The following is a 223,784-nucleotide window of genomic DNA, read 5'->3' as shown; positions in this document are numbered from 1 at the left end:
ATAGGTCACGGGTGGAAGCATGGCGACATGTGGAGCTGAGTGATACTAATCGGTCGAGGCCTTGTTCTAGCAGATGCTTGTTGATGACTTCAGTTTTGAGGGCGCGAGCCTGATCGTCTGGTGACGATAGCCAAGTGGTCACACCCGTTCCCATGCCGAACACGGAAGTTAAGCACTTGAACGCCGAAAGTAGTTGGGGGCTTCCCCCTGTGAGGATAGGACGTTGCCAGGCAAACGGTGGTTCTGGAGCATACGCTCAAGGGCCGCCGCTTTTTTGTGTCTTTTTGTAGAAAGACATGTATCCATTTTAATGAAGGGACTGAACAGGGATATGGCGAAAAAAACGAAACTACGCGTAGCCGTCGAAGAGAACGAGACGATTGGTGCCTGTTTGGATCGTATCGATGCCATGGGATACCGCCCGACGGTCCGACGAGAAGAACCGATCTTTGGATTAGACGCTAATGGCGAACCGTATCCAATTCGTCAGCAAATCGTCTTCGATTGCAAAGTGAAAGAGAACGAATAACTGCCTAGAGCATCCTCCGAATCATGTGGAGGGTGCTTTTTTTAGTGCTTGATTCCATGTGATGCCTTTCAAGAAAATAAACTCCGAATGGACACTAGATGAAATCAGAAAAACTACTTTTAAAACCGAACGATAAATTTTCAGACAATTAAATTGTTCGCCTTTGGTTGACGCCTTGGGATGGACTTGTTAAGATGAAGTCGTGACAGGATGATTGAATATAAACACCTCGTATAATAGCAGGGATATGGCTTGCAAGTTTCTACCCAACGACCCTAAATCGTTGGACTATGGGGTATATGGATGTTCGTCGATATTTCTTTGGCGTACCTTTTTATACCCTAAGCCACCCTTTTAGCCGTGGTTTGGGCTTTTTTTATGCACAAAGGAGGAAACAGCGATGGGAAATGTAGAAGTCGGCGTCATCATGGGAAGTCAATCGGATTGGGAAACGATGAAACATACATGTGATGTGTTGGAGCAACTTGAGATTCCATACGAAAAGAAAGTCGTTTCCGCACACCGGACACCGGATCTAATGTTTCGTTATGCTGAATCAGCACGTGAACGAGGACTGAAGGTCATCATTGCCGGTGCAGGCGGTGCTGCTCATCTACCGGGCATGGTCGCTGCTAAAACGACATTACCCGTCATCGGTGTTCCTGTGAAGAGTAGAGCGCTCCAAGGAATTGATTCCTTGCTCTCGATCGTTCAAATGCCAGGTGGCGTACCGGTCGCAACGGTTGCCATCGGAGAAGCAGGCGCAAAAAACGGCGGATTGCTAGCTGCTCAAATTCTCTCGATTCAAGATGAACGACTTGCCCGCAAGCTCGATCATATGCGAGTCGAACTAGAAGGAGACGTCATTGCATCTGGAGGGAACCTGCTATGAAACGAATCGGGATATTAGGCGGCGGTCAACTTGGTCGAATGATGGCTCTGTCGGCCCGTGAGATGGGCTTTGAGATTTTGACACTCGACCCAACAGACAACGCACCATGTGCGCAAGTGGCGGATCAACATATCCAAGCTCCCTTCACGGATGTCGAGGCAGCCAAACAGCTCGCAGCTGAATCAGATGTCGTCACCTATGAATTTGAGAACATCTCAACGGAAGTCGCTGAAGCAATCGGGACGAAACTGATTCATGGAACGGATCTCCTTTTTCAAACGCAACATCGGGTACGGGAAAAAGAGATGATTGAACGCATTGGACACTCTGTCGCTCCGTACTATCCGGTGACGCATCCTTCTGACTTAGAGGGAGCAAAACAGCGACTCGGGTTACCGTTCGTCTTGAAGACAGCACGATTCGGCTATGACGGAAAAGGACAGACCGTCATCCGGACGGAAGAACAGTTCCAAGCGGCAATCGAACGATTCGAACCGACAGAGTATGTTGCGGAGCAGTGGTTACCGTTTGATCAGGAAATTTCCGTCATCGTCACTCGAAGCGCAACAGAAACACGTGTCTTCCCAGTCAGTGAGAACATTCACCAAGAGAACATTTTGCATCTATCGATTGTACCGGCACGCATTTCTGAATCGCTCGAACAAGAAGCAATTGCGCTCGCTGAATCGATCGCGGATGCCGTCGGGCTGATCGGTACACTGGCCATCGAGTTGTTTGTCGTTGGTTCTCGACTAATCGTCAATGAACTAGCACCCCGACCACACAATTCGGGTCACTATTCGATTGATGCTTGCGAAACATCCCAATTCGAGCAACATATCCGTGCCATCAGTGGTCTCCCACTCGGTGATACCCGTCTGACGACACCGGTCGTCATGGCGAACATCCTGGGTCAGCATGTCACAGCATTATACGAGGAACTACCGAGACTAAACGCTCGGACGAAAGTTCACTTATATGGAAAAGCAGAAGCCAAGACAGGACGCAAGATGGGCCATTTGAACATTCTTGCGGATACCGTCGACGATGCTTTGGCAGAAGTCGAACGCCTGTCGATATGGAAGGAGACAGTTCAATGATCGAACGGTATACACGTCCTGAGATGAAAGCGATCTGGACCGAACAAAACAAATTCGAGGCTTGGTTAAAAGTCGAGATCCTTGCGTGTGAAGCATGGAGTGAACTAGGGGTCATCCCGAAAGAGGACGTCCAGTTGCTTTGGGACAATGCCTCATTTGATGTCAACCGCATCCTTGAAATCGAGCAAGAGACACGTCATGATGTCATCGCTTTTACGCGCGCTGTCTCTGAAACACTTGGAGAAGAACGCAAGTGGGTCCATTACGGACTCACGTCAACGGACGTCGTCGATACAGCACTCTCGTATCTGTTGAAGCAAGCAAACGACATTCTTGCTGCAGATCTCGATCGGTTCATCGACATCTTAAAAGTCAAAGCGAACGAACATAAATATACGGTCATGATGGGACGCACACATGGCGTACATGCAGAACCGACGACGTTCGGTCTGAAACTAGCGCTTTGGTATGAAGAGATGAAACGAAACAAAGTCCGTTTCGAAGCAGCACGTGAGACGGTCGAATATGGCAAGATGTCAGGTGCCGTCGGAACATTCGCGAACATCGATCCGTTCATTGAAAAGTATGTCTGCGAAAAGTTAGGGACAAAGCCTGCTCCGGTCTCCACGCAAACGTTACAACGTGATCGTCATGCACACTACATGTCGACACTGGCTTTGATCGCGACATCGATCGAAAAGATGGCAACGGAAATCCGAGGTCTGCAAAAAACGGAAACACGTGAAGTCGAAGAATTCTTCGCTAAAGGTCAAAAAGGATCATCGGCGATGCCGCACAAGCGAAATCCGATCGGTTCAGAGAACATGACAGGTCTTGCTCGAGTCATCCGTGGACACATGGTGACGGCATACGAGAACGTCTCACTCTGGCACGAACGTGACATCTCGCATTCTTCGGCCGAACGCATCATTCTTCCGGATGCGACAGGACTACTCAACTATATGTTGAACCGTTTCGGAAACATCGTGAAGAACTTGACGGTATTCCCGGACAACATGAAGCGGAACATGGACCGGACGTTTGGTGTCATCTTCTCTGGACATGTCTTACTCGCTTTAATCGAAAAAGGCTGGTCGCGTGAAGCAGCGTATGATTTCGTTCAACCGCGTGCGATGCAGGCGTGGGAAGAACAAATCATGTTCCGTGACTTATTGTGGCAAGAACAGGACATTCAACAGCTTTTCACAGAAGAAGAGCTCGATGCGTGTTTCGATCCGACGTATCATACGAGTCGTGTCGATGAAATCTTTGAACGGTGTGGCTTGAACTAATCAACCTGAGACGGGGCACTTGCCCCGTCTACATCTTAGGATCATGGGGGACGAAAGCGATGCAACCACTTTATGAAGGAAAAGCAAAACGATTGTACACGACGCAGGAGCAGGATGTGCTCCGGATCGTCTATAAAGACGAGGCCACGGCATTCAACGGCGAGAAAAAAGAAGTCTTTGCTGGAAAAGGCGAATTGAACAACCGGTTGACGAGTCATTTCTTTGAAATCCTCGAACAAGCGGGCATTCCGACACATTTCATTGAACGTGTCTCGGAGCGCGAACAGCTCGTACGTCGTGTCACCATCATTCCACTCGAAGTCGTCGTCCGAAACGTCGTCGCGGGAAGCTTGAGTAAACGGCTCGGTATCGAAGAAGGTACGGTACTCGAAACACCAATCGTTGAGTTCTACTATAAAGATGATACGTTAGGCGATCCACTCGTCACCTCATCACACATCAATTTACTGAAGATTGCGACTTCTGAAGAGTTGAAACAGTTGTCGGACAAGGCACTTCGCGTGAATGAAGTCTTGCAACCTTACTTCCGTCAAAACGGAATCACGTTGATTGATTTTAAACTGGAATACGGAAAGATGGCAGACGGAACGATTCTACTAGCTGATGAGATTTCACCAGATACATGCCGTTTGTGGGATCAAGCAACTGGAGAACATCTCGATAAAGATGTCTTCCGCCGCAACATCGGTTCACTGACAGAGACCTACCAAACACTATTCAATCGCCTAGGAGGAAACACACAATGAAAAAAGTCATCGTATCGATCGCATTACGGGAAAGCATTTTAGATCCACAAGGAGTTGCTGTAAAAGGCGGATTGCAACAGCTTGGTTTTACGGGTGTCGAGAGTGTCCGAATCGGAAAACAGATTGAACTGCTCGTTGAAACGGAAACGACAGAAGCGATGATTCATGAGATGTGTCAAAAACTACTCGTCAACACGGTGATGGAAGATTACCAGATTACGATCGAAGAGGTGACGCCAGCATGAAGTTCGCGGTCATCGTCTTTCCGGGATCGAACTGTGATTTAGATATGTACCATGCGGTCAAGGATGCTCTCGGAGAAGAAGCTGAATACGTCTTCCATACCGAAACATCACTTGAAGGCTACGACGGCGTCCTGTTACCGGGCGGATTCTCCTACGGAGATTACCTTCGTTGCGGCGCGATCGCGCGCTTCTCACCGATCATGGAAGAAGTCAAACGTTTTGCGACAGAAGGGAAAACGGTCCTCGGGGTATGTAACGGATTCCAGATCCTTGTCGAAGCGGGACTCTTACCAGGTGTCTTGCACCGAAACAACGGCTTGAAGTTCATGTGCCGGACGGTTGAACTAAAGGTTGAGAATACAAAGACACGTTTTACATCGGATTACCTGCCAGGCGAGACGATCTCGATTCCGATCGCGCATGGTGAAGGAAACTACCACTGCGACGATGCGACTTACGCGATGCTGCAAACGAACGGACAAATCGCCTTCACATATGTCGACAATCCGAACGGCTCGCGCGGCGATATCGCCGGAATCACGAACAAAGCCGGCAACGTTCTTGGGATGATGCCACACCCGGAACGAGCGGTCGAACTCTTGACCGGCGGAACAGATGGACTAAAACTCTTTACTTCACTCGTCAAACAGGGGGCACACCATGCTAAAACAACAGTCTGAACCAACACCAGAATTGATTCAAGAGCAACGCGTCTATGCCACGATGGGCTTGAGTGATACAGAATACCAGATGGTCGTCGATTTACTCGGACGCCAACCGAACTATACGGAAACAGGATTGTTCTCAGTCATGTGGTCCGAGCATTGTTCATACAAGACATCTAAACCTGTCCTCCGTCAATTCCCGACGACTGGACCACGTGTCTTACAAGGACCAGGGGAAGGTGCAGGTGTCGTTGATATCGGCGATGAGCAGGCAGTCGTCTTTAAGATCGAAAGCCACAACCATCCATCCGCTGTTGAACCGTATCAAGGGGCTGCGACAGGCGTCGGCGGAATCATTCGTGACATCTTCTCGATGGGCGCACGACCGGTCGCACTCATGAACTCGCTCCGTTTCGGTCATCTCGGTACACCACGTGTCAATCAACTGTTCGAACAAGTCGTCGCCGGAATCGCCGGTTACGGCAACTGTGTCGGTATTCCAACGATCGGTGGCGAAATCGGATTTGATCGCTCGTATGAAGGCAATCCACTCGTCAACGCGATGTGTATCGGTTTAATCAACCATGCCGATATTCAAAAAGGTCAGGCAAAAGGTGTCGGCAACTCGGTCATGTACGTCGGTGCAGCTACTGGACGCGACGGGATCCATGGTGCGACGTTTGCCTCGGAGGATCTCGGAGAGGATACGGAAGCAAAACGTCCGGCTGTTCAAGTCGGCGATCCATTCATGGAGAAGCTATTGATTGAAGCGTGTCTTGAAATCGTCGGGCATCCGGCACTCGTCGGGATGCAGGACATGGGTGCTGCCGGACTGACATCGTCTTCAGCAGAGATGGCTTCAAAAGCCGGTATGGGCATCGAGATGCACCTCGATGACGTCCCGCAACGAGAGACAGGGATGACTGCCTACGAAATGATGCTCTCGGAATCACAAGAGCGGATGTTACTCGTCGTCAAGCGTGGTCGCGAAGCAGAGATCGAAGCAATCGTCAGCAAATGGGGACTCCATGCCGTTCACGTCGGAGAAGTCATTGAAGAGAAAGTCTTACGGTTGATTCATCATGGAGATATCGTCGCAGAAGTTCCGGTTGATGCGTTAGCAGAAGAAGCACCAGTCTACGAAAAACCATCCCGCGTTCCTGCGTATTATGAAGCATTCCAAGCGATGGAAGAGACGCTTCCAGTCGTCGAAGATGTCGTTGAGACATGGCGGGCGTTACTCCGTCAGCCGACGATCGCTTCAAAACGCTGGGTCTACGATCAGTACGATCATATGGTCCAGACATCGACCGTCGTCGCACCAGGATCAGACGCAGCCGTCATTCGTGTCCGCGGCACGAACAAAGCGCTCGCGATGACGACCGACTGTAACAGCCGTTTCGTCTACTTGGATCCATACGTCGGTGGACAGATTGCGGTAGCAGAAGCAGCACGTAATATCGTCGCGAGTGGGGCGACACCACTCGCCATCACGGATTGTCTGAACTTCGGAAATCCGGATAAACCAGAAGGCTTCTGGCAGTTGCAACAAGCAACAGCCGGTATGGCAGAAGCATGTCGTGTCCTTGAGACACCTGTCATCGGTGGAAACGTCTCACTCTACAACGAGTCAGCCGGTCAAGCGGTTCACCCGACACCGGTCGTCGGAATGGTTGGATTACACGAGCAAACCGAATGGATCACGACACAACACGTCAAACAAGCTGGTGACCAGATTTATCTATTAGGAGAAACAACAGCCGAGTTTGGCGGCAGTGAACTTCAATATATGCAATTCGGTAAATCATTCGGTCGCGCACCACAGATCGATTTAGCCGTCGAACACGCACGCTTACAATTGTTACAGCAGGCAGTACAAGCAGGTGAAGTCAATGCGATGCATGATGTATCAGAAGGTGGTCTTGCCATCGCTCTCGCTGAGATGACGTTTGGGACGAACCTCGGGTTGACGGTTCAGTTCGACGGACCGACCTTACACCTGTTCAGCGAATCGCAATCACGCTTCATCGTTACGGTGCCACAAGCGCACGTCACAGCATTCGAACAACGGACTGGTGCTCAAGCGATCGGTGTCGTTACGAACGATGAGCTTCTCGTCATCGAAACGGCAGAGACACGGATCGAAGCAGACCGTTCGACCTTACAGGGAGACTGGGAAGGAGCAATCGCGTGTTATATGACATCAAAGGACTAAATGAGGAGTGTGGCGTCTTCGGGATCTTCGGACAACCGAATGCGGCGCAACTTGCTTATTACGGCTTGCATAGCTTGCAACACCGGGGACAAGAAGGGGCAGGCATCGTCACGAGTGACGGTGACGACCTCTTCCCACATCGCGGGCAAGGACTCGTAACGGAAGTCTTTTCGGAAGAGACACTGACGAATCTGAAAGGACATCATGCAATCGGACATGTCCGGTATTCGACAGCAGGAGGAAACACGCTTGAGAACACTCAACCGCTGCATTTCAAATCGCGGACGGGAGATCTCGCCCTCGCACATAACGGAAACCTCGTCAACGCGGATTCACTGAAGCACCTGTTAGAAGCAGAGGGTGCCATCTTTCAGACGACGAGTGATACGGAAGTCGTCGCCCATCTCGTCAAACGCAGTAAGCTCGACACACTCGAAGACCGGATTGCCGACAGTCTCGCGCGTCTCGTTGGGGCGTTCGCCTTCCTTTTCTTAACGGAAGACACGTTATTCGTAGCAGTTGATCCACACGGACTGCGTCCACTGTCACTTGGGAAGACACCAGACGGCGGCATCGTATTCGCGTCAGAGACATGTGCCTTTGATATCGTCGGCGCGGAGTTCATTCGTGATATCGAGCCAGGGGAGCTCGTAACGATCACAGAACACGGCATGTCGTCTCGTCAATACATGGAACCACGTGAACGAGCAATGTGTTCGATGGAATACATCTACTTCTCGCGCCCAGATTCAATCATTGATGGCGTCAACGTCCATACGGCTCGCAAAGCACTCGGGAAAAAGATGTATGAAGAAGCACCGGTCGAAGCAGATGTCGTTACCGGGGTGCCGGATTCAAGTATCTCGGCAGCGATCGGCTACGCGGAAGCGAGCGGTATTCCATATGAAATGGGATTGATCAAGAACCGGTATGTCGGACGGACGTTCATCCAGCCGTCACAGGAGTTACGGGAACGTGGGGTCAAAATGAAGTTGTCCGCGCTACGCGGCGTCGTGCAAGGAAAGCGTGTCATCATGGTCGATGATTCGATCGTCCGGGGAACGACGAGTCGACGCATCGTCGGTTTGTTACGGGAAGCGGGTGCGACGGAAGTCCACGTCCGCATCACGGCACCACCGATTACGAATCCATGTTATTACGGGATTGATACATCGTCAAAAGACGAGTTAATCTCTGCTCGGTTGATGCCGGAAGAAATCCGTCAGGAAATCGGTGCGGATTCACTTGAATTCTTAACTGTACCGGGCATGGTCGATGCGATCGATCGCCCGTTCGATGGACCGTTAAAAGGACAATGTACTGCTTGCTTCACAGGAGAGTATCCGACACCGCTCGGTTCGCTCGAGTTAGAAGCTAAACTTTGATAGATGGGGGAAGAACATGAGCAAACATTACGAAGCAGCAGGTGTGAGTCTGACAGCAGGATATGAGTCAGTCACCCGAATGAAAAAACACGTCGCCCGTTCGATGCGCAAAGAAGTATTGACGGGACTCGGTAGCTTTGGTGCGATGTTCGACCTCAGCCAATTGCAGTTGAAAGAACCGGTCCTTGTCAGTGGGACAGACGGTGTCGGTACGAAGCTCAAGCTCGCTTTCGCACTGGAACAACACGATACGATTGGGATCGACTGTGTCGCGATGTGTGTGAACGATATCATCGTCCAAGGCGCGGAACCACTTTATTTCCTTGACTACATCGCGCTCGGTCAGGCAATTCCGGCGAAGATCGAACGGATCGTCGCAGGTGTCGCAGAAGGTTGCGTCCAGGCGGGATGTACGTTAATCGGCGGCGAGACAGCGGAAATGCCAGGGATGTATGCGGACGGCGAATATGATATCGCCGGGTTCGCCGTCGGTGCCGTCGAGAAACAAAAATTGATCACAGGTGATAAGGTCGCAACAGGAGATGTCATTCTCGGTCTCGCTTCGTCTGGCGTCCATTCAAATGGGTTCTCACTCGTCCGTAAAATCGTCGCCGACAGTGGTCTCCGATACGAAGATGAAGTCATGATGCTCGGTCATACGCTCGGAAATGCGCTCCTCATGCCAACACGTATCTATGTCGAAGCGGTCAAAGCAGCCCTTGAGACGGAAAAGATCCAAGCGATGGTTCATATTACGGGTGGGGGATTCTACGAGAACGTACCACGCGTCTTGCCAGAAGGTCTCGGTGCATCGTTCGACCCGAAAAAGTGGCCGACGTTACCAGTCTTCGACTGGCTCGAGCAAGCGGGTGACCTTCCACGACATGACATGTATAATGTCTTCAACATGGGGATTGGTTTCATGTTGATCGTCAAACCAGAAGATGTCGCGGAAGTAACAGCACGCCTCGCTCGTGAAAATGAGACGGCGTACGTGATTGGTCACGTGACCGATCAAGAAGGTGTTCGAATTCAAGGAGTCGACGCATGAAGATCGCCTGTTTTGCATCAGGAAGCGGTAGTAATGTCGAAGCACTTTTTGAAGCAATCGAGGCAGGAACGTTACATGCCTCGATTGAACTGATCGTCTGCGATCAACCGGACGCAGCAGTCATTGAACGGGCGAAACGACGCGGATGTGACGTCTTCGTCTTTCGGGCGAAGGACTATCCGGATAAACCGAGTTTTGAGCGGGAAATCATTGCCCGTCTTGAAGCAAAAGGCGTTGAACGGATCATTCTCGCCGGCTATATGCGATTGATTGGGGAAGAGTTGCTCGGACGATACGCAGGGCGGATCGTCAACATCCACCCGTCGCTACTGCCGGCCTTCCCGGGAAAAGATGCGATCGGACAAGCATTTCGTGGCGGAGTTAAAATCACAGGTGTTACAATTCATATAGTCGATGAAGGCATGGACACAGGACCGATCATGGCTCAAGAAGCCGTCCGGATTACAGAAGAGATGACGCGTGAAACATTGCAACAAGCGATTCAGCGTGTCGAACATAGACTGTATCCGCAAGTCATCGAAGAGTGGATGAAAGAGGAGGCAAACGTATGAGAGCGTTAATTAGTGTGTCGGATAAAACAGGAATCGTCGAATTAGGACGAGCGTTCCATGAAGCAGGGATCGAGCTCGTCTCGACAGGCGGAACACATCAAGCATTAGAGGAAGCTGGGCTTCCGGTCATTGGTATCAGTGAAGTCACACAATTCCCAGAAATGCTCGATGGGCGTGTCAAAACGCTCCATCCAATGGTTCATGGTGGATTACTCGGTCGTCGTGATCTTGAATCCCATCGTGAGCAGATGGCTGCGCAACAGATTCAACCGATTGATTTCGTCGTCGTCAATCTGTATCCGTTCAAGCAGACGGTCCTACAAGAAGACGTCGCCTATGCCGATGCGATCGAGAACATCGATATCGGTGGGCCAAGCATGTTGCGTTCAGCAGCGAAAAACCACGCGGCTGTCACGGTCGTCGTCGACCCAGCTGATTACGAAACGGTCGTTGCTGAGATTCGTGAAGGCGGTACGACGTTTGAGACACGTCAACGTCTTGCGGCGAAAGCCTTCCGGCATACAGCGGCGTACGATGCGTTGATTGCGGATTATTTCTTGACGCAAACAGGCGAGAAGTTCCCCGATCAGTTGACGATCACGCTTGAGAAAGTCCAAGACCTTCGATACGGAGAAAATCCACATCAAGAAGCAGCCTTTTATAAAACACCGATTTACCGTGGGGCTTCCCTCGCTTCAGCGAAACAGTTGCACGGTAAAGAGTTGTCGTATAACAACATCCAAGATGCCAACGCCGCACTCGAAATCCTTGATGAGTTCCGCGAAGCAGCAGCCGTCGTCGTCAAACACATGAACCCGTGTGGAGTTGCCGTCGGTCCAACGATTGGAGAGGCATTCCGCCGCGCACATGCAGCAGATCCAGTATCAATCTTCGGTGGCATCGTCGCCTTGAACCGTGAAGTTGACCTAGAGACAGCAGAACAATTAAGCGGCATCTTCCTTGAGATCATCATCGCACCATCCTTCACGGAAGAAGCATTCGCCTTGTTGTCAGCGAAAAAGAACATCCGTCTGCTTGAACTCGACGTCAAACGTGTCCAAGCGATCCGTTATACGGCAGTCGCTGGCGGCATGCTCGTCCAAGACAGTGACGATGAGACGCTCGATGATGCAGCCGCACGCGTCGTCACGGACCGCAAACCGACAGCAGCGGAATGGGAGGACTTGAAACTCGCATGGCGCGCCGTCAAACACGTCAAGTCGAATGCGATCGTTCTCGCGAAAGACGAAGTAACGGTCGGCGTTGGTGCAGGACAGATGAACCGTGTTGGTTCAGCGAACATCGCGATTACGCAAGCCGGAGAAAAAGCAATTGGCGCGTCCCTTGCTTCCGATGCCTTCTTCCCAATGGGCGATACGGTCGAAGCGGCAGCAGCAGCTGGCATTACGGCAATTATCCAACCAGGCGGCTCGATTCGCGACCAAGAGTCAATCGATGCGTGTAACAAACATGGCATTACGATGGTCTTTACGAACGTTCGACATTTCAAACACTAAGCGGAGGCGATTTGAATGAAGGTATTGGTGATTGGTAAAGGAGGGCGTGAACACGCGCTCGTCTGGAAGCTGGCACAGGATGAACGGATCGAGACAGTGTATGCTGCGCCTGGGAATGCCGGGATGACACAAGCCACATGTGTTCCGATCGCCGAAGATGCCATCGATGAACTCGTGACGTTCGCACAAGACGAACAGATCGATTGGACGATCGTCGGACCAGAAGGACCACTCGTTCTCGGAGTCGTTAACGCCTTTCAGGCAGCGGGACTGCAAATCTTCGGACCGACACGGGAAGCGGCGGCGATCGAAGGAAGTAAGCAGTTCGCGAAAGAATTGATGGCGCGTGCCGGTATTCCGACCGCTGCTCACGCTGTCTTTACTTCAGCAGCAGAAGCAGAAGCGTATGTTCGCGAAGCGGGTGCACCGATCGTCATCAAAGCCGACGGACTCGCTGCCGGAAAAGGAGTCACAGTCGCAGAAACTGTGGACCAAGCGCTTGCAGCAATCCACGATACGTTTGCCGGGGAATACGGTCAACAAAGCCGCGTCGTCATCGAAGAATGCCTGATCGGAGAAGAGTGTTCGTTGATGGCATTCGTTCACGAAGAGACGGTCATTCCAATGGTATTGTCGCAAGATCATAAACGGGCGTTTGACGGGGACTTAGGTCCGAACACAGGAGGAATGGGCGCGTATTCTCCGCTACCTCAGTGGGACGAAGCGGCGTTGACGACAGAAGCTGTTGATCGCATCATTCAGCCGCTCGTCGATCAGATGGCAAGCGAAGGGATTCCGTTCACCGGCTTCCTCTATGCCGGTCTGATGCTGACGAAACAAGGACCGTTCGTCATCGAGTTCAATGCTCGGTTCGGTGATCCGGAGACAGAAGTCATTCTCCCGCGCTTAGAGACGCCGTTGCTTGATGTCATCATGCCGCTGATGGACGGACAGACACCAGAAGTCGTTTGGACGGATCAAGCAGCTGTCGGTGTCGTCGTCGCAGCAGAAGGATATCCGGAAGCGCCAAAAACGGGACAAGTGATTCCACTTGACCAGATCGGGGATGATCTTCTCGTTTTTCATGCCGGAACGGCAGGACGAAACGATCAACTTGTCTCAGCTGGTGGACGTGTCCTCGTGTGTGTCAGCCGTGCCGAGACAATCGAGCAGGCTGTCGAACAGGTCTATGCAAACTTACCAGACGTGACGGATCAGCCATTCTTTTACCGAACTGATATCGCTCAAAAAGCCTTTCGTGCCTCGCATGAATCATGATATCTGAACCAGACGTGCTCGAAGGAGCCTCGTCTGGTTTTTTGTTTCTTGGCGAAGTGCACGAAAAGATTTGTCTTCCATGGCGAATTTGTGTTATTTTGACCAAATGAATCCGGAACGGGGCAAAACTTCTTGAAACTTACTTAGCAACATTTTAGTATAAGAACTATAAGAAAGCGTTTTCAATAAAACAAAGGAGGTCGAGCTTTCGTGAAAAAAAATTGTGGAAGATCCCCTTGGACGAAATCTGAAGTACGAACACACCAAGCGGTCATCAGCGGAAAGCTTGCACCGACACTTGTCATACAGAATGCCACTTACCTGAATCATGGCGTCAAAGCATGGCGGACGGCGAACATCTGGATTAGTGGCGACCGGATCGTCTATGTCGGTCCAGAGATGCCGGAACAAGCCGATGCGTACCATGATGCGACAGGTCAATATATCGTACCCGGTTACATTGAACCCCATGCCCATCCGTTCCAACTTTACAATCCAGCGAGTCTTGCAAAATTCGCAGCAGAGCGGGGAACATCGACGCTCGTCAACGACAATATGTTGTTATTATTAGAGCCGACGGAGCAAGCGTTTGCTCAAGTTGAGGCGCTAGCAGACTTACCAACCTCGATGTACTGGTGGGCACGACTCGACGCACAAACCGAGCTTGATGCCGACAGTATCTCGATCGATAATCGCCGGATTCAAGCGTGGCTCAAGCATCCACAAGTCATCCAAGCAGGTGAGTTGACGGGATGGCCACGTCTCTCGCAAGGGGACGATGAATTGCTCCATTGGATGCAGGATGCGATCAAACTCGGAAAACCGATCGAAGGTCATTTCCCTGGTGCTTCAGCGAAGACGCTGACGAAGATGGCGCTGTATGGCGTGACGAGCGATCACGAAGCGATGACGGTCGAAGAAGCGATGACACGTCTTGAACTTGGCTATACGACGACAATTCGTTATTCATCGATTCGTCCAGATCTACCGGATATCTTTAAAGGTCTCGTCGAAGCAGGGTTGACGCAGTTCGATAAGGTGCTAGTGACGACAGATGGTTCAACGCCGTCCTTTTATAAGGCAGGCATGATGGATGAGACGATCCGATTGATGCTCGAAGCAGGCATCCCGGTCGAAGAAGCGTACCGGATCGCGTCGTACAATGCAGCGCGTCATTTTAATCTCGATCATCTACTCGGGAGTATCGCACCAGGACGAATCGCGCATCTCAATTTCCTTGAGGCAAAAGATGCACCGACACCTGTCGCCGTACTTGCGCGCGGCACATGGGTCCGTCAAGCCGACATCCCCTGTTACCCGGCAGAAGCGCTTGATGCTGTCTATGCGCTCATGCCACGCTCGGAAGTCCAGGTTTCCTTAACGGAACAGGATTTTTCGTTTAGCATGCCGGTTGGTCTTGAGATGGTCAATTCCGTCATCATGAAGCTCTATCAAGTCGAACACGATACAAGTGTGCCTGTGCTACCGACAGGATGTGATGAATCCTTCCTGATGTTACTCGACCGGGAAGGGAAGTGGCGACTGAATACCGTTCTGAAAAACTTTGCGACACAAGTCGGTGGTCTCGTCAGTTCGTACTCGATTAGCGGTGATATCTTGATGATCGGTAAATCGAAACGAGACATGCAAGTCGCGTTTGATCGAATGAAAGCGTTCGGCGGCGGAATCGTTCTCGTCGAGGACGGAGAAGTCATCGCTGAAGTTCCGTTGACCTTGATGGGGCAGACGTCCGACTTGCCACTCGAAGATTTGATTGTTCAGGAAACCGCTCTACGGGAAGCCTTGTTCGAACGCGGTTATGCGTTTGAAGATCCTGTCTATACGTTGCTATTCCTAGCATCAACTCACTTGCCATATGTGCGGATCACGCCACAGGGAATATACGAAGTCCTTCGGAAAAAAGTCCTTTTCCCAGCGATTTTGCGATGATGCTTGAATTTTAAAACGTCGCGCTTTAAACTATTAAAGAGCAATTGAATGGGAAAGGGAGTCACAAGATGCAACTCGATAAATTGCGTGGAAAAGAATTGGATCAGTTATTTACAGCCATCATGAAGATGGATTCATTAGAAGATTGTTATACGTTGTTCGAAGACTTAGCGACCGTCAACGAAATCCAGGCGCTCGCCCAACGTCTTGAAGTCGCACGTCAATTACGTGAAGGCAATACGTATCACAAAATCGAAAAGGCGACCGGTGCTTCAACAGCAACGATCTCGCGTGTCAAACGTTGCTTGAACTACGGTTCGGGCGGTTATGATCTGGCGCTTGCCCGCCTAGGTCTTATCGAGCAAGAAGTAGCGGATAACTAATGTTATCCGCTACTTCTATGAAGGGGGGCGTGTCATATTGGATTTTGCGTTACAACATAAAATTCAACATTTCATTCGAAGGCTGACGCCCATCCAGTCGCTCGTCATCATCTACTTCGTTGCGGTCATCATCGGGATCATCCTACTCGGTCTGCCGTGGTCGACCAAGGGAGACTACAACTGGGATTTCACGGACCTCGTCTTCATGGCGGTTAGTTGTGTCAGTGTCACGGGTTTGACGACGGTCTCGGTCTCAGAAACCTTCACGACGTTCGGCTACTTCATGATCATGATTTTAGTGCAAGTCAGCGGAATTGGTTTGATGTCGCTTCATATCGCGATGTGGGTCATTCTCGGAAAACGAATCGGCTTTCGGGAACGCCAACTCGTCGTCCGAGATCAGAACCAGACGACGATGCAAGGGGTCGTCAAATACATTCGCGAAGTCATCTTGATCATTGTCTCGATTGAATTGATTGGGGCATTGATTCTCGGGCTGTACTATACGAAATATTTTCCGACACTCGGTGAAGCGATGCTCCAAGGACTGTTTGGATCGGTCAGTGCGACGACGAATGCCGGTTTTGATATCACGGGTGAATCGTTACTACCGTTTCGCGGTGATTTGTTCGTCGTCTTCATGCAAATTTTGTTGCTGACGCTCGGCGCAATCGGGTTTCCGGTACTCGTTGAAGTCCGGCGCTACATCTCGTACCGGGCGACACGCCAAGCGACACGTCAACCGTATCACTTTTCACTATTTACGAAATTGACGGCGTCAACGTTCTTCATTCTCGTCCTATTCGGAACGGTAGCATTGCTGCTATTTGAATGGAACCAATCCTTTAAAGGTTTACCGATCGATGAGAAGCTCGTCGACGCCTTGTTCCAATCCGTCACGACCCGAAACGGGGGATTGACGACGGTCGACATCACGTCCTTCTCGCAGGCATCGATTTTCGTCTTGTCGCTCTTAATGTTCATCGGAGCGTCACCGTCTTCCGTTGGTGGGGGGATTCGAACGACGACGTTCGCCGTCGCCGTCTTGAGTGTCATCGCCTTCATCCGAGGCGAATACGGGATCAAAATCTTCGGTCGTGAGATTGGTCAGTCAGACATCTGGAAAGCCTTCGTCGTCATCGTCGTCTCGACTGGTGTGACGATGGTCGGATTGATCGTTTTATTGCTTGTCGAAGATGCCCCGTTCCTCGTGCTGTTTTTTGAAGCCTGTTCAGCGTTCGGAACGACCGGTCTATCGCTCGGCATCACGGATCAATTATCGGATATCGGAAAATGGACGTTGTCCGTGTTGATGTTCATCGGTCGAATCGGTGTCATCTCGTTCGTTCTTCTCCTGAAAGCGAACCAACCGAAACGTAACTACAACTATCCGAAGGAATCCGTCATCATCGGATAAGGAGGCTCTTTTATGAAACGTGCCTTTTGGATCAACTTCGCCTATATCTTTGCTGTTCCTGTCTTACCGTTTTTGGCGCTCGTCAACGGCCGAGCACTCTGTTCACCGGATTCGCCGTTACTGGACGTTCCGGTACTCGGCTTCTTTTTGGCAGAACCGTGGGCGTTCGTGCCGGTATATGCCGTCTTTGCGTTGTTACTCGCATCGTTATTGACGAAACGACGGACACACGTCTAACCATCTCGCCCTGCGCGAGATGGTTTTTTGTTTTATACTGAATGTGGAATGAGAAAGAGAGGATGGGACGAACCGTGTTATTACCTTTTAATGAATGGCGACATGTCTTTAAACTAGATCCAGCAAAACCAATTGATGATGCTAGCCTGCAGGCGATTGCGACGTCCGGAACGGATGCGATTCTTGTCGGTGGAACAGATGACATCACACTCGATGCGACGCTTGATCTCTTGATGCGTTTGCGCCGGTATCCAGTCGCAGTGGCACTCGAGATTTCTGAACTCGAAGCCGCAACAATGGGATTTGATACGTATCTGACACCGACGGTCCTGAATGCGGGTACATTAGAGTACGTCGTCGAAAAACAAGTCGAGGCGTTAGAACAAGTCGGTCATATGCTGGCGCATGCTGATCTTGTCGGGGAAGGGTATATCGTCCTGAATCCTGACGCGAAGGTCGCGCATGTGACACAAGCAAAACCGCTAACATTAGATGAGACCGTCGCTTATGCGCAGTTAGCGGATAGCGTATTCCGTCTACCGGTCGTGTATCTCGAATACAGCGGCGTTTACGGGGAACCGGAACGAGTCGCAGCCGTTCGCGATGTCTTGAAGCAGGCACGCCTGTTTTACGGTGGAGGAATCGACTCCGAAGAGCGAGCGCGTGAGATGCTACAGTATGCGGATACGATCGTCGTCGGGAACGTCATTTATGAGGATTTAAAAGCAGCGCTTGCGACCGTCGCAGCGACACGATAAAATATAGGAACAAAAGTTCGGAATATAAGAAATGAGGCTATTGATATGTTTAATTTGAGTGAACAGCTCGTCAGTGGACTAAACCCTGAGCAAGCAAGAGCAGTCAAGCATACGGAAGGTCCACTGCTGATCATGGCAGGAGCCGGTTCCGGGAAGACACGCGTCCTGACACATCGGGTCGCTTATTTGATGGCGGCTAAACAAGTCGCACCGTGGAACATCCTCGCGATTACGTTCACGAACAAGGCGGCGCGAGAAATGCGAGACCGGATCGGTCGTTTGGTCGGTGGTGTCGCGAACGATATTTGGGTCTCGACCTTCCACTCGATGTGCGTCCGGATGTTACGTCGCGACATCGATCAGCTTGGATACGATCGTAACTTCACGATTCTTGATTCAAGTGATCAGCAGTCGGCGATCAAGCTCGTCTTAAAGGAACAAAACTTGGACCCGAAAAAATGGGATCCACGTTCGATGCTGACGATCATCTCGTCACAGAAAAATGAATTACGCAGTGCTGAATTCTACGCCTCGATCGTGACGAGCCCGTATGAAAAGACAGTTGCTGAAATCTATAAAGGATATGAAGCGGTCTTACGCCGGAACAACGCGCTCGACTTTGATGATTTGATCGGAAAAACGACGGAATTGTTCAAGAAGAGTCCGGATGTCCTTGCTTACTATCAGAAGAAATTCCGCTACATTCATGTCGATGAGTATCAAGATACGAACAAAGCCCAGTATGATCTCGTCAACCTGTTAGCATCGGGACATCAGAATCTCTGTGTCGTTGGAGACTCGGATCAGTCGATCTATCGCTGGCGTGGTGCTGACATCGCGAACATCCTCTCGTTCGAAGAGGACTATCCGAATGCAGCTGTCATCTTACTCGAGCAAAACTACCGTTCTTCCAAACGAATCTTGGAAGCAGCCAACCATGTCATCCAAAACAACTCGACACGCAAAGATAAGAAACTTTGGACGGATAATGATGAAGGCGAGAAGCTCGTCGTTCATACGGCAGAGAATGAGCGGGAAGAAGCCTTTTATATCGTCCAGGAGATTCGGAACTCGCTTCGTTACGGGATGAAACTGAGCGATATTGCGATTCTGTACCGGACGAATGCGCAATCGCGTGCGATCGAGGAAACGCTTCTTAAGTCGAACGTTCCGTACAAAATGATCGGCGGCACGAAGTTCTACGATCGTAAAGAGATCAAGGACGTGCTTGCTTATCTCCGATTGATTTCGAATCCAGATGAAGACCTGTCATTCGCGCGGATCGTCAACGAACCAAAACGCGGGATTGGTGCGACGACGATTGATAAGCTGCGTGATTTCGCCGACTTACAAGGTGTGTCATTGATGGAAGCGATTCGCGATATCGAATTGTCGAGTATCGCACCAAAGACGGCAGCGAAGCTGACGGATTTCCGGACGATGATTCTCGGACTCAGCCAAATGCAAGAATTCATCAGCCTTTCGGAACTAGTCGAAGAAGTGCTCGAGAAATCAGGCTACCGCCAAGTACTGAAGGAAGATAAGACACTTGAAGCGCAGAGTCGTCTCGAGAACATCAACGAGTTCATCACCGTTGCACAAAACTTTGAGAAGGAGACGGCGAAAGCCGATCCAGAAGACCGGACGATCATCGCCTTCTTGACTGATTTGACACTCGTCGCCGATGTTGATTCACTCGACGAGACGGATCCGGAAGAACAAGTCACGTTGATGACGCTTCACTCGGCAAAAGGACTCGAGTTCCCTGTCGTCTTCTTGATTGGGATGGAGGAAGGATTGTTCCCACATAGCCGCTCGCTTCAAGATGAAGACGAGATGGAAGAAGAACGTCGCCTCGCGTATGTCGGGATCACACGTGCTGAGAAACGCCTTTACTTGTCACATGCGCGGATGCGCTCCCTTTATGGACGGACGAACGCGAACCAAGAATCACGGTTCCTAGCAGAGCTGCCGGAAGTCGTCATCGAGCGGACTGGTAAAAAAGCGAAGCCACTCCCATGGGAAGACCGTCCTGTCCCGCAAGGCAAGGCCGTCATCGGTCGCTCGATCAGTAAACCGACAGCAATGAAGACGTCAGGTGCGGAAACGCTAGGTTGGTCGGTCGGAGATAAGGCAGAGCACGGGAAATGGGGACTCGGTACAGTCGTCCAGACTCGTGGTGAAGGGGATAATCTTGAAATCGATATCGCATTCCCAGCAGTCGGAATCAAACGATTGCTCGCGAAATTCGCACCGATTAAAAAGGTATGACGGGAGGTCCACAGATGGACGCAAGCCAGCGTATAGATGAGATTCGTCAAACATTGAACCGATACAGCTACGAATACTACGTACTGGATCAACCAACGGTACCGGATGCGACGTACGATCAATTACTTCGTGAACTGACGGAGTTAGAAACAGAGCATCCAGAACTGATTACACCGGATTCGCCGACGCAACGCGTCGGCGCGGCACCGCTCGAAGCGTTCGAGAAGGTGACGCATGATTTACCGATGCTGTCGCTCGGAAACGTCTTTGATGAGACGGAAATTCGCGAATGGGTTGCTCGGATTGAGCGGTCGCTCGGACGTTCGACGACGTATGTCGCCGAACTGAAATTCGATGGACTTGCGATTTCGCTGAAATACGAAGACGGTCGATTCGTTCGTGGGGCGACGCGTGGCGATGGAACAGTCGGTGAGAACATCACGCAGAACCTACGGACGATCAAAGCGTTACCGCTGCGTTTGCAGGCAGAAGAGACGGTCGAGGTCCGCGGTGAGGCTTACATGCCGAAACAATCGTTCGAACGCTTGAATGAAGACCGGGCAAGCCGGGAAGAGACATTGTTCGCGAATCCGCGTAATGCGGCCGCAGGTAGTCTGCGTCAGCTGGATTCGTCGATTACAGCGTCGCGCAATCTGTCGTTGTTCGTGTATGGCGTCGGCGTCAATACGTTGACGGCCCGTTCACATAGCGAAGCGATGGCCCAACTCGCTTCACTCGGGTTACCGACCAATCAACATATGCAGACGTGTGAGACGGTGGAAGAGATTCTTGCCTATATCGCGCACTGGACGGAAGCACGCGCGAGCCTGCCATATGAGATTGACGGAATCGTCTTGAAAGTCGATCGATACGATGATCAGGAGGAGCTCGGCTTCACAGCAAAAAGTCCCCGCTTCGCAACAGCCTATAAGTTTGCAGCGGAAGAAGTCATGACGACGGTAGAAGACGTTGATTTCAGTGTCGGTCGGACCGGGAAAGTCACACCTCGCGCCCGTTTTGCACCAGTCGTCGTCGCAGGATCGACGGTGACGTATGCGACACTACACAACGCTGACTTCATCGCTGAAAAAGATATCCGCCTTCAGGACTCGGTCATCATTAAAAAAGCAGGCGATGTCATCCCGGCAGTCGTACAAGTCGTCAAGGCAGAACGGACAGGAGAAGAGACACCGATCGTCTTCCCAACGCATTGTCCGGCCTGTCAATCGGAACTTGTCCGTCTCGAAGGTGAAGTCGACATCCGCTGTGTCAGTCCGGAATGTCCAGCGCAATTGATGGAAGGTATCATTCACTTCGTTTCGCGTCAGGCGATGAACATCGATGGTCTCGGTGAAAAAGTCGTCCGTCAATTGTATGATCATGAAGCAATCCGGACGATTGCCGATTTATATCGACTCGATCGTGAGGAATTATTGACGTTTGATCGAATGGGTGAGACGTCCGTTGATAAATTACTTGCGGCGATCGAAGCTTCGAAACAGAACTCGGTCGAGCGTCTCTTGTTTGGTCTCGGAATCCGTCTCGTCGGTCAAAAAGCAGCATATCTTTTAGCGGAACGTTTTGATTCGTTAGCAGGGATTGCGGCTGCAAGCTACGATGAGATTGTCGCAATCGATGGCATCGGTGGGAAAATCGCAGATTCAATCGTGAAGTACTTCGAACATCCGGAAGCACAGGCATTGATTCGTGATTTGGAACAACTCGGCGTTAATCAACGTTTCCTTGGGGAACGGGTCGATCAGACGAATGCACCGCTCGGCGGCAAAACGATCGTCTTGACGGGGACGCTCGAGAGCTTAAAACGGTCAGAGGCCGGTAAACGACTCGAAGCACTCGGAGCCGATGTGACAGGAAGTGTCAGTAAAAAGACGGACGTACTCGTCGCAGGGGAAAAGGCAGGCTCTAAACTGACGAAAGCGGAATCGCTTGGTATCGAAATTTGGGATGAAGCACGTCTGTTAGAAGAATTAGCTAAACACGAAGCGTGAGAAGAATGAATGAGAACAATCAAATAAAAAGGAAGGCGGAATTCCGCCTTCCTTTTTTCGTGTTCATCCTTGTCACGAAGCAATCGTCTCGCTCCGAATCAAAGTACCTTGTTTGATGAGACGATTCGTTGCCGTTTCTGGTGGATCACAGGTGATTAATGTGATGGTTGGGGAAGCGACAGATTGATCGAGGACGGACAATGTCGTCGGTGTGACAAGACGACTGGATGTGATGCGGTACGTATACCGATGTGTTTTTGTCGTGACGACGACGGTATCGCCTTTTTTGACGTCAGGCAGGCGATTGAAATGAAGCCCTTCCGTGAAACTTCGGTGTCCGGCGAGCGCATAATTGCCTTTTCCGGGTGATCCGGTTTCTGGAATATGACCGATACTACGGTCTAAGACCGCTGTCGTCGAGCCTTCTAAGATGACTTGCTCGAAATCTATGCTTGGAATCGATAGCAGTCCAACACCTGATTTTGCGAGCGGTTGTTTCGTCTCTTTTGCATCGACGGTCTTTAGACTTTTTGTCCATTGTTCTTTTAAATTGGCTGCCTCTTGTTCACGCTGATAGTCACTGATGAAGGGCCAAGCGATCAGAGCGATGCCTGCGAGTAAAAAAAGCAGACCGATGAATTTACGACGTGTCATGAGAAAAAGTCCTTTCGGATACGCTAAGGCGCATCATCTTTTTTAAAAATCAGGGAAAAACTTGTCCTTCCCCGATGGAAAACGATTCTGTTATGATAAAGAGAACGATTTAAAAACATGGGGTGCAAATAGAGATGAACTATAAAACAGCAGTAGCGTTGACGTTATCGAGCACGTTATTTTTAGGTGCTTGTTCGTTCGACCTTTCGCCAACGAGCGATACGAAAGAAGTCATTACTGAAAGTGAACAAGGTAAGGAAGTCCAAGCCGTTGTCAGTCCAGCCATTGATACAACGGATTCGTACTACCGGACGGTCTTGCCGTTTCGTCCAAGTGTTGCACGTGGAATGACACAAAAACGTGTCAGTTCACGTCTTGAGCTTGATGAAATCGAAACGGGTTTAATGCGTCACTCGACACAGTTTTTTGATCCGGAAAAATACTATTACCAAGAAGGTCAGTTACTCGAAGCCGACCAAATCGCGAAATGGTTGTTGCGAAAAGGAAAAGCAGGCGATGGCGTCAGCGATCCTGAAGGTCTGAACCCAGCTTATACGTCTGGTAAGTCGTATAAAGAAAAAAATCAAAAGTCACCTATGATTCTATCGCATATCTTAGAGCAAGACTACATGCTTGAAGAAGATAAGAAACTCGAACTCGGTGGCACGTCGATTGCGCTTGTCTTAAATAGTGAGTATGTGTTCCAAGATGAAAACTATGGACCAACCTATACCGTTAAACTTGATGAAAAGAAAGTCGTTGCTGAAGGAAAGCGGATGGCGAATGATTTAGTCAAGAAGATGCGTAAGACACAAGGGATGAAGACGACACCGATTCACGTCGCTCTCTACCTCCAGGAAAAAGAAGGGTCACCGGTTTCCGGTCACTATCTCTCGTCTGCCTTCATCGGTCGCGGGAATCAAATCAGTGCGAACGACTGGAAAAACTACAATGAGCGCTATTATTACTACCCGTCGGCACGTGCGACGAATGATGTGCGGGATGATGCGGCGAAATTCGATTTATTCAAAGACCGTCTAGAAGACTACTTCCCGAACTACACTGGTATGATGGGGGAAGGCTTCTATCAAGAAGATGAACTGAAAAAGCTTGAGATGAAGATTCCCGTTCAATTTTACGGAAAAGCAGAACTCGTCGCATTCGTTCAGTACGTGACGTATCTGCTTGAGAATCGTTGGGAGTATAATCGAAACATTCCAACGACGATTACTGTGACGAACTTGAACGGGGATACGGAAGCGATGCTATTCCTCGATCCGGATACAAAGAAACCGATCGTCAAGATTCGCTGATTTCTCGATTTACTTTATGAAGCGACATTCCTCCAATGGACGGAATGTCGCTTTTTTTATATAACGGACGCTGAAAGAGAGAAGTATATGAATAAGAAAGGAAGGGTATGGAAGAAGAATGGTATTTTGTTTCACTTTCCCATTTTTTAGATTTACGAAAGCTAGTAGGAGAGAGCATAATGAAAGAAGAACAGTTCTACAAACAGGAACGACGCGGTAAGTGATGAATCGTTAGTTCTTTTAAAAAGAAGAGGATAAAGGGGAGATTTAGATGAAAGGCGGTATCTATTCACAAATCGGTGCAGTTCGAGAGGAACTACCATCATCCTCACGAAAAGTCGCAGACTATGTCTTGACGCATATGAACCAAATTGCGCGCATGACGATCCACCAACTTGCAGAGGAATCAGATACAAGTGCCGCTGCAGTCGTCCGCTTCTGCCGCGCGCTCGGATTAAAGGGATACCCGGAGTTGCGGATGCGCATTTCTGCCGATACAGCACGGACGGATTTAAAAGGGTATCACGATATCGAAAAGGATGAACGTCCTGTCGACTTGATTGAAAAAACGCTTAGTAACAGCATTCAAGCGTTACAGGATACTGCGAAGCAGTTGAATGATGAACGGATTGCGGATGCGATTGATGTGATTGATCAGGCACGCGCGATTTATTTTTACGGGATTGGGGCATCGCATGTCGTAGCTGAAGACGCTGCTCAAAAATGGACGCGTGTCGGGAAACTAGCGATTCAAGAAACGGACCAGCATCTACTTGCGACGATCTTAGCGAATGCACGTAAAGAAGATGTCTTCTTTGCGATTTCCTACAGCGGAGAAACGGAAGAGGTCGTCGAGTTGATCCGTTTGGCGAAAATCCAAGGGCTGAAGGTCATCAGTCTGACACGTTTCGGGGACAATCGGATCAGCCAACTCGCGGATATCGCGCTTTGGACATCACGCGCACCGGAAGCGCCGCTTCGTAGTGCAGCGCTCAGTTCACGTCTCGCCCAACTATTTGCGATCGATGTCTTGTTCTTATCGTATGCTGCGGGACATTATGAAGACACACTCGAACGTCTTCAATACACGCGAGAAAGCGTTAAGACACTGCATCAAAAGAAATAAGGGGGATACATATATGTCAGAACGAACTGCCGGACTAGACGCGTTGTATCCAGAAATGGTCGAGCGCCGTCGTTATTTACATCAGCACCCAGAGTTGTCGTTTCACGAAGTCGAGACCCCGCGTTATATCGCGCAACATTTAAAAGCGCTCGGAATCGAAGTCAGGACGGAGGTCGGCGGACGTGGTGTCGTCGGGTATATTCGTGGAGGAAAACCGGGGAAGACCGTCGCGTTACGTGCTGACTTTGATGCCTTACCGATTGCTGACGCTAAAGAGGTCGCGTATCGGTCAACGGTTCCGGGTGTGATGCATGCATGCGGTCACGATGGTCATACGGCGACGTTGCTGGCCGTCGCAGAGACGCTCATGCAACAGCGGGAATCATTACCGGGGAACGTCGTCTTGATTCATCAACATGCGGAAGAAGTCGTTCCGGGCGGTGCACGCGATATGATTGCGGACGGTTGTCTCGAAGAGGTCGATGTCATCTTCGGAACGCATCTTTGGTCAACAATCGATTTAGGACATGTCGGTGTTCGGACCGGTCCGATCATGGCAGCGGCTGATAAGTTCGAGCTGACCTTATATGGAAAAGGCGGACACGGTGCGAAACCACATGAGACGATTGATGCTGTCTTACTCGGGGCAACGATCGTTAAGGAATTACAATCAATCGTCAGTCGTCAACTCAATCCACTGGAACCGGCAGTCGTGACCGTCGGAACATTACATGCGGGGAATACGTTTAATGTCATCGCGGATCAAGCGACGTTGACAGGAACGGTCCGGACGTTTGATGAAGCGACAGCGGACGAGATCATCGAGCGGATGGAGCGGACGATCAAAGGAATCTGTGAGGCAGTCGGAGCAACGTATCACTTTACATACGAAAAAGGCTATCCAGCTGTCATCAACCATGCTGCACCCACCGCATTGATTGAATCTGTCGCACGAGAAGTTCTAGGAGACGAGCGTGTATTTGAGATCGAACCAACGATGGGTGGCGAGGATTTTGCTTATTATCTGCAACACGTACCGGGCGCGTTCTTCTTTACAGGAGCGGGAGATGCTTCGTATCCACCGCATCATCATCCGCAGTTTGATTTTAAGGAGCCGGCGATGCTCGATGCAGCGCGTATTCTCGTCGAAGCGACGTGGCGGTATTTAGAACAAGCGACTGAAGCATGAAAAAAATCGCTCGTCTTGACTCCGAAAAGGAATCAGGGCGAGCGATTGCTGTCTTTTTATCCTAAAATTTCTTGAACACGACCGACTTGACCGTCTTCTAAGCGCACTTTAATCCCATGCGGATGCTGCGGTGATTTCGTGAGAAGGTCTTTGACGATTCCTTCTGTTCGTTTACCTGTTCGTTGATCTTGCTTCAACACGATGCTGACTTTAAGACCAGGCGTGATATTTTTACGTGTTTTACCGTCCATCTGTAAATCCTCCCATCGTTCATTTCCTGTTTGGCTATCAGTATAACATGGTTCAGTCGGTGAAACTTGTTTGTCGCAAGGACGTAAAGTGAAAAGAGAACAGAATGTCAGAAAAAAGTTTGACTATATTTGACCAATTAAGATATGACTTTTATAATTAAGGTAATGAAGTATAGGAAAAGGAAGTGAATTCGAATGGCAAAAGACTACTACCAAACACTCGGTGTCGCAAAGGATGCATCGAATCAAGATATTAAGCGCGCGTACCGCAAATTGGCGAAGCAGTATCACCCGGACGTCAATAAAGAGGCGAGTGCGGACCAGCGTTTCAAGGATATCCAAGAAGCCTTCGATGTGCTTGGAGATGAGGAAAAACGAGCGCAGTATGATCGATACGGCAGTAACTTCGACCAGATGGCAGGCGCTGGAGCTGGTGGCGCTGGAGATTACGAAGATCTGTTCCGACAGTTCGGAGGTGGTGGACGGACACGACCTGGACAATCGTTCGGATTTGAAGACATGTTTGGTTCGTTCTTTAGTCAGGAAGAAGTGTCGACCGATGAAGAGCTTGAATTGACGGTCCCACTCAGTCATCTTAGTACGAACGAAAAAGTCACGGTGCGTCTTGCGACGGGTTCGATCCAGCTGACGCTTCCGAAAGATGTCTATGACGGTAAAAAAGTCCGCTTACGTGGAAAAAGTTCAATGCGTAACCGACAAGGTGTCGCGGGAGATGTTTACGTGACGATTCACTTGAAGGATGACGATCAATTCCGACGGGTCGACCAAGACGTCATTTCAACCGTCCGTGTTCATCCGACGACGCTTGTGCTTGGAGGCGAAGTCGTCGCAGATACGCTTGAAGGGAAACGAATCAAACTGAAAGTCAAACCGGGGACGAAACCAGGAGCGCGACTCCGGATTCCAAATCGTGGTCTCAGTCAAGCGAATGGTCATCGTGGGGCGTTACTTGTCCAACTCGAAGTCAAGTTACCTGAGATGGACCGTGCCTTTTATGAAGAGTGGGAACGTCAACTTGCAGTGAAGGAGTGATCAAGGATGGATTTTGAACGTTTAACGGATCGGGCACACGAGGGAATCGTCTCTGCCCAAGCGATCGCGAAACAACGTCGTCATAGTGAAATCACAGAATGGCATTTGTTACTTGCCTTACTTGCTCAAGAAGAAGGGATTGCACGAGTCGTCTTTGAAAAGCTGAATCAACGGATTGAGACATTGAATGGAGCGATTGACGAGGCGATTGGTAAACTTCCTGCTTTGTCCCAGGCGACGACGCCTCGGATCGGTAGCTCGTTGCTGAACGTGTTGACGGAAGCAGAGACGGAAGCGCGTCTCATGCAGGATGACTATGTCTCCGTCGAACACTTATTGCTAGCATTGATCAAACAATCAAGTCCAGCAGCTCAGTACCTACGTCGTCAAGGCATCACAGAAGAGACACTCCGGGAAGCGATCGTCAGTATGCGAGGCAATCGGAAGGTCACGACGAAAAATCCTGAAGAGACGTTTGATGTGTTGAAAAAATATGGACGTGATCTCGTAGCGGATTTCCGGTCTGGGAAAACAGACCCGGTCATCGGTCGTGATGATGAGATTCGACGTGTCATCCGGATTTTGAGTCGGAAGACAAAAAACAATCCCGTCTTGATTGGAGAACCCGGCGTCGGGAAAACGGCAATCGTTGAAGGACTCGCGCAACGGATCGTCCGAGGAGATGTACCGGAGAGTCTGAAGAACAAGCAGTTGTTCAGTTTAGACATGAGTGCGCTCGTCGCTGGTGCGAAATACCGTGGTGAGTTCGAAGAGCGACTGCAAGCAGTCTTGAATGAAGTCAAGGAAGCCGAAGGACAGATTCTCTTGTTCATCGATGAGCTGCATACGATTGTCGGTGCTGGGAAGACGGACGGCGCAATGGATGCCGGAAACATGCTCAAGCCGATGCTTGCGCGAGGAGAATTGCACTGTATCGGTGCGACGACGCTGGATGAGTACCGGAAGTATATCGAAAAGGACCCGGCGCTCGAACGTCGCTTCCAACAAGTCCTCGTCGCGGAACCAGATGTCGAGGATACGATCTCCATTCTGCGTGGACTAAAAGAACGGTTCGAGATTCACCACGGTGTACGGATTCATGACAATGCGCTCGTCGCGGCGGCGATGTTATCCGATCGGTATATTACGGATCGGTTCATGCCGGATAAGGCGATTGATCTCGTTGATGAAGCATGTGCGATGATTCGGACCGATATGGAGTCGATGCCAGCTGAACTCGATTCGCTCGTCCGTCGAGTCATGCAGCTCGAAATCGAGGAAGCAGCGTTAAAGAAAGAGACGGATGAAGCATCCCGGAAACGACTCGCCGTCTTACAGCAAGAACTCAGTTCTGTCCGAGAAGACGAGAGTGCGCTACGGACACGATGGGAACGGGAGAAAGAGAGTTCGCAAAGTGTTCAGCAGTTACGTGCGGATCTTGAGAAAGCGAAACTGGCGTTACAAGAAGCGGAAGGGCGCTATGACTTGAACCGAGCATCGGAAATCAAGTACGGGCAAATTCCGGATCTTGAGGCACGTCTGAAAGTCGCGGAAGAGTCATCTGAACACGTCTCACACGAACTCGTTCGAGAAGCGGTGACGGAAGAAGAGATATCCGACATCGTTTCGAAATGGACCGGTATTCCGGTGACGCGGCTTGCTCAGGGCGAACGCGAAAAATTACTTTATCTTGAAGATACGCTTCATGATCGCGTCTTCGGTCAAGACGAAGCAGTCCGTCTCGTCGCGGACGCTGTCATTCGAGCGCGAGCAGGCATTAAGGATCCGAACCGTCCGATTGGCTCGTTCTTGTTCCTCGGTCCGACAGGGGTCGGGAAGACAGAACTCGCAAAAGCCTTGGCAGCCGCGATGTTCGATAGTGAAGATCACATCGTCCGCATCGATATGTCGGAGTATATGGAAAAACACAATGTCTCCCGTCTCGTCGGTGCGCCTCCGGGATACGTCGGTTATGAAGAAGGCGGTCAATTGACGGAAGCCGTTCGACGGAGTCCATATTCGGTTCTGTTGTTCGATGAGATCGAAAAAGCGCACGGCGACGTCTTTAATATTTTGCTTCAGTTGCTCGACGATGGTCGATTGACGGATTCGCAAGGACGGGTCGTCGACTTCAAAAACACGATCGTCATCATGACGTCAAACATCGGAGCACCCATCCTGCTTGAAGCCGCCAAAGATGGTGTCATCGATGCAGCGGAAGAGGAAGCCGTTCGCCAAGAACTGAAGCGCCACTTCCGACCGGAGTTCTTGAACCGGATCGATGATACGATTTTATTCCATCCACTCCACCGGACGGAAATTGAACGAATCATCGACAAAGCGGTCGAGAAAATGAGTTCACGTTTATCTGGACGTGGCATTACGATTGATGTCACGGATGCTGCGAAGACGTTGATTTTCGAGGAAGCATTTGAACCACAATACGGCGCACGTCCAATCAATCGTTATATGCAACGGACGATTGAGACGAAACTTGCCCGTGCCTTGATCAGTGGGGCGATTCAAGATGGTGCCCGGATTGCGATTGACGTAGAAGACGGCGAACTCGTCGTCCACGGATGAAGCGGATGCTAGAAAAAGGAGTCGACTCGGCTGAAACGAGTCGACTCCTTTTAGCGTTTACGGAAGAACCATATCCGTATTCGTCAGATGCGTGATAAGCTAGAAAAAAAAGAGAAAGAGGGAACGCCATGAATGTTACACAAGCCCAACTCGAGGAGTTGATTGAAGAATGCCGTCCGTATACAGTGCTTGGACAAGTCGCCAGTTATATTCCAGAGCTTGCGAAGGTTGATCCAACACAACTCGGAATCGCCGTCTGTAATGCCGACGGGACGTTCGTTTCGGCAGGTGATGCGGATACGATGTTTACACTACAGAGTGTATCGAAGATCATCACGCTCGCATTCGTCCTCGAGACATTCGGAGAAGATTATGTCTTTTCAAAAGTCGGGATGGAACCGACGGGCGATGCGTTCAATTCGATCGCAAAACTCGAAGAGACGATTCCAACAAAACCGCTTAATCCAATGATCAATGCAGGAGCACTAGCCGTGACGAGCATGTTACCGGGAACGGATGCTGCCGATAAATTACTTCAATTGCGTCAATTCATCGCAAAGCTATTGGATATTGAAGTAGAAATGGTAAAATATGACGCAGATGTTGCTGAATCGGAATTCGAAACGACGGATTTAAATCGCGCATTATTGTACTTCATGCGCTATCACGGTGTCATCGAAGGCAATGTCGAAGAAATCATCGACGTCTATACGAAACAATGTGCGATTTTGACGAACTGTAAAGGACTTGCTATGATGGGGAAAATTTTGAGTACATCTGGAAAAACACCATCAGGACGCCAAGTCATTTCACGTCGGAACGCACGAATCATTCGAGCGATCATGACGACGTGTGGCATGTACGATGCATCTGGAGAATTTTCCGTCCAAGTCGGGCTTCCAGGAAAAAGTGGTGTTTCCGGTGCAGTCGTTGCTTGCGGTCGAAGTGATTTCGATATGGCTGATCTCGGAATCGGTGTCTTTGGACCATCGCTTGACGCAAAAGGAAACTCCATTGCCGGAACAAAAATGCTGGAATTACTCGTTCAACGTCATCCATGAGCGATTTCAATCTGATCAAGCGCAGAACGTAGCTCGTCCTCTAACCGCTTGATCTGACGCAAACGCTCTTCTTGATAAGCAGATGGAACCTCGAAAGAGCGCCATCTTTCTAATCGCTGATACGTATCATTGATGTGTCCGAGTCGTGTCTGGGTTGTCTTTAGACGATCAACAGCAGACTTCGGTTGATGCGTGTAGGGACGAAGGTACTCGACCGTATAACGGTATGCTTTTGTAGCAAGCCGTAATTCATGCATCCGTTCGACACGCTTCGTTCCATCCTTTCGTTGCACTTTTTCAAATTGTTCACGTTTTTTCTCATAGCGTTTCTCAGCGGCCTGAATCAGCTCTTTTTCTGACATCCGCTTGAGGCGCTTTGTCATCGGACCAGCTAAAAAGCGACGAACGGATCGATCCAGTTCATTGGAGATCAAGAGATGCATCGTCTCGATTAAAGTCGAACGTTTTCCTTGAAGTTGCAGAGCGACATGGTTCGCGAACAACTGATCGATTTCTGTTTTGTTTGAGGTCGCTTCGAGTTGTACGTCGAGGTCACGGACTTCGCCGAAAGCATGCATCAGCCGCTTCCAAATCAAATACACAGGTTCCTCCGTCAAATCGACCAATCGGGCGAATGTGATCAGTTTCCGTAACCGAATCCGCGCTTGATGGACATCTTCCGGATTCTCAAACGTTTGAGCCTCTTTGGCATAATGATTGAAGGTCGACCATGTCTCAAGCAGTTCGAAAGTCAGCTTTTCAGTATCTCGATGGTTCATGAGATGAATCCCTCCTCGGATTATTTTCGTAAGAGTTCAAGAGTGCTAGGTTTTAAAATTAAGGAGGACTCCTCCTGAAATGTGGTGGAAACATGTTAGAAACAGTTACGTTCTCAGGAAAGATGAAGCAATTCATGAAAATTTTCTTTCCCATCCTCGTAACGCAAGTCGCGTTTTACTTAATTAGTTTTTTCGATACGGTCATGGCCGGTCGATATGGTTCTGCTGATTTAGCAGGCGTCGGTGTCGGAGCAAGTCTCTGGGCACCCGTCTACACAGGACTGACCGGTATTCTACTTGCCGTCGCACCGCTCGTTTCCCAAGCGATGGGAGCGAAACGCGAGCGGGAAGTCAAACGAATCGTCATGCAGGCGTTGTACGTTGCTGTCGTGATCATTGGTTTGACCGTCGTCATCGGACTTATTGCTGTCAATCCGATTCTCGAACGGATGGAGTTATCAGCAGAGGCGCGTGAAGTCGCGCGAAATTATCTCGTGATGTTAGCACTCGGGATCGTACCGATGTTCGTTTTCTTCGTTTTACGAACACTCGTCGATTCATTAGGCAAATCAAATATCACGATGGTCTTACTACTAATCTCTTTACCCATTAACGTCCTTTTCAATTATCTATTCATCTTCGGAAGCTTCGGTTTTCCGGAACTTGGTGGAGTGGGCGCGGGAGTTGCGACTGCCATCACGTACTGGATTCTTTGTCTAGCGATCATCGCTGTCGTCTTTAAAGGAGAGTTATTTCAACGCCTTGGGATTCTGCGGCACTTTTACCGTCCAGACATGAAGCGAATCAAGGAATTGATTCTACTCGGTGCCCCGATTGGTCTAGCGATTTTTTCTGAAGTCAGTATTTTCTCGGCGGTCACGTTGCTGCTCGGAGCGTACGGCGATGTCATCATCGGTGCCTACCAAGCGGCTATCAACTTCGCTTCGTTTGTCTATATGATCCCATTATCTGCTGCCTCCGCTTTGACGATCACAGTCGGTTTTGAGGTCGGTGCCAAACGAATCAAGGACGCTGTCCAGTACGTCGTCATTGGATTGACGATGTGTGTTGCCGTCTCCTTGTTCTCTGGGATCTTATTGTACTTAAAGAATGAAGAACTTGCCGCTTTGTATAGTCGTGATCCTCAAGTCATCGAAGCAGCTGCACACTTCATGATTTTAGCGATTTTCTTTCAACTGTCGGATGCCGTTGCTGCACCGACGCAAGGTGCATTACGTGGATTCAAGGATGTCAATGTCACCTTCTTGTTGACGATTGCTGCCTACTGGGTCATTGGACTACCATTAGGTTTTTATCTCGAACGCTATACGACGCTCGGACCAGATGGTTACTGGTGGGGATTGATCATCGGTCTTGCGGTCGGAGCAACGCTACTACTTGTTCGTCTTATGCACTTAATCCGTAAATCAAGGAGGCTGGCAGCTTGAAATTCTCAAAACAACGCATCATGACGATTGCGAAGATCATCTTGCCGATCGTCTTGATTGGATTCATTTTTTATCAAGGACAAAACGAATTGCGTAGTTTATCGCTACAGGAGTCGATTCAAGCGATTCGTCAAGTCCCATCTTGGCAATTCATCCTGTTGATTTTCGCAGGTCTTGCGGCCGTCTCGACGATGTTCTTTTATGACTTCTTCTTATTACGTTCATTGGAGGCGAAAGCACCGATCGGACTGATTTTCCGAGCATCCTGGATTGCGAACTCCTTTAACGGCATCATCGGATTCGGCGGTCTCGCTGGGATGGCGATCCGCTCCGCTCTTTATCGACCATTCGTTGAAGGCGGTCGTTTGTTGAAGGCAATCGGCTGGATGGCACCGACGTTGATCAGTGGATTGTCCATCTTATCTGCCTTATCGCTTCTGCACGTTTTTCCAGCGTTCGAAGTACTCGATTTAAAAAAATGGTTGTGGCCCGTCATCATTGGTGTCGCATTCTTCTTTCCACTCTATCTGCTGTTCTCGTTTCGACGAGGCAATAGCAGCATCCATCCGAAATCGATTGCGTTATATTCACTCGTCTCACTCGCAGAATGGTTCAGTGCTGGCGTTGTCGTCTATCTGATTTTGGCAGCGCTCGGAACGGATGTCAGTTTCTCAAAAGTCATCGGTGTTTTCATCATCGCTGCGACAGCCGGTTTGATCTCGATGGTACCGGGTGGGTTTGGTTCGTTTGACTTAGTGTTTTTGATCGGCATGCAGCGTGCGGGTGTCGAGGAAGGCATCGTCTTGACAGGATTATTGATCTACCGTCTTGTCTACTACTTGATTCCGTTCCTGATCGGTGTCATTTTCTCAGCTCGGGAGTTCAGCGGTCCGGTCGTCAAGATGATCGAAGACAAACCGATCGTGGGTCCATCGATGGAGGTCGGGGGCGTCATTTGGCGCTTACAACTGCGATTCCTCAGTAAAATTCGTCATTTCACACTCGCATTGATCACACTCGTTGCCGGGATCACGATCTGGGGATTGGCGATTTTACCACCTGTCTCGACGCAATATGAATATTTGGAATCGAAATTACCGCATGAAGCGCTGTTACTCGCGAATAGTTTCTTCTTGATGGGCGGCTTATTGTTCGTCCTCTTATCGACAGCACTGTATCGTCGAACAAAACGGTCGTTATATATGATGTACGGGGCATCTTTTTTCGCATTGATTGGAATGGCACTTCGTGGTTTTAACTTGATTTCTTTCCTTGCCGTCATCCTCGTTCTCGTCTTGCTACTGATGTCGCGAAAAGCATTTCACCGAGAACGAACGCTCATTACGACGACACGCTTCATCCGGGTTGCCTTCGCTGGTCTATTGTACATTGGAGGATTCGTCTTTTTTGGATACGCCTTCTATACACTCGGATCAGCAGATGGAACAAAAGTGTATCCGGCACACGAAATTTTCATGTTTGCAGCGAGTGCCTCTATCTTTGCGCTCGTGTATGTTCTCGTCTTCATCCGCTTATTCAACACATTCAATCAACCGGTTCTCGGTGAGCGATTCGATGCTGAAAAGATCGAATCGGTGTTGCGTGAGCAGGGTGGGAATTATTTAAGCCATCTCGCGTTTCTAGGTGATAAACGTTTCTTCTTCTCCGAAACAGGACGTTCATTCATCCAGTTCAGTCAGACCGGCAATCGGATCATGGTCCTTGGCGACCCCAGTGGAGATCCGAAGGAACATTCACAAGTCATCGCATCTTTCTTGCGTCGCGTCGAAGATCTTGGATATATTCCGAACATCTATCAAATTCAAGCGCAAAATATGTCTCTCTATCATGATTTTGGCTTCAACTTCTTCAAACTCGGGGAAGAAGCGATCGTTGATATTCCATCTTTCACTGTATCAGGAAAAAAACGAGCTGGACTTCGGTCGATTAAAAATCGCTTTGAACGAGAGGGCATGACGTTCGAAGTAGTCGAGCCACCTATTTCAGGAACTCTATTAGCAGAACTACAAGAGGTCTCCGACGAATGGTTAGGAGGGAAGTCCGAGAAAGGCTTTTCGCTCGGTTACTTCCACGAACCTTATTTAAATCGAGCGCCGATTGGCATCATGCGTGAAGCGGAAGGACGATTGATCGGGTTCATGACATTCATGCCTGCTTACCAAGAAGGGGTCCTATCGATTGACTTGATGCGTTTTCGACCAGATGGACCGAATGGAATCATGGATGCGATGTTCATCCGACTATTCGAGTATGCGAAAGATGAAGGCTACCACACGTTCAACATGGGAATGGCTCCGCTTTCGTCTGTCGGAGAGGACGAGACGTCCTTCTGGCAAGAACGTGTGGCAGCGGATGTCTTCAATAATATTCGCTACATGTATAGTTTCACCGGTCTACGACGATACAAAGAAAAGTACGATCCAAAATGGGAAGGACGATATCTTGCTTACCGAAAGCGTCAATCGTTACCGATGGCAATCTTAAAAGCAACGCGTCTGATTTCTCGAAAGAAAGACCGGATTTTATTACCATGATCGACTGACGCATGAAGTCGGCAATCGACGGGTATACAAAGGGCGACCCTATATCTACGGATATGCGGGATCGTCCTTTTATAATTTCGTTTAAATGTACAAAGGTCTATACAACTAGAATTAATCGCGTTATACTAGATACGGAAGCAAGTCATGGAACGGATAGAGAAAGGAAGATGCCAGATGACAGTGATCATCAATGCTCGGATTTACACGGGAGAGCAGACGATTGAAGACGGCTTCATTCGTTTTGACCGAACAATCGAGGCGATTGGACCCATGTCGAAATTCGAGGAAATCGCAGGAGAAGAGATGATCGATGCGCAGCATCAATCACTCATTCCGGGAATGATCGATGTGCATATTCATGGGGGATATGATGTCGATGTCATGGATGGAGATGTCGAGAGGTTGCGTCATTTCAGCCGACAGATGTTACAAGAAGGTGTGACATCATTTTTAGCGACGACGATTACTCAGGACTGGGGAAATATCACACGCGCGCTTGAGACGGTCCGAGAAGTCGTAGCGCAAGACGATACAACGATCGTCGGCGTTCATCTTGAAGGACCATTCATCAATCCGGATTATGCGGGTGCACAGCCTCACGAACATATCGTCGAACCGGATGTCGAGCAGTTCTTGAAATGGCAAAAAGCAGCAGGGAACACGATCAAGCTCGTCACATACGCTCCGGAACGCCCGGGAGCACGGGCGTTCGAAGAAGCGGTGCGCTTGACGGGTGCGATTCCGTCAGTCGGACATACAGACGCGACGTATGCCCAAAACCAAGCCGGTCACGTCACGCATGGTACCCACCTCTACAATCAAATGCGGGCACTTCATCACCGGGAACCGGGCACGGTCGGATATTGCCTCCTGACACCAGACGTCTATGCGGAGATCATTCCGGATGGGATTCACAGTGCGCCAGAAATGGTCGACTTCGCCTACCGAATGAAAGGCGCAGATCGACTGATCGTCATCACGGATGCGATGCGTGCAAAAGGATTAGCTGATGGTGAATATGAGTTAGGTGGTCAGGCTGTATTCGTTCGAGACGGTGCGGCACGTCTTGAAAACGGTAGCTTAGCTGGAAGTGTCTTAACGATGGACACCGCCTTACGGAATATCATCGCCTATACAGGCTGTTCGCTCGAAGAAGCGGTCCGCATGACATCGGTCAATGCGGCAAAAGAACTTCAATTGACTCAAAAGGGAAGCCTCTCGGTCGGCAAGGATGCGGACATCGTCCTGCTCGACGAAGCGCTACACATTCAAGAAACGATTCATCGTGGTACGCGACACCGGATCACGAACGGAAAGGAGTCTACCTCATGAAATGGATGATCGTAGAAAAAGGAGAAGAATTAGCACAGGTGGCCTATCAATTTTTGAAACAGGAAATTGAGCGTCACCCGGAAGGTTTGACGGTAGGACTGGCAACGGGAAGTTCACCGGTCGGCGTCTATGAAGAATGGCGGAAGGATTCGCTCGATTGTCGACATGTGACGACGGTTAATCTAGACGAATATGTCGGTCTCAGCCCAGAGCATCCACAAAGTTATCATACGTTCATGCAAGAGCATCTATTCAAAGATGTCGCGTTTAAGGAATCATTCGTTCCAATCGGGGACACAGAAGATCCCGTGCGCGAAAGTGAACGATATGAAGCGCTCGTCCGCAATCGAGGAATCGACATTCAATTACTTGGAATCGGAGCGAATGGACACATCGCCTTCAATGAACCAGGTACACCGTTCGATGCTAAGACACACGTAACGGAATTGACAGAGTCGACACGAGAAGCGAACCAACGATTCTTTGATCGATTAGAAGAAGTACCGACGAAGGCAATCACGATGGGAATCGGTACGATCATGGAAGCGAAGAAAATCCTTCTCGTTGCTTCTAGTGAACGAAAGGCAGAAGCGGTTCGCGACATGATGGAAGGTGTCGCAACAACGGATTGTCCAGCGACTGTACTCAAGCGTCATGCTGATGTCATGGTGATTTTGGACGAAGAAGCTGCATCTTTATTGTCAGATGACGCTAAACGTACAGGACGAGCGGCTTATCTGAATTTCATGAAAGTATGACGATGGAAGAGCGATGAATCAAAAGGGATAGAGACAATCATTGGATTGACTCTATTCCTTTTTTTGATTCTGTTGAGCCTAGTCTCAAGCGATTTTTTATTTTGATAGAAAGGCATCAACAGGACATATACCAAGATCATTCAATCTCATGATACAGCGCACTAAGGGTCCATTATTTTTTCAGTGCAACGATTCCATACGATTTCTTTAATCGAAACGTAAATTGACATTTCATTAAATGTACGGATAATGGAGATTAGCGAACTTTACGGAAAATTTACATGAAAATGAGGGTTTACATGATGGAAACGCGATCCGCACGAAAGAGACAACCAAGTGCTGGCAAGATGTTCTTAAAGGTCATCGCTGCACTCGTCCTGCTTGTCACAATCATCGGTTCTGGATATGCTGGAGCTGTTTTTATTAAAACGCAAGAAACATTGGCAAAGACGCAGATTAACATTCCCGGCTCGAAGGTGAGCTCTAAATATGATGATGTTCCGTCTGAATCGTTCTTGATTCTTGGGACGGATGAAACGAAAAAAAGTAAAGAACGAAATGAACCGGCGCGATCAGATGTCATGATCGTCGGAATCTTAAATAAAAAAACGGAACAATTAGTGTTGACGAGTATTCCGCGTGATTCACTCGTGAACATCGATTATTCGAAATACGATGTACCTTATGGTAAGACAGGTGTTGAGCAAGATAAAATCACCCATGCTCATTACTTCGGTTCGATGGATAAATCGAATTCCTATAATGGGATTAAATTAGCGCGTGAAACGACAGAAAACCTGCTCGGTATTCAAATCGATCACGTCGTTAAAGTTAATTTCCAAGGATTCGTTCAATTGATCGATGCATTGGATGGCGTAGACATCGATGTACGATATGCGTTCAAAGAGCAAGATTCAAAACGTAAAGCCGGTACTGTCACTGTTGATAAAGGGATGCAACATTTAACAGGAGAGCAAGCACTTGCTTACGTCCGGAACCGTCATGATGATCCGCTCGGTGATATCGGACGCGGTCAAAAACAGATGCAAGTCATTCAAGCGGTCGCCAAAGAAGCGGCAAGTTTCCGTTCCCTCAGTGCATACCGTGATATTTTGGATGCTGTCGGTGATAACGTCGAAACGAACTTAGGTCCGAACGATTATACACGCTTAGCAGATTTCACAGCAGCGTTACGTAACACGACGGAGTACCAACTCGCTGGAGAAGGTTATATTGGTATCAGCGGGAAATGGGAGTATCACCTCGATCCGAATCAATTGGAGCAAGTGAAAAGTAACTTAGCAAAAGCGATGCAAGGTCAAGAAGTCGAACCGATCAAGGAAGAGACAGACCCGGCACAAAGTACGACAGAAGAGTCAATTCCCAATACAGAAACTCAACAATAAGCGTTGGAAAATCCCCTTGTATCGTCACTATACGACGATACAAGGGGATTTTTAGCGTTGTCGTTCCATTTCGACGGTGAAGGTATAGCGGTCTCCTCGGTAAGCGGAGATGACATATTCAAACGGTTGCTCCGTTGTAAGATACGTCAGTTGCTCGACAGATAAGACAGGCGAAGCGGTCGATAGACCAAGATGGCCCGCCTCTTCCTTCGTTGCCAGGCGTGATTCGAACGTTTGACTCGCACGCCCAAGATTTAATCCGCTCGCTTCTGCAAATGCATAGAGCGATGCGGTCGCGACGTCTTGATCGAGTCCAGGTAAGAGCTGTTCCGGGATATAGACGGTCTCAAGGGCAAGCGCTTGCTCATCTGCGATTCGTAAACGTTTCAATTCATACACGGATGCCCCTTCGCGAATCCGGAGCTTGTTTGCGATCGTCATCGACGCGTCGATGATTTGATAGGAGAGAAGCGCACTCGTCGGTTCTAGTCCAAGATGTTCCATCTCTTCCGAGAAACTCGTCAAGCCAGACAGTTGCATGACGATTTTTTTATTCGCGACGAATGTTCCTCGTCCTTTTTGACGAATCAAGTAACCGGCGTTGACCAAGTTTGAAATGGCTTGCCGGACCGTCATTCGGCTAATTTGATGCGCTTCCGCAAATTCGCGCTCGGACGGAATTAGATCGCCAGGTTGAAGAACACCGCTTTCGATTTGTTGTTTTAAGGCAGCTTCGATTTGATAGTAGATGGGGAGTGGTGAATTTTTATTGATATGCTGAATCACGGCATTTCGTCCCTTCGCGATCGGTAGTCTTTCGTCTAGTGTACTAGGAAAAAGGCAAGCCGACAAACGATTCTGGATGAAATATGGCATAATACAGAGTGAAACTGACAGAGAAAGGTGGTCGAGGCATGCGCCCCGAACAAATAGAATCCGATGTCCGAACCTTTCAGACATCCATTCGCGCAACAAAACAAGTAGACGGCTATTGGGTTGCTTTAGAGAAAAGTTACTTCTATCCGGAGAGCGGTGGACAGCCGGCGGACCGTGGAACATTGAACGACCAACCGGTCCTTGACGTCCAAATCGAAGACGGTGTCGTCTGGCACCAACTGGCGACGCCGCTCACAGGTGACGTCACCGGGATCGTAGATGACGCAGTCCGGATCGATCATGCGGCGCAGCATACGGCACAACATGTCATCTCTGCAATCCTACAAGATGAATCAAATATCAAGACACTTAGTTTTCGGACGGGAAGTGAGGTCTCGACGCTTGATATCGAGACACCTGAATGGACAACTCTGCAACAAGAACAGCTGGATCGACGATTACGCCAGGTGATTGAACAAGGATTACCGATCACAGCGACCGAGTATGACGAGGCGGAAGCGCTACGTTTACCATTACGAAAAACACCACAAGTCGAAGGACGAATTCGCGTCGTTCAAATCGGTACACTCGATTATAGTGCCTGTGGTGGAACGCATCTCGATTCGACGGCACAGCTCGAGTCGATTCTCTTTACTGGAGTCGAACGAATTCGTGGAAATATTCGTCTTTCTTATGTCGCAAAGGAACGGGCATATCAACTCCTACAGGCAGAACGACGAGCTTTACGGGAAGCAGCGCAAGCTTTATCAGTCAAACCGGTTCAAATGCTAGAAGCCGTCCAAGCGTTACAAGAAGAGCAGAAACGCTTAACGAAACAGGTCGAACACGCCCAGGAACAACTTGCGACGTTCACACTCGCTCATGCTTTAGAACAACAAGAAGGCATTCTTGTGTTCGAACATCTGGATGAAGAAATCAAAATATCCGAGCAACTTGCTAAAGCGATTCAAGAAGCGGGACGCGTCGGCGTCGTCTGGAATGCGACGACGAACAAGTTACTGATGAGTAGTCCAGGTGAACCCCATCTCGGGAAGTTCGCTAAAGCACATGTCAAAACATTTAATGGGCGAGGCGGAGGAAATGCGGTTCAGGCACAGGCACAATTTACGAATCGGGATGATGCGATGGCATATGTCGATCGATTACGGGAGGAATATCAGTCATGACAGTCATTCAAGTACGTACAGCAGAACAACATCAAGCCGTCCGGATGATCCGGGAGCGTGTCTTCGTCGAGGAACAAGGCGTACCACGCCATCTTGAATATGATACACATGATGAAACAGCAATTCATCTGCTTGTCCTCGATGAGCAGAGTCGACCGGTCGCAACGGGGCGTACCCGTCCATATGACGACCAACGGATGAAGGTAGAGCGTGTCGCGACGCTAGCGACAGCGCGAGGAAAAGGATACGGTGGCGAGTTGATGCAGGCGATGGAACGAGTCGCACGTCGCGAAGGGAAGCAATTGCTAACACTCGGCGCACAAGTCCAAGCGATCCCGTTTTATCAAGGACTCGGTTATACGATCGTCTCCGATGAATTCGATGATGCGGGCATCCCACACCGGACGATGGAGAAAAAAATGTAAGTTATTTTGAAAGAAATCCTGCAAAAAGGGTTTCTTTTTTTTGTTTTCTATGTATATATATAATTCATAATGAATTTTTATACAGACAGATGAATTTAAAACCAGGAGGGAATTATACATGTCGAAACAAAAATTGATCTTAGCGTACTCTGGGGGACTTGATACATCGGTAGCCATCAAGTGGTTGAGCAAGGACTATGACGTCATTGCCTTATGCATGGATGTCGGAGAAGGAAAAGATTTATCCATCATTAAAGAAAAAGCACTCCTCGTCGGTGCGATCGAATCGATCGTCCTCGATGTTAAAGAAGAATTCGCACAAGACTTCGTTTTACCGGCACTTCAATATGGCGCGCATTACGAAAATGCCTATCCGTTGATTTCAGCGCTTTCGCGTCCGTTGATCGCAGAAAAGCTTGTCGAAGTCGCGCATCAGCACGGTGCGACGGCAGTCGCTCACGGATGTACCGGAAAAGGGAACGACCAAGTCCGGTTCGAAGTTTCAGTCGCAGCACTTGATCCATCACTCGAAGTCATCGCACCGGTCCGGGAATGGAAATGGTCACGGGAAGAAGAAATCGCCTATGCGAAAGAAAACAATGTGCCGATTCCGATCAACCTCGACAGCCCATACTCAATCGACATGAACCTTTGGGGACGGAGTAACGAATGTGGTGTCCTAGAAAACCCTTGGACAGAGCCACCGCAAGACGCTTATGCGTTGACAGTAGCGCCAGAAGACGCTCCGGATCAGGCAGAAGAAGTCATCATTGGCTTTGAAGCAGGTGTTCCGGTCTCGATCAACGGAACGACGTATCCACTGGCGAAACTGATCACGGAACTGAACATCATCGCTGGTGCACATGGGGTCGGACGGATTGACCACGTCGAGAACCGTCTCGTCGGTATCAAATCGCGGGAAGTCTATGAGTGCCCAGGCGCAACGGTGTTACTCAAAGCGCACGTTGCACTCGAGACGATTACATTGACGAAGGACGTCGCGCATTTCAAACCACTACTCAGCAAACAATACGCAGAAACGATCTATAACGGTCTCTTCCATGCACCATTGACGAAAGGCTTGAAAGCATTCTTGACAGCGACACAACAGGACGTCACAGGAGAAGTTCGCGTTAAACTGTTCAAAGGAAATGCAACTGTGACAGGTCGTCAGTCCGCTGTCTCGCTCTACGATGAGAAACTTGCGACGTACACGAAAGAAGACGCATTCGATCATGAAGCAGCAAAAGGCTTCATCAAATTACACGGACTTGCCGTTTCGACGCATGCGAGCGTACATCGTCAGGCGGGTGTCACGAAATGACCAAACTCTGGGGTGGACGTTTTACGGAAAGTGCTTCCGCTCAAGCGGAAGCCTTCGGAGCATCGATCACGTTCGATCAAAAATTAGCGAGCGTCGATTTAAAAGGCAGTCTCGCACACGCGCAGATGCTATTTGAACAAGGGATTCTTGCTCAAGACGAGTGGACACAAATCGAGCAAGGACTGAAGCAACTGGAAACGACGTTAGCAGACCATTCCTATACGTTAGCGGATGAGGACATTCATATGAACCTCGAGCGTTTATTGACAGAACAGATTGGTCCGGTTGCAGGAAAACTGCATACGGCACGGAGTCGAAATGACCAGGTCGCAACGGATTTACATCTATGGATGGAACAACATGTTGAGGCGTTGACGACAGCATTACGCGAGCTCCAGTCGGTCATCACGGAACAAGCGGAGCAACATATCGAGACGGTCATGCCAGGGTATACGCATTTGCAACGGGCACAACCGATCTCGCTTGCGCATCACTTGCTCGCTTATTTCTGGATGTTCGAACGTGATGTCGAACGGTTGACGGATAATCAAAAACGAATTCGGAAATCACCGCTCGGGGCAGGTGCGCTCGCGGGGACGACATTCCCGATCAATCGTTTCCGGTCTGCTGAGTTGCTCGGTTTTGAGTCGGTCTATCCAAACAGTCTTGATGCTGTCTCGGACCGTGATTTCGTCATCGAATACCTCGGGATCGCTTCGACCGTCATGATGCATCTCTCGCGCTTTTGTGAAGAAATCATCATCTGGGCGTCGCAAGAATTTAGCTTTATCGAGTTATCCGATGCCTTCTCAACAGGATCGAGCATGATGCCACAAAAGAAAAATCCTGATTTCGCTGAGTTGATTCGTGGAAAAACGGGGCGCGTCTACGGTAACCTGATGGGCTTCTTGACGACGATGAAGGCATTACCACTCGCTTACAATAAAGACATGCAAGAGGATAAGGAAGGGGTCTTCGATACAGCAGATACCGTTCTCCAATCCGTTCAAATCTTCACCGGAATGATTGAATCTGCGACGTTTAAGACCGAAGCGCTCAAGAAGGCGACAATGCAAGACTTCTCGAATGCAACGGAACTCGCTGACTACCTTGTAACGAAAGGCATACCGTTCCGGGAAGCGCATGAAATCGTCGGCAAAGCCGTCCTTTACTGTGTGCAAAACGGTTGTTTCCTGAAGGATTTGAACCTCGAGACGTATCAAACGTTCCATCCGGATATCACGGAAGACGTCTATCCGCTCCTCGATCCGGTTCAAGCAGTAGCACGCCGGACTAGCTACGGCGGGACAGGGTTTGCTGCCGTGTCGGAGCAACTCGAAATCGCGAAACAGCATCTTGCGAATTGACGAATTTTGAAAAAAAACAGTCAAATGACTGGATTTAACAAAAGATGTCTGCTATAACTGTAACTAACAACCGACAGATAGAGGCGCGGATGACATGAGTAGCATCATTCTTGAAGGCAAGCATGCCGAATGATGTGAAAGGGGAAGTCCGCCGAAGTGAACGAGAAGATGCTTCTTCTTGTTTGCTGGTACAACGGTTAAGATCCGTTGTACTGCCGAAACCGATGTTTCGGAGCGCTATCTTACGTAAAAGAACGAATGACTTTGTCTTCGTTTGTCCGATCGTGATAACGACGGGCCGTAGGAACGCTCCTACCGGCCCGTCGTTTTTTTCTGTATCGGGACAAAGGAGATAGGATTGTGACAACTGTACTTAAATTTGGTGGAAGCTCGGTTGCGTCTGTCGAACAGATTCAGTCTATTGCGAATTATTTGAAGAGTCGCGCAGCCGAAGGTGAAAAACTTGTCGTCGTCGTTTCAGCGATGGGCAAGATGACAGATTCTTTGATTGCTCAGGCGCAAGCCATCACAGATCGCCCCGAGCGCCGAGAACTCGATCGTCTGCTTGCCATCGGAGAAGAACAGACGATTTCATTACTCAGCATCGCCCTCAACTCACTCGGCGTCAAAGCGTTATCGCAAACAGGCGCTCAAGCGGGAATCAGTACGATGGGATTGCATACGAAAAGTAAGATCAAACAGATTGATGGAAATCTATTACGACAAAAACTCGAAACATACGATGTCGTCATCGTCGCTGGATTCCAAGGTGTCAACGAACTCGGTGATGTCACGACGCTCGGACGTGGTGGATCGGATACAACGGCTGTTGCCCTTGCGGCAGTCCTTGATAAACGGTGTGAAATCTACACGGATGTCGACGGTGTCTATACGGCTGATCCACGAATCCATGCTGCTGCTCAACCGATTCCGCACATCTCATATGATGAGATGATGGAGATGAGCGCCCTCGGGTCGAAGGTCATGGAAATGCGGAGTGTCGAACTAGGAAAAAAATACGGCGTACACATCTTCGTCGGGAAAACACTTGAATCGAAAAGGGGAACATGGATCATGGAAGCGACGGAAACAATGGAACAAAAAGCGGTGACGAGTGTCAGTGTGACGAAGAACGTCTTGACGGTATCAATCAAACACGTACCGCAAACGAATGCAGCAGTAGCCGATATCTTCGAACTGTTATCCAATCGCCACGTCAACATCGACATGATCAGTCAAACGACGTTCGACAGTGACATTTTCTTATCGTTCTCATGTCCACTCGATGAGGAAGAGTTCCTCGATGAAGCATTGAAAGACATCATGGATCGCTTCACGACAGTCAAGGTCGATCGCCATAATCAACACGCAAAATTATCTGTCGTCGGAATCGGGATGCGGGATGCAACAGGTGTCGCTTCGAAGTTGTTCGCAATCTTCCGAGCAGAGAACATCCCGTTCTATCAAGTCACGACATCAGAAATCAGCATCTCGTACACGATTGCACAAGCAGACATTGAACGGACGGTTGCAGCGATTGCAAACGCGTTCGAGTTATAAGGAGGAAAACAGGATGTATCATGTAGCCGTCATTGGAGCAACCGGCGCCGTCGGTCAAAAAATGTTACAAGTCCTAGCAGAACTGGACTTCCCGGTCAGCCGCCTGTCCGCTTACGCTTCTGCTCGTTCAGCAGGGAACACGGTACAGTTCAAGGGAGAAGATATTACGATCCAAGCGCTGACGCCAAATATCACAGAAGACGGGATCGATGTCGCGTTGTTCGCAGCAGGCGGAACGATCAGTGAGCAATATGCCCCGTTACTAGCTGAAAACGGAACACTCGTCGTTGATAATTCAAGTGCTTTCCGGATGCAGGAGACGATTCCGCTCGTCGTGCCAGAAGTCAATCCGCAAGCGATTCAAGCGACGGACCGCTTGATCGCAAATCCGAACTGTTCGACCATTCAATCCGTCGTCGCTTTAGCACCGCTCCAGTCACTGGGATTCGAACGGATCAACTATACGACGTATCAGGCCGTATCTGGTTCTGGTCAAAAAGGAATCGAGGATCTGGCACGTGGAGCACGCGGAGAAGAGCCCGTCAATTATCCGCATCCGATTCACGATAACATCTTGCCGCATATCGATGTATTCCTTGAGAACGGCTATACGAAAGAAGAGCAGAAGATGATTGATGAAACACGGAAAATCTTCAATCTTCCAGCATTACCTGTCAGTGCGACATGTGTCCGGGTTCCAGTCACGAATTCTCACTCGGTTGCAATCAACGTCACGTTTACACAACCGACGACGGTTGCAGCGATTCGTGAAGCACTTGAAAACGCACCGGGCGTCGTCCTCATCGATGATGTCGCGAATACGCGTTATCCGATGCCACTTGACGCGAGTGGGACGGACGATGTCTATGTCGGACGAATTCGACAAGATGATAGTCTCGCGAATACGTTCCATCTCTGGTGTGTAGCCGACAACATTCGAAAAGGTGCCGCCTCGAATGCCGTACAAGTCGCACGCCAAGCCATCGAACAGTCGATTCATTCATAAAAAAGGAGGAGTTCTTCATGTTCAAAGGAGCAGGTACAGCGCTCGTCACACCATTTAATGAAGCAGGCGAGTTGGATCTACACGTATTCGAACGCTTGATCGAGCAACAACTCGCAGCAGGAATTCAGGCGCTTGTCGTCGGAGGAACGACAGGAGAAGGATCGACACTGACGAACACGGAATTCGAACAACTACTGACGACTGCCGTTCAAATCACGGCAGGACGAGTACCCGTCATTGCCGGAACGGGTTCGAACAACACGGCAGCAACAATCGAGAAGACGTTACTCGCAGAGCGCCTCGGTGCGGACGCAGCGATGCTCGTCACACCGTACTACAATAAAACATCGCAAGCGGGTCTCGTCGCACATTTCACGGCGGTCGCTGATGCAACCGAATTACCAATCATGCTGTACAACGTTCCGTCGCGGACAGGCGTTGCGATCGCAGTCGAAACAGCAGTGACGTTAGCACGTCATCCACGAATCCAAGCGTTTAAGGAAGCGAGTGGAGATGTCAGCTTCATGGGTGAACTGATGGCGGCGATTCCGGAAGACTTCGCGGTCTTCTGTGGAAATGATGATCAAATCCTGCCGTACATGGCATGGGGAGCACAAGGCGTCATCTCAGTTCTTTCGAACCCGTACCCAGCAGAGACACAAGCACTTGCTGAGGCGTTGCTCGCACAAGATCTCGTCACGGCTCGCCGGATTCAGGCAGACTTGTTACCGGTCATCGATGCCTTGTTCAGTGACGTTAATCCGATTCCAGTCAAAGCATCGCTTGAAGAACTTGGCTTTGCTGTCGGTGCGCCGCGCTTGCCGCTCGTCCGTCAATCGGAAGCGGGACATGCCCACTTACTCGAAACGATGCGGGCTTACAAAGGAGTGGTTCGATGAAACTCGCGTTACACGGTTATGGGGCGACAGGACAATACGTCGTCGAACTCGCACCACAAAGTGTCGTGGCGATCGTTGACCGGACGAAGTCATCCGATACGATCGCTTCATATGCCGAGCTAACAGAGATGTCAGAAACGGTCGATGCGATCATCGACTTCTCGCATCCGAGTTTGCTACCGGATCTGCTCGCATACGGGCTAGCGACAAAAACACCACTCGTTATCGCGACGACTGGTTTTTCAGAGGCGGAACTGGCATCGATTAAGGACGCCGCGAAAGAAATTCCAATTTTCCAGTCGTACAATATGTCGTACGGTATCGCGATGGTGCAGCAACTGCTGAAGACACTCGTACCACTAGCAGGAGCGTATGACATCGAATTGCTCGAGAAACATCACAACCAAAAAGTTGATGCGCCAAGCGGAACGGCTGAGTTGTTATTGCAAACGATTCAGACGGCACGTGACGTCACACCGGTATATGACCGGTCACAGACGCGGCAAAAGCGGGAGACGAACGAGATCGGAATGCACGCGATGCGCGGTGGAACGATCTTCGGAGAACACGAAGTCTTATTCGCAGGTGTTGACGAATTGATTGAAATCAAACATACAGCGCTATCGAAAAAAGTATTTGCTTCTGGTGCGATCAAAGCAGCTGAGGCACTCATTCAAAAAACAGCGGGACTCTATACATTAGAGACGCTCTACACACAGGAGGATTCACATGTTACTCACTGATGCTTACGAAATTGCTAAATTCATTAAAGATGCTAAAAAACAAACACCGGTAAAACTTTACGTCAACGGCGATTTGGCGGGCTTGTCGATCGAAGGCGCTACAGCATTCGGATCAGATGAATCAAAGATTTTCTTCGCGGATGCAGGACTTGCGGCTACTTTCTTAGAAAAGTATTCAGATCGCATCACGGATGTTCACGTGGAGTATGACCGTCGCAACAGTGCGGTACCAATGCTTGATACACGTCACTTGAATGCGCGCATCGAACCAGGTTCATGGATTCGTGATCATGTCGTCATCGGTGACAACGCAGTCGTCATGATGGGTGCGATCATCAATATCGGTGCATCAATCGGAGATGGTACAATGATTGATATGAACGCTGTCGTCGGTGCACGTGGGACGATCGGAAAAAACGTTCATGTCGGCGCAGGTGCCGTGGTCGCGGGTGTCCTCGAACCACCTTCAAAAACACCTGTCATCATTGAAGACGGTGTCTTGATTGGTGCAAATGCAGTCATTCTTGAAGGCGTCAAAGTCGGCAAAGATGCCGTCGTCGCTGCTGGTAGTGTCGTCACAGAAGACGTACCTGCTGGAAGCGTCGTTGCCGGAACACCTGCACGTGTCATCAAACAGAAAGATGCGAAAACAGAAGAGAAGACGCAATTGGTGGATGATTTACGTTCACTCTGATTGACGTCGAAGAGGAGGAAAACACATGGCAGTGGATACACAGTATGGAGAAGCAATTTGGTTAGATGGAGTCTTTCATGATCCGAAAGATGCGAACACAAGCGTCATGTCACATGCGATTCACTATGGTAGTGGATTCTTTGAAGGAATTCGTGCTTACGCGACACCGGACGGACCGGCGATTTTCCAATTGAAGGAACATATCGAACGTCTCTTCCGCAGTTGTGCGTATTATCACGTCACGATTCCGTATACGGTTGATGAACTCGTCCAGGCGACGATTGATCTAGTTGCGAAAAACGGATTCGAATCTTGTTATATCCGTCCATTCGTGTTCCTCGGTACGCCATGGCAAGCATTGATGGCGAAAGATACGACGGTTCATGTCGGTATCTCTTGCTGGGAGCTTGGGGAATACTTCGATAAAGGCGCTGGCATCCGTGCCAAAGTCGCATCATACCGCCGCGTCTCATCAACGATGATGCCGATGCAAGCGAAAGCGGCTGCGAACTATATGAACTCACAACTCTTAAAAGGTGAAGCGATCCGTGATGGATTTGATGAAGCCATCGCACTCGATATGAACGGAAACGTCAGTGAAGCGAGTGTTGCGAACCTCTTCCTTCTTAAAAACGGAACGATTCATACACCGTCACTTGATTGTTCAGTACTCGACGGTATCACACGCCAAGTCATCATCCGTTTGGCACAAGATCAAGGCTATCCTGTTGTTGAACGTCACATCGGACGCGATGAGCTGTATGTCGCAGATGAGATCTTCTTAACAGGAACAGCTGCTGAAATCACGAGTGTCGGTGAAATCGATCATATCTCGATCAACGGCGGAACACGGAACGTCGCAGATGAGTTGCTCGATCTTTACCGTCAAGCCGTCACAGGTCAATTGCCGCAATATGCGGATTGGTTGACGTATGTGACACCCGCTGTCGCAGAATGACGACGCGTACACTCGTCACGATCGATCGGAAGGCGGTGCGACAGAACGTCGCATCGGTCTTCGCTCGGTCACGTAAACGTATTTTTGCCGTGGTCAAGAACAATGCGTATAACTTAGGTATGCTCGAGATGGTCGAGACGCTGATGGCATCTGATGTGCATCACTTTGCTGTCGCTGAGTTGTATGAAGCCATTGAAATCAAAACGAATTTTCCAGACAGTTATGTACTGGTGATGAATCCGACGGAGGATTTTGAAACAGCACGACGTTTCGGAATCGCACTCGGGGTCTCATCGCTAGAATGGCTCGCCCTAAAAAGTAAACAGCTGCAGGGAATCGAGTTACATTTGAAGATCAACGTCGGGATGAATCGTTTTGGTGTCAGTTCGCTTCAAGAGGCGGAAGCTGTCCTTGCGCTTGCGCAAGCAGATTCGCTCGCTTTAACAGGTTTATATACACACTTTCCGCTTGCCGATGAACCGGATGCGGATCACGATGGACAAGTCGAACGTTTCGTCGCCATTGCCGATGTGTTACGAAAGCGCCATACGTTTACGTATATCCATTCGGAAAACAGTGCGACGATCGTCAAACACGATCCGCGTCTCGCATTTTGTAACTATGTCCGCCCGGGCATTTTCTTATTCGGCTATTCACCGATTGAAAAGATGGACTGGCTCGTTCCTTCGCTACGGATGACAACGGAGGTCGTTGAAATTCGCGAAATTGGACCAGGTGAACACGTTGGGTACGGGACGAACTTTACGAGTACAGAACCGATGCGGATTGCTATTTTACCCGTCGGCTATGGAGACGGTGTCGTCCGTGGGCGTGCCGCGTTGCCTGTTCACATCAAAGAAAAACCTTATCCGGTCATCAATAAATTATTCATGAGTCATACATTCGTCGCTGTCGATGGAACGGTTGAGGTTGGAGACGAGGTCGTGCTATACGGGGATGGCGTTGAAATTGACGATATCACCCGGACAGGAGCAGCGAACAATTCAGAGCAGATGTGCGCCCGATCGTGGCGTTTGACGCATCAGTATCTATAAGGAGGAACTTATTATGTATGGAAGTCAATACCTGACAGAAGAAAACAACACGTTGCACATCGATGGTGTCGCAGCGACCGATCTTGCAGCACAGTACGGAACACCATTGTACGTGATGGCAGAGCGGGAGCTGACGGATCGATTAGCGACCGTCCGGGAACACTTCCTTGATAAGTATCCGAACACGTATGCTTCCTTCGCTTCTAAAGCACTGACGGTTAGTGCGGTGTACGAACAAGTCGTGCGTCATGGTCTCGGAATCGATGTCGTTACGGGGGGCGAACTTTTCATCGCCCGCCAATCCGGCGTTCCGGCAGAACGGATCTATTTCCATGGTTCGAATAAATCGACGGCTGATCTTCAATATGCCGTCGAGCAAGGTGTCGGACGGATCGTCATCGATCACTTTGCCGAAATTGCACAACTCGAAGCCATCGCAGCGCAAGCAGGTCAAACCGTTCATGTCCTGATCCGGATCGTGCCACAAGTCATCGGGGGAGCGCATGCGAAAATCCAGACTGGTGGTGTCGATACGAAATTCGGTTTCTCAACGCATGCGTCAGATTATTTGGACGCGATCGAAGCGATTTTAGCATCGGAGCATCTGTCGTTACTTGGCATCCATTGTCATGTCGGTTCGCAAATCCAAGATCCGTCACTGTTCGAACAGACAGCTCGGACGATGATGGGCTTTGTCGAAACGATTCGTGCGCATCATGGCTTCACAGTCAGCGAAGTTAATGTTGGCGGTGGCTTCGGTATTGCCTATACACAGGACGATCATCCGCTTGATTTTGAAGCGACGATTGCACGCGTCATGGATGTCATCGAGACGGAAACGGAGCGACTCGGCATCGAACGTCCGCGCATCGGGATCGAGCCAGGCCGCTGGGTCGTTGCGAATGCAGGAACGACACTGTATACGGTCGGGGCAATCAAAGAGATCGAAGGCGTCCGAACATATCTTTCGGTCGATGGCGGAATGACAGATAACATTCGCCCAGCACTTTACGGTGCCGTGTATGAAACCGTCATCGCTAACCGGATGAGTGGCGAAACGACCGAAGTGACGGTCGTTGGAGCAGCTTGTGAATCAGGGGATCTCGTCGCTGAAAAAGCACAGTTGGTCACACCGAACGGTGGCGATACCCTTGCCGTCTTTGGGACAGGAGCGTATAACTTCTCGATGGCAAGCAACTACAACCAGTTCTTACGTCCGGCACTCGTTTTCGTTCGGGACGGGGAATCCCGTGAAGTCGTCCGCCGACAAACGTATGTGGATTTGATTCAGTGTGATCTTGGGATCAACGGGGTCCGATCAGAGTCATAAGAGGTAAGGGGTCAAACGAGAGGATAAAAAAAACCGACGCTATCGCGCCGATTTCATGCATACGATCTAAAGCGATTCTTCTCTTGAATAGAGAGGGATCGTTTTTTTGTTGCGATCAGCAGATTCAGTTTGGAATTTTTAAGACTTGTCCAATGAGCAATAGGTTCGGATTCGTAATGTTGTTTGCCTGCATCAATGCTGTGACGGTGACACCATATCGTGTCGCAATCGAGTAAAGTGTATCACCGGCTTTGACCGTATACATCGTTGTTGGAATTTTCAAGACTTGACCGACATTCAACAGATTCCAATTCGTGATGTTATTCGCACTCGCGAGGGCAGAGACCGAGACATTGTATTTACGGGCGATCGAATAGAGTGTATCGCCAGCTTTGACGGTATACGTCGTACCGGTTGGAGTTGGTGAGCGGAGGAGTTCTGAAATCGTGACGAACGAATAGCCTTTGGCTTTGAGTTTCGAAATCATCGTCGGCAAGGCGGTCGGTGTTCCTTTCGCACCAGCACCGGTATGCATCAGAATAATCGATCCGGGAACGACTTTTGGTAATACACGATCCAAGATGGCTGTTGAAGAGATGCCTTTCCAATCCGTCGTATCAATATTCCATTGAATCGTTTTCGTGTAACCTGCCGCCCCAACGGCACTCAACACGTTGCTATTACTTGCACCAAACGGCGCTCGGAAAATTGGTTTCGTCGTTTTTCCGGTCAAGGACCGGATGAGAGATTCTGTTCGGGATAATTCACTCGTCATCTGGCTCGCTGTTAGTGTCGTAAAATCCGGATGCGAATATGAGTGATTGCCGATTTGATGTGTCGGAGAAGCGGTTGCGATGTTTTTGATCGATTGGGGATGGTTGGTTGCACCACTGCCTGTCAAAAAGAAAGTCGCTTTCACTTGGTTACTTTTTAAGATACTTAAGATTTTGGCAATGTTCGTTCCATCTGAACCGTCATCAAACGTCAATGCGACGACTTTTTGCGTCGTCGTTCCTTTCGTAACGAACGTAGAGCTCGCTGCATCGACCTGTGAGGGGGTTGAAAGTGGAGTCAGGAGAAGCAGTCCGATCATCATGATGGTGGGTTTCTTGATGTTCATCGTCTAGTACCTCCTTCATCAAAAACATGCTTTACAAGTACTCTTTATTAAGGTATTCCCTTTATTTTAAAAAAAGAACTAAGAAATTCCCGTTTTGCAAAGAAATAAAACTAAATTACAGAAAATTTGTTTAAACCGTAATCTTTTTGGGAAACCATAATATATGGAAATAGTAAAAAGGAGTGAGAAGGAATGATCGAATTCAAAAACGTCGGTAAGCAGTTTAAGGACAATGTCGTCTTGAAAGGCTTATCGCTCGAGATTCAAAAGGGTGAACTCGTTGTCTTCATCGGACCAAGTGGTTGTGGGAAGACGACATCACTTAAGATGATCAATCGATTGATTGAACCTTCTTCAGGTACGATTTTAGTCAACGGGAAGGACATCATGAAGACAGATACGATTGAATTAAGACGTCATATGGGATATGTCATCCAGCAAACCGGCTTGTTCCCTCACATGACGGTCCGGGAAAACATTCAATTGATTGCGGGGCTTGAGGGGAAAGATCACGATGAAATGGATCAACGGACAGAACAATTGTTGACGATGGTCGGGCTTGATCCAAAGCAATTCATCGATCGTTATCCGAGCGAACTCAGTGGTGGACAACAACAGCGTGTCGGTTTCGCACGAGCTTTAATGAATGATCCTGATGTCATTTTGATGGATGAGCCGTTCAGTGCACTCGATCCCGTTACCCGTAACGATCTACAGGAAGAACTTTTTAACTTGCAAGAAGAAGTGAAGAAGACGATCGTTTTCGTCACCCATGATATGGATGAAGCGATCAAGTTAGCGGATCGGATATGTATCATGCGTGATGGGGAAATCGTCCAGTTCGATACTCCAGAAGAAATCTTGCGTCATCCAAAAGATGAATATGTCGAATCGTTCATCGGAAAAAATAAAATCTGGAGTAGTCCAGAATTCATCAAGGCAGAAGATATCATGATCGAGGACCCAGTTTCAATCAGTGGCAAACGGACGTTGTTGCAGGGAATTGAAATCATGCGTGGACGCAAAGTCGACAGCCTGTTGATCACCGATCGTGACCGTGTCTTACAAGGGCTGATTAAGTTGAAGAACATCCAGACGATTCCGGATAAGAGCCAACGGATCGAAGAAGTGATGGAGGGCGAAATCATCGCCGTCAATGAACACGATTCATTACTCGATGTTCTTGAAGTCATGAATCAGGAAGAGACTGGTTATCTACCAGTAACGGATGCAACAGGAAAACTCAGAGGGTTGATCACACGTAGTAGCTTACTTTCCGTCTTGAGTGAGCAATTCATTCATGAGGAGGAAGTCCAATGAACGGATTCTTTGATTATGTAAAAAATAATACCGATCAGATCGGTGATTTATTGCTAGAGCACTTACAGCTGACGGTCTTTGCCGTCGTCATCGCGGTCGTTCTCGGGATTCCGATCGGGATTCTGATCACCCGTTACCAAAAGTTCGCGAAGCCTGTCCTTGCGCTGACGAGCGTCGTGCAAGCCGTTCCGAGTCTTGCCTTACTTGGTTTCTTGATTCCGTTCATTGGTATCGGGTCGACACCAGCGATCATCATGGTCGTGCTCTATTCACTCTTGCCAATTGTTAAAAATACGTACACGGGTCTGTCGAGCATTCCAGGGGACACGCTCGAAGCAGCCAAAGGAATTGGTTTAACGGATCGGCAAATCCTCAGTAAGGTTCAGATTCCACTTGCTTTGCCGATCATGATGGCAGGGATTCGAATTTCAGCCGTTACAGCTGTTGGTTTAATGACGATCTCAGCATTCATCGGTGCCGGTGGTCTTGGTTACCTCGTCTTCTCAGGTATTCAAACAGTTGATAATAACCAGATTCTTGCCGGAGCAATTCCAGCCGGTATTTTAGCTCTTGTCATCGACTTCGTTGTCAGTCGGATTGAATACTCCGTGGCGCCAAATGGGATTCCTCTTGCAGATGGTCGAATCAAGAATAAGGCACGGAAGCGTCGCAAGGCGATGCCAGCTGGACGCAAGATCGCGATCGCAAGTATCGTTTTCATATTAATTGGTGGATCGGTCGCTTACTCTTTCCTTAAGGACGATAAGATCGTCATCGGATCGAAGAACTTTACAGAACAATTGATTCTTGGAAATATGTTAGCGGATTTAATCGAAGATAAAACGGATTTAGAAGTCGAACGTCAATTGAACCTCGGCGGAACAAAAGTCGCTTACGGGGCGCTTGAAAAAGGGGAAATCGACGCGTATGTCGAGTACACAGGTACTTTGTTGATCGACGTTCTCAAGCAAGACGTCGAGACGGATCCGGAAACAGTCTATGCAAAAGTCGGGAAGATGATTCCGGAAAAAAGTCAGGTCGACGTCCTTGACCCAATCGGTTTCAACAATACGTATGCCCTCGCCATGACGAAAGAAGATATCGAAAAATATGACTTGAAGACGGTATCAGATATGTCAAAAGTCAGTGATCGTTTGATTCTCGGATCAACAATCGAATTCGCGAACCGGGAAGATGGTTACCTTGGTCTGAAGAAAAAGTACCCGGACATGAAATTCCAAGATGTACAACCAGTCGATGGAGGACTCCGTTATACAGCACTGACGAATGGTCGAACGAACGTCATCGATAGCTTCTCAACAGATGGTTTGTTACAAAAATTCGATTTGACAGTGCTAGAAGACGATAAAAAGTTCTTCCCACCATACTATGCGGTACCGCTTGTTCGTCAAGAAACGCTTGAAGAACATCCGGAGCTGAAAAAAGTCCTCAACACGTTAAAAGATAAAATTACGGATGAGAAGATGCAAGAATTGAATTACAAAGCAGATGTCGAGAAACAGCGCCCTGAAAAAGTCGCGCGTGATTTCTTGATCGAAGAAGGATTAATTTCAAAATAAACAGGTAGAGCCGAGGCGGGAATCCGCTTCGGCTCTTTTTGTATGCGCGCTGACGCGCTATATCGTTTTGGAAAATACGTAATCAAGTGATTAAATTATTTTTTGATGCGACTAGCGAGCCAAGCGCGAACAGTGCGTTGCTGAATCATACACGTTCTTCCTCTCGGTTTAATGTTCCAAGGCGGTGCTCGGCATCTTTAACGATACGTGCTTGAATCTCGACTGTCAACCAATCCGTTTCCGATTCGGGTAACGTCGGCAAACCGTAACTTGGGTTATTCGTAGATGAAAACAAATCAGACATGATGCGTTCTTCGTATACTGGAATCATGTAAAATCCCCTCTCTGTGTCTTGATTCATCTCTTACACCTCTAGTGTACGAAAGAATTGTAAAGACGGAAGAGGGGAGGTATTAAGAACCTGTGAACTTTGTAAACGTTCTCACAAACTTGTCATATCCTCTGTGATAGCTTCACAACTGTCAGCATACTGCTGACCTCGTTTCACGTATTTTCGGACTGTTCGTTCCATGATGAATCGATCATGGTCACTGATATCCCGGACGATTTTTGCAGGAACACCCATGACCATCGCTCCGGCAGGTACCTTCATTTTTGGCGGAACAAGGCTTCCGGCAGCAACGAATGCTCCTTCTCCGATTTCGGCTTCATCGAGGATCGTCGCCGACATTCCGATTAACGCTCCTTTTCGAATGATTCCGCCGTGAATCATCGCCATATGACCAATCGTCACTTCATCTTCAATGATGGTCGGATATCCTTCATACTGATGAATCATCGAACCATCTTGGATGTTGACGCGTTCCCCGATGTGAATCGGACCTTCATCTCCCCGGATGACGGTATTGAACCAGACAGATGAGTCTTTTCCGATCGTGACCTCTCCGATGACTTTAGATCCGTCTGCTAAATAAACGGATGGATCGATGTTTGGAACAAGTGAACCGACACGATATTTCATGCGTTTTTCCCCCTCAGACATTAAATCGATACTCTTTCATCTTGACGTTACAAAAAATAAATTGCAACAGCTTCCAAACTAATTGTAAGATGGTAAAAATACGCTTACAACAGGAGGAGACAGGATGGAACAAACAGTGCGTGAAAGATTGATCGCGATTGCTGCCAAAAAAGAGAAAGCAGCCGTCGTCTATCAGAATATTTCAGTCATTGATGTCATGACACGTGAGACATATACAGCAGATGTAGTGATTGATTCAGGCTATATTGCGGCTGTCGGAGAGGGGTATGAGGGAATCGAGAATCGTCCGGGAGAAGGACTTTTCATCGCACCAAGTTTCGTCGATGCCCACGTCCATATTGAATCATCGATGGTGCCACCGAGTGAGTATGAGCAAGCGATTCTACCATTAGGTGTCACGACGATCATCGCCGATCCGCATGAGATCGCGAATGTCAAAGGAGCGAAAGGATTATCCTTCATGCTAGACGATGCTGAAGGTCTCGCCCTTGATGTCCGCATGATGCTACCGAGCTGCGTACCGGCCACTTCGTTTGAACACGCGGGAGCATCTCTTGATGCGGCGGCACTTGCACCGTTCGTCGATCATCCTGGTGTCCATGGTTTGGGAGAAGTCATGGATTATCCAGCGGTCGAACGAGCCGATCACGATATGCTCAAAAAAATTAAACAGATCGAAGACGCAGGAAAACTGGTCGATGGTCATGCGGCGGGACTCGGACCACGCGAAATTAACATTTATGGTGTCGCCGGAATTCGAACGGATCATGAATCCGTCAGTAAGGAAGATGCGATCGCCCGAGCACGTCGTGGTCTGTATGTCGAAGTACGGGAAGGTTCGGCAGCTCGAAACTTAAAAGAAGTACTCGATGCTGTGACGGAAAGCAATGCGAGCCGTTTCCTCTTCTGTACGGATGATAAACATTTGGACGATACATTACGCGAAGGTACGATCGACTATAATATCCGCTATGCGATTCGTCATGGGATTAAACGCGAGACAGCATATGCGATGGCATCGTTGCATGCGACGAATGCCTATCGTCTGGACGATCGTGGAGCTATCGTGCCGGGACGCCGGGCGGACTTCGTCCTGTTATCCGATGCCGATAACGTCGTGATTGACGAGGTTTATATTAAAGGTGAGTGTGTCGCACGAGCAGGAAAAACGACCCGAACAGTACGGCGCGCGCATGTTCCAGAATCGTTACGAGGTGCATTGAATACAAAACCGATTACGCCGGAAGTATTTGCGCTGCCACTTGAATCATCACGGGCGCATGTGATCGGAGTCATTCCAAAAAGCATCGTCACGGAACATCTGGTTCTCGACGTTCCGCTTCAAGACGGACATTTCGTGCCTGTACCGGAGCAGGATCTCTTAAAGATTGCTGTCATTGAACGGCATCACGGCACATCCTTCTCGGCAGTCGGGATCGTCAAAGGTTTCAAGATGAAACGCGGAGCGATTGCGGCGACTGTTGCCCATGATTCGCACAACCTCGTCATCGTTGGCGCTTCAGACGAAGAGATGCAACTCGCTGCGGAACGTCTCGTCCAAGCGGGTGGGGGAGTCATTGCCGTCAATGGGCAAGAGGTACTTGCTGAGTTACCGCTTGAAATCGCTGGACTGATGACGAATCGTCCCTTCCAAGAAGTTGGAGATACACTCGAAGCATTGAATGATGCCCTCGATGTGTTAGAGGCGGATCGTTCCTTTAATCCCTATTTGACGATGTCATTCCTTTGCTTACCGGTCATTCCGGAATTAAAGCTGACCGACAGTGGATTATTCGATGTGAAACACTTCCAGCATATTTCAGTACAAGCAGACTGATGTCCGTCGCGAGTCTGAGTCTCTTTCCGGGACTCAGACCGTTTTGTGTTAGGAATAGATGATCTAAAATCAAAGAAAGGAACTTTACAAAACGGCTAAAATTCCTTAATGAAACTTAATAGTTTGGATGTTGAATCATTTTGGAAAGCTTGTTATAGTAAGGTCTATATCATTTGTGAGAATTCTCACTTTCTATGAAACTTTTATCTAAAAGGTTCGTAGAAAACAGTAGGACAACAAGGTTAGAAAGGAGATCATCATTATGGATAAGACATATTTTGAAGGGCACGAAGCTTTGATTGCGGATGTCTATCGTTCATTTACGCGTCAGTTCCATGCGTTACCAACACATCGACGAACAAAACGTCAGTTGCGAAATCTTGCATTCTCCGTCATTCGTCAAGCTCGACCAACGTATGAGGAACGCACCGTTCTTTATGCTTACTTCGCTGAATTCTTCCGAGCAGTTGAGGAAGGACAGGATGAAGAGATTGCTTTTTATAAACAAATCGCACAGTAAAGACCCCCGATGGCTCCGTCAGAAGGGGTCTTTGTTGTTTTCTGAGAACCGCGTTGGAAAATAAAAAAACAAGTAGGGAACGAGATCCGCTACTTGTTCATCAATATTCTAAAGGGTTATTTTAATTCCATCCATTTAAAGCTCATATCGGCACCGAATGGGTGACGGTATAATTTATCAATGTTTGTCCGTTGCAAGTAAGCTTCACCTTTTTGGTAGATCGGCGCAATCGCGTAGTCATCTGTTAGCAAGATTTTTTCAGCTTCTTGCATATCAGACCAACGCTTCGCTTCATCGGCTTGTTGTTTCGCTCCTTTGATGAGATCATCGAACTTTTTGTTCGAGTATTCCATCCGGTTGAAGCTTCCGCCTGTCAACCACATGTCGAGGAACGTCATTGGATCCTGATAGTCAGGTCCCCATCCAGCTGCAGAGATGTCATAATCACCCTTCGATTCGAGATCGAGGAAGTTTTTGAATGGTTGTTGTTTGATATTGATCGTCAAACCAGGAAGATGTTTCTCTAGGTCACCTTTTAAGTACTCAGAGACTTTCTTGAAAGCATCTTCATCCCGTGAGAGCATGCTGAGTTCAACTGTTTTGACACCAAGTTCCTTCAAACCAGCATCCCAAGCTTTTTTCGCTGCATCTGCATCGTAGCTTTGAAGATCCGGATACTTCGTACGGAAGTCTTCGCCATCTGGTGTAAATGTGAAATCCTTCGCAACGATAAAGTTCGCTGGTTTTGATCCATCGTTTAGGATGACATCGGTAATCCCTTGCTTCTCAAAACCGAGTGCAAGTGCTTTACGAATGTTTTTGTTTTTCAATGCTTTATTCTTTTGGTTAAAGCGAAGGAAGTTGATCCGAGCATCTGGACGAGTCTTGTAATCCTCTGATTTTTCGTACTGTGAGACGAACTCCGATGTAATCGGTGCAAAATCGACTTCTTTTGATTCAAAGAGGTTGACGCCAGTCGAAATCTCTTTGACGACTTTAACGTTAATTTGATCCATCTTGACGCTTGCTTTATCCCAGTAATCCGGATTTTTCTTATATGTCCACCCAGCGTTCGCTTGCCACTTATCGAGTACGAAAGGTCCGTTGAAGACCATTGTATCAACACTTGTCGCAAACTTATCGCCTTTATCTTCGACGAATGATTGCTTTAATGGTAAGTACGTTGGGAAACTCGTTAAGCCAAGGAAGTAAGGAGCAGGAGCTTCGAGTTGTACTTCAAGTGTTTGGTCATCGACTTTCTTGACACCGAGTTCATCGAGTTCAGCGTCTCCAGCCATGATTTTATTGGCGTTTTTCAAATCTTGTAAAATGTACGCGTATTCTGCTGCTGTCTTTGGATCAAGTGCACGTTTCCAAGCATAAATGAAATCATCTGCTGTGACAGCTGATCCATCTGACCATTTCGCATCTTTACGCAATTTGAACGTGTATGTTTTTTTATCGTCTGATACTTCGACACTTTCTGCGATTCCAGGTGTTGGCTTATTATCGCCGTCAAGACGATAGAGTCCTTCAAAGACGTTGTTCGTAACAATGATGGAAGTCGAGTCCGTCGTTTTCGTCGGATCGAGCTGAGGTACATCTGTCGTCGAAACGAGCGTGACTTCCTTTTTCTTATTTTTCGAATCCGAGCCGCTTGCATTCTCATCATTTCCTTGCCCGCATGCAGCGACAGCAAGTAGTGCAATGCTGGATAGTCCAGCAAAAGCAATTTTCGATGGTTTATTCATGGAACGATGACCCCCCGAGAGTTAGTTTTAAATATTTCAGAAAAATGTGAACATATTGTTAATTTAAGTGAAAGTGATTAAAAATGCAACATAAATTTTCAGATAATTCTTACTGATCAAGGTCTATATCCTTAATTCCAAGTGATTTTAAATAGTCATAAAGTAGGAATAGGGTCAGCGAATGAGGGGAATACATCCGTAATGTTAATCGAATTGGATTTCCTCGCATGCGTATATTCGTAATCCGAACACCTTTTTGTTCAAGGGCGAAGATGATGTCGGATGGATCAAGATCGGCGGGAAGAAGTAAATGTGCGACGAGGACGTTCGCTTCAAATCGACTATTGTTGATGTGACGCATCATCCAAGTCAGACCTTCTAATAGGAAAAAGAGAAAGAGAACGAGAAAAATCGATTCCCAAATGAATCCGGCACCGACAGCAATCCCAATCCCACTTGCACTCCATATAATGGCGGCAGTTGTTAGTCCGCTGACGATATCATGTGGTCGTCGTAAGATGACACCAGCTCCGATGAATCCGATTCCGGTAATGATTTGCGCGACAAGGCGCATCGGATCCATCTGGACATGAGTCGCCATATCGTGATAGAGCAGGACGGATTTTATAGAGACAATGGTTAAAAGACAGCTGATGAGGGTAATTACGAGGCTAGTGCGTATACCGACCGGTTTATTTTTAATTTCACGCTCGAATCCGATGAAAATTCCAAGTGTAGCAGCCAATAGGAGTTTTAGAAGGTCTTCGAGCTGAAATACATGAATCCAGTTCATTCGTCTCAAATCCTTTCTTTACTTTAGAAGGTGATTTGTTATAATGACTTTTGTGTCTTTCGAATGAATATACGTAAGATGTAATAGATATACGGAAAAAGGAAGTGTCTCATCATGAATCAGCAAAAAATCGGCTTCTTTGCGCTCGCGGCAATGGTCATCGGGTCCATGGTCGGTGGAGGAGCTTTTAACCTCCCTGGTGCAATGGCCCAAAGTGCAAGTGCAGGACCTATCCTCATCGGATGGAGTATAACGGGGATCGGAATGATCATGCTCGCGTTAGTATTCCAGCATCTCGCCAATAGTAAACCAGAGCTCGAAGGCGGCATTTATGCCTATGCGCGTGAAGGATTTGGACGTTTTGTCGGCTTTAACAGTGCGTGGGGATACTGGGTATCGGCGTGGATTGGAACGGTTGCGAATATCACGCTCGTGTTTAATGCGATTAGTTATTTCTTCCCGATTTTCGCAGCAGAAAATCGAATATTCCTCCTTTTGATGAGTGTGGTCGTCATTTGGGGATTGTTCTGGCTCGTCTCAAGCGGAATCAAGGAAGCGACACTCGTCAATTTGATTACGACGATTGCAAAGCTCGTTCCGATTTTGATTTTCATCCTTTTAGTAGGAATTGCCTTTAATATCAAAACGTTTAATTTAGATATTTGGGGAAAGGGAACAGAACTCGGTTCGATCTTCGATCAGGTAAAAGGAACGATGCTCGTCACGCTTTGGGCGTTCGTTGGTATTGAAGGGGCAGTCGTCTTGTCGAGTCGTGCTAAAAATCGAAGTGATGTCGGAAAAGCGACGGTAACAGGACTCGTTGGAGTGTTAGTCATCTATATCTTGATTTCTGTTCTATCACTCGGAGTGCTTAGTCAAGAACAACTAGCTGGATTAAAAGAACCGACGATGGCGTATGTATTAGAAGCAGCGATTGGACCAATCGGTGCGACGATCATCATGATCGGTTTGATTATTTCACTATCTGGCGCACTTCTCGGATGGACGATTCTCGCATCAGAAATATCGTATCTTGTGGCGAAAGACGGTGCGTTTCCGAAAGCATTCGCAAAAACGAATCGAAAAGGAGCTCCAGTCGGTGCGCTGTTGATTACACAGATCGCGACACAAGTCGTCGCAGGAATCGCGCTTTTCTCAGCGCAAACCTATCTTGTCTTATCGAGTATCGCCGGGATTTGTGCGTTATTACCGTACCTATTATCAGCGTTGTATAGCATTCGGACATCGCGCGAAGAACGCAATCAGAAAATGTTACTTTTCTCTGTCATCGCATCAGCGTATTCGATTTGGCTCGTCTATGCGTCGGGTATCTGGTACATCGTCATCGCGGCATTAGTCTATGCTCCAGGGATTCTCGCGTACGCGTTAGCAGAGCGAGAACAGCAACGGACGGGCATGTCACGTTATGAGTGGATTGCTAGTATGATCCTCGTTGTCTTAGCAGGAGTAGCCGTTTACGGAATGGTTGTAGGAGAAATTCAGTTGTAAGAAATGATATGCAAAAGAAGTCACGGTGATTGTTATCCACCGTGACTTCTTTTTTGATTAAGGTGCTAAGAATCGTTTTTCGATATCCTGTACAGATAGAGGTTCAGAGAAAATAAACCCTTGCATATGCTGACACGATGTTGTTTTTAGATAATCTAACGCGTGTTCTGTCTCAACACCTTCAGCGACAAGATTCAACTCTAAGTTGTGACCAAGTTGAATGATGGAATCCAGCAAGGCATGGTCATTTTTCGCCAGACCATCAATGAATACTTTATCAATTTTTAATTCGTCGATTGGAAAAGCACTGAGATACTGTAAAGAAGAATAACCGGTACCGAAATCATCGATCGATAAACGGAAGCCGAACGACTTGATGAGGTGCATACGTTCGACCGTTCGTTGCGTCTGTAAAATCGCAATATTCTCTGTCATCTCCAGCGTAACGGAAGATGGTGAAACGAGTCGCTCCGTTACGATATGTTGCAACGTTCGAATAAAAGAGTCACTTTGGAACTGATGCGGTGAAATATTGATTGCCATCGTCAGTTCAGGATTAATCGTCTGTTGCCACTTCGCGAGCTGTTCACATGCTTCAATGATGACCCAGTTGTTGATTGGTGTGATCAGTGAAGCTTCTTCAGCGAGTGGGATGAATTCATCTGGTGGAATACTCCCGAGTGCCGTGTGATTCCAGCGTAATAACGCTTCGAAGCCTTTAACGGCTTGTGTCTGAATTTCAATGACTGGTTGATAAGCAAGATATAGGGATTGATCTTCGAGTGCCGTGAAGAGGGAACGTTCGAGTTGGATTTTCCGTGTGAACTGTGTGTCCATCTCGTGTGTTAAGTACTGAATCGTTCCGGTACCAATTGATTTTCCTGCATATAGAGCAGTTTCAGAGCGGCGGTATAAATCTTCCAGTGTTTTTGCTTCCGACGGATAGACGGTGATCCCGAATGTACAAGAAACGATGAGTGAATGACCGTTAATGTAATAAGGACGCTGCAGTGCTTGTTGTAACTTTCGAGCATACTGAAAAAGTAGATTGCTCGACGGTGCAGGTAACAAGACACCAAACAGATCACTCGTCGGATGAAAAGCAAGTACATCTGTCGTATGTTGCAAAAGACGCGTTGCCATTGCTTGAAGAAGTTGATCGCCGACATGTGTTCCAAACGAATCGTTGATGACTTTGAAACGATCGATATCGAACAAAATGAGTGCAACGGGATCATGTGATCCAGCAGAGCGGAATAAGGATTCTCCTTCGCGTAAAAATCCACGTTTATTCAATAAATGCGTCATCTCATGATGATGCACTAAAAAATCAAGTTCTTCTTCAAGCGCAGTTGTTTCCGTGATGTCGTTGCCGATGAACAGGTGCTGAAAACGAACGCCGTTCGCATCATAAATTGGAATCAATGTCGCTTGGAGATGTTTTCGTTCGCCCGTTTGCGAAGTGAGGCTAAGGCGACCAGACCAGGCTTTTCGTTCACGAAGTTGTGCACGAATCTCCGAAACGACGGGACTGGATGGGTCTAAGATGAGCGACCATGGTTGGTTGAGAAGCATCTCAGAACAATATCCTGTCACATCGATGAGTTGATCATTCGCGTACGTGATCGTTCCTCGTGCATCGAAGACAGCGACAGAAGCAATCTGATCGAATGCATAGCGCAAATCCATCAATCCTTGGAAGAGTGGTTTCATGTTCGTTTGTTGCTCAGCTGAAGGGATACAGCAAGCAAAAGCGGCAATAACGGTTCCTGTATCATCAAGTAAAGGAGACAGAAGGAGAGTTGATGTTACAGAAGTGCCCGTCTTATGCAATAAGGAGGCATTCGGTAATTGGACCGATTGACGGCGTTCCAAGAAGGCACGCCAAATCTGATGACTGAATGCCATGTCTTCCTGTTCAAGAAGTGGAACAGTCTGATCCACGACTTCTTGTTGTGTCCAGCCCCACTGGCTTTCGGCTAGTTCATTCCAAGAACGGATGGTCAAATCAGTATTCAGGATGAAAGCGGGTAAAGGGAATTCTTGAATGACGACTTCATAGGAATCAATGGTCGAACGATCCATTACGTGCGCACGCTCCTTTATGATGAAAAGAGATGACGGTTCACTTGTCTTGTCTTTTCCCAATATATTCAATTCTTACGCATCGTAATCCTCTAGGTTATACATTTTTTAGATGAAGATTATACAAGAAAATCTGCTATAATGATTTTGAAAGCGTTTTCTAAAGAGCTATAAGGGGGAATCTCGATGAATCAAACAGAGAAAATCATTCAACAGACAGAACAGTTCGGAGCACATAACTACCATCCACTCCCGATCGTCATTTCAGAAGCAGAGGGTGTCTTCGTAACGGATCCGGAAGGACGTCGTTATATGGATATGTTGAGCGCTTACTCAGCTGTCAACCAAGGGCATCGTCATCCGAAAATCATCGAGGCTCTAAAACGACAGGCGGATAAGATCACGTTGACGTCACGCGCCTTCCACAATGATCAACTGGGCTTTTTCTATGAAAAAGTAGCACAACTGACGGGTAAAGACATGGTATTACCGATGAATACAGGTGCGGAAGCTGTTGAGACAGCAGTAAAAGCAGCACGACGCTGGGCATATGAAGTCAAACAAATCCCAGGTGATGCTGAAATCATCGTTTGTGAAGGAAACTTCCATGGTCGGACGATGACAGCCGTCTCAATGTCAACGGAAGCAGAATACCAACGGGGATTTGGACCGCTTCTTCCTGGAATCAAGACAATTCCATACGGCGATCTTGAGGCATTAAAACAGGCGATCACTGAGAATACAGCGGCATTCATCTTGGAACCAATTCAAGGCGAAGCAGGCATCTTAATTCCTTACGATGGTTTCTTAAAAGATGCGCAAGAAGTTTGTCGTGCGCAGAATGTTCTGCTCGTATCGGATGAGATTCAATCTGGACTAGGCCGTTCTGGCAAATGGTTCGCCTCTGATTGGGACGAAGTGACGCCAGATATGTATATCCTCGGTAAAGCACTGGGTGGTGGTGTATTCCCGATCTCATGTGTGGCTGCGAATAAAGATGTCCTTTCCGTCTTCAATCCAGGATCACACGGCTCGACGTTCGGTGGAAATCCACTCGCTTGTGCCGTCTCGATTGCTTCACTTGAAGTATTAGAAGACGAAAAGTTACCGGAACGTTCACTCGAACTCGGTACGTACTTCATGGAGAAATTAAAACAAATCAACAACCCGATGATTAAAGAAGTACGTGGACGTGGATTATTCATTGGTGTTGAATTAACAGAAGCAGCGCGACCATATTGCGAAGCGTTGAAGGAAAAAGGCTTGCTCTGTAAAGAAACACATGAGACAGTCATTCGTTTTGCACCACCGCTCGTCATCACAAAAGAAGAGTTGGATTGGGCGTTCGAACGGATTGAACAAGTATTAGGTGTTTCCGTCGCCCAGTAAAAAGAATAGCTTTAGATTAAACAACAGTGGACAGGACGTTCACTGTTGTTTTTGTTTAGGTAAGTGTCGGTTTTGATACAGGAAACGTTTGAAAATCAGTGACAAGGGAACAGACAACTATCGCAAAAAAAACTTTTAAATGGGGGTAATGGTTATGTCAAACAACAGTGGTCTCAATAAAAAAGTAGATGGTCTCGTCGATAAAGTAGCGGGTAAAGCAAAAGAAGCGCTTGGGAAAGCAACAGGCGATAAATCGACAGAGCGCGAAGGTAAAAAAGATCAAGTAAAAGGCGAGGCGAAGAAAACAGTCGGTAACGTCCAACAAAATTTTGAAGATACAAATCGCCGCTAAGACCGTTGAAATTAAATAGAAAAACCGGACTGGAGAATGACTCTAGTCCGGTTTTTAGCGTCTGCTATAATGAATTTTTATATCAATAAAAAAAGATAATGAATAATTTGTATAAAGGTCTAGTCATTTAGATGTTTATGTGGAATAATAAAAAACGTAAAAGCGTTTACATTGTTCTGTCATTATCGTTTATTCAAGAAAGGGTGAAAGGTATGTTGCAGTTTCTACAACGCATTGGTAAAGCCTTGATGTTACCAATCGCAGTATTACCGGCTGCCGGAATCGTACTCCGATTAGGTTCAGCGGATATGTTAGATATTCCGTTGATGGTAGCAGCAGGAGGGGCTATTTTTGATAACCTGCCATTGATCTTTGCCATTGGTGTCGCGATTGGTCTATCGATCGATGCGAGCGGGGCAGCGGGTCTTGCCGGGGCCATCGGGTATCTCGTCTTAAAGAATGGCGTCGACTCGATGAACAAGGATTATTCCAGCGCACAAATTCAGGCAAAGTATGATGCGATCGCGGCGATCGTCAATGATTCCTCGACCAAGGTCGACGGAGCGACACTTGGTTCGATCGCGAATCAGGCGACACTCGGTTCGACCGTTAATATGGCGGTATTTGGTGGAATCATCGCGGGTATCGTCGCAGGACTTCTATACAATCGGTTCTATAACATTAAGTTACCGGATTGGTTAGCATTCTTTGGTGGTCGTCGTTTCGTTCCAATCATTACATCAGCGGTCATGCTCGTACTTGCTTTCATCTTTGGTTATGTCTGGCCGTTCATCGAGCAAGGCATCAACGGTGCTGGTGAATGGATGGTTGGTCTTGGTGCAGGAGGCGCTGCTCTATTTGGGTTCTTTAACCGTCTCTTGATTCCTGTCGGCTTACACCACGTCTTAAATAATATTTTCTGGTTCGTCTTCGGTTCATATGAAAAAGCAGATGGTACGGTCGCGAATGGTGACATCGCGCGCTTCTTCGCTGGAGATCCGACAGCTGGGATTTATCAAGCGGGCTTCTTCCCAATCATGATGTTCGCCTTACCGGCTGCAGCTTTTGCGATCGTCATGGCTGCGCGTAAGGAAAATCGAAAAGCAGTTGCTGGAGCGATGATTGGTCTTGGATTGACGTCCTTCTTGACAGGTATCACGGAACCGATCGAGTTCTCGTTCATGTTCTTATCACCTGTTTTATATGTCATTCATGCAGTTTTAACAGGTCTATCGATGGCCATCGTTAACTTACTTGGTATTTTACATGGCTTCTCCTTCTCGGCTGGTTTCATTGATTATGCCTTGAACTTCGGGATTGCCACAAAACCATTACTTCTCATCCCGGTTGGTCTCGCGTTCGCGGTCGTCTACTACTTCCTGTTCTACTTCATGATCACGAAATTTGATTTGAAAACACCAGGTCGTGAAGATGAATCGCTCGTCACAGACACGGGAGTCGTTTTGACAGATTCAGACGATAAATATGAGCAACAAGCAGCACGCATCTTTGCGGGACTAAAAGGAACAGAAAATGTCACGTCGATTGACAATTGTGCGACACGTTTACGTCTTCAAGTCAAAGATCCAAACATCATTGACGAAGCAGCGATTAAAGCGGCTGGAGCAAAAGGTGTCATGAAGATGGGGGCGACTAGCGTTCAAATCATCATCGGCACGGACGTCGAGTTCGTTGCGGATGCGATGAAACGACAGAAGTAAAGAAAACGACCTTTCCTGAGCTCAGGAAAGGTCGTTTTGCTGTACGTTCGCAACAGATGCTGTTTTGCTTGAGCGATAAATTGGATAAAAGATTCCGATCAAGATGATGACGATCCCGATCCATTGGGAACTCATCAGATGTTCTCCTAAAATTAAGACGGAACAGATGACTGCTGTCGGTAGTTCAGCCGCTCCAAGTAAAGAAACGCTTGCTGGGGAGAGATGAGGTGCGCCAGCAGCAAATAAGAGCGGTGGTAAAATCAACGCGAACAGACCGAGCGGAATCGCGTATAACAGAAGTCCATTTTCGAAGTTCGCAGACGACAAGAATGTTGTCGGTGGATACATCGTCATGACGAAAGCAAGACCACCTGTCATCATGTAAAAACTTTTCTTAATGACGGGTAAATGATTGGCGATGCGTCCGCTGGCGAGTAAGAAAATCGAGAAGCTGACAGCCGCTCCAAGACCGAATAATGTTCCACGCAGGTCGAGTGGGCTCGAGTAAGCAGCACTCGCAAGAATGGCTCCACCAATCAATAGAATCGCAGACAAGAAGTGTGCGCGAGATGGTAAGCGTCTGAATGCGAGCGCATCGATGATGACTCCGATCCAAGTAAATTGGAATAAGAGAATAATTGCAACGGATGCGGATACGGTTTGAAGACTTTGATAGTACAGATAACCAGTTGTACCACTTGAGATACCGATCAGCATGAGAAGACCAGCTGTTTTGAGATCGAGACGAAGATTTTTCGTAAATAAGGCAAGTCCGAAAATCATCAGCCAGCCGAAGAAAAATTGACTACCTGAAACGGCTGCTGAGTTGAATCCAGCAGCATAAGCGAGTTTGACGATCGTTGAGAGGACACCATAACTGATAGCGCCGATGAGAACGAATAAAGTGGCTTTTGAGCGATGCATGAATAATTTCCCTCCATTTTTAGTAAAAACCACACAAAAAAGGTTGCAACGGGGCCTTGTCCAGGTTTTTTGGACAGGGTTTGGTTGCAACCTGTGTGATTTATTGAGTTGATGTGTCGAGCAAACGATACAGCCGGGTTTTCGTTTGATTATACTGAACGGTCAGCGTATTCCACTTCTTTAATGACGCGGTAGCTTTCCGTGTTAAACGATTTAAATCCGCTGTTGACTCATCAATCTTAACGAAATCCGGTTTTTTCGTCAAGCGTGAAAGCACTTTCTTTTCGGCGTCCATCGCTTGTCGATACGTTTTCGAGAACGTTTGAAACGTCTGCTGGCGTTCCTTGATGATTGTCACTAAGGCAGTTCCTTCTGTTTTTGCTTTACCATCAAGTTGGTTGACAGCATCCTGCAATTCTTCAAGATCAAGTTCAGCGTACGTTTCTTTACGTAACGTTTCTTCTTGTTTCAATAAAGCAAGCCGTTCGTCATTTAAGGCTTCTAATTCCTCTCGTTCATTTTGAGAGCGTTTGATTTCTTCAGCACCTGCATCAAGAACGGCTTGATACGTATTAACTGAAATTTCGTCCTTACGAGCACGTTGATCAGCTAGCGTGAATGCTTTCTCTTCACCTTTGACTTGTTGCTCTAGCTGTTCATGAAGAGAGGTTGGTGAATCGTTGGAACAGGCAGCGAGTCCAAAGCTCGACAGGAACAGTACTGCTACGAATGTTTTTTTCATCTGGATAGTAACTCCTTATAAATTCGAGTGTTGCGCGAAGTTGTACGGAATATGGAAATCTTCATCATAAATCGCGAATTGATAGCCTTTTTTCTGAAGTCCGGCAACAATGGCTGGAAGTGCTTTGATGGCTTGTGGTTGTTCATGTAAGAGAATGATTTCAAACGGACGCTCTGCTCGCCGAATGACTGTATTCGCGACTTCTTTTGCACTATCTTTGTAATACCAGTCCATTGAATCGATCGACCAGTCCCACACACGGAAGTCTGCTGAATGAATGGCAGATGCCATTTTTTTTGTGATGCCTGGATCAGAGCCATAAGGTGGTCGTGTCAAATGTGGTGTTAGCTTCGTCAACTCATGGATTTTCTTCTGAACACTTTGCATCTCTGAGACATACTTTCCTTTTTCGTACAATGTATCGTAATCGTGTGTTTCCCCGTGTAATCCGATATAGTGTCCAGCTTTAGCAGCAGCTTTGACTTCTTGTGGAAAAGCATCTACTTGTGTTCCGAGATAAAAGAAAGTGGCACGAGTCTGAAGTTGATCCAATGTTCGAAGTAAGTCCGGTGTTAATGCGGATGGACCATCCTCGAATGTTAAATAAGCGACTTTTTTCGTCACACCATTCCATTTTTCCACGCGTGCTTTTTCCATATTGACGACAGGCACTTCAATAATGGATTTACCTGTCGTAATGGAATGTTGTTCAGGAGTAAAAACATATCGGAAAGCGACATATCCCCCAACTCCGAGAAAGACCAGTGTGAGAAGTAAGAAAAACTGAGGGAAAAACTTTCTTTTTTTTGTACGCGGTCGTGGACCGAGTTCGCTAGCGTGGCTTGAGGTAAATGGATCCATCGTTGTCTGTCGCTCCTTTTGTCAAAAATATCATATACAGATAATGTAACATTCTGACTGTTTCTTTTGTAACAAACAGATGACAAAAAGATGACGGAAAATCGATTTTTCTAAAAAATATTGATTTACTTAGAAAGAGTTTAAAAGAAATAAAAAAACAACCACTAAGTAAGTGATTGTTTCATGTATTATTTAGTGTTCTGTTACAGCACACTCATCGCATTCCGTTTGATAGGATTCACATTGTTCATCCATCTCTTTTCCGCAATGGGCACACGTCTTGACGGGAAGCTCACGATAGAATGCAGCAGATGCTTCTTGGTAAAGGGGTTGTTCCATGTGTTTTTCCTCCTTCAAAGTAAACGCAATGATCTTTTTTCTTGATTTTATTGTATTAGTACAGAAGTTGAATGTCAACTATTGTTTTATAACAGTAGATTCGTTTGAAGTATTGATAGAGGACAATGAAAATAAGACATGCTACGATATCTAAGTAATCTGATAATGATAAGGGGGATTTACACATGACACAGGCAACACTTGATACAATGCGTGTCTTAACAGAAAGACGTTCCGTTCGTCATTACGACGAAACGTTCAAGCTTTCAAAACAGGAAGTAGAAGAACTATTAGAATGGACGACAGCCGCGCCGAGTGCTTGGAATTTGCAACACTGGCATTTCACGGTCTTTCATTCGGAAGAAGCGAAGCAGCAGCTTGCACCGATCGCATACAATCAGCCGGCTATCACTTCGGCTTCAGCAGTCATTGCGATCTTAGGTGATGTTCAAGCTAATCGAAACTACAATCCAGTGTACGGTCCAGCAGTGGAAGCAGGTGGCATGACAGAGGATCTGTTTGATTCGATCAAGGCACAGGTAGAAGGCGCTTATCAAAGTGAGGCGTATGGACGCGACGCGGCTATGTCGAATGCGAGCCTTGCTGCGATGCAATTGATGCTTGCGGCAGAAGCGCGTGGATTATCAACACTCGCAATGGGTGGATTTGATCATCAACGTTTTGCGGAAACGTTCATCACCGAGTCACGGTATGTACCAGTCATGCTGATTGCTGTCGGAAAAGCGGTTGAAGATGCGAAAAAACGTCCGGCACTACGTTTACCGATTGATCGAGTATCAACCTTCCTGTAAGTCATTCAAAATGGGGGAAGCGGGGTGGATTCCCCCATTTTAAATTTTTTTATTTTTTTTCAGAAAAAGACTTGTCAGCCTTTTAGTTTCTTGATATATTAATACATGTCCTAGCAAGTACATAACGTACTGCAAACATGATTCTGTAGCTCAGCTGGGAGAGCGCTACCTTGACAGGGTAGAGGTCGCTGGTTCGAGCCCAGTCAGAATCATACCGAAAGCCCGCTTCTCCTTTAAAGGAAAAGCGGGCTTTTTTTTATTATTTCTTTATCTCATCCTCTGTGACCCATTTATGATTTTTCACCATCTCTCCACCGTCCGTTGGTTCATAGTTCACCATATAAACCGTCGTTTCTTTTACTTCGTCAATCGTCGCTTTAGCTCCATCCATACCCTTCATATGATCCGCTTTGACAGTCGCTTCATCACCAACTTGCAGTGGCTTAGTTGGAACGGGATCGAGTTCTTCCTGAATGACCCATTTATGATTTTTCACTATCTTTCCACCAGTAGTCGGTTTGTAACTAATCGCATAGACGACGGTATCACAAGCTCCCGCAATCGTTGCTTTAGCTCCGTTCATTCCATCCATATGATTCGTCGTCAACGTGACGTTGCTTCCTTTCGGATAAGTCGGATCACTGGCTTCCTTTAGACCAGACGGTATCTTTCCATCACTCGAATGCATCATATCTCCATGAGACATGTCGTGTGAGTCGCTATTGCTTCCTTCGTCATTTGAAGCGGATCCGCATGCACCGAGCCAAAGCGTAGAACTAAGAGCCAGTGCGGTTAACGTCAATGATTTTTTCATAATAAAACCCTCCTGAATTCACTAGTCTTTTTTACTATACCCAGCGTATGTGCAAATCGTGTGCAGATGAGGTGACAGTTTTGTTTGTCTGCGTCGATCGCGTTTTTTTTAGCTATACTAAAAGTGGAGAGGAAAAGGAGGAATCGTCATGCGTCGTATTTCATACTCGGTCGGAGGAATCGTGCTTGCGGCATTTTTAATTTGTGGCAGTGTGTTGTTTGGGACGTTGTATTATCAGTTATCTCAAACACGAACGCAGGAAGTAGTGGACGGTTTACTGAACCGAGGAAATACCCATCGTGATGTCCTTGTCGATTCCTATGACCAAACGACAATGCGCCATGTCAGCATGATGGAAGCAGATTCATCGTTTACTGTGGTGATCACTGATGCAGATGGAAAACAACTCGAAGCGTCACGACCTTTGTCGAATGAGATGAAAAGTGTGCTAGAGCATACGGATTTCGATTACCGTCAACAAGGAAAAATCGTGACGATGCGTGACTTTTTAATGACGGACAGTCCCATTACCATCGACGGGAAACATCGGGGGCATGTCTTCATGTTCGCTTCTAAAGCAATCGTAGATCACGTACTTGATCCGTTGAAACAGCAGTTTTTCCAAGTGGGTCTGCTCGCACTTTTATTAGCAGGTGCGGCAAGCATTTGGACGACCCGACTCATCTCTCGTCCGCTGGTTCAAATGGAAAAAGCGACGGCACGTCTATTAGATGGGGAAGATGGAGCGTTGCCGATTGATCGACAAGACGAACTGGGACAATTGGCGCGTTCGATTCAGCAATTAAAACAAGATCTCGATTTTTTGAATCGGGAACGATCCGAATTTTTAGCAAGCGTATCTCATGAACTACGAACACCATTGACATATATAAAGGGATACGCGGACATTCTCGAACGTCAAACGTTGACGCCGGATGAGCAACAACGCTACGTTACGATCATTCGAGAAGAAAGTCAGCAAATGAATGAATGGATTGAGCAATTATTTTGGTTAGCACGCATTGATGCGAATGCTTTTATGATGGAACGAAAACCTGTCGATGTCGAAGACTTGATTCATCAAGTGATACGATTGATGCGCCTGGACATCGAACAAGAAAATGTTTCGTTCGAGATAGAAGGTGAGCGAATAGAAGTGATGGGTGACGCTCAGCAGCTCCGCCAGATGATCGTGAATATCGTTGAAAATGCACGGCGACATACGACGTCGGGAAAAATTATCGTTCGTTATGGTGTCAACGCAGTAGGGGCTTTCATTCAAATCGAAGATACAGGAGAAGGGATCGCTGCAGAATCTTTACCTCATGTAACGAAACGGCTCTACCGAACGGAAGCATCTCGTTCTCGAAAACATGGAGGAACTGGAATCGGACTCTCCATCGTTGAAGCAATTGCTCAGACACATGGAGCAGAATTGAACATCAAGAGTCAACTTGGACATGGAACACAAGTGACACTGCAGTGGAAGGAGAAATAAAATGCCGCATGTATTGATCGTAGATGATGAACCAAGAATGCTTGAACTGCTCAAACTGTATATTCAGCCGTATGGGTACACGTGTCAGCTTGTGGATTCTGCGCAACAAGCTCTTGATCTCTGCCGTCAGCACGTATTCGACCTGATTTTACTAGATGTCATGATGCCGGATATGGATGGCTGGACATGTTGTCGTCTCATTCGAGAACACTCTAACATCCCAATCTTGATGGTTACGGCTCGGAATCAGCGGGAAGACATCATTCGGACACGAGAAGTAGGAGCGAATGATTACATATCAAAACCGATTCAAGAAGGGGAACTGATCGGGCGAATGGAAGTTTTATTACAGCAACAGTATGATGGTCTATCCTATGACCGGGAAAGCTATCGTTGTAGTTACCTCCAACAAAAGATTTCGTTAACGAAGACGGAGTTTGAGTTGTTAGGTGTATTTTTAGATTCTCCACGACGTGTTTGGACACGCGATCAACTAACGACGATGTTATGGGGAGCGGAAGCGTCTGTAGACGAGCGGACGATCGACTCGCATATCAGACATTTAAGAGAAAAACTACGTGTTTGCGGTTTTCCGATTGAACAGCATCTCGAAACAGTTCGCGGAATCGGATACCGATGGACACACCAATAAAGGGGAAAATCAAAACATGACGACACTCTATTTCGTACGGCACGCACACTCGACATATTCACCAGATGAACGGAAACGGCCACTTTCCGATAAAGGACGAGCAGATGCGATACGTTTACTTGAAACGTTTCAAGAAATTCCAATCGACAGGTTCTACAGCAGCCCGTATCAACGGGCGATCGAGACGATTGCACCGCTTGCGGAGGCACGTCAACAACCAATCATTGAGGTAGAGGAACTACGAGAGCGATTGTTAGCACCGGGAGAGCTTGACGATTTTCAAGCAGCGGTCACATATGTATGGCAACATCCGAATGAAAATCCGTATGGAGGCGAAACGAACAACGAAGCGTCGCAACGCATTCGGCCATTCATCGACGAACTAGTGGAGAAGCATCCTGACGAAATAGTCGTTCTTGGAACACACGGAAACATCATGGTGTTACTCTTAGAAACATTTGATTCGACGTTTGATTACGCATTTTGGAAATCCTTACCAATGCCAGCCGTATGTCGAATGGATGTGAGATTAGGAGAAAAGGCGGACATTCATGTCGTACCACTTTTGACAAATACAAAGTAAAAAAAGAGACGGAACTGATGAGTGAATCAGTTTCCGTCTCTTTTGTAATTGGAGAAATCTTAAGGCGTAGGAACAGCACCTTCATGTTTTCGGATCAAATCAGCTGTTAATTGACCGGACAAGGTGACCATTGGTACACCGCCGCCTGGATGTGTCGACCCACCAACGAAATAAAGTCCTTCGTACAAGTCACTCTTCGATGGAATCTTGAATCCACCATTTTTCTTCCGATCGGCTGCGACACCATAAATCGATCCACCGTTTGGACCGTATAATTCTTTCAAATCCTCTGGGGTAAAGCGATATTCAAACTCGATCGATTCCCGAAGTCCATGAAGTCCCATCCGCTCCAGTTTATCGAGAACGACTTCGCGGTACGCATCCCAGTCGACCTCACCTTTTTGAAGTGTTAGCGGTGGAACGTGTGTCAAGACGAATAAGTTATCCTTCCCTTCAGGAGCTTGGGAAGCGTCGGATTTTGACGAGACACCGACATAAATCGTTGGATCCTCTGGAGGAGTACCTTCTTTGAACATTTGGGCGAATTCACGCTCTGGATTTTCTGAGAAAAAGAAATTATGATGCGCTAGCCCGCGATACTCACGATTTACACCGAGCAATAGGACAAGACCTGAAACGGAAGGGGCAAACGACGCTTGTAATTTTTTTGCCTGTTTCCGGGCTTTTTTCTCCGGAACGATCCGTTCGTAAGTCGGGATGACCTCAAGGTTTGAGACGACGATGTCGGCTGCATGGAATGTTCCGTTTGATAGAACGCCCACCGCTTTTTTATTTTCAAGGACGATTTGTTCAACGGGGGAGTTGAGGTGAACTGTGACACGGAGCTCATCAAGTAACCGTTTCATGGCACGCGCGATTTGGTACATCCCACCTTTGACATAATAGATACCGAGACCCATTTGAACATAAATCATCTGATTGAAGACAGCAGGTGCCTGATATGGGTTGGAACCGACATACATGACCATATAGTTGAATAGCTGTTCGAGATACGGATCATTGAGATGTTTTTTGGTTCCGGTCGCAACGGTATTCATCGGGTCCATCTTTAATAAATCAGACATCGTATGGTATTTTTTTAAGTCCTTTAAATCTTCAAGACTGTATTTATAAAAACTGTCGAGGCACAAGTCGTACATTTGTTTGGAGTACCGGAACAATTCGACAAAATCAGCCCGTGACGAGACGTGCTCGACTTCTTCGAGCATTCCAGGTAAGTCACCTTTGACATCGATTTTTGTTCCATCCTCAAAGAATGTACGCCATTGCGGTTCAATGCGCTCGATTTCTAAGTAATCATCCAAGTTACGATGAACGCTTGAGAAGAGTTGTTCGAGTACCCAAGGCATCGTTAAGATAGAAGGACCTGTATCGAAAGTAAATCCCTTTCCACTACGTTGATTCAGTTTCCCTCCAACGTTCGCATTCTTTTCAAGCATCGTGACTGCATAACCATCTCCAGCCAAACGAATGGCAGCAGACATACCAGCAAGACCAGCTCCAATGACGATTGCACGTTTCTTCAAATGGATCACTTCTCCTTTAGTAGATGAATGGAATCAATCGTTTTCGTTTTGCAGCCCATACCGTATAGGCGGGTCCAAAACCTTTCGTTAACATCGCTTCTTCGATTCGAATCCGGTAGAGCAAGAAAATGAACATCAGAAGTCCGGAGAGAATGAAAAGTCCGAACTGACCGGTGAACAGGGGGAAGCTCATCGTAATCAACAACAACCCACTGTATAACGGGTGACGTAAAAAGCGATAGGGACCGCTACTGACGAGCTGATCACCAGACGCCACGACGACATGACGAGTGAACTGTTGTTTTAAGTGGAGAATTCCCCATAGGCGTAAGGAAACACCACACCATAATAAAATGCATGAAGAGATGCGCATGACAGAAGAAACAGTTTCATTCGCAAAGAGGAAAGCGCAGACGATCGTTCCGCTTAGGACAAGGAAAATCAAATAAAAACTAACTTGTTCTGCTGCGCCTGACTTAGACTCGGAGCGATTCCGGAAACGAATCATCTCGCCAATCCAGCAGATGCTACCGATACTGAAAATCCATTCCCAAAGTGACACGTACGCTACTCCTTTCTACATCAGAATCATGTTTCGAAAACGCATACATCGTTATTTACCCATTGTAATTCGTCCTTAAGCTACATTTAGAAAACTTCAGAAATACTTCATTTTCATGACAAGCATTCCGAAAGAACCATGTTTGAAAAAAAGAATGGTATTCTAATCTAAAATATGGAATGTAAATATTATTAGATGGAGTGAAAATCGAAAATGAAGAGAAAACAGATATTCATCATGACATTGGCAGTGATAGCTACGGTTACGTCCACGACGACTTACATACCAGCAGTCGATGCATCAACATCTTCTTATCGTCAAGCCAAGACATCCCTTCATTTACGTCAAGGGGCATCACTCGAGCAACCGAGTCTTACGGTTATTCCAACAGGGATCTATGTGACGGAACTGTCGAAAGTCGGTACCTGGTCAAAAGTACAATATGGTACGAAGATTGGTTATGCGAGCACAAAATATCTACTAACGGATGAACAAATCGGTGGAAAACGGATCGGTCATACTCTCATAGCGAATAAGAACTTAACGCTCCGCTCGACATACGCTCCTGGTGAGAATCAACAAGCAAGAGCAGCGTTTGAGAAAATGCGTGTAGCGGCTAAAAAAGAGGGAATTACGCTCGTTGCATTTAGTACTTATCGCTCCTATGCCTATCAAAAAACGTTGTTTGATAAATATGTTGCGCGTGATGGATATGAGAAGGCGAGTACGTATAGTGCGGAACCCGGGAAAAGTGAACACCAAACAGGTCTTGCGTTTGATATCGGAGGCGCTGATTCAACAAAATACGCCACGTTCAGCTTTTCAAAAACAAAAGAGGCAAAATGGTTGTTTGCGAATGCTCACCGCTACGGCTTCCATCTCCGTTATCCATCTGGTAAAGAATCTTGGACGGGTTATACGTATGAGAGCTGGCACTATCGGTATGTCGGAGCAACGCTTGCCGCTCGTCTAAAAGTCAGTGGATTAACAATGGAGGAGTATTTCCACCTCGCACCATGGAAACCAGTAAAGGTTTCGACTCCTTAAAAACATGGTAAATAGAGGATGTTGGCTTAGTCGGTTATTCGTCTCGGGTGAAAGAGGTGGAACGAATGGCAAAAAAAGATGCGAAACATCACATCATGACGTTTACGTTCAAAGAAGAAGCGACATCCTATCAAGTATTTAGTGAATTGAAGAAATATCATGCACGAGGTCAAGTCGATTTCGAACAGGTTGCCGTCATCAAGCGAAATGAGAATGGTGCTTTTTCGTTTGAAGATGCTGTAGACCTAAGCGGATCGAATCGCGCCGTCAAAGGCTCATTGATTGGAATGGCCGTTGGTATCTTAGGTGGACCATTTGGCATCTTGCTTGGTTCGATGACGGGTATGCTGATTGGTGGATCGAAAGACATGAAGGAAAATCAAGAAATCCAAGAAACGTTCAAACGAACACTCGGTGTCATTCCACCTGGACAAACAGGAATTATCGCGATCGGTGAAGAGTTTGAACCATCCGTTCTTGACGGATTAGTAGCGCAACATGATGGTACATTAGAACGAACGGATGAACAGTTAGAGTCGTAAGCCTGATAGAACGAAAGGAGCCTATCGCTTGGATCGCGATAGGCTCCTTTTCATGTGCATTTACTTAGTCGTACGTTCTTTTTTTGCTTTTTTGAAGAAGAACAATTCATAGACGACAGGAACGATGATAAGTGTTAACAACGTAGAAGTCGTTAATCCACCGATGACCGTCAAGGCAAGACCTTTTGAGATCAATGTTCCTGAAGAAGTGGTTAATGCGAGAGGCACCAATGCCATGATTGTTGCAAATGCGGTCATTAGGATTGGGCGTAATCGCGTTTTACCAGCTTCAATCAATGATTCGCGGATCGGCATACCACGTCCGACGTTTTGACCAATGCGGTCGACGAGAACGATTGCGTTCGTGGTGACGATTCCGATCAACATCAGGAAGCCGATCATGACACTAACAGACAATGGTTCATTCGCAAGGAAGAGCGTGACGAGTGAACCAATCGGAACAAAAATCAGAGAGGACAAGATGATGAACGGAATCCGAGCTTTTCCGAATGTGATCAACATTGTCAGGTAAACAAGTCCGATTGCAACGACGATCGCAATTCCGAGTGATTGGAAGATTTCGACCGTATCGTCATTTCCGCCACCACTTGTCAGTGAGACACCGTCTGGTAAATCGATTTTTTCGACGTCAGCTTTTACAGCGTTCGAAACGTTTTGAACGTCGTCTCCTTTGACTTGTCCAGATACGCGAGCATATACTTTTCCGTCGAGTTTCTGAATCGATGTGAAGGTCTCGACTTCATTGACATTCGCAACATCTTTTAAAGCGACAGGACCGTTTGCTGAGAAGAGTTGGACATCTTCGAGATCTTCTTTCGAGACGAGTCCTTCTTCATAAGATAATTGTACGTCTTGATCCTTATTGTCGAGATTGAGCGTTCCGACCGTGACTGGCTTCGTTTGATCGTTGACGGTACCGAGAATTTGGAAACCAGATAGTCCGCGATCACTTGCTTTCTCAGGATCGATTTCTACGAGATACTGCTTTTGTTTTTCGCTGAAGTTGTTCGTGATATATTTCAAATCATTATTTTTCGACATGTTATCCTCGACGAGTTTTGCCGCCTCTTGAAGAGCTTCGAGGTCGTTCGAGAACAAGTCGACATCGACGTTGTTATTCGACGGAGGACCACCTGTCGATAGTTCAGCCACACTGATTTTGACATCGACGTTTTCATCTTGAGCGATGTCTTCCATCTGTGTTTCAAGTGACTTGATCGTTTTCTCGACGTTTACACCGTCTTTTAGATTCAAGAAGTAACTTGCTTTATTATCGAGACGTAAGCCTGTCGTGAAGTCACGTGCTCCGACAGAAGTCGTCACGTCAGCAATGGCTTTTTCTTTATCAAACATTTTTTCCATCTCAAACGAGACGTCACTTGTTTTTTCAAGTGATGTGGCAGCTGGAAGTTCGAGCGATGCCGTCAAGGTTTTCGATGCCTCGTTCGGAATGAACGTAAATCCGAGACGCGGTACGATCGCTAGGGAACCACCGAGAAGGACGAACGATACGACCAAGATGATCGCCTTGTGCGAGAGTGATTTTTCAATCAGCTTTCCATACCAACGTTGGAGAGCGCCTTCTTTTTCTTCTGCTGGTACCTTCTTGAAGGCAAATTTCGCGAGAATCGGTACGATCGTGATCGCAACGAGTAGTGAAGCAAGTAATGAGAAAATAATCGTCAAAGCGAACGGTAAGAAGAACTTACCAGTAATCCCACCGACAAATCCAATCGGCAGGAAGACGACGACGGTCGTCAGCGTTGATGACGTGATTGCTTTTAGAATCTCTTTTGTCGATTGTTCGATGATCTCATCCGTCATACCGGATTCGGATTTTCGGACGCGCCGGAAGATGTTCTCGATGACAACGATACTATCATCGACGACACGACCGACTGCAACAGCCATCCCACCAAGTGTCATGATGTTCAGGGAGATATCTTGCCAGTTCAAGAAGATAGCGGCGATGAGTAATGACAATGGAATCGAGACGATGGCGATGATCGTCGCGCGGATGTTCCGCAAGAATAAGAGTACAGCGAGTGATGCGAAGAGGGCACCAAGTAATCCTTCTTTTACGAGTGTCGCAACGGACTCCTCGATATCCTTCGCTGAATCAATCCCAATCGTATAGTCGACTTGGTCGTCATATTTATTGAGGATCTTCGTGACTTCATCTGCGATTTCGACCGTATTGGCATCTTGTTTTTTCGTGATTGCCATCGATAAGGAATCTTTTAAATCGTAACGTGTTTTTTCACTTTGTTGTGAGACGGCTTCGATTTTTGCGATATCCTCTAGGCGAATCGGTTCTGCAGGTTCAGACGCCTGATCTGCAGCTGCACCACCTGTTGTACTTGGTGGTCCTTGCGTTGCACCTTGTGGTGGACCGCCAGCAGATGAACCACCTGTTTGACCGTTACTTGATGAACTAGTTGCACCTGTAGCAGGTGTTAATTGTAGATTTTTTAGTTTATCTAGATTTTCTAGTTTTTCCTCAACGCGAATCGGAATTTTCGAATCGTTTTCTGATAGTTGACCAGATGGGAACGAGACATACTTTCCATTGATTTGTTCCTTGATGCTCGAGAGCGAGAGACCCGCTTCCGTCGCTTTCTCCTTATCGACGGTGATTTGAACGAGATCATCCTTATAGCCACCAACCGAAACGCTGTTGATGCCTGGAATCTTATTAAGTTCAGGTTCGATATCTTCCTTTAGGATTTTTTCGATGTCTTTACCATCCTTGCTAAAGAAGGAGATATTATAGATCGGGAACGATCCAAAGGACAGACGATTTAATTTCGTCGTTGCTTCCTCCGGTAGATTCGCATCTTGGATGGCAGCATCGATTTGTTGTTCGACCTTATCCATATCAGTATCGAACGGGAATTCGATGTTTAAGATACCGATACTTTCATAAGAAGAGCTTGTTAGCTTGGTAGCCCCTTCAATTCCTTTAAGGGAAGTTTCAAGCTTTGAGACGACTTGTTTATCGACATCGTCAGGTGATGCACCAGGGTAAACCGCTTCGATTGAAATCTGAGGAAACTCGATTTCCGGGAACTGATCGACTTTTAATTGTGAGAAGGAATACACGCCTCCTAAAATCAATAGGATTGCAATGATGAAGACAGCAACCGAGTTCTTCAAACTAAATCGGGTTAAAAAGTTCATATGAACGCTCCTTTCTTTTTATATGTGCTTATTTACATAGTAGAGGACACTCATAGAACCCGCAACTTTAAAACTGTTTTTATTTAAAAAGATCTTTTTGGAAAAAGATAATTTTTTTTGTGAAAAAGGCTTTACACTTTTCGATATGCTGCTATAATAAAAATATACCCAGTAACAACACAGCATGATTCTGTAGCTCAGCTGGGAGAGCGCTACCTTGACAGGGTAGAGGTCGCTGGTTCGAGCCCAGTCAGAATCATACCGAAATCGTTCCTTTTCGAAGGAGCGATTTTTTTGCGTTAAAAAAACTATTCCCGAAATCAATCAGGAATAGTTAGAAGATAGGTAAATCATTTTATTGAATTTCAAGATGAAGATCGCCACGTTTCGTCCACCCTGCGACAGTCGTCAATCGATAGAAGACGAGCGTCAAGACACCAGGTAGAACGACACCAGTCAAGAAGAAGACGAGGAACGCCTGAGGACCTTGGTTGACGAAAATATTGAGTGGGGCAATCATCGAATTTAATCCAAGTCCTGCGAGTTCGTACGGTACTTTCAAAGAGAGAAGAAGCGTCGCGACAGGAGCTGAAATCATCGCTGCGAGAAACGGTGCAACGACCAGACGAGGATTTTTAACGATATTCGGGAATTGTACTTTAGGTGTTACAAAGAATGAAGCAATCAAACCACCTGGATCCGTCTGACGGTATGCCATCAACGTGAAGCCGACGAATTGAGCGGAACAGCCAATCAGCGCAGCGGCACTTGCTACAGGATCAAGTTGCAAAGCGATAGCGAGTGCAGCGGACGAAGCAGGAGACATCAATAAGACACTAAAGATGAGTGCGATGACAAGAGAAGTTGCGATTGGAGATGATTCAACGGATGCTGTGATCATGGCACTGAATTTTGTAAGGAGTGGTGTCGTGACGGCAGCAGCACCGATTCCAGTCACGCCGCCAGCAAGGACAGCGCTCATCGGGATGACCATCATGTCAAATTTCGTTTTTCCAGTCATGCGTTTTCCGACGTATACAGCGACGGCAGCTGCGAGTAAGGCACTGATCGGCTGACCGGGTACAAGAACGAGTCCAGAAGCAGTTGATTGAAGCGCGGCACCACCGATCGTTGCTGCGATCATCGCGCTGAACAGGACAAGTGTGTTTCCTCCAAGCTGAAAGGCAATACCGGCACCAAGTGCAGGGGCGAGTAGTACTTTTGCGACACCACCAATCGTCAGTAGCATTTGGATATGTAGAAGATTTCCGAGTGTCTCAATCAGAAGTCCGACACCAAGTGTTACAAGAACGGCATTTGCCATTCCAGCTGATACTTTTACCATTCGATCCATCGCATATTCTTTCAACGTTGTCATCCTCTCTCTATCTATCTCTATTTTTTGCCATGAAAAAAGCCTATCCGTTTTTGGGATAGGCGCCACTCATTCTGTGCGGGCGCCTCATTCGATGCATCGAAAGAAGGGCCCAAAAATCATTTCCGTTTCATCATCGGAAAAGTTTTCAGTCCCTCATGCATAGAATAATCAGTCGTCCGGCTTGGTTAAATGGCTGTTGCGTCGGAATCATTTGATCGTGCCCCTCTCTGTGAATTTTTCTAAGCCTAACATGCTCTTGATTAATAATCAATATTTTCTGACAATTTATTTTTTCCTGAAATCTGACAGGAATTCACGGTATCATCGGGAAATCCTAATGTACCAACAATGGAGGCGTTTACATGAAAGTGATGCTTTTTACAGATATTCATGGTAATGCATCAGCATTACGTGCAGTATTGTCCTATCTTGATCAACAACCAGAGATCGATGCCGTCTATTGTCTCGGTGATCTTGTCGGCATTGGACCAGAGCATAATGAAGTCATTGATCTATTGAAGCAACGACCAGATATTCAAACGATTTCTGGGAATCATGATGAATGTGTCCTTGCTTTAATCCATGGGGAGACCTATCCCGATAGTTACCGCCATGCGAAAGAGCACCATCAATGGATTGCGGATACGTTGACGCAAGAAAATCAAAAGTATTTGGAACGTTTACCGCGTGTCTTAAATATCATGCATCAGGAACAAACGATGCACCTGACGCACTATGCTTATGCCGACCAGACGAAGAAGATTGGTGAAGAGCCGTTAAAGCAAGCGGTGGATGGAACGAAAGAAAACTTATCCGTCCTGTTTGCTGGAAGTGAGGCGCGGATCATTGGTTTCGGTCACCATCATCCAGCGCAACAAGTCGAGACAGAGCAAACGCTCTTTATTAATCCAGGTGCACTTGGATGTCAGGAAACAGCTATTGCTCCAGTAGCAATCATCGATTGGGAGAAGGGCCAAGTCCGTTCAGAAATCCTGAAGCTTTCATATGATGATCGACCATTTTTAGACGTTCTCAAAACGACGGAGATGCCGGAACGTGAGTTGATGCGCCGACTCTTCTTCGGTAGTAGGACATGAAAAAACCTTCATGAGTAGTTCATGAAGGAATTCAATCAAGACGACAATTTTGTCATGATTGAGATAAGACAAACGACAATCAGTAACACGATACCGATGTTTCGTTTCAATGGATGGCGTGACCAGTAAAAGAATAGCGCAAGGACAGGGGCCACAAAAAAGGCAACGATGAGACTGATTAATGTTGCAAGAAATAATACAAACATCCAAAGCTTGCTCGTTATCCGGTATACCTGCCACATGTCGTAAAGCGACATGAGTGTATAGGCGAGTAACACGAAGATGATTCCGGTCGATAAACTCAAAGTGATCATCACTCCATTCTCTATTTAGTATAAGGGAGGGAGCGAGAATGACTACACGACTTGAAGTAAAAAACGTGACGAATCGATGAACGTGCGATTATACGCTGTAACGAAAGAGAAAGGGGAAAGCACCAATGTCAAATATTTATCGTCGTTTTTTTCTGTTTCCGGATATTTTGATGATGCTCGTATTACTGATTGCGGTCAGTAGTTATGTCCTTGCTCAGCCGTTTCATTGGACGACTATATTATTCTTTTGTCTTGGACTGATCGTATTTAGCTTCAGTGAATACTTGACGCATCGTTTTTTGTTTCATTTACCACCGCCTAAAAATGTGCTTGGACGAAAATTGTTGAAACGACTTCATTACGATCATCATGCGCATCCGAATGAACTGCATCTGTTGTTTTTACCGGTCTGGTATTCCTTGCCGAATCTTGGTTTCTTTGCTGCTCTGACCTATTTTCTGACGCAATCTGTCGTTTCGACAGCCGCAGCCGCGAGTGGATTGATCGTCATGCTGCTTGTGTATGAATGGAAACATTACGTGGCACACGTTCCGTTGAAACCGAGAACACGCTTTGGAAAATGGATGAAAAGAACGCATCTATTACATCATTTCAAAAATGAACACTACTGGTTTGGTGTGTCAAATCCGGTGGGAGATTGGTTGTTTGGCACACTGAAGGATGAAAAAACAGTTACTTCTAGTCAAACGGCACGGAATTTAGAAAAGAATCGAGAATATGAAAAACCGCCGATCCACTGACCGGCGGTTTTTTGATTCATAAAATACGTAGCATGGCACGACGAATCGTATCGAGCTCAAGTGGATGCGCAATTGATGGCCATTCGGCAATCAATGCGATATACGTCCGGAAAATCAGAAAGGCTGTGACATCGACTGGTACGTCACGATCATCTTGTCCAAGGCGAGTCTCAAGGAGCGTTTTAAGATATTCGACGACATGTCGTTCAATACGTGTCCGTAATTCTTGCATTTCTTGTAATTTAAGATTACGTGTTTCTTCGATGATTTGAAGAATGAACAAATGTTGTTGCTGATGATAGACGATAGCATCGATCATTGCTTGCTTATTTTCTTCTACCGTCGCATGTTCGACGTAAGCGCGTTCTGCTTCTTCTTTCATCTCTTGCAGCACACGGGTTACGAGCGATTCGAACAAATTGAGTTTACTTTCAAACAGTTGGTAGACGGTCGGTTTCCCGACATGAGCGCGTCGAGCGACACGCTCGATCGTCGTACCTTTATAACCGAGTTCAGAAAAGCAAGCCATCGCTGAGTCTAGTATCAGTATTTCTTTATCAGACTGTGTCATGTTGTTTTCGTCTCACTTTCGTTGAGAGTAAAATCCGCTTGGCTCCGAGCCCTCCAACGAAGCTGATGAGCAACGCGACGACTAGGATGGTCGCGAGGACTTGACTGTTTGAGATGAGGGTGTCCGTCACACCAAGTCCAAGGGCTTCACGGAATCCACCGACTGAATACGTCATTGGTAAGAAGGCGTGAATCGCTTGGAAGAAGCTTGGTGTCATCTCGACTGGGAACGTACCGCCACTACCACCGATTTGAAGCAGAAGTAGTAGGAAGGCAAGGAATTGTCCGACGCGACCGAGTAGCATCGCGAGCGTGAACAGTATCGTGATGAACGTCATACCTGTTAAGGCGGCGAATCCGTAGAGTGCAGGAACGCTCGCGACATCAGAATCGAGAACATAGACGATGGCCGTAGCCGCTGCGACACCTTGTAATGCCCCGATCGGTAAGATGAGTGATAATTTACCGACAAGGAAGCGCCATGTCAGACTCTCACCATGTTCTGGACGAATCTGGTAGACAGACGAGAACATCAAGGCACCTGCGAATAAGGCGATACTAAGGATGTAAGCTGATAAACCAGAACCGTAGTTGTTGACCGTCGAATAGTCATGTTCTTTTAAGACGACAGGTTCTGCCAGCATATTGTCACGCTCTTTCGTTGGCTTGACAGTGGCGTCTTTAGCTCCTTTGCTAAGCTCGTCCTTCAACGTTTTAGCCCCATCTTCAAGTTTCGTATTGGCATCCGCGATTTTTGAAGCCCCATCGGTCGTTTTACCGATACCGTCTGTAATCGTAGTTGAACCAGATGCCAATTGACCTAACCCGTTAGTTAACGCGCTAGCTCCTGTTTGGAGTTGGTGTGTGCCATCTGAAAGTTGATTAGCTCCGTCAGCCAGTTGTGTACCGCCTGTTGCCGCTTTATGCACGCCCGCAGTATACTGACCGAGTTTTTCATTGAATGTCTTTTGTCCGCTTGCTAATTGTTGTGCGCCAGATTCGACTTGTTTCGCACCGTCGACAAGTTTTACTTGACCTGCGTTCAGTTGCGATACGGCGGACTCGACTTGTTTACCGCCTGCAGCAAGTTGACCGATTTTTTTCGTCGCTTCGGTTGCTTGAGCAAGACTTTGATCGATTGCCCCTTCTTGCGCAGCGAGGCTTTTAATATTTTCTTCTAACGTTCCAATTGTTCCAAGTAACGTTTGTTTTTCCTCATCTGATAATTGATCAGAAGCGGAAATAACTTGTTTTAGTTGAGCGGCATTTGCTTCAAGCGCTTCTCGACGCGCACGTAGATCTTGTTTAGATTGTGCAGCATCTTGATTCAATTGATTTAATAATGCATTAGCTGCCTGAGCTTTCTCGTCCAGTTGATTTAATCCGTCCGTCAACTGAGGAATTTTTTCGTTGAGCTGAGCCGTACCCGCAGCCAGTTGCTCTGCCCCTTGACGGACTTGTGTCGAGCCACCGCTGAGTTTTGTTGCTCCGTCTTCTAGTTGCGCGGCACCGGCTTGCAATTTGCCACCATTTTCGTCTAGCGTGTTCAACCCAGAAGACAACTCACCCGTTTTTTGAGCGAAGAGAGCAGTTTTTTCGTCAAGTGTCGTGACACCGTCACTGAGTTTTTTTGAACCCTGATTTGCTTCCCCGAGCTTTTCAGATAGTGTCAGACTGCCATCCGCGAGTTTTCCGAGGTTCGTAGCCAGTGTTTTGGCGCCATCCGCTGTTTTGTGGTTGCCATCTTCTAGTTTAGAAGAACCGTCCGATGCCTTTTCCATACCGTTTGCAATTTTCTTTAACGCACCGAAGATTGCACTACTGTATTGTTTTGTCACGGATTTACGGATCTTTTCGTTTAATTGTTTGGCAGCTGTACTCGAAATTTGTGTACCTGAGTAGTTTTTGGCTGGGTTCAAGTAATATTCCAACTCAATCTTTTTTGGATGATCATCGAGTAGTGTCGTTGCATTTTTAGAGAAGTTCTTCGGAATGACGACTGTCATATAAACTTTTCCGTCACGTAATTCTTTCTCTGCCTTGTCCTGAGACAAGAACTGCCAATCAAAATCATCATTTTTTTTGAGTTTGTCGACGAATTGATCCCCGATGTCGACTTTTTCTCCTTTAAACTTCGTTGCTTTGTCTTCGTTGACGATAGCAACCTTGATATCTTCTGTACGACCGTATGGGTCCCAGAATGCAGATAAGAAGATGGAGTTGTAGAGAAATGGTACGAGGATGAGGGCAAGAATGACGACAATCATCATCGGACTCTTCAATTTCTTCCATTCTGAGCGAAACATAAATACAAATCCCCTTTCTAAAACTCAAAACTAGTTTGAGTTTTAGGTTTTGATGAGGTTTACTTTACTCTCTTCATTAAAAAAAAGCAATCGATAATCTTGATTTCACATAAAAAAGACGACTCGCAGGGAGTCGTCTCGAAAAAAGCGAGTTAAGGGAGCAAAAGTAGTTTTCCTGTGCTGCGTCGGCTTTCCAAAAAGTCATGTGCTGCTTTGCCATCAGATAATCTGAATGTTGTAGGCGAAGACAGGGTGAGATGGTCGGATAGAATCCAATCAAACAGTTCACCCGATCTACGGATGCGTTCTTCAGAAGATGTTAATACGTTCCAAAGATCACCACCCGTCAATGTTTTGGACGTATCCATCAAAAAGCGGGGATCAACAGGTGCAGGATCACCGCCCGCCATACCGTAGAAAACGACGGTTCCATGAACTTTCGTGACATGGAAACTATCCATTAAGGTAGAACCAATGGATTCGTAGACCACATCAACTCCTTTACCAGAAGTTTGCGCGAGTACGTGCTCGACCCAGTTCTCTGAATATAAATAGACAGATTCACAGCCAGCAGTTTTAGCGATCCGTGCTTTCTCAGGAGAAGACGTCAATCCAATCGGAGTTGCCCCAAGCAAGCGAATGAGCTGTGTCAACAACTGCCCAACGCCACCGGCAGCGGCATGCACTAAGACGACATCTCCCGGTTGGACATGATAGCTATCTCGAGTTAAATAATGCGCTGTTAACCCTTGTAATAAGACAGAAGCTGCTGTTTCGTATGAGATACCATCAGGAAGCGGAATCAATTTATCAACGGGTGCTGCGACGTACTCAGCATTCGCAAGCGGGACATCCGCAAAAGCAACTCGTTGACCTACGTGGAACGTTGAAACAGCAGCACCGATTGCGGTGATGACTCCTGCACCTTCATACCCTAAAATATAGGGAGGCTGTCCTTCTAAATGATAGTTTCCTTTTCGGCGATAGATGTCTGCAAAATTCAAACCGATCGCTTTCATTTCAATCAGAACTTCCTGTTCAGTAATTGTTGGCGTTGGCACGTCTTCGAAGCGTAATACATCAGAACCTCCAAATTCGTGGAAAGTTAATGCCTTCATCTCAACACATCCTTCTTTTAAATCTGCTTTTAGTATAAGGCAGAACATCTGAAAATGATGGACAGATGCGTTACACTAGAAAAAAAGAGGAAAGAAGGGACGTTATGAAACGTGTCTTAATGGGAGGAATTCGTTTTTATCAGAAAGTCATCTCTCCCATGAAGCCAGCCACATGTCGATTTTATCCAACATGCTCCCATTACGGGATGGAGGCGATTGAACGTCATGGTGCAGTAAAAGGGAGTTATTTGACGACGCGTCGATTGTTACGGTGCCAACCGTTTCATCCAGGTGGTCTCGATTTCGTTCCAGAACCTGATCAATTTAGTTGGAAAGCACCGCTGCAACGGGAAAATCCGCGGGAGAAGGCGGAAGAAACGAAGGAGTAAGTCATGTGAAGGTTCTCTTTTGTTTAATGAAGTAAGAACAAATAAAGGGACGTATGTTACCGGAAATTACCGATAACATACGTCCCTTTTTGTTCTATTTACAGACGATCATAGTTTACCCGTTAAAAACTGTGCTTCGCCAAGACCGAAGCTCCAGTCGGCTGCATCATTTTCGACGATCGACACCATCAAATCAGTCGGTGCGAGTCCGCAGTTTGCTTGTAAGCGTTCGGCGAGTAAGTGGTAGAGACGTTGTTTTTTCTCTTCCGTCCGCGTTTTACTCGTTACACTAATAAGAACGATATCTTTACTCCGTTCAAATCCAAGTCCTGTATCTTGAATGACCATCTCATGTGCTTTATGCGTATGCACGATTTGATAACGATCGCGCTCCGGCACATCAAATGCTTCGACCATCGCATCGTGTGCGGTGTCGAGTAACGTTTTTAACTCTTCTTCTGAACGTCCTTCAATGACGTCGAATCGTAATAACGGCATGTGAAATCACTCCTTAACAAAATTATGTAGAGTAGGGGGAAAACCCTACTCATATATTACTCGAAGAATGGTTTGTATTGACGACGATCGTGCATGACAGACAACCATTGGACAGTCGAGAATTCTTCAAGTACCCACTCACCGTTGAAGCGACCGAGTCCTGAATCTTTTTCACCACCAAATGGCATATGTGGCTCATCGTTGACCGATTGATCGTTGATGTGAATCATACCTGTCTCGACTTCAAGCGCAAAGGCAGTCGCGCGTTCAATAGAAGAACCATGGACAGCGCCACTCAATCCGTATGGAAGTGAGTTCGCGATTTCGAGTGCCTCTTCATCCGTATCGAACGGGATGATGACAGCAACCGGTCCAAAGATTTCATTTTTAGCGAGTGGCATATCATTCGTAACACCAGTGACGACAGTAGGTGCGATGACGTTATCTTTTGCTTCGCCGCCGACACGAACGGTTGCACCCGCAGCTTTTGTTTTCTCGAGATCTTCAAGAATTCGTTCAACTTGTGATTGGTTGATGAGCGGTCCGACTTGTGTCCGCTCATGTGATGGATCACCGTATTGTAGCTCTTTTACACGAGCAACGTATTTCTCGACGAATTCATCATGAATCGAAGAAGCGACGAGAATTCGGTTCGTCGACATACAAATTTGACCTTGGTGATAGAACTTGCTGTAGACAGCAGATTCGACCGCGCGATCGAGATCAGCATCATCAAGTACGACGAAGACGTTGTTTCCGCCAAGTTCAAGCGCTGTTTTCTTTAGATGTTTACCAGCAAGTTCACCGATATGACGACCTACTTCAGTTGATCCTGTGAATGAAATCAAACGTGGTACAGGATGTTCGACGATAGCATCACCGATTTCTGAACCGCGACCGACGATGACATTCAAGACACCTTTTGGCAATCCAGCTTTTTCAAACAGACTAGCAAAAATCAATCCGCCTGAAACAGGTGTGTCCGTAGCTGGTTTGACAACGACTGCGTTCCCGATGGCAATAGCAGTAGCGATCGACCGTACAGCTAAGTGGAACGGGAAGTTCCATGGACTGATGACACCGATGACGCCAAGTGCTTTACGGTAGATCCGGTTTTCTTTACCTGGTACGACCGATGGACGAATTTCACCGTGCATCCGAAGTGGGAATGTCGCAGCTTCCTTGACGATCAAGACAGAAGCAAGGAATTCGCCTTCCGCTTTAATACGTGTACTTCCTGACTCTTTAATCAACCATTCGATGATCGTTTCTTTCTCCTCGTACAAGACTTTCAAGAAGTTTTCGATCAAGCCTTGGCGTTTTAAGGCAGGAACTTTCGCCCAGTCTTTTTGAGCGACTTGAGCCGCTTCATATGCGTCATCTAAATCTTGTTGATTCGCTGCAGAGATTGTAAAGAGCTCTTCACCCGTGAAAGGATTCGTGTTCGTCATGTTGCTGTCACTTGCGCCTGTGCGCCACTGACCGTCAATATAAATTTTCGTGAAATCTGTATGCAATGTAGCTTCGTTTTGTTGAGCCATATCATTTCATCTCCCATTCGTTTTCATAACAATTAAGTTATTCACGTTATGAAAAGAAGTAAAACACATCCGTGCACTTCGACCAAACATATTGCTCAAAGTCAGTCAGTCAGATGGGTTTTAAAGCGCTTTAAATCAGGAAATCAATCAGTATAGTGCTATAAAAAGGAGGAATTTTATTTTGAAGAAGCTGAAAGTCCTGTCTCGAGAAATCAATTGGTGGTGGCCATTGTTATATGGTCTCATTGGGATTGGTTTGACGGGAATCGTGACGTGGTTAGATGTGTATATATCAGACTGGTTTCCAAAAGAGTGGCAAACGACACTTGGCTTAGCACAGACGATCCATAGTTCGGTTTTTACCGGACTGCTCGCCATGATGACGTTCACGTTCTCGACCATTCTTGTCGTATTGACGACCTATTCATCACAATTCTCACCACGAACATTGCCTAACTTCATCGAGAATCGGCAAGTGCAACACATCTTCGGTATATTCATTGGAGCGGTCAGTTACTCGATGACGATGCTCTTTTTTCTTCGTCCGGCTTTGAAGACGAGTGTCGTCGCTTCAACAGTAGCGGTTCTCGTCGTGTTGATATCGATCGTTGCATTCGTCGCATTCATTCATATCGTCAGCCAGTCGATTCGCGTGACGACATTACTGGATCGATTACACGAAGAAGGGAACGAATTATTGAAACGGCAAGTCGAACATCTAGAATCGGGAGAACAAAAGATTACTGAAAGAAAGATGACGACAAATTATCCACATCTTATTCAGGCAACTCGAACCGGATATATTCAAGCAGTCGATTATGATGCTTTTGATCAGAAAGACCGCGTGTATATTGATCGAACGGTCGGCTCATTCGTAACAGAGGGAGAAGCCATCGGACGGGCGACTTGCCGGGATATCAATGAAAGTATCTTAATTGGACCGACGAAATCTTCAGAACAGGATTTTGCATTTGTTCTTGAAAAATTAAGTGAAGTTGCTTTACGTGCGATTTCTCCAGGAATCAATGATCCGAATACAGCGAGACATGCGGTTCGGATCATTGGTGACTTAATGCGACAGTATGCCGTAATACCAGATGGTGTACTAGTTGTTGGAAAGGACCAGCAACATATCGTCGTCAGGGAAACCTACCAACAATTGTTGTACACGACGTTTTATCAACTCCGACATTACGGAGCAGAGGATATTTCAGTTCTCGCGACGATGCTCGAGTCGCTTGGAACGATGAAGCGACAAGCCTTACCTGCTCACTATGAAACGATTCAACGATTCATTCCATACATCTGTTCGGAAGTACATTTTGAAACAATGAACGACTGGGATCGTGATTTTTTACAAAATCAAATCCATCGGGCGTTGAATGAAACTTTTGTCTCCCCTTCGACGTAAAAAGGGCAAGAGAATCAAAAGAAGGGAGGAATAGAAAGTGACAATCTTGTTATGGAGTCTGATCGTCGTCTGTTTTCTAGTCGCTTTTGCAGGTCTCGTGTATCCGATCATCCCAAGTGCGCCGATTTTAGTAGTTGGTTTTTTGATTTATGGATTCGGATTCGGGTTCTCTGAACTATCGATTAGTTTTTGGGTGATTCAAGCGATTTTCATCATTCTCTTATTTACGCTCGATTATCTCGTCAGCGCCTACACCGTCGATCGACGAGGAGGCTCACAAGCGGCTAAGATTGCAACGACAGTCGGATTGATTGCGGGACCGTTTATTTTGCCAGGTATCGGATTATTAATTTTCCCGTTCGTCTTTGCCATCTTGACGGAAAAAATCATTAGTAAAAAAACATGGCAAACCTCGGTTTCAGTTGGGATCGGAACAGTCCTTGGTATCTTATCAAGTGCCTTATTAAAGGGAATCGCGATGTTACTCATGATCGTAATCTTTATTCTCTATGTCGTCTGACGGTCTGAAATGATGTCTTCAAGTACACATTTTATGAAAGTTCCGTTATAGTATGAATATGAAAAAGTAGGGAAGCTTTGAAAGTCTGAAGCTTCTTTTTGCTGTAAACCACCAGATGCCTCGGCATCTGGCTTTATATTAATGGAGGTGAATCCCCTTTCTTCGGGGAAACGATTGGACAGTACACACTCAATGGAGACATTCGACACGACGACGATCATCATTCGGCTACTCGTCATTGCACTACTCATCGTCTTAACCGCTTTTTTTGTAGCTGCCGAATTTTCGGTCGTCAAAATGCGAATGTCTCGAATCGATCAGTTGATTACAGAAGGAAGCAAGACTGCGAAAGTGGCGAAGAGGCTACTTGAGAATTTGGATTATTATTTATCGGCCTGTCAACTTGGAATTACAGTGACAGCGCTTGGTCTCGGGTGGTTAGGAGAATCAACGGTAGGTGCGATTCTCGGTATGTTGTTCGAAGAGATTGACATTCCGAACTCCGTCTCGACGATCATTTCGTTCGTTCTTGCATTCTCGATTGTAACGTTTCTTCATGTCGTGCTTGGAGAACTTGCTCCAAAATCTTTAGCGATTCAAAAAACGGAAGCGATCACGATGTTACTCGCGCCACCACTATATTGGTTCGGTAAAATCATGAAACCTTTCATCTGGACATTGAACGGTTCAGCACGAATCATTCTTCGGTTGTTTGGCGTCGAGCCAGCGGGACACGAAGAAGTCCATTCTGAAGAAGAGATTAAAATCATCATGACACAGAGTTATAAGAGTGGAGAAATCAACCAGACTGAGCTTTCCTACATGCAGAACATCTTCTCGTTCGATGAGCGGATCGCGAAAGACATCATGTTACCGCGGACGGACTTAATCACGATTTCGAACGATGCATCGATGGAGGACATCATTCGCCTCGTTGAAGAGTATCAGTTCACACGTTACCCAGTAGCGGAAGAAGGAGATAAGGATAAAATCCTTGGCTTCATCAATGCGAAACAATTATTTACGGATCATATGGCGAATAAAGGAAAAGCATTAAGCTATTACATCCACAACTTGCCGATTGTATCCGAATATTCGCCGCTTCAAGATGCCATGCTGAAAATGCAGGTGGAACGGACACCGATGGCACTCGTCATCGATGAATACGGTGGTACGGCTGGTGTCATCACGATGGAAGACATCTTGGAAGAAATCGTCGGAGAAATCCGAGATGAATTCGATAAAGATGAGAAAGCAGATATCGAACAAATTCATGAGCGACTATACCGCATCTCAGGCCGTGTCTTGATTGATGACCTAAATGAACGCTTTAACTTAGGAATTGAAGAAGAAGACATCGATACGATTGGTGGCTGGGTCATGGCACAGGATACGGAAGTGTCGAGTGGTCAAGAATTCCGCTATCAGGAATACACGATCAAAGTCATGGAAGTCGATAATCATCAAGTGAAATCGATTTATCTTCAATTGCCTGATCAAGAAGAAACTGCAACAGAAGAGATTGGATAAGAAATAGAATGTGCAAGACGATGAACTTCGAGTTCATCGTCTTTTTTTGTCTACTTAAAAAATGATTAGCTAAGGTGATAGACACATCTTGTGTTTATCTCCCTCAGTGACGGGTATTACTGTCTATGTGGCAAAAAAAGCATTTTTTAATTCAACAGGAAAAGGGGTTTTCTATCATGTCAAACGTCATTCTTACTTCACGTGCATCTGCAGTCGGTGGTCGCGACGGGAAAGTCGCTTCAGACGATAACGTCATTAATCTCGATTTAGTCATGCCAGGAACAAAAGGCAAAGAAGACATTCCGACATCAAACCCGGAACAGTTATTCGCAGCAGGATATGCCGCTTGTTTTGATGGTGCCTATAACTTAATGGCGCGCCAAGCAAAAAAACGAGTCGAGACGCGGACGAATTCAGAAGTCAGCCTCTTACAGGATGAAGCGGATAACGGTGTAAAAATTGCAGCGAAACTCGTCGTCGAGGTCGTTGGCGTATCACAGGAAGAAGCCGAAGACTTACTAGAGAAGACACACAATTTCTGCCCGTACTCAAAAGCGACACGTGGCAACATTGATGTTGATCTTTCTGTTAAAGTCGTCGATTCACTATAAGCATAATCGACGAATCATAAGGAGGGTTTTCCATGGCACCGAAAGAAACCGATCGTCCAAATGAAGAGTTTGAAGATGAACGGGATCGTCTGTCGGATAAAGAACGGAAACTGACAGAGGAGCAACAAAAGGAAATCCTAAAAGGAAAAGACGAAATGCCAGATGATACGGTTTCTCCACGAGATCGCGGAGAAGATCCGATTTAAATCAAACAACTTGGGGGATGAATCACATGTCTAAAAAAGTAGCAGTCGTACTCGCCGATCATTTTGAAGATGTAGAATTCACAGGACCGGTTGATGCATTAAAAGAAGCAGGGCACGAGATCACTGTCATTGGTGCTAAAAAAGGTGCAGAACTCGTCGGCAAACAGGAAGAGGCAAAAGTAAATGTTGATCTCTCGATTGATGAGACTTCAGCAGCAGACTACGATGCTCTCCTTATTCCAGGCGGTTTTTCACCAGATTTACTTCGAGAAGACGAGCGTTTTGTCTCATTCGTCGAAGAATTCGATATGTCGAAAAAACCAATTTTCTCGATCTGCCATGGACCACAATTGATGATTAATGCAAAAATCGTCAAAGGAAGAAAAATGACAGGTTATAAATCAATTCGAATTGATTTAGAAAATGCTGGTGTGGACTTTGCAGATGAAGAAGTCGTCGTCGACGATAATTTCGTCTCAAGTCGTCAACCAGATGATATTCCTGCATTCAACCGGGAAATCGTCGCAAAACTTGGCTAATGGTATAGAACAAAAATCAGCACTGCGATAACGCAGTGTTGATTTTTTTTTAGGGGTTTTCTGGATAATCACAGAGTTCCGTAATGACGCCGTGTGAATGACGAGGATTCATATAAATTAGTCGTCGTCCGAACGGCGTCGTTCGATACGTATCTTCTAAAAATGTTAAGCCTCGTTGTTTTGCTTCTTCAATCGCCTGATTTAAATTCTCTACACGATAAGCAATATGGTGGACACCTTTCCCGCGTTGTTTTAAAAAACGTGCGATTGGACTATCCGGACTTGTTGGCGTTAACAACTCGATGTGCGCATCATCGAACTCGATGACCGCAATATTGGAAGCGACACCTGGCGCAGGATTCGAGTACTCTTTTGTTAAGGTTCCTCCAAGTACGTTTGTATAAAATGAAATGGCTTCCTGCATGTCGCGAACGGCAATTCCAGTGTGGTCTAATTTCATATGATATCCTCCTTCTGTTCGCTTCAGTTTCCCAAAAACACTCCAAAGTTGCAACGATGAGTTACCTTCCAAATGTTTCTATTACATAGAAGAGGAAAGATTTATTTAAATTGAAATATCACTGAAATATTATGGAAGAGGAATGAATGCTATAATCAAAAACGTTCTTATAAAAAAGAAAAAAGATTACAGAATTTAAATTTAACTTAAATATTCTACGATAAATCATAAAACATACACTACAGAAAAAGAGGGAATACTACATGAAAAAAACGTTCGCGTCGCTCATCGTTTCCGCACTAGTTCTTTCATCAGCACCTCATTTTGCAGCAGCAGACGATTTAAGTGAACAGAAAGCCAAAAACGAACAACAGCAACAAGACAATGCTAAAAAGCAAAAAAACTTAGAGTCTTCTGTTAATCAAGAAGGTAAAAAAATCTCTAAAACACAGCAAGAAGTCAATCGACTAGACGAAGCGTTGAACGAAAAAATCTTTGCTGTCGAAACAAAAGATCGTCAAATCAAAGCAACAGAACGTGAAATCGTTGAGCTTGGAAAAGAAATCGAGAAATATAAAGCGAAACTAAAACGCCAAGAAAAACTACTCGGTGATCGTCTTCGTGTCATGCAAGAGAATGATGGAAACTCAATTAAATGGGAAGAAGTCATCTTTGGCGCTAAAAACGTTGGTGACCTCGTAAGCCGTGTCATGGCAGGGAAATCCATTTCAAAACAAGATGATAAAATGATCACGGATTACCAAAATACGCAAAAACAATTAGCGGATGCGCAACAAAAAGTAAAAGAAAAGAAAGCGCAGTTGGTCGTTGAGAAAAAAGAATTAAAACGTCAACAAGCGGATCTTGAATCACAATTAAAAGAGCGGAACAAACGCTTAAAAGAACTACGTAAGAAAAAAGAAAAGTTCGAAACACAATTGATGGATGCAAAAGAAGTCCAGCAAATTTTGATCGCTCAAGAAAAAGCGATTGCAGCTGAAAAAGCAGCGCGTGAACGAGAAGCTCGAATCGAAAAAGAGCGTCAAGCTCAAGCGGCACGTGAAGCAAAAGCACGAGCAGAAGCTGAAGCAGCTCAAGCAGCAGCTCAGAAAGAAGCGGAACAACAAGCAGCTAAAGAAGCGGCAGCTCAGCAAGCAGCACAAGAGAAGGCAGCGCAATCAGCAAAACCTTCTGGTTCGACGAAACAATCGGCACCAAAACCATCTACACCAGCACCAACTGCGCCAGCACCGTCAGCTCCTGCGACACCTAAACCGTCACCATCATCAGGCGGACTCTTCATTCATCCAACTGCTGGTGCTGTGACACAAGGGTATGGTTCTGCAGGCGGAGAAAACGGTTATACGTTCCATAACGGGATTGACTTCGGTGGTCCAGTCGGTACGCCGATTGTGGCAGCTGCAACAGGTACAGTCATTACAGCATCAGGTGGCGGACCTTACGGAAATCACATCATGATTGCTCACCAATTGAACGGGAAGACATATACGACAGTCTATGCACATATGAGTTCATTGAACGCTAGTGCAGGTCAACGCGTCAGTCAAGGTCAACAAATCGGTACACGTGGTAGCACAGGAAACTCAACAGGTCCACACTTGCACTTCGAAATTCACGTTGGTGGATACAGCTACAGTGCAACAGGTCCAGCTAACTCAGTAAATCCAATGACTATGTTTTAAACAGTTAAGAATCGTTGCATATGCAACGATTCTTTTTTTTTATATTTGATAAGAAATATATATATTACAAAAAAACGTTTTCACTTGAAATGTAAATGAAATTTTTTTGAAACGATTAGGGTGCTATAATCTATTTCAGATATGAGAGAAACTTGAATACTATAATAAAAAATGAAAATACATAAGTGAGGAAAACGATATATGCTAAAAAAACTAATTTCTACCATTGTTTTAGGGGCATTACTTACAACAGGTACACAACCGATCGCGGCAGCAACGATTAAAGAAAAAAAGGCTGAAAATGCCGCTGAACAACGTAAATTAGAAAAAGAGATTAAAAAGCAAGAAGCTAAAATTTCAAAAGAACAACGTCAAATCAATCGAATCGACGCAGCGATTAACGAAAAGATTTTCCAAGTTTCCGAAAAAAATAAACAAATTAAACAATTAAGCAATCGAATCGATGAGTTAAAGGCAGACATCGTTCGTTACGAGGAGATGCTACAGAAGCAGGAAGAACTACTCGGTGATCGTTTACGTGTTTTCCAAGAAAACGATGGAAACTCGATTAAGTGGGAAGAAGTCATTTTTGGATCAAAGGATTTAGGTGATTTATTCAGCCGTGTCATGGCGGGTAAAAAGATTGCTGAACAAGATGATAAAATGATTTCAGATTACATCGCGACACAACAAAAATTAGCAGAAGCAAAACAAGCACTTGTTGAGAAAAAAGCGGAGCAAATGCAAGAAAAGAAAGTATTGCTTGAACAAAAAAAAGCGTTAAAAGTTCAAATGAAAGAGCGTAGTGCTACACTCAAAAAATTACGAAAAGGGAAGACGAAGTTTACGACAGAACTGTTAGACGCAAAAGAACTGCAAGCGACTCTCGAAGCGCAAGAACGTGCGATTGCGGCAGCGAAGGCAGCGGCTAAAGCAGCGGCTGAAAAAGCAGCAGCAGAGAAAGCGGCAGCTGAAAAAGCTGCTAAAGCAAGTGCTCAAGCAGCAAAACAAGCCAATAAGAATACAGAATCAACAAGTTCAGATACAACACCAATCGCTTCAGGTGGTGGGAAATTTGTCCGACCATCTTCTGGTGGGGTATCACAAGGGTTCGGACCAGCTAGTGGAGCAAACGGTTATACATTCCATAATGGCGTCGATTTCAAAGGTCCCGTCGGATCTCCGATCGTCGCAGCAGCAGCCGGAACCGTCATTACAGCATCAGGTGGTGGACCTTACGGAAACCACGTCATGATTTCGCATTTCTTGGATGGAAAAGTCTATACGACGGTTTACGCTCATATGAGCTCATTATCTGTTCATGCAGGACAAACGGTCTCTCAAGGTCAGCAAGTCGGAACACTTGGTAGTACAGGAAATTCAACAGGACCACACTTACATTTCGAACTACATGTCGGAGGTTATCAATATAGTGCTTCTTCTCCTCTGAATGCAGTGAATCCATTGGCATATCTGTAATCAAAAAACGGGCTTCGGCTCGTTTTTTTTTTGCTGCTGTGCTACAGTTAAGGCGAAACGAATACTTGAGCAACTAGGGGAGCTGGAGGAATCCGGCTGAGAGGAAAACCAATCTGTTTTCGACCCTATTACCTGAACTGGATAATACCAGCGTAGGAAAGTTGAGCCGAACGGATACCGGAATGCGTGTATAACGCTTTCGTATAGCGTCGACTGCTTTTTTACAGCGGTCGACGCTTTTTTTGTCGGTCACGACTCCCTTACATTGCTCGATGGGAAGGTGAAAAGAACATGAAACATGTACTGACGATTGCAGGATCCGACTCCGGTGGTGGAGCTGGGATTCAAGCAGATTTAAAAACCTTTTCGGCTTTAGGCGTTTATGGAATGAGCGTCCTGACAGCTGTCACGGCGCAAAATACGTTGGGTGTTCAAGCGGTGGAAGAGTTATCTCCAGAAATCGTAGATGCCCAGTTAACGTCGATTTTTTCAGACATTCGTGTCGATGCGATCAAAATCGGAATGGTCTCGAATGCGCAGACGATTCGTGTCATTGCTACACATCTCCGCAAACAGACAGTTCCGATCATATTAGATCCCGTCATGGTCGCTAAAGGCGGTCATGCTCTATTGCGGACGGAGGCTGAACAAGCATTGATTTCGGAGCTTTTACCGCTTGCGACACTCGTCACACCAAATTTACCGGAAGCGGAGCGTTTAACAGGACGATCGGTCACCAATCTAGATGAAATGCGACTGGCGATGCATCAATTAGCTACACAGACAGGGGCAGTATTACTAAAAGGTGGACATCTCTCAGGAGCTGCGACGGATTTGTTGTTTGATGGGGAAGTAGAACACCGCTTCACATCGGAACGGTTAGACAATCAACATACTCATGGAACTGGTTGTACCTTATCTGCGGCGATTGCGGCGCGGATGGCGCTTGGAGAAGATTTGACAGATAGTGTAAGACAAGCAAAGAGCTATGTCACGGAGGCGATTCGTCATGGATTTGCTCTCGGACAAGGTATTGGACCGACACATCATTTTCATTCACTTTGGAGGGATACACATGTTTACGACCATTCTTGAACACAAACCACTCATTCACCATCTGACGAACACGGTGACGATCAATGACTGCGCAAACGTCACACTCGCTGTTGGAGCATCACCCGTCATGGCGGAAGATATTCGCGAAGTAGAAGAAATGGTTAGACTCGCGCAAGCCCTTGTCTTAAACATTGGTACGATCGATGCAGACATGCAAGCAGCTCAACGACTTGCAGCCGGTGAAGCGGGACGTTTGAATGTCCCGATCGTTCTTGATCCAGTTGGAGCAGGGGCAACGACATTACGTACTGCCTTTTCTAAAGAACTCATTGATCTCGGATGTACGGTCATCAAAGGAAATACTTCTGAAATCAAGACGTTACTTGGGGAAGACGGACGAACTAAGGGAGTCGATGCTGCGGGAGATGCAATGATGGATCGAGAAAGTATTCGTGCATTCGCTCGCAAACACAAATCTGTCCTCGTCGTGACAGGTCCGAACGACTATATCACGGATGGAACGCGCGAAATGGAATTACATGTAGGAACACCTCGTCTAGGAGACATCACGGGTACGGGCTGTATGACGGCTTCCTTGATTGCGAGCTTCCTCGGCGCAGGATATACGGCGTTTGAGGCGGCTGTTCACGGAACATTCGTCATGGGAAAAGCAGGAGAACAAGCAGCCTCTGCGCAAGGTCTTGGTGATTTTAAACGAGAATTGTTCAATGCGATCAGCCTCATGACGGAGCAAGAACTGGTGGAGGTGACAGAACGTGTCAATTGATTACTCCATCTATGCAGTGACGGATCGTCGGTACCATCCTGGCGTCGCGATCGAGACGGTCGTTGAGGAAGCTGTTTTAGGTGGTGCGACGATCGTGCAACTACGAGAAAAAACCGCACAAGGAAAGGAATTCTACGATCAGGCAGTTCGGTTGAAGAGACTGACGGATCGACACGACATTCCTTTGATCATCAATGACCGGATCGATATCGCGTTACTCGTCGGAGCTGGTTTGCATATCGGACAAGAAGACATTCCTTTAACCGCAGCACGTCGCCTTTTACCAGATGCTGTAATTGGTATGTCGGTAGCCACTGTTGCACAAGCGATTGAAGCAGAACGAGACGGAGCCTCTTATTTAGGCGTGGGATCTCTATTTGCGACGTCATCCAAAGCGGACGCTGATTCCATGTCGCATACGATGCTTCAGGCGATTCGGGAAGCCGTACGATTACCTCTAATCGGTATTGGTGGAATCACAGCAACAAATGTCTCCACCCTTCCCATCCCGCTAGAAGGGTACGCCGTCATTTCAGAAATTTTCGCTAAAGAAGATCGGCAACTCGCTGCGCAGCAAATGACAGATGCTGTGCGAGAATGGCATCAATCACTTTAGAACAGGGTATAATCCGTTCAGAGGTGATTGTATTGAAATGGCAGACGATCCGTTTTCGCGGCTATTGGATTCGATATCGGTTAGAACCACAAATCATTCGAGTCGATAATCAGGGGATCTACCATCTAGGAAAAGTCTTATTTCCGCGTCCTAATCGTATATCTTATGAGATGGCCCTTTTATTGAAAGAAAAGTATGAAAGACGCTACAAACGTCCGTTGTATATTAAAACGAGCTCGATTGCGACGGAAATTTGGGGACATACTCATTTAGACATCTATTACCGGGTACTTCTTCGTCTACCGATTCCGACTCGGCTACGACAGCGCTATTCGAACCGATTAGAGAGTACGAAAATCATTGATATCGGCGTACGCGCTGTCGATCAAAATCGAATCGTCTGGGATATCGGAGATTATGTTGGAGGATGGTTCGTATTTTGGCTCATTCGTAGGCGCATGCGCTAAACTTGCAATGTTCTGTTTTCCCATGGTGCAATATAGGTAAAAACGAGGTGATGGACATGGATATTCCCCGTTGTGAAACGATTGCGATTGACGAACAACGTGCGTCTGAAATCGGACAAGTCGTGGATACGATCCCAACACTTGAAATCGGAAAGCTATTTAAGATTCTTTCGGATGCGACACGACTGCGAATCGTTTATGCGTTGACGATTGAAGAAGAACTATGCGTTTGTGATGTCTCAGCCTCTGTCGACTGTTCGATTGCGACGGCGTCTCACCATCTTCGGTCTTTGTTGAAACAAGGACTCGTCAAGTTCCGAAAAGAAGGCAAAGTCGTCTATTATTCCCTGGATGATCATCATGTCTCATCGCTTGTGCATATGGCTATGGAACATGTGCATGAGGGAAAAGCAGTACGTGAATGATTCTTTAGAATAACGAAAAGCGTAGCTATTGCTGCGCTTTTTTTGTTCATCTCGGATCGTTTTCCTAGGACAAGCATCGACCTCGTCCTGTCAATCAAGATGACGCCTCTATAATCTGAAGAGGCTGACTCGAAAAAAGAATAACTCATCTTTTCAGACCCTTTCCTCAGGCGAGACACAAGCTGGCTTTCTTGCTTCATTCCAGCAGAAAAGCGGGTCTCGTTCGTCTCTGATAGCGCAAAATCGCGCTTGTTCCTGTAGAAGTGGCGTGTGTGACGCGTCATTCTTTTTGTTACGAGATAAGGGTGGCAGAATGATGATCTGCCACCCTTACCTTTGTAAAGACTGACTTTTGAGTCAGCTCCTTTTTGTTTATTCTTGTGCTGATTTCTCTGATATGGCAGGAACGAAGCGATGGAAGAAAAAAATCGTTGCACTAATCATCAAAAAGGACAGAATTGACAGGCCGAGGCACATCCATTTATATGTAGCAATTAACGCATCCGATTGTTGTAATTTTGCCTGAAGCGTTCGATATAAATCATCTTTTACACGTGATAAGTCTTCAAGGATCGTCTGAGTCGTTTGAGTCGATTGTCTGGCGAGACGTTTTGCTGCTGCTGGACTTTGGCGTTCATATACGACGAAAACCCGTTCGATTTCTGACTCCCAGACATTGTTGCGACGAAGAAGATCTTTAATTGTTCCTGGAGTAGTCGAAGATTGATTCAGACTATTACGTAAGTCATGAATTTTCGAAGTCGAAAAATAATATTGTTCAATATAACGATTATCTTCGTACAATAAGAGGCCGCGGACTGCGTTTGCTCGATCTCGATTATGTTCAACCAACTGATCGACTTGATTAATTAACGGTATATCATGATCCTTCATCTGCGCTGTCATCGCCGCAATTGTCCGATAACCAGATAAGGCATAAATGATTGGTATAGAGGCAAATAAACTGATCAAAAGAATCAGCAGAACACGCTGACGCCATAGTGAGTGCATGCAATCATTCCTTTAAATAAAAAGACATGTCATTAGCTTAACTACTATTACAAGAAAAGTGAAGCCTGTCTATTTTTTGAATAGGGATAGGAAAGTAAGAAGTCAGTATTCTGAATAAAAAAGCAGGAAAGCTAGTGCAATCCGAGAAGCTGTTTTATGTAGAAGAAAAAGCGCAGCTTGGCTGCGCTTGGTTAAAACGAATAGGAATGTTCCTTATAGTTTCCGAAAACCGTATGAATTTCTGAGAATGTAACGAATGCATTTGGCTCAACGGAAGAGACGATCTCTTGCAAACGGACGATTTCATTATTTTGAACGACGACATAGACCATTTTTTTCGTTCGGTTGGAATATCCTCCACGTGCATCGAGAATCGTGACACCACGACCGAGTTCTTTTGTAATGACTTCATTGATTTCATCTGCTTTCTCACAAATGATGATACATTGCTTAGAAGCAGAATAGAAACTGTAAACCGTCTGAAGGGCTTTGGCGCGAACGAAGCTCATGATGAGCGCGTACATAACGTGTTTTAAGTCAAACACCCACCAAACAAGGATGTAGATGACAAGATCTTGCATCAGAAATATGCGAGGAAGTGGCCAGTTATGAAAACGAGCGAAGAAAAACTTTCCAAGAATATCAAGCCCTCCAGTTGAAGCACCACCGAAGAAGATCAATGCCATCGCAAGTCCAGAGACTAGACCGGCAAAGATGGAGGCGACGAGCGGATCATTTAAAGATTCCGGAACAATTTGAGTCGGAATCCAGTCGATTAAAAAAGAGGAAGCAACGACGATGATGCCGGATAAGAACATGAACCGTTTACGCAGAAAACGAAAACCTAAAAGGAAGAGTGGGATGTTTAAAAGCAATTGCGTTAAACCGATTGGCGTGTGGAAGAGCTCTTGGATGATGAGTGTGATCCCCATGATACCGCCTGATCCGATATCATTTGGAGATAGTAGTAAACTGATGTAAAGGGAATAAAGCAATGTACCGATGATTAAAAAACTAATTTTTTCAACTCTCTTTTTCTGTGGGTGTGTTGTAGTCATGGCAATATGATGAGTGACCTCATGCTCCTCCTTCTGTGAGTATCTGCCTGCAAGAGTACGCCCATATGCATAAAATTTCAACCCTTCTTATGAAAAAAGATGAAAAAGGGTACGTTTTTTTAGGAAGGTGATGAAAATGAAAAAACCGTTCTTGCTTATTGGTTGTATTTGTTTAGTAATACTAATTGGTATTCGCATTTTTCAACCATCGGATGAAGAAAATCGAACGTCTATTTGGCATGATGGAGATCTCGTAGCGAGACAAGTGGGTGCTTCGATGATGAATACGGTAGCGGTTCGTCAATTAGCCGAACAACTTCCGTTCTCATCAGAATTAAAACAGGTAGATGTCGAAGGGGAATCGTTGCGGCTTGTTTATGAGGTTACAGGAAAAGAGCGACAAGCCTGGATTGGTACCGATACTGGGACACTACAAGTGAATCAGGATTTTTTGAAAGCTCGGTTATCTAAAGTGCTGATGCATCATACGCTTGTTTTATTTTCAACGATTCCTGATTTGACCGATCTCGAAATTCACTACACGGATCCGTATTCAGGTGCAGATTTTACGATGGACCGAAAAACATTCGACGCCTACACTCCGACCGATATTGAACGAGCTACTTCCTCTTCTAGACGCTTTAATCGGGTCGTCATTGATGGTTATGTGCTCGATGCATCAAGGCGAAACACGTTCTTTGAACGCTTCGCATCACGACTACGAATTCAAACTAATTAGTTGTATAAAGCAAGAAAAGGCATTTTTCACAATCTCGACACAATGTTATCGTTTACATCTCGTTCTTTTATAAAAACGATAAAACAGGTCTATTCAATACTTGAACATCTTTTAAGATGGAAGTATGATAATAAATGAACAAACATTGTGAAGTATTGAACAAAAGAAAGAGAGGTTTCTACGATGAACGAGGTAGAAGCATTAGAAGGATTACGGAATAAAGCAATCAAGTCGACGCGCATGCTACAAATGCGTCCTCTCGAGTACTTAGTTCGTGCCATGCTAGCAGGGATTTTCATTGGATTTGCAATTATTTTTACCTTAAAAGCAATTAACGGTCTATATATGGCGGAGTCACCTGTTGCGACACTTGTTGGTGGACTGACCTTCGGAGTGGCACTCGTCCTGATCGTTTACGGTGGGGCAGAGCTGTTCACAGGAAATACGATGTATTTCACGACGGCGACGATGCGCGGCTATACGACGAAGATGGATACGATGAAGGTCTGGTTGATCTGTCTGATTGGAAATGGACTTGGAGGATTAGCATTTGCGCTACTCTTTTCTCAAACAGGAATCATCCAAGAGCTTGGTATGAACAACTGGTTATTTTCTGTCTCAGAAACGAAGATCCACCATACGACGTGGGAAATCTTCACACGAGCTATCTTCTGTAACTGGATGGTCTGTTTAGCGATTTTCATTCCAAAGAACATGAAGAATGAGTTGGCGCAGATCATGATGATGATGGTACTGGTCGCAGTCTTCTTCGCATCTGGATTTGATCACGTCATCGCCAATATGGCCTTGTTCTCCATTGCGTTAGTCGTACCACATCCGGATACGATCACATTTGCCGGAGCGATGCATAACCTGTTGCCAGCTTTAGCTGGAAACATCATTGGTGGAGCAGTCTTCATGGGAATGATCTATACGTGGCTGAATAAAGAAAAATTAGAAGTAGATGAATCACGTCAATCCACGACACCTGTTCATATTGCTTCGAAACAAAATGCATAATCAAAAAGCAGCTGTCGCGACAGCTGCTTTTTTCATTCATTCCATATGTTGAAAGCGATCGACGTCTGCAGCCAGTTCTTCGTAAATCGTCTCGACGATTTGTGCATCATCGAAGAGCCCGAGGACGTTATCGTCCGGTAAGGCGTCAACAGGAGACGTAAAGTACAGAACGGCCGTCAATAACAATTGTTCCTGCTCCGCATGCATTTCGAATTTTTTCTGATAGAGAGCACGAAGCATTTCAAGCAGTTGTTTTAATTGAAAATAAAGGACGAGTTCTGCCTCGCGTTCGATGTCCGAGCTTTCTGTAGACGCGATATCTTGCGTCAAGTGCGCAAGTCCGATTTCTGCTCGAACTAACAATTCTTGCTGTGCTTTTTCATCACCAACGAGGTCGAGTGCCTGTCGGTGAAAATACGTATAAGCCGATTTAAAATCGCCGGGTGTGAATTCCATGGTGATGCCTCCTTCTCTTCTCTTTCTAGTTTCGCCTTATTTCTTGCAAAATTGCAACTATTTCGTGAAAATAAAGATACAAGAAAGGGGATTACATAATGCCGACACAAGCAGAATTACAACAATACGCGTCTTTAGCCGTGCGTACGGGAATTAATCTACAACCAGGACAACAACTCGAGGTGCGTGCAGGAATCGAAAATTTGCCGCTCGTTCGTGAAATCACGCGTGTCGCCTACGAAGTAGGAGCTACGCAAGTATATGTACAATGGTCAGATGATGAGATGACGAAAATCCGTTATTTCGATGCACCGGAAGAGTCGTTTGATACGTTCCCGGATTGGTTAAAAGCACGTTACGACCAACTGGCAGAAGAAAAGACAGCGTTCTTATCGGTCGTCAGTGAAGATCCGGATTTATTGAATGGCGTGGACTCGAGCCGAATCGCACGTGCGAATAAAGCAGCCGGTGTCGCTCTTGCTAATTGGCGGAAGTTCGTCATGAGTGACAATGTCAGCTGGTGTGTCGTAGCAGCACCTTCTGAAAGCTGGGCGAAGAAAGTATTCCCTGATTCAGAGAATGCTGTTGAAGAGCTTTGGTCAGCTATTTTAAAGGCTACACGTGCCGATCAAGCGGATCCGGTCGCTGCATGGGCGGATCATGATCATAATCTGCGTTCAAAAGCAAAATTCCTGACAGAGAAGAAATACAAAACATTGCACTACACAGCTCCAGGAACAGAATTATCAATCGAATTACCAGAACGTCATGTTTGGTTAGGTGGCGGTGGTCCGAATGCAGATGGTGTTGATTTCATCGCGAATCTGCCGACAGAAGAAGTGTTCACGTTACCGAAAAAGACAGGAGTCAACGGACACGTCTCGAGCACAAAACCGCTTAGCTATAGTGGGAACTTGATTGATGAGTTCACACTCTGGTTCGAGAACGGAAAAATCGTTAAAGCGGAAGCGAAACAGGGTCAAGAAGCATTAGATGACTTGATTTCACTTGATGAAGGTGCACGTTATCTTGGAGAAGTTGCGCTCGTGCCACACCGTTCGCCGATTTCTGACTCGGGTATCCTATTCTATAATACATTGTTTGATGAAAATGCTTCATGCCACTTAGCGATTGGTCGTGCGTACTCGACGTGTCTCGAAAATGGTCCTAGCCTTTCAGCAGAAGAACTAGAAGCACAAGGCGCGAACGACTCGATGACGCATGTCGACTTCATGATTGGATCAGCGGATCTATCGATTGAAGGAGAACTTGCAGACGGAACGCGTGAATCAGTCATGCGTGACGGAAACTGGTCAATCTAAACGAACAAAAAGGTGAGTCCGAATACGGAGCTCACCTTTTCTTGTAAGATTCTTGTTATGCTTCTTCACCGATAATTTTCACTTCTGTCTCAAGTAAGATACCGAATTTTTCTTGAACCGTTTCTTGGACATGACGAATGAGCGCGATATAGTCGGATGCTGACGCATTCTCGACGTTGACGATGAAACCAGCGTGTTTCTTGGACACTTCAGCGCCACCGATGCGTGTTCCCTGTAAGTTGCTATCTTGAATCAGCTTCCCTGCAAAATAGCCTTCTGGACGTTTAAAGACGCTACCACAAGAAGGGTACTCGAGTGGTTGTTTCGTTTCTCGCTTATGCGTCAAATCATCCATGACTTCCTTGATTAGTGCTGGGTCACCCTCTGTTAAGGCAAATCGACCTTCGAGGATGATGTATTCTTTCTTCGAGAAGCAACTTGTCCGGTATCCCAGTTCGAGTTCATCATGCGAAATGTTCAACAGTTCTCCTTGTCGTGTCAATACAGTAGCGCTATGGAGGCAATCCTTGACTTCACCACCGTATGCTCCCGCATTCATGATCAATGCGCCACCAATCGTTCCTGGAATCCCACAAGCGAATTCAAGACCGCTGAGCTGATGCGCGTAAGCTACACGAGACGCTTCGATGATTGCTGCACCACTTTGAGCAACGAGTTCATGTCCTTCAACCGAGATATCGGTTAACTTCTCAAAGGAGAGGACAATGCCGCGGATGCCGCCGTCACGTACGACAAGATTCGATCCGTTTCCAAGCAACGTCAAGGGAATACCTTGTTCGTAAGCATATCGGACGACAAAAGCCGTTTCTTCATAAGAGGTTGGAATGATGAATAAATCCGCGATTCCTCCCATTTTTGTATACGTATGATATTTTAAAGGTTCATTGATTAGTACGGACTCTTTTGAAATGCCTTCATACAGTCCCGTCATTACTTGTTCAGTCATTATGGTCTCAGTCCTTTTCATGAATTCCTACCAGCGCTCATGCGCTCAAAATATATTTTAACATTAATCGTGCGGTCGTTGTTCAACATACTGTTCCCAAAATACCGACTTATGCCGGGAATTGCAAGCACTAGGGAGTGAATGTCATCGATTAGTAATGAAAAATGTCACAAGGAAAGCAGGGGCAGGAAGAGGAATGAAGCGAAAAGAACTCGGGAAAAGAGAAGTATAGAAGGAGGCGATGACGATGGAAAGTGAACGTTTATGGATGCGACCGTTTGAAGAAGAGGATTTCAGTTTTTATAAGTCACTTGTTCAAAATGAGCAAGTCATGCGTTATATCAATGGAGGCATTGCCTTGAGTGAAGATGAGGCACGAGAGTGGTTCGAACGGCAATTGGAGCGATACTCGGATGAGCGACAAACTGGTTTTTTACTGTTGTTCATAAAAGAAACGAATGAACCGATTGGCTTCGCCGGATTATTGATGCAGGAAGTCGATGGGAAAGAAGAGTTAGAGGTCGGTTATTGGCTCGAACCAAAGCACTGGAAAGTCGGTTATGGTCGTGAAGCAGCAAAACAATTAATGATGGAGGCGTTCAATCGAGGGCATGATCGAATCATCTCGATCATTCATCCCGATAATCATGCTTCGCAAAACGTCGCTCGTGCCAACGGACTGAACTGGGAAAAAGATACGGTGTTTAGAGGCATTCCTGTCACGATTTACGCTGGACAACTATCACGACTTTGTCGTAACTAAAGAGGAGAGTTTTTATGTACGAATTTAACTTCGCGTCTTTTCACTCCATGACACCTGATACCTTATATGCACTTTTGAAATTACGGACGGATATCTTCGTCGTCGAGCAGGAGTGCGCGTATCCGGAGCTAGATGATCAAGATCAACAAGCGACACACCTAATCGTCCGGAGTGAGAGTGGTCAAATCGTCGGATGTCTTCGGATGTACGATCACCCGACAAAAGGAGTCGCGATTGGACGGGTAGCTGTTCACCATGCTCACCGATCGGTTGGGTTAGCGAGACAAATGATGGAGAGAGCGATGGTGCATTTGCAGAAAGAAGCTGCGATCTACTTACAGGCACAAGCACACCTAGAAGGGTTTTACGGATCGTTTGGTTTCGAAACCGTATCCGACCCTTATTTAGAAGATGATATTCCACATGTGGACATGCAGTTTCACGCAAAGGATTCAAAAAAAGACTTCACGTCGACGATCGATGAACCGATGAATAAGTAGAATGAACTTTTTCGGAGGTGGATCAGTCATGAAGAAAGTGCTGGTCATTTTCGCTCTTAGTCTAATTGGTATCCTATCTTTAGGAGTCGGTATTTCGTATGCTCAATTGCAGGGGAACTATCGTGACTCTGAAAAAGAGTTGATGACGATCTTAGAGCGGCAACATGATTTATCAGCTTCCGCCTTTCTTGAAGTGCGCGCATCATTCTCTTTACGACATCGACAAATCATACACGTTCGACTTCGGGGCGAACCTGCCATCACATACGAGTTCATTCAACCAAAGGATGAAATCGAATACCTGGGGTCTGTCGGAACAAGTGTTGAAAAGACAGGAAAACAAGATGCCGTCTTTCGAAACGCTCATTTAAAAGTCGGTAAAAAATAAAAAATGGAGAATCTTCCTGAAACGACGGAAGATTCTCCATTTTTTGCTTTCAAGACGATAGGATATTGCGTACACTACGAAGAGATACTGGAATGAGGAGGTCGAGGGAATCATGTGGAAACCCTTTATAAAAAATCAATCAATTGCACCGGCGTTACAAGCCTTCCGGGAACTTGACATCGAAATGTTTCGGACATATGTTGCCCAACTGAACGATGCGGAACAACAGGCCTTACAATTCATTAAGCGGGCGCTAGAGCAGGATTCACCTGCTCATTTAAAAATAGCGCTTGAAATGAAACAACCACTCGTCGAAGTCGATCGTCTGTTCCAAACACTCGTCACGTGTCAAAATCGTCAGCAGTTACTCGAAATGCTGCTAGCATACGGTCTAGACGTCAATCAAGTCTATACACTTGAAGGGCATCGATCGATCGTCCGCCAACCCCTTCACTTTCCGGTAGGTCTATATGCGGCGCGCCATTCAGAGTTATGGGCACTTGTTGCTGAAAAACTGGACTTTACTTACACGATGCATCTTCAACGCAGTGATCAATTCATGGAGACGCATGAATTGAATCTGCTTGACCTCGTCTTATTGCTCGATATCGAAGAGGAGTTGACGGTTCGAGTGCTTGATCAGCTGTGCGAATGCAAGGCGACCGTTGGACTTGCAGAACGATTACAACGTCCCGCTTCACCATTGTTACTAAAGACGATTGAGGCGGATGCCTATCTAGCGACGTTTGTTTATGCTAAACATTATTTCCCGTTTTATGCGCTGATCGGACGACAAACCGTACTGTTCCAATCTTTGTTGAACCGTGTGATGCAATCATCTATTGCTTCTGAAATGATTGAAGATGCCTTACTTGCTTTTCATAACCATCAACCTGGACTTGCTTTGACATGGGGAGACGCCTACATCGAACAATTATACGAGATGGGGCTAGTGCTTCTTAAAACGGGTCATGTTGATTTTCGAGAAATGGATGCGGAGTATGTGTTGCCTGAATACGATGAAGTGATTGAACGATTACGTGGTTAACGATTTATTTTGAACTTGAAACGTATGCCAATGAGAAAAAAGTTGGATATCGCAAAATGTACTTTTTTGGTATAGTCTCAACACATCTAAGTTTGTGGAATGAAAAATGGTTTCGAACGTCTTGATGTTTGCTTTACACAATTTGGCTTGAAAGGTATCTAAAATTCGCCGACCGTAACCTTGATATTTCAACTCGGGCAAACACGTGATTTCAAGGAGACGAATCGTACGACCATATTTTTGATAGAGCAGTGTACCGATCACTAATTGTTGGTCGTATATTAAATAAGGTGATGTGTTTGAATGGCTGAATTGTTCATAATGTTCTTGATGATATGGAAAAAGATGATCACATCCTTTTATAGAGTGATTTCGAAGAGTGAGGTATAATTCTTGATTACGGGCATGTATAGGTTGAAAGCGTAAAGATGATACACGGTCATTTGAAATTCCGATTAAGCGAAATTGTTCAGCAGAAAGTGTATATCCGAGTGTTTTCCAAACCGATGATAGCGCACCATCTTGAGGCGGAACGACCTGTACTTTAATTTGTTGGGCACCTTGACGAACAAGATACTCATGTAAGTGTTTCGCAAGAAGGTGAAATGCGGAGATATTTGAGTAGGCACCGTTCATCAGACAAGTCATTTCATTTGAAATACGATAACCAAGAGTCGCATAGACTAGATCATGTTTGAGATAAACGAATTGATGACCTTCAAGTAATTGAAAAAAAGGAATGTCGTGTGCCCATTGATTATGTTGTAATAGTTGGTGAACATGTCGTTTTTGATTCCGTGACAGTTGATTATAATGTACGATAGACAAAATCATAGTCCTCCCTTAATTATATGAAGTTTATTCACCTATTATTTTACAGTAAATTAAAGGTATTTATATATTGTTTTTGAAACGGAAAGTAGATGGATTATTTAAGAAAATGAGGTTAATTGATTATGAAATATCTTTGGGGCGTGATTGGATTAACACTCTTTTTACTTCTCGCTGATGCGACAGTAGGAGAAGCAAAGGATTATGACGAGCCTGATATCAGTATGTCTACGACATACGGCGATTATGGAGCACAAAGTCATATTATCGTCGATCGAAAAGAACCGATCTATGAAGGATTCGATTCACCGAACGACATGGCATTCCTATTCGCTTGTATTGCATTACTCGCAACAGTTGGACTTGGCATCGTCAATGCCTCCGATTGAAATGAATCTGACTAATAAAAAGGCAAGTGACGAATCCATCGTCACTTGCCTTTTATTGTCTACTACGTGTGATCAAGAAGAATCTACTCTTAGAAATGAATTCGTTTTTTTCGACCAACGCGTGCCATTCGTTCGTGTTCTTGTTCGAGTCCGGCTCGTTCGAGGAGATCGAGGTAATAGCGAAACGGAGTCGAGCGATGCGAAAAATATGGGATATATTCAGTGAAAAGCATCGTCTCCGCTCGATCTAACGCGCGTAGGGAAATGAGAGCATGTAGCTCTGCGAAACGAATTTCTTGATAGGTGGATAAAGCGTCTGCATCAATCCGAACATGCGACTGTAGTTTTTTAGCATGCGCATTCAAGCAATGGATATATGCTTCTTGATGTTCGGATTTCTCGCAATGGGCAAGTACGGCAAGCAAAAGGTCACTGCGCTCGGTATCGACGTCCATCGGAACCTTCAACGCTGTATAGAGGGCGCGTTCCATCCACTCGACACCATGACTATCATTTTTATAATAGCCGACTAATTCTTGAAAAAAATCGACTTGCGAGACTTTCAATAATCGAAACGGATCATTACTTAAAAATAAAGGTTCTTCCCCGGCAGCCGACGAAAGAAGAAAGAAAAATTCCTCAAAGGCAATCCGGGTTCCGTTTTTACGATGAGCGTAATGGCGTAAATGCTTCAACAGGCGTTTTGCGGTGATATACCAATTCTTTTGTTCGCGAAGCGGTACGATCGTATTTGGCTCAAGGTACTGGAGATCGTATGCTAATTGAATAAACCGTTCCGTCTGAGCAATCGTCTGTTCGACGGTCGGTTGTTCCTGTTCTTTTTGCAAATCCTTATACTTCACGAACTGTGTCAACATGGCGTCGAACTCTTTCTCTTCGATGACTTGTCTCGGGAGTTGACGATAGATTTCGACGATGATATCGCGAAGGGTCGTATCGCCATATTGTTCTAGTAAGAGTCGCAGTTTCCGTATTCTCATGATCGCCCTCCTTCGCAAGAAAAGCACAGTACAACACTATTCAATTCCCGCTTTTTTCATAAACCGAACCTCTTCATTTGCGCTTTTTAGTCAGAGACGACTATCTTAAATAAGAAGACTCATTACAGAAGGGGACGATTACACATGAATGAAACCATTCAACATTTACTCAACCACCGGTCAATCCGGAAATTCAAACAACATCAATTAGACGAAGAGACGATTGAAACACTCATAAAAGCCGCACAAGCTGCCTCGACATCCTCTTATCAGCAAGCCTATGCGATCATCGGTGTCGAAGACGAAGGATTGAAACGACAATTAGTCGACGTTGCAAGTGGTCAACGATATGTGGCAGAAAACAGTTACTTCTTCGTCTTTTGTATGGATTACCACAAACATACGTTAGCGGCAGAACTAGCAGGAGGCGACGTGAGCCGGACGATCGAGACGACGGAAGCGCTTGTCGTAGGGGCTGTCGATGCGGGACTTGCCGCTCAAAATTTAGTCGTAGCTGCCGAGTCGCTCGGCTACGGAACGGTCTACATCGGTTCACTACGAAATGATGCTCGTCGTGTCAGCGAACTCTTACAACTTCCAGATCACGTCGTACCATTATTCGGAGTCGCGGTCGGTCTTCCGGATCAACAACCGGGTAAAAAACCCCGCCTTCCGATGGATGCGGTCTTCCACCGGAATACGTATACTGATGACGATACGATGCGTGAGTTACTGACAGGATACGAAGAGTCAACGTCATCGTATTACGGAGAACGGACCGGTGGTCAACGGACAGAAGGGTGGGTCAAGCAGATGGCTGCCTCGATGCACGAACCGAAACGGACGTATCTCCGCGAGTTCTTGAAAGAGAAACAGATCGCAAAAGATTGATACGGAGGTATCTGAATGGCAGAACATCAACCACACCGCTCTCGCTTGGAGCGACGACGTATGCAGTTAGAAGAGCAGGCTAGGCAAGAAGAAGAGCAGGCTAGGCAAGAAGAAGCTTTTTCGAAAGCGTACGCGCCGGACGAATCATTTTCTCAACAATCCTTTGAGAAGCAGCAAGAACCGGCTACGTATCATCGATATGTCGAAGAGCAACCGCGAGATCGAAAAAGTACATCGCGTCGTTCCGGGAGCGGCATGCTTAAACAGGTCGCACAGATGATCGGGGGTGCCGGATCACGGTTGTTTGCTAATCGGGAACGCTCGAGACGCCCGAGGAAGGCGGGGCGATCAGAGCAATCGGTACAGCAGAATCCTGACGTCTCTTCACGCGAAGCTCATCCTAAAAAAATCAAGAAAAAACGTCGTTTTAAACGAAAGCTTCTTGGACTATTTTTATTGTTGCTCATCGCATTCGTTCTTTTTGCTTCACAACCATTCACGTTCTTATTGATCGGTAGTGATGCACGACCTGGAGAGTCGTTGCGTGGATCACGTTCAGACTCCCTGTCGGTCATGCAATTCATTCCACTTTCTCGAACGATTCAGTTGACGTCGATTCCTCGAGACACGTATACACCGATTTCCTGTGAGAATGGAAAGAAGGATAAAATCACGCATGCCTTTGCCTTCGGTGGAGAAGAGTGTACGCAAGATGCTGTTTCAGGTCTACTCGATGAAGAGATCGATGGAAAGATCGTCATCTCCTTCGATAGTTTCATCGGATTAGTGGATCAAATCGGCGGAATCGACCTTGTCTCGACAGGAACGTTCTCCGAGCAGGATGCAAGCGGGAAAGCAAATCAGTATTCATTCCAAAAGGGGAAGGAATACCATATGGATGGTGCGATGGCACTTGCCTATTCGAGACATCGAAAAACGGATAATGATGGAGCGCGCGCGAATCGGCAGTCGGAAGTCATCCAAGCCGTCGCGACACACTTGATGAAGCCAACTGGATGGTCGAAAATTCCAGCAGCGCACACGTATATGAAAGAAGAGATGAACCTCGATTTAAGCGTCCGCGAGATGGCAACGGCAGGGTTATCGATTGCCTTGATGTCAGAACGAAAACATTATGAAATCGAGGCGGTCAGTCAGCGACTGAACGGGATTTTCTATGATTTACCGAATGAGAAGGCACTGCAAGAACTACGTGATCAGCTCGATACGACGTTTTATGGCACATTGAAGAACTAATGGGGAGGGGTTTCCTTCCGGTCATTGCGGGTATAAATTGATGTACGTTGCTCCTTTGGTGGATTGTTTTAGGTTATCTCTGAAATCGACGATTTTTGGACATGACATCATGACATTCCACGAAGGTGACTAACTTATCGAGGAGGGACCCCCCATATGAAAGTACTAGTCGTAGGTGCATCCGGTACGATTGGAGCGCGCGTCGTCAAATCGCTTGCCAAGGGTCATCAGGTCACGGTCATCGTTCGTCATGAACATCTGGTGGAACGATTCGAAAAACTCGGTGTCAAGGCGCATTACGTCGATATCGAAACAGAACTCGAAAAAGTCATTGAGCACGGAGTCGCAGGGCAGGATGCAGTCATTTGTGCGGCGACCGCAGGAGTAGACGGCGAAGCAACTGAAATAGAACTGCTGGATCGAACAGTCGCTTTGAAAACAATTGATGCAGCTAAAAAAGCGCGAGTACGTCATTTCGTGCTACTGAGCGCTTATGGTGCAGATCGACCTGAGCAATTCAAGAAAGATGTCTATCCGTTCTACGCTGCTAAGAATGCAGCAGAGGAACAGATTGAACATAGTGGTTTGACGTATACGATCATTTGTCCGGTTGCCATCACAACAGGTGAAGGGCGTGGCTTGATTGAAGCCGATGAAGATTTGAAGGACACGAAGGACGCGACGATTTCGGAAACGGATGTCGCATCGATCCTCGTTGCTTCTGTCGATAATCGATCGGTATTCAATCGACGTCTAGAAGTCAAGGAAGGGAAGACTTCCTTGAATGAGGCCTTAGGGGGAGCGGAAGCTGTCGGTAGCGTTAAAGATAACCGTCAAGTCAAAAAACAATTACCACGTTTTAACTAACTGTTTGTCTCGTTAAAACGTGAATTCTCTAAAATGAAGCGAACTCATTTCCGCGTATAAGACGGAAGAGTTCGCTTTTTTGTTGATAAAAGTAGATAGTCGAAAAGAGGAAGTCTGCTACACTGAACAAAGAAGGAGGGGGTTAGATGTGAAAAAACCGTTGATCTATCTGATCCTAGCGATTGCTATTATCGGCATTGCCTATCAAGGTTATCAAACATATGATGCAAAACAAAAAAAAGTGGAGCAACAACAAAAACAAGTATCACAAGGTGGTCTCGAAGTAGGGATGAAAGCCCCGAACCTATCCTTACATCAAGAAGGAAAAACCATCGATCTAGACGAAATCAATCATGATGTCTTTGTCATTAATTTTTGGGCAACGTGGTGTCCACCTTGTAAACAAGAGATTCCAGAACTAAATGCCTTTGCACGACATACAGATGTACCCGTTTACGGGATCAATGTCACGACATCAGAACGACGTGTTTCGGATGTTGCCGATTTTCTGAAGCAGACACCTGTTGAATATCCTGTGTTGTATGATCGAAAGGGAACGTCAGAAGATGCTTATCGTCTCGTAGCAATGCCAGCGACTTATGTATTAGACCGGAAAGGAAAGATTCTTTCGAAGCACATCGGTCCTGTAACGGAACAGATGTTAAAAGAGATGGTGAAACGAACAGGAGGATGACAATGGAACTCCTATGCCACAACTGCTCCTTTCAACAAACATTCCAACTCGGTCAACTAGATGGTTGGCCGACATTTCCTGCTGTCTTGACACAAGGGGTCGAAGCGTTCATGACAGGTCTCCCGCTTTGGTTCGTTCCGTCGATGCATGAACCGATTTTACAGCGAACGTATGTAGACGACTGGAATCGATTTCGATTAATTCAGCACTATCAGCTTTATCAGGAGGAATTAGCGGATGGTTGGGTACCGTATCAATTGGATTTATACCACTGTCCGACTTGTCACCGATTTTCGAATCGGTTTTGGTGTGCCCTATTTTTACAACTAGATGTCGTTCAACCACTTTACGAATGCCCACATGATCAGACGATACTAGAGCGAATCGAAATATCCGATATCGATCACTTTTCCTGCCCATCGTGTCATGGTCACTCCCTATATGTGCGTAGATAAAGCGAAAAAGCCATTCATTTCATGAAAGACTGATGAGAGAAACTCCTTCTCTATAGTCAATTCATGGTACTGAATGGCTTTTTATCGATCATCAACCCATTTGCCGAAACGAAAATGTTTGAAAGGAAGAGGGTGATGAATTACTGACATCTAACGTATAGGTTGTACCGTCAAAAATAATCGTATCGCCTAACCTTGCTTCAGGTGGTAAATAACGTCGTGGAATGAAACTTGAACCATTTTCCCATAGCAGGACAGCATATTTGCCGTCAAGTCGCTCCAGCGTACCACGTTTGATCATATTAACTCCTCCCACAAATTACATCGAAGTCATCCCTTGGTCGATCAGGAACGTACTCTCTCTCTATCATTCTTTGTAATTTTTAATCTTATGTTTGGTATATTCCCAGTTCATTTCATCTTTACACATGATTCTTTAAAAAAACGTGATTCCAAGCCGTTTTCGTCTTAAATCTGACGTATTTAACAGGAAATGAAGGAGATACTGGTAAGAAAAAAAGACCCGATAGGACATATCGGAATCTTTAATATGAAATAGACTCAAGAAGCGAGAGATTGTTTTGTTTCGATTTTCGTTGGACGAAGAAATGCGAGTAAAAACGTAAACAATGGTGAAAGGAGTAAAAAGAATGCGAACGGGATGTATTCAGTTACCGGGACACCAAGAGTAGAAGCAAAGAATGCTCCAGAAACTCCCCACGGAATGAGTGGGTTGACGAGTGTTCCTCCATCTTCGAGTGAACGAGAAAGGAAACGCGGATCAATCTGACGCTCTTCAAAGATTTTCTTGAATGCTTGACCCGGAAGCAAGATGGACAAGTATTGCTCTCCAGCCATGAAGTTAACACCGATCGATGATAAGGCAACCGATGAAATGATGCTGCCATCGCGCTTCAATCGGGAAACCGTTCGTTCAATGACGACATCGATGACACCGATACCACGCAAGACGCCACCGAAAGCGAGCGCGAGCATGACGAGTGAAACGGACCACATCATCGATTGCAATCCACCTTTACTAATGATGGATGTAACCGTCTCACTAGAAGATTCTAGTTTTAATCCGTTCTGAATGACTGCCATCCAGTTCGAGATATTCCAGTTTCCTTGTACAAGACCTGTTAACAACAATCCACTTAAAACACCAGCAACAAGTGTTGGGATGACGGGCATCTTACGTAATGCTAACACCATGACGAGCAACGGTGAAAGCAACGTCCAAGGTGACAAGTCGAACAAACGAGCTAACTCCTGCTGTGTCGTTTGAACAACGGATGAATCAACATTTCCACTACTACGTCCGAAAATGAAGAATAAGATGAATGTGATCGTGATAGCGGGAATCGTCGTTCCCATCATGAAACGAATATGATCGAACACAGACACATTGACGATTCCGGGCGCGAAATTCGTCGTATCTGATAAAGGTGACATCTTATCTCCGAAACAAGCTCCACTGATGATGGCGCCTGCTGCAAGTGCAGGATTGACGCCCAGTGCGATTGCGATACCCATCAAGGCAACACCGACCGTACCGATCGTTGTAAACGAACTACCTGTAAAGGTCGAGACGACCATCGCAATCAGAAGAGCGCTCGGTGCGAACCAAGTCGCTGAAAGGGTCGATAACCCAAAATGAAGAAGGGTCGGCACTGCGCCACTCATCATCCAGACCGCGATCGTCATACCGACGAGCAACATGATCAAGATCGGTTTAATCGCTTCCCGAATACCTTGAATCATATGGTGTTCGACGTCCTCGAACTTAAAACCGCGGTAAACGGCATATCCTGAGACAAAAATAAGACTAGACAAGATGGCAAGATGCGGTTCGGCTTTAGCACCGAATAACGCGGACAATAAGATGATGATACTGATTCCTAGGATAGCTGCGGATTCACGGAATGACATGCGCATGCTTCCACCTCCTTATATGAATATGAGAGTATGATAACGCTCTGTTGCTAACACGCTTTTATGCACAAAAGCATTGAACAAACGTAATACTAACGAATATTATGGAGGACGTCAACCATAAGAGTGTCGATAAAAAATATAAAAAAATAGAAATGTGACGATTTTTTGTCGTAAACGCTTTCTTTTTTTGTTCAAATCTTGCACAATAAGAAGTATCAAATGACATTTTTGTGAACGATGAGGAGGATACATATGTTTACATTGATTTTTGTAGTAGTCGTCGCGATCATGGGTGCAGGCGTATTTGGGATTGATCATCTCGTAGCGCAACGTGCGGAAAAGCGTTAAGTAGATGCGTGTAAAAGAAGCGTTGAAGGGACTGTCTTATAGAAGACAATCGCTTCAACGCTTCTTTTTTTGTATAAAAACTAATAAAAATTCAATTGACAGTATAAATATACATGTGTTTAAATCGGTATAACATTCTTTGAAGGGGAGCGTACTGATATGAAATGTACCATCATCGGAGCAACAGGATACACCGGAATTGAACTGATTCGCCTACTAGAATCACATCCTTCATTTGAGATCATATGCTTGATGAGTGACTCGATGGCGGGGGAGTCCATGCATGACGTATTCCCATTTATGAATAAAAAAACATATTCCTCGTTATCTTCCTTTTCGGTGGATCATTTGATGGAAACCGATACGGACATGGTGTTCTTAGCGACACCGAGTGGAATTTCAAAGCATTACTTAGAACAACTTCAAAACTGGTCCGGTTACGTCATTGATTTAAGTGGCGATTTGAGACTTCCAGCTGAAGCATATGCAACGTGGTATGACAAGGAACCTATTGATGCCCAGTTACAACAAAGAGCAACTTATGGATTACCAGAATGGAATCGTCAAGCTGTTACTGCGAGCAAATGGATTGCGAATCCAGGCTGTTACGCGACAGCAGTTTTGCTTGGACTAACACCATTCTTAAAAGAGAAAAAAATCGATCCATCTCAAATCATCATTCAAGCTTCTTCTGGTCTGACGGGAGCAGGGAAAACGTTGACGGCACAAACGCATCATGTCCATTCAAGCGAAAACGTTCGCTTGTATAAAGTGAATCAGCATCAGCACATCCCGGAAATTGAGCAGGCGCTTTTCGAATGGACCGGATCATCGCATCCGATTACGTTCTCGACCCAACTACTACCGATCAATCGAGGCATCATGGCGATTATGACGGTTCAGCCGTTGATCGATTTATCGGAAACGGAGTGGCGATCTTGGTTGACGGACCAGTATGCAACGGAACCATTCGTCCGAATCCAACAGGCTGATCCGGAAATCAAATCCGTCGTCGGGAGTAATCACTGTGATTTGACCGTTTATAAGGATGATCGGACAGGGCGAGTGACCATCGTTTCAGTCATCGATAACATGCAAAAAGGAGCTGCCGGACAAGCCGTTCAAAATGCCAACATTCTAGCTGGTTTTGATGAGACATCCGGTTTAACGCAACAGCCGATCTACATTTAATCAAGAGAAAAAGAAAGAGGAGGAACGCCTGTGTGGCAAGTACAAGTAAAGACCCCATTGACGATCACGACACCGAAGGGATTTCAAGCATCGGGAATACATGTGGGTCTGAAACGAAAGCGGAAGGATTTAGGTCTGATCTGGTGTGAAGTAGGAGCAAGCGCTGCAGCTGTCTATACGACGAATCAGGTGCAAGCAGCACCAATCACCGTGACGAAACAAGCGATTCAGGCGTCACAAGGTCGTATTCATGCCGTCCTCGTTAACAGCGGGAACGCGAATGCGTGTACAGGGGAACTAGGGTTATCCCATGCGTATATGTCGCAACAAGCGATGGCGAAAAGTTTAAATGTTGCTCCAGAACAAGTCGCGATTGCTTCAACAGGGATCATCGGTCAACCGTTAGCCATTGATACGTTACTGGCAGGTATTCCACAGCTGATGCCTACAAATGATAAGGATGCCGCGGATGATTTTGCTCACGCGATCCTGACGACCGATACTGGTACGAAAACAGCTGGTCAACAATACATGCAAGGGGATGTCCAAATTTCAGTATGTGGCGTAGCGAAAGGATCAGGGATGATTCATCCGAACATGGCGACGATGCTTGGTTTCTTGACGACCGATGCAACGATTGAACCGGATGTCTTACAGACGGTGTTGCGCCGGACGATTCATCGGACGTTCAACTGCATTACCGTAGATGGTGACAGTTCAACGAATGACATGGTCATGATTTTAGCGAGCGGAGCTGCAGGGGGCGCAACGATTCTTGAAGATACGGATGAAGCATTGGCATTCGAGCAAGCGATCGAAACGGTTTGCCAAGATTTAGCTAAACAGATTGCGCGGGACGGGGAAGGCGCGACAAAGTTGATTGAGGTGACGGTAGCGGGGACACAAGCGGATGAAGTGGCACGAATGATCGCCAAACAAGTCGTCGGGTCGTCACTCGTCAAGACAGCCATCTTTGGGGAAGATGCGAACTGGGGACGAATCATCGCTGCTGTCGGAAGTATCAAAGAGCCACTCGATGTATCAAACGTTGACATCAAAATCGGTTCGCAGTGGGTGTTGCGACAGAGCATGCCTGTCTTATTCGATGAAGCGGTTGCGTCGCAGGAACTGGCACAGCAGGACGTCCATATTCATATCGATTTGCATGATGGAGTAGGTCAAGGACATGCTTACGGCTGTGATCTGACGTACGATTACGTCAAAATCAATGCGAGTTACCGGACATGACGAAACGAAAAGTCATCAAACTAGGTGGTAGTGTGTGGGAGCAGTTAGACACACGGTATTTCGAGGAATGGAAAGCGTGGGTCGAAACCGGAAATGAACTATTGATCGTCCATGGAGGTGGTCCACTTCTATCGAGTTACTGCGAACAAGAGGGAATCAAACCTGTATTTCGAGATGGTGTACGTGTAACGACGGATGGTGTCTTACTCGGGGCAAGACGCATTCTCGCCGGTGAAGTGCAATCCGGGATCGTCCAACAATTGAATCAGGCAGGAATTTCAGCAGTCGGGATGAGCGGTTTAGACGGAGCAAGCGTTCATGGTAAAAAAGTCAAAGGACTCGGGGCAGTCGGTCAGATCACGCACATTCATCCGCGACTGTTCACGGTGTTGAGTACGAATGGTTATGTGCCGGTCGTCACATCCCTTGTCACAGGAGAGCAAGGTGTATTGAACAGTAACGGGGATGCGTGTGCCATTGCTGTCGCAAAGGCTTGGTCCGTCGACCGATTTGAATTGTTGACGGATGTCGAGGGTGTAAAAGTAAACGGTGACTATCAATCAGAAATCACATCTGCAGCCATCGAAGCTGCGATAGCGTCGGGAGAAATCTACGGGGGAATGATTCCAAAGGTCGAAGCGATGATGCAGGCCACTCAGCATGGTATTCCAGAGGTCGTCATTCGATCGGGGAAAAATGCGTTAGCTGCAGGGACACGAATCAAGGAGGAATTACATGAGTGCACTATTACCCACTTATCAACGTACTGATGTGGAATTGGTCAAAGGACAAGGGTCGATCGTAGAAGATGCGACAGGAAAAACGTATCTTGATTTCATCATGGGAATCGCTGTATGCAACACAGGGCATCGTCATCCATATATTCAGCAACGGCTAGAAGAACAATTGAATCAAATTTGGCATACGTCGAATCTGTTTCAAATCGCGGCACAAGAGCGGGTCGCAAAGCGTTTGACGGAAGACAGTCATCTCAGTCATGCCTTCTTTTGTAACAGTGGTGCGGAAGCGAACGAGGCGGCATACAAACTTGTTCGAAAATGGACAGGAAAAACGGAAGTCGTCACGTTCAAACAATCGTTCCATGGTCGAACATTTGCGATGATGGGCGCAACAGGACAGGAGAAAATCAAAGCGGGATACGGGGAGATGGTGAATGGCTTCAAACATCTACCGTTTAACGAGATGGAGAGTCTATCAGCGATTACGGAGGAAACGGCTGCCGTATGGCTCGAAATCATTCAAGGAGAGGGCGGAGTCGTCGTCGCCGACGATGCGTGGCTTGAGGCTCTAATGAAGAAGGCGCAACAATACGATGTCAAAATCATCGTCGACGAAGTACAGACCGGCATCGGTCGGACGGGATCTCGTTTTGCGTTTGAACAGACACCCCTCGTACCGGATATCATCACTCTTGCGAAAGGGCTTGGAAGTGGCCTCGCGGTCGGTGCGCTACTCGCGACGGAAGAGGCAGCGGAAGTATTCACACCTGGATCGCATGGTTCGACCTTTGGTGGGAATCCACTCGCGATGACAGCTGCGGAAGCAACACTTGACCTCTTGTTAAATGACACTGTCATGGCAGACGTTCAAGGAAAAGGCGAATTTTTGAGACAGCAATTAGAGCAAAAGCTACCTAAATCCATCGTTCGCTCTGTTCGCGGACGTGGCTTGATGATTGGTATCGAGTGTGTAATGCCTGTTGCGCCGCTGATTGACGCCTTACGTGAGAATGGTCTTCTCGTTGTATCGGCTGGTCCTCATGTCATTCGCTTATTGCCATCGTTGTTCGTGACGGAACAAGAACTCATGCACGCCATCGAAAAAATACAACTCGTTTGTCAACAGGAGGTCATCGTATGAAACAATCCGGAAAACTAATGCTTGCGAACGGAACGACGTTTACCGGTTCGTGGCAAGGAACAGCTCCAGTCAAAGGAGAGGTCGTCTTTTTCACTGGAATGACAGGATATCAGGAAGTCTTGACGGATCCATCTTATCAAGGACAAATTCTTGTCTTCACATACCCGCTGATTGGTCAATACGGTATTCAAGCGGAAGCGTCAGAAAGCAACCAGATTCAAGTCGCTGGTGTCATCGTTCAAACATTAGCAGAGGACGGGCAAGGAACATCACTCGCGAGCTGGTTGGGTGAAGCAAATGTGCCGATTTTGTCGGGAGTCGATACGCGTTCTCTTGTGCATCTATTACGGACAGAGGGCGATCAATTCGGAGACATGATGCAAGAGGATATGGCAGTCACTGAGTCAATCGACACAGCATACATCGCTTCCGTATCGACGACTTCAAACATCGAATACGTACCAGAAGTCGAACAGGGACACATTGTTTGTATCGATTACGGCGTAAAACAATCGATGATCGACGCTTTGCTTGAACGCCATATGCGTGTAACGGTCGTGCCATATGATACGACACCGGAACAGATTCAAGCGCTGGTCCCAGATGGTCTACTGTTTTCCAACGGACCTGGTGATCCAACACAACTGGATCCATTTCTTTCAGGAATCCGTGAACTGGCGACGAGCTATCCGACACTTGGTATTTGTATGGGACATCAGGTTCTCGCTCATGCCTTCGGTTGTACCTTATTAAAACAACATCACGGACACCGAGGAGCGAATCATCCTGTACGTCATCTAGCATCCGGACAAGTGTTCATGACGTCTCAGAATCATGGTTATGCCGTTGATGTAAAAAGTATCGAAGCGTCTGAGATGGAACTTGCGTACGAACACATCAATGATGGATCCGTTGAAGGATTGATTCATCCGGTACTACCGATCATGACAGTCCAATTTCACCCAGAAGCGAGTCCAGGACCGACAGAGGCGATGGTCGTCTTCGATCAATTCGTAAATAGCGTATTACATCAGGAGGTAGCATATGTGGGATAAACAGAAAGTACTCGTCATCGGTTCGGGTCCGATCGTCATCGGGCAAGCAGCAGAATTTGATTATTCCGGCACACAAGCCTGTCAGGCGCTTCGAGAAGCGGGATGCGAGGTCATCTTAATGAATTCGAATCCGGCTACTATCATGACGGATCCGAGCACGGCAGATCATGTCTATATTGAGGCGATGACTCTTGAAAAAGCAACGGCCATCATCGAACAAGATCGACCATCCCATCTCCTAGCGACGGTCGGCGGACAAACGGCACTCAATCTTGCGATGTCACTCGAAGAAGCAGGCGTACTTGAACAATATGGTGTCGAACTTCTCGGAACTTCGCTTGAGACGATCCGAGACGGAGAAGATCGTGAACGCTTCAAGCAAAAGATGATTGAACTCGCACAACCGCTTCCGGAAAGTCAAACGATCGAGTCGTTAGCAGAGCTTGAGGAATTCATGGCAGTACACGGGGTGCCGCTCGTCATCCGACCAGCCTTTACGCTCGGGGGAACGGGTGGCGGCATCGCAGTGACGAAGGACGAGGCGCGTCTTTTAGCGCAGAATGGCTTACAAGCGAGTCCGATTTCACAGTGTTTGATTGAAGTGAGTATCGCTGGCTATAAAGAAGTCGAATATGAAGTCATGCGTGACAGCGCAGATACGACGATCATCGTCTGTAACATGGAAAACATCGATCCTGTCGGTGTCCATACCGGGGACTCGGTCGTCTTTGCACCGATTCAGTCGATTTCGGATCAAATGAATCAACAATTGCGGACGGAAGCGCGTAAAATCGTATCGCATCTCGGTGTCATCGGTGGATGCAACATTCAATTCGCGATCCATCCGACGGAAGAACGCTATTTCGTCATTGAAGTCAATCCGCGTGTCAGTCGTTCTTCGGCACTTGCTTCCAAGGCGACGGGATATCCGATCGCAAAATTAGCGACACGTCTTGCGCTTGGTGAGCGACTCGACGATTGCATCAATCCTGTCACGAAGGAAACGATGGCGAGCTTTGAACCGACGATGGATTATATCACGGCAAAAGTGCCGTGTTTCCCATTCGATCTATTTACCGGCAGTAACCGGACGCTTGGAACACAAATGAAGGCGACGGGTGAGAGCATGGCGATGGGGAAAACGCTAGAAGAAGCGTTACAAAAAGCGTGGCGCGGTGCAGGAGTCGAGCAATCACCTCTTTATCCGACATGGATGAAAACAGCGGAAGCGGACGAGCTGTGGAAAGAAGTGATGGCTCCGACGGATCGTCGTTTGCTTGCGATGCTCGCGCTACTCGATCGCAAAGAGACGACCGTCGAAGAACTCGTTGAACAGACGAAAGTACAAGCTTTATTCGTCAAAGTACTTCAACGTCTTGTCGATCAGCAACAAAAAATCGATTTAACGGATGAAAGTTCTCTAAAGCAAACCAAAATGATGGGCTTCACGGACGAACAGATTGCCTTTCTGACGGGTGTCAGTGCTGTAAAGATCGAGCACTTACGTAAAGAAAAAGGCATCCTTCCTGTCTATCACATGATTGATACATGTGCAGGAGAGTTCAAGAGTACGACGCCTTATTTCTACGGAAACTGGAGTGGCCAAACGGAAGTCACAGCATCGACGAAAAAGAAAGTCGCTGTCATCGGTGCGGGACCCATCCGAATCGGTCAAGGAATCGAATTTGATTATTGCTCCGTTCACGCGGTACGTGCATTACAAGCATCCGGTTATGAAACAATCATGATCAACAATAATCCGGAGACCGTCTCGACCGACTTTGAAGTCGCAGATCGCCTGTATGTCGAGCCGTTGACACTTGAAGACGTCATGCATGTGCTAGAAGCAGAGGATTGCCAAGACGTCTTAGTCCAGTTCGGAGGACAAACGGGGATTGGGCTGGCGTCTGGTTTAGAGAAAGCCGGTTATCATCTTCTCGGAACAACGGCAGATGTCATCGATCAAATGGAAGACCGTGAGCGGTTCTATCAATTTTTAGATGACATCGGCGTTGATCGGATTCCGGGACAAGAAGTGGCGACAGACGAACAAATGATAGAAGTCGCAACAACGATCGGTTACCCGGTCATGATTCGTCCTTCGTATGTCATCGGAGGAAAGGGAATGCATATCGTAAAGGATCAACAGCAGTTAGAAGCTATCATTTCAGAATTATCATTCCCTGTCCTGATAGATGCCTACCTCCAAGGAAAGGAAATCGAAGTCGATTGCATTACGGATGGCACGACAACATACGTTCCGATTTTGATGGAACAATTGGAACGCGCAGGAGTTCACTCTGGAGATTCGACGATGATTCTTCCACCTGTATCACTCAGCGCTACCGTTCAGAGCGAAATCGAGCGAATCGCACAGATAATCGGGCAACGAATGGATTATAAAGGAGCGTACAATATCCAATTCGTCTTGCATGACGATCAAGTCTACGTCTTGGAAATCAATCCGCGTGCCTCCCGGACATTACCGATCGTCGCCAAAGTAACGGGTCAACCAATCTTGCAGTGGGCAGTCCAAGCAGCGGTCGGTCAAGCGGTCGTACTACCAACGGAACAGACGAAACTTGATTTCCATGCCGTCAAAACCCCTGTTTTTTCAACGCTAAAATTACAAGGCGTCGATCCGAAAACAGGACCGGTCATGCGTTCGACAGGTGAAACGCTGCAATGGACGACAGACGGACTGGCGCTGGAGCGTTTCATTTTCGACGAGGCGACGAAACGACATTTGACGACAAGAGACATCATCGTTGCTGGAGCAGATACAGAGGCTTTCGGAACAGGTGTAGCGTTAGATGAAACGATTGACTGGGCACAATGTGCGATTTTCTATTCGCACGTGACAGAGGAAAAAGCGAGTCGCGAAGCAGCGCTTGCTGCTGGGGTACAAGTTCTGACAGAACCCGAACTAGCACATTATCATCTAAAAGCGACAGAAAAGTCCCCTTATGCTGTGAAGCCACTTCATACATGGACAGAGCCGATCAAGGAGGAAGTAAAATGAAGACGATGCAACAACTACAACATTTCTTGACGATGGCGGAACTGACGCCGGAAGCATTGACGGAGCTATTGATACTCGCGAAAGACATCAAACAACAACCGCTTAAGTATGAAGAAGTGTTGAAAAATAAAAAAGTGGCCTTATTGTTTGAAAAGGCATCGACGCGAACACGTCTATCGTTTGAGGTTGGTGTTGTCGAGCTCGGTGGACATCCGATCGTACTAAGTGGAGCAGATATGCAAATCGGGAGGGGGGAGCCGCTCTCAGACACGATTCAAGTCATGAGCCGTTACGTTGATGCCCTGATGATTCGGACGTTCGGTCATGAGATCGTCGATACGCTTGCGGCACATGGTACGATTCCAATCATCAATGGATTGACGGATCTACACCATCCGTGCCAAGTCCTTGCTGACTTGCTGACGATCGAAGAAACATTTGGAACACGATCCGGAAAGATTTTGACATATATCGGGGACGGAAATAACATGGCGCATTCGCTGATGATTGGTGGAGCGCTCAGTGGAATGGAAGTCCGCATCTGTGCGCCAGCGGCGTATGCTCCTGATTCACAAGTCGTTCATGAGGCACAAGTCATCGCAAAAGAAACAGGTGGAAACATCATCGTCATGACGGATCCTGAGGAAGCAGCGAGTGGGGCAGACGTCGTGTACACGGATGTCTTTGCGAGTATGGGACAAGAGGAAGAAGCGACGATGCGTCTGCAAGCATTTGAAGGATATCAGGTTAACGCCAATATCATGGATCAAGCAAATGATAAAGCCATTTTCTTACATTGCCTTCCGGCGCACCGCGGGGAGGAAGTCACGGCAGACGTCATCGATGGCAAGCAATCTGTCATCTTCGATCAAGCCGAGAATCGTCTCCATGCACAAAAAGCGTTACTCGTTACATTACTTGGATAATCCTAAAAGACTCGGTCGCCAATTTGACGACCGAGTCTTTTAATTGATGAAAGTTAATCATAATGACGGCGGGCTAATCGTTCCTCGTGTTCTTTTTTGACTTGTCGCTTATTTTTTTCGTGCAGACGTTTCATAAAAGGAGTCGTTTGCCAAGATGGAGCCCAGTCGGATTCTTTTCCGGCACGGAGGGCAAGAATATAATCATAGCTCTGATGAAGTCGTTCAATCATCTCTGTTCGGATATCACAAATGTGACCGTGTCCGGGAATCAAGAGTTTGACTTCATATTCATAAATGAACGACTCGAGTAACTCGAGCGTCGTCAAATACTCAGAGGAATCGTGTTCGATCAAGGGGATTTCAACGTCTGAAGCGTAATCGCCGCAGACTAACAAGTGAAGTGGCATGACGATGAAGGAAAGATGAGTCGCTTCATGACCGGGCGTCAAAAAGAAGATTAACTTCGTTTGTCCGATCGTTAAAATCGTCTCAGACTCATGGATGACATGTGTCACGTCTGGGAAAAGGACGGGAGAATCGATATAGAATTCATCATTAAAATCTTGTACGGCTTGGAGCGCTTCTTGTCGGTCGACATCGATGAACGGTTTAGAAGCGATGACGATGGCATCCGTAAAGGCATAGGCTCCTAAAATATGATCGAAATGGGCATGCGTATAGACGACGTATAATGGTCGTTCGCGACGCACGATTTCGACGTCTCGACGAATCGTTGCAATCTCATCGGGAAGCCAGCCAGGGTCGACGACGATCAGACAATCAGGCGTCTCGATTAATGTCGAAGTCGTTTTCATGAGTGTACTTTGATAGATCGTCACGCCGGGCATTTTCATCTGAATCATACGAATCCTCCTTTACGAATCTCTATCTATATCGTTGTATACCCATAAATTCGTTGGAATCATCAGCAGAATCAATAAAAAAGACGACTCGCACGTCGCGAGTCGCCTGCCCTCTAGAGGGAAATGGTCCTAGACCTATGTTATGTCATAATTGGAGCGGGTGAAGAGAATCGAACTCTCGTCATCAGCTTGGAAGGCTGAGGTTTTACCATTAAACTACACCCGCGTATTGGCTACATGAAATATAGTAGCATAGCAAAGAGGGCATTTCCATAACTTTTATGAAAAAAAGCAATTTCTTTTAAGATTCGGTGTACAATAATACTAGTTAATCGTTTCCAATGGTAATCTTGATTTGCAATATGGGTAAAGTTGGGTAGAGGAGAGAGTGTCTGGTGAATGAAGTGCGAGTTTGGAGCGAACAGCCGATGGGAAAAGGATGGAAGGCGATCTGTCACCATCAATTCGATCGTCATCGCTTATTGATAGGAGAGTGGTTCCATAACGTAGGTGTACTTGCTTTTTCCATCAATCAAGATGCGGATTTGCTACCGGATGTCCTTCCAAACACATTCGATCTGCCGCTCGTCTCGGAACGTGTGCAACGCGTCATTGCAGCATACGCGCCTTTTTCTGTACAATGTCTCAAGGTACATCTTGAGACGAAGGACGGAGTGGTTCCGTACTATCTTCTCAATCTCTTATCTGTCAGTCGGATCGAACATCTACATACGACGGATGTATTCCGTCCGGTCCCGAGACGACGCGTCTATTTTTTGACAGAGCGACGAATCAGCGATTCGATTTGTCCGCATCATCTTATGCGAGATGAGCGCACGCATCGCATGTTCGTCTCTGCTCAACTCGCTCGACAATTCGAGCGTATGGCTGTGACGGGTATCCGCTTTGAAGAGATACAACGAATGGAGGAATTCAAATGAAACAGTACACAGTCGATCATTGGATCACGCTAGAATATCCAAAGGTATTCGAATATCAAGAAGAAGAGACATATGTCAGTTTTTATTCGACGGATGAAAATGCAATGGGTACGCTCCAATTATCCATTTATGAGTCCGATTCAGAAGAATTGACACCGTATGAGGCGGCGGAACAAGAAATCAATCTGTTGGTGGAAGAGTTCGGCATCGAACTAACAGGAGCACTTGAAGTCCGTCGTAATTCAACAAAAGAAGCGTTGCTTGCAGTAGATGGGAAAGAAGAAGATATCTTCTTACGGATCTACGCGTATTCGGACGGGGAACGGTTAGTCTTATTGACGTACTCTGCAGAACGCGAGACGCTTGAAATCGAAGAAATCGAAGCGATGATTTCTTCACTGACTTGGATTCAATGAAGGATACGATAGAAGTGCAAAAGGCAACGGATCACAAGGATCCGCTGCCTTTTTTTATATCGATCGATGTGGCTTAAGAAGAACGGGAAGATGACTGTTTAGCTGCAGGATTGACTTGTTTATTCAACCAGCTCGCGATATCGGCAAAAACGCGGATGCGTTCGAACTCATGGAAGAGCTCATGACGTAACCCTCGATAAATCGTCAGCTGTACAGCATCAACACGGACACGATTATACATATCAAATAAATGATGGATACCTTTTCCGTCGAACGCGACCGCGTCATCCCCACCAGCAAGCAATAAGAGAGGTAAATGACGTGGATGCTGATAGATGGAAGCAAGTGCGTTGACGAGTTTCGTTGCATGTAAGAGTTCGTGGAAGAACCCAAGCGTGACTGTTTGACCGGACAATGGATCTGCATCATAGCGCATGACGGATTGAGGATCCGAAGAGAGCCAAGCATTTTTAGAAAGTGCTGGAAAAAAACGTAAGTTATACCGTCCGAACACGAGTTGTCCAAACCGTTCAGCAGGGTGTATTGCTGACAACTGATGGATTTGACGTTCGACGAGTTTTTGGCTGACATCACCGAGTAAACCTGTACTTGTCGGGGGTCCGCTCGCGATGATTCCAGCTACTGTATGACCGAGTGTTTGACCGATTCGGCGAGCAATCAACGAACCAAAACTATGACCGAAGATGAACACCGGTAGCGTCGGATAACGCTCTTTGATGTCAGAGACGAGTTCTTCTGCATCCTGCATCAATTGTTTAAACCCTTGATTCGGCTCGAGGTGTCCAAGTGTTCCGAGCTGTGCTGCTCGGGTTCCGAAACAGCGTAAGTCTGCGATGATTGCGTGGTAATGATGCGCATAGAGGAATTCGGCGAATTCCTCATATCGCGCGCCATGCTCCATCATCCCGTGAAAGACGATCACGACTCCTTTAGGGTCGTGGGCTTCGAGGCTATGCAATGTCGTAGTATAGCCGTCAGAGGCTATCCAATGTGAATGATCAATCGTCATGTAACTCATCCTCTCATTAAGAAAGTCCAAATACCTGTCCGTCTTCCGATACGCCCATGTGGAAGGCGGCAGGAACTGCCGGTAATCCTGGCATCGTTAATACATTCCCAGTCAATGCAACGATGAACCCTGCACCAACCGATGGACGGATTTCGCGGACCGTGATCGTGAAGTCTTCGACACGACCATAACGAGCAGGATCATCCGTTAAAGAAAAGGGTGTTTTTGCCATACAAATCGGTAACTCATTCAATCCCATCTCCGTACACCGTTCGAGTTCGCGGAGCGCTTTGTCTTCAAAATGAACGTCGGCTGCGCCGTAGACACGCTTTGCGATACGCTCGATCTTTTGACGAAGCGGTAAGACGTCAGGATACAGAGGGCGGAACTGGCTCGGTTCCTCAAGAGCTTGCATGACTTCCGTGACGAGTGCTTCGCCGCCAGCTCCCCCTTTACTGAAGACTTCACTTTCCGCGACACGAATATTACGATCCTGACACCATTCCAAGATCATATTCCGTTCTGCTTCCGTGTCGGTGAAGAAACGGTTCAAGGCAACAACGGCAGGGACACCGAACAGATTCATCGTCTCGACGTGTTTTTCAAGTAACGCAAGACCATCTGTTAAGGCGGCGAGATTTTCTTCGCTGAGTTGCGTTTTGTCGACACCTCCGTGCATCTTCAAGGCACGAACCGTAGCGACGATAACGACGGCATCCGGGTGAAGTCCGCCGATCCGTGATTTGATGTTGAAGAATTTTTCGGCACCTAAATCGGCCCCGAATCCTGCTTCTGTGACAACGTAATCACTTAGCTTCAGTGCAGTTTGCGTTGCAATCAAAGAGTTACAGCCATGTGCGATGTTCGCGAACGGTCCACCATGAATCAGTGCTGGTGTTCCTTCGACGGTTTGAACGAGGTTCGGGCGGAACGCATCTTTCAGGAGTAACGTCGCAGCTCCTGATGCCTGAATATCTTTGACTGTAACCGGCTGTTGATCGTACGTATAGGCGACGACGATGCGACTCAACCGCTGTTCAAGATCCGAAATGGAGTCTGCTAGACAGAGGACCGCCATGATTTCGGAAGCGACCGTGATGTCGAATCCATCTTGACGCGGCACACCATGCGCAGGACCACCAAGACCAATCGTAACTTGGCGCAAGGCACGGTCATTCAAATCAAGAACGCGTTTCCAGACGATACGACGCGGATCGATACCAAGGATGTTACCTTGATGCAGGTGATTGTCGAGCAAGGCACTGATTGTATTATGAGCAGATGTGATCGCATGCATATCGCCTGTGAAATGCAGATTGATCTCTTCCATCGGTAGAACTTGGCTATAGCCACCACCACACGCGCCACCTTTTAAGCCCATCGTCGGACCGAGTGAGGGTTCCCGTAAACAAATCATCGTCTTATGGTTTGCCCGATGCAACGCCTGTCCGAGTCCGACAGTGACGGTTGATTTTCCTTCACCGGCAGCTGTCGGATTGATAGCTGTGACAAGGATCAATTTCCCGTCAGATTTCGTTGCCAATCGGTTCAACAGTCCATCTGTCAACTTCGCTTTATACTTTCCGTACGTATCAAAATCCTCTTCTTGCAAACCAATCCGGTCCGCAATTTCTCGAATCGGGCGTAAGACGGTTTGTTGTGCGATTTCTAAGTCTGAACGAATGGTCTTTTCCATGGTATCGACTCCCTCTTTGATTGGATCTCTCTTTTTTCTAATAGTAGCGTATCTAGTGCGAACGCGCCAAAGGAAAACGTTCAATATTTTCCACCCAATGGGTCAAATGGTGACGTGTTCAAGTGTTAGAGAAAGACGTACTGTAGAGTGGAGGAGGGATGAAACAATGACATCTGGACAAAAGAAGTGGAAACGCGGTCTTGATTTTTGGCTCTTCGTCGGACCGGTCTTTCTTGTATTCGCAGTGATCGTGCTTGTACCGTTTTTCAATGGCGTTATGTATTCGTTCACGGATTGGAACGGTGTAACCGGAGAATTGAATTGGATCGGCTTTGATAACTATGTCCGTCTCTTTACGAGTGACGAGCAGTTCCAGCAGTCATTTTGGTTGACGACGAAATATACGGTCGTTGCCGTCATCTTAACGAATGTCGTCGGTTTCATCTTGGCGTTCTTATTGACACAAAATATTCGCACACGTAATTTCTTACGAACGATTTTCTTCATGCCGAACTTGATCGGTGGGTTGATCCTCGGTTTCGTTTGGCAGTTCATCTATGTCAAAGGCTTCGCATCGATCGGTGAATTGACAGGGTGGAGTATATTTGAACTTCCATGGTTAGGAGATGCCCGGACAGGATTCTGGGGTATCGTCATTGTTTCGATTTGGCAAGGTGGCGGTTACATCATGGTCATCTATATCGCGGCTCTGCAAAACGTGCCACAAGAGCTGATTGAAGCGGCAAAAATCGATGGTGCCAATCGTCTATCGACGTTACGGAACATTACGTTGCCACTGATCATGCCGTCGGTCACAATCTGTCTCTTCTTGACGATTTCATGGTCTTTCAAGTTATTCGATACGAACTTATCCCTAACGAATGGCGGACCATTCAAATCGACCGAGATGCTTGCTCTAAACATTTACAAAGAATCGTTTACGAATAATAATCTTGGACTCGGATCAGCGAAGGCAATCATCTTCTTCGTTGTTGTTGCAGCGATTACAGTCACTCAAGTCTATCTGACGAAAAAACGGGAGGTGGAAGCATGAGTACAGCACAACCATTACCCACTCCGCAAGAGGAGAAAGCGAAGCGCTCTAAAAAGACGAGAGGTCGTTATTCACTCCGTCTTGGAACAGTCGAACTGGCAGCCTTATTGATGGGGCTACTGTACATGATCCCGTTTTATTACGTTGTCTCGAATTCTTTCAAGACGCAGGGGGATATCTTTACGAACACAACGGGTCTACCAAAGGAATGGATGACATCCAACTATTCAGAAGCATGGGAAGCCATGAACTTCGGAAAAGTCTTTTTAAACTCCGTCATCATTACAGTCGGCGCTAACGCGGTCATCATCATCTTTTGTTCGATGGCGGCCTGGAAACTCGTCCGGACGAAAACACGCTTGTCGACGATCATCTTTTTCTTATTCGTTGCGGCGATGATCATTCCATTCCAGTCGATCATGATTCCCTTATCGAAATTGTCCGGTGATCTCGGATTGCAGAACAGTTATTGGGGATTGATTCTGATGTATCTTGGTTTTGGATCTGGATTATCAATCTTCTTATACCATGGATTCATGAAGTCGATTCCTGAAGAAATCGAGGAGGCGGCCATCATTGATGGTTGTTCACAATGGGGTGTGTTCTGGCGCATCGTGTTCCCATTACTCAAGCCCATCACGGTCACGATCATCATCTTGAACACGCTGTGGATTTGGAACGATTTCCTACTGCCATCGCTGATGTTACGAGACGTCGATTTACGGACGATTCCACTCGCGACGTTCTATTTCTTCGGTCAATATACGAAGCAGTGGGACTTAGCACTTGCCGGACTCGTCCTCGGGATCATTCCGTTATTGTTGTTCTTCTTTGCCTTGCAAAAACAGATCATTCAAGGAATTACGAGTGGATCGATCAAATAATTTTTGTAAGCGCGTTCTCGCTTCTGCGAGAACGCTTTTTTCATGATTCACACGTCAGATTAATCTGACAACTTTTATTTTTTTGAAAAAAAGTCTTTTCAAATGCTTGCGACCTGTTGTACGATGTTCTCAATTCAATTGTAACAACGACGTTGAAGGGAAGAGTAACACCTTGTACGACCGTATAGCGAGCTGGGGATGGTGAGAGCCCAGTCGGAAGCAAGATGCGAAGAACCTCCCGGAGTCGCTACCCGAACCCGAATGTCAGTAGGCGTAGCCGGAGTTGCCTGTCCGTTATCATAAGGCCGAAGATGAAGTGATTCGTCTTTTGAGTGAGCAACATCGTTGCTAACATGGGTGGTACCGCGGAACCGAGTCTTTCGTCCCATATTCTTGGGAAAGAAGGGCTCTTTTTTATGGCTTCTTTTTCAAAACACAATTGAGGAGGAACACCACCATGACAACACTCGTATCGATGAAACACACACAGGAAGCGATCACACTCGTAAAGAAACGCTTTGAAGAACGCTTTTCGACAACACTCGGATTGACACGTGTCGAAGCACCATTGTTCGTAGAAAGTACACTCGGTGTCAACGATCATCTCAATGGCGTAGAGCGAATCATTCGTTTCGATGCTTTGGATCACACAGCAGATCTTGAAATCGTACAATCTCTTGCAAAGTGGAAGCGTCAAGCGCTTCATACGTACGGATTTGAAGCGGGAGAAGGATTATACACGTTGATGCATGCGATTCGTCGCGATGAGATGCTGGATGCGACACACTCCATTCACGTCGATCAGTGGGACTGGGAACGGATCATCACGAAAGAACAACGGACGAGTGCTTATTTACAAGAAACGGTACAAGCGATTTATGCAACGATTCGCCAAGTCGAACAAGAAGTAGAAGCGGAGTATGGTATTTCAGCAATCTTACCGGAAACGATTCATTTCATGACAACACAAGAGTTAGAGGATGCGTATCCGACACTTTCGACGAAAGAACGTGAAACAGAAGTCACGAAAGCATATGGTGCTGTTTTCCTCATGCAAATCGGTGGCGCACTGGCTTCAGGTGAGAAGCATGATGGTCGAGCGGCTGACTACGATGACTGGACGCTCAACGGTGACATTTTAGTACACCACCCAGAAATCGGAGCATTCGAATTGTCTTCAATGGGTATTCGCGTTGATCGTGAAGCGTTGTTGAAACAGACAGCGATTGCTCAAGAAGAAGATAAATTGGCATTCCCATTCCATCAAGGTGTACTCGAAGAGCGTCTACCGTTAACGATGGGTGGAGGAATCGGTCAATCTCGTATGGCGATGTTCTTATTGAAGAAGCGTCATATCGGCGAAGTCCAAGCTTCTGTCTGGTCAGAAGAGACGCGTAAAAGTCTTCAAGCGGAAGGCATCCACTTGCTCTGACATATATATAGTAAGAAAGCGTCAAAACAGGATGTTTTATAAAGCAAAGGGCATGCTCCGATTCGGAAGCGTGCCCTTTTTTAGGTTCGTACGACCTCAGGCGGAGGAAAGACGTGTCGATTCCTGATAGAATGGGGATAACAATAAATAAGAAAGAGGTGAAAGCATGTCTTCTCTATTAATTGTTGGGATACTCATCCCTATTTTGTTCATTGCGTTTCTTTGGTTTAACATTAAGGGCTTACGAACGATGTGGCGGGATTATAAACGGACAGGCTCAATCGTTGCACTCGGTTTCTTCATTGTCGGGATCATCGGAATCTTCACAGGCGTCTGGACGACACTAGTCGTCATCATCTATTATCTCCTCCGTCCAGCGAGAGGATGAACGGAGGGTTACTTGTATGTTGGAATGGTTGTTCTCAGCCGGAGAATCCAATCTCTGGCTGTTTTTAGGAATTATGATCGTTGGTCTTGGTACGGAATTGATCCCAGCAGAAGTCGGCTTACCATTACTTGGTCTATATGTATCGAACGGAACAGTCAGTTGGACAGTTGCTGTTCTTGTCGGTTTTTTAGGAAGTCTAATGGGTGCGACGGTCTTTTATCTTTTAGGTCGTTATGCTGGTCGTCCGATACTTATCCGGTACGGCAAATGGTTACTGATTAAAGAAAAAGAAATTGAGCAAGGGGAGCGCATCGTCGCGAAATACGGCACATGGTCTGCTTTGTTCGGACGCTTCTTCCCAGTCGTGCGCTCGGTCGTCTCGATTCCATGTGGTTTGTTCGGCTTATCATTCAAACGTTATCTACTCGCTTCAAGTATTGGACTTTTCCCAGTTTCCTTCTTCTACATTTGGGTTGGTGAACGGTTTGGAGTAGAACGCGCGGAATCGATGCTAAAGGGATTAGAGCAAGAGTTGTGGTGGATCTTAGGTGGAATCGTCGTGATTCTTGGAGGGTATATCCTTTATCGTCGCTCTAAAGCAAAACAGAAGGAACAGACGCAAGACACAAAGACGAAATAATAGAATAAGTGAACATATAAAAAGGGAGTAGATGGCAAGCATCTACTCCCTTTTTATATGAAGCTCAAGCGGGTGGGAACAAAAATCGTTTCAGTGTTTTGATGCGATGTTTTGGTGTCAGCAATAACAGTTGATCATTGCCTTCAAGGGCAGTGTCGCCACGCGGTGTGATGATTTGATCATCACGAATGATGGCAGTGATCAAAAATTCTTGTGGCAAATCAATCTCTGAGATCGTCGTTCCAATGAATGGATGGGACATTGGTAACGTTAACTCAATAATTTCGGCGTTCGGTTTACCAATCGACATGAATTCAATGACCGTATGAATAGCAGAAGTCTGTGTTTCGTTCAGTCGTAATCGCTCGGAAAGAAACGTCAACATACTCCCTTGAATTAGCGTAGATAGTAAGACTGTGAAAAACACGATATTGAAGATCATCGATGCATTCTCGATATCCGCAACGAGAGGGTATGTCGCGAGAATGATTGGTACCGCTCCTTTTAGGCCAGCAAAGGAAATGAAGACCTTCTCTTGCCACGAATAACGAAACGGAAGAAGACTCACCCAGACTGACAAAGGACGAGCGATGAAAATTAAGATCAGCGCCAGCGCAATGGAAGATAGGATGACCTGGACATCGAGCAATTGTTTCGGAAAGACAAGCAGACCGAGCACGATGAACATTCCGATTTGAGCAAGATGCGCCATACTCATCGTAAAACGAACGAGTGTCTGTCGATAGACGAGTTCATGATTACTGATGTAGATCGCTGTGACATAAACGGCTAAAAATCCACTTGCATGGAACGTATCAGCTAAACCGAAAGACAGGAAAGCAAACGACATGAGCATGATCGGATAAAAGCTAGAAGAGGACAAATCGATCCGATTGATCAATGTCGAAGCTGCCCATCCGATGAACAAACCAATTAGAAGTCCCATCGCCATTTCCCAAACGAGTGATCCAAGTCCCGATAAGAGCGATGCTTCTTCAGGGTTCGTCACGAACTCAAGGAACAAGACAGTCAAAAAGACGGCCATCGGGTCATTCGTACCGGACTCGACTTCAAGTGTTGATCCGACTTTTCGTCGAATCGGCTGACCACTCAAGACAGAAAAGATGGCAGCGGCATCCGTCGAACCAACGATTGCCCCGAGTAAAAAAGCATTCGCCCAACTAAACCCTAGAATATAATGGGAAGCAACGGCAACGATGGATGTAGCGATGAAGACCCCGAACGTCGCAAGCGAGAGGGAAGGGGCTAATTCATGACGCACTTCCTTCCAAACCGTTTGCAGACCACCTTCGAATAAAATGATGATGAGGGCGACAGTTCCGAGAAGCTGAGCCAGTTCCGCATCGTCAAAACGAATGAACCCGGTAATGTCGCTTCCGGCAATCATACCAAGAGCGATAAAAATCAGTAGAGCAGGAATATTCAGACGACTTGATAACTTCGTCGTCCACACGGCGGCAAACAGCAATATACCAATCAATAAAATCGTGAGTTGCAAGGACATGGCATCAAACTCCTATTCATAAAAGAATCTCTAGTTTCATGATACAACAATTCCGATGAAAAGACTCGGATAACGATTGTTCAATATTTTCCACCACACCGGACAACTTTCTCTCTCTTCATTGCAAGCGTTTTCATTTATTGTGAAGATGTAGCACGAAATGAAACGAAATCAGGGAGGGAATCCGAATGCGTAAAAGAAGATGGGCAGCATTACCTGTCGTCACGACGGCGATGGTCGTCGCTTTGGCAGCATGTGGTGGCGGTACATTGAATAGCGATGACTCGAAAGATAGTGGTTCAAAAGACGGTAAGACGCTCAACGTATTCCAATTCAAGGCTGAAATCGCAAAAGACATGGAAAAGATGGCAAAAGCGTATGAAAAAGAAACTGGGACGAAAGTCGTCGTGCAAACAGTCGGTGGTGGATCGGACTATGGCGCGGCTCTGAAATCACAGTTCGCTTCAGGTAATGAACCAGATGTCTTTAACAATGGTGGCTTTACGGAAGCAAAAACATGGCAGGATAAGTTAGAAGATTTGTCAGATGAAAAGTGGGTCGGTGATTTAACGGATCTATCAAAAGAGCCAATGACGATTGATGGTAAATTGTATGGTATGCCAATGAACCTTGAGGGATATGGCTTTATCTACAATAAAGATATCTTCAAAAAAGCCGGTATCACGGAACTTCCAAAAACATTAACGGAATTGACGGAAGCTTCTAAGAAGCTGAAGGCAGATGGAGTGACACCGTTCTCGATCGGATACGGGGAGTGGTGGGTTCTTGGAAATCACCTTTTAAACATTCCGGTCGCACAACAGGATGATCCAGATCAGTTCATTGCAGATCTCAACTCTGGAAAAGCGAAGTTCGAGGACAATAAACAGTTCAAGGAATTCATGAATCTATTTGATTTGACGATTGAGTATGGAAATAAAAATCCGTTAACGACAGACTATAATACACAAGTCTCTCAGTTTGCTGAAGGTAAGACAGCGATGATCCAACAAGGGAACTGGGCACAACAATTGATCACGGATGTCAATCCGGACATCAACATGGGCTTCATCCCGATGCCGATCAATGATGATAAAGAAAAAATGGATCGTCTGCCTGTCGGCGTACCAAACAACTGGGTCGTCAATAAGAACTCGAAGAACAAAGCAGAAGCGAAGAAATTCCTCGAGTGGATGGCGACGTCTGACACAGGAAAAGACTACATGGTCAATAAATTTAAATTCATCCCTGCCTTCAAATCAATCGAAGCGAAGGATTTAGGACCGCTTGCAGATGATATTCAAGCGTACTCGAAAGATGGAAAAACCATCTCATGGAACTGGTTCAAGTATCCGGATGGTGCTGTAAACGAGTTCGGAGCGATCATGCAAGCATACGTTGGTAAGCAAAAAACAGCTGATGAGATGCTGCAGGACTTCACAAAAACATGGGATAAAATGAAGAAATAAGAAGTGATTTAAAAAACATGCCTGTTCCGACTAACTGACGGAACAGGCATGTTTTTTATTATAAGAAGAATAATTGGATGAAGAAGAGAAGCGCGAACACATAGATGAGTGGGTGGACACGCTCTTTTTGGATAGCTTTCATGATCGGATAGACGATGAAACCGAATGCGATACCGGTTGCGATGCTACCGGATAATGGCATGATCAAGATGACGAGGAAAGCCGTGAAAGCTTCGCTGAAGTCATCCCATGGAATCTGCTTGATGTTTTGAATCATGAAGGCACCGACTAAGATCAATGCGGGCGCAGTAATCGCAGGGACGCTCGAAATCGATTGAACGAACGGTCCAAAGACGGCAGATAATGCGAATAGAATCCCGACCGTCACGGATGTGAGTCCAGTCCGTCCACCAGCAGCGACACCCGCTGCAGATTCTACGTAAGCCGTTGTAGGACTTGTTCCGAATAATGAACCAGCGACCATCGCAGTCGAATCAGATAATAGGGCACGTTCGCTGTTTTTCAATGATCCATCTTTTTCAATCAATCCAGCCTGTTCTCCGACAGCGACCATCGTACCTGTCGTATCAAACATCGTCACGAGAACGAAGGAGAGGACACCGCTGAACAGACCGTATTGGAACACGTCTTTAATGGCGTTGAACGGATTCGTGATGATCAATCCTTCTGGTAACGTCGGTAACGCAACGAAGGAATCGGAAAACTTCAATTCACCTGTCAGGAATGCAATCAATCCAGAGAGGATCATGGCATATAAAATAGCACCTGGTACACGTTTGATTGTCAAGATCGCTGCAACTAATAATCCGATGAGTGTGATCAATGCTTCTGGTGACGTCAATGCGCCAATCGTGACGAGTGTATCTTCACTAGCGACTAAAATTCCTGACATCTTGAGACCGAGTGAAGCAATGAAGAGACCGATTCCACCTGTGATCGCAAGCTTTAATGTCATCGGAATGATTTCAATCAGCTTCGTACGAATCGGTGAGAGTGATAACAATAAGAAAATGACACCAGCGACGAAGACAACTGAGAGTGCTGTCTGATATGGAATCTTCTCACCAACGACAAGTGTATAAGTAAAATACGCATTGAGTCCCATTCCAGGTGCGACTGCGATTGGTAGATTCGCATAAAGCCCCATCAGAAGCGTACCGATCAATGTCGCGATGATCGTCGCAGAAAAAGCTTGGGCTTGGGGGATACCGGCATCTGCTAAAATCGTTGGGTTGACGAGCAGAATATAGGCCATCGTAATGAACGTCACGAATCCAGCTTGGATTTCACGTTTTACGGTTGTTTGATGTGCGGCAAGTTTAAACATGGGTAAAAGGACCACCTTCATAACAAATTGATTAAAAAACGAACATTGATGATATTATAGTAAAATTCATTCGGAATCAAGTCGAAACAAAAAAGAATTTTTTATAGGAATCATGAAAGAGAATATCAGGAAATGATGTAAGCGGATTCAAGGTTATGATACGATTGATTACAAGAAAAAGGATGGGGGCGCCTTTCATGAAAAGTATCCGGACGCGTTTGATTCGTCTCGTCGTCCTGGCGATCTTGATTCCGACTGCCCTCGCGACATCGATTTCCTATCTGTATGTGCGGCACCAAAACATTGAACAGGCAGAACGTTCTAGCCTGAACGTATTGACGCGGGGAAATACACAGGTGACCCATTATATAGAGGATGTCCGCCGTCTATCGACGAGTCTGTACGCGAATCGTTCGTTGATGAACATCATGCGCGTCGGGGCAGATCAGGAACTAGACGAATCCGATGGAGTCGTTTCGCGGGCGATGTTAGGTCTGTTTTTATCACGTCAGGATATCGAGCAGTTACATTTCGTCATTTTAAATGGTTATTCGGAGTATTCGGTCTATAACATGAAAACAACGAGTCGAGGAAAGTTTGATTGGATGCAAGAAACGGATTATTTTCGATTGATGAAACAAAAAAACGGCTGGTTGATTGACGAAGCGCACACGATTGAACCATATAATGTGCACACGATGATTCTTGATGAAAAACAAGTCGTTAGTTTTCGTTATCGCATCGATCGTGTCGAAACAGATGAGCCACTCGGCTTCCTTTCGGTGGATATTCCCGTCCGTGTATTTGAACAACAGTTAAAACTGTTCGAGAATGATCCGGAAGAGTCGTTATGGTTGATGACAGAACAGCGTGTGTTGGCACAGACTGGGGCAGAGATGGAACTACCGGTCGATCGATTCACTGGGCAGAGTGGGAGTTTACGTGTCGGAAAATCGTTCATCGTCTACTCAAAGACGATGACGAATGGCGTTCCACTCATACTTGTCAAACGGATTCCGTATGCGTCAGTCATCCAAGGGGCGAATGAAACGGCATTGATTCTTGTTTTGATTGGTCTCGTCTCACTGTTCGTTATGATCATTGCCGCAAGTCTCGTTGCCATGCAGATCACGAAGCCAATCAAACAGTTGACAGCAAACGTCTGGCGAGTCGAACAAGGGGATTTATCAGCACCATTCGTTGCGACGACGAATGACGAGATTGGATTACTCAACCGTCAGTTCCAACGCATGATTCAACGGATTGATCGTTTAATCAAACGGGAGTATCGACTGGCACTCGAAAACCGGACGAATGAGCTACGGGCATTACAATCTCAGCTCAATCCGCACTTCTTATTCAATGCCTTACAATCGATCGGAACGACGACGTTACAAGGAGACCGGAAGATCGCGTACCGCTCCATCACCGGATTATCACAAATGATGCGCTACTCGATGAATAATGAGCAGACGATCGTGACGTTAAAACAAGAAGTCGATCATCTTCAAGCGTATATTCGTTTGCAACAGCAACGTTTTCCGGAACGTTTCCGTTATATCGTTGACGTCCCGTGGCATCTCAATGACATTGAAGTGCCGAAGATGATCTTGCAACCGTTCGCTGAAAATTACTTTAAACACGGCTTTCGACAGCAATTAGCAGCGACGGAGAACTATCTTGCTTACAAAGTCCGGACGGATGGCGGACGCCTCATTATTCAAATCGAGAATAGCGGTGCCGTCCTCGAAACAGGACGACTTGAAGAGATTGATCGTAAAATGCGCATGCATCGTAGCCCAGAGGATCTCGAGACGAGCGGCATTGGTCTCCATAATATTTATGAACGGCTCTTGATTTTTTACGGGGAACAAGCAAATATGACGCTCTCTTCTTCAGCTGTAGAGGGCGGATTCAAAATCGTGATTCGGATTCCATATGAGAAGGGGGACTTGGCATGAACGTGTTGATCGTAGACGATGAACGACATGTACGGGAAGCGGTCAAATTGCTCGGAGAATGGGACAGTTGGCAGGTCTCACATATTTACGAGGCGGAACATGGGGAAGAAGCGAAACGATTACTGGATACTGGAACGATCGATTTAATGCTGACAGATGTCGAAATGCCTGGACTCGACGGATTAACATTACTAGAATGGACAAAAAATCATCATCCAAAGGTCGTCACGATCGTGCTGACAGGGTATGATGATTATACGTATATGCGACGTGCCATTTTGCATCAATCCTTTGATTATTTATTGAAGCCGGTTGATCCAGATGTACTCAATGATGCCTTGTCCCGCGCGATGGAATGTATCCATCCGGTAGTGGAATCAGGGGAAGCGATTGATCAAATCGCCAAATACATCGAAACGCATTATGCGGAAGAATTGACACTGCAATTCATGAGCGAACGGTTTTACTTGAGCCGAGAGTATATATCACGACGCTTCAAACAGCGTTTTTCTGTTAACTTATCTGATTACATCCAAACGATTCGCTTGAATCGGGCGAAGGAATTATTGAGTGAGACGGAAGCACGCATTTACGAAATCGCACTTGAAGTCGGATATCAGGACGATAAGTATTTTCGGAAAGTGTTCAAAAAACAATTCGGTATGACACCGAATGAGTTTCGTGAATTGTTGTCGATTTAAACGACTATCGAGGAGGAATCGTACATGAGTGTACACATTAACGCAGCTGAAGGACAAATCGCCGAAACGGTCTTACTTCCAGGAGATCCGTTACGTGCTAAATACATCGCTGAGACGTTTTTAGAGGATGTTGTTCTTTATAACGAGGTTCGAGGCATGTATGGCTTCACAGGTACTTATAAAGGGAAAAAAGTTTCGGTTCAAGGAACAGGTATGGGTGTACCATCGATGTCGATCTATGCGAACGAACTCGTTCAGTCATACGGTGCGAAGAACTTGATCCGTGTCGGTACTGCCGGTGGGATCACGCCAGACGTTAAAGTTCGTGACGTCGTCATCGCGATGAGTGCTTCGCATGACATGGCACAGAACCGTGTCCGTTTTAATGGACTAGACTACGCACCGACAGCTTCTTTTGATCTGCTGCATAAAGCATATACAGCAGCTAAAGAACAAGGTATCGATGCAAAAGTCGGTCAAATCTTCACGACGGATCAGTTCTATCAAGATGATTTCCATCATTTCAAAAAATGGGCGGATTTCGGATGTCTCGCAATCGAGATGGAAGCGGCAGGTCTTTACACACTTGCAGCAAAACATAAAGTAAACGCACTGACGATCCTGACGATTTCAGATCATCTGTTGACAGGTGAAGAAACGACATCGGAAGAGCGCCAGACGACATTCAACGATATGATGAAAGTCGCGCTTGAAACAGCGATTCAATTATAAGAAGTAAGACGGAGAAGCCTCTCCGTCTTTTTTCATAGTCGAAAAGAGATATGGTAAGATAAAGGCAGTGTTATAGATCAGTTAAAGGGGAGATTCTCGGATGGAGACAACGATGACAGAGACAGTGCTTTCAGAGCGCCTTGAGACAAAGCGTCACTTTTTCCAAACAGGTGCAACACGTAGTCTAGCTTTTCGCTTAAGCATGCTGACATTCTTACGCCAAGCGATTGAAACGCATGAAGCGGAGATCTATGAGGCATTAAAACAAGATCTCAATAAAGGACAGCATGATGCTTTTACGACGGAAATCGGTTTCGTTTATGGGGAGATTCAACGGATGGAGCGACAACTCCGTCGACTGGCACGCCCGAAGCGTGTCGCAACACCGCTTCTGCATATCGGCTCAAAAAGTGAAATCCAGTATGAACCCTATGGCAACGTTCTTGTCATCGCGCCATGGAACTATCCTTTCCAGCTGGCACTTGCTCCGGTCATTGGTGCGATTGCAGCGGGGAATACGGTCGTCCTTAAACCATCCGAGCTGACACCGAACGTCTCTCGTGTATTACGAGAAGTTTTTGAAACGGCATTCCATGAACGATTCGGAATCGTCATAGAAGGAGATGCTGAAGTCAGTAGCGCTTTATTAAACGAACGCTTTGATTATATCTTCTTTACGGGTTCCACACGCGTCGGAAAAATCGTGCATCAAGCTGCAGCGAAGCATTTGACACCGGTCACGCTTGAACTGGGTGGTAAATCACCGACGATCGTTCACAAGGATGCGGATCTTCGTCTAGCAGCGAAGCGGATCGCATGGGGAAAATGGCTGAATGCCGGACAGACATGTATCGCCCCGGATTACGTATTGATTCATGAGGACGTTAAAGAACGTTTCTTGCAGTTGATTGAAGAAGAAGCCTTCAAACAGTACGGGAATGGCGTCGGCGTCTCATCCTACGTCAAAATCGTATCGGACGATCATCTGAATCGCCTCAGCAGTTACTTGTCGCAAGGGACGATCGAATTCGGTGGACAAGTCGATCCGGAAACGCGTAAGATGGCGCCGACCGTCATGACGAATGTAGCGGTGGATGCTCCAGTGATGCAAGACGAAATCTTCGGACCGATCCTGCCGGTGTTGACCTACCGTGAAATCGAAGAGGTCATCGCGTTCGTCAATAATCGTGACAAACCGCTTGCACTTTATCTGTTCACAGAGAACAAAGCCGTCGAACATCGTATCCTTGAACGGATTTCATTCGGTGGTGGATGTGTCAATGACACATTGATGCACGTCGCACAACATCACTTACCATTTGGTGGAGTCGGGGCGAGTGGCATGGGTGGATATCATGGCAAGTATAGTTTCGAGACGTTCAGCCATCGTAAAGGAATCGTCAAAAACACGACGACTTTCGATTTACCTTTCCGCTACATGCGAACAAATAGCAATTCCAAATGGATGCGCTTTTTGTTATGATGAGCTGTATTGAATACTTGGTATGAGAGGGATTTTGATTGTGAAGAAGAAATTAATTCGACTCATGAAAAAAACAGGTATGGTGGAGCGAAGTCTTCGGGTCATGATGCGAATCTTCACCTTATTTCCGGTACGGAAAAATCGTGTCATGTTTGAAAGCTTTTTGGGCAAACAGTACAATGATAGTCCTAAAGCCATCTACGATGAGTTGAAAAAGATGAACGTTGACTTAGAATTGATCATCAGCAAACAACGCGGTGTTTCTATGACGGATGAACAGGTGACATCTGTGAATCGGATGACGATCAAATGGATTTTTTTATTAGCTACTTCTCGCGTTTGGGTGTCCAATAGTCGCCTTCCTTCATGGCTAGTAAAACGAAAAGGTACTCTATATTATCAAACATGGCACGGAACGCCACTCAAAAAATTAGCGCTTGATATGGTGGATGTCCGAATGGCGAACACATCAACTGATCAATATAAAAAAGATTTTGTAAAAGAATCAGCAAAATGGGATGTCCTTCTCTCTCCGAACGCATACTCGAGTGAAATTTTTAAAAGAGCGTTTGGATACGAAGGAAAAATGTTAGAAATCGGATATCCTAGAAACGATGTGCTGTACCAAAATGAAAAACATGAAAGTATTATTGAGCGGGTAAAGGCACATTATCAAATAGAAACCGATAAAAAGATTATTTTATATGCTCCAACATGGAGAGATGATGATTACGTTGAGCAAGGAAACTACTCATTTACGTTACCTTTCTCCATTGAACGATTTGAGGAAGAATTTGGAGATGAGTATACAATGCTTGTACGACTCCATTATCTTGTTGGCGATCAATTGGATTTGAGTGCTGTCTCAGCGATTAAGAATGCCTCTAGATATCCGGAAATTTCTGAGCTATACTTAGCGGCAGATATCTTGATAACGGATTATTCCTCAGTGATGTTCGATTATGCGCACTTAAAACGTCCGATGCTATTCTACACCTATGATCTCAAACATTATCGTGATCATCTAAGAGGATTCTATTTTTCTTTTGAGGAAGAAGCACCGGGTCCGTTGATTCAAGAAGAGCAAATTCTTTTTGAAGAAATCAGACAGATCGAGTCGTGGGAGCGACGATTCGATTTGAAAAGTGAAGCATTTCGTCGTCATTATTGCGAATGGGATGACGGTCACGCAGCACAAAGAGCTGCGCTGGATATCTTAGAGAATATTAAATAAACGGGGAGTGTTTTTAGATGAAGAAGGTCATTACGTACGGTACATTTGATTTGTTACATTGGGGACATATCAATATTTTACGTCGCGCTAAAGAAATGGGAGATTACCTCATCGTGGCAATTTCGACAGATGAATTCAATCGTCTTAAGCATAAACAAGCGTACCATAACTATGAGAATCGTAAATTAATCTTAGAAGCAATTCGTTATGTGGATGAAGTCATTCCAGAGAACAACTGGGAACAAAAAGTAGAAGACGTTCAAAAACATAATGTTGATGTATTCGTTATGGGTGACGACTGGAAAGGTGAATTCGACTTCTTAAAAGACCATTGTGAAGTCGTTTACTTGGAGCGCACTGAAGGAATTTCAACTAGCCAAATTAAGAATGAGCTAGGCTCGAATTAATGGATGAAGAGACCTCGCGGGAGTGAGGTCTCTTTTTTAAGGGAGTCACTAAATATGCGTTCAATGATTATTTCGATCTATTTATTTATCTTTCGAATAGTCTATCAACTATTTTGTTTTTTACCCATTCAAGAAAAGACGTTATTTTGGATGAGCTATGGTGAAAATGCTATGCCAATACATCTTCGCTTAAATCAACGAAACAACCAACAAAAGCAAGTTCTTATCTTCGACGAACGCTATATGCGGGCGACAGATTGTTGGAATGTCAGTCGCAAAATTGCTTATCATCCAATGCGATTGATTACGATTTCTTATCATTTAGCTACTTCTCGTCATGTTTTTTTAGATAATTATATTGGAGAATTCAGCGTTTCCTCTACTCGAAAAAATACAAGGCGGATTCAATTGTGGCATGCCGCTGGAACGTTAAAACAGTTTGGGCTGACCTCATCGAAAACTCGTTCGATGTCCACGTCGACACAGAAACGATTTCGACGTGTCTATCAAGAATACGGAGATTTTATTGTTCCAGGAATGCGGTGTGCTGAACAATTCATGATGCCGCACGATTTAGAACGATCCCACTTTAAAGCGTTCGGCATGCCACGAACGGACTATTGGTTTGATGAGGAGCAACGAAAACAGAAAACAGTGGAATTAAGAAAACAATACGCAAAGACTGATCGTCGGATCTTATTGTATGCACCGACATACCGGGAATACAAAGAAACAGAAGATCATACGATTCAACAGTTTGAAAAACTTGCTCAAGCGGGATGGACGATTCTCGTTAAATTGCATCCGACGATTCAAGCGCTTTCGACCTATCGTTCTAGCCATATCCATCTTGTGGACGATACGTATTCAATCAATGATTACTTGCTGATCACAGATGTGCTCGTAACTGATTATTCCTCCATTCCATTTGAAAGCTGTCTCCTCAACATTCCGGCGTTCCTGTACACACCGGATATCGATACATATCGACAACTACCAGGTCTCGTCGATCAGTATCCGAAACCATTGCCTGTGCGACAGACGGAGCGAATGGAACAATTGATGGATTGGATCATGTCTGAGACGATACTAGAAGAGTGCCGTCAGCACATGGAGGAATTTCAAACGAGTTGGTATGATCATCCCCCTGGTCAAGCAGTGGAACGCATCGTTGATCATTATTACGGAGATATATGATACTCAATCTGACGATTGCTTTAGTTTTAGAAAGCGGTCGTCAGATAAATTTTCGAAAACAAATGTGAAACATTGAACAAAATTTGACGATCTTTTGAAAATCCATTCTTTTCGACTGTGATGTTCTATACTAAAAGCAGAAGAAGAGGAGAGGAGAAATGGATATGCTAACTTGTGGAACGACTGAAGCCAATACGTTTGTCTTATCACCCGAAACGCGAACGTTGCTTGAGAGCTTCATGACAGAAACGACGTTCAAAAAGGATTCCATTGTCTGTTGGGAAGGGGAAATGAACGATAAGTTGTTTTATGTGAAACAAGGAGGCGTCAAACTATCGAAGTTGACGAAAAAAGGCAGTCCATTACTCATGTTTTTATATTTCAAAGGAGATTTGTTTGGCGAATTTGATGTAGGAGAAGCTTTTCCGAGTTCCTACAGTATTGAAACGATGGAAGATAGCATCATCGGATTCTTATCGAAAAACCAATTAGAAGAGCTTATGAAAAAAGACGGTGCCTTTGCGCTTGAGATCATGCGATGGCAAGCATTAATGCGGAAGCAAACGGAAACGAAATTACGTGACTTACTACTGTTTGGAAAACCAGGGGCATTAGCTTCGACGTTACTTCGCTTGATTGCGATGGAAGGGGAACGAGTGGGAGAAACGTATCGTCTTGCGAAGCGACCATCCGACGGTGAGTTTGGTCAATTGATTGGTGCACCACGTGAGACCGTTAATCGTATGTTTTCTCAGTGGAAAAAAGAAGGGGTCGTTTCGATGACAGCAAAAGAAATCACCATTCACGATCCGCAATATCTACGGGATCTGTGTCATTGTGAAGGGTGTCCAGCAGGTGTTTGTCGAATTTAATAAGATGTACGAATCATCCCGACGCGAAACAGGACTTTCCTGTCTCGCGTTATTTTTGTGTATAAAAGTTTTTTCTACGCTCGTTTAGATGTGAACTTTCTGTGTGTTTTCGAAATGAAAAGTGCGGAATTTTCATATTTAAAGTGATATTTATCACAGTTTCCAGACTTGCTGAATTCTTACAATAAAGACAAGTTCAGAGTAGGAAAGGAGTAATCACGATGAGTCAAAAGACAGAATCGAACCTAAAAGGAACATTCGTTGCCGTCCTGATCGTAGCAGGTGTCATCATCGGGATGTGGAGTTCAATCTTTCTATTGTTCATATCACGTTAAGGAGGAATCACGATGCACATTCATCGTTTAGAAAAAATCTGGCTGATCTTCGGAGTAGCGATGCTCGCGATCTTCTTGACGATCATCGGTATATCCGCTTTTGCATCCGGAAATCAACCGCCATCCGATGCGACATTGATTGATCCGACGAAAGTCGATCAGACGAAACCGTTTGATAAGCCAGGACTAAAGAAAATTGATGACAACCGATATGAAGCGGTCATCGTTTCACAAGCTTTTCAGTTTACACCCAAAGATATGGTCATACCTAAAGGGGCGACAGTCGATTTTCTCGTGACATCGAAGGACGTCGTTCATGGATTTGAAATCGTTAAGACGAACGTCAATATGATGGTCGTTCCCGGACATATTAATTCGATTGAGTATACGTTCAAGGAAGCAGGCGAATATCTCATCGTCTGTAATGAATATTGTGGTAATGCCCATCATATGATGGCAACGAAAATCAAGGTGGTGGAATAAGATGAATGCTATATCAAATAAACTAAGACAGTTCGAGATGGAGCGTGGTCTACCCGCTACCGTCATCGGAGTCAAGGAAGCGAAACTGGCCTTTGCACATGTTAGTTTTTCACTTGTCGCCTTATTGATCGGTGGTCTATGTGGATTACTACAAACGATGGTACGGACAGGTGCCATTCCAGAAATCGCTGGAATCGGATACTATGAGCTTCTGACTGCTCACGGATTGATGCTTGCAATCGTCTTTACGACGTTATTCATTTTCGGATTATTGTTCTCATTTTTAGGTCAATCGTTCGGACGCTTCGAAGAGTTTCCGCGACGTCTCGGATGGGTCGGGTTCTGGTTCATGATTCTCGGTGTCGTCCTCGTCACGTGGATGGTGCTTGCAGGTGAAGCTTCCGTCCTCTATACGTTCTATGCACCACTCAAGGCACATCCTGTTTTTTATATCGGACTCGTCATCTTCGTCGTCGGAACGTGGATCGCGTCTGGTGCCATGTTCCGAATGTATGCTGATTATAAGCGGGAACACCCTGGTGTTCATCCACCGCTTCAAGCCTACATGAGCATTATGACTGCCTTGTTATGGGTGGTTGCGACACTCGGCGTAGCGGCAACGATTCTCTTTCAACTTCTTCCTTTATCTCTTGGTTGGACGGATAAGGTCGGAATCGAGCTATCTCGGACGCTATTTTGGTACTTTGGTCATCCGCTCGTCTATTTCTGGTTGTTACCTGCCTACATCGTCTGGTATACGGTCATTCCGAAAATCGTTGGTGGGAAGATTTTTTCTGACGCGTTAGCACGCATGTCGTTCTTGTTATTCCTACTCTTTTCATTCCCTGTAGGTTTTCACCATCAATTGTTAGAGCCAGGGATTTCTGCATTTTGGAAGTATGTCCAAGTCGTCTTGACATTCCTCGTCATCATTCCATCATTGATGACTGCCTTCTCGATGTTTGCGACATTTGAGCTAGCAGGTCGCCGTAAGGGAGCAACTGGCATATTTGGTTGGGTGAAGAAAATGCCATATCGGGATGTCCGGTTCCTTGCACCGTTCATCGGGATGTTGTTCTTCATTCCAGCAGGTGCAGGTGGTGTCATTAATGCATCGCATCAGCTGAACATCATCGTTCATAACACATTATGGGTTACGGGACACTTTCATATCACGGTCGGTGCTGCTGTCGCACTAACGTTCTTCGGAACAGCCTACTGGCTTGTCCCGCTCTTACGTGGTCGAACGTTAACAGCGGCAATGAATCGTCTTGGACTTATTCAAACGGCTGCCTGGACGATCGGAATGCTCTTCATGTCGACTGCGATGCACATCTCAGGATTACTCGGTAATCCACGACGGACGGGACCAGCCACCTACTTCAAGGATTCAATCGTCGCTGACTGGATTCCATATCATGTCGCAATGGCGATCGGCGGAACGATTTTATTCATCTCGATTCTGCTATTCCTCTATGCGATGTTCCAACTGGCCTTCCGAGCGCCAAAAGGAACGGAAGAATTTCCGATTGCTGAAACGGAAGAAGAGGCGATGGCAACGCCACTCTTCTTTGAAAATTGGAAGCTATGGATTTTCGTGACGTTCGCTTTGATTGCGTTTGCGTACACGGTACCGATTTGGCATATGATTGAAAATGCCCCTCCAGGAGCTCCCGGATGGAGACTCTGGTAAGACAGTGAAGAGGGGACTGACTCAAAAAAAGAATGACGCGTCATTTCACGCCCTTTCCTCAGGCGAGACAAAGCCCCCCTTTCCTACTTCATTTAAGCAAGAAAGGGGGGCTTGTTTGTCTCTGACAACGCATAAATGCGCTTTTCCTGTAGGAGTTGCGTGTGACGCGTCATTCTTTTTATTACGAGATAAGGGAGGCAGATCATCAATCTGCCTCCCTTATCTTTGTAGAGACTGACTTTTGAGTCAGCCCCTTATTTGCGTGAGCTTAAGGAATAAGTAATGAAGGGCTAAATCTTATTTGACGAGATTATGCTTGAAGGCATAGACGACAGCTTGTGTACGGTCTACGACATCGAGTTTCGATAAGATGTTCGAGACGTGTGTCTTAACGGTTTTTAAGGAAATGAATAATTCGTCTGCGATTTCTTGGTTCGCCATACCACGAGCCATCAATTGAAGAACTTCCTGCTCACGTTCCGTCAAATCGTCATGCAAGTGTGTCGTAGGACGACGAAGACGTTCCATCATTTTACCGGTCACTTGTGCTGCCATGACAGATTGACCGTTTGCCGTCTTGCGAATCGCTTCTGCGATGTCAAAGGCGCTAGCCGTTTTTAAGACATAACTCATCGCACCGGCTTCAATGACAGGATAAACTTTCTCATCATCAAGAAAACTCGTCACGACGAGAATTTTTGCTTCCGGCCAGTCTTTGCGAATCAGTCGCGTTCCTTCGACGCCATCGACTGGCTCCATCACTAAATCCATCAAGATGACATCCGGTCGGTGTTCAAGCGCAAGCAAGGCTCCTGCTTGACCATCCGACGCTTCGGCGACGACCTCGATGTCTGGTTGTGTGGAAAGGAAAGCAGACACACCGGCCCGGACCATCTCGTGATCATCTACTAATAATACGCGTATCATACTTGCACCATCCGATCTTTTCTAAGTTTGACTTCAATTTGGGTTCCTTGTCCTGGAACACTGACGAGACGAATCGTTCCGCCCATCTCAGCCGTTCGTTCCCGCATCGAATTAATGCCATAAGAGGCAAGTTTTTTTTCATCAACGACGAATCCAACACCATCATCATTCATGCTCAGAATGATCGTTTCGTTGAATTGTCGGAGCTCGATATCCATATGAGACGCTTTCGCGTGACGTAATGCATTCGTCAATCCTTCTTGGACGATCCGGAACAACTCGTTTTCGATTTGTCGTGGAAGTGTCATCTCTTCTAACTTCCAACTCAACTGTGTGGACTGCTTTCTAGATAATTCTTCGAGCAGTTGCGAAAGTCCTTGTTGTAACGTCATCCCTTCTAGTTCGACAGGGCGAAGCTGAAGTAAGAGGGAGCGCATTTCAGACTGCGCCGTTTGCGCCATCGTCTCGACCATCTCGATCTGTTTGGCTGCAGCTTCAGGTTGAGACAGAATCGTCTGTTTAGCTGCTGTCGTCATCATGGAGATGGCATAGAGCTGTTGCGAAACGGAGTCGTGTAAATCACGTGCGAGTCGCTTTCGTTCCTCCGTGACGGCTTGAACTCTTACTTGTTCAACGTGTTGCGGACGTGTACTGATTTTTTGGACGGTCTCGACTTGTTCGTCGATACGTTTTCCAATCCGCGACAAGCGCGTCAACGTATGAAAGTAGGGACCCGGAACGATCGTCACATCTTTTCCTTGTTCCAGTTCAATGATGGCAGTCGTGACACGTTTGAAGTCACGTCGCAAGAAAAAGTAATGCATGCTACCGATGGCAAGCGGTAGTAATAACGAGAGTCCGATGACGAGTAGAAGGACAGGGAAATCTTGTTGACGGACGAATAGGACATGCCAATCGACTTGTCGTGTACTTAAGAATAACAACGTCGTCATGACGGCAGTCAAAAAGCCCGTCATGACTTGGAGTGCAATGACACCAAGCGGGAATTGATCACGCTTCATATCGAAGACACCTCCACGTTGCCAATACCGAGCATGACATGAATGCGAACCTTCCGCGTCGCTTCGCCGTATTCCGGTGCCCGGAATTGAATGCGTCGATTAAAGAAGGTCGGAATCCGGCGGATATCTGTCTTGACGCTTCCGAAGCCGATTGACGTGTCGAGTGTATAGTCGTAGCCGGACGGTAAAAGAATTCGGACGTCCCCGACGACACCACTGACGACGATCAAGGTCTCGCCTTCTGGAACATAGGCGTGCGTCAAATCGATTTCTAAATCCTTGACGATGAACTGTTCGCTCAAATCCTGTAAGACGTACGGTGCATCGGCTTGAGTCGAGAAGGAATAAGCGGGTTGAATCTTGATCCCTTCCTCTTCATATTGATGCGGAGCAATCCGTGAAAATAAAAATTCGCGGACAGAATGTCGTGTCACGAGAATGATCCCAAGATAGAGCAAGATACCAGCAATGACAAAACCGATGGCAGCCGAACTAAGGACGACGCCAGCAAGAATGATCGTACCGACGATATAGAAGAGGATTGCTAATTTTTCATGATTGCGTCGCCGGAAATGAATCCCGACATAATACAGCAGGAACGGAAATAAGACACCAAACAATACATTTCCTGCACCGGACAATAGGTCATAGAACAGACCGAGGGCGAACAGGATCGATACGTAACCGACCAGTTGTTTCGTACTTAATCGTCGCACGATCAATCTCCTTTCTAACATGACAAAGGGAGGCATACGCCTCCTTCATCATTGACTGCTTATTGGTGAATGCGGCGTTCGAGTTCAGCGATACGCGCATCGATATCATCTTCATCAACGGCTGGTTGTTTTGCTTCAGGCTCTTCTGCCGTGAACGGATGTGCTTCTTCTTTTATAGTAGCATTTGGTTCGCGATCTAGCACCTGGTTCATCTTGTTTTTTAAGTTCGAGACGTTTTCGCGCATCATCCATTCGTACCGTTTGTTTTGTAGATCTTCGAGCTTTAACTTCAATTCGAGGGCTTCACGTTCCAATTCGTTCAGCTCGCGTTTCGTCTCAGCGACGAGTTCTTCAAAGAACCGGTACTGCTCCCCGTAATGCTTCGATTCGATGGCTGCACGCTCAGCCAGTTGTTGTTCACCGGCTTCGTTCGCGATTTCGACTTGCTTGAAGCGTTTATCGGCTAAATCCTTCGCTTCTTCCTGTTTTTGTGTCAGTTCCAGCAGCAATGTCCGTTGACGCTCGAGTAGTCGATCAATCTCTTTTAAATCAGCTTCTGTAGATCGAATATGACGAACGAGCTTTTTAGCAGGTACTTCACCCTGTTCGGCTGCTTTTTTGACTTCTGTCATCATTTGTGTCGCAAAATCGTTGAGTTGATCAAATACGTTTTTCATGAAAAATTCCTCCTTGGAAATGGCGAATGATATCGGGTCACACATTTTGATTAGAAACGTTTTTCGTCTAGGTCTTTCCAGTCTGCTTCGAAATGTGTCGTTGATGTACGGCGACGGTTAAAGAGATCTTGAACATTGACACGTTGTAGTTTCATACGCATGTAACCGACGTACAATGCGATGGCTGCTGCGATTCCAATGACTGCCCAGATGTTCGAAAGGGCAAGTCCGATTCCGATGGCTGCTAGGAATCCGAAGCCGAGTTTCGCTGGCCATTTGTTCGATTGCATGAACTTACTGATCGAATAGAACGCGAGTAACGCCCCTAAGCCAAGTCCGATCATATGCGGTAATGTTCCGATGACGACGGCAAGTAACGCCAGTCCGGCGAGAATCATCACCAATTGTTTTCCTTTCGATTGCTTCATGAGGAAGCCTCCCTTGTGTTGATACCTTTATGATACGGGAGTCCTTCTATTCCTACGACACTCTTTGGACCGTATTTGCTCTCGGGCTTAAGGCGGAGAGAAGGTCTGACTTTAAGGGAAGCGCTATCAGCACCAATGATTCATGTGATACTCTATAAGGGAATCGAATCGAGAGGAGTGATGTTGATGAGTGCAACAATCAACGTAAACCAAGTAACATGTGTCGGAAACCAGGGAGGGGTTTCCCTCCCTTAAATCAGAGGAGGAAACCATTTGAACGAATGGGGTACACCACCTGTCTACGAAACGACAGGAACAGAACGATTAGGACGGATCATAGCCGTCTATCAAACACATTATCGCGTCATGACGGAAACAGGAGAATCGCTGAGCGAACTGTCTGGTAAATTGCGTTTTCAATCGGGAACGAAAGCTGAATTGCCAGCGGTTGGTGACTGGATCATCCAAACAGAGCGAGAGCCAGGCAAAGGACGGATCGAACGTGTCTTGCCACGATCTTCTCAATTTTCCCGAAAAGCGGCAGGAACGGAAACCGAGGAACAAATCATCTGCGCGAATGTTGACGTCGCCTTGCTCGTCATGGCTTTTGGACATGACTTCAACGTCCGTCGACTGGAACGTTATTTAACGGTTGCTTGGGATGCAGGGGTGACACCAATCATCGTCCTGACGAAAAAAACTTTGATGCCGTCGATTGAAACGGAAATACAGGCTGTCGAAGCGATTGCGTTCGGAACACCAATCCTTGCCGTTGATTCTTTGACCGGCGACGGATTAGAGGAGTTGCGTGAACAGTTACAAATCAAGCAGACGATCGTGTTAGTCGGATCGTCCGGCGTCGGGAAGTCGACGCTCGTCAATGCTTTAGCTGGAGAACAGTTAATGGAGACGGGTGGCGTACGAGAAGACGATGAACGTGGACGTCACACGACGACGCATCGCGAACTGAAACGACTATCGAACGGTCTACTGCTCGTTGATACACCGGGGATGCGAGAATTGGCCTTATGGGATGGAAGTGACGGATTATCGTCGACGTTTTCCGATATTGAGGAGCTTGCTGAAAACTGTCGTTTCCGAGACTGTGAACATGATAAGGAACCGGGCTGTGCCGTTCGGACAGCTTTAGAAGATGGCACACTAACTGCTGAACGCTGGAACAGCTTCGTCAAGCTAAAACGAGAAATCGCTTATGCGGAACGCAAGCAAAATGTGGCGTTGCAGGCGGCGGAGAAAGAAAAGTGGAAAAAAATCCACAAGCAGGCCCAAGCGCATACGAAAGTGAAGTATCAAAAGCGATAATACGACTGAAATATGAAAAGCATCTGCAACGGAAAAAGGAGTCTCTTTTTCTATGCAGATGCTTTTTTCTCGTTATTCTTTTGAAAGGAATTCATTTGGTTCTGTATGGAACGGCACGTTACCCGTCAAAGCATCAAGACGATGTAAGTCGGATTGAATCGCTTCAGGGTCACTTCGGCGCGCGTTTCGTACCGTGGCCGTTCCGACCGGATGATCGTTGAATCCAGTCGTTAAATCAAACGTCCGATTCGACAGCCGATCGGTAAAATAACGATCGTGAGAGACGAAGAGGAGCTCACCAGGGAAAACATCGAGGGCGGCTTCGATTTGTTCACGAGTCGCAAGGTCCAAATAGTTCGTTGGTTCATCGAGAATAAGCAAGTGAGCACCAGAAAAATACAGACGTAAGAAAGCGATCCGACATTTCTCACCCATACTGGCGTCGGAAATCGACCGGTAAACATCATCGCGACGGAATAAAAAGCAGGCGAGCAACGTCCGGGCGTCCGTTTCACTCATCGTGCCGTACTCAAGTAATGCCTCTAACAACGTACCGGATGTCGGTAAGTGGGAAAGGGCTTGTGAAAAATAGCCGGTCTTCAATCGAGGATGACGGATTACGTTCCCTTGATGAGGAGCATATTCGCCCTCGATGAGACGCAGTAAGGTCGTTTTCCCGCTTCCATTCGGTCCGATGACAGCAATTCGGTCACCACGTTCTACCGTAAACGAAACGTCGTTTAGGATCGGTTTCGTCTCATGCATGAATGAGACACGTTCGAACGAAATCAGTCGTTTCGCACGAATCGCTTCATGTTCGAATGCGACGTGAACAGTCGATGCAACTTGTGGTTTTTGTACACGATCCTCGAGTAGACGCTCGAGTTGCTGCTCTTTTGCCTTGACCTTCGTCGCATGTTTAGCAGCCTTCTTTTTCGCATACGGATCCCGTTCACTCGCTTGATTCGAGGCTTTTTGATGCCATTGCCGGTATCCTTGAATCATGCGTGTCAGCTCTTTACGGGTGCGTTCTTGTTTTTCGTACGCTCGTTGTTGCGACAGAGCTTGATGTTCCTTTTGTTCTTTATAGGACTGATAGTTTCCGCTGTATCGCGTTGCCCCTGATTCGGATAATTCAATGACGGCATCAGCCGTTGCGTCGATGAAGAATCGTTCGTGTGAGACATAGAGAATCGAGGTCCGTGACATGTTGACCCATTCCGTGAGCCACTCGAGTGTCTCTTGATCCAGATGATTCGTCGGTTCATCGAGAATGATGAAATCAGGTCGTGATAGAAGCAGACAGGCAAGTTGAAGGCGCGTCTGTTCACCACCGCTTAAACTGGATGCTTTGTGTGTCCAGAGTGCTTCCTCTAATTTGACTTCTTTTAAGACGCGTGCTGCATCTGCTTCAAGCGAGAAGGCGTCCTGATCGAGTGCTTGTTGATAGATCGTCAAGTCACCATTCATGGCATTAGCGCGAAGTTGATAACGAACCGCATCCGCTCGTTCGACGACATCAAGAACGGTGTGATCGCCCGCTACGAAGTGTTGTGATAGTAGACCGAGTTTTTTGTAATGACGCTTGATCGAACCGTCAGTCGGCTGAAGTTGGTCAGCGATCAAGTGTAACAGTGTCGTTTTTCCGATGCCGTTCGGACCGATTAAGGCGACATGTTCACCGGTATGAATATGAAAAGAAACGTCCGAGAAAAGACGTCGTTCGTCGTAGTCCATCGATAGGTGTTGGATCGTAAGTGTTTCAGTAGGCATAAAAGCAGCTCCTTTAGTGTTCATTTCCGATAAGATGAAATGAAAAACACACCATCCGAAGCGAGCGGATGGTGTGCCGGAGTGTAACTCAAAGAAGGTGCTGGCCAGAGGTTGGTCACACCGAAAAAGAGCAGACTCGTAGCGTCAGGCATCCGCAACTGCATTGCGAAAGAGATGATTTCATTCATCAAGCGACGTGTACGAGTGATTGCTTCATTTCGGTGTTGTACCTCCTGTTCATAGTCTATGCCGTCATTGTAACAAAATGGAAACGTTAACACAAGTACGATTCAAGTAAGGTTTGCGCAGTATCCGTTTCTTCTGATGAAGGGGGAAGCACATCAGTTAACGGATATGCGAGACCGAGGTTTTCCCACTTATAGACACCGAGTTGATGATAAGGGAGTACTTCGACGCGCTCGACGTTTCCGAGCGTCCGGATGAACTCGCCGGTCTGACGGAGGAAATGTTCTGACATCGTAATACCTGGAACGAGGACGTGGCGAATCCAGACGGGAATGTTTCGCTCGGCTAGGCGTTTTGCGAAGGCGAGTGTATTGGCGTTACTCCGTCCAGTCAAGACGCGACAAGCGGCATCGTCGATATGTTTGATATCGAGTAGTACTAGATCCGTCGCATCGAGAATCGCATCGATGTTTTTCGGGACGACGGATCCCGCGGTATCGATGACCGTATGCAGTCCATGGCGTTTTGCTTCTGTTAAAGCAGCCTCCAAGAATTCTGGCTGAGCGAGCGGTTCACCTCCAGAGAAGGTGATTCCGCCACCCGTGACCTCGAAAAAGGAGCGATAGCTGATCGCTTCTTTTACGACTTCGTCTGCTGAGACACGCCGTCCGCAACCGAACTCCCATGTATCCACGTTATGACAGTATTGACATCGTAGTGGACATCCTTGCGTAAAGACGATGAATCGAATGCCAGGACCATCGACTGTTCCACATGATTCAACGGAATGGATCATACCATAGGTCATCCTGCTCACTTCCTTTCACATACTACACATCATTTTAGAGAGAACCGTGGAACGTTCGATTGATGACATCGATCTGTTGTTCACGCGTCAGTTTAATGAAGTTGACTGCATAACCGGATACCCGAATCGTTAACTGTGGATATTGTTCTGGATGCTCCATGGCATCGAGTAACGTCTCACGGTCAAAGACGTTGACATTCAAATGGTGTCCTTTTGAAGTCGTACCACCCATATATCCGTCAAGTAATCCGACTGTATTGCGAATGCGTGTGGCTTCATCCTTACCAAGTGCTTTTGGCACGATCGAGAACGTGTAGGAAATCCCGTCGAGCGCATGTTCATATGGTAATTTTCCGACAGATGTCAGTGCGGCGACAGCTCCTCTAGTGTCACGTCCATGCATCGGGTTAGCACCAGGTGCGAATGGTTCACCCGCACGGCGTCCATCTGGCGTATTTCCTGTTTTTTTACCGTAGACGACGTTTGAAGTAATCGTCAGGACAGACTGCGTCGAAAGGGCATTGCGATACGTTGGATGTTTACGGATTTTCTCCATGAACAGTGTGACGAGATCGACCGCCATCTGATCGACCCGTTCATCGTTATTCCCGAACTTCGGAAACTCGCCTTCGATCTTGAAATCAACTGCAATCCCATCCGCATCTCGGATTGGACGAACTGTTGCGTAACGGATGGCAGATAGACTGTCAGCGACGACCGATAAACCAGCGATACCGCATGCCATCGTCCGTAAGATTTCTGGATCATGTAAAGCCATCTCAATCCGTTCGTAGCTGTACTTATCATGCATGTAGTGGATGACATTCAGTGTGTTGACGTACAGTTCTGCGAGCCAATCGAGTTGACGATCATAAGCCGCCATGACGGTTTCGTAATCGAGTACTTCATCAAGCATCAATGGACTTGCTGGGGCGACTTGGATTTTGAGCTTCTCGTCCATTCCGCCATTGATCGTATAAAGTAATGCTTTTGCCAGGTTTGCTCGCGCACCGAAGAACTGCATCTGTTTCCCGATCTTCATCGCGGAGACACAACAAGCGATGCCGTAATCATCTCCATAAACCGGTAACATCAAATCATCGTTTTCATATTGAATCGAGCTTGAAACGATCGACATCTTCACACAGAATTCCTTGAATCCGCGTGGAAGCTGAGTAGACCAGAGAACGGTTAGATTCGGTTCCGGTGCCGGACCAAGTGTCGAGAGAGTGTGTAAGAAGCGGAATGAACTTTTCGTGACGTTTGATCGTCCATCTTCACTCATTCCACCGATTGATTCCGTTACCCACGTCGGATCACCTGAGAATAGATCGTTGTAGTCTGGTGTCCGTAAGAACTTAACGATCCGAAGCTTCATGACGAAATGATCGACGAGTTCTTGTGCAGTCTCTTCCGTCAAGCGACCAGCCGCAAGATCACGTTCGACATAAATATCAAGGAACGTCGAGACTCGACCGAGTGACATGGCTGCCCCGTTTTGCTCTTTGATGGCAGCAAGATAGGCAAGATAGACCCACTGGAATGCTTCTTGTGCTGTTTCTGCAGGGCGGGAGAGATCGAAACCATAGCGAGCTCCAAGCTCGGTCAATTCCGTTAATGCGCGCAACTGTTCATTCATCTCTTCACGGTCGCGAATCATCGATTCAGATAAGAACCCGCCACGTGCCTTTAAATCCTTCTTACGTTCTTCGATCAAGCGTGCCGTTCCGTACAAAGCAACACGACGATAGTCACCGATGATCCGTCCGCGACCATAAGCATCAGGTAATCCGGTGATAATACCGGCTTTACGTGCAGCGCGCATTTCAGGGGTATAGGCATCGAAAACCCCTTGGTTATGTGTCTTCCGGTACTCGCTGAAAGTTTTCGTGACGGTCTCGTCTGCTTCAAAGCCATACGCAGCTAGGGCATCATTCACCATCCGAATCCCACCGTTCGGATGAATCGAACGTTTAAACGGTTCGTCTGTCTGTAAACCGACGATTTTTTCAAGTGAGCGATTCAGATACCCTGCATCATGCGAGAGGATCGTTGATGGTGTTTTAGCATCGACGGCATATACACCACCACGTTGTCGTTCTTCATTCGTCAGCTGTAGAATTTGTTGCCAGAGCCGTTCCGTCGCTTGCGTCGGACCGACTAAAAAGTGATCATCTCCTGTATATTCCGTGCGGTTGAGTCGAATGAAATCTGCGACATCGATCGCTTTTACCCATTCACCAGACGTAAAGCTTGCCCAGGCACTTGTTTTTTCTAATAACATGGATACCACTCCTTTGAAATTGAGCTAATCATCAGTTCCTTATGTGAATAGTGTAACAAAAGGAGAAGGAGATTCCCTTTACGTTCATGTGAATGTTTTAACAAGTGTAAAAACGTTGGTATGACAGCCTTTCTTTATTTCTGTATTCATGAAAGAGTGAAGAACAAAAAACAGTTGACGCTTGATAAATCAAGGTTTTTTAGAAACTGTATGAGTTGATTTGAAAAAGATTTACTAGAACAGTTGAAACTGTGAGGAATGTCACGCTACGGTGCCTTGTATTTTTAAGACGTATCGTTGACAATGAAAAAGGGAATATAGAACGTGGAGGTGTGCCAAATGGAGTATGTATCATTAACACAACAAGGAGAGTATCAGTCGGGAGACTGGGTCTCGCTGAAAATCGGATCGGACGGTTCAACGCGAACGGGAATGATCACGGAATTCGAAAATGATGGATTCTGGATTCGATTTGAAGATGATTTTGATTATGAAGACTTTATCGGCTATGATGAATCGTATTGGATTGCGCTTGTTCGTCGTCCGGTTGACGTAAAAGCGACGTATGCGAGTCTTGCGGAGTACCCGGCACTCGCTGCAGAATTACAGGATCGTGTCATCCAAGGATTCGAGATTTTAGAAGAAGAAGCCGGTGAAAGCGAGATTCGATTCCACATTCGATTGCTCGACGCAGGAAATGAATATACACAGACATTACGGGGATACCGTGATGCATCAGGAGATCATGTCGAATACGTAACGGCATGATGGAATTAAGAGAGTAGGAGAAATCGTTATGAACTTTACAAAACCATTTTTACAGGAAGCATGGGAACGGGCGCGCTTTACCGAGTTGATGCCTGTTCAAGAACAAGCGATTCCGTTGTTGCGCGAAGGAAAAGATGTCCTGGCTGAAGCGCCAACAGGAACAGGGAAGACGCTTGCTTATGTCATTCCAGCTTTAGAAAAGATTGAAGTAGAAGAACCACACGTGCAAGTCGTGATCACGGCACCAACACGGGAACTCGTCATGCAAATTCATCAAGTCATTCAATTGTTTGCTCAAGGAAGTGGTATCAAATCCGGTGCATTCATTGGTGGTGTTGAATTAAAACGACAATATGAACGATTGAAGAAAAAACCACAAATCATCGTCGGAACGCCAGGGCGTCTCGTTGAGTTGATCGATTCGAAGAAGCTAAAGATGCATAAGGTGAAATTGATCGTCTTGGACGAAGCGGATCAAATCTATGAGAGTGGTATGAGTGACTCGGCGACGCGAATCGCAAACAGTGCACTACGCGATCGTCAGTTAGCATTCGTCTCCGCGACATTGCCGGAACGGACAGCAGAATGGGGACGGACGCTTGCAAACAACCCTGAGACGATTCGGGTTGAGCGTGCCGTCAGCACACAAGTGACATTCGGTTATTTGGAGACTTCACGTCGTCAGAAGCCGGAATTGTTACGTCGCCTGGCGAACATGCAAGGATCAAAAGTGCTGACATTCATCAACAACCGCTCCTTCCTCGGACCATTAAATGGTGAGTTGAGTAAATTCTCATTGAAATATCGGATTTTGGATGCTGAAAAAGGAAAACGAGAGCGAATGGAGACATTACGTTCTTACAAAAAAGGAGAGTTTCCTTTACTCGTCACGACAGGTCTTGCGGCACGTGGTCTAGATATCGAAGCAGTCACGCATGTCGTCCATTACGATTTACCGGAGTCGCTTGACGATTTCGTACACCGTTCAGGTCGGACGGGACGTGGAAATGCGAACGGAATGGTACTTGCTCTTGTTACGGATCAAGACTTAAAACACTTAAAAACACTTGCGAAGCAAATGGGCGTCGAGATGGAAGCAATGGAAATTTACCGTGGGGAAGTCATTCCAAAACGTGAATTTACAGCACCTCAGACGATTAAACGACCGGCTACTCCTCACCGGAAAGGGCGATCGAAATGAAGAACGATCGAAAAGTAATTCCGTTTCCGACGACGGTTTCTGAAGCGGAAATGAATGCAGCCTTGAAGAAGATGTATCAAGAAGCAGCGACAGCACGTAGTACGGATTGGGTCGCTTTCATAGAAGAGATTGCAACGGAGGGACGTTGGTATTTAAAAGATGCTGAGTTGTTCCGGGACTTATTCGTAGATTGGGCCATCTTCTATGAGACGGATGATCAAGGAAAAACGCCGCACGGTCGTTTTCTTGAGCAGGTCAAAGAAGAGTTATCGCCTAGCCTCTATCGTGCCTTGCGTGGATTAGCGGACCCGATGCCCTCGCTGTTTCAAGTCGAGGCGGATGGTGTCGTTGATTTGATGTCAAAACAGACGTATCAAACGGATTTGTCTGAGATTGAAGTCGAACCAGGTGATTTGTTGATTGGAAAACTGCTCTACATTTCTGGGAAATGGCGCTTTGCGATTGCCTACATGAAAGTAGCGCGCGCACTGGTACCAGAAGTCCTCGCCTTGTTGACAGATTTCGTGGATGAAGTAGGAGAAGACGCGTTGCTTCGCCAGTACCCTGAGTTTTGTGCGGAATTGATCGACTTACTCCTCGATATCGAAGAAGGCAACATTGCGCCGAGACCAGAAGAATAATCGAAAAAACCTAGGACACATGACCGATTATGATCAATGTGTTCTAGGTTTTTTTTCAAGAATCTGCTCGATATAGGGCGACATCGTTTTTATCCCGATGTTTCACGCGATACATGGCAAGGTCGGCTTGCTTTAAGCATGTTTCAAGATCAGCTTTATGACACGCGGTCACACCGATGCTTGCAGAAACGAATAAGGATTGTCCTTTATAGACGTAAGGACGTCTTAAAAAGTGTAAGAAGGATTTACATTTTCGACGTAAGGACAGTTCATCATCGGCGTGTAAGAGGATCGCGAACTCATCTCCACCCAGTCGATACACCTGTTCTAAAGAATTCGTATGCTCGCTCAATCGTTTCGCGACCTCGATCAATACGTAATCACCTGCTTCATGACCATACGTATCATTGACTTGCTTAAAACCGTCTAAATCGACTACCGCAAGATAATTCATCTCGAGGAGATGGTTCGAAAAATCTCGCTCCAACGAACGACGGTTTCCGATACTTGTCAAGGCGTCATGGTAGGCGTGGTATTCGATCCGTTTTTGCCGGAGCTTTCGTTCAGTGACGTCATGTAAAATCGTGAAACGTCCCATCGAGGTGGCAGCAATTTGAATCGGAATATCAATGATCTCATATCGTCTATGTTGTTCATCTTCATACTCATCGATATCTGTCTCAAGTGTTTCTAATAGGTGACGCATCGTACGAGGAATATGTTCAATCGTCATGTCGGGTAAATGAAACAGACGTTGGGCAGCTAAGTTCGCGTATAGTGCCGTTCCGGATTGATCGAGTCGAATCATCGGATCAGGGTGACCGAGAAAGAGTGGGATGACTTGCTGTTCGCTATCTTTAATTTGTTGTTTTCGATGTTCGATGCGTGAAGCGAGTTGTTCATTCCGTTCGTGTAATTGTGCGACGATCAACCCATGCTGACGAGCAATCAAGATTTGTCGAATGATTAGTAAAACTAAAATGATAAAGATATCGAGCTTTCCGCCTTCTCGTTCCACCATGTAATGAATGAATAAAGGAACGGCCAGTAGAGGGAGCCAGGAACGGGGAATGACCGTCGTTCGAGTGGTTCCTTCTTCGATATGATCAATATGCCATAGAATAGCTGCACTTTGCACCAAACGGATCAAGATCGGGAAAAACAATAGATAATTCGCTGAGAAGTCCGGGAAATAAACACTTGAGACTTCGTAGATACCGCGAATAAAAATGGATAAAAACAATAAGAACAATGCCATCCTTGATACCCAATGGGTTTCTTGGATGAACGTGAAATAGAAGAAAACGAATAAACCGAGTGATGTATTCGTGATGACGATGATGGCATAAGGAACAGTTTGCAGTCCAGGATTCGTCAATTCATTGAGGACGTGAAACGCGACAAGTCCAATGAAAACGACGATGATCGCGGCATCGACGAAAGCGAGTACGTGTTGTCCGAGTGTCCGTTTTGTGATGATTCGGTAAAAAATCGCGTATAAGAATACGTAATGGGATATTGAAAATAAAATTAGGCTATAAATAGATGGAACTGGAAAGTCTGGATTGAAGAAATGTAATGTCTCAAGAACGGAACCGATACAGGATAAAACCAGTGATCCTAAAGCGATCAGCCAGAATTTTCGTCTTGGTACGACTAATGCTTGTTCCTTACGATAAGCAGTAAGAATAAAATAAGCAATCAATCCAAGAGAGGCATACTGTAGTACTTGTTCAACGATCCGATTAGAGATGGAAGGGGTCCATGTGGCAAGGATCATTAGAGCAAAAGACATGACGAGCATGGCAGGAAACCAACGGATGAAATAGTTCGATTTAAGCATGGACTCCCTCCTAACGTTTAATTTGAGTAGCGAACAAAAAATTGTTTTTTTCGGTCTTCTTAATATGGTACATGGCTTCATCTGCTCGAATCAATAATTGTTCTGAGCTTTTACCATCTTCAGGGTATAAGGAAATTCCGATTGATGGTGTGACTTGAAGCGTATGTGTCTGAATATAGAACGGATGATTTAGAACTTCGAGAACGTGTTCGGCAAACTGACGTGTTTCCGAAGCAGATGCCTGAATGAAGATCAAGAACTCATCTCCTCCAAGACGTGCAACGAGATCAGTTGACGTCGTCATCGATTGAAGGCGGCTCGCCGTCTCTTGTAACACTAGGTCACCAACATCGTGCCCATAAGTGTCATTGATTTGTTTGAAACCGTCTAAATCAATGAATAGTAAGGAGCCGTATTCTAACGTCGGCAGAGTTAGATAAAGTTGTTCCTCGAAGTAACGTCGGTTTGGCAAATGCGTGAGCGAATCATGGTACCCCATACGTTCTAGCCATACTTCCTGTTGATAATCTTCCGTGATATCCGCCAAGATGACGAAATAGCGTTGGTGATCCGGGATATCGATGATTGTCGTATTCAAAAAGATTTCCGGATGTTCCTCCGTGGCCGGTACATGTAGCAAATGAGAGGGATAAATCAGCTGCGCTTGTTGAAGCAATGGAATGAGTCGATCGAGTTGTAGCCGTTGGCTCGGTCCGAGCGGTAAATCGCTCCATCCAGCTTCGACAGCAGCTGGATTGACAGATCGAATCTGATACGTAGCATCGATTTCAAGAACAACTTCTGGATAAGATAGAAAAAGCGACGTTAGTTCTTTTTCACGTAACTGTAAGAGTGCTGTCTTTTGATGGACGATGTCTTCTAGATTCGTTTGCAATGCTGTTGTTTCCTGTAACAACCGCAGATTTTCCTGATATGAAAAAAGCTGTCGTGTTAAAAATAATAAAAACGTAATGCCGACGGAAAGTGAGAAAAAGGTTTGGGAGACAGGGAAGAATGTAATATAGAGAATCAGTACAGATAATAAGATGTACGACATCAAGGAACGCGTAAGTGTTTCGACCCGAAGAAGAGTTGCTTGTTGTTCATGACTGATGGGAAGAGCGCGAGTATTCATGAAGGCAAGGATGAAGAGTCCGCTGAGTGGGTATAGCGGAAGCAATAAACCAGCTATTCGCGGTTCACCGTTCAATAACAACGTATAAAAAATAAAGTTCGTCATACCGAGCACGAACGTTCCGAGTACGAGAAAGAGGAATCCTAATCTCGATACGTTTCGCTTTAGTCCAGAAGCATAAAGTAAGAAAAAGAACAGCGTCAACAGAATCGTCAAGAAGGCATAGAAGGTCCAACTGATTTGCTCGAGCACCGTTCGCGTATAAGAGGGGACAAAGCGGAAAATAGCGATGTATCCAGCAATCATCGATACAGTGAACAATGTTAAAGAATCAAGAATCAATAATTTTTGTTTTTGAAACAAAGTCAAATCCAACTGCCGAAATAAGAAGATGACTATCATCGTTAAATGAACCGTGTAAGGCAAATCCAGTAAGACGTTCAGGTTAACAGCGTTCCATTGAAAAAGACGACCAATCATATTGAGGAAATCGCCTAGAAAATACGAGAAAAAGGCGACCGATAACCATTTATATGGAATGGAAGATTGTTTGAAAGCCTTCGATTGACTAAGTAGGAAAATGACGAAAGAACCGACTAGACTAATGATCGCTGAAAGTTGTAACGAGCGATCTTGTGGTAATAGCCAGAGCAGGGTGTACGTGACAACTAAGTAGAATGCGACGGTAGGGTAGATGTTTTGAACGATCCGTTTCACCGGAACTCCTCCTTTCGCAAGCCTTCCATAAAAACGAAATATGCTATAACATTACCCGATATTTAGTTTGAATTCACATTTATTTTCAGATTTAAAATGAAAATAAGAGGTGATTCCCATTTCATGAAAAAAGCGGGGTTCTTCTTTAAGGAAGAACTCCGCTTATCGAAATTATTGATTAGATTGACGATAGTTTTCAAATGCCTCGATTTTTTCAGAAAGGTACGTCCAATACTCCATCCGTTCATCAAGCATCGCTTTCGTTTTTTCAATGGCTTGATACAGTTCATTGACTTTACCAAGATCGCTTCCTGCCGAAGCAAGTTCGGCTTCTAATTGCTCCAGTTCTGTCTCACTTTCTTCGATTTGTTGTTCAATGATTGCCCAATCTTGTTGTTCCTGATAACTTAGTTTTTTTGGCGTCTCTATCTTTGGTGCTGTAGCAACCTCAACCGTCTTTTCAACAACGATTGATGGAACGGGTGCTGTCATTTGCTCAAGATAGTCTGTATATTGTCCATAATAAAAGACGACATTCCCGTCTTCAAATGCAATCAAGCGATTGACGACCCGGTCGAGGAAGTAGCGATCGTGGCTGACCGTGATGACGGTGCCTGGGAATGATTCTAAATAATCTTCGAGGACGGATAACGTCTCAGTATCCAAGTCGTTCGTCGGCTCATCAAGGAAGAGGACGTTTGGTTCTTCCATCAAAATCGTCAACAATTTCAGACGTCGTTTTTCGCCACCGGACAGCTTACCGATTTGTTTATATTGGGCTTCCGGTTTAAAGAGAAACTGTTCGAGCATCTGACTTGCCGTGATCTCCTCACCAGCGAGTGTCGTGATGACTTTTGCGATCCGTTCGACCTCGTCGATGACACGACGTTCGGGATGCGTGAATTCGGCAAATTGCCCATAAAAGCCGATCTTCACCGTTTCGCCGTGAATGATTTCACCGGTTGTTGGTTCTAAGCGTTGCGCAAGAATTGAAAGAAGTGTTGATTTTCCACTCCCGTTTCGTCCTACGATGCCATACCGTTCTTTCCGTCCAATCAGAGCGTTAAACGATTCAAAAAGGGTCCGTTCACCAAATCGATGAGAGACATCATGCGCTTCGATGACTTTTTTACCAAGACGGGTCGAACCGACCTGTACTTCGAGTGTTGATTCTTCTTCCTCGTACGAGAGGTCTTGTAAAGCATCCACGCGCTGGATTCGCGCTTTTTGTTTCGTCGTCCGCGCCTTTGCTCCGCGACGCAACCAGGCGAGTTCGCGACGGAGGATGTTTTGACGTTTTTCTTCCATAGAAGCTGTCCGTTCACGACGTTCGGCACGTTTTTCAAGAAATGATTCATAGTTTCCGACATAGAAATAAGCTGTACCGTTCGCGATCTCCATCATATGATTCGTCACACGATTCAAGAAATAGCGATCGTGGGTGATCAGTAGAATCGCACCACGGTATTCCTTGATTTGAGTTTCAAGCCAGCTGATCGTTTCGGCATCCAGTTCGTTCGTCGGCTCATCGAGCAGGAGAAGATCGGCTTCATCGAGTAAAGCTTCAGCGAGTCCGACACGTTTGCGTTGTCCTCCGGAAAGCGAGCCGATCAACGCGTTCAAGTCGAGGATACCGAGTTTGTTTAAAATCATTTTTAAGCGTGATTCCGTGTCCCAAGCTTGCGCAGCATCGACTTCTGTCTGAGCAATGATGAAGCGATTGAGTAACGTTTCACTCGTCGGATCTTGTTCGAGTGCTAGACGCGCCGTTTCATAGTGACGTAAGGCGTTAATCGTTGGTGTATCACCAGACAATAGTACTTCCATGACCGTTTGGTCTTCCGGATAATCGGTCGTTTGCGATAGCAAGCGGATCCGATAATCATTCGGGTGATGCATCGTACCAGCGTCTGCCGTCTCTTTACCTGCCAAGATATGCAGGAGAGTCGACTTACCGGTACCATTGACGCCGATGATGCCAATCCGGTCGCCAGGTGAGACGGAGAATGTCACATCTTCGAAGACGATTTTATCGGCAAATTCTTTTTTGAGATTTTCTGCTTTCATTAACATATTAGACACCTTCTACAATCTGTTTGATTTGCTGTTCGACTGTCTGGACGAGTTCTTTCTGTGTCATCGTACTCGGAACAATCGACGGTAAAATCGTAACGTCGACCGTGGCAGGGCGAATTTTACCCGTTTCCTCCATAACGCGATAGCTCCCCGAAATTGCGACGGGTACGACACGAGCACCACTTGATGTCGCGAGTGTGAAGCTTCCCGCTTTGAACTCCGCCATTGGACCGCCTTTAGAGCGTGTTCCTTCCGGGAAGATGATCATCGATTGTCCGTCCTTGATCGTGTCGACACCAGAACGAATCGCTTTCAGCGATTGGCGTCGATCTTTTCGATCGATCATGACACATCCCATCAGATTCATCCAAACATTGACGATTGGAATTTTATTCACTTCGATTTTTGAGATGAATGCTTTCGGTTTATCGATTGTTCCAAGTAGAATCGGAACATCGAAGTTCCCTTGGTGATTCGAGATGAAGACGACGGGTTCGTTTGCCGGGATATGCTCACGACCCGTCACGTTGACACGAACGCCAGCGAGTCGGAGAAGAGAGTTTGCCCAGACGCTCGCTACACGCTGAACGAATGCATAGCGCGCGAGATGCGTTCGACGTTTTGCGCTTGGTAAAAATGGTAAGGTACAGGGTAAGACAAGTCCAAAATAAATGAACCAAATGACAGTACGGATCATGGTGAAGTGACAGCTCCTTTTTTCATTGCTGATGTTATTGTACAAAAAAAGACCGGGCGTCGCACCCAGTCTGCGTGATTATTCCCAGTAACGAGGCTCAGATTCCTCTTCGCTTTCTCCAAGTTCAAAGGTGAGGCGACGTGTCGTCGGATCAACAGAGAACGTGGCGTTCGTATTGTCGATCTGTTTGATTTCCATCGTTTCCTCATCCAAAATGAGAGTCAAGCGGACCTTATCTTCGTGATCTACGAGCAGTACGCCATCTTCCTTCAACCATAAATCGATGACAGGAGAGTAGCGAAGTGTCCAACCGTTTGATAAAGGGATTTCGTTCATAATGAATCTGTTCCTCCTAGGTGATGAAATCGTGTTCTTTACTTATCATGCTGGTCTGTCGCGGAGAATGCAAGTGGTGTACTCGAATCTCGATGAGGATAGCCGATTTGATAAGATTGTTCTCGTTTCTTCATCCGTTCGTACTGTTTTTTGACACGACGGTGTTGAATGTATTCAATGTAAGTCAGATAGGACGTACGGATCAACTGGCGGATCGATGATAGTGACAGACAAATCGCTAGTGTAAAGACGAACACACCGATCGAACTCGTATAATAACCGGTAACAAAACTTAAGTATGTAGTGATGAGACCCGTAATCGTCGTAAATAAGTAGAAGAGCACGTCCGTTTCCTCCTCAAAAATTAAAATGATGGCATGTTCATTATAATTCGAGGTCAAACGCAATTTTCCTTTATCGTCCTGTAAATGTCCGGAAAAATAAAAAATCCACACGGAAGGTGTAGATTTTAAGGGCGATCGATTTGCTGAAGCGCTGGTGTCTTCGGTGTCATATCCGTACTGTTCGATCCTTCTGCGAAGACAATTCCAATCGTAGCAAGGAACGCAAAAAATGCAAAAACCAATGTTTTCGTGAAGCGTCGTGCGAACGAACGCGATTGAATGTTATGAAACATTTTTATCCCCCATATTTACCTAAACTAAACCTTCTTTTTCCTGTTATTTAATCATATATCTTTTTTTCAAAAAAATCACGCAAATGTGTTCCGTTCACAAATATGTCACAACTGTCACCATTGTGTTGATATCAGAGATGAATGGAAAAAGAGTATAGTATAGTAGGGAAAGAACAGCAGAACGATTCACAAGGACTGGAATCGATTCAAATACAGAGAGGAGATGACCCGAAATGGGATTACGCGCAGGACAGGTTGTCACATTAAAAGTAGAACGCGAAGCAGAGTTCGGAGTGTTTCTGACAGATGGAAATGAAGACGTGTTGTTGCATAACAATGAACAAACACGGAAAGTAGCCCTCGAAGAAGAGGTAGAAGTCTTCTTGTATCAAGATAATGAAGGGCGTCTAGCATCATCGATGACGATTCCAGAAGCTTCATTTGAAGACTATGTCAAGACGACGATTAATGGGACACGCTATAACACAGGAGTGTTCGCGAACATCGGTATTCAAAAAGACGTTCTCGTCTCACTCGACGATTTGCCGCAGCGCCGGATGTTCTGGCCAGAAGAAGGCGATCAACTCTTCATTCGTCTGAAACATGATCAGAAGCTTCGGTTACTCGGAGACCCTGCACCTTATGCATACTTCAACTTACGTGCGAAGCCAGCTCCAGAGGAGTGGAACAACATGGACGTCGAAGGTCTCGTCTTCTCACAACGTGAACCAGGCGTTAACGTCTGGGTCAACGATCAATCGATCGGATTCTTGCATGAACGTGAGATGGAACGTTGGCCGCGTCTTGGAGAAGTCTTGAAATTACGAGTGACAAATGTAAAACCAGATGGTACAGTATTACTTTCAGCACGACCACGTGCCTTTGAAGCCATTGATACAGACGCGGAGTTGATTCTGAACCATCTACTTGAACATGATGGTCAGATGCCGTATGGTGATAAGACAGCTCCCGAGACGATTGATGAAGTATTCGGTCTCAGCAAGGCAGCATTCAAACGAGCGCTCGGTCGCCTGTTGAAAGATAAAAAAATAGAAAAAAATGAAACGGGTATTCGGTTGACGAAATAATCGGACCGAGTAAGCCTGCGTTTCGAATAGATAGTAAGGAATTCATCATTTTGGTGGTTGCGGCTGGTTTGATTACCGGCGACCATTTACTGAATATACCCCATCACTAGTGGGGGCACGCGATGACGTACATCGCACGGTCCGGGCACTTCGCCTTTCCCTCGCCCTTATGGCAACGATTATGATGGTGACTTCCCTAAACATTATTATAAGAGAAACCACTCTATCTTTATGTGATAGATTCTGTTATAATAGGTAGTCGATTGTATTCGTTACGGTAGCGTCTGTTTAGTGGCAGACGCTTTTCATATGACAAAGGAGAGTATTTAGCATTGACAACATTTCGTGAATTAAATCTTAGTGAGGCACTTATCAAAGGTGTCCTAAAAATGGGCTTCGAAGAAGCAACACCAATCCAAGCAGAAACAATTCCAGTCGGACTCAGCGGCGTTGACTTAATTGGTCAAGCACAAACAGGTACTGGTAAAACTGCAGCATTCGGTATCCCAACAATCGAGCGTCTTGACGCAAAATCACGCAACATCCAAGCGTTGATTCTTGCTCCAACACGTGAGCTCGCAATCCAAGTAGCAGAAGAATTGAACCGGATCGGTGAAGTAAAACGCGTTCATGCACTTCCTGTTTACGGCGGTCAGCAAATCGATCGTCAAATCCGCGCACTTCGCAAAAATCCACAAATCGTCGTTGCGACACCAGGACGTTTGATGGACCACATGAACCGTAAGACGTTGAACCTCGATCACGTTCAAACGGTCATCCTTGACGAAGCAGATGAGATGTTGAACATGGGATTCGTCGAAGACATCGAGAAAATCCTCGGTGCACTTCCTGAAACACGTCAAACACTCTTATTCTCAGCAACGATGCCACCACAAATTCGTAAAATCGCAGATCGTTTCATGACGACTCCGACACACATCAAAGTCAAAGCAAAAGAAATGACAGTTGAAAACATCGACCAGTCATTCATCGAATTGAAAGAAAGCCAAAAATTCGACGTTCTTTGCCGTTTGATCGACACGGATTCTCCGGAACTCTCAATCATCTTCGGTCGTACGAAAAAACGTGTTGACGAAATGACTGAAGGTTTGATCCAACGTGGATACACAGCTGACGGTTTACACGGTGACTTAACACAAGCAAAACGTGACCAAGTCATCCGTCGTTTCAAAAAAGGAACGATTGATATCCTCGTCGCGACAGACGTTGCAGCACGTGGTCTTGACATCTCTGGTGTCACACACGTCTACAACTTCGACGTCCCACAAGATCCAGAGAGCTATGTTCACCGGATCGGTCGTACGGGTCGTGCTGGTAAAACAGGATCGGCTGTCACATTCGTTACACCACGTGAATTCGGTCAAATCAAAACAATCGAACGTGTCACGAACAAAAAAATGTCACGTCGTCATGCACCAACACTTGATGAAATCTTAGAAGGCAACTTGAAGCTTGCTGCACAAGAACTCATCAAACGCGTTGAAGCAAAAGACTCAAAAGAATATACGACACTTGCACAAGAACTCTTAGAAGAGTACGAAGCAGTGGAACTTCTTTCAGCAGCACTTAAAGGATTGACGAAAGAGCCGGATGCAACACCAGTCCAAATCTCTTCAATCGAACCAATCCGCGTGAAACGTTTCGGTAGCAACGGTGGTGGAAACCGTCGTCCTTACGGAAACAAAGGTGGAAGTGGAAGCGGCAACCGCAGTGGCGGATACCGTGGAAACAACCCACGCGGTGGCGAGCGTCGTGAAGGTGGTCGTTCATCTTCTTCATCAGATCGTCGTGAAGGCGGTTATGCTGGACGTAGCAACCGTAGCGAAAGCGATCGTAACCGTGGTGGACGTAAACCACGTTTTGAAAAGTAAACGATTCGAACCGATTTGTCACAGACAAGTCGGTTCTTTTTTATGATTTATCTGAGCGGTCATGATAAAATGAGCCATGAACGATAGGGAGAGGGCTGAATCATTCGTGTATACCATTTATGTAGCAGCATCCGTCTGTCTCGTTGCACTGATCGTCGCGACGAAAAAGATTTGTGAGCGGACGACAAAAGGACATTTTCGTTATATTCCGTTGGCGACCTTATTATTTGGCGGCATCATCTTTCTTGTGCTAGCCATCGGTAAGGGAGGAGCCGTCGGAATCCAATACGGTGTCCTGAGTATCATCTACTTGACGGCGACATTCGGTGTGTACTTGTATATCGCATTGCGGAAAGATACGACGTTATCGTAAAACAGGGGCTCTCTCGTTACAGAGAGGCTCTTTTTTTGTTAAGATAGAACAAGAGTACAAGGGGGGAATAGAATGGATGCATTAGATGTTATCGTTCATCCCGAAGAGATAGAGGCATGGTTTCAACCGATCGTAGGCGCTGCCCCTTTTAAGGTGGAAGGGTATGAAATCCAGTCCCATTTTCGTGGAGAACCGTTAAAACCATTTTTTCAGGAAGACGATGTTCCAATCGAGTATCAACTCGAAGTCATGGGGCATGTCGTCCGTCAAGCATTCCAAAAAGTACCCTCCGATGCACAAGCGTTTATTCTGATCCGTTGCCGTCCAGCTTGGCTGTTTGAAAACGGTGGGGAGGACTTCTTGCATGTCTTACGGACGGTCGACTCGTCGTTTCCAAAAGAGCGGATGTACGTTACTTTGACGGACGTCCAAGTCGATGATTTTGACCGTCTGGGTCGGATCGTCGCGTATTACCAGAACTCTGGACTGAAGGTAGCGCTGGACCGTGCGGAAGCAACGAGTCTTGAACGTGTCTTTTCGATGTCGCCGGATATGTTGATCGTCGATTTATCCTCCATGATTGAAAAAAAGACCGTCTCAGCGTCGTATCCACATCTCTTACAGACGATGGAGCATCTTTGCGACCAGCTTGGAGCGCCACTTTTGTATAAGAATATCAGTCATCTCGGTCAACTTCGGTATGCGTGGCAACACGGAGGACGTTACTACATGGGGAATCTACTTGGAGAAGCATCACCTGAATGGGTCATGACCTGTCCTGGTATGGAAGTGTTGATCCATGAAGTCCCGATGTTTTATAAATATGATCGCGAGCAGATGAATCGCTTGTTTCAGCTAGAGCAAGACTGGACGGTTCGATTTAATGAAGATTGTCAGTCCTTGAAGCCGGAGCAAGATCTCGATCAATGGTTGCTGACGCTCGCCCGGAAGATGGAGCCGGAATTCATCCGGTTTTATATCACGGATGCGAATGGATTCCAACAATCTTCAAACGTCAGTAAAAAGAGTGGGGAGTGGAAACTGTATTCCTTCTACAAAGGGTACAACTGGAGTTTCCGTCCTTACTTCATCCGGACGACGGTAGCGATGGAACGAAGACATAGTGGATATTTGTCCGAACGGTACGTCGACTTCAGCTCGAGTGAACAAACGCGGACATTTAGTATGCCGCTCAGTAATGGGATGTTCTTATTTGCGGATATCTCTGCAGATTATCTATATCAAGAACGATTGAGTGAATGAGGAGGAAATGAAAGTGTTAGATTATGATTACGAGGCATTACGAGAAATTGGACGAATCGTCGCCATGGCACGCGATGAGATGGCGGATGCCGTCAAACCGGGAATCACGACGAAGGAACTCGATGACATCGGAGCACGCATCCTGAAGGAACAGGGAGCAGAGTCTGCTCCAATCGTCATGTACGATTTCCCAGGAGCGACATGTATCAGTGTTAACGATATCGCAGCACACGGTATCCCAGGGAAGTATGTCATTCAAGAAGGTGATATCGTCAATGTCGATGTCTCGGCTGTGAAGAACGGTTACTACTCGGACACAGGGAAGACGGTCATCGCAGGAGAAGCAAAACGTCCGGAAGATGTCCGACTCGTTGAAGTGTCATTGACGGCGCTTGAGAAAGGACTTGAAAAAGTCAAAGCCGGAACGAAGGTCAACCAGATCGGAAAAGCAATCTATGCCGAAACACGTAAGAGCGGTTTCACGGTCATCCGTAACTTAGCGGGACATGGTCTCGGTAAGACACTCCATGGTGAGCCAGAATCCATCTCGAACTACTTCAATCGTGAAGAGAATGATTTGTTGAAGGAAGGGCAAGTCATCGCTGTCGAGACGTTTATTTCAACAGGAGATGAGTTCTGTATCGAAGATGAGCGGGACGGTTGGACGTTATACACACCGAACCGGAGTCTCGTCTCACAATTCGAGCACACGGTCGTCGTCTTAAAAGACGGGTATGAGATTTTGACGAAAGTCGAAGGCAAAGAATCGTTCTAAGAAAAGCTTATATAGTAAAATACGAAAAAGAGACAATGGAAGTCAATCCATTGCCTCTTTTTTGTTGTAGTACTCCTATTATAAGGATATCCGGGACGTTGCCAATTTGTTTAACTGTGACTCGGATACGGCTGGAGCGGAATAACGAATGTGTCCGTGTTCGACATGATACGGAGTCTCAAGCAAATCTTCTTCGAAATAATCGGCAGTACTTGCCATATCAATCGGATAAGCGAGTCCAGGAAGTGTTGCAAAAGCAAGGGTCTGACGACGCCCGATACCGCTCTCGAACATCCCACCGAGCCAGTAGGGTGCTTTTGTTCGAAGGGACAAAGCGTTCGTCAGTCCACCGACGCGTGCCGGCTTGATGTTCAGAATCTGACCAGCTTGGAGCGTCTTCATCAACTCGGCATCCACTGGAGCGACGATGGATTCATCCAGACAAATGGGTGTCTGTAAGAGTATAGCGAGACGTTGATGTCCGGACCAATCCGACGCTGCGAGCGGCTGTTCCATCATAACGAGACCGAATGAATCCCACTGCTGTAATAGAGGGAAGTCTGCTTCAGTGAAGCTGCCGTTAGCGTCAAACATCAAGGGCGCATCAGGGAAAGCGGCACGTACTTGCTCAAGAACGACGGTATCCGTCGGAGCGAGCTTCAGCTTGATCCGTCCATATCCGGAAGCGATCGCTTGTCCGACGGCTTCGACGGTCTGTGCTGCAGAAGCCCGTCCGAGTGCTTTCCCGCAAGGTACGAGAGATGATTCATCACCTCCGAGATACGTGGCGAGCGATTGACCGGTAGCTGCTGCAAATAATTCATAGATCGCTCCTTCGAACATCGCCTTTGCCATCGGATTACCTTGCACGATGCGGAAACGATTCGTAACGTCTGCTGGATGATGGAGCGGTTGTTCAAGTAACCGATACAGCAGTGGAGCAATTCCTTGGAGGGAGTGTTGTGTTTCCGATGTATACCACGGTGTATCGAACGCGACACCTTCCCCGTAACCCACTCGTCCTTCCGAATCGGTCAGACGCAAAATCGTCGTCCGGCGTACTGTCAGCGTCGAGAGGGCGGTTTGCATCGGACGACGAAAGACGAGCGGAACATCGAACAGTTCGGCAGACCGGAGAGTGATACTCATAATGACTCCTTCAGTTGCTTCCGTAATAGTTTACCGTTCGCATTGCGTGGCAGCGCGCTACGATAGATATAATCAACCGGACATTTATATTTAGCGAGCAATTGACTGATTTCCGTTCGGATGATGACTTCATCGAGTGTACTGACAATGAAGGCGACCGGAACTTGTCCCCATTTAGCATCAAATCGTCCGACGACACCTGCTTCTTGAATTCCATCAATCGAGAGAAGTGCTGATTCGACTTCAGCTGGATAAATGTTTTCCCCACCTGAGATGATGAGGTCGCTTCGACGATCGAGGACATAGAGGTATCCATCGGCGTCCAGACGTCCTAAGTCACCAGTCTTGAAAAAACCATCTGCCGTAAAGGCGTCTGCCGTTTTCTCTTCCTCATGAAAATAGCCTTTCATGATCGTCGGTCCTTTGACTTCGATTTCTTGATGACGTGTAATGCGAATTTGTGTCGGATGAATCGCTTGTCCGGCCGATCCAATCTTTCGTAAGGCATCCTCAGGCAAGAGGGTTGCGATTTGAGAAGCGGTTTCCGTCATCCCGTATGTCTGCATGACCGGGATATTGCGGTCGAGTGCACGCGTCAGAATCGGTAATGGTACAGGACCGCCTCCTGTCAGTACGACGCGAAGTGCGTGGCGACGTAGCCCGGCTTCGAGCAGCCGATCAAGCATGACCGAGACGAGTGAGACATGGGTGATTTTTTCCGTCGTAATCCAGTGTAAGGCGCGTTCTGGCGAAAAATGTGGCTCAAGAATGATTGGTACTCCATAGATGACTGCCCGGTAGACGACAGCTAATCCACTCATGTGGAACAGCGGCGTGACGATCAAAAAACGATCCTCTGGCAGTGATCCGATATGACGCGCGGCGTTCGTCGCACTCGAGAAATGATTCAACATCGTTTGTTCGACGGCTTTCGGATGTCCGGTCGTACCACTCGTAAAGAGCATCGATTGGACGTATTGCTTGGGCATATGGCGTATTAACAGGTCAGGTGCTTCTTTTTCATAAGAGAAAGCCACGCACGGGATCTTTGTATCAAGTGTCCGGTCCGTCACGATGAGCCGTACATCTGCCTGTTTGAATTGACGTAACACTTCTGTCTGCGTCAAACGTGTGTTGATCGGGACGACGGTCAATTCAAGCAATTGAGCTGCGTGAAGAGCGACGATGTAGCGCGCACTCGATGGACCGTAAAGGGCGATCCGGTCTCCGCGTGTCACGATCGTCGCCCAAGTACTTGCTAAGCGATGTGCGCGTGTATATAGTTCGGACCACGACCAACGCTCTGTTTCCGTAATGAGTGCGATGTCATCCGGCTGTTCTTTTGCCCGTGTATAGATCCAAGGATACAAAATAGTCACTTCCTTTTGAGATGAATATACGAAAAAGGTTCAATGTCGTAAGACGATTGAACCTTTTTTTCATTATGGGAAACGTGGGAACTGTCCGAAGTCCGGGTTGCGTTTTTCTTTGAACGCATCGCGTCCTTCTTTTGCTTCGTCCGTTGTGTAGTACAACAACGTTGCATCTCCTGCGAGTTGCTGAATCCCTGCAAGACCATCTGAATCAGCATTGAATGCCGCTTTGAGAAAACGAAGAGCCGTTGGCGAATGTTGAAGGATTTCAGCGCACCATTGAATCGTTTCTTGCTCGAGATCTGCGAGTGGGACGACCGTGTTGACGAGTCCCATATCAAGTGCTTGCTGTGCGTCATATTGACGGCAGAGGTACCAGATTTCACGCGCTTTCTTGTGTCCAACAACGCGTGCGAGGTAACCAGAGCCATATCCAGCATCGAATGAACCAACTTTTGGACCAGTTTGTCCGAAGCGGGCGTTGTCTGCAGCGATCGTCAAGTCACACACGAGGTGAAGGACGTGTCCGCCGCCAATCGCATAACCTGCGACCATAGCGATGACTGGTTTTGGGATGACACGAATCAAACGTTGAAGATCAAGAACATTCAAGCGTGGAATTTCATCGTCACCGACATATCCACCATGTCCGCGCACCTTTTGATCTCCGCCAGAACAGAATGCGAGATCGCCTTCACCTGTTAAGATGATGACGCCGACATTTTGATCGTCACGTGCACGTGAAAATGCGTCGATGAGTTCGTGGACCGTGTGTGGTCGGAACGCATTGCGAACTTCAGGACGGTTGATCGTGATTTTCGCGATCCCGTTCCATTGTTCATATTTGATGTCTTCATAGCTGCGGGCTGATACCCATTCCGGAGCATATTTCATGTGAATTCCCCCAATATGTTAGTGATGAATAAGTAGATTCTCTACCATTGTAACAAACTTTTGCGGTTGGTCGATATGTGGGGCGTGCGAAGCGTGCAAAATCACGTGAATTTTTTCAGGTGATGCCGCTCGTGAAGCGATGGCACGGAATTTTTCATCCTCTGCCCCGACGATCCAATCAATCTCTTTCGGAAGGCATGACCATAGGGATGGCATGCTTCCTGTACCTTGTGCACGTAACGAAGCACTCAGACCTTCCACCGTTTGGGACAGGCGCTCCTGACGCAGTCGCGTACGTTGCGATTCCGGCAGAAGGGCTTGGGGTTTAAATAGTCCAAGTGTCTCCCAGTGATCGATGAAAGCTTCGAGTCCGCCTTTTTCGAGTCGCTCCGCAAGCACTCGATCGGATGTACGACGTACTTTTCGCTCGATTGCCGTCTGGATACCCGGTGTCGTACTAACAGCGATCGTCCGAGCGATTTGCTCAGAGACGACGCTCAGCATTAAAGCGATTCGTCCACCCATCGAATATCCGAGGACGATCCATGGCTCGGATCGCATAGCGAGCAGTGCCTCGAGATCCTTGACCTGTTGCGTCAAACGCATTCGTTGCTCAGACGCCGGTGTCGTTTTTCCATGCCCCATCAAATCAAGGCGATAGACGGTGAAGTGAGGCGATAAATGCTCACTTAGCATGTCCCACGTCGAGAGCGAGCCTGTAAAACCATGAAGCAATAGGAGCGGTGGACCCGATCCCTCGATTTTCACATGATACGTATGCCCACGCAAAATCATTGGAACACCTCGGCTAACGCATGATTCGTCACGTCCCAGATCGAACGGTGCATCTGTACGTTTTCTGTTCGTGTCGTCTTGACTTCAAGAATCCGAGTGACGTTCGTCTCTTCCGCAAGTGCTTGACGTAACGCGGCGATGGAATCGATCGCCTGATAGGTTACGCCATATCCGGAAGCGAGAGAAGCGAAGTCGAGATGCTGCGGTGTACCGAAAAGTGGTTCGAACACCTCTTGCTCGAGTTGCTGTTGTGGTAAAAAGCTAAATATTCCGCCACCCGCATTGTTGACGAGAATGATCGTTAACGGAAGCGTCCGTGCTGTCATCAGACCGTTGATATCATGAATGAACGCTAAGTCGCCGACGAGTAAATAGCGGTGTGTGGCGTCAAACGTTGCTCCTAGAGCGCTTGAGAGAATGCCGTCAATTCCGTTCGCACCTCGGTTCGCGAGTAGACGAAGCGGTGTTCCTGTCGGTAGGAACGTATCGACATCCCGTATCGGCATACTGTTCGAAACGAAGAGACTTCCGTCCTGTAACGTCGTCAATGCACGGACGACGTTATATTCCGTCATCTCCTCTTGATCGATTGTCGCAAAAGCAGCGGCGACGCGTCGCTCCGCCTGTTGCAACAGTGTCAGATACGCAGGATCATGCGGAACAGATTCATGATGCGCGAGTTGTCGCGCGTGACCAATTACGAAATCCGAATGAAGCTGTGGATCGCGCCAGTTTCCTGGATGACCGACGACCGTCGTCGGAATATCCCGAGACCAAAGCAGATAAGGTTTTGACGTCGGCATGGCACCGAAACGAATGATTCGGTCTGGTCGGACGTGCTGAGCGGTAGCGGAATGTTTGAGCCATGTATCGTAATAGGCAAAAACGTGAGCATCATGCGATTGTCGTCCTTGACTGAGTGGATCCGCCAACACCGGAATCCCTGCTTGTTTCGCATACGAGATGACAACCTGACTGTCCGCCGCAGTAAGTTGTGGTCCAAGTACAAAAAGAAGACGCTCTTCTTGAAGTGCGGTCGCTAAAGCGTTGTTTACGCCCGGTATCGGTTCAGGTAATACACCGACCGGACGCCCTGTCCGTAAGAGATCGAGTTCCGGCACGAGCGGTTCACGTAACGGAACATTGATTTGAACCGGGCCAGCTGGTTCCGTCAGAGAGAGTAGGGTTGCACGTTGTGCAACATGAGCGACGTAAGGAAGGCTCGCTTCTTCTGCTAACGGAAGATCAAACGCATGCCGAACCTGCTTCCCGTAAAGATCGACCTGATCAATAGCTTGTGGCGCACCGACATTCCGTAATTCATGTGGTCGATCGGCGGTCAAGACGATCAGCGAAAGTTCAAAGATGTTCGCTTCGGTAACTGCTGAATAATAGTTCGTCGCAGCGGTACCGCTTGTACAAATCAACGCAACGGGACGAACGCGTTCTTCCGTCCGTGTTAGACCTAAAGCAAAAAAACTAGCCGACCGTTCGTCAACAAGGACGTGGGTACGGCTAGAAGGATGCAGAAAAGCAGCAATGGCAAGTGGTGTCGAACGGGAACCGGGACTGATGACGAAGTCCCGGACACCAGAAGCGACGAGCGTATCGATTAACGTGTGCATCCACTTAGTCAACATAAATATCATCCTTTTCAATCGAACCGATGTGTCCAAGTGCTTGTACCATCGGTGATAGTTTAGTTTCCGTCTCTGCCAGTTCACTATCGAGATGAGAGCCTTCGACGAGACCGCAACCGGCGTAAAGAAAGACCGCCCGTTCTGTAAACAATCCAGATCGAATGGCAACGATGAATTCCCCGTCATCCTGTCCGTTCATCCAACCAACAGGTGAACCGTACCATCCTCGTTCGAACGTTTCGATTTCTTGGATGGCATCGACTGCTAACTGCTTGGGCTCGCCCCCAAGTGCAGGTGTCGGATGCAGTTTTTCGATTAATTGAAATAACGTCACATCTTCTTTTAAATGAGCTGTGATCGGTGTATAAAGATGTTGGATATGGCGATTCTTCAAGAGAATCGGCGTATCCGGACAATCCAGTTCCTCTGAAAATACAGATAATGTCCGTTCGATCGAATCCGCGACGATTCCGTGCTCTACCCGGTTCTTTTGATCTTGTAATAACGATTGACCGAGTGCTTCGTCCATCTCATCCGTTGCGTGGCGTGGTGCAGAACCAGCGACGGCTGCCGTTTCAAGACGACGTCCACGTTTTAAGACGAGTCGTTCCGGTGTAGCGCCGATAAAGGCTTCTTCCGGATTTGGTTGGAAACAGAAGACGTAGCTGCCGGGCTGCGTATCTTCGAGTTCAGCGACGACAGCGGCTACGTCGAGTGGACGATCCAGCTCATAGACGACTTCGCGCGCCAGGACGATTTTTTCAAGTGTCGTCTCCAAGTAGTGCATCGCTTGATGGAACGAAGCTTCAAAGGCTTCATTCCCATCTCGCGATAGTCGTAAGCGCGTGACGCCTGCGGCAGTCGATGGTTGCGGTTGATTGACTTTGGCGAAATCGAGTGCGAGTTCATTTAAGATAGAATCGACTTGATCCATTGGCTCGACGCGAGCAAAAATCGTCACACGTGTCTTGCCATCTTGTTCTAGAAATAAAAACTTCGGAATCGTCATCGAAGCGTCTCCGAAGGAAGACCAACGATAATCCGGTTGTTTAAGTTCGGTAAACGAAAATCCGCTGAACGCAAATAAATCATGACCGACATGATCGCGATTCAAGTTTGCCCATTGCGATTGAATTCGTAAAAAACGATCCGTTCCTGAAGCCTGAAGTTGTTGTACGATGCCAAACCCGATGGCCCGCATCGAGCGATCAGGTGTCGCGAAATAAAATCGTTCCTCGATACCCTGTTCGAGGGAACGCATGTCAGTTGCTTCGATTTCCCATGAATACGAAGCGAGTATAGGTCGTTGTGAGGCGTTCGCCTGACTGACGGCCTGTTCGATACACTGTTTTAGCTCTTGTTGAGCGTAAGCCATACCGCTCATTGCCCCCTAGTCTATAGATACTGTGATATGTTTCACTTAATCTAAGTGTAAACTTTTTGCGGACAAAAAAGAAGGAATAAGCTATCTCGGATTGAACATTGACAGCAAAAAACGAAACCCGATACACTTAGACAGGAAAGGGGTTATTATATGAATAAATCAATCGCTGTCTATTGGCGAATGACACGACCGCATACATTAACAGCAAGTTTTGTTCCGGTCGTCGTCGGTACGGCAGTTGTCGCACCACGCGTGGAATCGATACGCTTGGATTTGTTCGTGGCGATGTTGATCGCATCGATGTTGATTCAAATCGCAACGAATCTGTTCAATGAATACTACGATTACAAACGTGGTTTAGATACGGAGGAGTCGGTCGGAATCGGTGGATCGATCGTTCGTGACGGATTCAAGCCGGGAACGATCCTAGCGTTCGCACTTACATTGTATGGCATCTCGGCATTACTCGGTGTGTATCTGTGCATCGAGACATCGTGGTGGTTACTTGTCGTAGGACTCATTTCGATGTTCGTCGGATATATCTATACAGGAGGACCGCTTCCGATTGCCTATACACCGTTTGGAGAAGTCGTTGCAGGCTTTTTCATGGGGTATATTATCATCGCGATTTCGGCGTACTTGCAAATTGGTTATGTTCCGACAGAAGCCGTTGCGATTTCGGTACCAGTCGCCATCTTGATTGGTTCAATCCTACTTGCGAATAACATTCGGGACTTGGATAATGATAAGGTCAACGGACGAAAAACGATTGCCTGTCTCGTCGGACATCGCCGTGCCGTGTACGTCTTGATCGGATTTTTTGCGGCAGCTATCCTGTCTCTCATTATTGCTGTACTCGCATTTGACGTTTCATGGTTTGCGTTACTCGCGTTATTGAGTATTCCGCTCATGATCAAAGCAGTACGTCTCTTCTGGGAAGACTTACCACCGGAAAAGCTGATGCCTGGCATGGCACAGACCGGTAAAGTGAACACGATTTTCGGACTCTTACTCGCAATCAGTCTCGTGATCGCGAATATCTAATCTTTAATCAAAGCAGCAGGCGATCCGCTTGCTGCTTTTTTAACGTGAAGATAACGAACAGTTAGAAAAAAACTACTTCGGTTGTCACTGATTTAAAATTTTACTATAATTGAAGCAATGTGCCTGAAAGATCAAACAAGGTCGGAAATCAGGAAATATGGTTAGAGGTGGAACTGAAATGAATAAAATCGCGGTAATCGGAAAAGTATTCGTCGACATAAAAGGAACTTCGTTCGCTCCTTTGCATAAGGATGCGAAAAACGTAGGAGACATCACGTTTTCAAATGGAGGAACAGGACGCAACGTAGCACAAAATCTAGCCGTCCTCGGGAATGAAGTTCGCTTTATCTCGACGGTTACGAATGATCAGATTGGCGTGGGAGTGCTCGATGAGCTGAAATCTTACGGTGCAAATGTGGATCACGTCGAAATGTTAGAAGATCATGGAATGGGCATGTGGCTAGCTGTCATGGATAATGAAGGCGATTTGCAAACATCGATCTCAAAACAACCAGATGCCAAGTTGCTCGAAGAGGCGATTTTACGTCAATCAATCTATGCACTCGATGGAGTCGATGCCGTTGCAATCGATCTTGATTTGTCCGTTACGGTTTTAGAACGTTTGATTCATCTATGCCGTAAAATGGAGTTGCCATTGTTTGGTGTTTGTGGTCACTTGAGCGTCATCGAACGTAATCGTCATCTGCTACAAGGATTCACTGGATTCATTTGTAGCCGAGAAGAGGCGGAAATTCTGTCTGATCTGTCGATCGTGACTGTTGAAGATGCGATTCATGTAGCGAATGAGCTAGCGAAAAAGGGTGCTCCGTTCACGGTCGTGACGATGAGTGAACTCGGGGCGGTCTACGTTGATCGTCGTACAGCGACATCAGGTCATGTCGGAACGAAAAAAGTAAAAGTCGTTGACTCGACGGGAGCAGGCGACTCATTCTTCTCTGCTGTCTTGTCTGAATTGACACAAGAAAAGTCAGCAGAAGAGGCATTGAAGCTTGGTATGAAGGTTGCAGCAGAAGTCATCGCTTCGACAGAGAATGGACTCGTTCCTGAAATGCTGGATACTCTTCAATAAGTCGAAATAATAAAAGGGAGGTGGCGTCATGCCGATTCAACGAAGTGCAATCATTTTACGAAACGAACAGGATCAAATTGCGTTGATTCGTCGGGATAAACTGAACGAAACGTATTATGTCTTTCCAGGCGGTGGGAAAGATGATGGAGAATCGTTAGAAGAAACAGCGATTCGTGAAGCACATGAAGAACTTGGAATCGACGTGGAGTTGACCGGTATTGCCGCCATCGTCCGTTTTAATGGATTTGATAATCCTTATTTTTGGGCGAAAACAATTGGTGGTCGGTTTGGCACGGGTACGGGTGAAGAATTCGAAGAGGAAGGATCGGGTTATACACCGGTCTGGATCAAGCGTTCGGAGCTACCTTCGTTACCGGTTCGTCCACCGTCACTTGCCAAACAGCTGGCAGAAATGACAGAACCATTCTATGAATTAATCCTTTCTGAAAACGAATGAGGTTTTAGTTGAAATAAAATGGGAAAAGTATATTAAAACAATGAGGTGGTCGTTGACTGCCTCTTTTTCATGAAGGAGAGATGACGATGGCGCATTCACGCGATCCAAAAGGGCTTGCCCTGAACTTAAAGCAACGAATGTCCGATCATAACATCACGGATTATGCAGGGACACTCGCTTATTACTGGTTTTTATCCATTTTCCCAGGTATCATTTTCGTCATTTCCGTCTTATCTTTCTTTGACATCGATCGTCAGACGCTCGAATCACAAATTCGCGACTTAGCGCCAGGTGGAGCCGTCAACACATTCACGGATACGATTTTCCAAGCCATCAAGGAACCACAAGGTGGTCTGTTATCGATTGGTGCGATTCTTGCTGTCTGGTCCGCTTCCAAAGGGGTCGATCGTTTGATCACGACAGCAAACCATGCCTATGGTGACTTCTCGCCACGTGGTTTCGTCGCAGCACGTGGGATTGCCTTATTGCTCACGATTGTACTCGGAATCGGGATGTTGCTGCTGATCGTCTTGAATGTGCTCGGTGGTCCGATCATCACGTATCTTGCCAATTTCGTGCTTCCGATCGATATGGGGCAAAAAGTCTTACTGACGGTCTTACGGTATGTCGTGTCGACGATTCTATTGATCGGTATCCTGTCGATCTTTTACCGCGTCGCACCAAAGCGTCCGATTACATTCAAAGAAGCAATTCCAGGAGCCGTTTTTGGTGTCATCGTCTGGCAATTATTATCGGTTGGATTCGGATTTTACGTCTCGAACTTCTCGAACTACAATCAGACCTACGGTTCGCTCGGTAGTGTCGTCATCTTGTTATTATGGCTCTACTTCACAGGGCTGATCATCTTACTCGGTTCTGAATTGAACGCATCATGGGAACGGTTCATGAAAAAAGCGGATCCGAAGAAAATGGAAGAAAAGCGCTTGAAGGAACAAGCTGAACTTGATGCGATTCCGACGAATACGTTCGGATGAAGGTACAAAAAAGCCTGACTGCCATGTGGCGGTCAGGCTTTTTTGATGGTTAAGCAGCTAATCGTTTTTCAGATGAACGCTGTGGAAGACTTGGTAAAGCATCCTGTTGAAGAAGGCGTAAACCGTTCAGGATGACGAGAATCGTTGATCCTTCGTGTCCGACGACGGCGAACGGCATGATGAGGAACTGGGACAAATTCGATGCGATCAATAGGAGGATGACACCGATCGCAAGCGTGATGTTTTGTTTGACGATCCGGTTCATCTTCCGGGCTTTGTGCACAGCATAGGCAAGACGACCTAAATCATTTTTCATCAAGACGACGTCAGCGGTCTCAAGCGCAGCGTCCGTTCCTTCACCCATCGCAATCCCGACATGTGCTAATGCAAGGGCTGGGGCATCGTTAATGCCGTCACCGACCATCGCGACGGTCCGACCTTCTGTTTGGTATTGTTTGATGTAGCGGACTTTATCTTCCGGTAGGCACTCAGCGACGAAGTCCGTCAATCCCGCCTCACGTGAGATAGCAGCTGCCGTGACCGGATTGTCACCAGTTAACATGATCGTTGCGATGCCGAGATCATTTAAGGCAGCAATCGCTGTTTTGGCTTCCGGACGAATCGTATCACGTAACGCATAAAGCGCTACGATCTGTGCTCCATTGCTGACATAAACGATCGTATGCCCTTGCTCTTTCAATGACTGTTCGATCGCGACGAATGGATCGTCTAAACCATCATGGAATGCCCGTTTACCGATACGATACGTGACACCATCGACAGTTGCTTCAATCCCGTATCCTGTCACATCCTTAAACGTTGATGGTTCGCGGACATCGGTTTTTAAGTGATCGACGATTGCTTGGGCGAGTGGATGGTTCGACTGCGCTTCGATGGAAGCAACCGCTTGTTGGACTGCGCGGACGTCCATGCCTTCCGCGTAACGACTTTCAGTGACGACGGGTTTCCCTGTTGTCAGTGTTCCCGTTTTATCGAAGACGATCGTATCGACTTGACCGAGCGTTTCGATGTGGGCGCCTCCTTTAAAAAGAACGCCATTTTTCGCAGATGCGGCAATTGCAGATAAGGCAGCAGGTGTAATCGACGCAACAAGGGCACAAGGTGAGGCGACGACGAGAAGAATCATCGCGCGATAAATACTTGTCTCAAATGTCCAGCCAACGACGTAATGAGGGAGGACCATCATTAGTGCAACGACGAGGAGGACGATTTTGACATAACGGCTTTCGAAACGTTCGATGAACTGAGCAGATGGAGACTGTTCACTTTGTGCGTTTTGGACCATATGAATGATTTTTTGGAACAACGATTCGTCAGCAGCTTTCGTCATCTCAATCGTCAAGACACCATTCATGTTGACAGTCGAGTTATAAACGGTATCACCTGTTTGTTTTTCAACCGGAATCGATTCTCCTGTAATCGATGCTTCTTCGATCGCGGCTTGACCGCGAACGATGACACCATCGACTGGAATCCGCTCCCCAGGACGAACATAGACGAGGTTACCGATCGCTAATTGTTCGATTCCGACGACTTCGAGTTGACCGTTTGCATTCAGACGTGTTGCTTCCTCTGGCTGTAAAGACATCAAGCTTTGCAAGGCACGTTCGTTCTTATTCATCGTGTATGTCTCAAGGGCACCGGATAACGCAAAGATGAAGATGAGGATCGCACCTTCCATCCAGTATCCGATAGCAGCCGCACCGATGGCAGCTAAAATCATCAACAATTCGACGTTCAACGTTTTTTCTTGATACGTCTCCGTCAATCCTTCCTTCGCTTTCGCATATCCTCCGATTACATAAGCCGATAAGTACAATGTGACATAAACGGCAGACGCCGTATTGAATTTTTCGAGTCCGTAAGCAACTAAAATCAATATTCCGCTAAACAATGCTAGAATCAATTCGTGATGCTCATCCCAAGCATGACGGAATACGGAACGCTGTTGAACATCGGTAGTAGTGGAAGTCGTCATATTAAAACTCCTTTCAAAATGTAAATGAGAAATGAAATCATTATAGAAAGAGAATGAGAATGTGATATATCAATGAGTTTAACTGATTGATAATGAGTTTCATTGTCTCTAGATTATAATTATTATTATCTGTAGAATTACTATACCATGCTTCAGTGAAAAGGAACAGGAAAGGAACTAGAAAGATGCAAAAAATTTTAACCCATCGGATTGGACTCGTCGTCTTTGCGTTACTGACGACTTTTTTGTGGGGAAGTGCGTTTCCCTTCATTAAAAAAAGTTATGACTTATTACAGATCACATCTTCCGAATACGGAGAGCAATTACTGTTTGCGAGCTATCGTTTCTTTTTAGCAGGTGTGTTATTACTTGTCGTCAGTGTCTTCGTCTTCAAACAGACGATCACACTGAAGGAGCGGACCTACGCCTATAGTCGTCTCGGCTTCTTTTTGACGTTCTTGCAGTATGTCTTCTTTTATATCGGTCTATCTTTATCAACTGGCGTACAAGGATCAATCATTGCCGGATCGACTTCGTTCTTTCAGATGTTGCTGGCACATTTTCGATATGAAGACGATCGACTGAATCGATTTAAAGGACTCGCCTTATTCCTTGGATTCACAGGTGTCATCTTGGCCAACTGGCCACAAGGTGGGCAAGGTGTCTCGTTTGGAGTAGGGGAAGGATTATTGATCGCAGCAATGGTTTCCGGGGCGTTCGGTAACTTGATTGCCAAAGAATACTCGGCACGTTATCCGGTGGCACCGATGACTGGATGGGCGATGGTCATTGGATCAATCGGTCTCTTTATCGCAGGAGTCATTCTCGATGGTCACGTCGCACCATTCACCTTTTCAACGACAAGTGCTTGGATGCTCGTGTATCTTGCCTTCTTATCAGCGACTGGATTTACGCTTTGGAACTTACTAATGAAATATAATCCAGTCAGTAAAGTGTCGTTGTTCATGTTCTTCGTACCGATCTATGGTGTCAGTTTATCGGCCTTGATTCTCGGCGAGACGATTCCACCGCAAGCGTTGCTTGGGTTACTCTTCGTCGTCAGTGGTATCTTAGTCTCGACGTACCTTCCTGTATGGTTTCAAAAGCGAGGTTGACGAAGATTCAGAATCGTGCAAGAATAGTTTCAATCAAAGTAACTCCCAATCGTTCGTTGCTCAAGCCGACCCGTTCGGCTTTTTTCTGTACGGTCAAGTGAAGACCGATTCGGCCTTGTCTGAAAGGCTAGTGCGACTATAAAACGAAAGGAGATGAAAACGAATGGAACGGAATGAGATCGTTCGAAAGATCATTGCCACTCGTCGTCCACGTGATGAGTTTGCCCGGTTCGTCGTAACGTGCGTCAGTCAACAATTGAAGGAAACCCATGGAGATGTGGATGTGGAAATCATCGAGGCGGAGAGAGGTTACGATTCAGTGTGGTCAATCAACGGTCGAGAGGTCGTCGTGCTGCTCGAGACAGAAGAGCTGAAGCGTGCAAAAGAACAGCCGTATGCGATCGACGATAAGCTCTGGCGGAGTTTTCGGCAAGAAGGAATCGTGAAATAAAACAAAGGATCTTGCGCATCATTAGCGCAAGATCCTTTGTTTTAGATCCGGGATGATTCGTGACGTTTCGCGTATCGTAAGAGAAACGCAAGTGTCGCTAGAACCAGAACGAATAGACTGAAATAAAGCATAGCTGGAAGCAGAACGAACAAGCTGCCAGCAATCGGTCCAAGGATCGAACCAAGACTAAAGGCAATCCCTGCAAGCAAGTTGCCCGTCGGAAGAAGGTGTCGCGGTAACTGTTCCGTCATATAGGCGACACCGAGCGAGTACGTCGAGCCAAGTGCCATCCCGCTAATAGCAAAAATCGCGAATAACCAACCGTATCGTTCGAAGACGAAGCAAGCGATAAGGAAAGCAACGGAGCCAATCGAAAGAACGGTTACTAACGTCCGACGTTTTCCGAAGTGATCAGCAAGTCGTCCAAGTGGAAGTTGCATGATCAACGAGCTGACGACGAATGTCGTGATCAAGGTACTCGTCTCAGATAGACCGTACCCGTTACGCGTCGCAAAAACGGGAAAACTGGCATTCAGTGTGGCTTCGAGAAAACCATATGTAAAGCCAGGAAGTAACGTGAACCAAGCAGTTGATAGGACAAGTTTATACCGTGAGGCGGCGCTTTGCAGCTCCTCCGGCATGACGGATGACGGTTTTTCGTTCGGCATACGCGATAACAAGATCAGGACGATGACAGTCAATGTACCAGTCAACACGAATGGTAGCCAGTTGATGACATCGACGAGAGGTGCCGCAAGAGGACCGAGAGCAAAACCGAGACCGAATGCCATCCCGTATAGTGACATCGTTCGTCCTAACCGTTCATTTGGGGTAATGGACGTCACCCAAACCTGTGATCCATAGTGTAACGTCTGATCACCAAATCCGACGAGGAACCGTAAAATCATCCAAGCAATGACGCTTGGAAGAAGTGGAAATAAGAAAACCGCTACTGCAACAAGAGCGAGTCCAAACGAGATGACCGGAATATAACCACGTCGTCGTAGTGGACCTTCCATGAGAGGGGCGGCGACGATGACACCGATATAGAGAACGGCAGCGCTGAGACCGTTGATGAAAGCGGGGGTTCCTTGGCGTTCAAGTAAAATAGATAACAGTGGAATCAGCAGACCTTGCGTGAATCCGGAAATGAAGACGATCGATAAGATAAGAGCAAAACGACGTGACACAAGTAACGACGACCTTTCTTTTTTCTTTTAGCATAACACGCCCCGGTCTCTGAAACGGGAGACCGGGGCGTGCTTCATTTATTTTCTTGTTCAAAACGTGTCGGACGCGGCATATGCAGAAGATGTTCGTCCCAGTCTGTCTGATCGAACACTTCATCATGTTCGATGCTGTGTGAAGCGCGAATACCAACCATCATGACGAACAAGACCATACTGAACGTACCGATGATTGCGACAATACCTACGAGCCATTCCATCCCGGTCACCCCTTTTAGAAAAACAGAATGTGTCTACTTTGTGACATTTTTCCCGGGATGCCATCGTTCAAAACCTTTTTTTAGTTTTAAAGCCGGCTGGACTGTTTTGTGAAATCAATCTCAGGGTAATATGCGTTTTTCACAAGCGCGTTCGGTCCAAGGCATTGCACCGCAGGGCAGTGACATGACAAGCTTTTATTCAGTTCTGTCTCTTGCCACTCGGCATAAGCATCATTGAAGGATGTCTCATGAATCGTACCTAGCGAAGCAAGTTCGTCACCGAAATCCGTTACGATGATCTCGCCATCAAAGATGTTGACGTTGAGACGGGAACGTCCATCAGGGTCATTGCGAACAGAGACGTTTTTCTCTTGACGCAATCGACGATGAAGTTCTAAATCCGCCTCTTCCATCGAACAAGCATAGAAGGGGAGTGTTCCGAATAACATCCAGACGTTCGGATCCCGGACGTCAAGCAAACGATGGATCCCGTCGCGAATTTCGGGCAAGCTAGCTGCTTCGATCATCGACGCGAAGTCAGCGGGGTACATCGGATGCACCTCGTGGCGGACACAGCCCATGTCGACGATTTCCTTATGAATCGCTTCAAGGTGTGGTAATGTCCGTTTATTGATCATCGTCTCTGCAGAAACGATGACACCACGTGCATTTAGAACACGGGCATTCTCTTTCATCGTCTCGAAAAGCTTCGTCCGTGCTTCACGTGACGGTTTTCGTTCCATCATCGCAAAGCCACCATCGATGAAATCATCAGCTGTTCCCCAGTTATGTGAGATGTGCAAGACATCTAAATAAGGAATGATTAATTCGTAGCGAGATAACGGAAGTGTTAAATTTGAGTTGATTTGGGTTTTAGCACCACGTTCGTGGGCATACTTAAGTAAAGGGACAACGTACTCCTTGATGGACTTCATTGAAAGCATCGGTTCGCCGCCGGTGATTGAGAAGGCACGCAGATGTTCGATTTCATCCAGACGTTGAATAAGTAGCTCGACTGGAATCTCGGGTGACTCGCTACTGGATAACATGTAACCGACGGCGCAATGTTCGCAGCGCATGTTACACAGTTTTGTTGTCGTGACTTCAATGTTCGTCAAACGGACCGTGCCGTATTGTTCAATGTCGCGATAAGCTTCCCACGGATCGTTCGCAATCGTGATGGGTGATGAATGTGACATAGATACTCCTCCTTTTTAGTGCTCCACTTCGTATCGTATGCTAAAATAACGTCGGAATCCAGCGGAAGAAAGGAAGTCTGAATAATGGGAAAAGCAAGAACTGATAAACTTGGTCAAATGAATGTGCTAAAATCAAGAATGCAGCTTCTCTGTCATACAATCGATTCACTCGATGAATCATCAGATATCGAAGATTTGGAACGACTGATCGTATCACTGGATCAACTCAAGGCGAAGGTCGTTCGATATGCAAAGGATATGAAAGAACAAGAAGAAACGAAAAAAGCGGTAGATTGAGACCGCTTTTTCATTTGCGTAAAGAGAAAGGATGAAATCAATGGCAACAAAAATCAAATTACAGACGGGTGAGGTCCGTTCGGTCACTTGTCTACGAATGGGAATCAACGGTGAAGGGATCGCAACACTTGAACGACAAATCGTCTTCATCCCAGGTCTACTCGTCGGTGAGACAGCACAGATCGAGATCACGGAAATTCATGCGAACTATGCGAATGCAAAAATCTTAAAGCGTGACGATCGTTCACCAGACCGTGTTACTCCACTTTGCCCGGTCTATAGTGTCTGTGGCGGCTGTCAATTACAACACATGAGTTACGATGGACAATTGCGTTATAAGGAAGAAATGCTTCGCAACGCTTTCTTGAAATCAACGAAGTTGAATGTCGAAAAAGCCGATATCCGCCCGACGATCGGTTCGAGGGAGTGGGGATACCGCAACAAGTCGCAATTCGTCGTCGGGAAACAAGGCAATGAAATCGTTAGCGGTCTCTATTCTGCGAATTCGAATCGTTTGGTCGCGATTGATGATTGTGTCGTCCAAAATAAGGATACGCTTCGCGTCAACCAAGCTGTCACGAAATTACTCAATGACTATAAAGTACCCGTTTACCATGCATCAAAACAAGATGGTGTCATGCGCCATATCGTCGTCCGGACAGGAATCAAAACGGGCGAAATTCAAGTCGTGCTCGTTGCCTTTAAAGACGGCTTCCGTGATCTAGAGGGCTTATCGCGCGATATCATGGACATTCCAGGTGTCGTCTCGGTTGCACTGAACATCAATGATAAGTTGACATCACGTGTCTTCGGAGAAGAGACGGAAGTCTTGCGTGGCGTGGAACGGATCGAGGAAGAGATGGGGGAATTCACGTATCAATTGTCTCCGCGTGCCTTCTTCCAATTGAATCCGGAACAAGCAGAGCGGATGTATGAAGAAATTGCGCGTGCTGCTGCTTTGACAGGCGAAGAACGTGTCGTTGATGCATACGCAGGTGTTGGTTCAATCGGACTTTGGATCGCTAAAGGAGCAAAAGAAGTCCGCGGTATGGAAATCATTGAAGAAGCTGTCGAAGATGCCAATGCGCACATGAAGCAATACGGATTCGACCATGCCCACTACGTCGTCGGTAAGGCAGAAGCGTGGATTCCACGTTGGGTCAAAGAAGGCTGGATTCCGGATGTCTTCATCGTCGACCCACCACGCTCAGGTTGCGATACACAATTGTTGAACGCGATGATCTCGTCTAAAGCGAAAAAAATCATCTATGTCTCGTGTAACCCGCAGACGCTTGCGCGCGATTGCGATCACTTGATGAAAGCGGGATACAAGGTATCGTACATTCAGCCGTACGATATGTTCCCACAAACAGCGCACGTCGAAGCAATCGTCGTGCTCGAAAAAAAGAAAAAGAAAAAGTTCTAAGTAACAAGCCCGTATGCACTCTTTGAACGAGTGGACATACGGGCTTTTTATCATGTTTGCGAAAGATAACCGAACGTCGCGTCACACTCAGCGAAGCGTTCCTTCAACCGAGCAACACGATCAACAGGAAGTGGACCGCGCTCGATCAGTTGCTGATTCAGCGCGAGGTGTTCTGGTCGAGACGTACCGATGATGGCTGTCGTGATCCCTGGCTCAAAGACCGTGAAACGAAGGGCAGTTTCAAGCCAACTGGATTCCTCGAGTGGATAAGCGAGTTGTTGCGCACGTTCCCAGTAGGGTTCGACGTACTGTCCGACCGGACGCTCTGCGAATCGCCACGGGGCGTTACCGATTGGACGCTTGGCGATGACACCGTGATCTAGAAGGGTGGGCAGGACTTCATCGACACGTTGATCAAATAGATTGAATGACGTTTGGAAACTGTCGAAGCGATTCGTTTCGATAGCATATGTTAAGTCTTCCCGATCACCGGAATAAGCGATGACGCGGACTTTTCCAGCTTGTTTTGCTTGTTCAAGCGCTTCGATGACATCTCCCTGGGCGAGAATTTCTCGACTACAAGAATGGAGGTGTACGATGTCGAGATGATCCGTTTGCATCGTCTGTAAGGCTTGATCGATGCCACCATGAACCGCTTCAAAGGTCCAGTCCTGCGTACCGGGAACATCGTAGCCGACTTTCGTCGACAGAATGACGTCGTGGCGACGATTCTTTAGAAATTGTCCGACGCGTTGCTCCGATAAGCCATAGCCGCGTGCTGTATCGATCAGATTGATGCCGAGATCACGTGCTTGTTCGAGTAAATAAACTGCTTCGCGATCCGTCATCTGTTCTGCGCCGATGTGACCAGCTCCGAACCCAAGCGGGGATACGAGTAGGTCGGATGTTCCAAAACGTCTTAACTCCATGAACGATACTTCCTTTCAGACATCTGTAGTTTTATATCGATGATGCTCGTTTTTGTTGAATACGATAGATCAGATAACCAACGAGTGCCACGCCTGCAATCGACCATTGAACGATGGATGAGGATTGCATGAACTGATGGACGGCGAACACTTCGATTAACATGGCTGGAATTTTTCCGATCGTACTCGCAGTCAGGAAAAGTAGGATGGAAATACCACTAGCAGCACTGACGATGTTGACGATGCCAGACGGGACGAACGGTAACAGCCGCAGCAAGATGATCGTCCAAAATGCTTCATGTCCTTGTTGTGCTTGTAGTTTTTGTTGCAAACGAGCGAATCGATCCGGAAGTGGGCGACGAAGGGCATACCGCAGTCCTTTTCGGTAAAGTAGAAACGCACAAACCGCACCTAGGACTTCACCGATGAAAGAGAGCAATGTGCCCATCCATAATCCGAAATAGACGAGATTCGCAGCGGTGACGAACGTACTCGGTAGGACACCAAGTACACTGACGACGACGCCGACTAAGATACTAACGAACGGAGCGAACGGTCCGAAGAGTTCAAAGGTTTGGATGACATGATGTTCCATCATTCGAATCCATCCTCTTCATCCGGAAGAAGCGGTAACTCGATGTGGACAGTCGTTCCTTCTCCAAGAACGGAGTCGAACCGGATTGTCCCATCATGACGATCGATGATGTGTTTCGTGATGGCAAGACCAAGACCGGTTCCGCCATCTTTACGCGTCCGTGATTTATCGACACGGTAAAAACGTTTTGTCAGTCGATCAAGATGCTCTTCCGGAATGCCTTCTCCTTCGTCCCGGATAAGACAATGCGTCCGGTCGCCGATCGTTTCAGTCGATAAGAAAATCTGTTTTCCAGGCGGTGTGTACCGTAAGGCGTTATCGAGTAAATTGCCGAAGACTTGCTCAAGGCGGTCCGTATCGCCTAAGACGATTTGATCCGGGTCGAGATTCATGACGAACGTGACTCCTTTTGACTGGGCGATGGGTTCCATCCGGTAAATGACATCTTCAAGTACTTGACTGAAGACAAGTGGTTGTTTCGACATCGGATAGGAATCGCGTTCAAGTTGAGCGAGATCGAGCAGATCATTGACGAGACGTTGCAGACGTTCCGTTTCCCGCTCGATGATTTGGTAATACTGCGCACGCTTTTCTTCCTCGAGCGAATCATCCTGCATCATCTCCGTATAGCCACGGATGTAGGAGAGAGGTGTCCGTAATTCGTGGCTGACGTTCGCGAGGAACTCTTTACGCTGCTCGTCGACTTCTCCGAGCGATTCCGCCATCTTATTTAATGTTTCTGCGAGTTCCCCGATCTCATCGTCCGATTGAATCGGAATCCGGTAATCAAAGTCACCTTGCGCATAAACAGTCGAGGCGCGCTTCATGTCAATCAACGGACGGATGATCGTATCGATGATTTGTCGTCCGAAGATGACGAGATTCAAGACGATCAGTCCGATCATGAAGAAGATCATCAGACGGAGTGGGCGGAATGGTTCACTGATTTGGCCAAGTTCCAGATATAAAATCAGTGTACCGACCAGTCGATTGTTTTCGATGATCGGAAACCCGGTCATCAAAATGTCCGTTCCTTCAATCGGATGGGTCCGACTGGAGACGACGGTTTCACCGTTTCGAAGTTCTTCGATATCCGCATTCGTCAAAAAGCGCAGTCCAGCTGGATTTTTCTTCAGGAAATCGATGAAGAAGACTTTCGATTCCGTCAACTCATTCGTATAAGTCATTCCATCGTAAAAAGCACCAGATAATCCTTCAGATTCATAAATGTTGATCAGCTTTTCGCCTCGGTTCAATAAGATATCTTCCTGCGTCTGAAGATAGAACCGGTCGTAGAGATAGAACGTCAGCAGGACGAATAAAATGGCGGAAAAAACGCTTGTGAACCAAATCGTGATCCAAATCCGGCGCCGGATCGTATAGCGCTTAATCATACTTCCTCGAATTTATAACCGATGCCCCAGACCGTTTGAATCGAGCCACCAGCTTCCCCGAGCTTTAAGCGAAGTGTTTTGATGTGTGTATCGACCGTCCGTAAGTTCCCGATATAATCCGCACCCCAGATTTGATCGAGTAACTGTTCACGAGAAAAGACCTTATCATTGTTTTGAGCGAACAGGTGCAACAAATCAAATTCCTTACGCGTCAGACTGACCGGCTTGCCATTGACGTGGACACTCCGACTTTCAGTGTCGAGTTCAAGCATGCCGAGCGTCAGGGTAGCCGATTGATCAACTGTAAAGCGATGAGAACGACGAAGCGTCGCTTCGATGCGAGCAAGCAGTTCTCGAGGGCTGAATGGTTTTGTAATATAGTCATCAGCTCCGATTTTCAGCCCGTGAATGCGATCGAGTTCATCCGAACGTGCCGTCAGCATGATGATCGGAACGTTTGAGAACTCACGGATGCGCATACATGCTGTCAAGCCGTCCATTTCCGGCATCATGACATCGAGTAGAACGAGATGGAATGTATTTTGTTGAATGAGATGGATCGCTTCTTGTCCGTTAGAAGCTGTCATCGTCGTGTAGTGTTCTTTTTCAAGATTCGAGACGAGAAGGTCACGCATTTGTGCTTCATCATCTACTACGAGAATGTTAAACGATTCTGGCATTAGTCTTCGCTCCATTTCCTGTAGAAGAAAGTGTTTCTTCCATAAAGATGAGTTTTCTTATTTATCATACCATTTCAAACTTTAGAAGCGCATGCGTGGACACAAAAAAGCATGAGAGACAAGGCTCTCATGCTTCGAGTTGTTGGTGATCGTATAGTGTTTCGAGTTCCCGACCATGAATGTACATGTGGAAACTAGATTTTGAGACTTCATATAGCGTGAACTGTGTCTCACCGGCATTCAATTGCTCAAGAAGCGCAGGACGCAACTCATCCGCACAGAACGCATACGGCAATTTTTCAGCTGCTCTTTGTGACCGAATATTGCTTTTGCGAATTTTCATGAAGACACTCTCATATCCAAGCTCGAAGAACAGCTCAGAGAAGAAGGCTTCTTTCGCTAAATGATTGTATCCTTTACCATGATACGGTTTACCTAACCATGTACCGAGAAACCCATATTGTCCTTCGATATCGAGTAAACTAATCGTACCAATCGGTTGATCGAATTCATCTAGGATGGTACGTGATACGATTTCACCACGTTCTTCCTCTTCGATTGCCTGCTTTGTAGTAAACAGAAATTCATCAAAGTACCGTGTTTTTTGGCGGACGTACGGATATACGTCTTGATGCTGCATCAGTTCGAACAAATCAGCGCAGTCGCTCAGCTCCCGTTGCTTGAGCATACTTCCATTCCTCCTTTTAGGACCGCAAGAATGATTGTCGAAAGCTACCTGTCTGACTCGTTTGAACCGCGCATGGTATGCCTTCTTCAGTTGTCGGATAAGATAATATTACCTTCTTTTTTTAAAATTGCAAGAAAATAATTTTTGTGAAAAAAGATACAAAAACAAGATGTTTTCCGTAAGCGTCTAAAACCCCTGAAAGGTGCAAAAAACACCTAGCGGGGGTGGGGTTAAGTCAAGTTCAGTTGAGCGTGTTCAAAAATGATTTTTCCGTCAATCATCGTCATGAGCGGCTTCGCTAAATAGTCGAGTGGGAAGTGACTCCATAGGACGAGATCCGCGTCTTTTCCGACCTCGATCGATCCGACGCGATCGTCCACACCGAGCGAGCGAGCTGGATGAATCGTGATCGCGCGCAAGGCGACATCGACCGGTAGACCTTCTCGTGCAGCTAGACCAGCACAGAGATTCAAGTACTGGACAGGGGTGTACGGATGATCGGTCGTAATGGAGATTTCAAGACCATGCTCATGAAGAATCCGATACGTTTCCCATGTCTTATTCTTCAGTTCGATTTTAGACTTTCGCGTGAAGGTTGGTCCGACCGTCACTTTTTCAATCGGTAATTGTTCCATCTCTTTTGCGACGAGATGACCTTCCGTACAATGTTCGATACGTAAATCGAGATCGAACTCTTCCGCAAAACGAATGGCGGAAAGGATATCATCTGCTCGGTGCGCATGTACACGAAGCGGCATTTTATGATCAAGGACCCGTTTGATCATCTGATGGGCGAACGTTTCGGAAACTCGTTGTGTCCGCACTTCAAGAAAGGCTTCGCGCAACATCCCCATGATACCCATCCGTGTCAGTTCACCGGCACGACCAGCACTATGGACACGCTTCGGGTTTTCACCGAGCGCCACCTTCAGACCCGCATACTTTCGAAGAATCATATCATCGATGAACCGTCCGTGCGTCTTGATGACACTCGTGACACCGCCGATGATGTTCATGCTACCAGGCATGACTTGAACGGTCGTGATTCCGTGTTCAACGGCTTCCTTAAAGCCTTCATCCAGCGGATAGACGCCATCAATGGCACGCAGATGAGGAGTCATCGCGAAAATCGTCTCATTTGCATCATTTCCGACGGTTCCGGTACCTTCATCATATAATCCGAGATGTGTATGGGCATCGATGAAACCGGGCAATAAAAAGTGACCTTCTGCTTCGATGACTTGATCGTTTTCTAAATGATCCAGTAATTCACCGATTTCAATGATTTTTCCATCACGAATGCGGATGTCCCCGTAAAAACTGTCCGAAGTAATCGGATAGATATGTGCATTTCGAATTAAGATATCCAAGTATCGTCCACCCCTGTACTAGTTTGAATGCTCGATTGCTCGCAATGCATCCTTTAGTTCAGCATACCGAAACTTGTATCCGTTTTCGAGCGCTTTTTTCGGAACGACTCGAGCACCTTCTAGTACGATCGTACTCTTTTCACCGAGTGCGAGTTCTAATGCGAAGCGTGGCGCCGGGAGCCAGTGTGGGCGATGTAAGACTTTTCCGATCGTCTGTCCGAAACGGCGCATCGTCTCCGGATGAGGCGCAGTGATGTTCAGCGGTCCTTCGACTGTCGGGGTCTCAAGTGCGAATAGGAATAAATCGACTAAATCATCGATGTGGACCCAGGAGACCCACTGTTTTCCGTCGCCCATCGTCCCACCACCAAACAAGACATAGGGCAGGCGCATTAATGGATAAGCGCCACCGGCTTTCGTTAGGACGACACCGATTCGTGGATGGACAAGTCGAATGCCAGCGTCGGCAATCGGACGAGCAAAATCTTCCCATGCGACACAGACATGACTTAAGAAGTCAGCGGTCGGTGGAAGGGGTTGATCTTCAGAGAAGGTTTGATGCCGATCTTGTCCGTAAATGCCAACTGCAGAAGCAGATAAAACGACATTTGGTTTTTGATCGAGTGCTTCAACGATTCGCACGAGCTCCTTCGTCGTACTGACGCGGCTGTCGAGAATGACGCGTTTACGTTCATCCGTCCAACGTCCGTCGTTGATCGAAGCACCAGCCAGATGAATGAATGCATCAACGCCCTCTAAGTGCTGTTCCGGTTTTGCGTCCTCTGTCATCCACTTGATATATGTGACATGCGCATCATTCGCTTTCGGATGACGCGTCAATATAAATATGTGATGTCCTTGCTCGAGTAAACGTTTCGTCAAGGCTTGACCAATCATACCGGTTCCACCGGTAATCGCAATGTTCATGTAATCCATCCTCCCTAAATAAGTAAAAGTAGCTTCTTTCCATTTGTTCCCGTTCCATGGTTTCACTCAAACATAGACCTGCCTGTTCATGATATCGTAGAATTACCGAATCAGGTTAGGGGAGGGAACGACATGAAGATCAAACGGATCTCGACGCAGAAAAAGAACAGTGAACGATTCAATATCTATGTCGAGCGTGATGGCAAAGAGGAATATGCCTTTGCCGTAGACGTCGATATCTTAATTAAATACAATCTACAACGCGATAAGGAACTCGATGACGACTTCGTCAAGGAAGTGTTGACGGCTGAAGAACAGCAAAAAGCGTATCGTCTCTCATTGAATCATTTATCGTACCGCATGCGGGCGACGAGTGAAGTCGTCGCCTATCTAACAGAGAAAGAGACACCGGAGCATGCGATCAAACATGCAATCGAGCGATTGACGGAGCAACGCTATCTGGATGATCAACAGTTCGCACTTGCTTATACGGCAACGAAAAAAGCGACGACACCTCAAGGACCTGGACGGATTCGCCGCGACCTTGAGGCATTGAAGATACCGAAGACGGCGATTGATGAAGCGATCGTAACGTTTACGGATGAAGAGGAATACGAAAAAGTCCTAAAGTTTTTGCGGCAAAAGCAAAAAGAGCTGCAGCGGCGTTCCGTGCGGGAACTGACACAAAAGTTACAGATGACGCTCATGCAACGCGGATTCTCGTCCGACTTGATCAAGGCGGGTATCGAAGAGGTGTTTCGAGCTGAAGAAGGGGACGAAGAAGAACAAGCGGCCCTTTATCAAGCACGCAAGTATTATCCGAAATACCGGCAACTTGAACCGTTTGAACGCGAACAGAAAGTGAAACAAGCGCTCGTCCGAAAAGGATTTCCATACGGTCTAGCGGCTCAAGTCCTCGAACAAGTCAAAGAAGAAGAGGCGGAATAATAAAAGCAAGACGAAAAATTGACAATTATCCGACAATTATGCTATTCTACGCACAGACTAAGAAAAGGAGGAACCGTCCTATGAAAAAGCCAATTGGTTTCACTCATATCCAACAGCTGAATACGACGGAGACTCTTGAGCACGTATAAGTAATTCATTTCATGTGCGAGCAAGGGGATTCGTCTCCCGAGCGCGCAGACGAACAAGAATGCATCATGCCCATTTCAAGGCATACTGATTCTCGGACTGCATCCGGAAATCCGTATGCCTTTTTGCGTGCTCGGAAAAAGTAATTCATTTCACAGTAAAGGGGGGACCCTCATGCGTTTATTTCGGCAATTGAGTTGGTTTCTTAAAGAACACAAATCATCGTATCTCGTAGCAGTCGTATTATTGATCATCACCGGCTTTATCGATTTAACACCGCCATGGCTGATCGGTAAGGTCATCGACGGATTGCGGTCGGGATCGATGGATCGAACGACACTCTTACAGTATGTCGGCGGATTAACGGTTATCTCCATTGTGTCCTTCATCTTGACGTATCAATGGTTAGCGAAATTATTCGGAACGGCCTTTTTATTAGAACGGACACTTCGGAGTCGCTTCTTTACGCACTTATTGAAACTGACGCCGACGTTCTACCAAAAGAATCGGACGGGAGACTTGATGGCACTCGCGACGAACGACTTGAAGGCGGTCGAGCGGACAGCCGGATTTGGTGTCTTGACGCTCGTCGACTCGTTGAACATGACGGCAATCACGCTCGTCGTCATGGGGGTGGCGATCGATTGGAAGCTGACGCTTGCTGCCTTGTTACCGATGCCACTCCTCGCTTACGCAATGAATAAGCTCGGGAGTCAGATTCACGGTCGTTTCATCACGGCTCAGGATTCGTTCGGAACGATGAATGATCAGGTCGTCGAGTCGATTTCCGGACTGCGTGTCATCCGCTCGTTCGTACAAGAACCAGTCGATGTTAAACGCTTCGACGATGTCACGACGGATGTTTTTGAGAAAAACATGCATGTTGCAAAAATCGATGTCTTATTTGAACCGATCATCAAGCTGCTCGTAGGGTTCAGTTACTTGATCGGCTTATCGTTCGGGACATATCTCGTCTTTACGAACGACATCACGCTCGGACAATTGGTCGCCTTTAACATCTATCTCGGGATGCTGATTTGGCCGATGTACGCCTTTGGTGAATTGATCAATGTCATCCAGCGCGGAACAGCAAGTCTTGACCGCTTAGAAGCAACGATGCGAGTCAAACCGTTGATTGCTTCGACACCGCGGAAACACGTCGATCGCCCTGAACGGATCGAGATGAACGATTTGACGTTTACGTATCCAGAGACAGCCCATCCGGTCTTACGAGATTTGAATATGACGATCGAACAAGGAACAACGATCGGGATTGTCGGACCAACCGGATCCGGGAAAACGACGTTCTTGCGTCAATTCTTACGCGAGTATCCAATCGGACGGGACATGTTGACAGTCAACGGCGTACCGTATGAAGATGTTGCGCTAGAGACGGTTCGCGGATGGACCGGTTACGTCTCACAAGAACATTTACTGTTCTCAAAATCCGTCCGGGACAATATTCTATTCGGTGCAGGTGAAGCGACAGAAGAAGAATTGCAGGAAGCGATTCGTCTCGCATCGTTCGAAAAAGATATCGAGACGCTGGAACAAGGACTTGAGACGATGGTCGGTGAACGTGGCGTCACGTTGTCGGGAGGACAAAAGCAACGTCTGTCAATCGCGCGGGCGATGTTAAAAAAACCAGAGTTGCTGTTGCTGGATGATTCATTATCAGCGGTAGACGCGAAAACGGAATCACATATCATTGATTCGATTCGATCGAATCGCCACCAATCGACGACATTGATTGTTGCCCATCGTTTATCGGCAGTAGCACATGCGGACGAAATCATCGTCTTACAAGACGGAATGATTTCTGAACGAGGAACACATGACAGCCTGATGGCACAAAATGGCTGGTACGCTCAACAATTCGAGCGACAAAGTGAAGAGATGTAAGGAGGTGCCTCTGCATGAATGAATTGGAATTATATCAACTCGATCCGGCACGCCGGAAGACGACGATCCGTTCGTTGATCCGCTATGCGATGCATGAGAAACAAGCGATCTTCTTAGGATTGTTTCTACTCGTACTGGCAGTCGGTGCGGAATTGACGGGTCCGTATATTGCGAAAGTCATCATCGATGAACATATCGTGGCAATTGAGAAGGACTGGGTCGAAGTTAAAGCAGACGGTGCGGTCACGTATGACGGTCGTCAGTTCGCCAAAGCACAGGATGTCTCGAAAAGTCAGATTGTTCGATCCGTTTCGATCGTCCAAACGACCAGCGGCTACTTTTTCGTACCAAAACAAGTCGTCAATGGAGGAGAGCGGAAAATCAGTGGAAGTACGATGACGGTCACGCGTGGAGACGACGTCTACACGTATGATAATATTCAAAAACTGACACAAGGACAGGTCTATGATTTTTATTCAAAAGACTTAAAAGCAATCGGCTGGTTGTCCTTGATCTACGTCCTTTTGCTGCTGGTAGCAGCTGGTTTGAACTGGATTCAGCAAATTTTGCTCCAGCGATCTGCTCATAAAATCATTAAACGGATGCGGCTTGATGTCTTTACGCATCTGCAACGGTTACCGGTTCGTTATTTCGACCAGACGCCAATCGGAAAAATCGTCAGTCGCGTCACGAATGATACGGAAACGATTCGCGATTTATATCTCGGTGTGCTCGCTCGAGTCTTCTCAGGAATCATCACGATGGCAGGAATTCTCGTCGCGATGTTCTTCCTCGATTATCGTTTAGGACTAGTCTCGCTGATCATCATTCCGATCGTTTATTTCTGGATTCAGCTGTTCCAGAAACTCGCGACGAAGAATAACTTCAAGGTTCGCTCCCTCGTTGCCGACATGAATGGTCAACTGAATGAGAACATCCAGACGATGCCGATCATTCAGGCTTATGCACGTGAGAAGGAAGTCCTTGCTGAATTCGAACAAAAGAACGAAGAGAACTATCAGACACGGGCAAAGTTGTTACGACTTGATGCCCTGATGTCACACAACTTATCCTACTTTTTGAAAAACTTGACGCTCGCCTTGTTGATTTGGGTCGTCGGTGGGAAAAGTCTGACGAACGGCTCGTTTTTATCGCTCGGGATCTTATATGCGTATATCGATTACGTGTCCCGGTTATTCGAACCCGTCACCCAAATCATGAATCAGCTGTCACCGCTACAACAAGCACTCGTGTCAGCGGACCGAATGTTCCAGTTGCTCGACGAAAAGGGAGAGCCGGTCGAACAAGGTCGCGTTGCTCGGTTTAAAGGAGCGGTGTCCTTCAAAGACGTCGAATTCAGTTACGAAGCGGGAAATCCCGTATTACGTGAAATTCAAATCGACGCTCGTCCTGGCGCGACGATTGCCCTCGTCGGTCACACGGGCAGCGGGAAAAGTTCAATCATGAATTTATTGATGCGTTTTTATGATCCGTCAAAGGGACAGTTGTTGATTGACGGACAGGACGTGACGACTTTACCGAAACAAGCGGTTCGTGAGCATATGGGGATCGTTTTACAGGATCCGTTCCTCTTCACAGGAACGATTCGCTCGAACATCACACTCGGCAATCCTGATATTTCCGAAGAACGAGTACGACAAGCGATCGAAGCCGTCGGCGCGGATCGGTTCATTGATCGTTTACCGAACGGGCTCGATGAACCAGTCATCGAAAAAGGTGCCACGTTATCAGCGGGGGAACGACAGTTGATCAGTTTTGCTCGTGCGCTAGCATTCGACCCTGCGATCCTAGTTCTTGACGAAGCGACAGCGAGCGTTGACTCGGAAACGGAAGCGGTCATTCAGGATGCCTTGCTGACGTTGACGAAAGGGCGGACGACGTTCATCATCGCCCACCGCTTGTCGACGATCAAGGATGCGGATGAGATTCTTGTTCTCGATCATGGTCGGATCGTCGAGCGAGGATCCCATGATGTGCTCCTTGCAACGTCCGGGATTTATGCGAAAATGTATGCGTTACAAAGTAAACGGAATCTTGAATTGAAATCAAGCTAATCCATCCAGTTTCTCCTCCTTTTCGTTTATACTGAAAAACGAAGAGGGGGAGTTTTTGTAATGGAGACACGGATGAGTCAATTATCGAAATACGAGCTTGAGATGTTGATCACGAAATTAAGTGAACAAAAACGAAAAGCGGAGCAACATGGGAATATGAGTGAAGTGGAAGTCGTGACGCGAAAAATCGCCATTGCGAAAAGTTATTTGATCGATCCGGCACGATTCGAACGGGGAGCCTTTTACCGAATCGAAGGAGAAGAGGCACGATTTGAGTTACATTTCGTCAATGGGGTCATGGGCTGGGGACATTTTGAAGGAACCGCTCAGGAAGTCGCGATTCCGCTCGCGTTATTCACAGGAGAGGGAGAACAGACATGACGAATCGAGAACAAGCCCTTCAGCAATTGGCTGAAGAATTATTGCAAGTAAATGAAGTACTGACACCGGAAGAAGCACTGACGTGGGTGGAAGTGCTTTGGGAAGATTTCGAAGCGACACTCGCGCGCGCGGGTGAGAAATATCAAGGTGAAGCCGTTGCGGTTCATTTCGTCGAGCAGCAGATCAAACAGCACGGGGCAATGTTACACCGATTTAATACAACGAACGAAAAATTCAAGCATTTGATGACAGGTCGAAACGTCGAATGAAAAAAGCTCCGCACATCGGGATTTCCGTTGCGCGGAGCTTTGTCTTTATAATGCAGGGATGAACAGTTTTTTCTGCAAGGTCCGTTCGCTGAAGACCCAGCCGGTATAGGAGCTGACGATTTCTTGTGTAGCAGCGTCGATTCTGACGACGGCAACGAATGGATAGACTTCCTTCGTGAAGTAACGTAAGTTCGTAAAGCGGTATTCGACAATACCGTCCTTTCGTGAGACCGTATACGTATGAATCTTCGAAAACTCAAGAAACGCTTGCAAGTCCGCGTTTTGTTTGACGATTTCGTACAAGGCGTCACCGTGTGGTTCGTCCTTGATCCGGAAGTTTCCGCATTCGACGACGGTTCCACTGTTAATCTTAACGACGGAATACTCATCGCGTAAACGTGCCGCAACATGCCACTCATCCCATTTCATGCCAGGTGAGATGAACAGTTTATGCGCACCACGATAATAGCGTGCTGCGGTCGCGAGTGCATCGTTTCGTAACTTAAACTGCACAGCGTAATAGATGATGACGATGGCAATCAAAATCGGGAAGATGACGATCGTTGCTCTCGTTAGTAGCCAAATCCCGAACGCGGCATAATACATCGTGAACAGATACGGATCAAATGTGTTGATGACGCCCCAACCAATCCAGGATTGTTTGAACGGGTGTAAAGCTTGTGTACCGTAAGCGTTAAACAGATCGACGAAGACATGGAGGGCGACAGCGATCTGCGCCATCAGCCATAATGAAGTCGGAGGTACACCGAATAACGTGCCGATGACGATTGAAAGTAATAACGGCCAGGCGAGCAAAGCGATCAACCCGTGCGATTTTCCACGGTGTTGACGCAAGTAGGCGCTGTTTCCTTTAAACTTAAAGACAGTATCGAAGTCCGGTGCGTGTGAGCCGACGAGCGCCGTCGTCGTCACGGCAGCAAACATCGTCGTGCTCGCTGCGACGTCAGGGTGTAGCGTCGAGATGGCGGCGAGACAAAGTCCCATGCCGATATGCGTACCAGTATCCAATGCGAATTCGCTCCTTCTATAAAATCATGATGGTTGATCCATCGAGGTTCTGCCGAGTAATTTTTAATAAATATATCGTATCCAAGAGAAAAGAGGTAACCTTTTGACTGTCGTTCAAGAATATTTCACAAACTTTAATAAAACACAATTTACCACAGAACTGATTGCCTGGTTCCTTCGTGAACAGCGGGATCTCCCGTGGCGAAGAACCAAAAACCCATATCATATCTGGATTAGTGAAATCATGCTCCAACAAACGCGCGTCGATACGGTCATTCCGTATTATGAGCGCTTCACGAAACGTTTTCCGACACCACATGATTTAGCGCAAGCGGATCAAAGTGAAGTGCTCAAGCACTGGGAGGGCTTAGGGTACTATTCCCGTGTCAAGAATCTTCAAATCGCGGTTCAGGAAGTTGTTGAAAAATATGATGGAATCGTTCCGGACGAAAAGGAATTGTTCAGTCAGCTGAAGGGCGTTGGTCCGTATACGACAGGAGCGGTTCTATCGATTGCTTATGGGCAAGCAGAACCGGCAGTAGACGGAAACGTGATGCGCGTCCTCTCGCGTGTACTTGGGATTTATGAAGACATTGCTGCACCGAAGACACGGAAATTGTTTGAGGCGGCGGTACATCAATTGATTGATCCGGCTGACCCGTCCAGCTTCAATCAAGGTTTGATCGAACTCGGTGCGATGGTCTGTACACCGAAGTCTCCGATGTGTGGACTCTGTCCTGTTCAAGACGTTTGTTTTGCATATGATCGAAATGCACAGGAAGAACTACCTGTGAAGACGAAGAAAGGGAAGACGCAAATTATTCCGTATGATGCTCTCGTCTATGAAACGAACGGAAAAATCGCAATTGAACAACGAGCAGAAACAGGTTTGCTCGCAGGGATGTGGCAATACCCACTTCGAGAAGCAGAAGAAGATCGTAATGGGACGCTTGTCGGGCACGTTCGACATATCTTCTCACACCGGATTTGGGAAATTGCCGTCTATCGCGTGACGGAACAGCCGGACCAGACGGTACTAGTTGATCAGGAAACGTATGCGACGCATCCAGTATCTGTCGCGCAAATGAAGATTGATCGACTATTAAAGGGGGAAATCTAATGCATACTTTTCGTTTTGAGACACGTGTCGATACATCAAAGGAGCAAGCGTGGGATTTTTTAAGTGACGCCAAGGCCTTAAGTCGATTGACAGTATTTCCGCAAGTGAAGACGTCGGGTGATACGCGGACGCGAGCAGGAAATACGATTCGTCTGCGCGTTGGTGTTCCTCCACTATTTGTCTCGTGGACGTCTTGGATTCCTTTCGTAGAAGAATATGTCTTCGTCGATGTCGGTACAAAAGTGCCGTATCCATTCCGGGCATGGTGCCACGTGCACCGAGTCGAAGAACGTGAATCTGGCGTCTATTTCGTGGATGAAGTGACGTACGCATCCTTCTTGCCAGCCTTCGTCATTGAAGCATTCATCTTGAAACCGATGTTCAAACAACGAAAAAATGCGATTTTGAATCACTTTCAAGCCTGAATTCCGTCATTTTTCTGAAAAAATACCCTTTCGTTTTTCATGCGTTCTGAAAATGGGTATAATAAGCACGAGAGTATAACAGAATGGAAGAAAAACGCTTTAGAAAGGAGTAGCACATGAGTCGATTCCCAAAAGAAAGTAGCAAGATTGAGATTCAAAGTTTCAAACATAACGGGAGCTTACACAGAGTTTGGGAAGAAACGCTCGTGCTGAAATCGACGGAAGAAGAATTGATTGGGTTCAATGACCGCATCATGGTCAGTGAATCGGATGGTCGTCAGTGGCGAACACGAGAGCCTGCAATCTGTTACTTTTCAACAGAACTCTGGTTCAATGTCATTTGTATGATTCGGGAGGATGGCATTTACTATTACTGCAATCTTGGATCACCTTCTACGTTCGATGAGAAAGATCGAGCAGTCAAGTACATTGATTACGATTTAGATATCAAAGTGTATCCGGACATGTCCTACATGATCCTCGATGAGGACGAGTATGAGAAGCATCGCCGCGAGATGAACTATCCGAAGGCGATCGATCGTATTTTGAAAGACAATGTCCAAATCCTGATTCAATGGATCCGCAGTCGCAAGGGTCCATTTAACCCGGCTTTCGTGGATATGTGGTATCGTGAATATGAAACAAGATATCGGAGATGATGGTTCGCCATCGTCTTTTTTTAATTGAAGGAAGTGAAACACGTGGCAACACAAGCAAAACGTAAGAAACAAGGTTCGATCCGCCGCTATATGGCGTTCGTCAAGCCGTATCAAAAACAGATTCTCCTGACGGTTTTCGTCGGGATCATCAAGTTCTCGATCCCACTTGGACTTCCGTTGTTGTATAAGTACATCATCGACAATATCCTAACTGGAAACACGATGCCGATGGCAGAAAAAAGTAAACAATTGGCGTATTTGATTGGAGCGGGTGTCTTCATCTTCTTGATCGTCAAGCCGCCGCTCGAATACGTCCGTCAGTACCTCGCGCAATGGTCCGCGTCTAAGATTTTATTTGACGTTCGTAATCGATTGTTTGATCATGTTCAGAAATTATCGCTTCGTTTTTATTCGAATACGAAAACCGGAGAAGTCATCTCGCGAATCATCAATGATGTCGAGCAGACGAAAGACTTCGTCGTCACGGGATTAATGAACCTATGGCTTGATATGATTACGATTTTCATTGCGATCGCTATCATGTGGACGATTGATCCGAAGTTGACGCTCGTCGCCATTATTCCGTTACCATTCTACGCCCTCGCCGTTAAGTTCTTTTACGGTCGCTTACGCGGATTGACACGGGAACGTTCGGCAGCACTTGCGGAACTACAAGGTCATTTGACGGAACGGGTCAACGGCATGGCAGTCATTCGTAGTTTTGCACTCGAACCGCACGAGAACAAAGCGTTCAAACATCAAAATGATGGGTTCTTAAAAGCGGCGCTGCGTCAAACGAACTGGAATGCGCGGACGTACGTCGTCGTCTCGACGATTACGGACTTCGCACCGATCCTTATTTTCGGGACAGCGGCGTTCTTCGTCTTGAACGGACAAGTGACACTCGGGACGATGGTTGCGTTCATTGGTTATATCGACCGTCTGTATGCGCCGCTCGGTCGTCTCGTTAACTCCTCAACGACGTTGACACAGTCGATCGCTTCGATGGACCGGATGTTCGAGTTTTTAGATGAGCCGTATGACATCACGGAAAAACCGAATGCACGCGATCCAAAAGATGTCCGCGGAAACGTTCAGTTCGAAAACATCAGTTTCGCTTACGAAGAAGGCGGCGAGCTAGCGATTGATCGCTTAACGCTTGACGTTCAGGCAGGTGAACGGATTGCTTTCGTCGGGATGTCAGGTGGTGGGAAATCGACGCTCGTCAGTTTAATTCCACGCTTCTATGATGTGTCTGCCGGTCGGATCACGCTTGACGGCGTTGATATTCGTGACTTGAAGTTGCGTGGTCTTCGCGATCAGATCGGGATGGTCATGCAGGAGTCGATTCTCTTCAGTGAGTCGGTTCAGATGAACATTAAGATGGGGAATCCGGAGGCGACGGATGAGGAAGTCGTCGCAGCGGCAAAAGCAGCGAATGCCCACGAATTCATCGAACGGTTACCGAACGGCTATCATACGCCGGTCGGTGAACGAGGCGTCAAGTTATCGGGTGGTCAAAAGCAACGTCTAGCCATCGCTCGGGTCTTTTTGAAGAACCCGCCGATTCTGATTTTGGATGAGGCGACGAGTGCGCTCGATTTAGAGAGCGAAGCGATGATTCAAGATTCGTTAGCGCGTCTCGCGAAAGGACGGACGACGTTTACTGTCGCGCACCGTTTATCAACGATTACCGATGCCGATAAGATCGTCGTCATCGAAAATGGTCAAATTACGGAAATCGGAACACACGAAGTCCTCATGCAAAAACGAGGCGCTTATTTCGAACTGTATGCCATTCAAAATCTGGAACTCGTCGAATAACACAAAAGCAGCGACCTTTGCGAGGTCGCTGCTTTTTTAGTGGGGGGACTTAGAGTCGAGCAAAGGCACGATCGACTGCTGCGATCGTCTCTGTGATGTCGGCTTCCGTATGTTCCGTCGTCAAGAACCACGCTTCGTATTTCGAAGGGGCAAGGTTGACGCCTTCTTCTAGCATCAATTTGAAGAAACGTCCGAACATCTCGCTATCTGCACGTTCTGCACCATCGTAATCGATGACTGTTTCATCCGTGAAGTAGACCGTCATGGCACCTTTTAGACGGTTGATCGTAATCGTGACGTCATGACGTTTTGCTGCTTCTAGCACACCTTGTTCGAGTAAGGCGCCAAGGTGATCAAGTTTTTCATAGACACCAGGCTTCTCAAGTAATTCAAGACAAGCGATACCCGCAGCCATGGATGCTGGGTTACCTGCCATCGTACCTGCTTGGTAAGCCGGACCGAGTGGCGCGACGTGTTCCATGATTTCTTTGCGACCGCCATAAGCGCCGATCGGTAAACCACCACCGATGATTTTGCCGAGTGCCGTCATATCAGGACGGATATCAAGTAACTCTTGTGCACTGCCGTACGTGAAGCGGAAGGCTGTGATGACTTCATCATAGATGACGAGTGCGCCGTGTGCATGCGTGATTTCGTTGACCGCAGCAAGGAATCCAGGTTGCGGTTCGACGATACCGAAGTTTCCGACGATCGGTTCAACGAGTACACAAGCGACTTGATCGCCCCATTGTTCCATGATTTGACGGTACGATTCGATATCATTGAATGGTGTCGTAATGACTTCTTTTGCCGTCGCTTTCGTGACACCAGCTGAATCGGGAGAACCAAGTGTCGCTGGTCCGCTTCCTGCTGCAATCAGCATCAAATCCGAGTGACCGTGGTAACATCCACTGAACTTCACGACGAGCTCACGACCCGTATACGCACGTGCGACGCGAATCGTCGTCATGACAGCTTCGGTTCCCGAGTTCGTAAAGCGTACTTTTTCAAGCGAAGGAATCGCTTTTTGTAGTTTATGTGCAAAGTCGATTTCTAGACGGTGTGGTGTGCCGTAAAGAAGACCATTTTGGGCAGCATGGGTGATCGCTTCCGTAATGTGAGGGTTACCGTGTCCCGTGATGATCGGACCGTAGGCTGCTAAGTAATCGATATAGCGATTGCCATCGACATCATAAAAGTAAGCACCTTCTCCGCGTTCCATATAGACAGGTGCGCCGCCACCGACGGCTTTGAATGAACGCGATGGGCTGTTGACGCCACCGACGATACACTCTTGTGCGATTTCATATAACGCCTCTGAAGTAGGACGTGTAGTGTGGGTAGACATGAGGATTCCTCCAATCGATGATTCGTGAAAAATATCACGATATGATTGTATCATGGACGTCAAATCCGGTGCAGAGCCGTTGACGGAATGCCTATTTGTAGGTAGACTAATTATAAAGATTACAATCTGATAATCAATGAAAGATAGAAATGAGGGGATGGACGTGGCTAACGAAATGCTGGATGACGCCGTGAAGTCACTTCGGGAATCAGGCGTTCGAATGACACCACAACGTCACGCGATTTTGGAATATTTAACGACGGGACACACGCATCCGACAGCGGATGAGATTTATCGTGCACTTGAACATCGTTTTCCAAACATGAGTGTGGCGACTGTATATAATAACTTACGCGTGTTTCGAGAAAAGGGAATCGTTGAGGAAATGAATTACGGAGACGCTTCAAGTCGCTTCGATTTCGTTACGACACGCCATTACCACATGATCTGTGAGAACTGTGGAAAGATCGTTGATTTCAACTATCCTGTGCTCGATGATGTTGAGACGGTTGCGGCGCACTTAACGGGCTTTAAAGTCGATCGTCACCGATTAGAAGTGTACGGAACTTGTCCGGACTGTCAATCGAATGTCCAATAAAAAAACGAGCTGCCTTAGCGGGGAGCTCGTTTATTATGTTTATTATATTTTTCATCGAATTCTTTTCCTTCAAGAGACGGATCCATCGTCAGTGGTTCATCGCAATGCATACATAAGTCGACGCGACCAAGGACTTTTGTTTCTTTTCCGCAGTTCGGACAAGTGACGACAGCTGCCTTCGTTGATGTCAGACCAATCAAGAAATAGAGTGCCGTACTGGCGAGAACCATGACGAAACCGAGAAGCATGAGTAAGACCATGATGATTTCAAATTGTTTGAGTAATAGACCGCCATACATGACGAGCATCCCACCGAACACAAGAAACATAGCTAAGTTTCTCGCGCGGTTTATTTTATTTTTACGTTGTTTTTTCAAGTGAATTCCCCCTGTTGTCAGTCTAGCATAAGAAGTGGGATTGCCTGAAGAAGGAAAGCTTGTTTTTTTGTCGAAAATGGTAACGACGAGTTCGTATAGAAGGGTGAGAAGTACATGGAACAAGCAACACGAACGATTTATTCGGAGTACGCGGCTTATCGCGAAACACAAGGGATCATTGCTGTTGAGAAACGGCAACCACGGGATTCCCTGACGGATCAATTTGATACACTTCTTGTCGTCATCACGAGAGACCCAGAAGTCGAGTGGACGATCAAACATTATCGACTGAATACACTAAAGGTATCATTACACCTCGTACATGAAGATGTGTTATCACGCTGGATTTTGTTAAATGCGAATCGACGCGCGATTCACTGGATTGCAGAAGGAACGATCGTTTTTGAACGAAATGATTACTTAGTTGATTTAAAACGGCAGCTATTAAACTTTCCTGATGAGGAAAGATGTTTACAGATGACGATTTCGTTCGCTAAACTTTTGCGTCGTTTCCAAGACGGAAGGAACTTGTTCAGTCGCGGACATCATTATGATGCCTATACACACGTCCATCACGCATTACATCATCTCGCGCGATTATCTGTTCTGGAAAAAGGAAAACATCCCGAAACAGTCGTCTGGGAACAAGCGCGACTCGATGATCCGGATGTCTATAAACTATATGAACAATTATTGATGAGTGAAGAGACATTAGATCAACGTATTCACCTAGCCTTGATTGGACTTGAGCATCTTCTGCAGTCGAAGGTCTTATCGGGAGGACGCTATTTATTTGAAATCATGCGTGAGCGGACAAGTCCTTGGACAATGTATGAATTGATGGAAGAAGAGCGACTGCAAGAAGTCAAAGTGGATTTAAGTAGTCTGATTGATTTCTTTATGCGAAAAGGTCTGATCAGGATTTCGTATCAAACAACTAAAGGAGCAGGGGTCGAACTCGTAACGTATGAGCCGGTCGTATGACGATCGGCTTTATTTTTTTCTATGTGTTGTTTTGGCTATATATAGAAGGAAAAAGATTTCAATAGTTTTTTTAGAAAAACTATTGACGGTATTATACCGAGATAGTATATTAATACATGTCGACAGGGCAACACGCACTGGACGGTGACGAGAAAGAAAAAAGATTTCAAAAAGGGATTGACGCTTAAGTTATTCCGTGATATCTTATTAAAGTCGCTGAAAACGACACGACGAACTTTGAAAACTGAACGATGAGGCAAAAATCGTATTCTACGGAATACAAACATGAATGAAGCGCAAGCTTCGTCAATCGTGACTTCGGTCACACAACGAGCAAGTCAAACACTTCATGGAGAGTTTGATC

At 46.6% G+C, this 223,784-nt stretch carries 214 protein-coding genes, 3 tRNA genes, 1 rRNA gene, 1 pseudogene, 3 riboswitches and 1 other annotated feature; of the genes and pseudogenes, 143 read left to right on the top strand and 76 right to left on the bottom strand.

Annotated features, from left to right (window positions below):
• The first annotated feature begins 116 nt into the window (after positions 1-116).
• From rrf to ligA, 21 genes are all read left to right on the top strand, one after another.
• Positions 117-232, top strand: a 5S ribosomal RNA gene (gene rrf / locus NOM72_RS15405).
• A 99-nt stretch (positions 233-331) separates the two neighbouring features.
• Positions 332-529 carry an NETI motif-containing protein gene (locus NOM72_RS15400; RefSeq protein WP_023467064.1) on the top strand — a complete coding sequence of 66 codons (198 nt, stop codon included), beginning with the start codon at positions 332-334 and terminating at the stop codon, positions 527-529.
• Between the two features lie 209 nt (positions 530-738).
• Positions 739-840, top strand: a riboswitch (purine riboswitch).
• Positions 841-929: 89 nt separating this feature from the next.
• Positions 930-1,421, top strand: a complete 492-nt coding sequence (gene purE / locus NOM72_RS15395; RefSeq protein ID WP_023467065.1) for a 5-(carboxyamino)imidazole ribonucleotide mutase — start codon at positions 930-932, stop codon at positions 1,419-1,421.
• Positions 1,418-2,521, top strand: a complete 1,104-nt coding sequence (gene purK, locus NOM72_RS15390; RefSeq protein ID WP_255999445.1) for a 5-(carboxyamino)imidazole ribonucleotide synthase — start codon at positions 1,418-1,420, stop codon at positions 2,519-2,521. The genes purE and purK overlap by 4 nt, the downstream gene beginning before the upstream one ends.
• The gene (gene purB / locus NOM72_RS15385) at positions 2,518-3,813 is read left to right on the top strand and encodes an adenylosuccinate lyase (RefSeq protein ID WP_035398969.1); all 1,296 of its coding nucleotides are present in this window, start codon (positions 2,518-2,520) and stop codon (positions 3,811-3,813) included. The genes purK and purB overlap by 4 nt, the downstream gene beginning before the upstream one ends.
• Before the next feature lie 59 nt (positions 3,814-3,872).
• Positions 3,873-4,580 (top strand): phosphoribosylaminoimidazolesuccinocarboxamide synthase, encoded by a 708-nt coding sequence (gene purC / locus NOM72_RS15380; RefSeq protein WP_023467068.1) that lies wholly within the window; start codon positions 3,873-3,875, stop codon positions 4,578-4,580.
• Positions 4,577-4,825 carry a phosphoribosylformylglycinamidine synthase subunit PurS gene (gene purS, locus NOM72_RS15375; RefSeq protein WP_023467069.1) on the top strand — a complete coding sequence of 83 codons (249 nt, stop codon included), beginning with the start codon at positions 4,577-4,579 and terminating at the stop codon, positions 4,823-4,825. The genes purC and purS overlap by 4 nt, the downstream gene beginning before the upstream one ends.
• On the top strand, positions 4,822-5,505 hold the full coding sequence (gene purQ, locus NOM72_RS15370; protein WP_255999444.1) for a phosphoribosylformylglycinamidine synthase subunit PurQ: 684 nt from the start codon (positions 4,822-4,824) through the stop codon (positions 5,503-5,505). Before purS ends, purQ begins: the two co-directional genes overlap by 4 nt.
• Positions 5,486-7,705, top strand: coding sequence for a phosphoribosylformylglycinamidine synthase subunit PurL (gene purL / locus NOM72_RS15365; protein ID WP_035398968.1), 2,220 nt, complete (start codon positions 5,486-5,488; stop codon positions 7,703-7,705). Before purQ ends, purL begins: the two co-directional genes overlap by 20 nt.
• On the top strand, positions 7,681-9,090 hold the full coding sequence (gene purF, locus NOM72_RS15360) for an amidophosphoribosyltransferase (protein WP_133208497.1): 1,410 nt from the start codon (positions 7,681-7,683) through the stop codon (positions 9,088-9,090). The genes purL and purF overlap by 25 nt, the downstream gene beginning before the upstream one ends.
• A 16-nt stretch (positions 9,091-9,106) precedes the next feature.
• Entirely contained in the window at positions 9,107-10,141 is a 1,035-nt protein-coding gene (purM, locus tag NOM72_RS15355; RefSeq protein ID WP_255999443.1) for a phosphoribosylformylglycinamidine cyclo-ligase, read from the top strand.
• Positions 10,138-10,713 carry a phosphoribosylglycinamide formyltransferase gene (gene purN, locus NOM72_RS15350; protein ID WP_023467073.1) on the top strand — a complete coding sequence of 192 codons (576 nt, stop codon included), beginning with the start codon at positions 10,138-10,140 and terminating at the stop codon, positions 10,711-10,713. Before purM ends, purN begins: the two co-directional genes overlap by 4 nt.
• Positions 10,710-12,230 carry a bifunctional phosphoribosylaminoimidazolecarboxamide formyltransferase/IMP cyclohydrolase gene (gene purH / locus NOM72_RS15345; RefSeq protein WP_035398962.1) on the top strand — a complete coding sequence of 507 codons (1,521 nt, stop codon included), beginning with the start codon at positions 10,710-10,712 and terminating at the stop codon, positions 12,228-12,230. Before purN ends, purH begins: the two co-directional genes overlap by 4 nt.
• A 15-nt stretch (positions 12,231-12,245) precedes the next feature.
• On the top strand, positions 12,246-13,508 hold the full coding sequence (gene purD, locus NOM72_RS15340; RefSeq protein ID WP_255999442.1) for a phosphoribosylamine--glycine ligase: 1,263 nt from the start codon (positions 12,246-12,248) through the stop codon (positions 13,506-13,508).
• Between the two features lie 210 nt (positions 13,509-13,718).
• Positions 13,719-15,458 (top strand): adenine deaminase C-terminal domain-containing protein, encoded by a 1,740-nt coding sequence (locus NOM72_RS15335; RefSeq protein WP_023467077.1) that lies wholly within the window; start codon positions 13,719-13,721, stop codon positions 15,456-15,458.
• Positions 15,459-15,526: 68 nt separating this feature from the next.
• The gene (locus NOM72_RS15330) at positions 15,527-15,841 is read left to right on the top strand and encodes a YerC/YecD family TrpR-related protein (RefSeq protein ID WP_023467078.1); all 315 of its coding nucleotides are present in this window, start codon (positions 15,527-15,529) and stop codon (positions 15,839-15,841) included.
• Between the two features lie 37 nt (positions 15,842-15,878).
• Positions 15,879-17,258, top strand: a complete 1,380-nt coding sequence (locus NOM72_RS15325) for a TrkH family potassium uptake protein (protein WP_050678989.1) — start codon at positions 15,879-15,881, stop codon at positions 17,256-17,258.
• A gap of 12 nt (positions 17,259-17,270) precedes the next feature.
• On the top strand, positions 17,271-17,495 hold the full coding sequence (locus NOM72_RS15320; RefSeq protein ID WP_035398958.1) for a hypothetical protein: 225 nt from the start codon (positions 17,271-17,273) through the stop codon (positions 17,493-17,495).
• Between the two features lie 74 nt (positions 17,496-17,569).
• Positions 17,570-18,253, top strand: coding sequence for a heptaprenylglyceryl phosphate synthase (gene pcrB, locus NOM72_RS15315; RefSeq protein ID WP_035398956.1), 684 nt, complete (start codon positions 17,570-17,572; stop codon positions 18,251-18,253).
• Positions 18,254-18,298: 45 nt separating this feature from the next.
• Complete coding sequence (gene pcrA / locus NOM72_RS15310; RefSeq protein WP_050678990.1) at positions 18,299-20,524, top strand: DNA helicase PcrA; 2,226 nt, start codon at positions 18,299-18,301, stop codon at positions 20,522-20,524.
• Between the two features lie 14 nt (positions 20,525-20,538).
• Positions 20,539-22,533 (top strand): NAD-dependent DNA ligase LigA, encoded by a 1,995-nt coding sequence (gene ligA / locus NOM72_RS15305; RefSeq protein ID WP_255999439.1) that lies wholly within the window; start codon positions 20,539-20,541, stop codon positions 22,531-22,533.
• 72 nt (positions 22,534-22,605) lie between these two features.
• Here ligA and NOM72_RS15300 read toward each other — a convergent pair whose 3' ends face one another.
• Complete coding sequence (locus NOM72_RS15300) at positions 22,606-23,187, bottom strand: class D sortase (RefSeq protein ID WP_023467085.1); 582 nt, start codon at positions 23,185-23,187, stop codon at positions 22,606-22,608.
• Between the two features lie 134 nt (positions 23,188-23,321).
• On the opposite strand from NOM72_RS15300, the gene NOM72_RS15295 reads away from it, so the two are divergent.
• The 3 genes from NOM72_RS15295 to NOM72_RS15285 all read left to right on the top strand — a co-directional run bounded on the left by NOM72_RS15295 (position 23,322) and on the right by NOM72_RS15285 (position 26,815).
• Positions 23,322-24,500, top strand: a complete 1,179-nt coding sequence (locus NOM72_RS15295) for a CamS family sex pheromone protein (protein ID WP_023467087.1) — start codon at positions 23,322-23,324, stop codon at positions 24,498-24,500.
• Between the two features lie 271 nt (positions 24,501-24,771).
• On the top strand, positions 24,772-25,626 hold the full coding sequence (locus NOM72_RS15290) for a MurR/RpiR family transcriptional regulator (protein ID WP_050678993.1): 855 nt from the start codon (positions 24,772-24,774) through the stop codon (positions 25,624-25,626).
• 13 nt (positions 25,627-25,639) lie between these two features.
• Positions 25,640-26,815, top strand: a complete 1,176-nt coding sequence (locus NOM72_RS15285) for a M20 metallopeptidase family protein (RefSeq protein ID WP_255999438.1) — start codon at positions 25,640-25,642, stop codon at positions 26,813-26,815.
• A gap of 56 nt (positions 26,816-26,871) precedes the next feature.
• On the opposite strand, the gene NOM72_RS15280 is transcribed toward NOM72_RS15285, so the two are convergent.
• Entirely contained in the window at positions 26,872-27,066 is a 195-nt protein-coding gene (locus tag NOM72_RS15280) for a YwbE family protein (protein ID WP_023467094.1), read from the bottom strand.
• 195 nt (positions 27,067-27,261) lie between these two features.
• On the opposite strand from NOM72_RS15280, the gene NOM72_RS15275 reads away from it, so the two are divergent.
• The 3 genes from NOM72_RS15275 (at position 27,262) to glsA (ending at position 31,763) form a co-directional block, all read left to right on the top strand.
• Positions 27,262-28,119 carry a DnaJ C-terminal domain-containing protein gene (locus tag NOM72_RS15275; protein ID WP_058713871.1) on the top strand — a complete coding sequence of 286 codons (858 nt, stop codon included), beginning with the start codon at positions 27,262-27,264 and terminating at the stop codon, positions 28,117-28,119.
• 6 nt (positions 28,120-28,125) lie between these two features.
• Positions 28,126-30,702: an ATP-dependent chaperone ClpB gene (gene clpB / locus NOM72_RS15270; protein WP_255999437.1), complete on the top strand. Its 2,577-nt coding sequence runs from the start codon at positions 28,126-28,128 to the stop codon at positions 30,700-30,702.
• A gap of 128 nt (positions 30,703-30,830) precedes the next feature.
• Positions 30,831-31,763 (top strand): glutaminase A, encoded by a 933-nt coding sequence (gene glsA, locus NOM72_RS15265; RefSeq protein WP_023467099.1) that lies wholly within the window; start codon positions 30,831-30,833, stop codon positions 31,761-31,763.
• On the opposite strand, the gene NOM72_RS15260 is transcribed toward glsA, so the two are convergent.
• On the bottom strand, positions 31,754-32,542 hold the full coding sequence (locus NOM72_RS15260) for a CHAD domain-containing protein (protein WP_023467100.1): 789 nt from the start codon (positions 32,540-32,542) through the stop codon (positions 31,754-31,756). The two genes, glsA and NOM72_RS15260, sit on opposite strands and share 10 nt — an antisense overlap.
• Positions 32,543-32,634: 92 nt before the next feature.
• Between NOM72_RS15260 and NOM72_RS15255 the strand changes: the two genes are divergently transcribed.
• The 5 genes from NOM72_RS15255 to NOM72_RS15235 all read left to right on the top strand — a co-directional run bounded on the left by NOM72_RS15255 (position 32,635) and on the right by NOM72_RS15235 (position 40,050).
• Entirely contained in the window at positions 32,635-33,990 is a 1,356-nt protein-coding gene (locus tag NOM72_RS15255; protein WP_255999436.1) for an MATE family efflux transporter, read from the top strand.
• Positions 33,987-36,545 (top strand): bifunctional lysylphosphatidylglycerol flippase/synthetase MprF, encoded by a 2,559-nt coding sequence (gene mprF / locus NOM72_RS15250; RefSeq protein ID WP_058265718.1) that lies wholly within the window; start codon positions 33,987-33,989, stop codon positions 36,543-36,545. Before NOM72_RS15255 ends, mprF begins: the two co-directional genes overlap by 4 nt.
• Positions 36,546-36,728: 183 nt before the next feature.
• On the top strand, positions 36,729-37,886 hold the full coding sequence (nagA, locus tag NOM72_RS15245) for an N-acetylglucosamine-6-phosphate deacetylase (protein WP_255999435.1): 1,158 nt from the start codon (positions 36,729-36,731) through the stop codon (positions 37,884-37,886).
• Positions 37,883-38,644, top strand: a complete 762-nt coding sequence (nagB, locus tag NOM72_RS15240) for a glucosamine-6-phosphate deaminase (protein WP_050679000.1) — start codon at positions 37,883-37,885, stop codon at positions 38,642-38,644. Before nagA ends, nagB begins: the two co-directional genes overlap by 4 nt.
• A gap of 299 nt (positions 38,645-38,943) precedes the next feature.
• Complete coding sequence (locus tag NOM72_RS15235; RefSeq protein ID WP_255999434.1) at positions 38,944-40,050, top strand: LCP family protein; 1,107 nt, start codon at positions 38,944-38,946, stop codon at positions 40,048-40,050.
• Between the two features lie 51 nt (positions 40,051-40,101).
• Here NOM72_RS15235 and phnF read toward each other — a convergent pair whose 3' ends face one another.
• Positions 40,102-40,836: a phosphonate metabolism transcriptional regulator PhnF gene (phnF, locus tag NOM72_RS15230; RefSeq protein ID WP_029340766.1), complete on the bottom strand. Its 735-nt coding sequence runs from the start codon at positions 40,834-40,836 to the stop codon at positions 40,102-40,104.
• 128 nt (positions 40,837-40,964) lie between these two features.
• Between phnF and NOM72_RS15225 the strand changes: the two genes are divergently transcribed.
• The 12 genes from NOM72_RS15225 (at position 40,965) to lysA (ending at position 53,474) form a co-directional block, all read left to right on the top strand.
• Positions 40,965-42,113, top strand: coding sequence for an alanyl-tRNA editing protein (locus tag NOM72_RS15225; RefSeq protein WP_255999433.1), 1,149 nt, complete (start codon positions 40,965-40,967; stop codon positions 42,111-42,113).
• A complete protein-coding gene (locus tag NOM72_RS15220; RefSeq protein ID WP_023467111.1) occupies positions 42,110-42,538 on the top strand; it encodes a GNAT family N-acetyltransferase in 429 nt (142 codons plus the stop codon). Before NOM72_RS15225 ends, NOM72_RS15220 begins: the two co-directional genes overlap by 4 nt.
• A gap of 118 nt (positions 42,539-42,656) precedes the next feature.
• Positions 42,657-43,862 carry an argininosuccinate synthase gene (locus NOM72_RS15215; RefSeq protein WP_255999432.1) on the top strand — a complete coding sequence of 402 codons (1,206 nt, stop codon included), beginning with the start codon at positions 42,657-42,659 and terminating at the stop codon, positions 43,860-43,862.
• The gene (argH, locus tag NOM72_RS15210) at positions 43,859-45,229 is read left to right on the top strand and encodes an argininosuccinate lyase (RefSeq protein WP_255999431.1); all 1,371 of its coding nucleotides are present in this window, start codon (positions 43,859-43,861) and stop codon (positions 45,227-45,229) included. Before NOM72_RS15215 ends, argH begins: the two co-directional genes overlap by 4 nt.
• 70 nt (positions 45,230-45,299) lie before the next feature.
• Positions 45,300-45,477, top strand: a riboswitch (Lysine riboswitch).
• Between the two features lie 112 nt (positions 45,478-45,589).
• Positions 45,590-46,789, top strand: a complete 1,200-nt coding sequence (locus NOM72_RS15205; RefSeq protein ID WP_255999430.1) for an aspartate kinase — start codon at positions 45,590-45,592, stop codon at positions 46,787-46,789.
• A 13-nt stretch (positions 46,790-46,802) separates the two neighbouring features.
• The gene (locus NOM72_RS15200; protein WP_023467117.1) at positions 46,803-47,795 is read left to right on the top strand and encodes an aspartate-semialdehyde dehydrogenase; all 993 of its coding nucleotides are present in this window, start codon (positions 46,803-46,805) and stop codon (positions 47,793-47,795) included.
• 17 nt (positions 47,796-47,812) lie between these two features.
• A complete protein-coding gene (gene dapA, locus NOM72_RS15195; protein ID WP_255999429.1) occupies positions 47,813-48,694 on the top strand; it encodes a 4-hydroxy-tetrahydrodipicolinate synthase in 882 nt (293 codons plus the stop codon).
• A complete protein-coding gene (gene dapB, locus NOM72_RS15190) occupies positions 48,691-49,437 on the top strand; it encodes a 4-hydroxy-tetrahydrodipicolinate reductase (protein ID WP_023467121.1) in 747 nt (248 codons plus the stop codon). Before dapA ends, dapB begins: the two co-directional genes overlap by 4 nt.
• A complete protein-coding gene (gene dapD / locus NOM72_RS15185; RefSeq protein WP_255999428.1) occupies positions 49,424-50,131 on the top strand; it encodes a 2,3,4,5-tetrahydropyridine-2,6-dicarboxylate N-acetyltransferase in 708 nt (235 codons plus the stop codon). Before dapB ends, dapD begins: the two co-directional genes overlap by 14 nt.
• 25 nt (positions 50,132-50,156) lie before the next feature.
• Positions 50,157-51,089, top strand: coding sequence for a branched-chain amino acid transaminase (locus NOM72_RS15180; RefSeq protein WP_023467124.1), 933 nt, complete (start codon positions 50,157-50,159; stop codon positions 51,087-51,089).
• Positions 51,086-52,144 carry an alanine racemase gene (gene alr, locus NOM72_RS15175; protein ID WP_255999427.1) on the top strand — a complete coding sequence of 353 codons (1,059 nt, stop codon included), beginning with the start codon at positions 51,086-51,088 and terminating at the stop codon, positions 52,142-52,144. The genes NOM72_RS15180 and alr overlap by 4 nt, the downstream gene beginning before the upstream one ends.
• Before the next feature lie 13 nt (positions 52,145-52,157).
• Positions 52,158-53,474: a diaminopimelate decarboxylase gene (gene lysA / locus NOM72_RS15170; protein ID WP_255999426.1), complete on the top strand. Its 1,317-nt coding sequence runs from the start codon at positions 52,158-52,160 to the stop codon at positions 53,472-53,474.
• A gap of 124 nt (positions 53,475-53,598) precedes the next feature.
• Here the strand turns inward: lysA and NOM72_RS15165 are convergent, their stop codons facing one another.
• Positions 53,599-54,594 carry a LysM peptidoglycan-binding domain-containing protein gene (locus NOM72_RS15165; protein WP_255999425.1) on the bottom strand — a complete coding sequence of 332 codons (996 nt, stop codon included), beginning with the start codon at positions 54,592-54,594 and terminating at the stop codon, positions 53,599-53,601.
• 192 nt (positions 54,595-54,786) lie between these two features.
• Here NOM72_RS15165 and NOM72_RS15160 point away from each other — a divergent pair, with 192 nt between their 5' ends.
• The gene (locus NOM72_RS15160; protein WP_053452313.1) at positions 54,787-55,914 is read left to right on the top strand and encodes an ABC transporter ATP-binding protein; all 1,128 of its coding nucleotides are present in this window, start codon (positions 54,787-54,789) and stop codon (positions 55,912-55,914) included.
• A complete protein-coding gene (locus NOM72_RS15155; RefSeq protein WP_058265728.1) occupies positions 55,911-57,494 on the top strand; it encodes an ABC transporter permease/substrate-binding protein in 1,584 nt (527 codons plus the stop codon). The genes NOM72_RS15160 and NOM72_RS15155 overlap by 4 nt, the downstream gene beginning before the upstream one ends.
• A gap of 145 nt (positions 57,495-57,639) precedes the next feature.
• Here NOM72_RS15155 and NOM72_RS15150 read toward each other — a convergent pair whose 3' ends face one another.
• A complete protein-coding gene (locus NOM72_RS15150) occupies positions 57,640-57,825 on the bottom strand; it encodes a hypothetical protein (protein WP_050678068.1) in 186 nt (61 codons plus the stop codon).
• A 111-nt stretch (positions 57,826-57,936) separates the two neighbouring features.
• Positions 57,937-58,476 carry a gamma carbonic anhydrase family protein gene (locus NOM72_RS15145; RefSeq protein ID WP_050678069.1) on the bottom strand — a complete coding sequence of 180 codons (540 nt, stop codon included), beginning with the start codon at positions 58,474-58,476 and terminating at the stop codon, positions 57,937-57,939.
• A 124-nt stretch (positions 58,477-58,600) separates the two neighbouring features.
• Between NOM72_RS15145 and ade the strand changes: the two genes are divergently transcribed.
• Both ade and NOM72_RS15135 read left to right on the top strand, forming a co-directional pair.
• Positions 58,601-60,334: an adenine deaminase gene (gene ade / locus NOM72_RS15140; RefSeq protein WP_255999424.1), complete on the top strand. Its 1,734-nt coding sequence runs from the start codon at positions 58,601-58,603 to the stop codon at positions 60,332-60,334.
• A gap of 262 nt (positions 60,335-60,596) precedes the next feature.
• Positions 60,597-60,854, top strand: coding sequence for a hypothetical protein (locus tag NOM72_RS15135; RefSeq protein WP_023467133.1), 258 nt, complete (start codon positions 60,597-60,599; stop codon positions 60,852-60,854).
• Positions 60,855-60,970: 116 nt separating this feature from the next.
• On the opposite strand, the gene NOM72_RS15130 is transcribed toward NOM72_RS15135, so the two are convergent.
• Both NOM72_RS15130 and NOM72_RS15125 read right to left on the bottom strand, forming a co-directional pair.
• The gene (locus NOM72_RS15130; RefSeq protein WP_023467134.1) at positions 60,971-62,605 is read right to left on the bottom strand and encodes a peptide ABC transporter substrate-binding protein; all 1,635 of its coding nucleotides are present in this window, start codon (positions 62,603-62,605) and stop codon (positions 60,971-60,973) included.
• Between the two features lie 109 nt (positions 62,606-62,714).
• A complete protein-coding gene (locus tag NOM72_RS15125; protein WP_255999423.1) occupies positions 62,715-63,398 on the bottom strand; it encodes an MgtC/SapB family protein in 684 nt (227 codons plus the stop codon).
• 111 nt (positions 63,399-63,509) lie between these two features.
• Here NOM72_RS15125 and NOM72_RS15120 point away from each other — a divergent pair, with 111 nt between their 5' ends.
• Positions 63,510-64,907 carry a basic amino acid/polyamine antiporter gene (locus NOM72_RS15120; protein ID WP_200864055.1) on the top strand — a complete coding sequence of 466 codons (1,398 nt, stop codon included), beginning with the start codon at positions 63,510-63,512 and terminating at the stop codon, positions 64,905-64,907.
• 57 nt (positions 64,908-64,964) lie between these two features.
• On the opposite strand, the gene NOM72_RS15115 is transcribed toward NOM72_RS15120, so the two are convergent.
• Positions 64,965-66,992 carry an EAL domain-containing protein gene (locus NOM72_RS15115; protein WP_035398922.1) on the bottom strand — a complete coding sequence of 676 codons (2,028 nt, stop codon included), beginning with the start codon at positions 66,990-66,992 and terminating at the stop codon, positions 64,965-64,967.
• A 186-nt stretch (positions 66,993-67,178) separates the two neighbouring features.
• On the opposite strand from NOM72_RS15115, the gene NOM72_RS15110 reads away from it, so the two are divergent.
• The 3 genes from NOM72_RS15110 to nagE all read left to right on the top strand — a co-directional run bounded on the left by NOM72_RS15110 (position 67,179) and on the right by nagE (position 70,454).
• Positions 67,179-68,381, top strand: coding sequence for an ornithine--oxo-acid transaminase (locus tag NOM72_RS15110; RefSeq protein ID WP_023467138.1), 1,203 nt, complete (start codon positions 67,179-67,181; stop codon positions 68,379-68,381).
• Positions 68,382-68,535: 154 nt separating this feature from the next.
• Positions 68,536-68,733, top strand: a complete 198-nt coding sequence (locus NOM72_RS15105) for a CsbD family protein (RefSeq protein ID WP_023467139.1) — start codon at positions 68,536-68,538, stop codon at positions 68,731-68,733.
• A gap of 212 nt (positions 68,734-68,945) precedes the next feature.
• Positions 68,946-70,454 carry an N-acetylglucosamine-specific PTS transporter subunit IIBC gene (nagE, locus tag NOM72_RS15100; protein ID WP_035398909.1) on the top strand — a complete coding sequence of 503 codons (1,509 nt, stop codon included), beginning with the start codon at positions 68,946-68,948 and terminating at the stop codon, positions 70,452-70,454.
• 21 nt (positions 70,455-70,475) lie between these two features.
• Here nagE and NOM72_RS15095 read toward each other — a convergent pair whose 3' ends face one another.
• From NOM72_RS15095 to yhfH, 4 genes are all read right to left on the bottom strand, one after another.
• A complete protein-coding gene (locus NOM72_RS15095; RefSeq protein ID WP_035398907.1) occupies positions 70,476-71,378 on the bottom strand; it encodes an EamA family transporter in 903 nt (300 codons plus the stop codon).
• 100 nt (positions 71,379-71,478) lie between these two features.
• Entirely contained in the window at positions 71,479-72,120 is a 642-nt protein-coding gene (locus NOM72_RS15090) for a YkyA family protein (RefSeq protein WP_052017209.1), read from the bottom strand.
• Positions 72,121-72,135: 15 nt separating this feature from the next.
• Positions 72,136-72,777, bottom strand: coding sequence for a polysaccharide deacetylase family protein (locus tag NOM72_RS15085; protein ID WP_254606174.1), 642 nt, complete (start codon positions 72,775-72,777; stop codon positions 72,136-72,138).
• 396 nt (positions 72,778-73,173) lie between these two features.
• Positions 73,174-73,320, bottom strand: a complete 147-nt coding sequence (gene yhfH / locus NOM72_RS15080; RefSeq protein WP_064505459.1) for a protein YhfH — start codon at positions 73,318-73,320, stop codon at positions 73,174-73,176.
• A gap of 185 nt (positions 73,321-73,505) precedes the next feature.
• On the opposite strand from yhfH, the gene NOM72_RS15075 reads away from it, so the two are divergent.
• Both NOM72_RS15075 and NOM72_RS15070 read left to right on the top strand, forming a co-directional pair.
• On the top strand, positions 73,506-74,132 hold the full coding sequence (locus tag NOM72_RS15075) for a nitroreductase family protein (protein WP_035398905.1): 627 nt from the start codon (positions 73,506-73,508) through the stop codon (positions 74,130-74,132).
• 139 nt (positions 74,133-74,271) lie between these two features.
• Positions 74,272-74,344, top strand: a tRNA-Val gene (locus NOM72_RS15070).
• A 47-nt stretch (positions 74,345-74,391) separates the two neighbouring features.
• On the opposite strand, the gene NOM72_RS15065 is transcribed toward NOM72_RS15070, so the two are convergent.
• The gene (locus NOM72_RS15065) at positions 74,392-74,946 is read right to left on the bottom strand and encodes a YdhK family protein (RefSeq protein WP_255999422.1); all 555 of its coding nucleotides are present in this window, start codon (positions 74,944-74,946) and stop codon (positions 74,392-74,394) included.
• Positions 74,947-75,094: 148 nt separating this feature from the next.
• On the opposite strand from NOM72_RS15065, the gene NOM72_RS15060 reads away from it, so the two are divergent.
• The 3 genes from NOM72_RS15060 to NOM72_RS15050 are packed head-to-tail and all read left to right on the top strand — an operon-like array spanning position 75,095 to position 77,679.
• Complete coding sequence (locus NOM72_RS15060; protein WP_255999421.1) at positions 75,095-76,444, top strand: HAMP domain-containing sensor histidine kinase; 1,350 nt, start codon at positions 75,095-75,097, stop codon at positions 76,442-76,444.
• Position 76,445: 1 nt separating this feature from the next.
• A complete protein-coding gene (locus NOM72_RS15055; protein ID WP_023467148.1) occupies positions 76,446-77,096 on the top strand; it encodes a response regulator transcription factor in 651 nt (216 codons plus the stop codon).
• 16 nt (positions 77,097-77,112) lie between these two features.
• Complete coding sequence (locus tag NOM72_RS15050; RefSeq protein ID WP_023467149.1) at positions 77,113-77,679, top strand: histidine phosphatase family protein; 567 nt, start codon at positions 77,113-77,115, stop codon at positions 77,677-77,679.
• A 59-nt stretch (positions 77,680-77,738) separates the two neighbouring features.
• Here the strand turns inward: NOM72_RS15050 and NOM72_RS15045 are convergent, their stop codons facing one another.
• Positions 77,739-79,226 carry a phytoene desaturase family protein gene (locus NOM72_RS15045; RefSeq protein WP_023467150.1) on the bottom strand — a complete coding sequence of 496 codons (1,488 nt, stop codon included), beginning with the start codon at positions 79,224-79,226 and terminating at the stop codon, positions 77,739-77,741.
• A 16-nt stretch (positions 79,227-79,242) separates the two neighbouring features.
• The gene (locus tag NOM72_RS15040; RefSeq protein WP_023467151.1) at positions 79,243-79,788 is read right to left on the bottom strand and encodes a methyltransferase family protein; all 546 of its coding nucleotides are present in this window, start codon (positions 79,786-79,788) and stop codon (positions 79,243-79,245) included.
• Between the two features lie 237 nt (positions 79,789-80,025).
• Between NOM72_RS15040 and NOM72_RS15035 the strand changes: the two genes are divergently transcribed.
• On the top strand, positions 80,026-80,835 hold the full coding sequence (locus NOM72_RS15035) for a M15 family metallopeptidase (RefSeq protein WP_255999420.1): 810 nt from the start codon (positions 80,026-80,028) through the stop codon (positions 80,833-80,835).
• Positions 80,836-80,900: 65 nt separating this feature from the next.
• The gene (locus NOM72_RS15030; RefSeq protein WP_035398896.1) at positions 80,901-81,377 is read left to right on the top strand and encodes a hypothetical protein; all 477 of its coding nucleotides are present in this window, start codon (positions 80,901-80,903) and stop codon (positions 81,375-81,377) included.
• A 60-nt stretch (positions 81,378-81,437) separates the two neighbouring features.
• Here the strand turns inward: NOM72_RS15030 and NOM72_RS15025 are convergent, their stop codons facing one another.
• Positions 81,438-84,578 (bottom strand): efflux RND transporter permease subunit, encoded by a 3,141-nt coding sequence (locus tag NOM72_RS15025; protein WP_255999419.1) that lies wholly within the window; start codon positions 84,576-84,578, stop codon positions 81,438-81,440.
• Positions 84,579-84,764: 186 nt separating this feature from the next.
• Here NOM72_RS15025 and NOM72_RS15020 point away from each other — a divergent pair.
• A tRNA-Val gene (locus tag NOM72_RS15020) sits at positions 84,765-84,837 on the top strand.
• A 96-nt stretch (positions 84,838-84,933) separates the two neighbouring features.
• Here NOM72_RS15020 and NOM72_RS15015 read toward each other — a convergent pair.
• A complete protein-coding gene (locus NOM72_RS15015) occupies positions 84,934-85,956 on the bottom strand; it encodes a PTS sugar transporter subunit IIC (RefSeq protein ID WP_029340800.1) in 1,023 nt (340 codons plus the stop codon).
• A gap of 362 nt (positions 85,957-86,318) precedes the next feature.
• Between NOM72_RS15015 and NOM72_RS15010 the strand changes: the two genes are divergently transcribed.
• The gene (locus tag NOM72_RS15010) at positions 86,319-87,053 is read left to right on the top strand and encodes a metallophosphoesterase family protein (protein ID WP_255999418.1); all 735 of its coding nucleotides are present in this window, start codon (positions 86,319-86,321) and stop codon (positions 87,051-87,053) included.
• A gap of 35 nt (positions 87,054-87,088) precedes the next feature.
• Here NOM72_RS15010 and NOM72_RS15005 read toward each other — a convergent pair whose 3' ends face one another.
• A complete protein-coding gene (locus NOM72_RS15005) occupies positions 87,089-87,367 on the bottom strand; it encodes a hypothetical protein (protein WP_023467158.1) in 279 nt (92 codons plus the stop codon).
• 125 nt (positions 87,368-87,492) lie between these two features.
• Between NOM72_RS15005 and NOM72_RS15000 the strand changes: the two genes are divergently transcribed.
• Entirely contained in the window at positions 87,493-88,128 is a 636-nt protein-coding gene (locus tag NOM72_RS15000) for a sterol desaturase family protein (protein WP_023467160.1), read from the top strand.
• Between the two features lie 16 nt (positions 88,129-88,144).
• On the opposite strand, the gene NOM72_RS14995 is transcribed toward NOM72_RS15000, so the two are convergent.
• The 3 genes from NOM72_RS14995 to NOM72_RS14985 form a co-directional block, all read right to left on the bottom strand.
• A complete protein-coding gene (locus NOM72_RS14995; protein WP_035398890.1) occupies positions 88,145-88,699 on the bottom strand; it encodes a TetR/AcrR family transcriptional regulator in 555 nt (184 codons plus the stop codon).
• Positions 88,686-91,004, bottom strand: coding sequence for a YhgE/Pip domain-containing protein (locus tag NOM72_RS14990; RefSeq protein ID WP_058265738.1), 2,319 nt, complete (start codon positions 91,002-91,004; stop codon positions 88,686-88,688). The genes NOM72_RS14995 and NOM72_RS14990 overlap by 14 nt, the downstream gene beginning before the upstream one ends.
• A 152-nt stretch (positions 91,005-91,156) precedes the next feature.
• Positions 91,157-92,122 (bottom strand): quinone oxidoreductase family protein, encoded by a 966-nt coding sequence (locus NOM72_RS14985; RefSeq protein ID WP_035398886.1) that lies wholly within the window; start codon positions 92,120-92,122, stop codon positions 91,157-91,159.
• A gap of 104 nt (positions 92,123-92,226) precedes the next feature.
• On the opposite strand from NOM72_RS14985, the gene yidD reads away from it, so the two are divergent.
• Positions 92,227-92,511 (top strand): membrane protein insertion efficiency factor YidD, encoded by a 285-nt coding sequence (gene yidD / locus NOM72_RS14980; protein ID WP_023467166.1) that lies wholly within the window; start codon positions 92,227-92,229, stop codon positions 92,509-92,511.
• Between the two features lie 108 nt (positions 92,512-92,619).
• Here the strand turns inward: yidD and NOM72_RS14975 are convergent, their stop codons facing one another.
• Together NOM72_RS14975 and NOM72_RS14970 are read right to left on the bottom strand one after the other, a co-directional pair.
• On the bottom strand, positions 92,620-93,009 hold the full coding sequence (locus tag NOM72_RS14975) for a tautomerase family protein (protein WP_035398885.1): 390 nt from the start codon (positions 93,007-93,009) through the stop codon (positions 92,620-92,622).
• A 56-nt stretch (positions 93,010-93,065) separates the two neighbouring features.
• Positions 93,066-94,550 carry an aldehyde dehydrogenase family protein gene (locus NOM72_RS14970; RefSeq protein WP_081637438.1) on the bottom strand — a complete coding sequence of 495 codons (1,485 nt, stop codon included), beginning with the start codon at positions 94,548-94,550 and terminating at the stop codon, positions 93,066-93,068.
• A 181-nt stretch (positions 94,551-94,731) separates the two neighbouring features.
• Here NOM72_RS14970 and NOM72_RS14965 point away from each other — a divergent pair, with 181 nt between their 5' ends.
• The 6 genes from NOM72_RS14965 to NOM72_RS14940 all read left to right on the top strand — a co-directional run bounded on the left by NOM72_RS14965 (position 94,732) and on the right by NOM72_RS14940 (position 99,367).
• Entirely contained in the window at positions 94,732-95,961 is a 1,230-nt protein-coding gene (locus NOM72_RS14965) for a DUF2254 domain-containing protein (RefSeq protein ID WP_058265741.1), read from the top strand.
• Positions 95,962-95,998: 37 nt separating this feature from the next.
• The gene (locus tag NOM72_RS14960; RefSeq protein ID WP_023467174.1) at positions 95,999-96,481 is read left to right on the top strand and encodes a DUF456 domain-containing protein; all 483 of its coding nucleotides are present in this window, start codon (positions 95,999-96,001) and stop codon (positions 96,479-96,481) included.
• A gap of 192 nt (positions 96,482-96,673) precedes the next feature.
• Positions 96,674-98,011, top strand: a complete 1,338-nt coding sequence (locus NOM72_RS14955; RefSeq protein ID WP_023467176.1) for a hemolysin family protein — start codon at positions 96,674-96,676, stop codon at positions 98,009-98,011.
• A gap of 176 nt (positions 98,012-98,187) precedes the next feature.
• Positions 98,188-98,622 carry an organic hydroperoxide resistance protein gene (locus NOM72_RS14950; RefSeq protein WP_023467178.1) on the top strand — a complete coding sequence of 145 codons (435 nt, stop codon included), beginning with the start codon at positions 98,188-98,190 and terminating at the stop codon, positions 98,620-98,622.
• 32 nt (positions 98,623-98,654) lie between these two features.
• On the top strand, positions 98,655-98,828 hold the full coding sequence (locus NOM72_RS14945) for a hypothetical protein (protein ID WP_023467179.1): 174 nt from the start codon (positions 98,655-98,657) through the stop codon (positions 98,826-98,828).
• A gap of 26 nt (positions 98,829-98,854) precedes the next feature.
• Complete coding sequence (locus NOM72_RS14940) at positions 98,855-99,367, top strand: type 1 glutamine amidotransferase domain-containing protein (RefSeq protein WP_029340809.1); 513 nt, start codon at positions 98,855-98,857, stop codon at positions 99,365-99,367.
• A gap of 49 nt (positions 99,368-99,416) precedes the next feature.
• Here NOM72_RS14940 and mce read toward each other — a convergent pair whose 3' ends face one another.
• Positions 99,417-99,827, bottom strand: coding sequence for a methylmalonyl-CoA epimerase (mce, locus tag NOM72_RS14935; RefSeq protein WP_255999417.1), 411 nt, complete (start codon positions 99,825-99,827; stop codon positions 99,417-99,419).
• 263 nt (positions 99,828-100,090) lie between these two features.
• On the opposite strand from mce, the gene NOM72_RS14930 reads away from it, so the two are divergent.
• The 7 genes from NOM72_RS14930 (at position 100,091) to NOM72_RS14900 (ending at position 106,360) form a co-directional block, all read left to right on the top strand.
• Positions 100,091-101,530 (top strand): murein hydrolase activator EnvC family protein, encoded by a 1,440-nt coding sequence (locus NOM72_RS14930; protein WP_023467184.1) that lies wholly within the window; start codon positions 100,091-100,093, stop codon positions 101,528-101,530.
• Positions 101,531-101,731: 201 nt separating this feature from the next.
• Positions 101,732-103,009: a murein hydrolase activator EnvC family protein gene (locus tag NOM72_RS14925; RefSeq protein ID WP_035398852.1), complete on the top strand. Its 1,278-nt coding sequence runs from the start codon at positions 101,732-101,734 to the stop codon at positions 103,007-103,009.
• Positions 103,010-103,074: 65 nt separating this feature from the next.
• A riboswitch (TPP riboswitch) is annotated at positions 103,075-103,185 on the top strand.
• A 115-nt stretch (positions 103,186-103,300) separates the two neighbouring features.
• Positions 103,301-104,104 (top strand): bifunctional hydroxymethylpyrimidine kinase/phosphomethylpyrimidine kinase, encoded by an 804-nt coding sequence (gene thiD / locus NOM72_RS14920; protein WP_023467188.1) that lies wholly within the window; start codon positions 103,301-103,303, stop codon positions 104,102-104,104.
• The gene (thiM, locus tag NOM72_RS14915) at positions 104,085-104,852 is read left to right on the top strand and encodes a hydroxyethylthiazole kinase (RefSeq protein ID WP_255999415.1); all 768 of its coding nucleotides are present in this window, start codon (positions 104,085-104,087) and stop codon (positions 104,850-104,852) included. Before thiD ends, thiM begins: the two co-directional genes overlap by 20 nt.
• On the top strand, positions 104,842-105,468 hold the full coding sequence (thiE, locus tag NOM72_RS14910) for a thiamine phosphate synthase (RefSeq protein WP_075642962.1): 627 nt from the start codon (positions 104,842-104,844) through the stop codon (positions 105,466-105,468). The genes thiM and thiE overlap by 11 nt, the downstream gene beginning before the upstream one ends.
• A 23-nt stretch (positions 105,469-105,491) precedes the next feature.
• Positions 105,492-105,935 carry a hypothetical protein gene (locus tag NOM72_RS14905; protein WP_238987955.1) on the top strand — a complete coding sequence of 148 codons (444 nt, stop codon included), beginning with the start codon at positions 105,492-105,494 and terminating at the stop codon, positions 105,933-105,935.
• Positions 105,936-105,991: 56 nt separating this feature from the next.
• Positions 105,992-106,360, top strand: coding sequence for an ArsR/SmtB family transcription factor (locus NOM72_RS14900; protein ID WP_041254995.1), 369 nt, complete (start codon positions 105,992-105,994; stop codon positions 106,358-106,360).
• Between the two features lie 372 nt (positions 106,361-106,732).
• On the opposite strand, the gene NOM72_RS14895 is transcribed toward NOM72_RS14900, so the two are convergent.
• Together NOM72_RS14895 and NOM72_RS14890 are read right to left on the bottom strand one after the other, a co-directional pair.
• A complete protein-coding gene (locus tag NOM72_RS14895; protein WP_035398843.1) occupies positions 106,733-107,371 on the bottom strand; it encodes a CHASE3 domain-containing protein in 639 nt (212 codons plus the stop codon).
• Between the two features lie 191 nt (positions 107,372-107,562).
• Positions 107,563-108,429, bottom strand: coding sequence for a YitT family protein (locus NOM72_RS14890; RefSeq protein ID WP_023467195.1), 867 nt, complete (start codon positions 108,427-108,429; stop codon positions 107,563-107,565).
• Between the two features lie 127 nt (positions 108,430-108,556).
• Between NOM72_RS14890 and NOM72_RS14885 the strand changes: the two genes are divergently transcribed.
• Both NOM72_RS14885 and NOM72_RS14880 read left to right on the top strand, forming a co-directional pair.
• A complete protein-coding gene (locus NOM72_RS14885; RefSeq protein ID WP_255999414.1) occupies positions 108,557-109,168 on the top strand; it encodes a hypothetical protein in 612 nt (203 codons plus the stop codon).
• Positions 109,169-109,351: 183 nt separating this feature from the next.
• Positions 109,352-110,188: a formate/nitrite transporter family protein gene (locus NOM72_RS14880; protein WP_023467197.1), complete on the top strand. Its 837-nt coding sequence runs from the start codon at positions 109,352-109,354 to the stop codon at positions 110,186-110,188.
• Positions 110,189-110,224: 36 nt separating this feature from the next.
• On the opposite strand, the gene NOM72_RS14875 is transcribed toward NOM72_RS14880, so the two are convergent.
• Complete coding sequence (locus NOM72_RS14875; RefSeq protein WP_023467198.1) at positions 110,225-110,644, bottom strand: YkvA family protein; 420 nt, start codon at positions 110,642-110,644, stop codon at positions 110,225-110,227.
• Positions 110,645-110,742: 98 nt separating this feature from the next.
• Here NOM72_RS14875 and NOM72_RS14870 point away from each other — a divergent pair, with 98 nt between their 5' ends.
• Complete coding sequence (locus NOM72_RS14870; RefSeq protein WP_035398837.1) at positions 110,743-111,966, top strand: aminopeptidase; 1,224 nt, start codon at positions 110,743-110,745, stop codon at positions 111,964-111,966.
• A 55-nt stretch (positions 111,967-112,021) separates the two neighbouring features.
• On the opposite strand, the gene murB is transcribed toward NOM72_RS14870, so the two are convergent.
• Complete coding sequence (gene murB / locus NOM72_RS14865) at positions 112,022-112,933, bottom strand: UDP-N-acetylmuramate dehydrogenase (RefSeq protein WP_035398835.1); 912 nt, start codon at positions 112,931-112,933, stop codon at positions 112,022-112,024.
• A gap of 247 nt (positions 112,934-113,180) precedes the next feature.
• Between murB and NOM72_RS14860 the strand changes: the two genes are divergently transcribed.
• From NOM72_RS14860 to NOM72_RS14845, 4 genes are all read left to right on the top strand, one after another.
• Positions 113,181-113,696: a GNAT family N-acetyltransferase gene (locus tag NOM72_RS14860; RefSeq protein ID WP_035398833.1), complete on the top strand. Its 516-nt coding sequence runs from the start codon at positions 113,181-113,183 to the stop codon at positions 113,694-113,696.
• A 47-nt stretch (positions 113,697-113,743) separates the two neighbouring features.
• Positions 113,744-114,196: a GNAT family N-acetyltransferase gene (locus NOM72_RS14855; protein WP_238987954.1), complete on the top strand. Its 453-nt coding sequence runs from the start codon at positions 113,744-113,746 to the stop codon at positions 114,194-114,196.
• A gap of 28 nt (positions 114,197-114,224) precedes the next feature.
• A complete protein-coding gene (locus NOM72_RS14850) occupies positions 114,225-114,584 on the top strand; it encodes a hypothetical protein (protein WP_255999413.1) in 360 nt (119 codons plus the stop codon).
• A 112-nt stretch (positions 114,585-114,696) separates the two neighbouring features.
• Positions 114,697-115,632, top strand: coding sequence for a hypothetical protein (locus NOM72_RS14845; RefSeq protein ID WP_255999412.1), 936 nt, complete (start codon positions 114,697-114,699; stop codon positions 115,630-115,632).
• On the opposite strand, the gene NOM72_RS14840 is transcribed toward NOM72_RS14845, so the two are convergent.
• A complete protein-coding gene (locus tag NOM72_RS14840; RefSeq protein WP_035398871.1) occupies positions 115,621-116,460 on the bottom strand; it encodes a GNAT family N-acetyltransferase in 840 nt (279 codons plus the stop codon). The two genes, NOM72_RS14845 and NOM72_RS14840, sit on opposite strands and share 12 nt — an antisense overlap.
• Positions 116,461-116,588: 128 nt before the next feature.
• Here NOM72_RS14840 and NOM72_RS14835 point away from each other — a divergent pair, with 128 nt between their 5' ends.
• Entirely contained in the window at positions 116,589-116,852 is a 264-nt protein-coding gene (locus NOM72_RS14835; RefSeq protein WP_023467206.1) for a hypothetical protein, read from the top strand.
• Positions 116,853-116,941: 89 nt separating this feature from the next.
• Here NOM72_RS14835 and NOM72_RS14830 read toward each other — a convergent pair whose 3' ends face one another.
• Positions 116,942-117,853, bottom strand: a complete 912-nt coding sequence (locus NOM72_RS14830) for a hypothetical protein (protein ID WP_255999411.1) — start codon at positions 117,851-117,853, stop codon at positions 116,942-116,944.
• Between the two features lie 144 nt (positions 117,854-117,997).
• Between NOM72_RS14830 and nfsA the strand changes: the two genes are divergently transcribed.
• The 5 genes from nfsA (at position 117,998) to NOM72_RS14805 (ending at position 122,017) form a co-directional block, all read left to right on the top strand.
• Entirely contained in the window at positions 117,998-118,744 is a 747-nt protein-coding gene (nfsA, locus tag NOM72_RS14825) for an oxygen-insensitive NADPH nitroreductase (RefSeq protein ID WP_023467208.1), read from the top strand.
• Between the two features lie 15 nt (positions 118,745-118,759).
• Entirely contained in the window at positions 118,760-120,001 is a 1,242-nt protein-coding gene (locus NOM72_RS14820) for an LCP family protein (RefSeq protein ID WP_023467209.1), read from the top strand.
• 156 nt (positions 120,002-120,157) lie between these two features.
• Positions 120,158-120,868, top strand: a complete 711-nt coding sequence (locus NOM72_RS14815; protein ID WP_023467211.1) for an NAD(P)H-binding protein — start codon at positions 120,158-120,160, stop codon at positions 120,866-120,868.
• Between the two features lie 148 nt (positions 120,869-121,016).
• Positions 121,017-121,562: a TlpA family protein disulfide reductase gene (locus NOM72_RS14810; RefSeq protein WP_058265748.1), complete on the top strand. Its 546-nt coding sequence runs from the start codon at positions 121,017-121,019 to the stop codon at positions 121,560-121,562.
• 2 nt (positions 121,563-121,564) lie between these two features.
• Positions 121,565-122,017, top strand: a complete 453-nt coding sequence (locus tag NOM72_RS14805; RefSeq protein WP_023467213.1) for a hypothetical protein — start codon at positions 121,565-121,567, stop codon at positions 122,015-122,017.
• Positions 122,018-122,108: 91 nt separating this feature from the next.
• Here the strand turns inward: NOM72_RS14805 and NOM72_RS14800 are convergent, their stop codons facing one another.
• Both NOM72_RS14800 and nhaC read right to left on the bottom strand, forming a co-directional pair.
• Positions 122,109-122,318 carry a DUF3006 domain-containing protein gene (locus NOM72_RS14800; RefSeq protein WP_023467214.1) on the bottom strand — a complete coding sequence of 70 codons (210 nt, stop codon included), beginning with the start codon at positions 122,316-122,318 and terminating at the stop codon, positions 122,109-122,111.
• A 260-nt stretch (positions 122,319-122,578) separates the two neighbouring features.
• Positions 122,579-123,955 carry a Na+/H+ antiporter NhaC gene (gene nhaC / locus NOM72_RS14795; protein WP_023467215.1) on the bottom strand — a complete coding sequence of 459 codons (1,377 nt, stop codon included), beginning with the start codon at positions 123,953-123,955 and terminating at the stop codon, positions 122,579-122,581.
• Positions 123,956-124,462: 507 nt separating this feature from the next.
• Here nhaC and argC point away from each other — a divergent pair.
• From argC to argF, 7 genes are read left to right on the top strand one after another with little or no spacing between them, the layout of a single operon-like run.
• Positions 124,463-125,494 (top strand): N-acetyl-gamma-glutamyl-phosphate reductase, encoded by a 1,032-nt coding sequence (argC, locus tag NOM72_RS14790; protein WP_255999410.1) that lies wholly within the window; start codon positions 124,463-124,465, stop codon positions 125,492-125,494.
• A 30-nt stretch (positions 125,495-125,524) separates the two neighbouring features.
• Positions 125,525-126,742 (top strand): bifunctional glutamate N-acetyltransferase/amino-acid acetyltransferase ArgJ, encoded by a 1,218-nt coding sequence (gene argJ, locus NOM72_RS14785; RefSeq protein ID WP_255999409.1) that lies wholly within the window; start codon positions 125,525-125,527, stop codon positions 126,740-126,742.
• Positions 126,739-127,512, top strand: a complete 774-nt coding sequence (gene argB, locus NOM72_RS14780; protein WP_255999408.1) for an acetylglutamate kinase — start codon at positions 126,739-126,741, stop codon at positions 127,510-127,512. Before argJ ends, argB begins: the two co-directional genes overlap by 4 nt.
• Positions 127,478-128,623 (top strand): acetylornithine transaminase, encoded by a 1,146-nt coding sequence (locus tag NOM72_RS14775; protein WP_255999407.1) that lies wholly within the window; start codon positions 127,478-127,480, stop codon positions 128,621-128,623. Before argB ends, NOM72_RS14775 begins: the two co-directional genes overlap by 35 nt.
• Positions 128,620-129,678, top strand: a complete 1,059-nt coding sequence (locus NOM72_RS14770) for a carbamoyl phosphate synthase small subunit (protein ID WP_255999406.1) — start codon at positions 128,620-128,622, stop codon at positions 129,676-129,678. Before NOM72_RS14775 ends, NOM72_RS14770 begins: the two co-directional genes overlap by 4 nt.
• Positions 129,668-132,700, top strand: coding sequence for a carbamoyl-phosphate synthase (glutamine-hydrolyzing) large subunit (carB, locus tag NOM72_RS14765; protein WP_255999405.1), 3,033 nt, complete (start codon positions 129,668-129,670; stop codon positions 132,698-132,700). Before NOM72_RS14770 ends, carB begins: the two co-directional genes overlap by 11 nt.
• Positions 132,697-133,626, top strand: a complete 930-nt coding sequence (argF, locus tag NOM72_RS14760; RefSeq protein ID WP_255999404.1) for an ornithine carbamoyltransferase — start codon at positions 132,697-132,699, stop codon at positions 133,624-133,626. The genes carB and argF overlap by 4 nt, the downstream gene beginning before the upstream one ends.
• A 53-nt stretch (positions 133,627-133,679) precedes the next feature.
• On the opposite strand, the gene NOM72_RS14755 is transcribed toward argF, so the two are convergent.
• On the bottom strand, positions 133,680-134,489 hold the full coding sequence (locus tag NOM72_RS14755) for an MBL fold metallo-hydrolase (RefSeq protein WP_255999403.1): 810 nt from the start codon (positions 134,487-134,489) through the stop codon (positions 133,680-133,682).
• A gap of 152 nt (positions 134,490-134,641) precedes the next feature.
• Positions 134,642-134,715 (bottom strand) — tRNA-Gly (locus NOM72_RS14750).
• A gap of 169 nt (positions 134,716-134,884) precedes the next feature.
• Here NOM72_RS14750 and NOM72_RS14745 point away from each other — a divergent pair.
• Together NOM72_RS14745 and NOM72_RS14740 are read left to right on the top strand one after the other, a co-directional pair.
• Positions 134,885-135,430, top strand: a complete 546-nt coding sequence (locus NOM72_RS14745) for an imm11 family protein (RefSeq protein ID WP_023467228.1) — start codon at positions 134,885-134,887, stop codon at positions 135,428-135,430.
• Positions 135,427-135,846 (top strand): hypothetical protein, encoded by a 420-nt coding sequence (locus tag NOM72_RS14740; protein WP_023467229.1) that lies wholly within the window; start codon positions 135,427-135,429, stop codon positions 135,844-135,846. Before NOM72_RS14745 ends, NOM72_RS14740 begins: the two co-directional genes overlap by 4 nt.
• A 73-nt stretch (positions 135,847-135,919) precedes the next feature.
• Here the strand turns inward: NOM72_RS14740 and NOM72_RS14735 are convergent, their stop codons facing one another.
• Positions 135,920-136,876 carry an alpha/beta fold hydrolase gene (locus NOM72_RS14735; protein WP_255999402.1) on the bottom strand — a complete coding sequence of 319 codons (957 nt, stop codon included), beginning with the start codon at positions 136,874-136,876 and terminating at the stop codon, positions 135,920-135,922.
• Between the two features lie 16 nt (positions 136,877-136,892).
• Complete coding sequence (locus tag NOM72_RS14730) at positions 136,893-138,572, bottom strand: formate--tetrahydrofolate ligase (protein WP_023467231.1); 1,680 nt, start codon at positions 138,570-138,572, stop codon at positions 136,893-136,895.
• A gap of 166 nt (positions 138,573-138,738) precedes the next feature.
• Here NOM72_RS14730 and NOM72_RS14725 point away from each other — a divergent pair, with 166 nt between their 5' ends.
• The 5 genes from NOM72_RS14725 to NOM72_RS14705 all read left to right on the top strand — a co-directional run bounded on the left by NOM72_RS14725 (position 138,739) and on the right by NOM72_RS14705 (position 142,970).
• Entirely contained in the window at positions 138,739-139,626 is an 888-nt protein-coding gene (locus NOM72_RS14725; RefSeq protein WP_023467232.1) for a carbohydrate ABC transporter permease, read from the top strand.
• Positions 139,623-140,510: a carbohydrate ABC transporter permease gene (locus NOM72_RS14720; protein ID WP_035398812.1), complete on the top strand. Its 888-nt coding sequence runs from the start codon at positions 139,623-139,625 to the stop codon at positions 140,508-140,510. The genes NOM72_RS14725 and NOM72_RS14720 overlap by 4 nt, the downstream gene beginning before the upstream one ends.
• A gap of 143 nt (positions 140,511-140,653) precedes the next feature.
• Positions 140,654-140,901 (top strand) — a binding site (T-box leader).
• Positions 140,902-140,967: 66 nt separating this feature from the next.
• Positions 140,968-141,942 (top strand): aspartate--ammonia ligase, encoded by a 975-nt coding sequence (asnA, locus tag NOM72_RS14715; protein ID WP_035398809.1) that lies wholly within the window; start codon positions 140,968-140,970, stop codon positions 141,940-141,942.
• Positions 141,943-142,108: 166 nt separating this feature from the next.
• A complete protein-coding gene (locus NOM72_RS14710; protein ID WP_023467235.1) occupies positions 142,109-142,330 on the top strand; it encodes a hypothetical protein in 222 nt (73 codons plus the stop codon).
• A 16-nt stretch (positions 142,331-142,346) separates the two neighbouring features.
• Entirely contained in the window at positions 142,347-142,970 is a 624-nt protein-coding gene (locus NOM72_RS14705) for a DedA family protein (protein WP_023467236.1), read from the top strand.
• 64 nt (positions 142,971-143,034) lie between these two features.
• Here NOM72_RS14705 and NOM72_RS14700 read toward each other — a convergent pair whose 3' ends face one another.
• A complete protein-coding gene (locus tag NOM72_RS14700) occupies positions 143,035-144,495 on the bottom strand; it encodes a potassium/proton antiporter (protein ID WP_023467237.1) in 1,461 nt (486 codons plus the stop codon).
• A gap of 188 nt (positions 144,496-144,683) precedes the next feature.
• Between NOM72_RS14700 and NOM72_RS14695 the strand changes: the two genes are divergently transcribed.
• Positions 144,684-145,964 carry an ABC transporter substrate-binding protein gene (locus NOM72_RS14695; protein ID WP_023467238.1) on the top strand — a complete coding sequence of 427 codons (1,281 nt, stop codon included), beginning with the start codon at positions 144,684-144,686 and terminating at the stop codon, positions 145,962-145,964.
• A gap of 58 nt (positions 145,965-146,022) precedes the next feature.
• Here the strand turns inward: NOM72_RS14695 and NOM72_RS14690 are convergent, their stop codons facing one another.
• On the bottom strand, positions 146,023-147,312 hold the full coding sequence (locus tag NOM72_RS14690) for an NCS2 family permease (protein ID WP_255999401.1): 1,290 nt from the start codon (positions 147,310-147,312) through the stop codon (positions 146,023-146,025).
• Positions 147,313-147,509: 197 nt separating this feature from the next.
• On the opposite strand from NOM72_RS14690, the gene NOM72_RS14685 reads away from it, so the two are divergent.
• From NOM72_RS14685 to NOM72_RS14635, 11 genes are all read left to right on the top strand, one after another.
• Entirely contained in the window at positions 147,510-149,273 is a 1,764-nt protein-coding gene (locus tag NOM72_RS14685) for a sensor histidine kinase (RefSeq protein ID WP_255999400.1), read from the top strand.
• Positions 149,270-149,974 (top strand): response regulator transcription factor, encoded by a 705-nt coding sequence (locus NOM72_RS14680; protein ID WP_023467243.1) that lies wholly within the window; start codon positions 149,270-149,272, stop codon positions 149,972-149,974. Before NOM72_RS14685 ends, NOM72_RS14680 begins: the two co-directional genes overlap by 4 nt.
• A gap of 24 nt (positions 149,975-149,998) precedes the next feature.
• Entirely contained in the window at positions 149,999-150,706 is a 708-nt protein-coding gene (gene deoD / locus NOM72_RS14675) for a purine-nucleoside phosphorylase (RefSeq protein WP_023467244.1), read from the top strand.
• Positions 150,707-150,806: 100 nt separating this feature from the next.
• Entirely contained in the window at positions 150,807-152,189 is a 1,383-nt protein-coding gene (locus NOM72_RS14670; protein WP_255999399.1) for an aldehyde dehydrogenase, read from the top strand.
• Positions 152,190-152,253: 64 nt separating this feature from the next.
• Entirely contained in the window at positions 152,254-153,423 is a 1,170-nt protein-coding gene (locus NOM72_RS14665; RefSeq protein ID WP_035398867.1) for a CDP-glycerol--glycerophosphate glycerophosphotransferase, read from the top strand.
• 17 nt (positions 153,424-153,440) lie between these two features.
• Entirely contained in the window at positions 153,441-153,830 is a 390-nt protein-coding gene (gene tagD, locus NOM72_RS14660; protein WP_023467250.1) for a glycerol-3-phosphate cytidylyltransferase, read from the top strand.
• A 54-nt stretch (positions 153,831-153,884) separates the two neighbouring features.
• Positions 153,885-155,027, top strand: a complete 1,143-nt coding sequence (locus NOM72_RS14655; RefSeq protein ID WP_035398801.1) for a CDP-glycerol glycerophosphotransferase family protein — start codon at positions 153,885-153,887, stop codon at positions 155,025-155,027.
• A gap of 158 nt (positions 155,028-155,185) precedes the next feature.
• Positions 155,186-155,899 carry a Crp/Fnr family transcriptional regulator gene (locus NOM72_RS14650; RefSeq protein WP_255999398.1) on the top strand — a complete coding sequence of 238 codons (714 nt, stop codon included), beginning with the start codon at positions 155,186-155,188 and terminating at the stop codon, positions 155,897-155,899.
• Positions 155,900-156,120: 221 nt separating this feature from the next.
• The gene (locus tag NOM72_RS14645; protein ID WP_023467253.1) at positions 156,121-156,234 is read left to right on the top strand and encodes a hypothetical protein; all 114 of its coding nucleotides are present in this window, start codon (positions 156,121-156,123) and stop codon (positions 156,232-156,234) included.
• A gap of 12 nt (positions 156,235-156,246) precedes the next feature.
• Positions 156,247-156,717: a cytochrome c oxidase subunit II gene (locus NOM72_RS14640; protein ID WP_023467254.1), complete on the top strand. Its 471-nt coding sequence runs from the start codon at positions 156,247-156,249 to the stop codon at positions 156,715-156,717.
• A gap of 1 nt (position 156,718) precedes the next feature.
• A complete protein-coding gene (locus NOM72_RS14635; RefSeq protein WP_023467255.1) occupies positions 156,719-158,410 on the top strand; it encodes a b(o/a)3-type cytochrome-c oxidase subunit 1 in 1,692 nt (563 codons plus the stop codon).
• A gap of 297 nt (positions 158,411-158,707) precedes the next feature.
• Here NOM72_RS14635 and NOM72_RS14630 read toward each other — a convergent pair whose 3' ends face one another.
• The 5 genes from NOM72_RS14630 to NOM72_RS14610 are packed head-to-tail and all read right to left on the bottom strand — an operon-like array spanning position 158,708 to position 162,180.
• Entirely contained in the window at positions 158,708-159,337 is a 630-nt protein-coding gene (locus NOM72_RS14630; protein ID WP_023467256.1) for a response regulator, read from the bottom strand.
• A complete protein-coding gene (locus NOM72_RS14625; protein WP_035398797.1) occupies positions 159,334-160,359 on the bottom strand; it encodes a sensor histidine kinase in 1,026 nt (341 codons plus the stop codon). Before NOM72_RS14625 ends, NOM72_RS14630 begins: the two co-directional genes overlap by 4 nt.
• Positions 160,356-161,075 (bottom strand): cell wall-active antibiotics response protein LiaF, encoded by a 720-nt coding sequence (gene liaF / locus NOM72_RS14620; RefSeq protein WP_029340864.1) that lies wholly within the window; start codon positions 161,073-161,075, stop codon positions 160,356-160,358. Before liaF ends, NOM72_RS14625 begins: the two co-directional genes overlap by 4 nt.
• A gap of 59 nt (positions 161,076-161,134) precedes the next feature.
• A complete protein-coding gene (locus NOM72_RS14615) occupies positions 161,135-161,752 on the bottom strand; it encodes a PspA/IM30 family protein (RefSeq protein ID WP_023467259.1) in 618 nt (205 codons plus the stop codon).
• A gap of 50 nt (positions 161,753-161,802) precedes the next feature.
• Positions 161,803-162,180, bottom strand: coding sequence for a lmo0954 family membrane protein (locus NOM72_RS14610; RefSeq protein WP_023467260.1), 378 nt, complete (start codon positions 162,178-162,180; stop codon positions 161,803-161,805).
• Between the two features lie 273 nt (positions 162,181-162,453).
• Between NOM72_RS14610 and rsgA the strand changes: the two genes are divergently transcribed.
• Entirely contained in the window at positions 162,454-163,503 is a 1,050-nt protein-coding gene (gene rsgA, locus NOM72_RS14605) for a ribosome small subunit-dependent GTPase A (RefSeq protein WP_055966661.1), read from the top strand.
• A gap of 72 nt (positions 163,504-163,575) precedes the next feature.
• On the opposite strand, the gene abc-f is transcribed toward rsgA, so the two are convergent.
• The 4 genes from abc-f to pflB are packed head-to-tail and all read right to left on the bottom strand — an operon-like array spanning position 163,576 to position 168,554.
• On the bottom strand, positions 163,576-165,276 hold the full coding sequence (gene abc-f, locus NOM72_RS14600) for a ribosomal protection-like ABC-F family protein (RefSeq protein WP_255999397.1): 1,701 nt from the start codon (positions 165,274-165,276) through the stop codon (positions 163,576-163,578).
• Positions 165,277-165,296: 20 nt separating this feature from the next.
• Positions 165,297-165,557: a hypothetical protein gene (locus NOM72_RS14595; protein WP_255999396.1), complete on the bottom strand. Its 261-nt coding sequence runs from the start codon at positions 165,555-165,557 to the stop codon at positions 165,297-165,299.
• The gene (gene pflA / locus NOM72_RS14590) at positions 165,551-166,270 is read right to left on the bottom strand and encodes a pyruvate formate-lyase-activating protein (RefSeq protein WP_255999395.1); all 720 of its coding nucleotides are present in this window, start codon (positions 166,268-166,270) and stop codon (positions 165,551-165,553) included. The genes NOM72_RS14595 and pflA overlap by 7 nt, the downstream gene beginning before the upstream one ends.
• 34 nt (positions 166,271-166,304) lie before the next feature.
• Positions 166,305-168,554, bottom strand: coding sequence for a formate C-acetyltransferase (pflB, locus tag NOM72_RS14585; RefSeq protein WP_255999394.1), 2,250 nt, complete (start codon positions 168,552-168,554; stop codon positions 166,305-166,307).
• Between the two features lie 339 nt (positions 168,555-168,893).
• Between pflB and NOM72_RS14580 the strand changes: the two genes are divergently transcribed.
• Genes NOM72_RS14580 through NOM72_RS14570 form a run of 3 tightly spaced genes read left to right on the top strand, consistent with a single transcriptional unit; the run spans position 168,894 to position 171,164 of the window.
• Entirely contained in the window at positions 168,894-169,322 is a 429-nt protein-coding gene (locus NOM72_RS14580) for a hypothetical protein (protein ID WP_023467265.1), read from the top strand.
• A gap of 28 nt (positions 169,323-169,350) precedes the next feature.
• Positions 169,351-170,523: a DEAD/DEAH box helicase gene (locus NOM72_RS14575; protein ID WP_023467266.1), complete on the top strand. Its 1,173-nt coding sequence runs from the start codon at positions 169,351-169,353 to the stop codon at positions 170,521-170,523.
• Complete coding sequence (locus tag NOM72_RS14570) at positions 170,520-171,164, top strand: hypothetical protein (RefSeq protein ID WP_023467267.1); 645 nt, start codon at positions 170,520-170,522, stop codon at positions 171,162-171,164. Before NOM72_RS14575 ends, NOM72_RS14570 begins: the two co-directional genes overlap by 4 nt.
• A gap of 55 nt (positions 171,165-171,219) precedes the next feature.
• Here NOM72_RS14570 and NOM72_RS14565 read toward each other — a convergent pair whose 3' ends face one another.
• The 7 genes from NOM72_RS14565 to NOM72_RS14535 form a co-directional block, all read right to left on the bottom strand.
• A complete protein-coding gene (locus NOM72_RS14565; protein ID WP_035398791.1) occupies positions 171,220-173,007 on the bottom strand; it encodes a GGDEF domain-containing protein in 1,788 nt (595 codons plus the stop codon).
• 10 nt (positions 173,008-173,017) lie between these two features.
• Positions 173,018-174,859 carry a diguanylate cyclase domain-containing protein gene (locus NOM72_RS16195; protein ID WP_255999393.1) on the bottom strand — a complete coding sequence of 614 codons (1,842 nt, stop codon included), beginning with the start codon at positions 174,857-174,859 and terminating at the stop codon, positions 173,018-173,020.
• A 171-nt stretch (positions 174,860-175,030) separates the two neighbouring features.
• Positions 175,031-176,932, bottom strand: a complete 1,902-nt coding sequence (locus NOM72_RS14555) for an ABC-F family ATP-binding cassette domain-containing protein (RefSeq protein WP_055966670.1) — start codon at positions 176,930-176,932, stop codon at positions 175,031-175,033.
• A 1-nt stretch (position 176,933) separates the two neighbouring features.
• Positions 176,934-177,632, bottom strand: a complete 699-nt coding sequence (locus NOM72_RS14550; protein ID WP_255999392.1) for a lysophospholipid acyltransferase family protein — start codon at positions 177,630-177,632, stop codon at positions 176,934-176,936.
• Between the two features lie 78 nt (positions 177,633-177,710).
• On the bottom strand, positions 177,711-177,968 hold the full coding sequence (locus tag NOM72_RS14545; protein ID WP_023467272.1) for a hypothetical protein: 258 nt from the start codon (positions 177,966-177,968) through the stop codon (positions 177,711-177,713).
• Between the two features lie 38 nt (positions 177,969-178,006).
• Positions 178,007-178,312: a hypothetical protein gene (locus tag NOM72_RS14540; protein ID WP_023467273.1), complete on the bottom strand. Its 306-nt coding sequence runs from the start codon at positions 178,310-178,312 to the stop codon at positions 178,007-178,009.
• A gap of 125 nt (positions 178,313-178,437) precedes the next feature.
• Positions 178,438-178,605, bottom strand: coding sequence for a hypothetical protein (locus tag NOM72_RS14535; RefSeq protein ID WP_023467274.1), 168 nt, complete (start codon positions 178,603-178,605; stop codon positions 178,438-178,440).
• A gap of 233 nt (positions 178,606-178,838) precedes the next feature.
• Between NOM72_RS14535 and NOM72_RS14530 the strand changes: the two genes are divergently transcribed.
• From NOM72_RS14530 to map, 5 genes are all read left to right on the top strand, one after another.
• Positions 178,839-179,693 carry a CvfB family protein gene (locus tag NOM72_RS14530; protein WP_255999391.1) on the top strand — a complete coding sequence of 285 codons (855 nt, stop codon included), beginning with the start codon at positions 178,839-178,841 and terminating at the stop codon, positions 179,691-179,693.
• A gap of 332 nt (positions 179,694-180,025) precedes the next feature.
• Positions 180,026-181,585, top strand: coding sequence for a degradosome RNA helicase CshA (gene cshA / locus NOM72_RS14525; protein WP_035398788.1), 1,560 nt, complete (start codon positions 180,026-180,028; stop codon positions 181,583-181,585).
• A gap of 106 nt (positions 181,586-181,691) precedes the next feature.
• Positions 181,692-181,958 (top strand): hypothetical protein, encoded by a 267-nt coding sequence (locus NOM72_RS14520; RefSeq protein WP_023467277.1) that lies wholly within the window; start codon positions 181,692-181,694, stop codon positions 181,956-181,958.
• 72 nt (positions 181,959-182,030) lie between these two features.
• On the top strand, positions 182,031-183,221 hold the full coding sequence (locus tag NOM72_RS14515; protein ID WP_023467278.1) for an EAL-associated domain-containing protein: 1,191 nt from the start codon (positions 182,031-182,033) through the stop codon (positions 183,219-183,221).
• A 13-nt stretch (positions 183,222-183,234) separates the two neighbouring features.
• Entirely contained in the window at positions 183,235-183,996 is a 762-nt protein-coding gene (gene map / locus NOM72_RS14510; RefSeq protein WP_023467279.1) for a type I methionyl aminopeptidase, read from the top strand.
• A gap of 78 nt (positions 183,997-184,074) precedes the next feature.
• Here map and menC read toward each other — a convergent pair whose 3' ends face one another.
• The 6 genes from menC to NOM72_RS14480 all read right to left on the bottom strand — a co-directional run bounded on the left by menC (position 184,075) and on the right by NOM72_RS14480 (position 191,222).
• Complete coding sequence (menC, locus tag NOM72_RS14505; RefSeq protein WP_255999390.1) at positions 184,075-185,145, bottom strand: o-succinylbenzoate synthase; 1,071 nt, start codon at positions 185,143-185,145, stop codon at positions 184,075-184,077.
• Positions 185,142-186,524: an o-succinylbenzoate--CoA ligase gene (gene menE / locus NOM72_RS14500; RefSeq protein ID WP_255999389.1), complete on the bottom strand. Its 1,383-nt coding sequence runs from the start codon at positions 186,522-186,524 to the stop codon at positions 185,142-185,144. Before menE ends, menC begins: the two co-directional genes overlap by 4 nt.
• A gap of 63 nt (positions 186,525-186,587) precedes the next feature.
• Positions 186,588-187,412 (bottom strand): 1,4-dihydroxy-2-naphthoyl-CoA synthase, encoded by an 825-nt coding sequence (gene menB, locus NOM72_RS14495; RefSeq protein ID WP_023469886.1) that lies wholly within the window; start codon positions 187,410-187,412, stop codon positions 186,588-186,590.
• A gap of 18 nt (positions 187,413-187,430) precedes the next feature.
• Positions 187,431-188,207 (bottom strand): 2-succinyl-6-hydroxy-2,4-cyclohexadiene-1-carboxylate synthase, encoded by a 777-nt coding sequence (gene menH, locus NOM72_RS14490; RefSeq protein WP_055966678.1) that lies wholly within the window; start codon positions 188,205-188,207, stop codon positions 187,431-187,433.
• Entirely contained in the window at positions 188,204-189,847 is a 1,644-nt protein-coding gene (gene menD / locus NOM72_RS14485; protein WP_255999388.1) for a 2-succinyl-5-enolpyruvyl-6-hydroxy-3-cyclohexene-1-carboxylic-acid synthase, read from the bottom strand. The genes menH and menD overlap by 4 nt, the downstream gene beginning before the upstream one ends.
• Complete coding sequence (locus NOM72_RS14480; RefSeq protein WP_255999387.1) at positions 189,837-191,222, bottom strand: isochorismate synthase; 1,386 nt, start codon at positions 191,220-191,222, stop codon at positions 189,837-189,839. The genes menD and NOM72_RS14480 overlap by 11 nt, the downstream gene beginning before the upstream one ends.
• A 159-nt stretch (positions 191,223-191,381) precedes the next feature.
• Between NOM72_RS14480 and NOM72_RS14475 the strand changes: the two genes are divergently transcribed.
• The 4 genes from NOM72_RS14475 (at position 191,382) to NOM72_RS14460 (ending at position 194,817) form a co-directional block, all read left to right on the top strand.
• Entirely contained in the window at positions 191,382-192,275 is an 894-nt protein-coding gene (locus NOM72_RS14475; protein WP_023467284.1) for a 1,4-dihydroxy-2-naphthoate polyprenyltransferase, read from the top strand.
• A 178-nt stretch (positions 192,276-192,453) separates the two neighbouring features.
• Positions 192,454-193,365, top strand: a complete 912-nt coding sequence (locus NOM72_RS14470; RefSeq protein WP_023467285.1) for a guanosine-inosine kinase — start codon at positions 192,454-192,456, stop codon at positions 193,363-193,365.
• Positions 193,366-193,393: 28 nt separating this feature from the next.
• On the top strand, positions 193,394-193,822 hold the full coding sequence (locus tag NOM72_RS14465; protein WP_023467286.1) for an NUDIX hydrolase: 429 nt from the start codon (positions 193,394-193,396) through the stop codon (positions 193,820-193,822).
• An 86-nt stretch (positions 193,823-193,908) separates the two neighbouring features.
• The gene (locus NOM72_RS14460) at positions 193,909-194,817 is read left to right on the top strand and encodes a YihY/virulence factor BrkB family protein (protein ID WP_050677394.1); all 909 of its coding nucleotides are present in this window, start codon (positions 193,909-193,911) and stop codon (positions 194,815-194,817) included.
• Between the two features lie 49 nt (positions 194,818-194,866).
• On the opposite strand, the gene NOM72_RS14455 is transcribed toward NOM72_RS14460, so the two are convergent.
• Positions 194,867-196,816 (bottom strand): heavy metal translocating P-type ATPase, encoded by a 1,950-nt coding sequence (locus NOM72_RS14455; protein ID WP_023467288.1) that lies wholly within the window; start codon positions 196,814-196,816, stop codon positions 194,867-194,869.
• Positions 196,817-197,001: 185 nt separating this feature from the next.
• Here NOM72_RS14455 and NOM72_RS14450 point away from each other — a divergent pair, with 185 nt between their 5' ends.
• Positions 197,002-197,931, top strand: a complete 930-nt coding sequence (locus NOM72_RS14450; RefSeq protein ID WP_023467289.1) for a DMT family transporter — start codon at positions 197,002-197,004, stop codon at positions 197,929-197,931.
• Between the two features lie 163 nt (positions 197,932-198,094).
• A complete protein-coding gene (locus NOM72_RS14445; RefSeq protein WP_023467290.1) occupies positions 198,095-198,382 on the top strand; it encodes a hypothetical protein in 288 nt (95 codons plus the stop codon).
• Between the two features lie 41 nt (positions 198,383-198,423).
• Here the strand turns inward: NOM72_RS14445 and NOM72_RS14440 are convergent.
• The 3 genes and pseudogenes from NOM72_RS14440 to yfkAB form a co-directional block, all read right to left on the bottom strand.
• Positions 198,424-199,578: pseudogene (locus tag NOM72_RS14440) on the bottom strand (MFS transporter); the annotation flags it as partial.
• Between the two features lie 68 nt (positions 199,579-199,646).
• On the bottom strand, positions 199,647-199,829 hold the full coding sequence (locus NOM72_RS14435) for a hypothetical protein (protein ID WP_023467292.1): 183 nt from the start codon (positions 199,827-199,829) through the stop codon (positions 199,647-199,649).
• Positions 199,830-199,915: 86 nt separating this feature from the next.
• Positions 199,916-201,028, bottom strand: a complete 1,113-nt coding sequence (yfkAB, locus tag NOM72_RS14430; RefSeq protein ID WP_023467293.1) for a radical SAM/CxCxxxxC motif protein YfkAB — start codon at positions 201,026-201,028, stop codon at positions 199,916-199,918.
• Between the two features lie 84 nt (positions 201,029-201,112).
• On the opposite strand from yfkAB, the gene NOM72_RS14425 reads away from it, so the two are divergent.
• Together NOM72_RS14425 and rlmD are read left to right on the top strand one after the other, a co-directional pair.
• The gene (locus tag NOM72_RS14425; protein ID WP_023467294.1) at positions 201,113-201,325 is read left to right on the top strand and encodes an SE1561 family protein; all 213 of its coding nucleotides are present in this window, start codon (positions 201,113-201,115) and stop codon (positions 201,323-201,325) included.
• A 40-nt stretch (positions 201,326-201,365) separates the two neighbouring features.
• On the top strand, positions 201,366-202,751 hold the full coding sequence (rlmD, locus tag NOM72_RS14420; protein ID WP_023467295.1) for a 23S rRNA (uracil(1939)-C(5))-methyltransferase RlmD: 1,386 nt from the start codon (positions 201,366-201,368) through the stop codon (positions 202,749-202,751).
• A gap of 50 nt (positions 202,752-202,801) precedes the next feature.
• Here rlmD and NOM72_RS14415 read toward each other — a convergent pair whose 3' ends face one another.
• The 7 genes from NOM72_RS14415 to NOM72_RS14385 all read right to left on the bottom strand — a co-directional run bounded on the left by NOM72_RS14415 (position 202,802) and on the right by NOM72_RS14385 (position 209,334).
• Positions 202,802-203,680 carry an aldo/keto reductase gene (locus tag NOM72_RS14415; protein WP_133208557.1) on the bottom strand — a complete coding sequence of 293 codons (879 nt, stop codon included), beginning with the start codon at positions 203,678-203,680 and terminating at the stop codon, positions 202,802-202,804.
• Positions 203,681-203,711: 31 nt separating this feature from the next.
• The gene (locus tag NOM72_RS14410) at positions 203,712-204,278 is read right to left on the bottom strand and encodes a TVP38/TMEM64 family protein (protein ID WP_255999386.1); all 567 of its coding nucleotides are present in this window, start codon (positions 204,276-204,278) and stop codon (positions 203,712-203,714) included.
• The gene (locus NOM72_RS14405) at positions 204,275-205,669 is read right to left on the bottom strand and encodes a sensor histidine kinase (protein ID WP_023467298.1); all 1,395 of its coding nucleotides are present in this window, start codon (positions 205,667-205,669) and stop codon (positions 204,275-204,277) included. Before NOM72_RS14405 ends, NOM72_RS14410 begins: the two co-directional genes overlap by 4 nt.
• Positions 205,666-206,349, bottom strand: a complete 684-nt coding sequence (locus NOM72_RS14400; RefSeq protein WP_023467299.1) for a response regulator transcription factor — start codon at positions 206,347-206,349, stop codon at positions 205,666-205,668. Before NOM72_RS14400 ends, NOM72_RS14405 begins: the two co-directional genes overlap by 4 nt.
• Positions 206,350-206,476: 127 nt before the next feature.
• Positions 206,477-207,037: a GNAT family N-acetyltransferase gene (locus NOM72_RS14395; RefSeq protein WP_255999385.1), complete on the bottom strand. Its 561-nt coding sequence runs from the start codon at positions 207,035-207,037 to the stop codon at positions 206,477-206,479.
• Between the two features lie 230 nt (positions 207,038-207,267).
• Positions 207,268-208,407 (bottom strand): amidohydrolase, encoded by a 1,140-nt coding sequence (locus tag NOM72_RS14390; RefSeq protein WP_023467301.1) that lies wholly within the window; start codon positions 208,405-208,407, stop codon positions 207,268-207,270.
• A gap of 18 nt (positions 208,408-208,425) precedes the next feature.
• Positions 208,426-209,334: a TIGR01777 family oxidoreductase gene (locus NOM72_RS14385; protein ID WP_255999384.1), complete on the bottom strand. Its 909-nt coding sequence runs from the start codon at positions 209,332-209,334 to the stop codon at positions 208,426-208,428.
• A 132-nt stretch (positions 209,335-209,466) separates the two neighbouring features.
• Here NOM72_RS14385 and NOM72_RS14380 point away from each other — a divergent pair, with 132 nt between their 5' ends.
• From NOM72_RS14380 to NOM72_RS14360, 5 genes are all read left to right on the top strand, one after another.
• Entirely contained in the window at positions 209,467-210,282 is an 816-nt protein-coding gene (locus NOM72_RS14380) for a RecX family transcriptional regulator (protein ID WP_058265788.1), read from the top strand.
• Positions 210,283-210,603: 321 nt separating this feature from the next.
• Positions 210,604-212,331, top strand: coding sequence for an ABC transporter ATP-binding protein (locus NOM72_RS14375; RefSeq protein WP_087682471.1), 1,728 nt, complete (start codon positions 210,604-210,606; stop codon positions 212,329-212,331).
• A 14-nt stretch (positions 212,332-212,345) separates the two neighbouring features.
• The gene (locus NOM72_RS14370) at positions 212,346-214,406 is read left to right on the top strand and encodes an ABC transporter ATP-binding protein (RefSeq protein ID WP_255999383.1); all 2,061 of its coding nucleotides are present in this window, start codon (positions 212,346-212,348) and stop codon (positions 214,404-214,406) included.
• A gap of 72 nt (positions 214,407-214,478) precedes the next feature.
• Positions 214,479-214,787, top strand: a complete 309-nt coding sequence (locus NOM72_RS14365) for a DUF1811 family protein (protein ID WP_255999382.1) — start codon at positions 214,479-214,481, stop codon at positions 214,785-214,787.
• Positions 214,784-215,056 carry a YfhJ family protein gene (locus NOM72_RS14360; protein ID WP_023467307.1) on the top strand — a complete coding sequence of 91 codons (273 nt, stop codon included), beginning with the start codon at positions 214,784-214,786 and terminating at the stop codon, positions 215,054-215,056. The genes NOM72_RS14365 and NOM72_RS14360 overlap by 4 nt, the downstream gene beginning before the upstream one ends.
• 45 nt (positions 215,057-215,101) lie before the next feature.
• Here NOM72_RS14360 and NOM72_RS14355 read toward each other — a convergent pair whose 3' ends face one another.
• Positions 215,102-216,085, bottom strand: coding sequence for a metal-dependent hydrolase (locus NOM72_RS14355; protein ID WP_058265791.1), 984 nt, complete (start codon positions 216,083-216,085; stop codon positions 215,102-215,104).
• 103 nt (positions 216,086-216,188) lie between these two features.
• Between NOM72_RS14355 and mutY the strand changes: the two genes are divergently transcribed.
• The 4 genes from mutY to NOM72_RS14335 all read left to right on the top strand — a co-directional run bounded on the left by mutY (position 216,189) and on the right by NOM72_RS14335 (position 220,113).
• A complete protein-coding gene (mutY, locus tag NOM72_RS14350) occupies positions 216,189-217,205 on the top strand; it encodes an A/G-specific adenine glycosylase (protein ID WP_255999381.1) in 1,017 nt (338 codons plus the stop codon).
• Complete coding sequence (locus NOM72_RS14345) at positions 217,205-217,630, top strand: SRPBCC family protein (protein ID WP_023467310.1); 426 nt, start codon at positions 217,205-217,207, stop codon at positions 217,628-217,630. Before mutY ends, NOM72_RS14345 begins: the two co-directional genes overlap by 1 nt.
• Positions 217,631-217,746: 116 nt before the next feature.
• Positions 217,747-218,289 (top strand): nucleoside tri-diphosphate phosphatase, encoded by a 543-nt coding sequence (gene ntdP / locus NOM72_RS14340; RefSeq protein ID WP_023467311.1) that lies wholly within the window; start codon positions 217,747-217,749, stop codon positions 218,287-218,289.
• Between the two features lie 90 nt (positions 218,290-218,379).
• Positions 218,380-220,113: an ABC transporter ATP-binding protein gene (locus NOM72_RS14335; protein WP_055966722.1), complete on the top strand. Its 1,734-nt coding sequence runs from the start codon at positions 218,380-218,382 to the stop codon at positions 220,111-220,113.
• Between the two features lie 49 nt (positions 220,114-220,162).
• Here NOM72_RS14335 and NOM72_RS14330 read toward each other — a convergent pair whose 3' ends face one another.
• Positions 220,163-221,461, bottom strand: coding sequence for a glutamate-1-semialdehyde 2,1-aminomutase (locus NOM72_RS14330; protein WP_255999380.1), 1,299 nt, complete (start codon positions 221,459-221,461; stop codon positions 220,163-220,165).
• 175 nt (positions 221,462-221,636) lie between these two features.
• On the opposite strand from NOM72_RS14330, the gene perR reads away from it, so the two are divergent.
• Positions 221,637-222,059 carry a peroxide-responsive transcriptional repressor PerR gene (gene perR / locus NOM72_RS14325; protein ID WP_369792039.1) on the top strand — a complete coding sequence of 141 codons (423 nt, stop codon included), beginning with the start codon at positions 221,637-221,639 and terminating at the stop codon, positions 222,057-222,059.
• 14 nt (positions 222,060-222,073) lie between these two features.
• Here the strand turns inward: perR and NOM72_RS14320 are convergent, their stop codons facing one another.
• Complete coding sequence (locus NOM72_RS14320) at positions 222,074-222,436, bottom strand: DUF2614 family zinc ribbon-containing protein (RefSeq protein ID WP_029340912.1); 363 nt, start codon at positions 222,434-222,436, stop codon at positions 222,074-222,076.
• 114 nt (positions 222,437-222,550) lie between these two features.
• Here NOM72_RS14320 and NOM72_RS14315 point away from each other — a divergent pair, with 114 nt between their 5' ends.
• Entirely contained in the window at positions 222,551-223,420 is an 870-nt protein-coding gene (locus tag NOM72_RS14315) for a nucleotidyltransferase-like protein (protein WP_035398755.1), read from the top strand.
• Positions 223,421-223,784: the final 364 nt, after the last annotated feature.

The sequence above is a fragment of the Exiguobacterium sp. LL15 genome (assembly GCF_024436095.1).
Lineage (GTDB): Bacteria > Bacillota > Bacilli > Exiguobacteriales > Exiguobacteriaceae > Exiguobacterium_A > Exiguobacterium_A indicum.
The sequence above is the reverse complement of the archived record's forward strand: the minus strand, read 5'-3'. Positions and strand labels throughout refer to the sequence as shown.

Excerpts from the sequence above, each read along its gene's own strand:
- NOM72_RS15400 (WP_023467064.1), top strand. The coding sequence starts at position 332 with ATGGCGAAAAAAACGAAACTACGCGTAGCCGTCGAAGAGAACGAGACG.
- purE (WP_023467065.1), top strand. The coding sequence starts at position 930 with ATGGGAAATGTAGAAGTCGGCGTCATCATGGGAAGTCAATCGGATTGG.
- purK (WP_255999445.1), top strand. The coding sequence starts at position 1,418 with ATGAAACGAATCGGGATATTAGGCGGCGGTCAACTTGGTCGAATGATG.
- purB (WP_035398969.1), top strand. The coding sequence starts at position 2,518 with ATGATCGAACGGTATACACGTCCTGAGATGAAAGCGATCTGGACCGAA.
- purC (WP_023467068.1), top strand. The coding sequence starts at position 3,873 with ATGCAACCACTTTATGAAGGAAAAGCAAAACGATTGTACACGACGCAG.
- purS (WP_023467069.1), top strand. The coding sequence starts at position 4,577 with ATGAAAAAAGTCATCGTATCGATCGCATTACGGGAAAGCATTTTAGAT.
- purQ (WP_255999444.1), top strand. The coding sequence starts at position 4,822 with ATGAAGTTCGCGGTCATCGTCTTTCCGGGATCGAACTGTGATTTAGAT.
- purL (WP_035398968.1), top strand. The coding sequence starts at position 5,486 with ATGCTAAAACAACAGTCTGAACCAACACCAGAATTGATTCAAGAGCAA.
- purM (WP_255999443.1), top strand. The coding sequence starts at position 9,107 with ATGAGCAAACATTACGAAGCAGCAGGTGTGAGTCTGACAGCAGGATAT.
- purN (WP_023467073.1), top strand. The coding sequence starts at position 10,138 with ATGAAGATCGCCTGTTTTGCATCAGGAAGCGGTAGTAATGTCGAAGCA.
- purH (WP_035398962.1), top strand. The coding sequence starts at position 10,710 with ATGAGAGCGTTAATTAGTGTGTCGGATAAAACAGGAATCGTCGAATTA.
- purD (WP_255999442.1), top strand. The coding sequence starts at position 12,246 with ATGAAGGTATTGGTGATTGGTAAAGGAGGGCGTGAACACGCGCTCGTC.
- NOM72_RS15330 (WP_023467078.1), top strand. The coding sequence starts at position 15,527 with ATGCAACTCGATAAATTGCGTGGAAAAGAATTGGATCAGTTATTTACA.
- NOM72_RS15320 (WP_035398958.1), top strand. The coding sequence starts at position 17,271 with ATGAAACGTGCCTTTTGGATCAACTTCGCCTATATCTTTGCTGTTCCT.
- pcrA (WP_050678990.1), top strand. The coding sequence starts at position 18,299 with ATGTTTAATTTGAGTGAACAGCTCGTCAGTGGACTAAACCCTGAGCAA.
- ligA (WP_255999439.1), top strand. The coding sequence starts at position 20,539 with ATGGACGCAAGCCAGCGTATAGATGAGATTCGTCAAACATTGAACCGA.
- NOM72_RS15300 (WP_023467085.1), bottom strand. The coding sequence starts at position 23,187 with ATGACACGTCGTAAATTCATCGGTCTGCTTTTTTTACTCGCAGGCATC.
- NOM72_RS15295 (WP_023467087.1), top strand. The coding sequence starts at position 23,322 with ATGAACTATAAAACAGCAGTAGCGTTGACGTTATCGAGCACGTTATTT.
- NOM72_RS15290 (WP_050678993.1), top strand. The coding sequence starts at position 24,772 with ATGAAAGGCGGTATCTATTCACAAATCGGTGCAGTTCGAGAGGAACTA.
- NOM72_RS15285 (WP_255999438.1), top strand. The coding sequence starts at position 25,640 with ATGTCAGAACGAACTGCCGGACTAGACGCGTTGTATCCAGAAATGGTC.
- NOM72_RS15280 (WP_023467094.1), bottom strand. The coding sequence starts at position 27,066 with ATGGACGGTAAAACACGTAAAAATATCACGCCTGGTCTTAAAGTCAGC.
- NOM72_RS15275 (WP_058713871.1), top strand. The coding sequence starts at position 27,262 with ATGGCAAAAGACTACTACCAAACACTCGGTGTCGCAAAGGATGCATCG.
- clpB (WP_255999437.1), top strand. The coding sequence starts at position 28,126 with ATGGATTTTGAACGTTTAACGGATCGGGCACACGAGGGAATCGTCTCT.
- glsA (WP_023467099.1), top strand. The coding sequence starts at position 30,831 with ATGAATGTTACACAAGCCCAACTCGAGGAGTTGATTGAAGAATGCCGT.
- NOM72_RS15260 (WP_023467100.1), bottom strand. The coding sequence starts at position 32,542 with ATGAACCATCGAGATACTGAAAAGCTGACTTTCGAACTGCTTGAGACA.
- NOM72_RS15255 (WP_255999436.1), top strand. The coding sequence starts at position 32,635 with ATGTTAGAAACAGTTACGTTCTCAGGAAAGATGAAGCAATTCATGAAA.
- nagA (WP_255999435.1), top strand. The coding sequence starts at position 36,729 with ATGACAGTGATCATCAATGCTCGGATTTACACGGGAGAGCAGACGATT.
- nagB (WP_050679000.1), top strand. The coding sequence starts at position 37,883 with ATGAAATGGATGATCGTAGAAAAAGGAGAAGAATTAGCACAGGTGGCC.
- NOM72_RS15235 (WP_255999434.1), top strand. The coding sequence starts at position 38,944 with ATGATGGAAACGCGATCCGCACGAAAGAGACAACCAAGTGCTGGCAAG.
- NOM72_RS15225 (WP_255999433.1), top strand. The coding sequence starts at position 40,965 with ATGCGCCCCGAACAAATAGAATCCGATGTCCGAACCTTTCAGACATCC.
- NOM72_RS15220 (WP_023467111.1), top strand. The coding sequence starts at position 42,110 with ATGACAGTCATTCAAGTACGTACAGCAGAACAACATCAAGCCGTCCGG.
- NOM72_RS15215 (WP_255999432.1), top strand. The coding sequence starts at position 42,657 with ATGTCGAAACAAAAATTGATCTTAGCGTACTCTGGGGGACTTGATACA.
- argH (WP_255999431.1), top strand. The coding sequence starts at position 43,859 with ATGACCAAACTCTGGGGTGGACGTTTTACGGAAAGTGCTTCCGCTCAA.
- NOM72_RS15200 (WP_023467117.1), top strand. The coding sequence starts at position 46,803 with ATGTATCATGTAGCCGTCATTGGAGCAACCGGCGCCGTCGGTCAAAAA.
- dapA (WP_255999429.1), top strand. The coding sequence starts at position 47,813 with ATGTTCAAAGGAGCAGGTACAGCGCTCGTCACACCATTTAATGAAGCA.
- dapB (WP_023467121.1), top strand. The coding sequence starts at position 48,691 with ATGAAACTCGCGTTACACGGTTATGGGGCGACAGGACAATACGTCGTC.
- dapD (WP_255999428.1), top strand. The coding sequence starts at position 49,424 with ATGTTACTCACTGATGCTTACGAAATTGCTAAATTCATTAAAGATGCT.
- NOM72_RS15180 (WP_023467124.1), top strand. The coding sequence starts at position 50,157 with ATGGCAGTGGATACACAGTATGGAGAAGCAATTTGGTTAGATGGAGTC.
- alr (WP_255999427.1), top strand. The coding sequence starts at position 51,086 with ATGACGACGCGTACACTCGTCACGATCGATCGGAAGGCGGTGCGACAG.
- lysA (WP_255999426.1), top strand. The coding sequence starts at position 52,158 with ATGTATGGAAGTCAATACCTGACAGAAGAAAACAACACGTTGCACATC.
- NOM72_RS15165 (WP_255999425.1), bottom strand. The coding sequence starts at position 54,594 with ATGAACATCAAGAAACCCACCATCATGATGATCGGACTGCTTCTCCTG.
- NOM72_RS15160 (WP_053452313.1), top strand. The coding sequence starts at position 54,787 with ATGATCGAATTCAAAAACGTCGGTAAGCAGTTTAAGGACAATGTCGTC.
- NOM72_RS15155 (WP_058265728.1), top strand. The coding sequence starts at position 55,911 with ATGAACGGATTCTTTGATTATGTAAAAAATAATACCGATCAGATCGGT.
- NOM72_RS15150 (WP_050678068.1), bottom strand. The coding sequence starts at position 57,825 with ATGATTCCAGTATACGAAGAACGCATCATGTCTGATTTGTTTTCATCT.
- NOM72_RS15145 (WP_050678069.1), bottom strand. The coding sequence starts at position 58,476 with ATGAAATATCGTGTCGGTTCACTTGTTCCAAACATCGATCCATCCGTT.
- ade (WP_255999424.1), top strand. The coding sequence starts at position 58,601 with ATGGAACAAACAGTGCGTGAAAGATTGATCGCGATTGCTGCCAAAAAA.
- NOM72_RS15135 (WP_023467133.1), top strand. The coding sequence starts at position 60,597 with ATGGATAAGACATATTTTGAAGGGCACGAAGCTTTGATTGCGGATGTC.
- NOM72_RS15130 (WP_023467134.1), bottom strand. The coding sequence starts at position 62,605 with ATGAATAAACCATCGAAAATTGCTTTTGCTGGACTATCCAGCATTGCA.
- NOM72_RS15125 (WP_255999423.1), bottom strand. The coding sequence starts at position 63,398 with ATGAACTGGATTCATGTATTTCAGCTCGAAGACCTTCTAAAACTCCTA.
- NOM72_RS15115 (WP_035398922.1), bottom strand. The coding sequence starts at position 66,992 with ATGGATCGTTCGACCATTGATTCCTATGAAGTCGTCATTCAAGAATTC.
- NOM72_RS15110 (WP_023467138.1), top strand. The coding sequence starts at position 67,179 with ATGAATCAAACAGAGAAAATCATTCAACAGACAGAACAGTTCGGAGCA.
- NOM72_RS15105 (WP_023467139.1), top strand. The coding sequence starts at position 68,536 with ATGTCAAACAACAGTGGTCTCAATAAAAAAGTAGATGGTCTCGTCGAT.
- nagE (WP_035398909.1), top strand. The coding sequence starts at position 68,946 with ATGTTGCAGTTTCTACAACGCATTGGTAAAGCCTTGATGTTACCAATC.
- NOM72_RS15095 (WP_035398907.1), bottom strand. The coding sequence starts at position 71,378 with ATGCATCGCTCAAAAGCCACTTTATTCGTTCTCATCGGCGCTATCAGT.
- NOM72_RS15090 (WP_052017209.1), bottom strand. The coding sequence starts at position 72,120 with ATGAAAAAAACATTCGTAGCAGTACTGTTCCTGTCGAGCTTTGGACTC.
- NOM72_RS15085 (WP_254606174.1), bottom strand. The coding sequence starts at position 72,777 with ATGGAAAAAGCACGCGTGGAAAAATGGAATGGTGTGACGAAAAAAGTC.
- yhfH (WP_064505459.1), bottom strand. The coding sequence starts at position 73,320 with ATGGAACAACCCCTTTACCAAGAAGCATCTGCTGCATTCTATCGTGAG.
- NOM72_RS15075 (WP_035398905.1), top strand. The coding sequence starts at position 73,506 with ATGACACAGGCAACACTTGATACAATGCGTGTCTTAACAGAAAGACGT.
- NOM72_RS15065 (WP_255999422.1), bottom strand. The coding sequence starts at position 74,946 with ATGAAAAAATCATTGACGTTAACCGCACTGGCTCTTAGTTCTACGCTT.
- NOM72_RS15060 (WP_255999421.1), top strand. The coding sequence starts at position 75,095 with ATGCGTCGTATTTCATACTCGGTCGGAGGAATCGTGCTTGCGGCATTT.
- NOM72_RS15055 (WP_023467148.1), top strand. The coding sequence starts at position 76,446 with ATGCCGCATGTATTGATCGTAGATGATGAACCAAGAATGCTTGAACTG.
- NOM72_RS15050 (WP_023467149.1), top strand. The coding sequence starts at position 77,113 with ATGACGACACTCTATTTCGTACGGCACGCACACTCGACATATTCACCA.
- NOM72_RS15035 (WP_255999420.1), top strand. The coding sequence starts at position 80,026 with ATGACATTGGCAGTGATAGCTACGGTTACGTCCACGACGACTTACATA.
- NOM72_RS15030 (WP_035398896.1), top strand. The coding sequence starts at position 80,901 with ATGGCAAAAAAAGATGCGAAACATCACATCATGACGTTTACGTTCAAA.
- NOM72_RS15025 (WP_255999419.1), bottom strand. The coding sequence starts at position 84,578 with ATGAACTTTTTAACCCGATTTAGTTTGAAGAACTCGGTTGCTGTCTTC.
- NOM72_RS15015 (WP_029340800.1), bottom strand. The coding sequence starts at position 85,956 with ATGACAACGTTGAAAGAATATGCGATGGATCGAATGGTAAAAGTATCA.
- NOM72_RS15010 (WP_255999418.1), top strand. The coding sequence starts at position 86,319 with ATGAAAGTGATGCTTTTTACAGATATTCATGGTAATGCATCAGCATTA.
- NOM72_RS15005 (WP_023467158.1), bottom strand. The coding sequence starts at position 87,367 with ATGATCACTTTGAGTTTATCGACCGGAATCATCTTCGTGTTACTCGCC.
- NOM72_RS15000 (WP_023467160.1), top strand. The coding sequence starts at position 87,493 with ATGTCAAATATTTATCGTCGTTTTTTTCTGTTTCCGGATATTTTGATG.
- NOM72_RS14995 (WP_035398890.1), bottom strand. The coding sequence starts at position 88,699 with ATGACACAGTCTGATAAAGAAATACTGATACTAGACTCAGCGATGGCT.
- NOM72_RS14990 (WP_058265738.1), bottom strand. The coding sequence starts at position 91,004 with ATGTTTCGCTCAGAATGGAAGAAATTGAAGAGTCCGATGATGATTGTC.
- NOM72_RS14985 (WP_035398886.1), bottom strand. The coding sequence starts at position 92,122 with ATGAAGGCATTAACTTTCCACGAATTTGGAGGTTCTGATGTATTACGC.
- yidD (WP_023467166.1), top strand. The coding sequence starts at position 92,227 with ATGAAACGTGTCTTAATGGGAGGAATTCGTTTTTATCAGAAAGTCATC.
- NOM72_RS14975 (WP_035398885.1), bottom strand. The coding sequence starts at position 93,009 with ATGCCGTTATTACGATTCGACGTCATTGAAGGACGTTCAGAAGAAGAG.
- NOM72_RS14970 (WP_081637438.1), bottom strand. The coding sequence starts at position 94,550 with ATGGCTCAACAAAACGAAGCTACATTGCATACAGATTTCACGAAAATT.
- NOM72_RS14955 (WP_023467176.1), top strand. The coding sequence starts at position 96,674 with ATGGAGACATTCGACACGACGACGATCATCATTCGGCTACTCGTCATT.
- NOM72_RS14950 (WP_023467178.1), top strand. The coding sequence starts at position 98,188 with ATGTCAAACGTCATTCTTACTTCACGTGCATCTGCAGTCGGTGGTCGC.
- NOM72_RS14945 (WP_023467179.1), top strand. The coding sequence starts at position 98,655 with ATGGCACCGAAAGAAACCGATCGTCCAAATGAAGAGTTTGAAGATGAA.
- NOM72_RS14940 (WP_029340809.1), top strand. The coding sequence starts at position 98,855 with ATGTCTAAAAAAGTAGCAGTCGTACTCGCCGATCATTTTGAAGATGTA.
- mce (WP_255999417.1), bottom strand. The coding sequence starts at position 99,827 with ATGAAATTAGACCACACTGGAATTGCCGTTCGCGACATGCAGGAAGCC.
- NOM72_RS14930 (WP_023467184.1), top strand. The coding sequence starts at position 100,091 with ATGAAAAAAACGTTCGCGTCGCTCATCGTTTCCGCACTAGTTCTTTCA.
- NOM72_RS14925 (WP_035398852.1), top strand. The coding sequence starts at position 101,732 with ATGCTAAAAAAACTAATTTCTACCATTGTTTTAGGGGCATTACTTACA.
- thiD (WP_023467188.1), top strand. The coding sequence starts at position 103,301 with ATGAAACATGTACTGACGATTGCAGGATCCGACTCCGGTGGTGGAGCT.
- thiM (WP_255999415.1), top strand. The coding sequence starts at position 104,085 with ATGTTTACGACCATTCTTGAACACAAACCACTCATTCACCATCTGACG.
- NOM72_RS14900 (WP_041254995.1), top strand. The coding sequence starts at position 105,992 with ATGGATATTCCCCGTTGTGAAACGATTGCGATTGACGAACAACGTGCG.
- NOM72_RS14895 (WP_035398843.1), bottom strand. The coding sequence starts at position 107,371 with ATGCACTCACTATGGCGTCAGCGTGTTCTGCTGATTCTTTTGATCAGT.
- NOM72_RS14890 (WP_023467195.1), bottom strand. The coding sequence starts at position 108,429 with ATGACTACAACACACCCACAGAAAAAGAGAGTTGAAAAAATTAGTTTT.
- NOM72_RS14880 (WP_023467197.1), top strand. The coding sequence starts at position 109,352 with ATGAACGAGGTAGAAGCATTAGAAGGATTACGGAATAAAGCAATCAAG.
- NOM72_RS14875 (WP_023467198.1), bottom strand. The coding sequence starts at position 110,644 with ATGGAATTCACACCCGGCGATTTTAAATCGGCTTATACGTATTTTCAC.
- NOM72_RS14870 (WP_035398837.1), top strand. The coding sequence starts at position 110,743 with ATGCCGACACAAGCAGAATTACAACAATACGCGTCTTTAGCCGTGCGT.
- murB (WP_035398835.1), bottom strand. The coding sequence starts at position 112,933 with ATGACTGAACAAGTAATGACGGGACTGTATGAAGGCATTTCAAAAGAG.
- NOM72_RS14860 (WP_035398833.1), top strand. The coding sequence starts at position 113,181 with ATGGAAAGTGAACGTTTATGGATGCGACCGTTTGAAGAAGAGGATTTC.
- NOM72_RS14855 (WP_238987954.1), top strand. The coding sequence starts at position 113,744 with ATGACACCTGATACCTTATATGCACTTTTGAAATTACGGACGGATATC.
- NOM72_RS14850 (WP_255999413.1), top strand. The coding sequence starts at position 114,225 with ATGAAGAAAGTGCTGGTCATTTTCGCTCTTAGTCTAATTGGTATCCTA.
- NOM72_RS14845 (WP_255999412.1), top strand. The coding sequence starts at position 114,697 with ATGTGGAAACCCTTTATAAAAAATCAATCAATTGCACCGGCGTTACAA.
- NOM72_RS14835 (WP_023467206.1), top strand. The coding sequence starts at position 116,589 with ATGAAATATCTTTGGGGCGTGATTGGATTAACACTCTTTTTACTTCTC.
- NOM72_RS14830 (WP_255999411.1), bottom strand. The coding sequence starts at position 117,853 with ATGAGAATACGGAAACTGCGACTCTTACTAGAACAATATGGCGATACG.
- nfsA (WP_023467208.1), top strand. The coding sequence starts at position 117,998 with ATGAATGAAACCATTCAACATTTACTCAACCACCGGTCAATCCGGAAA.
- NOM72_RS14820 (WP_023467209.1), top strand. The coding sequence starts at position 118,760 with ATGGCAGAACATCAACCACACCGCTCTCGCTTGGAGCGACGACGTATG.
- NOM72_RS14815 (WP_023467211.1), top strand. The coding sequence starts at position 120,158 with ATGAAAGTACTAGTCGTAGGTGCATCCGGTACGATTGGAGCGCGCGTC.
- NOM72_RS14805 (WP_023467213.1), top strand. The coding sequence starts at position 121,565 with ATGGAACTCCTATGCCACAACTGCTCCTTTCAACAAACATTCCAACTC.
- NOM72_RS14800 (WP_023467214.1), bottom strand. The coding sequence starts at position 122,318 with ATGATCAAACGTGGTACGCTGGAGCGACTTGACGGCAAATATGCTGTC.
- nhaC (WP_023467215.1), bottom strand. The coding sequence starts at position 123,955 with ATGCGCATGTCATTCCGTGAATCCGCAGCTATCCTAGGAATCAGTATC.
- argC (WP_255999410.1), top strand. The coding sequence starts at position 124,463 with ATGAAATGTACCATCATCGGAGCAACAGGATACACCGGAATTGAACTG.
- argB (WP_255999408.1), top strand. The coding sequence starts at position 126,739 with ATGACGAAACGAAAAGTCATCAAACTAGGTGGTAGTGTGTGGGAGCAG.
- NOM72_RS14775 (WP_255999407.1), top strand. The coding sequence starts at position 127,478 with ATGAGTGCACTATTACCCACTTATCAACGTACTGATGTGGAATTGGTC.
- NOM72_RS14770 (WP_255999406.1), top strand. The coding sequence starts at position 128,620 with ATGAAACAATCCGGAAAACTAATGCTTGCGAACGGAACGACGTTTACC.
- carB (WP_255999405.1), top strand. The coding sequence starts at position 129,668 with ATGTGGGATAAACAGAAAGTACTCGTCATCGGTTCGGGTCCGATCGTC.
- argF (WP_255999404.1), top strand. The coding sequence starts at position 132,697 with ATGAAGACGATGCAACAACTACAACATTTCTTGACGATGGCGGAACTG.
- NOM72_RS14755 (WP_255999403.1), bottom strand. The coding sequence starts at position 134,489 with ATGATTCAGATGAAAATGCCCGGCGTGACGATCTATCAAAGTACACTC.
- NOM72_RS14740 (WP_023467229.1), top strand. The coding sequence starts at position 135,427 with ATGAAACAGTACACAGTCGATCATTGGATCACGCTAGAATATCCAAAG.
- NOM72_RS14735 (WP_255999402.1), bottom strand. The coding sequence starts at position 136,876 with ATGACGATTGATCATTCACATTGGATAGCCTCTGACGGCTATACTACG.
- NOM72_RS14730 (WP_023467231.1), bottom strand. The coding sequence starts at position 138,572 with ATGGAAAAGACCATTCGTTCAGACTTAGAAATCGCACAACAAACCGTC.
- NOM72_RS14725 (WP_023467232.1), top strand. The coding sequence starts at position 138,739 with ATGACATCTGGACAAAAGAAGTGGAAACGCGGTCTTGATTTTTGGCTC.
- NOM72_RS14720 (WP_035398812.1), top strand. The coding sequence starts at position 139,623 with ATGAGTACAGCACAACCATTACCCACTCCGCAAGAGGAGAAAGCGAAG.
- asnA (WP_035398809.1), top strand. The coding sequence starts at position 140,968 with ATGACAACACTCGTATCGATGAAACACACACAGGAAGCGATCACACTC.
- NOM72_RS14710 (WP_023467235.1), top strand. The coding sequence starts at position 142,109 with ATGTCTTCTCTATTAATTGTTGGGATACTCATCCCTATTTTGTTCATT.
- NOM72_RS14705 (WP_023467236.1), top strand. The coding sequence starts at position 142,347 with ATGTTGGAATGGTTGTTCTCAGCCGGAGAATCCAATCTCTGGCTGTTT.
- NOM72_RS14700 (WP_023467237.1), bottom strand. The coding sequence starts at position 144,495 with ATGTCCTTGCAACTCACGATTTTATTGATTGGTATATTGCTGTTTGCC.
- NOM72_RS14695 (WP_023467238.1), top strand. The coding sequence starts at position 144,684 with ATGCGTAAAAGAAGATGGGCAGCATTACCTGTCGTCACGACGGCGATG.
- NOM72_RS14690 (WP_255999401.1), bottom strand. The coding sequence starts at position 147,312 with ATGTTTAAACTTGCCGCACATCAAACAACCGTAAAACGTGAAATCCAA.
- NOM72_RS14685 (WP_255999400.1), top strand. The coding sequence starts at position 147,510 with ATGAAAAGTATCCGGACGCGTTTGATTCGTCTCGTCGTCCTGGCGATC.
- NOM72_RS14680 (WP_023467243.1), top strand. The coding sequence starts at position 149,270 with ATGAACGTGTTGATCGTAGACGATGAACGACATGTACGGGAAGCGGTC.
- deoD (WP_023467244.1), top strand. The coding sequence starts at position 149,999 with ATGAGTGTACACATTAACGCAGCTGAAGGACAAATCGCCGAAACGGTC.
- NOM72_RS14670 (WP_255999399.1), top strand. The coding sequence starts at position 150,807 with ATGGAGACAACGATGACAGAGACAGTGCTTTCAGAGCGCCTTGAGACA.
- NOM72_RS14665 (WP_035398867.1), top strand. The coding sequence starts at position 152,254 with ATGAAAAAAACAGGTATGGTGGAGCGAAGTCTTCGGGTCATGATGCGA.
- tagD (WP_023467250.1), top strand. The coding sequence starts at position 153,441 with ATGAAGAAGGTCATTACGTACGGTACATTTGATTTGTTACATTGGGGA.
- NOM72_RS14655 (WP_035398801.1), top strand. The coding sequence starts at position 153,885 with ATGCGTTCAATGATTATTTCGATCTATTTATTTATCTTTCGAATAGTC.
- NOM72_RS14650 (WP_255999398.1), top strand. The coding sequence starts at position 155,186 with ATGGATATGCTAACTTGTGGAACGACTGAAGCCAATACGTTTGTCTTA.
- NOM72_RS14645 (WP_023467253.1), top strand. The coding sequence starts at position 156,121 with ATGAGTCAAAAGACAGAATCGAACCTAAAAGGAACATTCGTTGCCGTC.
- NOM72_RS14640 (WP_023467254.1), top strand. The coding sequence starts at position 156,247 with ATGCACATTCATCGTTTAGAAAAAATCTGGCTGATCTTCGGAGTAGCG.
- NOM72_RS14635 (WP_023467255.1), top strand. The coding sequence starts at position 156,719 with ATGAATGCTATATCAAATAAACTAAGACAGTTCGAGATGGAGCGTGGT.
- NOM72_RS14630 (WP_023467256.1), bottom strand. The coding sequence starts at position 159,337 with ATGATACGCGTATTATTAGTAGATGATCACGAGATGGTCCGGGCCGGT.
- NOM72_RS14625 (WP_035398797.1), bottom strand. The coding sequence starts at position 160,359 with ATGAAGCGTGATCAATTCCCGCTTGGTGTCATTGCACTCCAAGTCATG.
- NOM72_RS14615 (WP_023467259.1), bottom strand. The coding sequence starts at position 161,752 with ATGAAAAACGTATTTGATCAACTCAACGATTTTGCGACACAAATGATG.
- NOM72_RS14610 (WP_023467260.1), bottom strand. The coding sequence starts at position 162,180 with ATGAAGCAATCGAAAGGAAAACAATTGGTGATGATTCTCGCCGGACTG.
- abc-f (WP_255999397.1), bottom strand. The coding sequence starts at position 165,276 with ATGCCTACTGAAACACTTACGATCCAACACCTATCGATGGACTACGAC.
- pflA (WP_255999395.1), bottom strand. The coding sequence starts at position 166,270 with ATGACCTATGGTATGATCCATTCCGTTGAATCATGTGGAACAGTCGAT.
- pflB (WP_255999394.1), bottom strand. The coding sequence starts at position 168,554 with ATGTTATTAGAAAAAACAAGTGCCTGGGCAAGCTTTACGTCTGGTGAA.
- NOM72_RS14580 (WP_023467265.1), top strand. The coding sequence starts at position 168,894 with ATGGAGTATGTATCATTAACACAACAAGGAGAGTATCAGTCGGGAGAC.
- NOM72_RS14575 (WP_023467266.1), top strand. The coding sequence starts at position 169,351 with ATGAACTTTACAAAACCATTTTTACAGGAAGCATGGGAACGGGCGCGC.
- NOM72_RS14570 (WP_023467267.1), top strand. The coding sequence starts at position 170,520 with ATGAAGAACGATCGAAAAGTAATTCCGTTTCCGACGACGGTTTCTGAA.
- NOM72_RS14565 (WP_035398791.1), bottom strand. The coding sequence starts at position 173,007 with ATGCTTAAATCGAACTATTTCATCCGTTGGTTTCCTGCCATGCTCGTC.
- NOM72_RS14555 (WP_055966670.1), bottom strand. The coding sequence starts at position 176,932 with ATGTTAATGAAAGCAGAAAATCTCAAAAAAGAATTTGCCGATAAAATC.
- NOM72_RS14550 (WP_255999392.1), bottom strand. The coding sequence starts at position 177,632 with ATGATCCGTACTGTCATTTGGTTCATTTATTTTGGACTTGTCTTACCC.
- NOM72_RS14545 (WP_023467272.1), bottom strand. The coding sequence starts at position 177,968 with ATGAACGAAATCCCTTTATCAAACGGTTGGACACTTCGCTACTCTCCT.
- NOM72_RS14535 (WP_023467274.1), bottom strand. The coding sequence starts at position 178,605 with ATGTTTCATAACATTCAATCGCGTTCGTTCGCACGACGCTTCACGAAA.
- NOM72_RS14530 (WP_255999391.1), top strand. The coding sequence starts at position 178,839 with ATGGGATTACGCGCAGGACAGGTTGTCACATTAAAAGTAGAACGCGAA.
- NOM72_RS14515 (WP_023467278.1), top strand. The coding sequence starts at position 182,031 with ATGGATGCATTAGATGTTATCGTTCATCCCGAAGAGATAGAGGCATGG.
- menC (WP_255999390.1), bottom strand. The coding sequence starts at position 185,145 with ATGAGTATCACTCTCCGGTCTGCCGAACTGTTCGATGTTCCGCTCGTC.
- menB (WP_023469886.1), bottom strand. The coding sequence starts at position 187,412 with ATGAAATATGCTCCGGAATGGGTATCAGCCCGCAGCTATGAAGACATC.
- menH (WP_055966678.1), bottom strand. The coding sequence starts at position 188,207 with ATGATTTTGCGTGGGCATACGTATCATGTGAAAATCGAGGGATCGGGT.
- menD (WP_255999388.1), bottom strand. The coding sequence starts at position 189,847 with ATGTTGACTAAGTGGATGCACACGTTAATCGATACGCTCGTCGCTTCT.
- NOM72_RS14480 (WP_255999387.1), bottom strand. The coding sequence starts at position 191,222 with ATGGCTTACGCTCAACAAGAGCTAAAACAGTGTATCGAACAGGCCGTC.
- NOM72_RS14475 (WP_023467284.1), top strand. The coding sequence starts at position 191,382 with ATGAATAAATCAATCGCTGTCTATTGGCGAATGACACGACCGCATACA.
- NOM72_RS14470 (WP_023467285.1), top strand. The coding sequence starts at position 192,454 with ATGAATAAAATCGCGGTAATCGGAAAAGTATTCGTCGACATAAAAGGA.
- NOM72_RS14465 (WP_023467286.1), top strand. The coding sequence starts at position 193,394 with ATGCCGATTCAACGAAGTGCAATCATTTTACGAAACGAACAGGATCAA.
- NOM72_RS14460 (WP_050677394.1), top strand. The coding sequence starts at position 193,909 with ATGGCGCATTCACGCGATCCAAAAGGGCTTGCCCTGAACTTAAAGCAA.
- NOM72_RS14455 (WP_023467288.1), bottom strand. The coding sequence starts at position 196,816 with ATGACGACTTCCACTACTACCGATGTTCAACAGCGTTCCGTATTCCGT.
- NOM72_RS14450 (WP_023467289.1), top strand. The coding sequence starts at position 197,002 with ATGCAAAAAATTTTAACCCATCGGATTGGACTCGTCGTCTTTGCGTTA.
- NOM72_RS14445 (WP_023467290.1), top strand. The coding sequence starts at position 198,095 with ATGGAACGGAATGAGATCGTTCGAAAGATCATTGCCACTCGTCGTCCA.
- NOM72_RS14435 (WP_023467292.1), bottom strand. The coding sequence starts at position 199,829 with ATGGAATGGCTCGTAGGTATTGTCGCAATCATCGGTACGTTCAGTATG.
- yfkAB (WP_023467293.1), bottom strand. The coding sequence starts at position 201,028 with ATGTCACATTCATCACCCATCACGATTGCGAACGATCCGTGGGAAGCT.
- NOM72_RS14425 (WP_023467294.1), top strand. The coding sequence starts at position 201,113 with ATGGGAAAAGCAAGAACTGATAAACTTGGTCAAATGAATGTGCTAAAA.
- rlmD (WP_023467295.1), top strand. The coding sequence starts at position 201,366 with ATGGCAACAAAAATCAAATTACAGACGGGTGAGGTCCGTTCGGTCACT.
- NOM72_RS14415 (WP_133208557.1), bottom strand. The coding sequence starts at position 203,680 with ATGGAGTTAAGACGTTTTGGAACATCCGACCTACTCGTATCCCCGCTT.
- NOM72_RS14410 (WP_255999386.1), bottom strand. The coding sequence starts at position 204,278 with ATGATGGAACATCATGTCATCCAAACCTTTGAACTCTTCGGACCGTTC.
- NOM72_RS14405 (WP_023467298.1), bottom strand. The coding sequence starts at position 205,669 with ATGATTAAGCGCTATACGATCCGGCGCCGGATTTGGATCACGATTTGG.
- NOM72_RS14400 (WP_023467299.1), bottom strand. The coding sequence starts at position 206,349 with ATGCCAGAATCGTTTAACATTCTCGTAGTAGATGATGAAGCACAAATG.
- NOM72_RS14395 (WP_255999385.1), bottom strand. The coding sequence starts at position 207,037 with ATGCTCAAGCAACGGGAGCTGAGCGACTGCGCTGATTTGTTCGAACTG.
- NOM72_RS14385 (WP_255999384.1), bottom strand. The coding sequence starts at position 209,334 with ATGAACATTGCGATTACCGGTGGAACCGGTATGATTGGTCAAGCCTTG.
- NOM72_RS14380 (WP_058265788.1), top strand. The coding sequence starts at position 209,467 with ATGAAGATCAAACGGATCTCGACGCAGAAAAAGAACAGTGAACGATTC.
- NOM72_RS14375 (WP_087682471.1), top strand. The coding sequence starts at position 210,604 with ATGCGTTTATTTCGGCAATTGAGTTGGTTTCTTAAAGAACACAAATCA.
- NOM72_RS14370 (WP_255999383.1), top strand. The coding sequence starts at position 212,346 with ATGAATGAATTGGAATTATATCAACTCGATCCGGCACGCCGGAAGACG.
- NOM72_RS14365 (WP_255999382.1), top strand. The coding sequence starts at position 214,479 with ATGAGTCAATTATCGAAATACGAGCTTGAGATGTTGATCACGAAATTA.
- NOM72_RS14360 (WP_023467307.1), top strand. The coding sequence starts at position 214,784 with ATGACGAATCGAGAACAAGCCCTTCAGCAATTGGCTGAAGAATTATTG.
- NOM72_RS14345 (WP_023467310.1), top strand. The coding sequence starts at position 217,205 with ATGCATACTTTTCGTTTTGAGACACGTGTCGATACATCAAAGGAGCAA.
- ntdP (WP_023467311.1), top strand. The coding sequence starts at position 217,747 with ATGAGTCGATTCCCAAAAGAAAGTAGCAAGATTGAGATTCAAAGTTTC.
- NOM72_RS14335 (WP_055966722.1), top strand. The coding sequence starts at position 218,380 with ATGGCGTTCGTCAAGCCGTATCAAAAACAGATTCTCCTGACGGTTTTC.
- NOM72_RS14330 (WP_255999380.1), bottom strand. The coding sequence starts at position 221,461 with ATGTCTACCCACACTACACGTCCTACTTCAGAGGCGTTATATGAAATC.
- perR (WP_369792039.1), top strand. The coding sequence starts at position 221,637 with ATGCTGGATGACGCCGTGAAGTCACTTCGGGAATCAGGCGTTCGAATG.
- NOM72_RS14315 (WP_035398755.1), top strand. The coding sequence starts at position 222,551 with ATGGAACAAGCAACACGAACGATTTATTCGGAGTACGCGGCTTATCGC.